This window comes from Serratia liquefaciens (assembly GCF_027594825.1).
Lineage (GTDB): Bacteria > Pseudomonadota > Gammaproteobacteria > Enterobacterales > Enterobacteriaceae > Serratia > Serratia liquefaciens_A.
Genome location: NZ_CP088930.1, coordinates 1,854,690 through 2,085,375 on the forward strand (window position 1 = coordinate 1,854,690; position 230,686 = coordinate 2,085,375).

A 230,686-nucleotide genomic window follows, 5' to 3' on the forward strand; every position below is an offset into this window, starting at 1 on the left:
GAGAACCGGAAGCGTTCGTACGCCAGCAAAGCACCGGTGAACAGCTTTCTTTTGCCCAGCGTATCAGGCTGCTGTTCAAAGACCGCGCCACCAGCAAGGCCAGTATCGGTATTTTTATTTTGTGCTCGGTGCAGAACTTCGGCTATTACGGGCTGATGATTTGGATGCCGACCTACCTGGCCAAAAACTTCGGTTTCTCATTAACCAAGTCAGGCTTGTGGACTGCGGTTACGGTGATAGGCATGACGTTCGGCATCTGGCTGTTTGGCGTCTTGGCCGACCGCTTCAGCCGCTGGAAGATTTTTATCAGCTATCAGATCGGTGCGGTGGTGATGGTGGTGGTCTATGCACAGCTTAGCGACCCGACGTTAATGCTGTTTGCCGGCGCGCTGATGGGAATGTTCGTGAATGGGATGATTGGCGGCTACGGCGCGTTGATTTCCGATACCTACCCGGTACAGGCGCGTGCTACCGCGCAAAACATTCTGTTCAATCTTGGGCGCGGCGTCGGTGGCCTGGGGCCATTGGTGATCGGCGCACTGGTGACGCAGGTATCCTTCGCTGCGGCAATCAGCCTGCTGGCGGCTATTTATCTGCTGGATATTTATGCCACGCTGTTCCTGCTGCCTAAAAAACAGGTCGATGGCGATACGCTGGGGGCGATTGGTTAACAACTGAGATGAATTCGAGCAGGGTTAAGCCTGTTGACGGCTTAAAGCATAAATCCGTATAAAAAGTTGAGGGCACTGCGCTAACAGTGCCCTCGGTTCGTTTTATAGCAGTCCCGCTACACAGTGTGCTCCCTGCTCAATCCTTGAAAACTTTTCCTGCGGCCATCCTGACCAAACCGTCCTGGCGTTGTCCCGTAGCATCGTCCTGATGCGGTTCCTCAGTCTTCATGACCCGCCAACGGTCCTTTGCCGGCTCTCAATCTCCATCCTGGAGGTGTCCCTGGTTTCAATCCTGAAACATCCTGGCATCTCCTGACGCCGTCCTCCGCTCTTCACTGAGCGCATCCACTTCTTCTTCCTGAAGCTGCATCATCCTGATGCTTTCCAGCTCCGCCGTATCCCTTCCGGTGAACATAAGATCGCTTAATTATCCCGGGTTCACAAGAGCTTACTGGCAGGCTGACAGGAAATTAATGCTAAGAGTTATCCTAAAGAAAAACTAACCAATTGATCTGGATAACAATAAAACCCATATCACCGGCAATGCGGTGAAAATTAAAAGCGATCTCTCACAGCCCGTGTGAGATATATCGCACACGGGCCGTGGTTAAATTAGCGTCAAACGTCAATCCGCGGGCGCAATGCATCGAGGAAATTACCCAACGACGCCGCCAGTAAAGTGCGCTTATTGCTGCCAAATTGCTCCAGCACCACATTCCCGCTGACGTTGCACAACGAGACCAGCGTCATTTCTGATTCGGTGGTTGCCAGGAACAACGTCGGTGACAGTTTCAGCCGTTTTTGCGTCACCAGATGGCCGATCAGGTTTTCCTGCAGGCGAATAAAATCGTCCTCGCTCCACACCTGCAGCAGGGTGAGATGATGCTCGCCGAACTGCGCGCCCATGTCACCCGCATACTGTTGGGTGTAAAACAGGTTGATGTCCGGCTGCAGACGAAGCTCAAGCGCAGTTTCTACCTTTTCCAGCGTCGCTGCCGGGGTGAAGGGTTGCGGCAACCACAGCGCCTGGTCATCGCGGTTTTCGACCAGGCAGGGCGACGGTACGCCGTACAGATCCTGACTTGCCGGCACATGACCGCGCTCCTGCTGCCAAAGATCAACATAACGCTGGGTGAATTCACGCAGGGCGTGCGGTACATCGTGGTCCATATTTTTTCTCGCATACGGTAAACTGGCGACCATTGTACCTATCTCTCACCAAGGTGACAGCAGATGTCCTCCTATCCCCCCTCCCTGTCGGAACTGACGCTGGGCAAAGTCTGACGGTATAGCACGTTGCCCCCGTCGCGTCGGGTTTTGGACATCAATCCCTGCCGCAGCAAAACGGACTTTGTCCCGTCACCAGATTGCCTGGCATGCCAATAATGCGAAACATTGCTCAACAACTGAGCTAACGAGTGGTTTGTGTTGGTAAAAATCTGGGGACGGCGGTAAGGTTAAATCAGGAGCGCCGGGCATTCCGGTCGGGTTTTGCCGCCGTGCCCTGACAATAACGAGATGCTGTTCTGCTGCGTATGGATTACTACTGCCCGTTCCGGGTGCAAAGGAGTTACCTTGATTACACACATCAGCCCGCTTGGCTCTATGGATTTGCTGTCGCAGCTGGAAGTAGACATGCTGAAGCGTACCGCCAGCAGTGATCTATACCGTTTGTTCCGCAACTGTTCGCTGGCCGTTTTGAACTCCGGCAGCCAGACCGACAACAGCAAACAGCTGCTGTCACGCTACGAAACCTTTGATATCAACGTGCTGCGCCGTGAGCGTGGCGTCAAACTCGAACTGGTTAACCCGCCGGAAGACGCCTTTGTCGACGGTAGAATAATCCGCTCGCTGCAGGCCAACCTGTTCGCCGTGCTGCGCGATATTCTGTTCGTTCACGGACAGATCGACAGCGCCGGCCGTTTCCAGCATCTGAACCTGGAAAACTCGGCCCACATTACCAACCTGGTGTTCTCTATCCTGCGCAACGCCCGTGCGTTGCACCTCGATGAAGATCCTAACCTGGTGGTGTGCTGGGGTGGCCATTCGATCAATGAAAACGAATATCTCTATGCCCGCAAGGTCGGCAGTCAGCTGGGCCTGCGCGAGCTGAATATCTGTACCGGTTGCGGACCGGGCGCCATGGAAGCGCCGATGAAAGGCGCCGCCGTGGGCCACGCCCAACAGCGCTACCGCAACAGCCGTTTCATCGGCATGACCGAACCTTCAATCATTGCCGCAGAACCGCCAAACCCGCTGGTCAATGAGCTGGTGATCATGCCGGACATCGAAAAACGCCTGGAGGCCTTCGTCCGTATCGCCCACGGGATCATCATCTTCCCTGGCGGCGTCGGCACGGCGGAAGAACTGCTGTATCTGCTGGGTATTCTGATGAACCCGGAAAACAGCGAACAGGTCTTGCCGCTGATCCTCACCGGGCCAAAAGAGAGCGCCGACTATTTCCGCGTGCTGGACGAGTTCATCATGAACACGCTGGGAGACGAAGCGCGTCGCCATTACACCATCATCATCGACGATCCGGCGGAAGTGGCGCGTCAGATGAAAAAGGCCATGCCGCTGGTGAAAGAAAACCGTCGCAATACCGGCGATGCTTACAGCTTCAACTGGTCTATTCGCATCGCGCCGGATCTGCAATTGCCGTTCGAGCCGAGCCATGAAAATATGGCGAATCTCAACCTGTATCCGGACCAGCCGGCCGAACAGTTGGCCGCTGCGCTGCGCCGCGCGTTTTCCGGCATCGTCGCCGGCAACGTGAAGGAAAATGGCATTCATGCCATCGAGCAGTTCGGCCCGTACAAGCTGCACGGCGAGCCGCAGATGATGAAACAGATGGACAGCCTGTTGCAGGGCTTCGTCGCTCAACACCGTATGAAGCTGCCGGGCAGCGCCTATGTGCCCTGCTACGAAATAGTCGCTTAATGAGCCATCCGGGGCGGCCTGATAGCCGCCCTTCTTTTACCTGACTTTTCCGCCTTTACTCTCTATGGATTTCAAGTTGCAGCCAGGCGGAAAGCGCGTTCATCTCCCGGAGCTTACTGAGGGGGGAGTACGTGAAGTCAACAACGCTGCAGCTTGAAAGACGACGAGTTAATGCCTATACACCTACTGATTGTCGACGCACTCAACCTTATCCGCCGCATTCACGCCGTGCAGGGGTCTCCCTGTGTCAACGCCTGCCAGCACGCCGTGCAACAGTTGATCCAGCACAGCCGCCCAACGCACGCGGTGGCGGTATTCGACGAGGACGATCGCAGCGAAAGCTGGCGTCACCAGATCCTGCCCGACTACAAGGCCGGACGTTCACCGATGCCGGAGAATTTACAGCAGGAAATGCCCCAGCTTCGCCAGGCGTTCGAAGCCCTTGGCGTTGCCTGTTGGCACTCGCCAGGCAATGAAGCGGACGATCTGGCGGCAACGCTGACGGCCAAAATTGCAGGCGGCGGCCATCAGGTCACTATTGTGTCCACCGACAAAGGTTACTGCCAGTTGTTGGCACCCAGCGTGCAAATCCGCGATTACTTTCAAAAACGCTGGCTGGATATGCCGTTTGTGCAGCAGGAGTTTGGGGTATCGCCACAGCAGTTGGCGGACTACTGGGGATTGGCGGGGATCAGCAGCAGCAAGATCCCTGGCGTAGCCGGCATCGGACCGAAAACGGCGGTGTTGCTGTTGCAGCAGGCAGGTTCGCTGGACGGGCTCTACCAGGCCCTGGAGCAGGTGCCGGAGAAATGGCGCGGCAAACTTCAACAACACCGCGACATGGCCTATGTCAGTAAAAAGGTCGCCACCTTGCGCACCGACCTGACGTTAACCGGTAACCTGCAGCAGCTGCGGTTACCGGCTTAAACCAGGGCGCGACTGCGCCCTGTCAATCAGTCACGCTCGTCGCGACGCCCCCCCACGGCCGACCACATGCGGCGGACGTGTACGGTAACTTCTTCACGATCGTGATACAGCTGCTTGGCATGAATTTGTGAGCTGATACCCGCCGCATCCAAGGCTTCCTTGATCGACTGCAGGTTCTGCGAAACCTCTTCGTAGCGTTTTTTCATCGGCAGCTTCAGGTTGAAGATCGCCTCGCGGCACCAGCCTTTCACCAACCACTGGATCATCAAACTGGTCACCTTGGCAGGTTTTTCCACCATGTCACACACCAGCCAGTAAATCTTGCTGCTGGAAGGTTCATACCTGAAACCGTCGGCGCGGTGATGGGTTACCTGTCCGGTATCCATCAGGCTTGGCGCCATCGGGCCATTGTCCACCGCGTGCACCATCATGCTGCGTTGCACCAGTTGGTAGGTCCAACCGCCCGGACAGGCCCCCAGATCGACCGCATGCATGCCGCTGGCCAAACGCTCGTCCCACTCGTCGGCAGGGATAAACACGTGGAATGCCTCTTCCAGCTTCAGCGTAGAACGGCTTGGCGCGTCGGAAGGGAACTTAAGACGCGGAATGCCCATATAGAACGGCGAGTTGTTGTTGCTGAAGGAGTAACCGACATAACAGCAACCCGGCGCGATAAAGAACACGTGCACCACTGGACGGGTTGCATTCTCACGCGCCATCAATACTTTCTGCTCACGCATCGCAGCGCGCAACGGCACCGTCAGTTTGCGACAGAACTTCATCAGCTCTTTGCTTTCGTTGGTGTCCGGCACTTCTACTCGCAGCTCACCACCACGGTCGACCACGCCAATCAGCATGCCGACGATCGGCGATACGCGATCTTCCGGCGGCAAATCGCGCAGCAGCTCACCCACCACCAACATCTGGCGGGCAAAAATCAGTTCACGGAACGGTATTTCCCGCGCCAGGCGATCGGCATCGTCCGGCTGGTAGCACTCGAAAAGCACGTAGCCGCTGTTGTCCTTCACTCTGGCGAAACCAAACACTTCCAGTTCGGCAGCCTTGGCGGTAATTTCCGCCGCACACTCTTTTTCAAAACCCTGGCGGCAATACAACGCAATCTTATTCATGGCGCTCGGCCTTTTTCCTCAGACGCAAAGCGCCAATCAACATCAATACCCAACCGGCCAGGAAACACACGCCGCCAATCGGCGTGATATAGACCCAGACCTTCAGGTGCGACAGCGCCAGACAGTACAGGCTGCCGCTGAACAGTACGGTGCCGAGCGCCAATAACGCCCCGCTCCAGTAAAACCACAGGCTGACACGGCGTTGCATCGCCACCGCCAGCGCCAGGATCGTCAGGGTATGAAAGCCCTGATAGTCCAGCCCGGTACGGATCCAGGCCATCTCGTTAGCGCCCAGCGTGCCACTTAGTACGTGTGCGCCAAACGCGCCCAGAGCAACAAATACAAAACCGCTGATAGCGGCAAAAATCAGCATTGAACGACTGCTCATCGTTATTTACCTTTATTGAAAAAAACCGGCGGCGACAAAACGGCGACCGGCCTCATTGTTCGTAGCGAAAGCGGAACTTTTCTTGCTCGCTGGCTGCCCGCGCCAGGATCCACTTACGAAAGGCGGCTATTTTACCCAGTTCTGCCTGACTGTCATGACATACCAGATAAAAAGCATTTTTACTGACCAGGACGTCGTTGAACGGGCATACCAATCGCCCGGCCTCGATCTCGGTCTGCGCCATCACGTTATTGACCAGGGCAATCCCCTGCCCATGCACTGCCGCCTGCACCACCATGGCGCTGTGACTGAAAATCGGCCCCTGCTGCACATTGATGTGCTGCAACCCCAACTGGCGCGTGTAGGCCAGCCAATCGCGGCGTGAAGTATCATGCAGCAGCGTGTGATAAGCCAGATCGCTCGTCACTTTTAACGCATGTTCCCCGGTAAGCAGGCTGGGAGAGCACACTGGCAGCAGGTATTCCGCGTATAAACGTTCTGCGCGCAACCCTGTCCAGTTGCCGCGGCCATAGAAAATAGCCACGTCAACGTCATCCGCCAGCTTGTCTTCTTCACGGTCCACCGCCTGGATACGCACGTCAATTCCCGGATAAGCTGAGTTAAAGCCGGACAGACGAGGCACCAACCACTGAATGGCAAAACTCGGGGGCAAACTGACGGTCAATGCCCCCTTGGCGCTGCGCGCCTGTAACTTGCGCGTAGCCTCATTGATCGAGGAGAAGATTTCCTTGATATCCAGATAATAACTTTGCCCTTCTTCCGTCAGCAACAGCGAGCGGTTGCGGCGCCGAAACAGCTTCAGGCCGAGGAAGTCCTCCAGCGACTTGATCTGGTGGCTCACCGCGGCCTGGGTGACAAACAGTTCTTCAGCCGCTTTGGTAAAACTCAGGTGACGGGCAGCCGCGTCAAAGACCCGCAGTGCATTCAGAGGTGGTAAGCGTTTAGACATTTATTAGCTACTTTTGTGTAACAATATTCCGAGTGATTCGGCATAAAAAATCAGGCGGCGTTGTGTGCCGTGCCATAGGCACAGAACAACAAAGCGCTACCATTAGTTTTTTTAATCCGAGCCATTATAAATTGTCCGTTGAGCATGCGCCAGCAAATACCTATAGTGGCGGCACTTCCCGGGCCGGAACGAAAAGGGATTGGGTGTCGAGGACGCCGATGAACTTTTGGCTTGTGGTTGTGATGTTGTGTTTGCAAATTGTCTGGCAATCCAGACGTGGTAGCTAAGCTACTGTTTTTTTTCACTTCCTGTACATTTACCCTGTCTGTCCATAGTGATTTTATGCAGCACCGCAAGCTTTGCGGTGCTTTTTTTTGCCTGACGTTTACTGGTTGCTTTCAACCATTTCTTTCACGTCGGAACGGTTGATCTGCTGCTCAACGCCGTTGGCATCTTTATAGCTGATCATACCGGTATCGTTGTCCACTTTTGGCTTGCCGTCGGCGACAATAGTGCGCCCATCATTGGTGTGCATCACGTAATTGCTGGAGCAAGCTGCCAGGGTGAACGTAAGCATCAGAGCAGAGATAACTGCGGCTGTCTTCTTCATTGTGGACTCCTTGTAGTTTTAAATGCTGTAAAAAACCCTTTCTATTATTCAACGCCATTATTTAGCGCGTACTTATTAGCATAACAAACTTTCCCGAGATTGCCAGGCGATAAGTCCTAATGGTCGGGATAGCTTGTCTCCAGCCGTAAAATAAGACAGGATCAATGATTGACTTCAGCCAGCGACAATCAGGGTATGACACCTTTTAATCCCATCGACTTCCGTAATCAGTTTCCTGCATTGCAGCAGGCGGGCATTTATCTCGACAGCGCCGCCACCGCATTAAAACCTCTGGCGGTCATTGCCGCTACGCAGCAGTTTTATCGTGACGACGCGGCTACGGTGCATCGTAGCCAGCATAGGGCCGCACAGGACCTGACCGCCCGTTTCGAGCAGGCGCGCCAACAGGTCGCTACTCTGATCAACGCCCCTTCAGCCGATGACATTATCTGGACCCGCGGTACCACCGAAGCAATCAACCTGGTTGCGCAAAGCTATGCTCGCCCCCTGCTGAAACCGGGTGACGAAATCCTGGTGAGCGAGGCAGAGCATCACGCCAATCTAATCCCCTGGTTGATGGTGGCAGAGCAAACCGGCGCCCGGGTGGTAAAACTGCCCCTTGGCGCAGATCGCCTGCCGGACCTGACCCTGTTGCCTGGGCTGCTCAATGCTAAAACCCGTCTGCTGGCGCTGGGGCAGATGTCCAACGTCACCGGCGGTTGCCCGGATTTGGCGCACGCCATCAGCCTGGCCCACAGCGCCGGCGCACGCGTGATGATTGACGGTGCGCAGGGCATAGTGCACTGCCCCGCCGACGTTCAGCGGCTTGACATTGATTTCTACGCGTTCTCCGGCCACAAACTCTATGGCCCAACCGGCATAGGAGCGCTGTACGGCAAGAGCGAGTTATTGGCGCAAATGGCACCGTGGCAGGGCGGCGGCAAGATGCTGACCCAGGCATCGTTCGAGGGGTTCACGCCGCAAAAGCCTCCTCACTGCTTTGAAGCAGGCACGCCCAATATCGCCGGCGTGTTGGGGTTAGCCGCCGCACTGGAGTGGCTTGCCAATCAGGACATGTTGGCTGCCGAACGCTACAGCCGTGACCTGGCCGATAACGCCGAGCAAAGGTTGGAGTCACTGTCGGGCTTTCGCAGCTTCCGTTGCTCAGGCTCCAGCCTGCTGGCATTCGATATTGCCGGCATCCACCACAGCGATATCGTGACCCTGCTGGCAGAACAAGGCATCGCAGTGCGTGCCGGCCAGCACTGCGCCCAACCGCTGATGGCGGCGCTCGGGGTCAGTGGTACACTGCGCGCCTCCTTCGCACCTTATAACACCCAGGAAGATGTCGATGCTTTGGTCACAGCCCTGATCAACGCTATCGATCTGCTGGCCGACTAGACTGAATGAACACCGGAGACGCTATGCTTGCCCCCCATCCCTTTGGCCGTGAAATCACCGCCGGGGCGCTAATCGAAAAATTTACCGCCCTGAAGCAGTGGGAAGATCGCTATCGCCAACTGATCATGCTGGCAAAGCAGTTGCCCCCGTTGCCGGAAGCATTACGCGCAGCGGAAATGGAATTGAGCGGCTGTGAAAACCGGGTCTGGCTGGGGCATCAGTTGCAGGCGGACGGGACGCTGCATTTTTATGGTGACAGCGAAGGTCGCATCGTACGCGGGCTGTTGGCGGTGCTGCTGACGGCGGTAGAAGGAAAAACGCCGCAAGAAATCGCGGCGATGGACCCCTTGGGGTTATTCGATCAGTTGGCGCTACGCGCCCAGCTCAGCGCCACCCGAGCCAGTGGATTGGAAGCGCTGGCTGCCGCAGTGAGGGCGATAAGCGCCCGCTACGCCTGACGCGCGGCTTTCGCCACCATCTTTTTCAGCGCGTGGGAAACGGCGACAAAGCCAAAGGTCGCGGTAACCATGGTTGCCGCACCGAATCCCGCACTGCAATCCATTCTTTTTGGCCCTTCAGCAGTGCTGCGCGACGCGCAAACGCTGCCATCCGGCTGCGGGTAAACCAGGGGTTCGCTGGAAAACACGCAGTCGATGCCCAGCTTGCCCTTACTGTTCTTCACCACGTTGAAATCATTTTTCAGCCGTTCACGCAGCTTGGCCGCCAGCGGATCCTGAATGGTTTTCGCCAAATCCACCACCGCAATCTGGGTCGGGTCTATCTGTCCACCGGCACCGCCGGTGGTGACCACAGGTATCTTGTAGCGTCGACAATAAGCCAGCAGTGCCGCCTTCGGTCGCACGCTGTCAATCGCGTCGATGACGTAGCTGAAATTGTTATCGAGCAGCTCGGCAACGTTGTCCGCCGTAATGAAATCGTCAATGCAGGTCACCCGACACTCAGGGTTGATCGCCAGAATGCGCTCCGCCATCACTTCCGTTTTTGACTGCCCGACATGCTGGCGCAGCGCATGGATTTGGCGATTGGTGTTGGTGACGCAGACATCGTCCATATCAATCAGCGTAATAGTGCCGATGCCGGTACGCGCCAGCGCTTCTGCCGCCCAGGAGCCCACGCCGCCAATGCCAATCACGCAAATGTGCGCCTGGGCAAACAGCGCCAACGCCTGCTGACCGTATAAACGTGCCGTGCCGCCAAAACGCTGCAGATAGGCTTCAGAATAGGCTGTGCTCATAACGCTTTTATTACCTTAACTTTGCAAATGATAAGGGCCGGAGGTTCCGGCCCTTCAGATTATTGACAAAGGGGGATAAAAGCGTGGTTTTTCCCCCTTTGTGTTATCAGCCGAAAATCAATAAATTGATTTTCCAGATTTATTTTCAAAATCTTTAGCGCCTGCCGCCAAACATTATAAGTTTGTCAGCAGTCGCAAGGACCGGAAAATCCGGCCCTTGCGGGTCAATATCGGTATACCCGTCGCCTTTCAAGCCATAATCAGACGACCAGCCTGAAATTCATCGGGTAAAACCTGATGCCGTTAACGGGTGACCAACAGCGAACCGCCTGAAGCGGAGCTGGTCTGGCTGGTAAACAGCGGCGCGTTTACGTTGGCGCCTTTCAGCACCCAAACGCGGCCGTAGTGGTTGTAATAACCCGCCGAGTGGCCGGCATCAGCCCCGATGCCCTGGTACATATCGAAGTGCTGGCCTTTGATCGCCCCACCCACATCCAGCGCCACCATCAGACGCATCTCATATTTTCCCGTGAATTTACCCTTGTTGTCCAGCAGCGGCACTTCCGCCAGCAGCGTGGTACCCGCCGGGATCAGTGAACGATCGGAAGCCACCGACGCTTTGGCGATCAACGGCACCGCACTGGCTCCGCGAACCGGCGCAAAGGCTTCAGGACGGAAGAAGACAAAGGAAGGGTTCTGTTCCAACAGCTCACGCACTTCTGCCGCGCTGTGGGTATCCGCCCACTGACGAATCGCCTGCATCGACATATCCGCCTTGGCCACTTCACCGCGGTCGATCAGCACTTTGCCAATGCTGCGATAAGCATGGCCGTTTTTGCCGCCGTAGCCGAAGAACACCAACGGCTGGCCGTTGCCGTAATCCACATAGCCACTGCCCTGGACTTCCATCATAAAGTTGTCCATCAGCGAGTTGGTGTACGCCACAATATAGCGATCGTCCAGCGCGCCTGAGTAAATACCCGCGCGATCGGGCAGGCGGCCTTTCCCTTTTGGCGGCATGCGGTACAGCGGGTAACGGAACTCACCCTGTTGGGTATAGCGCGCCTGCACCACCGGCGTGTAGTAACCGGTAAACTGAACGTTGCCGTAGTTGTCTACGCCTTCCATCTGGTAAGCGCTGAGGCCGTACTGGTTCAGGTTGCGCGTATCGGCGCCGGAGGCCATCCAGCTCTGTACTGCCTGATAAGTGGTGTTGTTGCGATTAAAAAGTGAAGGAGAAGCGTATTTGATCTCCATCAGCTGATCTGAATAATCCTTGGCATTAACCGGTACCCCTTTCGCGTTGGGTTGGTTCACCAACTCCAGCGACTGATCCAGGCGTCCATCCTTATATTGCTGTCCCCGATCGGTCGGCTTAGACGAACAGCCTGCCAGTATCGCTACCATTAACCCGCCCAGCAGGTATTTGCCCCAACGTCCTTTCATCGCGCACACTCTCAACTGATATGATCTCCCGCCGAACGATAACAAACGCCCATAGATAAAGGAATCGCCGCCTATAAAAAAAGCCCTTGGTCAGATAATGGTGAAAAAGAACGCAAATTGCGGGCTAATTCGACAGAAAGGCCGTTTTAGTTCAATAAAATGCAAAAAGGGTTGCAACCAAACGCACGGAGAGTATAGTGCGCTTCCATCGGACGCGGGGTGGAGCAGCCTGGTAGCTCGTCGGGCTCATAACCCGAAGGTCGTCGGTTCAAATCCGGCCTCCGCAACCAACCGATACTGCAACAGCAGTATCAAGTAAAAGGTTGGATTCGATGAAAAAAAAGGTATTATACGGACGCGGGGTGGAGCAGCCTGGTAGCTCGTCGGGCTCATAACCCGAAGGTCGTCGGTTCAAATCCGGCCCCCGCAACCAACCGATACTGTACCAGCGGTATCTTATGAAAGTTGGTTTACGATAATACAAGCATTAAGACGGACGCGGGGTGGAGCAGCCTGGTAGCTCGTCGGGCTCATAACCCGAAGGTCGTCGGTTCAAATCCGGCCTCCGCAACCAATCTTAATGACCACAGACAAGCACCTTAACGGGTGTTTTTTTGTATCTGAAATCCGCCAATCCCGATTTTACTCCAGCCAACAACGCCCTCTCCCTGACGTCAATGAAATCAGGTTATCACCCTCGATCAATCATAATGACTTTCGCGTTTTTGCAGCCACATCGCCCATACGGCTAACGCGGACACCACCGCCGGCACCGCCGCAAGCAGCAACAGATCGGATGCCATCCAATGGCGGGCAATCAGCGCAGCGCCCAACAGAGGCCCGAGCATCGAAGCGCCCCGTCCGATACCCAATCCCCAGCCTAAACCGGTTGAACGCAAAAATGTCGGGTAACCACCGGCAGCCAGCGCATTTACCCCCGGCATACCCCCGACGACGAAAACGCCCGTGACGAAAATCGAGCTGAACAGCATCAGCAGATTTTGCGGCTCAAAACCTATCGCGGCTATTGAAAGGGCCGCGATTGAAAAGCCCGTGATAAGCACGCTGTAAGCCCCAAATTTGTCAATCAGGCGGCCAAGCGCCAGGGTGCCTAAAACCCCGCCAAACTGTAATGCCCCAGTGGCCAAATTGGCGATTTCCAGCGACAGCCCCGCGTCCTTGATCAGGGTTGGCAGCCAATTTGCCAAAAAATAGAGATCGATAAGATTCATAAAATTCACCAGCCAAAGCAGCAAGGTGAACACGGCGCGGTTATCTCGAAAGAGATCAACCACCGTGGCTTTGGCGCGCTGCATGCCAACATGACTGTTGGAAAGATCGACACTCATGGCCTGCTGCTCCGGAAACACTTTTCGCAAGGTTGAACGAATTGCCGCTTCTCCCTTTCCGCATCTCAACATCCATTGTGCCGACTCCGGCAGGTAGGCCCACATAGAAATCGCCAGGATAATCGGCAAAAGCCCCCCGAGAATAAAAATAGCCTGCCAGCCGACGAGCGGGATCAGCAAAGCCGCGGTAACGCCACCCAAACCGCCGCCGATCGCAAAAAAACAGGTTATCGCAGTGATATAGGTCGCTCGCTGGCGTAAAGGGCTGTATTCGACAACCAACGCAATGCAGTTGGGCATCACGCCGCCTAAGGCTATACCCGCAAGGAAACGGAACGCCATCAGTTGATTAACATTCTGGGCGAAGGCAGAACACAGGGTGAATACGCCAAAAATGAGCGTGGCAGAAATGATGGACGGCCTGCGCCCGATGCGATCGGCAAGCCAACCCAAAGCAAAGGCACCGATGGCAATGCCGGCCAATCCGGCGCTGAACACCGGCCCCAACACTGCTGTTTCCAGCGACCAGGCATCCCGAATGGCCGGTGCGGCATAGCCCATGGCCTGGATATCGAACCCATCGCACATAAGACAAAGCGCGCACATAATCAGCAAAAGCACTTGGCCGCGACGCGTCCCCGTGCTGTCTACCATTTCCTGAATGCTCTGCATTCCTTCGTTTGCGGACATTGACACGGGATATCCTTTTCTTTGTGAGATTGAAAAATATATTTTTAAATAAAATATATTTTTTATCTTCTGTCAATTTTCAACGCAAATTTGGCACGTCAGTGTCTTAGAGTGTGATCAGAACGACAAACGAGGCTCCACAGCCTTGCCGGCCAAAGGGCACCTCATTCGCTATTCGCAGAGGATATGAATGAAAGGTCACTGGCGCTTTTATCGATAACCGCCAGTGAGTGAACAAGAAACGCGACTGGCGGAAAGGGATGCGCCAGTTTCAGGATTAACCAAAGAAGGAGGGCCCCGGCAAAGCAGCGCTAATGGCTGGCCTGAATCAGGAGAGTGCCTTTAAACGGAAGTGCGGCAGTTCATTCCTGCCGCCTCAGCTTATTTTTGCCCGCGCGCTACTGCCCCGCCGTTAGCAAAATACGCCTTGATTCCCGCCAGAATAGATTCCGCCACCTGCTGCTGAAAATGGGTGGTACGCAGTTTGCGCTCTTCCTCTATATTGCTGATAAACGCCGTTTCAACCAGGATAGAGGGGATATCCGGCGCCTTTAACACCGCAAAACCGGCCTGATCGACACGATTCTTATGCAAACGGTTAATTTTGCCCATTCGGTTAAGCACTTCCTTGCCGAATTTCAGGCTGTCGTTGATGGTCGCGGTTTGTATCAGGTCAAACATGGTGTGATCCAAATAGCGATCGCCGCTTTTGCTGACGCCGCCGATTTGGTCCGATTCGTTTTGGGTCTGTGCCAGGAACTTGGCCGCCGAGCTGGTAGCGCCCTTGGTCGACAGCGCAAATACCGACGAACCGCGCGCGGCACGGTTGGTGAAGGCATCGGCATGGATCGACACGAACAGATCGGCACGCTGCTTGCGTGCCTTAGCTACCCTCACCTTAAGCGGAATGAAGACGTCCTCGTTGCGCGTCATAAACACCTTCATGTTGGGCTCACGCTTGATTAAGGTGCTCAGCCGACGGGCAATCTGCAGTACGATATCTTTTTCACGCGTTTTGAATTTGCCAATCGCCCCGGGATCCTCGCCGCCATGGCCGGGATCCAGCATGATGACAATCGGCCGATCGCGCCCTGCCTTGCCGGCCTGCGGCGCTTCCGCCGGCAAAGTCCGCTCAAGATCGCCCTTGTTGTAATCTTCCAGTAACGCCAGCAGCGGATCATACTCCTCGCCGCTGCCGCCCTTGCTTGGGTACAGGTCCATCACCAGACGATTGCGGTATTCCGGCACCGGCGCCAACGTAAACATGTGTGGCGTGACGCTGCGTTTAAGCTCCAGCACCAGCCTGACGGTGTTTTGATCAAACTGACCGACGCGCGCCTGTTTGAGGTAAGGATCGTCGGCGCGTACCTGGCCGACAATGCCCTTAAGCACGCTGTTGAGCTGCACGCCCTCGATATCTACCACCACGCGATCGGGGTTGGTCAACGCAAACTGTTTGTATTTCAGTTCAACGTTAGATTCGAGCGTCACTCGGGTATAGGTAGAAGAAGGCCAGACACGTACGGCGATGACGTGCGACGAAGCAGCGATGCCTACGCGACTCACACTCAGCAACCAGCTAGCGGCAACCCCCTGCAATAAACGACGGCGGCCCAGATTGTGATTTGAGTTTGGCATGCGACTCCGGCAGTGGTAACAGATTAAAACAGATGAAAAAAACACCAGTAAAACGGGAATGCCGAAAACTTTAACCAATCATTCCGGCGCTGTCATCAGAAAATCTTTTTATGGTTTTTCAATTTATTAACGATTCAGCGCCCTTAGCAAAGAAATAGAGACAATTTCCCACTTGCCATCAGGCCAATAAAAGAATAAAAATACAAAAATATCGTATAAATATGCAAAAGAGGTTTGGCCGTGAAGGAACGTAGTACAGAGCTGGTCCAAGGATTCCGTCACTCAGTTCCCTATATCAACGCCCACCGTGGCAAGACGTTTGTCGTCATGCTTGGCGGGGAAGCCATAGAACATGAGAACTTTTCCAACATCGTCAACGATATCGGGCTGCTGCATAGCCTGGGCATTCGTTTGGTGGTGGTCTATGGCGCGCGGCCGCAGATCGACGTCAATCTGGCGCAGCATAATTACGAACCGATTTACCACAAGCATACCCGCGTCACCGACGCCCACACGCTAGAGTTGGTGAAGCAGGCGGCTGGCCTGTTGCAACTGGACATTACCGCCCGGTTATCGATGAGCCTCAACAACACACCGCTGCAGGGTGCGCACATCAACGTGGTCAGCGGTAACTTTATCATTGCCCAACCGCTGGGTATCGATGACGGCGTGGACTACTGCCACAGCGGCCGTATCCGCCGTATCGATGAAGAGGCCATTCATCGTCAGCTCGACAGCAACGCCATCGTGCTGATAGGCCCGGTCGCCGTTTCCGTTACCGGCGAAAGCTTTAACCTGACGTCAGAGGAAGTGGCGACGCAGTTGGCGATCAAGCTGAAAGCCGAGAAGATGATCGGCTTCTGCTCGTCGCAGGGGGTCACCAATCAGGAAGGCAATATCATCTCCGAACTGTTTCCCAACGATGCACAAAAACGCATCGAAGAGCTGGAAGAGAGCGGCGATTACCATTCCGGCACCGTGCGCTTCCTGCGCGGCGCGGTAAAGGCCTGCCGCAGCGGCGTACGCCGCAGCCACCTGATCAGCTATCAGGAAGACGGCGCGCTGGTGCAAGAGTTGTTCTCACGCGATGGTATCGGCACCCAGATCGTCATGGAAAGCGCGGAACAGGTGCGCCGGGCCACGATTAACGACATCGGCGGCATCCTCGAACTGATCCGTCCGCTTGAACAGCAAGGCATTTTGGTTCGCCGCTCGCGTGAGCAGTTGGAAATGGAGATCGACAAGTTCACCATTATTGAACGCGATAACCTGACCATCGCCTGCGCGGCGCTGTATCCGTTCCCGGAAGAGAAAATCGGCGAAATGGCCTGCGTAGCGGTACACCCGGATTACCGCAGCTCATCACGCGGTGAAATGTTGCTGCAGCGGGTGGAGAGTCAGGCGCGCCAGATGGGCCTGCGTAAACTGTTCGTGCTGACCACGCGCAGCATCCACTGGTTCCAGGAGCGCGGTTTCACCCCGGCGGAAGTTGACGTACTGCCAATGCAAAAACAGGCGCTGTACAACTACCAACGCCGTTCCAAAATTCTGCTGGCCGATCTGTAAACCCTGGCGGGCGCAGCAGATGAACTGCGCCCCATTTTTGTCCCTTACGTCGTTATCTGCAACCGCTCTGCCAAACCACTGCGCCGTTGGGTCGGGGTGCGGATCGCCCGTAGCAAAACGGCTTCGGTGGCATACAGCGAAAGCTGTTTCCGGGCCCGGGTGATCGCGGTATACACCAGTTCGCGGGTGAGCACCGGCAAAAAGTGATTGGGAAGTACCAGTACCGTATGATCGAACTCTGAGCCCTGCGATTTATGCACCGTCATCGCATAGGCGGTTTCATGCGCCGGTAAACGGCTCGGCTGCACCGACTTAATGCTGCCGTCCGGCAGTTGGAAATGAACGCGCAGCTCGCCGCTCTCATCTCGCAAAGCAATACCAATATCACCGTTGAATAACCCCAGCGCGCTGTCATTACGCCCAATCATCACCGGACGCCCCGGATACCAACGCCCCGCGGTTCCTGGCTTACGCTGGATCAGACCGGCGCGTTGCAGCCCCGTTTCAATCCGCTCATTTAGCCCGGCAATACCGAATGGCCCCTCTCGTAGCGCGCACAGCACCTGGAATTGGCCAAACGCCGCCAGTATCGTCACCGCATCGGCACCCGTCGCCACCTGCCGCAGATAATCACGATAGCCCGCCACGCAAGCATCCAATAGCGCCTGATAGTCTTGCGTTTCCGCCAACGGATACCCCGTAACGTCGCTGAAGTTGCCACCCAGCGCCCAGGCCGCTTTCTTGCCATCTCCGGCATTTACCGCAAAAGCCAGTTGACCAATGCCCGAGTTGGCATCAAAGCGATAGCTCTTGCGCAGCAGGCACAAACTGTCGCGCACGGCCGCTTCGGCCTCGGCACTTTGTCCCTGCAGCAGACAGCCGGTCAGCCGCGAGAGCTGCTCCGCCCGTGCCACGCTATAACCTTGCTCGGCAAAGCGGCAGATATCGCCCAGCACCGCGCCAGCCTCAACCGAAGCCAGCTGATCGCGATCGCCCAGGAAAATCACCCGCGCCTTAGCAGGCAAAGCGGCAATCAGGCGCGCCATCATCGGCAGGTCAACCATCGAGGCTTCATCGACCACCAGCACATCCAGATGCAGCGGGTTGCCACGGTGATAACGCATACGCTGGCTGTTGGGCTGAGCGCCTAACAGGCGGTGAAGCGTGGAGGCTTCCGTCGGGAACAGCGCACGTTGCTCAGGCGTTAGCGCCAGTTGCCTGCCGGCGCTGCCTAAGGATTCGGTCAGGCGGGCCGCCGCTTTACCGGTAGGTGCCGCCAACTGAATGCGCAAACGTCGGCCTTCGGCAAGCTGCACCAGCGCGGCCAACAGCTTGGCCACGGTGGTGGTTTTACCGGTGCCCGGTCCGCCGGAAATGACGGCAATGCGCCGCGTGGCGGCCACTGCGGCGGCAATTTTCTGCCAGTCCGGTTCGTCGCTCGCTTCGCCAAATAATTGATCGAGAATGGTGCGGAGCTCGGCTTCTTCAACCGGTTGATGGAGGCTGTCACCGCTGATAAATTCGGCCACCTCGCCTTCGTTCTGCCACATGCGCTGCAGGTATAAACGCTGCTGTTGCAACACCATCGGCATCGCCGTGCTGCCATCGCCAATCGCCGCGCTGGCAGACAGCCGCTGCTGCCATTCGGTCAGATTGGGTTGCCCTGCCGCCAACCACACGGCCTGCGCCAGCTCTGGCTGACGTCCGTCAAAAAGATTCTCAGGCAACAACTGTTCCAGCATCAGGCAAACATGGCCGGCACCCGCCTCGGCGCTGAGGCAAGCAGCCGCCAACAAAATATCCGGCTGGTCCGCTGCCGCCACCACGCGGGCAAACTGTAAATCCAGCGGGCGCAGCACGCCGAGTCCCTGCGCCTGTTCCAGTAAAGCTATCATGGCTCATCCTCCGCCGTAATGGCCTCGCCGCTGAACAACCTGTCCATGCCTTCGACTAACGCTTGCTCTGGCCGACAGGCGAAGATACCGTTGCCTGGATGCTGCGCATCCACCCCGCGCAGGAACAAATAAATCACCCCGCCGAAGTGCCGTTGATAGTCGTAGTCCACCAGCCGATGACGCAGATAACGGTGCAGCGCCAGGGTATATAACTGATACTGCAGATCGTAACGGTGTTCTGCCATCGCCTGCTCCATCGCCGGCCGGGTATAGGCACTGCTGTCCTCCCCCAACCAGTTGGATTTGTAATCCAGCAGGTAGTACTTCCCCTGCCAGCAGAACACCAGGTCAATAAACCCTTTCAACATTCCCTGCACCTGTTGGAAATCCAGTGCCGGGCAGCGAGCAGAAAGCGGATCGTGGTTTTTCACCAGCGCATCCAGCTCACGGGCCTGCAACAGCCTGTCGATCGGCAGATAGAACTGCAGTTCGGCCTGCTTTTGCTGCGGCGCCAGAGCCGACAGCACGACACCGGCATCATTGAGCGGGGTGTTGAGCAACACCTGCATCCACGCCAGCAGTATCGGTTGCCAATGTTCGGCAAAGCCTTGCTGTTGCAGTTGCTCCAGCAGCCACTGCTCGTCAAGCGGTTGGGTAAAATCGAGCGTTTCAAACAGGCTGTGCAAGAAAGTCCCCGGGGTAGCACCGCGAGGGAAAGTGTGGGGTGTGAGTGCTGGCTCACTGTCCTGAGCTTGCTCGCCTGCGGCATCAACATCCAGCCGCGGCAATAAATCCTGCATCAGGCCTGCGCCGTGCTGTTGCAAGCCGGTATAGCTGGTCACTCGCCAAAAATCCTGCACCTGACGTGAAAAACCTTTGGCGGCCAGCTCGCTCAATTCCGACGTTTGCGGCAACCAGGGTTGTTCATCCAGCGTGTCGACCAGTGACAGCGCAACGCCTTCCCCGACAAGCTGTTGCAGGCATTGCTGCAGATAGGCCGCATCGCCGGCCTGGCCGGCTTGCACCAGATAACCCAGCGCACTGCGGTGTAAATCGGTATCCCCCTGCTTCTTGCGGGTGCCTTGGATCAGCGGCGCAATACCGATGCTGCAGTGATACACCGAACGGGTCAATGCCACGTACAACAGGCGTAAATCCTCCGCCAGCCGCTCCTCCTCCGCCCATTCGATACTTTCTTCATCGGCGTTGAGGTCAAGCAAAGCCTGGAAGCTCTGGCGATCGTGATACAGCACCTGCTGCTGTTGGCGGAAATTACCGACGAACGGCAGCCACACCAGATCAAATTCCAGCCCTTTGGATTTATGGATGGTGATCACCTGCACCAGATGGCGATCGCTTTCCAGGCGTAACTGTTGGTTGTCAGACTGACGATTGGGTTGGGCAATCTGCTGCGCCAGCCAACGGACCAGCGCATGCTCGCTGTCGAGCTGTGCTGAGGCTTCCTGCAGCAGTTCCCCCAAATGCATCACGTCGGTCAATCGACGCTCGCCACCCTGCGTGGCCAACAGGTTTTCTGCCAGATGGCGCTGCTTCATCACCTCGCGCAACATCGGCAATACTCCCCGGCGCAGCCAGAGGGTGCGGTAGTCGTCAAACTCGTTGACCAGCTTATCCCATGCGCGCTCATCCTGATTCAAACTGTCCAGCGCCAATGCGTCCAATCCCATCAGCCCGGTCGCCATGGCGCTGCGCAAGGTGCGCTCCTGCTCCGGTGCCAACACGGCCTGCAGCAACCACAGCAAATCCTTGGCCTCTGGCGTATCAAACACGCTGTCGCGGTTGGACAAGTAAACCGAAGGAATGGCCAGCGCACTGAGCGCATCGCGAACTAACGCCGCCTCGTTACGGCTACGCACCAGCACGGTAATGTCTGAAGCCTGCACCGCCCGGCGTTTATCACCATCCACCAGCCAAGCCTGCTGCTGTTGCCCGGCGCTTAGCCAGTCACGGATTTGCGTAGCGCACAGGCGCGCCATCAATTGTTGGTACTCACTAACGCCAACCCCTTCTCCCTGTTGCAGCCAGAATTGCATTGCCGGTTGCGGTTGGTTTTGCAGTTCAAAAGCCAAGCCCCGGTTTTTTGCGGCGGCGGCCACGTCAATAAAGGGAATTTGGCTGAACAGGAAGGGTTTTTCCACCTGAGCAAACAGATGGTTAACGCTGCCGACCATTGCCGGTGACGAGCGCCAGTTGGTCTCAAGCGTATAGTGGGCGCTTACCTCTGAACGGGCTCGCATATAGGTAAAGATATCGGCGCCACGGAAGGCATAAATCGCCTGTTTCGGATCGCCGATCAGCAGCAGGCCGCATTCGGGTCGGCCAACGTAAAGCTTTTGGAAGATGCGGTATTGCTGCGGATCGGTATCCTGGAATTCATCGATCATCGCCACCGGATAACGCTGACGGATCGCCTGCGCTAAGCGATCGCCGCCTTCACTGTGCAGTGCCGTGTCCAGACGGCTTAACAGATCGTCAAAGCCGAGTTCAGCCCTTTGGCGTTTTTCTTGCTGAATGGAGAGGCGTATCTCGCTCAATGCCCGCGCCATAATCAAATCACGCAGCGTCAGCGGCTCATCAAAGAGTTCGTCGATTGCCACAAACAACGGATGACGCGGCGGCTCGCCTTTTTTAGTTTTATCCAACAGCACCGACTGGCGGAACTTGTCGAGCTCTTTCGGTAGCTGGTAATCCTGCGTTTCCAGCGCGACCCATTCGCCGACCTTATGCAGCCAGTTGGGCAGGTGCTTGCTGCTGTAGCTACGCTTGTCAACGCCGGACTGGCTGATTAACGCTTCCAGATCGCCGGCTGTCGCCCCCCACTGAGCTTTAATGGCGTCAATACGCGCCACGATTTGCTCATGGCGCATCAGCACCGTTTCGTCCTCTTTCGGCGGTCGTCGCAACAGCGGCGCTTCGCCATGCAAATAACCGGAGAGATCGGCCAGCAGTGCTTCCGGGCCGCTCCATTCCTGGCTTACCGCCCGGGCCACGCCCAGCGGCAACGGGTAACAATGGCGACGCCAAAAATCCGCACAGGCCTGGCGACGCAGCGGCAACTCATCCTGCACCAGCGTTTGCTCAAACAGAATGCCTGACTCGAAGGCGTTGTGGGTCAGCATACGCTGACAAAAACCGTGAATGGTGTATATCGCCGCTTCGTCCATCTGCCGCTCGGCCGCCAACAGCTGCGCAGCGGCGTCGGGCAGATCTTTAATCTCCGCCATCAGCGAGGTAAATAACGGATCCTTGCTGCGGCCACGGACGCAGGCAATACGCAACCCATGGATATTGCTGCGAATACGCCCACGCAACTCCTCGGTGGCGGCCTCGGTAAAGGTCACCACCAGGATCTCCTCTACCGTCAACGGCCGGGAAAAAGCCGCCGCCTGGCCCAGACCAAGCAGCAGGCGCAGATACAGCGCCCCAATGGTAAAGGTCTTGCCGGTCCCCGCCGAGGCTTCTATCAACCGTTCGCCAAACAGCGGCAACGTTAGCGGGTCAAGCCGCTGCGGGGCCGTTTCCGTCATGGTGTCGCGACCTTACGCGGCAGAGTTTGCTGCAGTGCGGACGCATTAGGATAAGTCACCCAGTCCGGCTGCACGGCATAATCGGCCTTCTCCTGGCCGCTGCCGCTCACCTGCGACAACACCGCCAGGCCCTGAGGCTGGATCACCGCCTGATGGAAATAGTCCGCCAATTTGACCGGCGTCAGCTGTTTGATCTGCTCAATCAGCTTATGACGGGTATCAAACGCGAAATTGCCGCGATCGAAGTCATTGGCAAAACGACCAGCCTCTTCACTCAGGGTTTGCGGGCGCTGTTTCAACTCGTTGATAATCGCCTGCTTGTACTGTTCGAAGTCGGCCGGTTTCATCTCACGCAGGCGTTTTTCGGTTTTCGGGTAGAAATCCTGATAGCGCTGGTACAGATATGCCGGCTGCTTGCTGTTGCTTTGCAACAGGAAACCAATCCCCCACTGCCGCCCTACGGACATCGGGAAAGCAAATACCGCATAGCCCAATTGCTCCTGGGTACGCAGTTGGCTGTAGAACCACGGCTGAATAATCTGCCCCAACAGCGAGCTGTAGGCCATGCCGGTCACTTCGTCATAGCCGGTCGGCACATAGACCGCTGCCAGCGCCGAGTCGGTGCTGCTGCCGGCACGCTGCAGGTTGGCCAGCTGTTTTTTAGCCACTTCAACGTCTTCGCCGTGCCACCATTCAATGCCGGTGCACCCCAGACGGTGTTTCAACGTGGAGGCCAGCGTGTCCACCTGTTGCTTGCTCATATTGCCCACCACCAGCAATTCCGGCGTCGCTTCCGCCAACAGGTTGTCGCGGTAGGCCAGCACGTCTTTCAGCGTCAGGGTTTTCAGCACCTCACGGCGCTCGCTGCGTTCGGAGTACGGCACGCGGGAAACCATCTGCACCGGCTGAATCGCCAATTCGAAAGCTTTGCCCTTCTCGGCAGAATCCAGTTGCTCCAAATACCAGGATTTGGCCTGTGCCAGTTGGTCTTCCGTCGGCGTGAAGCTGGAGTACCCCTCAATCAACGACGTCAGCAACTGCGGCAGACGCTGAGTGAAGCCGTTGGCGTTGAATTGCAGACCGTTGTTCGGTGAAGTAGAGAAACTAAGTCCGCCCACCGAGGCCTGATAGCTCAGCTGATCCAGCGAAATTCCCGCCAGATAGTCGGTCAACGAGAACAGCACCTGGTTGCGCGCCGAGTCCATGGTTTTTGCATTGCGGAATGCCACTGTAACGTCGGCTTTAGGCTCGTCGGCAAAGTAGCGGCTCGGCATATACAACACGCGCAGGCCCGATTGATCGACCACCATCTCCGGTTTTTTGAATTCGTGCGAAGGCTTGGTCAGGCTGAAATCATCTGGAATATACGGGTTCAAGGCCGGCAACGACAGGCTGATCCCCTTGCCCAATTGCTGCCACTGCTCGAAACGCTGCGGCGTGATCTTATCGACCTGATAAGGCGCATTGACGAAGTAAGCCGTTTTGTTGTGGGGCTCATTCGGGCTGACAAACCAGATACGCGCATTTTGCGGCGTCATGGCGTCCAGACGCTCGGCAATCGCTTTGGCGTCATAGCGATCGGCCAGGTAAGGCGCATCCAGCGTATGTTCGACCGGCACTCGCAGCATGGTATCCACCAGCCATTCGATATAGTCCATATCACGGGTGATCGAGGGATAGCGGAAATCCAGGTTCAGTACGTGGGAGATCTCATCAAAGTAGCTCTGCTTGATGCCTTCGCTGCGCAACATTTTCAGGTAGTTGAAGATAGCCGCGACCACCTCGTCACGTTTGGCCAGGCCTTTATCGGTCAGCGAAACGCTGATCGAAAACACCCCGCCGTTGCGATCCACCATAGGATCGGCCCCGGCATTGATTGCATCCGCCAGCCCTTGTTTCTGCAGCCAGTCCGACAGCGTGTTTTGGCTGCGGTTGCCAATCAGGTAACCGATATAGGTGTCAGTTTTACTGCGGAACTCAGCGCTGTTGTTGTCGATGCGGAACTCGACCTTCAACTGCTTGCGCGGCTGGGCCGGCACATAGTGAATAATGATCCCCTGCTGCTCAGGCGTGACGGCCGGAACGGTTATCGGCGGTACGCTGGCATCATGGTTAGGCACGCGGCCAAAGGTTTTGGCCGCCAGTTCAGCCAATGCCGGCAAGGGTTGGTTACTGTACAACACCCCCATCATCAGATTGGCGGAATAATAGCGTTGATAGAATGCCGTTAGCTCGTCGTGCAGCTTGCTACCGGGCTTGTCTTTCAGAGTATCGAGGTTACCGCCGGAGAAGCGCGCGCTTGGGTGAGCCGGGTTCAGCGTTTCCGCCCCGACCTGCGCCATGCGCATACCGTCCCGTGAACGCGCCATCGTCAGTTCGGCATTCACTGCATTGCGTTCGCGATCGGCATTGCCTGGATCCAATATCGGCTCGGCGATAGCATCCGCCATGCGGTCTACCGCCGGGGCCAGCGCATCGTTTTCCACTTCCAGATAGAATGCGGTGCGGTAAGAGGCGGTGCTGGCGTTATGGCTGCCACCGTGTTTCTTCAGAAACTCGGACAGGTTTTCCGGCTGCGGATAGCGCTTGGATCCCATCAGCACCATGTGCTCCAGGTAGTGCGCCAGCCCAAGCTGGCTGTTCGGATCCTCCAGCGAGCCCACCGGCAGCGCCAGCGCCGCCAGCGATTTTGGTGCCTGGGCGTCGGACACCAGCAGCACGGTCATGCCGTTCGTCAACTTGATCGCCTGATACTGTCGCGGATCGTGATCGCTTTTGTTGATCTTCTCCGCCAGCGGTTGCCATCCCTGTGCGGCCCAGCTCAACGGTGCCCAAAACATAACCAATAATACTAACCCGGTGATGCGGGCCAACTGTCTGCGCATATCCAAAATAAACCCCTATTCTGACGCCATCGCGCCAAATCCCTGACGTTGACGGCGTACATCAAAACAACACAACACAATAATATCTATATGCTTGTACGTTATGTAAGACCGGAGCTGACCCCGATAGTTGAATATAACCCTAAATATTTTTACCACCTCCCGGCAATCAGTACCACCGGGGGATTGTTACCCAAGGTTATGCCGCGCAACCGGCAGCAGGTAACGTTCTGTTTCGGCCAGAATTTGCGCTAAATAAGTATTATCCAACTGCCGGAATACCCGCTGCACATAAGGGTCTTCACCTTCTCCCCGAATGCGCTGATCGCCCTGCCAGGCCTGCAGCAACTTGGCCCGTGCCTTGATTTGCACGTCCTCATCCCAGTCAATCTGCTGCGTTTCCGGCTGGTAACATTGGCTCAGCCAAGCCCAGCCGCTTTTGTTCAGCAACAGCAACGGCTGACACAGACCGCGCTGATAACCGGCCACCAGTTCAGCCAGTTGTTCGCGGGCATCCTCTGCGCTCAGGGCGGCAAAACGCCAGGCGGCTCCTTTGCGACCGTAAATACGGCTTTCCCCTGTGCCACCGGCACAGCAGTACACCAGGTGCTCCAGCCACAGCAATATCCCATCGACGGCCGACAGGGTGGATGGCCGCCAACGCAACAGTCCATCTTCCTGAACCTGATGCAACCAGCCGCTAATGCGCACGCCGGCAATGTCGATATCCAGTTCCAGACTGTGCCCCTCACTGCGCTCTGCCCGCACCTGCTCAGCCAGTTCAGCCATCTCTTCCTGCTGCTTCTGCCAATAAATTTCACCGAATGGGCCAAAAGGTAATCCGCCGGCGGCACGAACCCGCTGAAACAGGCGAGTGGCGTCTTCACCGTCAATCAGGGTGTTCAGCAGCTGGCTGTTGAACTGATAACGACTGAGATTATCCAGGGTAAAGGGCTCTTCATCCGGCAGTTCGGTTTCTTCCAGAATGAAGCTGACCCCCAGGCGAAGTTGGAAGAAGGCGCGGATAGGGTGGCGATAGAATCGCAGCAAGTCGTCCAGCAAGATTTGGGTCTGCGCCTCCGGCAGCAGTGGCTGATTGAACGGCGGATGAGCAGCCCCTTTTCCGTCGGCGGCCGGCAGCCATTCCGCGGCGTAGCTCTGATCTTCGGTTCCGGGCAGGAAGTTCTCGGCGGCAAACGGCATGCGCGAGTGCCAGTTGAGCAAGTGCTCACCCACCCGTTGCGCGCTGCCATCCGCGTCCAACGCCTCATCCCCCGGCAGGCAGTAGCTCTGTTCAAGGTATTCCAGCAGTTCGGTCACCAGCACCGAGGGATAACGCTCGCTGTTATCCTGAATGGAACGGCCAATAAAGCTGATATACAGCCGCTGCTGCGCCGACAGTATCGCCTCCAGGAACAGATAGCGGTCATCGTCACGGCGGCTACGATCGCCGCGCTTGACCTGCTGCGCCATCAGATCAAAGCCTAACGGCGGCAACGTACGCGGATAAACACCGTCATTCATGCCCAGCAGGCAAACCACCTTGAACGGGATAGAACGCATGGGCATCAGGGTACAGAAATTGATTTGCCCGGCGAGGAAACGCTGGCTGATCCGCTCCTGATCGAGGCGCGACGCCAGTTCATCTCGCAGGATGGACAGCGGCACCTCATCGGGATAACGGGCCGCCAATCCGAACTCGAACAGCTTGTTCCACTGCTGCTCAATCAGCGCCATGACCACTTCGGTTTCATCGTCCTGCTCAAAGAAGGTCTCCAGCAGTTGGCGGCACAGCGGCTGCCATTCCGGCAGGGTACGCAGTTGCCCCAGCCGTTGCCGCCAGAGGCTCAACGCCGCCAGCAGCTCAGCTAACTGCCCAGCCAGCTCGGCGACCAATCCGCTCGATTCGTCGTAGGGCAAGACCCCCTGCCAGTCACCGGCATTGCTGTCCATGGCGTAGCCCAACAGCATGCGCGTAATGCCAAATTGCCAGGTGTGTTGCCCGGTGGCGGGCAAATCCAGTTCGCGAACGTTGTCGTCATCCAGGCCCCAGCGTACGCCGGATTCACCCACCCAGTGGCGCAACAGACGCAAGCCCTCTTCCCGGATGGAGAATCGCGCCGCCAGTGCGGGAACCTCCAGCAGCGCCAGCACCTGCTCTGAGGTAAAACGGCTCTGGGGCAGATCCAACAGTGAGATAAACGCCTGTAGCGCCGGGTGGGCCTGGCTGGCTTTGCGGTCTGAAATGGCAAACGGCAGGTAGCGTTCCGGGGAAGCATTGCCGAATACCGCCTGGATATATGGTGTGTAATTGTCGATGTCCGCCACCATCACAATGATATCGCGCGGCGTCAGCTCAGGGTCGTCCGCCAACATGCTCAATAACTGATCGTGCAGCACCTCAACCTCACGCTGCGGGCTGTGGCAAGCGTGCAGGCTGATGGAGCGATCGGCAGGATCCAGTTGTCGTTTTGTGGCGCTGCTTTCCAGCGTTTCCGGCGTGGTGCCGATAACCGCACTGTTCTTCAGCTCCAGCATATCGTACTGAATGCCATGCAGCAGGTTGTCCGCAGGGATATCGACAAATGCGAAAACTTCCTGCGCGGATTCGATCTGCGACAGTAAAAAGTGGTGGTCGCGTCCCAACTTGCCCCATGAGGCCAACAGCGGGTTCGGCAGGTCTTGCTCTCCGGCTTCATTAAACAGTGCGGCGGCATTATCAGGATCTTTGAATAACGCATATTCGGTTTGATCCTGATAATGGCGTCGTTTGCGGCTCTGCAATTTCGCCAGGAATGATTGGCTCTGAATATCTCCCCAGTAGTAGCGGCACGGGTTAGTGAACATCAGGTGAACATCAATGTGCCTGCCCAGCGCCTGGAGGGCTTCCAGATAGACCGGCGGCAATGCCGAAATGCCGCAGATAAAGACCCGTGGCGGCAATCCTGCCGGGGGCTGCTGCGCCTTTTCCAGCTCGTTGATAAAACGGCGATACAGGTTGGCACGATGCCATTCCGGCTGCCCCAATTCCGCGGTGTACTCTACCAGGCGCGCCCACAGCGGAGCCTGCCATTGCTGCGCTTCCGCCAGTCCCTCAACGCGTTCGCCCTTCTGCCAGCTTTCCAGCCATTGCGGGCGATACACCAGGTATTGGTCAAACAGGTCAGCCACCCGACCGGCCAGCTGATGAATTTTACGTTTGTCGCCGTCGTCGGTGAGGTAATGCTGCAGTGGCGCAAATTCGGGCTGGGTGAGTAAATCGGGCAGCAGCCACATCAGCTTCCAGGTCATGGCGTCTTTACTGAAGGCGCTCTCTTTCGGGATGCCCGGTAACACCCGGGTAAACATGTCCCAGATGAAGGTAGCCGGCAGGGGGAAAGCGATGTTGGCGGCGATGCCGAACTGCTCCGCCAGCTGCATCTGCAACCACTGCGCCATACCGGGGCTCTGCACCAGCACCACCTCCTGTTGGAAAGGATCGGCCAATGGCTCTCTGGCTATCAAAATGCTGGTCAGCGTTTTTAACACGTCCAACTGATTGGAGTGATAAACCTTAAACATTGGGCGCTCCCTTAAAACAAAATATGTGCCGGATCACTGGCGCATGCAGTACCAACGACTGAGTTCCGCCCACTGCCGTTGGGGCGTTTGTATTCTTACCACTAACCGCTGGCAGGCAGTCTGTGGGCTGCTCAAGCCGGTCTCACGCCGCCAGCCGGCTGCCAATGGCGGTAGCCCGGCATCCGTACGCCCGGTAGCGGCGAACACTTCCAGATGCTGATGCGCCAACGACCACGCCTGTCGATACTGCCACTGACGCTGGAACGACTGCAACAGCACCTGATGATACTGTAACAACCCCAGCAGCGACACCGCGAACAGCAACGCGGCAATCAGGACCTCCGGCAAACTGAAGCCCCGCTGACGCCATAAGGTCGCGTCAGAGGCATCAGTTGGGTTAATCCTCACAGTCCGCCTGCTTTTTTTCAGGGCAAAAATCCAGCCATCCGCCGGTTTCTGCCCTGAGCGCAATCTCTCCGGCTGCGCCCTCAGGTTTGGTCCGTTGATATAACCGCAAAGGCTCTGCGCCATTCATCGGTGCTTCACCACGCACCAGAACAATGTCCGCCTGGGAGGATAATTTTGCACAGGCGCGTAGCGCATCAGCTTGCCGGCACCACCAGCCACTGACGCTCAATTGCCCGCGAGGCCAGGTCTGGGCCACACCCCAGCTGAGCGCCGAAGCGGCCTGATTGTAAGCCCGTAAATAGCGCTTCTCGTCGGTCGCCAGCAGCAAAGCGCTATCCAGTTGCCGGTGCTGGGCATTCAACAGCATCAGCCCCATCACCAACAGCATCATCACGGCCGCCAGAGTACTGCCGCCCCGCTCTGCGCCGGCGCTCATGGCAGCGAGGCCATATTGACCGCCCAGACCAGGCTGCGACGTATGCCGTCGTCCGCTTTCGAACGGCCACTCAGCGCCAGCGCAGCCCAGGTTTTACCGCTGTCGTCCAGATGCGTTTCAATGCTGAAGGCTTCGATGCGCACTTCATCGTTATCGAGCAAACGTTCCCAGCCACCGCCCCGGCAATGGTTCACACCCCGCTGCCCTTCCAACATTCCCTGACGCAGGCGATAACCGAAATAGTCGGCATCAGCGCCGAAATCCTCCCAACGACCATTACGGCTGATGTCATAGGCGACTATCACGCAACTGCCCGCCGCTTCTCCGGGAAGGTGGCTAATCAGTATCGGTTGCCCACGGCACTGCCCGGCGCAGAAACCGGCTCGACGCAGATCTTTCTCAATGCCAAAGGCCAACTGCCGCAATACCGATTCCAGCCGGTAGTGCCTGCCGACATCGACACTGTGCTGGCGCAACACCGGATAGGTTTTGGCAGCAGCAAGCGTAATCAGGCTGCCAAAGGTTAATGCCAGCATGACCTCCGGCAGCGTAAAACCCCGCTCTAAGGCTGACATAGCGCAATCCCCCTTATGCTCATCCCTTCACTGCACAGCCGCAGCCGCCCCTTGGCAGACAGCACCAATCTCAGGCTGCCTGCACCGTTGCTGAGCACCATATGCCCCGCCTGCGCGTTATTGCGCAGGCCATAAAACCCCATCTCTTTTTGGGTATGGCCCGCCAGCCGCACATCAGGGTAGTGCGGCTTGAAGATGTCATCGTCGAGTGCAGCGCAATTTGCAGGCCTTTGACCTTCGCCGATACACCAGGCCGTTCCGGGTTTAATCCCCAGCAGCGCCGTGCGGTTGTGCCAATTGGCATCAGCCTGCAACCGGTTGAGAAAAGCCAACAGTTGTTGTGCGGTGTGTTCCAACCGCAAAGCCTGCTGATAATGACGCCAGTGGCTGACGCCCCAGCCCGTCAGCAGACCCGCCAGGGTAATCACCACCAGCAGTTCTATCAGCGTCATGCCGCGCTGGCCATCGGGGTTAAAATTCATCTCGTTGTTCATGGCGGCCAGTGTAATCAGGCGCGTAACAAGATAAAGGGGGACTTTTCGGCCCTGAAGCGCACCGCGCAGGCTTTCTATGCAACAGATGAACAAGCACAACAAAATGCGATGCAGTGCGCAGAGAAGGAACGGCAGGAAAAGATAAGGGCGCAACCTGTGCGCCCTCGGGGATAACCTATGCGGGAAAAGTCAGATGGCAACCGGTGCCTTGATTGGAGGGTGCGGATCGTACCCTTCGATTTCAAAATCTTCGAAACGGTAATCGAACAGCGATGCCGGTTTGCGTTTGATCACCAGCTTCGGCAAGGCACGCGGTTCACGCGTCAGCTGCAGCTGGGTTTGTTCCATATGGTTGCTGTACAGGTGGGTATCGCCGCCGGTCCAGACGAAATCACCCACTTCCAGATCGCATTGCTGCGCCATCATATGCACCAACAGCGCGTAGCTGGCAATGTTGAACGGCAGGCCGAGGAACACATCGCACGAACGCTGGTACAGTTGGCATGACAATTTGCCGTCCGCTACATAGAACTGGAAGAACGCATGGCATGGTGCCAGCGCCATCTGATCCAACTCACCCACGTTCCAGGCCGAGACTATGATGCGGCGTGAATCCGGATCCTGTTTCAGTTGGTTCAGCACCGTGGTCAACTGGTCGATCTGACGGCCGTCTGCGGCTCCCCAGGCACGCCACTGTTTGCCGTACACCGGGCCAAGGTCGCCGTTCTCGTCGGCCCACTCGTCCCAGATGCTGACCTTGTTTTCCTTCAGGTAAGCCACGTTGGTGTCACCGTTCAGGAACCACAACAGTTCATGGATGATAGAACGCAGGTGACATTTTTTGGTGGTCACCAACGGGAAGCCTTCCTGCAAATTGAAACGCATCTGGTGGCCGAAAATCGACAGCGTGCCAGTGCCGGTACGGTCGGCTTTAGGGGTGCCCTCGGCGAGCACTTTGTTCATCAAATCCAGATACTGTTTCATTTGTTCCTCACGACAGTTGTTGCTGCGGGCGACGACGATACGCCCAAATCATCATAATAATACCGGCCACCACCATAGGGACGGACAGGATCTGCCCCATGCTGATTACGCCGTCGAACAGGCCGAGCTGGGCATCCGGCTGGCGGAAAGCTTCGACGATAATGCGGAAGATGCCATAACCAATCAGGAACAGGCCGGAGACGGCACCCATCGGCCGCGGTTTGCGAATAAACAGGTTCAGAATGATAAACAGCACCACGCCTTCAAGCAGCAGTTCATACAGCTGGGACGGGTGGCGTGGCAGCACGCCGTATTGATTCAGGATCGGCAGCAGCTGCGGATCGGCGGCGGCAAGCGCTACGTCTTCCGCTCGCGAACTTGGGAACAGCATCGCCCATGGGGTATCGGTGGTAACACGGCCCCAGAGTTCGCCGTTGATAAAGTTGCCCAAGCGGCCGGCGCCCAGGCCGAAGGGGATCAGCGGGGCAATAAAATCAGAAACCTGGAAGAAGGTGCGTTTGGTACGGCGAGCGAACCAGAACATCACCAGAATAACCCCCATCAGGCCGCCGTGGAACGACATACCGCCATCCCAGACTTTGAACAGATAGAGCGGGTTATCCAGGAACAGCGGCAGGTTGTAGAACAACACATAGCCAACGCGGCCACCGACGAACACACCGAGGAAACCGGCATACAGCAGGTTCTCTACTTCATCCTTGGTCCAGCCGCTACCCGGTTTGTTGGCGCGGCGCACCGCCAGCCACATGGCAAAAACGAAGCCAACCAGGTACATCAGACCGTACCAATGCAGAGAGACCGGGCCGATAGAGAAAATCACCGGATCAAATTTAGGAAACGCCAGATAGCTATTGGTCATCTATCACCACAACATGTCTATTATTCTTCCCCATCCGGGGGCGGCAGGTGCCAAACGCGGTGAAACGCAGCAGGAGCACTTTTTCCGTTGCTTTCAACACAGTGAGGAGGCGGATAATAGCATAAGCTTAAGCGTCTCCGGACTGGACTGCTGGGAAAAGTTCTGTAAAAAAATCAGTCAGCCTGCGGCGTTACTTGCCGCCGCGGATCAACCCGCCCATGCCGCGCCGCTCCATAAACGCCGCCACCTGATGGCGCACTTCGGTGGTCATTTGGGCACTGAGAACCCGCTGGGCCAGCACTTCGGCATCGGAAAGCTCAATATGCCGCAGCAGATACTTGATACGCGCCACGCTACGTCCGTTCATGCTCAGGTTGCGGTAGCCCATGCCCACCAGCAGCAAAGCCCCCATGGGATCGCCGGCCAGTTCACCGCACAACCCCACCGGCAGCCCGACGGCCTGGGCCTGAACGACAATCATCTTGAGCACCTGCAGCATGGAAGGATGCAGGCTGTCGTAGAGCGACGCCACTCGGGTATTGTTGCGATCCACCGCCAACAGGTACTGGGTCAGGTCGTTGGTGCCGACCGAAATAAATTCCACCCGCCCGGCCAGATGCGGGATCAGGAAGATCATCGAGGGCACTTCCAGCATTACGCCAAGTTTGGGTTTGGGAATTTCATACCCCAACACCTCTTCCACTTCCCGCCCGGCGCGGTCGATCAGGCGTCGGGCCTCGTCGATCTCTTCCAGACTGGTGATCATCGGCAGCAAAATGCCCAGGTTGCCGGTACCGGCATTGGCACGCAGCATGGCGCGCACCTGGATCAGGAAGATTTCCGGCTGATCCAGGGTGATGCGGATACCGCGCCAGCCCAGACAGGGGTTCTCTTCGCTGATGGGCATATAAGGCAGTTGCTTATCGGCACCGATATCCAGCGTGCGCAGCGTCACCGGCTTGTTCGGATAGAGCTGCAACATGCCCTGATATTGGGCGACCTGTTCCTCTTCGGAAGGGAAGCCGCTCTGCAGCATAAAAGGAATTTCGGTACGATAGAGGCCGACGCCATCGACGCGCCCCCCCAGCAATTGCTCGTGTTCCGGGCTAAGACCGGCGTTGAGCATCACCTGCACTCGCTCGCCGCTTTTGAGCTGAGCCGGCTGTTCGACGTCGTCTTCCGCCAATCGGCTTAATTCCAGCTCTTCGCTGATCAGCCGCTGGTATTCCTGCACCAGCACCGGTTCCGGATCAACCAGCAGTTCGCCGCGATAGCCATCGACAATCAGCAGGCGCTGGCTGAGCAATGCGGGTTGAATATCGGCCCCCATCACCGTCGGCACGCCCATCGCCCGCACCAAAATGGCCGCATGCGAGTTGGCGGCACCGTCGCGGACTACCACGCCTACCAGCCTTTCCTGTGGCATTTCGGCCAACAAGGTAGCGGTCAGTTCATCGGCCACCAGCACAAAACGCGCCGGCCACTGGGTTGCGCCCTGAGTGGTATCGTCGAGGTGAAATAAAAGGCGCTGGCCCAGCGCGCGCAAATCGCTGGCGCGCTCGCGCATGTAGGTGTCTTGCAGGCTGGCGAACTGGGCGGCAAAGACTTCGATCACCTGTTTCACCGCCCATTCGGCTACCGAGCCGGCATCGATCTCGGCGAAGAGTTCGCGCTTGAGACGGGCGTCATTCAACAGGTGAGAGTAAAGATCGAAAATCGCCGCGCTCTCTTTTTGCGAACTGGCGGCAAAGCGCTTGCTGAAACGGCGGAACTCCGCCCCGGCTTCTTCCAGCGCCTGGGTCAGGCGTTCGCGCTCACTGGCGGTATCGAGCGTTGAGGCCTTGTAAACCTGATCGAGTGACGGCTGGCTGCTGTCTTGCCAACCTTCAGCCACCGCAACGCCTGGCGATGCCGCCAGCGCACGAATGCGCGTCTGACGATACTGGCCAAAAAGAGCGTTAAGCTGCGATTGGGAAAGGATACCAGCCATTTGCGTGGCCAGCGTCACCATAAAAGACTCTTCGCTTTCGTCGAACTGGCGCAGCTCACGCTGCTGAACCACCAATACGCCCAGCAGTTGGCGGCGATGAATGATCGGCACACCGAGGAAGGATCGGAACCGATCCTCCTTCACCTGGGGGATATATTTGAAGCTGGGGTGGCTCTGCGCGTCCGCCAGGTTGATCGGCTCCGCACGGCGCCCAACCAGGCCGACGATGCCTTCATCAAAGGCCAGTGCGATAGTGCGCCCACGCGGTTTTTTTAACCCGCGTGTCGCCATCAGGTAGTAACAGCGGCGGTCATTGTCTGCCAGATAGATGGAACAGACTTCCGTATCCATTGCCAGACAGGTCTCATTAACCAAAAGATCCAGCGCATCTGTCAGGCTGGCCGCCGCGGCCACCTTCTCAACAATTTCTCGCAAGCGCGTGAGCATAGTCGGCTTAACTTAACCTCTCTTCCGGCGATAAGCGGGGGTCTGCCGCTGTGCTGCCTGCTCCTGCATCGGCATCACGGTGACGGCGAATTCTTTCATCACCCGGCGGTAAACGTCGCGTTTGAACGACACCACCTGGCGCACCGGATACCAAAAACTCACCCAGCGCCAGCCGTCAAACTCCGGCGTGCTGCTGCGTTGCATATTGATATCAGCGTCATTGCACATTAACTGCAACAGAAACCATTTCTGCTTTTGGCCGATACAAACCGGCTTTGTGTCCCAACGCACCAAACGTTTTGGCAATTTATAGCGCAACCAGTTGCGGGTTGAGGCCAGGATACGCACATCCTTTTTGCTCAGCCCCACTTCTTCGAACAGCTCACGGTACATGGCCTGTTCTGCGGTTTCACCAGGGTTGATCCCCCCTTGGGGAAACTGCCAGGAGTGTTGACCGTAACGGCGAGCCCACAGGACTTGCCCCTGACGATTACAGATTACGATACCAACATTCGGGCGGTAGCCATCATCATCGATCACCGGACTACCTCGATAAGCTTAAATTCGCATAGATACCCTGATTGTTTCACACAAGCTACAGGCGGTAAACCACTGCTTTGCGGCACCGCAGACCGGATAACATTGGGATAACTCACAGATAATGGCAAAGTTATAAACATGTGAAGCCGTTTACACGCGGTTTTATTCACTTTTTCTGTGGATAGGTGTGTGTAGAACTCAAGGGATAAGCCGGTAAAACTCTGGTGAACTCAAAATCGCCATAAAAACAAAAACAAAATTACACCATTAAAAACATTAAGTTAGTTATTTATCAACAACCCTATACAGAGCAAAAATGTGATCTATATCCGTTTAGGATCTTACCCTGGCGAAAGATCCACCAACGTCGTTTTTATCCACAGATTATCCGTATGAGTTACGCACAAAACGGACAATTTCGCAAAAAACCCCCTGCGTCAAGGCTGTAAATCGAACCAGTGATCGGTAAAAATTTGGGTTATCCCATAAATCTGTGGATAAATAGGTGTAAGATCCTGTTTATTGTCGGTGGCTTCAGGTGCACAAGCGTCGCCCTGAATTTTTCCCCGGTCTTGTAGCGGAAAAAAAGTCATGGAAAATCATGCTACTATTATTCTTTTCCCCAGACCTTGCCCACCCAGGTTCGCTGCGTACAAATACAGTACGTTTTTCAACCAAATCTAACAGGCTCGCATTATGGCGTTTTTATCTCCTCTGCCCCCCCCTCCCGAAAATGAACAGCAGCTTTTTGAACGGGCGCAGCAGCTTGCCGGCTGTCAGCTGGGAGAACTGGCGACACGTGCGCAGTTGCCTATTCCCAACGATCTGAAGCGGGATAAAGGATGGGTTGGCATGCTGCTGGAGCAGTATCTTGGCGCCATGGCCGGCAGCAAGCCGGAACAGGATTTCCCCGAATTGGGCATCGAGCTGAAAACCATCCCGATAGACGCCGCCGGCAAGCCGCTGGAAACCACTTTCGTCTGCGTAGCCCCCTTGACCGGCAACAGCGGCGTCACCTGGGCCAGCAGCCACGTACGCCACAAGCTGGCGCGGGTGCTGTGGATCCCGGTGGAAGGCGAGCGGCAAATCCCGCTGGCGCAGCGGCGCATAGGCTCGCCGCTATTATGGAGCCCCAATGCGGAAGAAGAAGAGATGCTGCGCCGCGACTGGGAAGAGCTGATGGATTTGATCGTGCTCGGCCACGTAGAACGGATCACCGCACGGCACGGCGAAGTGCTGCAACTGCGCCCCAAGGCGGCCAACAGCAAAGCCCTGACCGAAGCCATCGGCGAGCAGGGCCAGCCTATCCTCACTTTGCCGCGCGGTTTCTATCTGAAAAAAAGCTTCACCGCCGCGCTGCTGGCAAGACATTTCTTAATCTGATCGCTTTTGTTTAGGCTGTGTTTAGCTAACAGTGTCGCCGTATCAATAAACGCGTATAATTCAGCCTTTGCTTTTTATTAAGGTGTGGCTTGGCAATGTTCGAATGGATTATGGATCCCAATGCCTGGTTAGCGTTAGGTACGCTGACCATTCTTGAGATCATTCTGGGTATTGATAACATTATTTTCCTTTCCCTGGTGGTGTCTAAACTGCCGAAAGCCCAGCAGAACAAGGCGCGTCGCATCGGGTTGGCCGGCGCAATGTTAATGCGCCTGGGGCTGTTGGCCTCTATTGCCTGGGTGATCCGTCTGACCCATCCGCTGTTTAGCGTTATGGACCACAGCGTTTCGGCTCGCGATCTGATCCTGCTGCTGGGTGGGCTGTTCCTGATTTGGAAAGCCAGTAAAGAGATCCATGAAACTATCGAAGGGTCGGACGAAGAGCACCACACTAAAGTGCACGGCTTCTTCGGTGCCATCGTGCAGATCATGCTGCTGGATATCATTTTCAGCCTGGATTCGGTGATCACCGCGGTAGGCCTGTCCGATCATCTGTTTATCATGATGGCAGCAGTAGTGATTGCCGTGGGCGTCATGATGTTCGCCGCCCGACCGATTGGCGAGTTTGTTAACCGTCATCCTTCGGTGAAAATGCTGGCGCTGGCATTCTTGATCCTGGTGGGCTTCACCCTGATGCTGGAAAGCTTCCAGGTGCATGTACCTAAAGGCTACATCTACTTTGCGATGTTCTTCTCGATGTCGGTAGAAGCGCTCAACCTGATGCGCAGCAAGAAAAAACCCGCCTCTGAGTAATCCCCCAACGGGAGCGAGCGTAAGCCGCTCCCGTTAATATTTTTGTTTCCCCCGCACAGTTTCAATGTCACTTTCTCTTACAGAGATAAGGACTTATCCGAAACACGACGCGTCTATAGTTTGCTAATCTTGAAAGAAGCTTCTTTTTGCATACATAACTGAGGATCCGCAGGATGAAAAAGTGGGTAATGGCAGTGTCTGCGTTGGTGATGGCCGCCGGGTTGGCGGGATGCTCCAGCGATTACGTGATGGCGACCAAAGACGGCAATATGATCCTGACTCAGGGCAAGCCAGAGATTGACCAAGATACCGGCCTGATCAGCTATAAAGACGAAAAAGGCAACCATCGCCAGATCAACGGCGATCAGGTTTCACAGGTCATCGAACGCTAGTTTCCCGATCGGCTATCGCTCCCGTGTAACGCGATAGCCCTCCCCGCACTGAATCCACTTCCCCCATCTTCTCGGCTTGGTTATAGTCGGCAAAGGCGATATCACCGCCTTGCAGATTGTTTGGCTCCTGTTTTACCGGGTGTATAGCCCGTAAGCGCTAACACGAAAGGAAGGCCGTTAATGCAATACCACCGTATTCCCCACAGTTCTTTAGAAGTGAGCGTGCTGGGACTGGGCACCATGACCTTTGGCGAACAGAACAGTGAAGCCGATGCCCACGCGCAACTCGACTATGCATTAGCCGCTGGCATCAACCTGATTGATACCGCAGAGATGTACCCGGTACCGCCGCGTCCTGAAACCCAGGGGCTGACCGAGCAGTACATCGGCAGTTGGATCAAGGCACGCGGCAACCGTGAGAAACTGGTGCTGGCCAGCAAAATCGCCGGGCCGGTGCGCGGGACAGACAGCAGTATCCGCCCACAGCAGGCGCTGGATCGCAAAAATATCCGTGCCGCGCTGGACGCCAGCCTGAAACGCCTCAACACCGATTATCTCGATCTCTACCAGTTGCATTGGCCACAGCGCGCGACCAACTTCTTCGGTAAGCTCAACTATCAGTACACCGACGAAAAGGCTACCGTCACCCTGCTGGAAACGCTGGAAGCGCTTACCGAACAGGTGCGCGCCGGTAAAATTCGTTATATCGGGGTGTCTAACGAAACGCCTTGGGGCGTGATGCGTTACCTGCAGCTGGCTGAAAAACACGAGCTGCCACGTATCGTCTCAATTCAGAACCCCTACAGCCTGTTGAACCGCAGTTTTGAGATTGCCCTGGCGGAGATCAGCCAGCACGAAGGCGTCGAACTGTTAGCCTATTCCAGCTTGGCGTTCGGCACCCTGAGCGGCAAGTATTTGAACGGCGCCAAACCGGCCGGTGCGCGAAATACGCTGTTTAGCCGCTTTAATCGTTATTCGGCCCCGCAAACACAGTTGGCGATAGCCGAATACGTCGCATTAGCCAAAAAACACGGACTGGATCCCTCGCAGATGGCCCTGGCCTTCGTACGCCAGCAACCCTTCGTTGCCAGCACCCTGTTGGGCGCCACCACGCTGGAACAGCTAAAAATCAACATCGACAGTTTCGACCTGGTGTTGAATGAAGACGTGCTTCAAGGGCTGGAAGAGATCCATACCCGCTTTACCATCCCTGCACCCTAAGTCATCAGGGGCGCCTAAAGCGCCCCTGATTATTTTGCCCGTCGTTGCGACAACCACAGTGCGCCGATCGCCAGTGCGAAAACCACACCGAAACCGATTCCCACGCCCACTACCGGCACGCTGACTTTTACCGCCAACGAATAGAGCCCGAGCATCAACAGCATGGCGGTGTTCTCACCGAGGTTTTGCACCGCGATCGCGTTGCCTGCCCCCACCGATTTTTTGCCTCGTTCTTGCAACAACGCATTCAACGGCACCACAAAGAAGCCGCCCAAGACGCCGATAATCAGCAGTACCGCATAGGCGCTTAGCAGGGTGGTTTGCAGCGCGAATATCGCCACCGCTACGCCGATCAAGATCCCGGCCGGCATACAGCGTTTCACGGTCTCAAGCGTAACGAAGCGAGCTGCGGCACCGGCACCAAGCACAATCCCTACCGCCACCATGGCATTGAGCAACGTCGGCGTGGCGTTATCGGCGATACCCAGCGCCACCGGCACCCACAACACCAACAGGAAGCGCAGCGTGACCCCAGCCCCCCAAAACAGGCTGGTACCAATCAATGAGAAACGGGTTTGCCCGTCGCGCCACAGCACCACACAGGCGTTGAAGAAAGCGCGAGTCATGGCACGTGGCGTCCATGACGCCGCAGGATGTGCCGCAGGCAGGCGCGGAATATACAGGTTGGCGATCACCGCCGCTGCGTAAACCAGCGCACATACCGCCAGCGCCGCGACCACGTGCCAGTCTGCCAGAATGCCGCCGGCCACCGAGCCCAGCAGGATCGCCGCGATGGTGGAGGCCTCCATCAGGCCGTTGGCCTTGACCAGTTTCTCACCGCTGGTGATCTCACCCAAAATCCCATATTTGGCCGGTGAATAAGCTGCGGCGCCTACGCCCACCAGGCTATAGCCGAGGAACGGATCCAGCCCGAAACAGATCACCAATGCGCCGGCCAGCTTCAGACCGTTGGCCACCATCATCACCCGCCCTTTCGCAAAGCTGTCGGCAATCTGGCCGACAAAAGGCGCGAGAATGATATAGGTGGCCACGAACGCCATCTGCAGAATCGGCTGGCTCCAGTCGGGATAAAGCTGTTGTTTGATCAGCGCCAGCGTAGCGAACAGCAACGCATTGTCGCCGAACGCAGAGAGAAACTGAGCGCAAATGACCGCAATCATGCTGCGCGAAAGCAAGGGTGAATCAGTGTTCAACGACGGGTTCATCAGACAGTCTCCGGCTGTTCAGCCATTTTACGCAGGGTCACAAAATCCGGTTTGCCGCTGCCCAGCACCGGCAGCGTTTTCAACAGGCGAATATCACGCGGTACCGCCAGCTCAGGGCTGCCCAATTCACGCGCTGCCCGCAGCAAGGCATCGCGGGTTACGCTAGCATCGGTAGTGAACAGGACCAGTGCCTCGCCCTTACTGCTGTCACTTTTCACCGTGGCGGCGTGCAGCCCTTCCGGCGACACGCGCTGTGCCAGCAGCTCCACGCTTTCCAGCGAGACCATTTCACCCGCCAGTTTGGCAAAGCGCTTCACCCGACCGCGGATCACACAGTAGCCCTGCTCGTCCAGCGTGACGATATCGCCGGTATCGTACCAGCCCGGCTGCAGGTTACCCTGTTCATCCTCTGCCGCCGGCGGCTCCAGCTCGCCCGGACGCTCCACCCGCAGATAGCCTTTCATGATATTCGGCCCACGCAGCTGCAGGCGTCCTCCGTTCTCAATACCCGGCACTTTCATTAAACGCGCTTCCATATTCGGCATGATACGCCCGACGGTACCGACCTTGGCCGCCAGCGGCACGTTGATTGACACCACCGGCGCACATTCGGTCACGCCATAGCCTTCCAGAATGCGAATACCGTATTTGTCCTGATAAATCTGTTTGGTGCTGTCCGCCAGCTTTTCCGCACCGGCTACCACATAGCGCAACCGGGCAAAGTCATACGGATGGGCGAAACGCGCATAGTTATTGAGAAAAGTGGCCGTGCCGAACAGCACGGTGCAGTTACGGTCATACACCAGTTCCGGCACCACGCGGTAATGCAACGGGCTGGGGTAGAGGAAGATGCGGCTGCCGGTCATCAACGGGGTCAGCAGCCCGACCGTCAAACCAAACGAATGGAACAGCGGCAACGACGACATAAAACGGTCGCGCGGGGTGAAGTCGGCAATGGTACGGATCTGCTCAACGTTGGCCAGCAGGCTGGCGTGGGAGTGCACCACGCCCTTCGGATTGCCCTCCGAACCTGAGGTGAACAAGATCAGTACCGCATCGTCAGGCTGCTGCGGCAGCATGGCTCGCGCCGGCTGGAACAGATGACGCAGGATCCACAGCTTGTCCGCCAGGGTCACGGTATCCTTCAGATCCTCCAGATACACCCAGTTGGCCTCCGGTACCTGCTGCGGCAAATGTGTCAGCTTGCCTTTTTCCAGGAACTGGCGTGAGGTGACGATGGTTTTAAGACTGGCGGCGAGCATGGCGCTTTTCAGGCCGTTGGAACCCGCGGTGTAGTTGAGCATCGCCGGGATACGGTTGCGCAGCGATGCGCCAAAAATCGCCGCGGCGGTGATGGTGGCGTTCGGCAATAGCATGCCGACATGTTCGCCCTCGGCGGTAAAACGTTGCAGGATCCGGCTGACGCCCAGCGCTTTTTTGATCAGCGTCTGGTAGCTGTCTTCCTTGAAGTTAATATCCTCGATGCACGGCTTGTGCCGACCATAACGGTGCTGTGCCGCCAGCAAAGCGCGGAACAGGGTCTGTGGCTCGCGAGTATCCATACGCGCCTTCATCATGATCTGGTGCAAGCGATCGCCGGCCAGCATGCGGCGTTCTCGGGCGCGCGGCGCGACCGGCATAGGCAATGACGTCGGCGGTAAAATACGGATGCTGATCTGCGGGAACCAACGGATCTTGAATACCCCGGCCATACGCCCAAAAGGGCTGAATTCGGCGCCATCAAGCCGTATCGGCACCAGGGTCGCCCCCGATTTGGCGGCAATAAACGCGGCGCCGTCATAAATTTTCATCAGTGAGCCGGTCACGGTAATGCGCCCTTCGGGGAACACCACGATGGGCCGCCCTTGTTCGACCATGCGCACCAACTGTTTGATGGCCATAGGCTTGGTGGGATCGAGCGAAACGAAATCGATATAGGGCCGCAACCAGCGCATAAACCAACGATCGCCAATGCTGGCGTAGACGGCAAACACCGGTTTGATCGGCAAAAACAGCGCCAACAGAATACCGTCGAGGAAGGAGATGTGATTGGGCGTAATCAGCAGCTTTTTCTGGTCGAAATGCCGGGCGTCGCCCTCAACGCGTACCCGGTACAGCAGGCGGAATAACCCCCGCAGCATTGAAAAGATCATGCCCTTCTCCCTTTGCCCAAGATGAGCGTAAATGGTTGTAGGGAAAAGAATACTATATGGCAGGCAAAAAAAAACCTACGCATCCGCGTAGGTTGGTGCAATTGAAAATGGCTTCAACATACAGAGTATGCTGATTTCTCACCAATCAATACCTCTGGGATCACCTACTCTAGAGAGGTGGCGATTAAGAAACTACCGATCAATCGCAAGAGTTTTGCTCTAAATGCAACCAGCTGTAAATTTCCCGCGATGTACTGAAATAACTCAATGAAATGTAAATAGTCCTGCGGAATAAAAATACAAAATCGGATTATGCGCAAGCGGGACGGTGGGGGAACGGGCAAAAAAAAACCTACGCATCTGCGTAGGTTGGTGCAAATTAATATGGGCTCAACAAACAAGTTGCTGAAACTCACCAATCAATACCTCTGGGACGTTTAATTTACCCCGTTGAGCCGAAAGCCAGCCAGCGGCCAATCGAAACATTAGGGCGCAAAGTGTAACCAGCGGTGTATCCCCAAGGCCGTTCAAGCCACCACGAGCTCGCCTAGCCGTGGGGCTGGATGTTTAACGTACGCTTCACCTCGACCAGGCAGCTCATCGCGTTCGGTCCCTGGGTCAAGGGTGAGGTCCCGATATCCAGCGTTAACACGTTCGGGTTGCCGGATTGTTCCACCTGCAGGCGCTCGGCACCAAAACCCGGATCAAACCAGGCACCGGTTGCCATCAGCACCACACCCCGGGTAACGCCGTCGGTGATCGCGACGCCAGCCAGACAACTGCCGCGTGCGTTGCTGACCTGCACCTCCGCCCCCGCTTCAATACCGCGCTCTGCCGCATCATCCGGGTGCATATACAGCGTTTCTCGCCCGGCGGTTTTATTGCCTTGCGCCAGCGGCGCCGGATCCATTTGGCTATGCAGGCGGTCGCTCGGCTGGATGGAAATCAGGTGCAGCGGCCACTCTTTGGCCTGCGGTGCCCCCAACCATTCCACCGGCGGCTGCCACTGCGGATGTGGGGCAAAATCGGCATAGCGATAGCCGGCGATTTTCTCGCTGAACAACTCGATCTTGCCGCTCGGCGTTTGCAGCGGGTTGGCTTGGGGATCGGCGCGGAAATCGTCAAAGAACACGAATTCTTTCGCCGGCGCCGGCAGCTCAACGTAGCCTTTGCGCCAGAAATCCTCGAACTCGGGCCATTCCACGCCGGTACCCGCCTGCGCCTGCCCGCATTGTTGATAGATAGATTCGATCCAGGCCCGCTCGTCGCGGTTTTCGGTGAACTGCTCACGGTAACCGAGCCGCTCCGCCAAATCGGCGAAAATATCAAAATCGTTACGCGCCTGATGCTGTGGCGCAATAGCCTGATGCATCGCCAATACGTAGCGATCGCGGGATGAACCGCCGATATCGTTACGCTCCAGCGAGGTGGTCACCGGCAGCACGATATCTGCCATCCTGGCCGCCGGCGTCCACCAGATATCCTGCACAATCACCGTATCCGGCTTCTGCCACCCTTCCACCAGCCGGTTGAGTTGCTGGTGATGATGGAACGGGTTGCCGCCGGCCCAGTGCACCAAATGAATATCCGGATATTGGTGCGTCTCGCCACGGAACTGATAAGAGCCGCCGGGCTGCAACAGCATGTCGCAGATACGCGCCACCGGGATGGCCAGCCCGCAAGGGTTGGTGCCAACCGGCATCATCGGCCCCGGCGTATCCACCCGCGGGTTGCCGACGCCGTTCATCGAACCGTGTCCAAAGGAGAAACCGCCCCCCGGCAGCCCCACCTGACCGAGCATCGCCGACAGTGCAATCATCATCCAGTAGGGTTGTTCACCGCGGTGTGCGCGCTGAACCGAATAGGAACAGGTGATAAAACTGCGCACGCCGATCAATTGCTGCGCCAGCAAACCGATGCGCGCCGCCGGAATGCCGGTGATGGCACTGGCCCATTCGGGCGTTTTCGCTACGCCGTCGTCGGTGCCGCGCAGATAGTCCGCCAACTGGCTGTAGCCGGTGCAGTGGCTATAGAGGAAGGCTTCATCCTGAGCGCCACGACGCTGGATTTCATACGCCAGCGCCAGCATCAGCGCCACGTCGGTATTCGGGCGAATCGGGATCCATTCGGCATTAACAAACTCCGGGCAGTCATCACGCATCGGGCTGATGTTGATCACCGGAGTGCCTTTTTGCTCCAGTTTTTGCAGCCAGGGTTTGAGCGAGTGCTCCGCCGCACCGCCGGAAGATACCTGGGCATTTTTCAAAGCCAGACCGCCGAAGGCCACAAACAGCTCGCAGTGCTCAACCACGCTGGGCCAGCTGGTGACACGCCCGGTCAATGGGGTGAAAGTGCCGATCACATACGGCAGGAAAAACTGGGCCGCCCCCCAGCTGTAGTTACCCAACTGATCGACACCGCCGCCGCCGCCGAAATAAAAACGCCGCACCAGCGAACGGGCATGGTGCAATCGCCCGGCAGACGACCAGCCATAGGAGCCGGTAAACAGGCCGGAGGGACCGTAGCGATCGCGTACGCGCCGGTTTTCTTCCGCCACCAGGTCGAGCGCCAGCTCCCAATCCACTTCGACAAAATCTTCCCGGCCGCGCAGCGTGCGGTCACTGCCTTCGCGTTTTTGCAGCCAGGAGCGGCGCACGGACGGCTTGCGGATGCGTTTGTCGGAATAGGCCATCGGCGCGATGGAGTCGAGCATCGGGGAAGGATCCGGATCGCCGGCGAACGGCTCGCAACGGATAAGCCTGCCGTCTTCAACCACGGCGGTGTAGGCGCCCCAGTGAGCGAGTTGCGGATAGCGTTTAATCGACATGGTGTTCTCAGCCAAGAATGGATGCACAAAAATAGCATTAGCCGGCGCGGCGCGCCAAAGCACAAATGGCTCTATCACTGAGCAGCGCAGGTCTAAGCTCAGGGTAAATTGCCCATATCTGCAACAGCCGCCACAAGTTACGATCGCCGACGCTTGCAGCCCCGAGCTTTTTCCGCAAGACTGAGGGATGTAAGCGATTACCCAGGATGTATGACAGATATGGCTACCATAAAGGATGTTGCCAGGCTGGCGGGTGTTTCCGTGGCCACGGTATCCCGCGTAATAAACAATTCTCCCAAGGCCAGCGAAGGCTCACGCACCGCCGTGCTGGCCGCGATGGAACAACTGCAGTATCACCCAAACGCCAATGCCCGCGCGCTGGCACAGCAATCGACCGAAACGCTCGGGCTGATCGTTTCCGACGTGTCCGATCCTTTCTTTGGTGCCATGGTTAAAGCCGTGGAACAGGTGGCCTATGCCACCCACAATTTTCTGCTGATTGGCAACGGTTACCACGAGGCGGAAAAAGAGCGTCAGGCGATTGAACAGCTGGTACGCCACCGTTGTGCCGCACTGGTGGTACATGCCAAAAAGCTGACCGACCGTGAGTTAAGCGGATGGATGCAGCAGATCCCGGGCATGGTGCTGATTAACCGCACCCTGCCCGGCTTTGAATCGCGCTGCGTGGCGCTCGACGATCGCTACGGTGCCTGGCTGGCGACCCGCCACCTGATCCAACAGGGGCATCAGCGTATTGCCATCATCTGCTCCACCCACCAGATTTCCGACGCGGCGGACCGCCTGCAGGGCTATCTCGATGCGTTGCAGGAGCATGGCATTGCGGTAGATGAAAGACTGATTGCCTACGGCGAGCCAGACGAGATTGGCGGCGAACAGGCGATGACCGAGCTGCTCGGGCGCGGTAAAAACTTCACCGCGGTCACCTGCTACAACGACTCGATGGCCGCCGGCGCCCTTTCGGTGCTCAGCGACAACAGTGTGGATGTACCGGGCCAGATGTCGCTGATTGGTTTCGATGACGTGCTGATTTCACGTTACCTGCGCCCACGCCTGACCACCATCCGCTATCCGGTGGTGGCGATGGCAACCCAGGCGGCCGAACTGGCGCTGGCGCTGGCCAACAACCAGCCGCTGCCGGAGATCACCAACATGTTCAGCCCGACGCTGGTGCGTCGCCATTCGGTGGCCAGCATCAATAACGTTTACGAGCAGAACTAGATCAACGCCCGGTGATACAGCCGCACCGAGCGGTCGGGGTAATCCAGCGCATCACCGATGTAGCGCCAACCGTGGTGCTCATAGTAACCGCTGAAATCGCTGTACAGATAAAGCTCGCTGAAACCGGCGCGCCGGCCAAAGTCTTGCACATGCTGCTGCAACCGCAGCCCCAGACCGCTGCCGCGCTGGCTTTCATCGACATACAGGGCCGCCAGCCAGGGCGTCAAATCCTGACGGCTGATCAGATCGCAGCGCCATAAGCCGACGGTACCGACCAATTTGTCGTCTTGCAGGGCGATAAAGGTGATGGGCAAATCTGCCCCGTGCATTCCGCTGTCCACCACGCTGGCAAAAAAGGCGCGGCTGTTTTCGCTGCCGAATGCCTGCCACAGCCAGTCAATCACCTGACCGCGATGCTGCGGATAATCCGTCAGAAGCTTAATTTCAAACATGCCTTCCCTCCAGTTCCGTTGCCTGGGATCAGTCTACGGACGTTGCGCCACAACGCAATCCCGGCGAAAAAATCCCACGCAGCCAAGGGGTAAGCCTATGCTAGACTGAGCGTTATTTGCCACAGCGGATGTTGAAAGGGGTAAGCCACTGATGATCACCATGTTGGATGTTTCCATTCGCGCGGGGGTATCCAAAGCCACGGTTTCACGCGTGTTAAATGGCACCGGCCAGGTGAAAAAGAGCACCCGCGATGCGGTGTTCAAGGCCATGGACGATTTGGGTTACCGCCCGAACTTCCTCGCCCAGTCGCTGGCAAACAAAAGCTCCAACAGCATTGGGCTGGTCGTTTCCAATTTCGACGGCCCCTACTTCGGGCGCCTGCTTCGCCGCGCAGCCAAGCTGATCGAGGCCAGCGGCAAACACCTGATTGTGACCGACGGCCACGACACGCCGGAAGATGAACTGCAGGCGGTACAGCTGCTGGCGGATCGCCGCTGTGACGCCATTATCCTGTATACCCGTTTCATGTCAGAAACTGCACTGATGAAGCTGCTGGACAGCCTGCCGGTGCCGATCATGGTGATCAACCGGGATCTGCCACAGGCGCGCGCACGCTGCGTGTTCTTCGAACAGCAAAAGGCGGCCTTCCATGCGGTGGATTATCTGATTCGGCAGGGGCATCGCGACATCGCCTGCATAACCGGCCCCATCGCCACGCCCACCGCACAGGCGCGGCTGGCGGGTTATCAACAAGCATTGGAGCAGCACCATATTGCCTTCAATGACGCCCGCGTGGCCTACGGTGACAGCAGCGTGCAAAGCGGATATCAGGGCACCCGGCGTTTGCTGGCCGAGAATATCGATTTCAGCGCGCTGTTCGCCTGCAACGACGACATGGCGGTCGGCGCGATGAAGGCGCTGCACGATGCGGGCAAACGCCTGCCGCAGGATGTCTCACTGTTCGGCTTTGACGACGAGCCCAGCGCCGCCTATTTGCAGCCTGCGCTGTCCACCGTTTATCTGCCGATCGACGTGATGATCGAAGCCGCCATCAGCCAGGCTTTTCGTCTGATCAATGGGGAAGACACACAGCCACTCACCCCGTTCACCGGCGAACTGCGGCTGCGTGAATCGGTGCTCCCCGGGCCTTACGCCGACTGATCCCACAGGCGCTGTCGCTGATTGCGCGCCGCGCCGCATATCCTCCACTACGATTTCCCTTGCCTGCCACTTAGCCGCATATTGTCACAACAATAGCCTTTACGCTATATAGCATTAAAGCTATATTTGGAGCGTAACATGTGGCAGGTCGTAACCGTCAAGCGATTCGACAACTGGTTTTTATCATTAAACAGCGATCAACAAAAAAGCCTGTTGGTGGGCATCTTTAAACTTCAGGAATTTGGCCCTTTGCTGGCGCGTCCTCATGCCGATACGCTACACCACAACGGTCAAATACAGCATCTGAAAGAGTTGCGCATTCAGCATCGCGGTCGTCCGTTTCGGGTTTTCTTCACCTTCGACCCACAACGACAAGCGGTCCTGCTTTGCGGCGGCGATAAAACTGGCGACAAACGCTTCTATCAGCGACTGTTGCCCATCGCTGCCAGTAAGTTTTCACATTATTTGGCAACCCAGAGGTAACGCATATGGCTAAGCCTTTAGCAAACCTGATCGAAAAGCTTGACCCCGCCGTAGTTAAAGCAGCGAGGCAAAAAGCAGACAAAGAAATTTTTGAACTGCGGCTGGCAATGCTGCGGGAAGAACTGGCAGTGTCCCAGGTGGAACTGGCGAAACGACTGGGCATCAGCCAGCCTTCGGTCGCCAATCTGGAAAAGCGTGGTAGCGAAATTAAACTCTCTTCACTGAAGCGCTACATCGAAGCCATGGGCGGCACACTTTCGCTGGAGGTCCAACTGCCCAACGGTCAGCATCGACGGATGACGTTGTGAGACGGGCGCAGTTTTGAACTGCGCCCGAAGCGATCAGATCAGTTCCAACGCAATCAGCTCTTCAATAGTTTGGCGACGACGGATCAAACGAGGCTCGCCGTTCTCAAACAGCACTTCCGGCAGCAGCGGGCGGCTATTGTAGTTTGAAGACATAGAAGCGCCATAAGCACCGGTGTCATGGAACACCAGATAATCGCCGACCTGCACCGGCGGCAGCTCGCGGGTTTCAATGCCGCCACCGGCCTGCTGGGTAAAGACGTCTCCGGATTCGCACAGCGGTCCGGCAATCACGGTTTCACGCAGTGGCTGGTGTTCGGTATCGCGCCCCTCGGCCGGCAGCAGGGAAATATGGTGGTAGCTGCCGTACATCGCCGGGCGCATCAAATCATTAAAACCGGCATCCACCAGCACAAAGTGCCGGCTGCCCATGTCTTTCACTGCACGTACCTCGGCGACCAGCACACCGGCTTCCGCCATCAGGAAACGACCCGGTTCGATCTCCAGCTTCACCGGATGACCCAAATGTGCGGCAATACGCTCGCGGGCGCTGTTCCACAGGCCAAAATAGTGTTCGGTATCAATCGCCTCTTCGCCGTACTGATAGGGGATCGACAGCCCGCCTCCGGCAGAAATCGCACTGATGTCCTGGCCGAGGTCGATCACCTGTTGCACCATGGCATCGCAAACTCGTTCCAAATGCTGGTAGTCCACGCCCGAACCGATATGCATATGCACGCCAATCAGCTTCAGACCGTATTGCTGAATTTTTTCCACCGCCTGCGGTAAGTCGGCATACCAAATACCGTGCTTGCTGTTCTCGCCGCCGGTATTGGTTTTCTGGCTGTGACCGTGACCGAAGCCTGGGTTGATGCGCAGCCACACCGGATGCCCGGCAGAGACCTGTCCCAGCTGTTCCAGCATGTCGATAGAACCGACGTTGACCGGGATTTTCAATTCGCTTACGCGCGCCAGAGTCGCATGATCCAGCACATCGGCGGTAAACACGATTTCGCTGGGTTCGCCGCCAGGCTGAAAACCGGCCTGCAACGCACGTTCAATCTCGCCTAACGACACCGAATCCACCTTGACGCCCTGTTCACGCATCAGGCGCAGAATATGAATATTCGAGCAGGCCTTCTGGGCAAAACGGATCACGTCAAAATGACGCAGTTGGCTGATACGCTCACTGATGATTGCGGCGTCATAGGCCCATACCGGGCAACCAAAACGCTGTGGCAAAGCCAACAGGTTAGCGGCGTTAAGAGCGGTAGAAGTGTCGTTCAGTGCGCGTGGCATAGTGATGTTCCCGGTTCGAAAATGGTATGGCATCAATAGTGCCGCACTCTTTCTCGGTTGGAAAATATCTATTTAGCCAGAGTCTATTCATTTATGATATGGCTTTGTTCATGATGGAATCAGCCGATGCACGCGATAACCCTGCGCCAGATTGAAATTTTCTATGCGGTGATGACAACCGGCAACCTGACCGAAGCCGCCGCGCTGCTGCAAACATCGCAGCCCACCGTCAGCCGCGAGCTGGCGCGCTTCGAGAAACTGATCCAACTGCAGTTGTTCGAACGGGTGCGCGGGCGGTTATCCCCCACGGTGCAGGGCCTGCGGTTGTTAGAAGAGGTTCAACGTTCCTATTACGGTTTGGATCGTATCGTCAATGCCGCCGCCGGTATCCGCCAGTTTCAGCAGGCGCAGCTTTCGATTGCCTGCCTGCCGGTATTTTCACAGTCGCTGCTGCCGGCGGTGTGCAAACCCTTTATCGATCGCTATCCGGAAGTCAGCTTCAGCGTGATACCGCAGGAGTCGCCGCTGCTGGAAGAGTGGTTATCGGCGCAGCGCCACGATTTGGGCCTGACGGAAAATACCCTGACCCCGGCGGGCACCGAGCGAATGACCTTGATGACGCTGAACGAGGTGTGTGTCTTGCCGGCCGGGCATCCGCTGCTGGCGAAAAAGCGGCTGACGCCGCAGGATTTTGCCGGGCAAAACTTTATCAGCCTGTCGAACACCGACAGCTATCGCCAACTGCTGGATTCGCTGTTCAGTGAGGAAGGCGTTGACCGCCGCCTGGTGATGGAAACCCACAGCGCAGCGTCGGTCTGCGCCATGGTAAAAGCGGGCGTGGGGGTATCGATAGTCAATCCGCTAACGGCGCTGGACTACGCCAGCAACGGCGTGCACGTGCGGCCGTTCAGCATTGACGTGCCCTTTACCGTTAGCCTGATCCGGCCGCTGCACCGCCCGTCGTCGGCGCTGGTCACGGCCTTTACTCAACATTTGCAGCAGCAGGCACAAACGCTGCCCGCTCGTCTGGCCGCCGTAATTACGCGCTAGCCGGCCGCTTGGCGCGGCTAAACGTCACCAGACACAGCACCAGCCCGAGCAGCGCGATCCCCGCTGCTGCCAGCGGTACGCTGGTCAAGCCCAGCCCCTGAGCGATCACCACACCGCCGACCCAGGCGCCGATGGCATTGCCGACGTTGAATGCGGCAATGTTCAGCGTTGACACCAGGTTGGGGGCCTTTTTACCGTAGGTCACCACGTTGATTTGCAGCGCCGGCACGGCGGCGAACGCCGCGGCGGCCCACAGGAACAGGGTAATTTCTGCCGGCACCATCGAATGGCTGGTCCAGCTGAACAAGGCCGCAAAGCAGGCGATCACCAGGAAAGTGCAGGTCAGCGTCAATGGCAAGCGCCAGTCCGCCAGACGCCCGCCCAGGATATTGCCCAGCGTCAGGCCAACGCCCATCAGCAGTAGCGTCCAGCTGACGCCATGGGAGGAAACGCCGGTCACCTCGGTCAACAGCGGGGCTATATAGGTAAACAGCGCGAACATCGATGCGGCAAAGGCCACGGTCATCAGCAACGACAGCCAAATACCGCCGCCACGCAGCGCCCCCAGCTCTTTTTTCAGATCGGTCGGTGCCTCATCCTTCACGCTGGGCAGCTTGCTGTACAGCGCCAGCAGAGAGAACACGCCAATCACCGCCACCGCCCAAAACGTCGAACGCCAACCCAGCGCCTGACCCAAAGCCGTGCCTAGCGGGACGCCGAGCACGTTCGCCAGCGTCAGACCGGTAAACATCAACGCCACCGCCGAAGCCCGGCGGTTTGGCGGCACCAGATTGGCCGCAACGACCGCGCCGATGCCGAAGAAGGCGCCGTGGCACAAAGCGGTGATAATGCGCGCCAGCATCAGGAAGTCATAGCTGTACCCCAGGGCGCACATAATATTGCCAAAGATGAAAATCACCATCAGCAGCAACAGCGTTTTTTTGCGCGGCAGCTTCGCGGTCAGCAAGGCCATGATGGGTGCACCGATAGCCACGCCAAGGGCATAGCCGCTGATCAGCCAGCCGGCAGAAGGAATGGAGACCTGCAGATCTCCCGCCACTTCAGGCAGCAGCCCCATGATCACAAACTCGGTGGTGCCGATAGCGAATGCACTTAATGCCAGTGCGAGCAGAGAAACAGGCATGCGGAAAGCTCCCAGTCAACAAAGCCCCGGTGTCAGGCACGCGGGGCCGGTAAAAACACATAAAATTGACGGGCAGCCCGGCAGGCTGCCCGCGAAAAGGGTCAGAGAGGGTGTTCAAAGAGCGGGGCTAACTGCTTAACCCTATAATTATTAAGTCTTATTCACGCTTTTCACGTTACAGAAATAGCACGCCGTCCCGCGTAAAAACCAGTGGCAAAACGGCCGCTGCGCACAAAAAGCCATGCCTGGCCCGCTAACTGGTTGAATGCGCTGATGATGAAAAATGTGTGAAAATGTTGCTAGTGTGTTAACGCCATCAGCGCAGCGTTGCCTGCCAGTCCGGATCCCTGGCAAACCACTCCACCAAGAAGTCCAACATCGTCCGCAACGTCGCCGGCATCTGGCGGCGTGAGGTATAGATACCGTAAATCCCCATCGACTGCGGCCGATAGTCCGGCAGCAGTTCAATCAGTTCGCCACTGGCCAGCAACGGAGCCGCCGAGTAGTAAGGCTGCATGGAGATGCCGGCTCCCTGCACCGTGCCCGCCATCAACACCACCGACTCATTGGCGCTCAGGTTGCCGCTGACCGCGACCGCCGATTTCACCCCCTGAAGGTCAAAATGCCACAGGCTTTTACCGAAGTAGGAGTAGGTCAGGCAGTTATGCAGCGCCAAATCCTGCGGGTGGCGCGGGGTGCCGTGCGCCGCCAGATAGGCCGGGGAGGCGCAGACCACGGAGGCGCAGGATGACAACGGCCGGGCGATCAGATTGGGATCCAGCTCATTGGTGATGCGCAGCGCCAGATCGATACGCTCCTCCACCAGATTTACCGTGCGATTATTCATTTGCAGATCCACCGCAACCTGCGGATGACGTTTCAGGTACTGCGCCACCGCGCCTACCAACGCCGTCTGGCCCAGCGACTGCGAACAGGTAATACGCAACAGGCCGCGCAGTTCGTCGCTCTGCTCTCCTTCGACCAAATCAATCTCACCCGCCAGCGCCAGCATCTGTCGACACCGTTCCAGAGTACGCTCACCGGCGTCAGTCAGACTAAGCTTACGGGTAGTGCGATGCAGCAAACGCGCGCCGGCCCATTGCTCCATCTGAGCCAGGTAGCGCGTCACCATCGCCCGCGACATTTCCAACGTTTCCGCAGCGGCAATCATGCTGCCACGGTCAACGATGGTGATAAAAACCTCAGCTGCGGTAATGCGATCCATGATTCGTCCGATTTACGCAATGAATAATTGCTCATTATCTGGTTTTTCTATCGCTTTATGCAACCTAACATCTGTACAACATTAATCGCACCCCAAGGACCTCTGCCCATGTTTAAGAAATCATTGTTGACCCTGGCTTTTGCCGGCATCGCCACCGTAAGCACCTACGCCACCGCCGCCAATACCCTGACGATGGAAGTGTATAACCCAGGTGAGAAAAGCGTGTTCCCGGTGTCCTCCGAAATCATCAGCGGTAAAAACGAAGTCGCGCTGATCGACGCCCAGTTCCAACGCAACGACGCCGAAGCGCTGGTGAACAAGATCAAAGCGACCGGCAAGAAGCTGACAACCGTTTACATCAGCCATTCGGATCCGGATTTCTATTTTGGTCTGGACGTCATTAAAGCGGCGTTCCCGGAAGCTAAAATCATCGCGTCACCAGGTACCATCGAAGAAATCAACGCCACCAAAGACGGCAAAGTGGCGTACTGGGGCCCTATCCTGAAGGACAATGCACCGAAAGCGGTGGTGGTGCCTCAGGCGTTGCAGGGTGACAGCTTCACCGTAGACGGCCAGAAAGTGGAAGTGAAAGGCCTGACCGGCCCGACGCCGGAACGTACCTACGTGTGGATCCCAGCGCTGAAAGCGGTAGTCGGCGGTGTGCCGGTCGCCGGTGACAATATCCATCCGTGGATTGCCGATAACCAGACCGTTGAATCCCGCGCGCACTGGCAGCAAACGCTGGAAGGCATCAAGGCGCTGAAACCTAAAGTCGTGGTCCCTGGTCATTTCCTGCCGGGCGCAGACCAGACGCTGAAATCCGTGACCTTTACCCAGAACTACCTGACCACGCTGGAAGCTGAGCTGCCGAAAGCCAAAGACTCTGCGGAGCTGGTGGCGGCAATGAAAAAGCATTACCCGAACCTGAAAGACGAATCGAGCCTGGAACTGAGCGCCAAAGTGCTGAAAGGCGAAATGAAGTGGCCGCAATAAGCGCGCTGATACACACAGGCTAAGGCCTTATCGCTACCCGCCCGCCACCTGGCCGGCGGGTAAAACGAGGAATAAACATGACTGGCTCGACTCTGCATTACATTTTCGATCCGCTGTGTGGCTGGTGCTATGGCGCAGCCCCACTGGTGAAAGCGGCCAAAACCATTCCAGGGTTGACCGTCGCCCTGCACGCCGGCGGCATGATGACCGGCAACAACCGCCGTCAAATCACGGATGAATGGCGCAATTATGTGATCCCGCATGACAAGCGCATTGCGGAGTTAACCGGCCAACCCTTTGGCGAAGCTTATTTCAATGGATTGCTGCGTGATACCACGGCAGTGATGGACTCCGAGCCGCCGATTACCGCCATACTGGCGGCACAGGCGCTGGCGGGACGCGGGCTGGATATGCTGCACCGCATTCAGGAGGCACATTATCAGGAAGGCCGCCGTATCGCCGACACGCCGGTGCTGGAAGCCCTGGCGAAAGAGCTGGGCTTGCCCTCAGCTCCGTTTATCGCCGAAATGCGGTTTAACGCCGGTGCGCCCACCGCGCAGCACATCGCGCAAAGCCGGGCGCTGCTTGCCAAGGTTCAGGGCCAGGGGTTCCCAACTTTCGCTCTGCAAGACAGCGAAGGCCAGCTGCGCCAGATCCCGGCGGGCAACTATCTTGGCAACGTTGAGGCCTGGAAAGAGTTATTGAGCGGCGCCGCCACCTGGGCGTAATCGCTGTTACGGCTGCCGGGTGTTCAACGTATTGGATGCCCGGAGCTGATTATTCAACCCGCACAAAGTGCCCTTCCGCACGCACGTTAAAACCGAAACCGCAATCGCCCTGGGTATGCATGTCCAGACCATCGTGGGTGAATTGCATCGCCACATCGCAGGCCATCGCGTCTTCCGGTTCCCGCTGACGGTACACCGCCTTACCCTGCTCTATCGGCAACGTCTGAACGAATTCTCCCATATTCGGCCCGTAATACAGGCCCATCTGCGGCATGTAATAGCCGGAGTAACTGATCAGCCAGCGTTCATCTTGCGGCTTGACCTCCACCTCGTTCCAGACGCCGCGCCCGGCATATTGCCAATAGACTCCACCCGGCCCGGTGAGCGGCGTTCGCTTCGCCAGCCGCTCCTGCAACAGCTTGAGATTATGCTGGGATTTACTGTCCTGCGGCGCCAGAGCCAAATAGGCACGCGCCTTAAGCAGCTCGCCGGCATGCATCAGTGCCAGCGCCACGTTGTTATAGGCGGTGGCGGTTGCCTGACGGTCCAAGCCGCAAAACTCACTCCAGGCGGCCTGATCGCGGAAAATATCGGCGGCGCGCGGGTAATCGCCACGCTGGTAGGCATTTTTGCCCAACTCGGCATAACTGGCGACCTTGTGACAATCGGCATCAATATCCGGCTCGTCAATCTGCGCCATTGCCCGGTCGCTGGCAAGCGCACCATAGGCCAACAGCAGGGGAACCCACGCCTTCATCACTTATCCTTTCCGCAGTAAACGAACCCATTTTCGGCGCCAGTATAACCGCCAACCGCCACGGCATCACCCCTGACGATTCAGCCGCAATATTTCAAACGGTTAGCGACGTCAAAACTGCTTACAGTCAGGGTTTGTTTGTTACCTGTCCCCGGCCCATGCTGAAAAAAAGACAAAACCTGCGAGAGTCCATGAACGCTACCCCCACACCCAAACACGCCGTCTGGCAACTGATCAAACCTTTCTGGGTTTCGGAAGAGAAACTTCGGGCCTGGGCGATGCTGATCGCCATCATCGCCTTATCGCTGGGGTTGGTGTACATCAGCGTGCTGATCAACCAGTGGAATCAGGTGTTTTACGACGCGCTGCAAAATAAAAATTACCCGGTATTCAAGGCGCAGCTGTGGCGTTTTACCTATCTGGCGCTGATTTTCATCGTGCTGGCGGTGTTTAAAATTTACCTGACTCAGGGCCTGCAGATGCACTGGCGGCGCTGGATGACCGAAAAATTCATGGGCAAATGGCTGGCGCATCAGGCGTATTACCATACCGAACAGCAGCAAATCGTCGATAACCCGGACCAGCGTATCGCCGAAGATCTCAACGTGCTGACCCAATACACGCTGTCGCTTTCGCTCGGGCTGCTGTCCAGTCTGGTGACGCTGTTTTCTTTTATTGCCATTCTCTGGCACGTCAGCGGCCCCATTACCTTTGTCATCAGCCAGCATGCCATCACCCTGCCCGGCTATATGGTGTGGTTCGCCCTGTTGTACGCCGGGCTGGGATCCCTGCTGATCTGGGGTGTCGGCAAGCCCTTGGTACAATTGGGTTTTAATCAGGAACGCTATGAAGCGAACTTCCGTTTCGGCCTGATCCGCATCCGTGAAAATAATGATGCCATCGCGCTGTATCACGGCGAGCCGCATGAAGCACAACAGCTGGGTGGGCGCTTTGAAGCCATCCGTGCCAACTGGTGGTCAATCATGCGCATCACCCGGCGGCTCAATATTGCCTCCAATTTTTACAGCCAATTCGCCATTGTCTTTCCGTTGCTGGTAGCTGCACCACGCTATTTTTCCGGCGCCATTGAAATGGGGGGGATGATGCAGATTGCCTCCGCTTTTGGGCAAGTGCAGGGGGCGCTGTCCTGGTTTATCGACGCCTTCACCGATCTGGCCACCTGGAAAGCCTGCGTTAACCGCCTCGCCGGTTTTAACGCCGCCGTAGATCAGGTACACCATCAGCAGCGCGGCATTCAATTGCAGCAGGAAAATGAGCAGCCGATGTCCCTGGACCGCCTCAGTCTGCAACTGCCGGATGGCCAACGCTTGCTGGAGCCGACCTCAATGACGCTCAAACGTGGTGACCGCGTGCTGATCGTTGGCCCCTCAGGCTGCGGTAAATCAACCCTGTTGCGCGCCATTGCCGGTATCTGGCCGTACGGTTCCGGCGCGATTGGGCTCGACGCCGCCAGCAGTACGTTATTCCTGCCGCAACGCAGTTATATTCCGATCGGTACGCTGCGAGAGGCGCTCAGCTATCCGCATCTCGCCGCCGATTACAGCGATGAACAGTTGCTGAAAGTCCTGGAGAACTGCCGGCTTAAACACCTTCAACGCTGGCTGGATACCAGCGCCAACTGGAGCCAGCGCCTGTCGCCGGGTGAACAACAGCGATTGGCCTTCGCCCGTGCGATCCTGACCCGCCCGGACATTTTGTTCCTCGACGAAGCCACCAGCGCGCTGGATGACGAAACCGAGCAACTGATGTACTGCCTGTTGGTGGATGAACTGCCGGACGTGACGCTGGTTAGCGTGGCGCACCGCAACAGCGTGGCGAAATACCATCAGAGCTGCTGGCGCTTTAGCCGCGCGGAAGAAAGCCAACCGGCACGCATGGCACTCAGCACCTTGCCCGTTGCCGGCTAAGTGCCCGGGCGCAGCCTGTACGGTTGCGCCCGGCTTTACTCAGATGCCGTCGGCCTGAACGTCCTCGCATTTCACCCGACGCCTTTCGTGCCACAGGCTGGTCAGCCCGCGCTTGCCGCACGCCAACGCCACTTCACGAAACTCATCCAGGCTCAGCCCATCGCGTTCCAGCATCATTTCCGCTGCCAGCTGCATGTTTACCCCGGTCAGCACTTCACAGTCACCGCGCTCGTCCGCCAGTTCGCTGGCGCAGCGGAACGGTGACCCCCCGAGCATATCGGTGAGAAACACCACGCCGTCCGTCTGGGCCACTTCGGCCAGCGCCGCGTTAAGGGCAACCCTTAACTGAGCGGTGCTCATCTGCTCCGGAAAATTGACCGCGACGCAATTTTGCTGCGGCCCCACCACCTGTTCCACCGCCTGCAGCAGGCCACTGGCAAAGCCGCCGTGGCCGGTAATAACAATGCCTGGCATAGCCCGTTCCTCACAGTAAACCGATAAATTTGCCGACCACCCCGATCACCACCGTCACGCCAATCAGTTTCACCGGCGAGAAGCCCCGCTTCATCAGGAAGAAGATCAGCAGCGTAAAGCACAGCGGCAGCAAGTTGGGCATCAGCTTGTCCAGCACGTCGGTCTGAAGCGCCACGCTGGCCTTGCCGGCATGCATCACCAGCGGGGTGGAAAGATGGACATAGGAAGCCACCAGCGCCCCGATCACCGTCATGCCGACAATCGAAGCGGCGTGTGATATTCGCCGGGTATGGGTTTTCAGCAGCGCCAGGGCGCTGGTGCCGGCCTGATAGCCATAGTGCGCCAGCCCGAACCGCAAGCCGAAGTGAAAAACGTTAAACAGCAGCAGGAAGACGATCGGCCCGAACAGGCTGCCTTCCAGCGCCAACGAGGCGCCGATCCCGGCGCAGATAGGTAACAACGTTAGCCAGAACAGCGCGTCACCGATGCCGCCCAGCGGCCCCATCAGCGCCACTTTTACCGCACGGATGGTGGAGATTTTCTCCTTGTTCTGCTCCATCGCCAGCACCAGACCTGACAGGAAGGTGACGTCGAACGGGTGCACGTTGATAAACTCCATGTGCATCTTCATCGAATTGGCCAGATCCTGCGGATTGCGATGGATCTTGCGCAACCCCGGGATCAACTGATAAAGCCAGCCACCGGCCTGCATGCGTTCATAGTTAAAAGACGCCTGCAGCAGCAGGGAACGCCAGGCCATGCGGTTGATATCGCCACGGGTCAGCGCCTCGGCTGGCTCGCTGTCGATATAGTCGTCCTGGTCTACCTGGCTGGTCGCCAGGGCCTGCGCCATGCGCTGCTCCGCTTTTTGCGCCAGCAGATCGTCGGAATCATTAAATGCCATCTTCAGCATCCTCCTGTTGTACGGACGGTTTGGGCGTGTCCGCCCCGGATCGTTGGCTGTTAAAGAAATCGATCAGTGCGATCGCCAGTGCCCCCAGCGCCACCGCCAGGATCGGCAGTTTCAGGAAGGTGACGGAAATAAAGCCGAGGATGAAGTAAGCCACGTAGGTTTTTTTCATCATCACTTTCATCAACAGCGAGAAGCCGATCGCCGGCATCATGCCGCCCGCCACCGCCAGGCCGTCCAGCAGCCAGGTCGGCGCCTTTTGCACCATGGCGCTGGCCGCATCGGCACCGAAATAAATCGGCAAAAAGGCCACCACAAAATAGAACGCGAACAGGATGCTTATGCCGAGATAATTCACCCGTTCGATACCGCGCCAGTTCAGCTCTTTCACCATCCGATCGCAGCGGTGCATCATCGGTGAAAACAGGGTAAACAGCAGCGTAATACAGCCCTGCACCGCGATAGAAAACGGCACGGCCACGCCGATCGCCACCTTGGGATCGGCCTTGGTCAGGATGGCAAACGCCGTTCCGATCACCCCGCCAATCACCACGTTTGGCGGCTGGGCACCCGCCAGGGGCACCATGCCCATCCACACCAGTTCCAACGTGCCGCCCACCAACAGGCCAGTGTAAACATCCCCCAGGATCAGACCGACCAGCGGCCCCAACACCACCGGACGGTGAAAGTGGGTCAGGCCGTCAAACAGATCGACCCCCGCCAGCCCGGCCAACAATGCAATCAATAACGCATCAGTCAACATGATTTCCCCCGAATTCAAAACAGCAGTTTGCCGACCGCCTCACCCGCTTCATCCGGCACCCGGCGTACCTCACATTCGACGCCAAGCGCCGCCAGCTCGCGAAAGGCTGCGACGTCGCTTTCATCCAGCGAGACCGTTTTATGCACCTGCCGCTTCCCCTCGGCAAAATGCATGTTGCCGACGTTCACGAAACGGATCGGTACCCCACCCTGCACCAACCGCAAGACATCCTGAGGTGTTTTGCACACCAAAAAGATCCTCTGTCGATCCGCCGCCTTGTGGATCACGTCGATGGTCTTTTGCAGCGTGAAGTAGCGCGTCTGCACCCCTTCCGCCACCACCATATCCATCAGGTTCTGCTGCACAGGATCGGCTGCCGCCTCATCGTTGGCCACCACCACCAGGTTCGCGCCCAGGGTGTTGGTCCAGGTGACGCCAACCTGGCCGTGAACCAGTCGGTTATCGATACGGGTCATCAAGATATTCGGCATTTCACTGCACCTCCGGATAGCAGGCGGCATGGTAGTCGTCGAGTACCTGCGTCACCTTGTGCATCACCCAGTCCTGCGGATCCCGGCTCAGTTCTCCGGCATTCAGCGCGCGGGCCTGATCTGGCAGGTACTGGCTCAATAGCGCCAACGGCACCGGGTGACGACGCAGATTGTCCATCAGGCCATCCACCGCCTGCTGCACCTGCGGCTGTGGCCAGTAGTAACGCACCCGATCGCTCAGGCTATAGTGGCGGTCGAGATACTGTTGATGAGGGTTGCCATGGTAGTAGCGGCTCCACTGCTGCGGCTGCTCACGCATGACCTGTTCCAGCGTGGCGCACAGCTGCGCAGACTGATGTTCGCCAAGCCATTCACGTTCAATATGATCCAGTGCGAACAGCGCTTCACGCAGTGCGAAGGTCAGCGCCGGGCCGACTTTCAGGATGGCAAAATGATCGCCCACCAGCTGACGATAGGCCTGCGGCGGTTGGTAATCCGTTGAGTGCGCCTCGTACACCATGCCCGGCTGCCGTTCGATAAAGCGGCTCAGCTCATGGGCCCGCTGCGGTTGATAGTGCTCCACGCTGTGATGATCAAACTCCACGCCCGGCTGCACCACCAGCGCAATGGTTCGCGTCCAGGCATCGACCAGTTCCGCTTGCTGCCAGGCCAGGCGATGGATTTCGAGCGTTTGCTGCACCGCCCGTGGCGTGGTGACCTGCATACCTTCCAGCGCCTCCTGCGCGCCGCCCGGCACCGGCACTTCGGTCCCGATCACATACACCGGCGGCTCACCGCCGCTTTGCTGCCAGGCGCATTCAGCAATGGCGCACAAACGTGCCGCACGGGCAGCAACAGTTTCATCATTTAAAGGGAAGGGATCGCCGGCACAAGACATGGAGCAATCGAGGTGGATTTTGCGAAAACCGGCGCGAACATAATCGTCGATCAGCGTTTCCGCCAACTGCATTGCTTCTTCTGCCGGCCGATCCTGCCAGGCGTTGGGGCCGAGATGATCGCCCCCCAGCCACAAACGATCGCGTGCCAACCCTTCCTCGTCCGCCAATCGCCACAGGGCATCGCGGAACTGTTCCGCCGTCTGGCCGGTGTAGCCGCCAAACTGATTGACCTGATTCGAGGTGGCCTCAACCAGTACCGGCGTGCCGCGCGTTTTGGCCTGCCGCAGGGCCGCTTTCAGCACCCAGGGGTGAGCGGAACAAACGGAAAAGATCCCGACCGGTTTACCGGCCTTGTGCTGCTCAACAAGCTGTAACAACTGCTGCATGAATCCCCCACGCAGGCGCCGTACTACCGATCGGCGATGACTACCTCCACGCCCAACTCGGTTAACGCCCGCTCGTAATCGTCCGGAAGAAGGCTGTCGGTAATCAGCCTATGAATTTGTCCGGCTTCGCGAATCATGCAAAAGCTCTTGCGACCAAACTTGCTGGCATCCGCCACGGCGATAATCTCGCGCGCCACCTCGCACATCACGCGGTTGAGGTGCGCCTCTCCAGGGTGAGGCGTGGTGATACCGGCAACCAGATCGAAACCGTCGACGCCCAAAAACAGTTTGTCGAAGCGGTACTGGCGCAATTGCTGCTCGGCAGCCGGACCGTAGAGCGAGTAAGAATTACGGCGCACGCTGCCGCCCAACACCATCACCTCCACCCCATCATTACCGGAAAGCTCATAGGCAATGTTCAGCGCATTGGTCATCACCACCAGATCGCGTCGTCCTTTCAGGAACGGCACTATCTGGGTGGTGGTGGAACCAGAATCGAGGATCAGCGCGTCGCCATCACGCACATAGCTTGCCGCTACGTTTGCGATCTGCGACTTCACATCGCGGTTCAGCCGTCCTTTGTCATGCAGTGGACGATCGAAGGCAAATTGCTGATTGAGCATTGCGCCGCCATAGGCCCGTAGCGCACACCCTTTTCGTTCCAGAAAGCGCAGATCGTTGCGGATCGTCACCGTGGATACGGCAAACTGTTTGCTGAGCTGCTCCACGCGAACGCTGCCGTGTTCGCATAACAGATCGATAATGTGTTCACGGCGCTTTGCGGTATTCACTGGCATGAGCTGCGGTCCTCAGGTTTCCGGCCAGGCCGGGGAGAAGATGGCTTTCGCTCTACTGCGCAGGCATTACAGCAAAGCGAAAGCAATGAAATTGTGATCGCGGTTACAGCGCTGTTTTAGCAGAAAAAGTGGCTGAAAACCTTTCGAATCGAAATGAAGTGAAAATTAATTGCCGCAGCGAAAGGCAAAATGAAATGTCAGGGCGAGCGCGGTAGCCAGGGTGAGAAGCCTGCCGCAGTGCGCAGAACGAAAGCGCCCACGCAACGGCCAGGTTGGCCGACTTTTAGTTCATCGAGTGATCGGGATCACATAATCGTAATTATGCCTATTCTGCGTACCGCTTGCGACAGGGGAAAGGCTTGCGCACCGCTTAATCGGCCCCTTGTCAGGCCAGGGGTTCTTCCCTACACTTGCGCGCAGATAGCGGTTCCCTGCCGCTACGTAAGCGTTAACGTCAATCAACGCATCATGCCGTGCAGAATTGATTGACTGCATGCCCTGGTGCGAGGAACTCATGCCACAACCCGCTATAACCCCAACGCCTGCTGCGACAAAACGCAGCCGTTTACGTCACCCCTTGTTACTGGTCGCCGGCATTATGCTGGTCGCTGCCAACCTGCGTGCCGCGCTGACCAGCGTGGGGCCGCTGCTGGAACAGATCCAGCAGCAGTTGATGCTTTCCGCCACCGCGGCCGGCCTGCTTAACTCACTGCCGCTGATCCTGTTTGCCGTGCTGTCGCCGGTCACGCCCGGCCTGGCCAAACGCATCGGCATTGAGCGTACGCTGGGCATGGCATTGCTGCTGCTGGTGATTGGCATTGTGCTGCGTTCGATGCCGCAATCCGGCATGCTGTGGCTGGGCAGCGTGTTGATCGGTGCCGCCATCGCGTTTGCCAACGTAGTGTTGCCCACGCTGGTAAAGCGAGACTTTCCAGAACGCGCCGCCGCCATGATTGCTGCCTATGCCGCGGTGATGTCGCTGGTGGCGGCCACCGCCTCCGGCCTGGCGGTACCGCTGGCGACGTTGCATGACCAAGGCTGGCGTTTTTCCCTGCTGTGCTGGAGCCTGCCGGCACTGTTGGCGCTGATTGTCTGGCTGCCGCAACTGCGCCGCTCATCGGCCCCGACGGCCGGTAACGCAGCGTCGGTTCAACCAGCACCGTCACGTTCCCCCTGGGGCAGTGCACTTGGTTGGCAGGTGGCGCTGTTTATGGGCCTGCAATCCATCACCTTCTACACCATTATCGGTTGGTTCAGCACCTTTGCCGCCAGCCACGGTACGTCACCGCAACAGGCTGGTTTTGAGCTGTTTATTTACCAGGTGGTGGCGATCGTCGCCAACTTTGTCATGGTGTTTATTCTGCCGCGCGCCCGCGATCAGCGCGCCATCGCGCTATGCAGTTCTCTGCTGATTTTTATCGGCGTCGCCGGTCTGCTGCTGCTGCCGGGTTACTCTCTGGTGTGGTTGATTTTTGCCGGACTGGGGGCGGGGGGGTCTTTGGTGCTGGCGCTGTCGTTCTTTGGCCTGCGCAGCAGCCATCATCATCAGGCCACGCAGCTGTCGGGCATGGCGCAATCGGTCGGCTATCTGTTGGCGGCGCTGGGACCCACGCTGTTCGGTTTGTTACACGATCTGACTCAGGGTTGGCGATTGCCACTGATTGTTCTGCTGTGCCTGACACTGCTGCAAATGCTGTTTGGCATGTTAGCCGGGCGCAATCGGGTTATTCGTTAATCTCAGATGGAACGGGGTCTTCCGGCGCTGGGTCCCCGGCATCGTCCTGCCAGAGATCGTTGATAAAATCCCGTTGCTCGCTCGTCAACTGCCATGAAGGGGGGATTTTGGCCGGACTTTCATCCCGGTCGCCCCCCGTGCGCTTTACGCGTTTTTTATCCATCACCCTACTTCCTAAATAAACAGCCAATAAATCACGGCGGCGACGGCCAACCAAAATACCCCGCAGCCGATAAATACGCACAGCCAAGCTTTACGTTTGATATCCGCGTCATCCTTGCCTATCACAGTCGCTCCATCCAATAGATTAAACTAATCGATAATTGATTATTGATCTATTTAAACGATCAATAAAGTAGTTTGTTCCTATGGAAATTATAAAAATATGTGCTAACACGTAAGAGGGACTCACGCAAAGAGGTGGCGAACTCCCTGAGAGCGCGGGTTCTGGCCGTACAAAAATGAATCTCTCTGAGGGCCCTTGGCCGTTTTTTATGATACTGACAACCAGAACAAAGCAATGGGTAATGCGAGCTTTTATGAAATAAAAAACCATTAAAAAACTAAATTAATCGCACGATCGACCAAGACCCTGGTTAGCTTATGGTTAATTGAGTTTTTGAAAGGGATTTTAACGGGAGGGATGGCTCGGGCAACGAGCGCCGCCCGAGTGACATTAATCAGTCAAGATGTGAAACCGAGTCTTTACTGGCGAGTTCACGCTCGCTGCCGGTCAATTCGCTAAGGTGCCGATCGCGCATTTGGAACAGACGGTCCGCATGCTCGAAATAGTGATCGTCATGGCTAATGGCAAACACCGTTTTGCCCAACGCACGCAGCTGCGGCAGCAATTCGCGGTAGAAGATACGTCTAAATTGCGGATCCTGATCCGCCGCCCATTCGTCCAATAGCAGAATATCCCGCTCTTCGGCCACCGCCAGCAACAGCGCCAGACGCTTGCGTTGCCCCTGGGACAACTGAGGATTGGTCACCCGAAGACCGTCAAACTCCAGCTTGTTTTTCATGTTCAGGCGATGAAGCCAGCTTTCCACCAGTTCAGCATCCGGCTGCCCGCCCTCAGGCCCCTGCAAATGCTGGAACGGATGAAAATCGGTAAAAATGGCGGAAAACAACCGGCGATAGTGGTGCATATCCGCCGGGTTCTGCGCAATGCCGTCCAGCAATATCTGGCCACTGACCGGCTGATACAGCCCGGTCAGCAGCATGGCCAGCGTCGATTTTCCGCTGCCATTGCCGCCAATCAGGAACACCAATTCGCCGCGGCGCAGCGTCAAATTCAGCGGGCCCACGGCGAACCCTGCCTTTTGTTCCGTCGCGCCATAGTGGAACATCACCTCACGCAGCTCCAATGTTTGCCAGGCTTTGGTCGCTACCGCAGGAAATTGCTCTTGATAGTCGGCGAGCCGTAAGGATTTGACCTTATTGAAGGCCACTTCTGCGCTGATAAGCGTAGGGAATGCCCCCACCGCCTGCAGCAACGGCGTGCGCAGGAACAGCAGCGTCAGTGAATAGGTCGCCGCCACGGCGGTATCGGCCCAGCCCAGGCTGTTGGCCATATAGAACACCAGGCCTATCGCGCCCAGCATCATGATATTCGACCAGTTCACCGCGCTAAGATGAAAGGTATCGGCACGAATAATATGATAACGATACTCTTCGGCATCCGGCTGGTAGGCCTGGCGAAACAGCGCTTTGGCACGATCGCGGTTCAACGCCAGCTCTTTACGGCCGTCAATGGCTGACTGATAGTGCTGATAGAGTTGCTCTTCGGATTCACGCACGTTGGTCAGGTGACGATAGACCCGCGATACCAGACAGCCGCTGCCAAACACCGTTACCGCGACCCAGATGGCCGTCACCGCCAGCATCTGCGGCGACAGCCAGCCCAGATAGGCCGCAGATCCCAACGTCAATATCACCCCCTGCACCAGTTCGGGCAAACGCACAAAAGCCAGGGTAATATTGCGAATGTCGCTGGCCAGGCTCGCCAACAGCGCAGCACTGCCCAACTGTTCAATCCGCTCAATAGGGGTATCCAGGATCCGTTTCACCAGTTGACCCCGTAGCCGGAACACAAAGTGGTGGCCCAGGGTGGTCAGCGCCAACTGCGAACCCAGCGTCACTGCCATCAGCAATGCCAGCAACCCGAGAAACTCCGGCAATACCGCCAGCGGATCGCCCGCCGCCGTCATCAGCCGCAGGTTGATAAAGGCAATGATGCCGATACCCAATGCCGCGCTGGCCATGGTCAACGCCATTACCGCCACAAACGGCCAGCGATATTGGCGGTAAACCACCCGTAGCAACTCCATGAAAAACCCTTACCCTGAAATATTGAGATGGCAGGCATTGTAAGCGGCCAAAAAGTGATATCAATAACAATTCTCATATTGTCGTCGACGATTGATTCCTGCCCGAGAGGATTTACACTGGCTGGAGATCTGGGACAAGGAAAACCAAGACTGATGCTGCCTACACATGAATATGCCAACGATTTGATCCTGTTCGCCTTAATTGTTGATTGCGGTTCTTTCAGCAAAGCCGCGGAAACGGCCGGTATCACCAGTTCGGTGGTCAGCAAGCGTATTGGACGCCTGGAGAAATCCCTAGGTGCACGCCTGCTTTATCGCACCACACGCAGCCTGACGCTGACGGAAAATGGCCGCAGCCTGTATCGCCAGGCCAAAGAGATCAGCGCCAAAATTCAGGATGCGCTGAACCTCGTCAGCGAAAACAGCGACGAATTGACCGGCGTTATCCGCATGTCGGTGCCGACCATTTCGGGCGAGCTGCTGCTCAGCGAGAGCGTGGCGGAATTCTGTGCGCGGCATCCGAACCTGAAGGTGGAGATGCGGCTGGAGAATCGCTTTGCCGATCTGGTCAACGAAGGGATAGATCTGGCGATCCGCACCGGCACCCTGCCAGATTCAAGCCTCATCGCACGCCACATTCTTGACTCCCGTTGGGTGATAGTCTGCTCGCCCGGTTACCTGCAGCAGCACGCCGAACCCCATTCGGCCGACGACCTGCTCAAACATAACTGCCTGACCTATACCTATCAGGAAAGTGGTACCGACAACTGGCTGATGAAGCCACCGGGCGGCAGCGAGATTTATGAGCTGCAGGTCAAAGGCAATTTGTCCGCCAATAACGCGCGGGCCATCCGCAAGGCGGCGATCGGCGGTTATGGCATCGCCATGGTGCCACGTTGCATGGTGTTCGAGGATTTGCAGGAAGGCACGCTGGTAGAAGTTTTGTCCGGCCACTGTGGCAAGGTATTAGGCGTTTATGCGGTCTACCCTTATACCCGCAATTTACCGCTAAAAACCCGGTTACTGATCGAACATATCATCGCGGACTATCAAAATATCAGCCATTATTTTTGAGGCCGATCACAATATCCTTCCTTTCAGCCGCAGGATGCCGGCGCGGGATTACAGCATTTTTAGATATAATCTATGGTGAATTAACGCCTAATTAATGTGATCCATCCCCATCTCCGCTTTAATTAAATAACCAATTCCTTGATTTTTAAATCAATATTCCTTACCCCTTCATGTACCAATAATCCCATTTTGTAATCATCACGCTGACGCTTTTCGATGTTAAAAAATTGCCGTATAGCACCGCCTCCAATGTTGTGATTAGAATAAAAATGTTGCGGCAATTAACCATTTAGCTACATCTCCGCGAAAATAAAAATAATAACCGAAGAGGATCTTATGTCCCTTTTTTTCAGCGTTGCGCCCATCGTCCTGCTGATTTGGATGATGACCAAACGGAATGGCGTTCCCTCTTACCTCGCTCTGCCGCTGACGGCTATCGTCGTATATGCCGTGCAGCTACTGTGGTTCGACAATGCTCCCCTGCTGTTGCATGCCAATATCGTCACTGCGCTGGTGGCGGTCTTAACCCCTATCACCATCATCGCCGGTGCGATTTTGCTGAACAAACTGATGCAGATCAGCGGGGCGGAAAACGTGGTACGCCGCTGGTTGGAGAATATCAGCCCCAATCCCGTGGCACAGTTGATGATCATCGGTTGGGCATTCGCGTTCATGATAGAAGGCGCCAGCGGCTTCGGCACGCCGGCGGCTATCGCGGCCCCCATTCTGGTGGGGCTGGGCTTTAACCCACTGCGGGTCGCCCTGCTGACGTTGGTGATGAACTCGGTGCCCGTCTCCTTCGGCGCCGTGGGCACCCCCACCTGGTTTGGCTTTGCCAATCTGGGCCTGTCGGACGCCAGCATGTTGGAAATTGGGCGCCAGACCGCGCTGATCCATTTTGTCGCCGGGTTCGTGATCCCGCTGCTGGCATTGCGTTTTATCGTTTCCTGGTGGGACATTCGCCGCAATTTGCCTTTTATTCTGCTTAGCGTCCTGAGCTGTACCCTGCCCTATCTGCTGCTGGCCCAGGTGAATTATGAGTTTCCGGCGCTGGTCGGCGGCGCCATTGGCCTGGCGGTGTCGGTGTTGCTGGCCCGCGCCGGCATCGGCCTGGCTCGCGTAGAAAAACAACAGGAAAACGCCCAGCCGGTGCCCTTTATGCAGGTGCTCAAAGCCATGACGCCGACCCTGCTGCTGATTGCTATCCTGATAGTGACCCGCATCCACCAATTGGGCATCAAAGCGCTGCTCAACAGCACGGCACCGCTGTGGCAAGGGAACCTCGGCTGGCTGGGTGAGCTGCGCGTCAGCGACGCCCTGATTATCGAGCTGCAACGGGTGCTCGGCACCTCGGCCGCCGCCAGCTACAAGACGCTGTACGTGCCCGCGCTGATCCCCTTTCTGCTGGTAGTGCTGCTGTGCATTCCGCTGTTTCGGCTGAACCGTCACCAGGTCAAACAGATGTTCAGCGAAACCGGTCAACGGATAGCCAGGCCCTTTATCGCCCTGTTGGGTGCCCTGGTGATGGTCAACCTGATGATGCAGGGGGAAAACGACGCGCCGGTGATCCTGATTGGTAAAGCGCTGGCGGCGCTGACGGGGGAAAGCTGGCTGCTGTTCTCTTCTTTCCTGGGCGCGCTGGGGTCGTTCTTCTCTGGCTCGAATACCGTTTCCAACCTGACGTTCGGCGGCATCCAACAATCGATCGCCCTGAGCAGCGGGCTAAACGTCAACCTGACGCTGGCGCTGCAATCCGTCGGGGGCGCCATGGGCAATATGGTGTGCCTGAACAATATTATCGCCGTCTGTTCGATCCTCGGGATCGGCAACGCCGAAGGAAAAATCATCAGAAAGACCGTGCTGCCGATGCTGGCGTACGGAGGGATCGCCGCCGTCATGGCCCAGATCCTGGCTCTCTGATCCAAAGCACGTTATCGAAAGAAGGTAAAAAAACATGATCATCTCCGCCTCAACCGACTATCGGGCTGCCGCGCAAGCCAAGCTTCCGCCCTTTTTGTTCCACTATATTGACGGCGGGGCCTACGCGGAGCATACGCTCAAGCGCAATACCGAAGATCTGGCCGATATCGCCCTGCGCCAGCGCGTGCTGCGCAATATGTCAGACCTGAGTCTGGAAACCCACCTGTTCGGCGAAAAGCTGGCGATGCCGGTGATACTGGGTCCGGTCGGGTTAACCGGCATGTATGCCCGTCGCGGCGAAGTACAGGCGGCTCGGGCCGCGGCGCAGAAAGGCATTCCCTTTACGCTGTCTACGGTTTCGGTATGCCCGATTGAGGAAGTCGCGCCGGCCATCGATCGGCCCATGTGGTTCCAGCTGTACGTGCTGAAGGACCGTGGCTTTATGCGTAATGCGCTCGAGCGTGCCAAAGCGGCCGGGGTGAAAACGCTGGTGTTCACCGTTGATATGCCGGTCCCCGGCGCGCGCTATCGCGACGCCCATTCCGGTATGAGCGGCCCCAACGCTTCCCTGCGCCGCGTGCTGCAGGCGTTTACTCACCCGCAATGGGCCTGGGACGTTGGCCTGCTGGGGAAACCGCACGATCTGGGCAATGTGTCAGCCTATCGCGGTAAACCGACCAGTCTCGAAGACTATATCGGCTGGCTGGGGGCCAACTTCGATCCTTCCATCTCCTGGAAAGATCTGGAGTGGATCCGCGAATTCTGGGAAGGGCCGATGATCATTAAAGGCATTCTGGATCCCGAAGACGCCAAGGATGCGGTGCGATTCGGTGCCGACGGCATCATCGTCTCCAACCACGGCGGCCGTCAGTTGGACGGCGTGCTCTCGACCGCACGCGCCATGCCGGCGATCGCCGATGCGGTAAAAGGCGACATTACGTTGCTGGCCGACTCCGGCATCCGCAGCGGATTGGACGTGGTGCGAATGATCGCTCTGGGGGCTGACAGCGTACTGCTGGGGCGCGCCTTCGTTTACGCGCTGGCCGCCGCCGGTCAGGCCGGTGTCGCTAACCTGCTGGAGCTGTTGGATAAAGAAATGCGCGTTGCCATGACGCTGACCGGAGCCAAAACCATTGCTGAAATTGGCGCCGGCTCTTTGGTCCACGGACGCGGCTGACACCCTCCCCTGGCGGTTCCTGAAGCCGCCAGCATCATGGCCGTTGCACCCACCGTGGCGACGGCGCTCTCACCAGCCATGAGCCGTAGTTGCCCGTTGTCACCTGCGGTCTAAACGGGCAACGCCACTCATAAATCGCCCCATGCTAACTTATGCCGATTCAGTCTGATGATTGTCGGATAACGGGTGCATGATGGTGGCCTGGCCCTTTCTTTTAAGGCATCACCGATGACGACAAAACTCACCGAAGCCGGTTTTTGGCGCAAGACCGCGGACTCTTCAACGTTGAAGGAGCCGAGGGTTTTGATCCGGGTCTATGTCGGCGAAGGCGAAATAGACCGCACCATCGCCTTTTATGAACAGCTGCAGGGAGTGCAGGCAGACATGCGTTTTGATTTTCCTCAACACAGCCTGGTGTTGGCAGCCGTCGGCCCCTTTTTGATCCTGGAAGGGTCGCCAGAGAATTTGCAGCCCTTCCGCTCTACCGTCGGCACGCTGTTGGTCGATGATATTTATCCCTATCATCAACGCCTGCTGGACGCCGGAGCAGAAATATTTTTCGGTCCGGTGGAAGTCCCGACCGGTGCCTGTTTCAATGCCCGCCTGCCCGACGGTACGGTGCTGGAATATGTTCACCACCGACCGCGCGACGGCGAGTAAAGCCGCCTGGTTACTCTCGCCGCAAAAAGAAATGCTTGATGGTTTGCCGCAGCCATTGATGCGCGGCACCGCACAAGAGCCCAATGTGCCGTTCAGCCGGCGGTAAACCCTTCGGCAAAGGCGCCACGCAAATAACGGCTGAACTCCGTCACTGCTCGCGATACCTGGGGCGCATAGGGGCGCACCACATAAAGACTGTCGGCAAAAGCGCCTATCGGCCGCCAGGCCGGCAGTACCTCAATCAATCGACCGTCCGCCAACGCCTGCTGCGCACTGAAGTCCGGCAGCAAGGCAATACCCAACCCTTCTGCCGCCGCATCGCGTATCGATTCGCTGTTATTGGTGGCAAAAGGGCCGCTGACCGGCACGCGGATCTTTTCTGCCTTGCCCTGCTGCGCATGTTTAGCCACGAAACTCCAGCCCGGTTGTTCGGTGCCGCGGGGGTAGTAAAGGCACTGATGCCGTTGCAGATCCGCCGGTGACGTCGGCATACCGTGGCGTGTTACGTAGTCTGCCGACGCCACCGTCAGGGTTTCGGTTGAGCACAACCGCCAGGCGACATGGGTGTCGGGCAGGCTGTCACTGTGACGGATCGCCAAATCAAAACCCTCGGTAGCCAGGGATACCAGCCGATCCGAAACCTCAAGCTGCACCCGCACCTCAGGATTAGCGCGGAGAAAGCCGGTAATGCGCGGCACCAGTTGCTGGCGGGCAAAAGCCACCGGCGCCGTGACCCGCACCGAACCGCGCAGCGGCCCGGCAGAATCGCAAATGCCGGAAAAGCTCTGCTTAATCTGCTCGAAAGGCTGGCGCAGCTCCTCGACCAGCCTCGATCCGGCCTCGGTCAGCCTGACGCTGCGGGTGGTCCTCTGCACCAACGGTACCCCGGCCAGCATTTCAATCTCTTTGATTTTTTGGCTCATGGCCGCTTTGCTGACATCCAACCGCTCCGCCGCCCGGGTATAACTGCCCTGCTCGGCCAACACGGTAAGCCAATGCAAATGGGTCCACAGAGTTTCTATTTTGGGATTTTTCATCGTCGACTGTTCATTTATATAAACAATGAGTTCAAGTATAGCGCTTCTTCCCGTTCCGGTGCTTGGCTAAGATACATGCTCAAAGGCGATGTCAAAACGCTGCCCTGCGTACAGAAAAAACCATTAACTCACTGACAGGATTATTACTATGCCATTACTTATCTTTGATGTTATCGAAGGCCGCAGCGACGCCGAACTGCAACAATTGCTTGATGCAGCCCACCGTGCCGTCCTCAGCGCCTTTGAGGTTCCCACTCGCGATCGCTACCAGATTGTTCATGAAAACAAGGCTAAGCACATGGTGATTGAAGATACCGGCCTTAACCTGACCCGTACCCGAGATCTGGTGGTGGTTCGGGTGATTACCAGCCCGCGAGCCGAAGAGCAAAAACAACGGTTTTATGCCGAGCTTTGCCGTGAGCTGAAAGAAAGCTGCGGGATTGAAGGCGATGACTTAATGGTGTCCATTACCACCAACAGCAAGGGTGACTGGAGCTTCGGCAAGGGCGTGGCACAATACCTGACTGGCGATCTTTAACTTCCGAGCCCCAGGCCTGGGTTATCACCTGGGGCAATACTTTCAGGACTGCTGCTCTTCGCTATATTGGTTTTGCCACATTGCAGCATAGCGGCCGTTGGCAGCCAGCAAGGCGTCATGCCGCCCACGCTCAACGATCTCACCGGCCTCCAGCACGATGATTTCATCGGCATCCACCACCGTCGACAGACGGTGCGCGATCACCAATGTGGTATGGTCGCGGCTCACCTCACGCAGATGCGCCTGAATTTCGCGCTCGGTCTGGGTATCCAGCGCACTGGTTGCCTCGTCGAACACCAGGATCGCCGGATTTTTCAGGATAGTGCGAGCAATCGCCACCCGTTGCTTTTCCCCACCCGACAGCTTGAGCCCGCGCTCGCCCACCCGTGTTTCATACCCATCGGGCAGGCTGACGATAAACTCGTGAATATGCGCCAACCGAGCCGCGCGCTCGATCTCTTCCTGACTCGAACCGGTTTTGCCGTAACCGATGTTGTAGCCTAACGTATCGTTGAACAACACGGTGTCCTGCGGCACGATGCCGATGGCCGCGCGCAGGCTGGCCTGCTTCAGGCCGCGGATATCCTGGCCGTCAATCGAGACGGCACCGCCGTTCACGTCGTAGAAACGAAACAGCAGCCGGGATAGCGTGGATTTACCGGCCCCCGAAGCGCCGACGACTGCCACCGTGTTGCCGGCCGGAATGGTGAAACTGACGTTTTTCAGGATCGGCCGACGCTCATCATAGCCAAAGCTGACCGAGTCAAAACTCACCTCACCTGCGCGCAATTGCAACGCTGTCGCATCTGGCCTGTCGACAATTTCCTGCTCTTCCTGCAGCAGATCGAACATGTTCTCCATGTCGATCAGCGCCTGCCTGACTTCGGCATAAATAAACCCGAAGAAATTCAGCGGCTGATAAAGCTGCAGCAGATAGGCATTCACCAACACAAAGTCACCGACCGTCATCCGCCCCTGCACAATGCCCTGCGCTGCCATCGCCATCATCACGATCAATCCGATGGAAATAATGGCCGTTTGCCCGAGGTTGATGGCGGTAAAACTGAACTGGTTTTTGATGGCGGCATATTCATACAGGCGGCGCGACATATTGAACCGATCGGCCTCAAAATCCTCGTTACCGAAGTATTTGACCGTCTCGTAATTCAGCAGGCTGTCGAGCGATTTGCTGTTGGTATCGGCGTTGGCCCGGTTGAGCTCACGCCTGAAACGGGTTCGCCAACTGACGGCCATCACGGTGAACAGGATATAGCAGCCCACCGTCACCAAAATCGCCAGCGCAAACCAGCCGTTTAACAGATGCCACATGATCACCGAAACCAGGGTGATTTCGAACAGGATAGGAAAAATGGAGAACAGCAGCCGCGAAAGCACCGTCGCCACCGCCTGAGTGCCGCGTTCGATCGACAGCGACAGCCCGCCGGTCTGCCGCTCCAGGTGAAAACGCAGGCTCAGCGCATGCAACTGTCTAAATACGCGCAATCCCAGCAAGCGGGTCGCATTCTGGCTAACGTGCACGAACATCACGTTACGCAACTCTTCAAATAACGCGCCCCCGACGCGCGCCACACCATAGGCCAGGATCAAACCAATGGGGATCGCCAGCATTTGGGCGGTTTCACCGCTCAAGGCATCGACCATGGCTTTATAAGCCAGCGGCACCAGCGTGATACTGACCTTGGAAACCACCATAAAAACAAAGGCGATCACCAGGTAATAACGCAGCCTGGGGTTATCTTTAGGCCACAGGTAGGGCAGCAGAAACTTCAATAAGCGGGAACGGTCCATATCAGGTATCTATTGTCTCAGTCAGCAGAGCGGCGTGGTTTTTTATATTCTGGCACGTATGCCATGAAAAACCTTCGGTAATTCGCTCTTTTACCTCCTGGCAGTCTGGACAGCAGTGGTTACCCCCAGCAAGCAACGGCGTGGCTTTTACACCCTTGTTTACTCATGAGCGGGCCGGTGAAACGCCGATAACTGACCTGATTCACAAGCCCGAATGATCGAAAGCAAGACAAGGGCCCCATGGCATTGAACTGCCCTGGAAGCCCACACGGATTTTATTTCTGAGAGTCCAACGTCTCGTGATGAGTGATGACGTCCTGAGCCTTATTGTAACTCTCGATAAGCAATTGATAGGATGGGAAAATCAAGGTGTAAACCTCGGCCCACTGCGCTGCATCTTCTCGATTCCACGTTTGTTGAATTTCTGATGCCACGGCCCCGGTATCCATCGGTACCGCACCGGCTTGAACCACCCGGGCCAGCGTAATTTCTTGCGCCATTTTTGAGTAGGTGCCGGACGCATCAACCACGACAAACACCTGATAACCATCGGCAATCGCGCTAATGGCCGGGAATGCCATACAAACGCTGGTAATGGTGCCGGCAATAATCAGCTGCTTTTTCCCGGTGGCCTTTACCGCCTGTACGAAATCGGCATTGTCCCAGGCATTAATCTGCCCGGTGCGTGCCACATATTGCGCATGCGGTGCGTTTGCATGGATTTCTGGGATCAGTGGCCCGTTTGGCCCCTGTGGCACCGAGGCCGTGGTAATGACCGGCATATTGGCCAGGGTGGCAATTTTGGCCAGTGCTGTCGCATGGCGACGCAGATCGGGCATCGGCATATCGCCGATGGTTTGAAATAAACCGCTTTGATGATCAATTAACAACATCACGGCATCGGCCGGATTAATCACCGGACGCTGGTTATTAAAATTGGCTGGAACGCTCATAGATCCTCACTTAATCATCCTGAAACGTCTAGTGGTCGGAGAGTGGCTACTTTCCTGAGGTCAAAAGGCTAAAACTGGTCATTAAGTTCCGGTAATCGGGAATATGATTGGAGAACAAAGCCCCCAGCCCTTCAATGTCGTTGCGCCAGTCGCGGTGAAGCTCGCAGGCTGCGCCGAACCAACTCAGCAGTTGAGCGCCCGCACTTGACATGCGATCCCAGGCTGCATCACGCGTGATTGGATTAAAGGTTCCGGAGGCGTCAGTGATCACAAACACTTCATACCCCTCTTCTAACGCCGATAACGCAGGGAATGCCACGCAAACCTCGGTCACCACCCCGGCAATGATTAACTGCTTGCGGCCGGTTGCCTTTACTGCTTTGACAAAATCATCGTTATCCCAGGCGTTGATATTGCCTGGGCGCGCGATATAGGGTGCATCGGGGAAGGTTTGTTTCAACTCAGGAACCAAAGGACCGTTAGGGCCATTTTCGAAGCTGGTGGTTAACACCGTGGGCAAGTTGAAATACTTGGCTAAATCCGCCAAGGCTAACACGTTGTTTTTAAATTTATCCGGGTCCTGATCCCGCACTAAAGATAATAATCCGGTCTGATGATCAACTAACAGTACCGCAGCCTGTTCCTTATCCAACCTATTGTATTTAAAAGTCATTTACAATTCCTTTTATCATCAATTTCCGATTGTTAGCGGCCTTCCATCGATATAGCATCCATCAATGAATGAAGGCGTCATATTTAACCTAGCAATGAATCAAACCGGCAAACAGTTCGATTATTGGAAATCAGTGTTTCACCAATGGGAAGGTAGTATTTATGATAGATTTCAATGAAATGTTTATGTTTGCCAAGGTCATTGAATGCGGTGGCTTTCTTGCCGCAAGTAAGAAATTTGGTATACCTAAGTCCACGCTCTCCAGAAAAATATCCGCACTTGAGCAACGCCTTAATGTCAGGCTGATACAACGATCAACCCGAAACATCATGATCACCGAAATAGGAAAAGAATATTACCAACATTGTGTGCAAATGATCGCCGCAGCAGAAAAAGCCGAAAGCCTGATCAATAACAAAAGCGATCAACCCACGGGAAAAATAAGAATGACTTGCCCCAACATTCTTATGGATCTCGGTCTGTCAAAAACCTTGGCGAGATTTATGCTGAAATACCCTGACGTGTTACTTCATGTGAAAATATTTAATCGTGACGTGGATATCATTGCAGAAGGGTACGACATTTCATTTCAATGTATGGGGAAAGGATCCAAAAGCAGCAACCTGGTCATGCGGCGAATTGCCTCTGTTTCCCCCTCTTTTATGCTGAATCCCTCAGGCCGGGTTAAGCCAAACCAAATAAAAAAACCGACAGACCTGTACGGAATGCCCACCGTTGGCTGGTTGTCCTCCCACCTTCAATCGGCATGGACATTCAGTAAAGAAGGCAGGGAAGTCAAGATAAGCAACGAATCCTGCCTGGTTTGCGACGACATCAGATTAATCAAAGAGGCCATCCTCAGCGGAAGAGGTATCGGCTGCCTGCCACTGGAGCTAGTCCGTCAGGAAATGCTCGATGGCACCCTGACAACGCTGCTGAATGATTGGCAGTTGGAACCGCGAAAAATTGTCGCGCTTTATCCGTCACGTCAGGGGCTGCCGCCCGCCGTCAGGGCATTGATTGATTTTATCGTCGAGGATTTTTCGCTGGGAGTGTGACGGTTCCAAAAGACTTATCCGATAAGAAACAACGATTACGCACAATTATCCTCCCGCGTTCGGCGGCAGGTATTATAATTACCAGGGAAAAACAATACAGGATATCCAAACAGTTAAGGAGATGCGTCATGTTAAATATGGGTCCACGTCGCTCGCTGATTATCGATGAACAAAGCTTAAAGAAACAACGTACCCCGCTGTTAATCATCTCAATATTGCTCTTATTAGGCGGCATTTTTTGCCTGTTCAGCCCCTTCGCTTCCGGTGCCGCGCTCAGTATGGTCATGGGCATTTTCTTGCTGCTGAGTGGTTTCGGTCTCATTTTCGGCATGTTGGCTAACCGAGTGCAAAATACCTGGCCGCTGATCGGCGGTATTTTGCTGGGGGTGGCTTATCTTATTATCGGCTACGTGTTTATCACCAACCCGGCGGTAGGCATTTTCGCCATGGCGGTCTATCTTGCCGTGTTGTTCGCTCTGGGCGGCATTGTTCGACTGATAGCCGGCTATAAGCTCCGTGAAGTCAGCGGCAGCTGGCTGCAATACGTGATTGGTATTTTGGATCTGATCATTGCCTGGATGCTGTTCAGTGCCGATCCAATGACCTCCGTGGTGTTGGTCACCACCATTGTCGGTATTGAAATGCTGTTCAGCTCCTTTGGCCTGTTCCAGGTAGCCCGACAGTTGAAACGCTCGTGATCTCAGGCGGGGCCGCTCGGCTCCGCTTTTCCGTTACGCTGCCGACAATTACCCCGATACATCGGCGGCCAAGTGCCTTAATATTAATCAGGTTGCACGCAAAGCAGGTTCAGTTACTTCCCCTGACGAAAGATTGAAATGAGATGATAACGCTATGGAATTCAAGGACTATTATACCATTTTAGGGGTCAAACCATCAGATGACCTCAAGGCGATAAAAACCGCCTACCGCCGGTTGGCGCGAAAGTATCATCCTGATGTCAGTACGGAAAAAAATGCCGAGGCGCAGTTTAAAGAAGTGGCCGAAGCCTACGAGGTGCTGAAAGACGACGAGCGCCGCGCTGAATATGATCAACTCCGCCAACATCGCAATGACCCTAACTTCGGCCGCCAAACCCAGCATGCTCACGCAAATGCAAATAATGCCGAAGATTTTTCCGATATCTTTTCCTCCATGTTCGGCGAACATGCGCGCGGCCAGCGTCAGCGCCAAAGCAGGGCCATACGCGGGCAAGATATTGAAATGGAAGTGGCCGTATTCCTGGAAGAAACGGTGGCCGAACAAGCTCGCACTATCCGCTATAGCCTGCCGGTCTATAACGCCTTTGGCATGGTGGAGCAGGAGATCCCCAAAACCCTTAATGTGAAGATCCCTGCCGGCGTAGGCGATGGCGAACGCATTCGCCTTAAGGGCCAGGGCGGACCGGGCAGTGACGGCGGCGCAAACGGCGATCTCTACCTTATCATCCGCATTGCTCCGCACCCATTATTCGACGTGGTAGGCCACGATCTGGAAATTGTGCTGCCGATTTCCCCCTGGGAAGCTGCACTCGGTGCCAAGGTGCCGGTTCCTACTCTGAAAGACAGCATTTTGTTGACCATCCCTGCCGGCAGCCAAACCGGGCAGCGCCTGCGCGTTAAGGGAAAAGGCTTGGTCGGCAAAAAGGAAACCGGCGATTTGTATGCCGTGATCAAGGTCATGATGCCGCCGAAGCCGGACGAAAAGAGTGCTGCGCTGTGGCAACAGCTGGCGGAAACCCAGGCGAGCTTTGATCCGCGCAAAGAGTGGAGTAAGCAAAATGGCTAACCTAAAAGTAACTTTCACCATTACCGAGTTTTGTCTGCATACCGGTGTGACTGAGGATGAGCTAACGGAGATTGTCGGCTTGGGCGTTATAGAGCCGCGCAACCCGGCAACGGAAGAGTGGATCTTTGACGATCGCGCCTTGATCACTTTCCATCGCGCTCAGCAATTGCACCATGAACTGGCGCTGGACTGGCCGGGCATTGCTGTCACCCTGACATTGCTCGAAGAGATTGAGCAGTTACGTAAAGAGAACAGCCAGTTGCACCAACGGCTGGCGCGGTTCGTCACCAAAGCCTGATAGGGTGCAAACGGCCCATAACATCGTTCCCCTTTCCGCTCAGAAAAAGGAATTTCGCCGTAATATTTCCCCTGAGCGGATGGACACCAATGAAAATAGGCTTTAAATACAGAAAAATAAGGCCTCGCGGGTATTTCATAAGCACTGTTAATAAAGACATGTCATTAAAAACAGTATTGACACTGTTTGATAAACCCGTAGATTGGTAATCAACAGCAGCGTAATGATAGCAGCTGTTAATAGTAGAAGTGTTAAGTAAGTTGTTATTAATTTATTTTGCGATAAAGGCCACGAAGTTTTTTTAGTATGGGCCATCGATGCTGAGAAAAGTTACAGTCTTGTTCGATGAAGCTTTAAGGCCACGTCATAAGTACCGACAATCGCAGGGTGTGTACCAAAACGCGATGATGTAAGGCCATGATAGAACTGTTTTTTGTTTGCGATCAATGAGTAAGACAGTGAAAGCAGATCGCAATAGAAGTGAGGCTATGCATCAAAGAATAGATATCGCGAGGGGAGATGTACGAGTTGAGATGCCATACCTGTACTATTTAGGTTGGCGCTGAGTTTAAACTGATAAATATAGGGGAGGTTTTTGTTAACCCAATATTATCTATGATTAACCTGTACATTTAGTGTAGAACTTCAGCAGTAAAAAATTAAGCCTATTAATGTTAAATTTGAAGTCAATAGTACCTTAAAAGCCCTGGCTTCAACGGTCAGGGCTTTTATCATTGATACCAACCCTAAGCGTATTAATCGGCAATTTCCTCCCCGGCAGTACCCCCCAGGCAGACCACAACAACAAGCTCATTTATCGCTCTTTTTGACGGTGTTTTTTACCACTTTCCCGCACTTACCGTTAGGATTTTTACCTAAAAATGCAGTTTAAATTCAACGTCGTTAGGATTCATCTTAAAATGCGACCAGGGATATTTATGGATCTTGATGCTCAGGGAATGAAATGGATGACAAACAGCGTAAGCAGGGTTATCGGGTAGAGTATGGTGAAGAATGGAAGCCTGAAAAAACCTCTAAGTGGTTTTGGATTGTGCTGATCGCCATTCTGGGGATTTTAATTGTCGTTTCCTAAAAATAGCAACCAAGAAGGTTTTCTGTATAAAGTCAGTGATATGTCTCAGCGGTCGAAACCGCTGAGCAGAGTGCGAAAGTATTCATTTTATTATAGAGAAATGAATAGCCTAACTGCGATTATCGGTATTCAACATATTCCCTAGTTTTTCTGATTTATATTGAGAATAGTTACGCTGGGTTTCAGGATATTCCAGCTGGGACAGAATATCATTATAAGCCTGGTAGCAAGGTTGTTCGCGGTTAGCGCTACTGCCATTGAGCAGTTCTTCCGGCATGGCTCCCTCTTTCACTATGCGGCCAAGGAACATCCGAATGCCTTCAGAAACGGTCATGCCCATCTCTTTGAATACCGCTTCTGCGCGTTGTTTTAAGTTCGTGTCAATTCGCGCCTGAACAATGCTATCGCGTGTCATAAAACCCTCCTGGTGACATTTATTTCATCCTGTCAGGGTATTATTGCGCTGGAGATAGCGGATAAAAATGAGAATTCAGCTCGGCGCCGCAACGCGATTGACGGTTATAGTGAGAGCAATAACCACACCTCTCGTAAGGTAAAGATGACATAACCGGGAGTGCGCGTTTAAATGCTCTGTTATTACCTCATCATCATGCTCGAACTAACGCAGATGGATTAAACAGTCATTCAAAGAAAATATCATTAATTCTATTAATTTCAAACCGCTATAGATTTTATCAGGGTGCATATCTTCCAACCTTCGGTTCTCGAAGGCCAAACAGGCCGCCGCAATCTCTTTCGCACAGATGGTTTGCGCAGAGCCTTTTAATCGATGAACCGTTTTGGCAACCCCAACCCGATCGCCCTGCTTTGCCAAGGTTTGGGCCAGGGCAATTTCCTTTATATTTTCTTCGTTAGCTTTATAAAGTAGCGTTTTAATAAAAGAAATGTCGTTGCCAGCAACCTGAAAAAGTCGGTTGATATCCACATGTGCAGATAATGACAGCTGAAAGTCATCCATTACATTCTTCCCTATATTGTTTTTTGCGTATTTTTCGCCCAGGTTATTTAATCCAAATTATTTTTCATGCAAAACTCATAGGTTTCCATCATGCTATTAAGGTCCAACTTGGCCATAACTCTTCTTTTATAGGTCCCTACCGTCTTATCACTTATATTCATCTGCAAACCAATATCGACCAATCGCATGCCTTTTGCCAAATAACGTAATACCTGCAACTCTTTTGCCGAAAGCGAAGCAATTGCATTTTTTTGGTTATCTTCATCGGGCTGCAAAATTTGTTGTCTTGCCTGTTTTAAAGGGAAATAGCCATAGCCAGCGCTAATTGCCACCACAGCGCTGTGAAGATCGCATAGGTTATTTGCCTTACTGATAAAACCATCGGCTCCGGCGCTTACGCAATTTTTAATATAGTAAGGTTCATCTTTTCCCGACAACATCAGGATACCCCCGCTAAACTGGCGCTTGCGCAAACGCTGAACCAGCTCAATACCGCTGATAGAGTGAATGTCGATATCAACGATAACCAGGTCCGGCTTGTGTTTTTCAATTAATGATAGCGCCTCAAAACCATCACCCGTTTCACTAATTACCTTGAGGCCTTCTTTTTCCAACAACACTTTAATGGCAAAACGTGTGACAGGATGGTCGTCAACAACCAAAACACTCTTCATCGGTCACTACCTCATTATTTTTGTCGATTTACTGCTGCCCTGGAAAGCTCAAAAAGATGATAATGAATAATCAAAACCTGGCTCAATGATACGTTGTTCACAATCGCATGAATGGCTAAGATTATTTTATATTAAGCCATAAAAACCATTAATCGTAGCAATGAATCATACTATACCCTCATGATCACCACCATAGAGGACTCTCACTTACCTTCTGTTTTTATTGATGTTACCTGCCATAACCGCTCATTATTTGTTGTTAAACAGATCATATCATTATTGCGAATTTCGCGCCTATGCCGTTGGGAAAAGTACATTCACCCGCCACGGAATATGTGTAAGGGAAACATTACACAATATAACGCAAATGATTACAAAAAAATCAGGATTCCCTTACAAAATTGAAAGCGTGTTCCGATAGGTTAAAAGAAAGCGTCTCTATAACCTATCTCAACGCCTTCCAGCCATAATGTCTATACCTCTATTTGGAAATATCCCTACAGTATTCGTAACTTATTAAGGCTCAACAGCTTTGGCACATAACCTTTTCCTGATTTTAAAATTATCAATTAGTGCTAATTTACACTTGGTTGACCTAAAAATTAATACCAGCCCATTCCACATGAAACAACTGCAGATCAATGAGTAGTTTTTAAACAAGGTATAAGCCGATATGTTCTTTATAACGCTTAAAAATAATTTAGTCGGCCTTATATGCTGGTTCGCATTAACCCTCTTTACCCTGGTCATGCCGGCACTTCACGCCGCAGAGTTGACAATGGAAGAAAAAGAGTGGATCAGATCTCACCCGGAATTGCGGGTTGGCACCTATGAAGGCGGATTGCCTCCACTGGAAGATAAGGTTAAAAACCAATTAACCGGTTTTGCGCCGGACGTACTCAACGAAGTCGCCAGTCGATTAAAATTAACGCTAAAGGTTAAAGAGTATCAAAATCGTCTCGATATGATGCAGGCGCTGAGGCACGGCGAAATCGATGTGGTCATGAATATGTCCCCCACGTTCTCAGGTGCCAAATATCTGCGCTACAGCCAGCCTTACGGCGAGAACGATCTGATTATTGTCAGCGCCCGCGACAATCGCCACATTCTGGATCATTCAGACCTCGCCAAGGCATCGGTTGCCGTAGTCAACGGTTCGCCCGAAGCCGAGCTGATCCCGGAGGTTTATCCCGCCATCAGGCTGCATGAATTCGTCAACCAGACCGCAGCTCTGCTCAGCGTCGAGCAAGGCGAAACCGATGCATTCATCGGCAATCGCTACACTATCCGCTACCATATTGCCCTTAACAAAAGCGAAGCTTTCAGAACTGTGGGCAATGCCTATTTACCACTGCAAACGCTAAGATTCGCCTTTCCACGGGAAAACCCGTTACTGGCCAACGCATTCGATGTGGCCATTACCGACATTGGCTGGCGTGAACAACAGGCGTTATTTGAAAAATGGGTCGCTCCCTTCCCTGCCCGATTGCCAAAAACGGAACGCATCAACCTTTCTCCCGATCAGATTACTTTACTGAATCAATTGCCACACCTGCAGGTCAGCAACCTGGAATCCTATCCGCCGTTCTCTTTTCGCAATCAGCATGGTGAACCCAGCGGCCTGGTCGAAGACTATTTCGATCTGATACGCCGCCAGCTGCAGCTTAAATCTGAACGTGTCAGGGTTCGTTCACTGAATGAATTAATGAAAATGATCAAGGAAGGCGAAATCGATCTGGTCCCCGGTTTGCCGCCAACCGCAGAGCGCATGCAGTTTTTAGCCTTCAGTCAACCTTACGCACGCTTTCCGCTGATGATCGCTACGCGCAAAGAAACCAGCAATATCGAAGGTATCGAAAGCCTTGGCAAGGCGCGGGTAGCGATATCCGAGGACGCAGAGCCCATCCCAACGCTACTGCGTAAAAACCCGGAGCTGACTCTGATTCATACCGATACTGCAGAACAAGGTCTGCAGCTGTTGGCCGACCGCCAGGTAGATGCCTACATCGGCAATCTGGTGGTCACCGATCGCATTATTACCGAGCAATACCCCAACATATTAAAGGTCGCGGCACCGACCGGTTACTATGCCGAACTGGCGGTGGCGGTCACCAAAAAGTACGCCTATGTCATCCCGCTGATCAACCAGGCTCTGGCAAATATCAGCACCGATCGCAAAGAGCAGATCCGCAGCGCCTGGTTCCCGATCACGTTCCAGGAAGACGTCGATCTTCTGGTTATCATCAGGAAAATCCTGCCCGCCATATTGGCCGTCGGCTTGATCATGGCACTGCTTATCATCGCCTATTGGCGTTTGCGTAAGGAAACCAGCCGCAGGATCCGCGCCCAGATGACCTTAGCAGACCAGCTCAGCTTCCAGCATGCTCTGTTGGAAACCATCCCGTTCCCGGTATTGGGCAAGGACCACCACGATCGTTATATCGCGGTCAACAGCGCCTTTGAGAAACTGACCGGTCATGCATCCGCGCATATGCTGGGTAAAACGCCAGAAGAATGCGGCTACATCGATGCCATCGTCTCGCTGGAGCGCGAGCCGGAAAACCGCGCGGCTCTGTCGGCCGAGGAAGGCATCCACCGTCCACTGCGCTATGCCAATGCCAAAGGGGAAATGCGGGAGGGGTTGTTCTGGCTCAAACCCTTCTTCAGCGTTGACGGGGGGCCTGGCGGCAGCGTTACCGTATTGGTCGACGTCACGGATATCCGCCGTTCTGAAGAACGAGCGTTAATCTCAGAAGCCCTGCTGACCGACGTGACCGAATCGCTGCCGGTTACCGTGTTTCAAGTCTGCCTTTCGGTAAATGGCGATATACATTTTACCTACGTGGCGGGTGCCGCAGAAGCCACCTTCGGCTTATCTGCCGAAACCATGATGGCGGATCATGAAAGCTTCCAGCAACGGGTGAATGCCGAAGATATGTCCATGCTGCAAGAGAATTTGGTTCGCATGCAGGGCACGCTGGCCCCCTTCCAGAACGAATTCCGCATGCAGGTCAAAAACAATCAGTGCTGGATCCGTGTCAATTCAGGCAAGGGTAAACGTGAGAGCAACGGGGATGTGCTATGGGGCGGTTATTTTGAAGATATCACTCAATCCCGCCACCAGGAACGCATGCTGCTCGAAGCAAAAACCAAGGCGGAGGCCGCAGCCCGTGCAAAAGCGACTTTCCTGGCGACCATGAGCCATGAGATACGCACCCCGGTACACGGCATTCTTGGCTGGCTGGAGCTGCTAGAAAGAACCCGACTGGACGATGAACAAAACAGAATGCTGGTTACTGTACAAAGTTCTGCGCAGCATTTGACCCAGGTGATTGACGATATTCTTGATTTCTCCAAGCTGGAGGCGGGCCAGGTCTCGCTGGAAAACCTGGCGATGGATATCCGAGTATTCCTGTCGGAAATGATGCAAACCCTGAACCTGCAAGCGTTGAAAAAGAGCCTGTCACTGCATCTGTATCTGGATAGCAGAGTCGCCCAAAAGCTGTTGTTCGACCCGGTCAGGCTGCGCCAAATTTTAATGAACTTCCTCAGTAACTCGCTGAAATTTACCCATGCGGGCAACATTACGCTGCGGTTGGTTTTACTCGGCGAACAGAAAGGCCGGCAGTTTTTGCGCTTCAGCGTGGTTGATACCGGTATCGGCATCCCTGCGGATATGCAGCAACAATTGTTCCAACCTTTTCAACAGGCAGAGGCTTCCACCACCCGCCGTTTTGGCGGCACCGGCTTAGGGTTGGCTATTTCCAAAGGCCTGGCGCAGCAGATGAACGGAAAACTCACCATGCTCAGTGAGCCGGGCGAAGGCACCACCCTCAGTTTCGATGTCCACTTCGACGTCTACACACCGTCAGCCGCGTTGCCGGAGCTGTTGGGTACTCGAGCTACCCTTTGGTGCGATGACGCCGTTATCGGCCAGAACCTGCGGGAAATGCTGTTGGCATTAGGCGTTACCGTTGCCTGCCTGTCAGGTACGCAGACGCCGTCGCTTATCATAACCGGCTGCGATTTGCTGTTTATAGAGGAAACCATGCTGTCCAATCTTGCGATACCAGCCGCCGTCAGGGACAACATGATCGTATTGACTGAAAAACCGCTGCCGGACAATTCGACCGATCCGCATATCCTCAACGTCACGCCATTATCGTGGGAGAGGGTTAAAAAAATCTGCACCACTTTGTTAATCGAGCAAAAAAAACAGGCCGTCAACGTCTATGAACCCACAGTAGAAGAGGCGCCAGATATCACCCAGAACCGCGAACATGCCCTGGCTAACGGCAGCCTGATATTGGTCGCCGAAGACCACCCTATCAGCCGGGAACTGATCAAACATCAGTTGCAAATCCTGGGCTATTGCTTCGATATCGTTGAGGATGGCCAACAGGCTTTGCAGGCAATAGAAACTACCCGCTATGGCCTGGCGATTGTCGACTGCCATATGCCCTATATAGATGGTCTGGAATTAAGTCGCCTGATCCGCAAGAAAGAGGCAGCGACGAACAGCGCAAGACTGAAAATTGTCGCACTCACGGCGGGCGTACTGGAAGAACAAGAAGATCAGTGCCTTGCTGCCGGCATGGACGCTTATTTAACAAAACCTATTGATATTAAAGGGCTGAGGGACATTCTCACCCGATTTATCACGCCAAGAACAGTTGCTTCAACGACGTTCGGTGCAACCAACCCAAATCATTTTTTCACTATAGGCATGGCCTCGTTGAATAAGCGTTATGGCTCAGAAGAAAAGGCCAGAGTGGTCATGGGTATGATGCTGGGCAATCTGGAGCATGGGCTGCATCAGTTGGCCGCCAGCCGCTCTGCCGCACAACAAGCGCTGATTGTGCGCCACCTGGCATTGGATCTGGGGGCGCTTAATTGCCATATACTGGCCACGCAGGCGACAAGGCTGGAAACACGGCTAAATCAGGGGAAAATTAATCTCACCGGCGATCTGCAGGGTTTCAAGCAGGCTATTGCACAGTTGATCCTGCAGTTGCACATGCTGTAGCAGCAAAACAAAAAATAGCTCGGCGCTGCCGATGCAACTTTTGGTCAAGGCATCAAGGAAGTTAATCATTGGTTGATTACTTCCTTTTATTTATCGCCCACCAAGAAAAAAGAAAAACAAATCATTTATAGCGCCAATTAAATTAACAATTAAAACAACAGCATAAACGTTACGCTTAATTTAATGCCCCATTAAACAACATGCTTACTCAAACCCATAAAATAGTCATCAGCCCAGCAACAAAAATAAAAAAACAAATAAATTCAATTAATTAAACCACAAAGCGACCAACAAAAAAACAATTCAAAAAACATATGTTTTTTATTTTATCAAAAAACATATAACCATAGCATCAGTGATGCAATTGTGATAAATCAGGTCATGATAAATCACCCACAAAAACAAATAACGATAAAAAACTCACTCTAATTTAATTTCATACAGGTCAGATAAAATGGATAATAACCTTCATCATTCAACCGTAAAGAAAATGAACTTAAGACTTATTCCATTCATCATGCTGCTTTATTTAATTGCATATATAGATCGCGCTAATATTTCCGTAGCCGCATTACAAATGAATGCCGATTTGGCATTAACCGCAGAAATGTATGGCATTGCGGCAGGCATATTCTTCGTTTCCTATATCCTGTTTGAAATTCCCAGTAATATTATTCTCACCCGCGTAGGGGCGAAAATCTGGATCGCCCGAATAATGGTCACCTGGGGCATCATTGCCATGGGCATGAGCCTGGTGCAAACGCCGCTGCAGCTCTATATCATGCGCTTTCTGCTTGGGGTGGCGGAGGCTGGTTTTACCCCCGGGATTATTTATTACCTTTCCTGCTGGTATCCTCGCAGCGATCGCGCCCGCGCCATGTCGATGTTTTATATCGGCGCAGCGCTCGCCTCACTCATTGGCTTACCGATTTCCGGCGCTATTCTGCAGATGAATGATGTGCTGAATATCGCCGGCTGGCGCTGGTTATTCCTGTTGGAAGGTGCTCCGGCGGTGTTGTTGGGCATCACAGTCTATTTCTACCTGGACAACAAACCGGAAGACGCCAAATGGCTGGAGCCCCAACAGCGCGCCTGGTTGGCAGGCGTACTCACGCAAGAAGCCAGGCAAACACCAGCGCAGCAAGAGCATCATTGGCAAGCCGCCTTCAAAAACCGCAAAGTATGGCTGCTGAGCCTTATGTGGTTATTACAAGCCTTCGGCACCATCGGCATCGGCTTGTTCCTGCCATTGATCATCAAAGGCGTGGTCAGCGAGCAAAGCAATTTCATCATTACCTTACTTTCCGCCGTCCCGTTTTTGTTCGCCTGTCTGTTTATGTACTTTAACGGCCACTATTCCGACACCCACCGAGCCCGCGCCTTACCCCTGGGGCTACCGCTAATCCTTTCCGGACTGTTGCTACTGGGGGCCATATTCACCACCAATCTGGCATTGGCCTATGTTCTATTGGTATTCACCATTGCGTTGAACTGGGCAATCATCCCCATTTTCTGGGCTGTGACGACGGAAACGGTGTCCGGCGTAGCGGCAGCGGCTTCCATTGCGCTGATCAATGCCGTGGCCAATATCGTTGGGCTGGCGCTACCACCGGTTATTGGCCGAATTAAAGATATGACCAACAGCTATGATGCCGCCTTAATTATGGTGGCAATTGCCTTGGTATTAGGGGGAATTATCGGTTTGCAAATTGGGCGCCGGAAGCACATCACCAAACTGCCAATACACCAAGATACGGTAGGACACTAAGGAGAAAGTATGGAAAACGTTATTTTGCAGATAGCACCGGTGCCTATGCAATTGACCCAGCGCCTGCACCAACACTTCACCTTATTCAATTACGCCCAACTCACCACAGAGCAACAGGCTGAACTGATACCTCAGGTTCGCGTTTTATTAATCAACGGTGAAACTCCATTAGACGACACTGCTATGGCGCGCTATCCCAACCTGCAATTGATCGCCGTTTTTGGCGTGGGATATGAACGGGTGGATGCTCAAGCCGCCTACAAACGTAATATTCAGATCAGCAATACGCCAAACGTACTGACCGACGACGTTGCCGATTTAGCCTTTGGATTGATGCTAGCCTGCTCCCGCCAAATTGTCGGCGCGCAGCGCTTTATCGAACGCGGTGACTGGGCCAGCCAAAGCTACCCCTGGACAAACAAGGTCAGCGGTAGCCGGCTCGGCATTCTCGGCCTGGGCCGTATTGGCCGGGCTATCGCCCAGCGTGCTTCAGCGTTCAATATGTCGGTGTATTATTACAGCCGTACGCGGCACGCAGACTTTGCGGAAGAGTACTGTGCAACACCACAAGCACTGGCGACACACTGCGATTTCCTGGTGGTGTGCACCCCAGGGGGAGAGAACAGCCGAGCCCTGGTCAATGCCGCGGTATTACAGGCTCTGGGCCCCGCGGGGATTTTAATCAATATCGCCCGCGGCTCGGTCGTTGATGAGGTTGCTTTGGTGCACGCCATTGAACATAAGTTGATTGCCGGTGCGGGGTTGGACGTGTTCTGCGATGAACCGAACGTGCCAGCAACGCTGCTGCAACGCGATAATGTGGTGATCACTCCTCACATGGGCAGTGCCACGCAGAGCACCCGCAAGGCAATGTCGGATCTGGTTTACGAAAACATTAGTGCCTACTTTTCCGGCCAGCCCTTGCTTACTCCAACAAATAAACCTTAATTTTCGACAATAGCGCCACCTAGGGGGAATCACTCCAGCAGCTCCAACGAGAGGTGTGATTCACTTGTTTGACGGGGGCAACACGGGTGGCGATCTCCGGCATAGCAGCTTCAGTTCTAATACACGATCGGAATTATTCCTGTGTAACTCCAAAGGAATACCCTCCCGAATTGTACAAGCTGACTGAACTCAGGTATGCCATTGATAATGCAAGGTTACATGGCCTAACCTAAGGAAATTAAATATTACCATAACAAATAATAATTACCTGAGTGAGTAAAAACAAAGTACAAACAAATAAAAAATAAACAATCAATGTTTTAATTTTAAATTAACACAATAAAAAACCATCTTTGTAATACAACAAGTCAACTTACGAGAATGAGCACCAATAATCATAACGTATGAAGTTTAAAATTCTGTTTTATTGATTTAGCTCAAAATTATATCCATATCTAACATGATTAACGATATGATCATCCAACAAAAGCATGGATCAAGCTTATCATTCATACCAATATTCAATCGATTTAATCGATGATAGTCCAGCGTAAATATTGGAATCTGAGTATCTTTTTAAGGGAAGGAACCACTTATGCTCAAAGAATCAATAACCGTATTTTTATCGGATAAAAATCGCTACTTCATGCATGGCATCCAGCAGGCACTGGAGATCTACTTCCACTCAAAAAATGTGAATGTGCGCTTCACCGAAAACACCTTCGAATACCGGACGGCCGACATCATCTTTCTGGCAGCCAATCCAAGCGAAAGCACCCTGCCTCATTATCTGTATTCGCAAGCGAAGGCGTGCTGCCCATTGGTTTTCTTGATTGAGGAAGAACGAGGTTCAACGCCGGTTGCCAACAGCGCCAGCCGAAAGAAATTCACTTATATCTCGCGCAATAAAAGTGTCGAGGCTCTATTTGAAACCGTTGAGCGCGTTGTTTTCTCCAAAATTATTAAAAATAAAAGAAATCGCTGTGATTTTAATAACGCATCCCGATTCGCCAGGTTCTCTACCAGAGAGTATGAAGTCATTCATTATCTTTCTTTAGGCCTGCCCAACATTTCGATTTCACGAAAACTGAATCTCAGTGAAAAGACCATCAGCCAGCATAAACGTAACGCAATGCGAAAGCTGAATTTCAAACGCAATGCCGAACTGCATTTTTGGTTGTTGTGTGGCGGTTTAAAGGACGTTGGACGACATGTTCTGATGTAACCCTCTCACAGGGAAATTCATCCTTATTTTCAAGCGTCTTTTCTTCAAAAGCAGACTAACGATGGAAATAAATGCGTTTTTCTCTATTCGGTTTACAGCGTGCCTTATCAGGATTGTCGATTGCCCGACCAACAATAAATTACGGGTAATCGATAACTCAGCAACTGCGCACCGAAAGGAAACCGCAAAATGATACTAAACCGCGCAACCCTGCTTGGTTTACTCAGCATGCTGCTATTGCTACTGGCGCTGCTGCCATCACTTTTGAGGATGATCGACATTTCCAATATCCCTGCTATTTTGCACTCCATGCAAGATGGCAAACTGTCGCCTAATAACCCTCATAGCGGGGATACAAATGAACCGACCAGCGGAAAACATCAAGAGCCCTTAACCGACGAGGGTAACCTAACACAGCATGCCGAGGTCAAAATCAAGCGGGGAGATACCGGAGTCAGGCCAGTGTCCAAGCTACGCATAAAATCGCTTACGCAAGGGAGCAAAATCCCAAGGATGAATCTGGCAGATTTGCAAAAAAGCGATTCTGACTTACCGACTGAAAGCGCCTTGGCCAAATTCAATTTTCAAACTCTCCAGCAGGAAGTAAAAAAATTTATCCGCAGAAAGATATTGTCACGCAGAAAGCTAGCGGGTTCGAATTTAGAGTAAATGAAGATGCTGCCAGAAGGGTGTTTGGAGCGGTGAAGGGAATCGAACATAGGTACTTTCCGAACTGCCGGTAAGTGCCTAATCCCATTGCTGATGCGGTGAATACTACATCAGAGAATGGGATAACGCTATGGGTAACAGTGCGAGAAATCAGTACCTGTACAGACACGAATCCGGTATTTGGATGTTTCAAATAGCAGTGCCTCAGCATATGCGACATTTAACAAATGGCCGGAGGCTGTTCAGGAAAAGCACTGGTCAACGTGACGTCCAGAAAGCCCGAACAGTGCGCGACCGATTAGTTGTTGAATGGAACCACGTAAAAGAAAAACACGCTGTTGATACCGAAACTATTACGTTAAATCGCGCCATCAACGCGGTACAGCAACTAGGACAAGTATCGGCAGTGACTTCCGGTGACCGGGTAATGCTTCAAGCCGTTACTTCCGAATACCTAGCTGAATACAAAAAAACACGCAGCCTCAGCACCATCAGTAAACACACTCTAGCGGTACGGCTCCTGCTCGAACATTTAACCGTTGCTGATACCGAGATAACCGGCATCACCCGCACATCGGTGACGCAGTTCATCCGTGCTCTAAAACCCAAGAAATCCGCCCAGACAATCCAGAACTACCTGTCCGGCCTGAACTCGGTGTACGAGTACGCCCGCCGCTGTTATGACGGAATCCCCGCCGCGTCACCATTCATAGGGCACCGACTTGAGGCGAAGCGGACTGTTAGCAGTTACCAGCCGTTCACGCAGGCAGAGATTACAACCCTTCTCGGTAATGCCGAGGAAAAACTTCACGACGTTATTTTTATTGGCCTGTACTCAGGAATGCGTCTGAATGAAATTGCCTCTCTCGGTGTTGATGACGTGCCGGAAATCAACGGTGTGCAGTGCTTCCGTATTCAGGCAGCCAAAACAAAAGCAGGCGTTCGATTGGTGCCTATTCACTCTGCTTTGGTAGACATCATCCAGAAGTACAAACGTTTGAATGCTCAGGGGCAGCACGGGCGGTACTTGCTGCCTAAAGCAAACGCCATCAAGAGAGCAGATGCCAAGCGTGGACCGTGGTTCAGTCAGCAATTTACCCGCCTACGGAATAAGGTGCTGCCGAACGCTACAGATCGGCAGTGCTTCCACAGCCTACGGGGAATGTTTATCACCAGTTTGGACAGGCACAACATAGACGACAGCAGGATAGCCGCGCTTGTAGGCCACACACAGAAGACAATGGCGAAACAGGTTTATAGTCAAGGAGTTGAACTTGAAGAGTTAAGTAAGATCATAGAGTTAGTGAATTATCAGGGCTTGTAGTTCAGCATTCAGTAATGCACTGAAAATCTTACATAGCTTTACCCACATTCTTCTTGATCTTATTGCTGGGTAGATATACAGTTAACACAACATGTAGTGTTAGTATTTAAATAAATGCACTACATGCAAGTGATTCGTACCCTAAACAACGATAAGGTCATAGAAATGGCAAATAGCAAACAAACCTCTAAATCAGTAGCCTCAACGGCTGCGCAAACACTGAACAACCCTAACGCTTCAGCAATTCAAAAAAGCTTGGCTGGTTCGGCCTTGGCTCAATCAGGTACAAGCAAACAGACTGGCGCTTCAATGGAATCAAAGGCTTCAGCAGCTTTAGATAATCCTCGTTCCGCAGCTCTTACACGTACCCTTGCCGGAACTGTTGTTTCACAGTCAGACAAGAAACGCTAAGTAATACATACTCTAAGGGCGGCTTTCGTCGCCCTTTCCCTGCCTCTATGCCTGATACCCCTCGCCCAACACATTAAGCGGCGCTCCTAATCATACCTGACAAACCAGTCACCTCAGCACGACTAACATCACCAACTGATCGGTTGTTGGTACTGGTTATACAATCAGAGAGGGTATGCTCAGATTTGAGCAGTCATACACAGCAGTTCGGCGGGTTCACCCTGCACGATACTCTGCGTCTCGCTGAGAACCTCTCAAAGTAGAATCAGGCGCTGGTATTGAAGGGAGAGTGATACCCCTCCCTTTATCTTCACGTATGTCGAAAGGGGTATGGGGGACAATGAGGGCTGTCAGGGTGCAGGGAGGCTCTCTCATGAGCACAACAAAAATTGACCGCAGTACACATCGGTACTGGAAATTAACTGCTGAAATAATGTTCGCAGTGTGCATCGTTATTACAATGCTATTCAAAATAGATTATTTATTTGTGCATGCCTTCGCAAATTGTTTCCCTAGGGTTGTTATATGTAGGTAGGATTTATCATACTTAAACTTAAGACCTCTGCTTTCTATTTCTTTCTTGAAACCATTGAGAAAATCAGATGACAATAAGTCATTGTAGTGTTCTTCAATAACATAGTATTGCCCATTAGGAATCTCACACAATCCTAATCGGCATAAATTATTTAAGTATGCGGGGGTTAGGTGAGGGTTATCGCAACCAGCCTTTATTCCTATATGAGAGTAATTCTCATAGACATTGTTCGTACCCGCAGACTTACCATTCCCTTCTGATTGCATAGTAACTATCGGAAAAACAACTCCTGAGTCAAGAAATAAATTTATTATTTTTGCTTCATCAGGCGTTAATTGTTTAATTATTTCCACAAAAGCCGGGTGAGCATTCTCTATCGTATCTTTATTCATTGCTGTGGCCAATAAATTGGCATACATTTCGCTTAATGATTCTTCATGTCCTGTATAGCGTAACGCTTCAATAGCAGGGCCTGCAACATTAGGCTTTGGTGTGATAATGTTTTCTGGTGGAACATTTTCTAGTTTTCTGGCAACTTTGGTGGCGGTAAACTCTTTTATTTGGTCATAGCCCCATACCAAAGCACTAACTGGAGCCAATGCAACGTTTACTAATTTTGCAACGGTACCTAAAGCCTTACCCACCTCTTGTGCCGCAGGCTGTATAGCATCTTGGTAGATTGGTACCTCTTTGGTGACCGCTGCCACAGCATGAACAATATCAGTGACTTGACTGGTTTTTGTTTGCGAGTTCTCTTCAGACATAAAACTACCCATCGTATATTTATCTTCGACATTACCTTATATCCTTTTGAGTTATTTAAATCAATAGATTCATATTAGATAGTAGTATTTATGAAGAGTCGATACTCGTTGGTATATATAATAGAAATTCTTGATTGAACTGGTGAATGCATGTGGGTGATATTATTTTCAATAACTACGCCAGTTGATGGTTGAATTTGAATAATACCGGCCATAAAGCCCCGGTTAGTGATACCTAAGCAGCGGAGCGTCAGCGACATCATCAGATTATCATAGCGCATCATCGTTATCAGGTCGCCCGTGCATCCTAAGGAACCGTGGGCCAGCCGGAGATAGAGCCGGGTCTTTCGCTACCGGTGCGTATCACTTTAGCCTGTTTATCCCTGTAAAGGGGCATCGGGGCTGAATGCTGCGATGAACTATGTTTTGGGAGAGTTTAGAGCCGATGGCACGGCATGCTGTTCTTGTTAAGCTATCGCGGTAAGACAGTAGAACGACCGCAAGCGGTTTGATATGCTCCCAGAACCATACACCACGCTACAACAGCGATGGGCAATTCCTAGAGATACCTTTGTCGGAACCTGGACATTCAATCACTTCTGAATTTTATGATTTCTAACGAGAAGGTACAAAAAGAAAGGCTTTGGAGCGGGTGAAGGGAATCGAACCCTCGTATGCAGCTTGGGAAGCTGCCGTTCTACCATTGAACTACACCCGCATCGGTGTGCGGCGATCATTATAACCGGTTATCCCCGGCGGGCAAGCGGAGATAGCGCGTAACTGCTGGTGTTTTAAGCAGTTAGCATGCGCAACCTTCCTGTCCGATCCAACAAGCAAAAAAAACCGGCGCAGTTGCCTGCACCGGTTGATATCTGCTCTACGAAACGTTATTTCTGCGGGCGCATGGCCGGGAACAGGATCACGTCACGGATGGTGTGGCTGTTGGTGAACAGCATCACCATACGGTCAATACCGATACCCAGGCCGGCCGTTGGCGGTAAGCCGTGCTCCAGCGCAGTGACGTAGTCTTCGTCATAGAACATCGCTTCGTCATCACCGGCGTCTTTCGCATTAGCCTGGTCAGCGAAACGCTGCGCCTGGTCTTCTGCGTCATTCAGCTCGGAGAAGCCGTTACCGATTTCACGGCCGCCGATAAAGAACTCGAAGCGGTCGGTAATTTCCGGGTTGTTATCATTACGACGCGCCAGCGGGGACACTTCCGCTGGGTATTCGGTAATGAAGGTCGGCTGAATCAGATGACTTTCCGCCACTTCTTCGAAGATCTCGGTCACTACGCGACCCAGGCCCCAGCTCTTCTCAACCTTGATGCCGATGGATTCAGCGATAGCTACCGCTTTACCCATGTCAGCCAGATCGGCCAGATCGGTTTCCGGACGGTATTTCTTGATCGCCTCGGTCATGGTCAGCTTTTCAAACGGCTTGCCGAAGTCGAACACTTCATCACCGTACTGCACCTGAGAGTTGCCCAAAACTTTCTCGGTCAGGGTACGGAACAGGGACTCGGTCAGTTCAATCAGATCTTTGTAATCCGCGTAAGCCATATAGAGTTCCATCATGGTGAACTCTGGGTTATGACGCGGAGAAACGCCTTCGTTACGGAAGTTACGGTTGATCTCGAACACGCGCTCGAAGCCGCCTACCACCAAACGCTTCAGGTACAGTTCTGGCGCGATACGCAGGTACATATCGATGTCCAGCGCGTTGTGATGAGTCACGAACGGACGTGCGGAAGCCCCACCAGGGATCACCTGCATCATAGGGGTTTCGACTTCCATGAAGCCACGTTCCACCATGAAGTTACGCATCGCTGCCATGATCTGGGAACGCACCTGGAAGGTCTTGCGCGATTCGTCGTTGGCGATCAGATCCAGATAACGCTGACGGTAACGGGTTTCCTGATCCGCCAGGCCATGGAACTTGTCCGGCAGCGGGCGCAGGGCCTTGGTCAGCAGACGCAGTTCGGTGCAGTGGATGGACAGCTCACCGGTCTTGGTCTTGAACAGCTTACCGCGTGCGCCAACGATATCGCCCAGGTCCCACTTCTTGAATTGTTCGTTGTAAACGCCTTCCGCCAGATCGTCACGTGCAACGTACAGCTGGATACGGCCGCCAACGTCCTGCAGCGTGACAAATGACGCTTTACCCATGATACGGCGCGTCATCATACGGCCGGCTACTGTGACTTCTACGCCCAGCGCTTCCAGCTCTTCGTTGTCTTTTTCGCCGTAAGCTGCGTGCAGCTTGTCTGACGTGGTGTCGCGACGAAAATCATTCGGGAACGCAATGCCGTTCTCGCGCAGCGCAGCCAGTTTCTCACGGCGTGACTGCAACTCGTTATTGAGATCCAGCGCCTGATCGGCGCCTTGTGGTTGTTGCTCAGACATTTCTGTTCCTTATAACCCGGCTTTCAAACTTGCCTCAATGAATTTATCCAGGTCGCCATCTAATACGGCCTGCGTGTTGCGCGTTTCAACGTTAGTGCGCAAATCCTTGATGCGGGAATCATCCAGCACGTATGAACGGATTTGGCTGCCCCAACCGATGTCCGACTTGTTGTCTTCCATCATCTGTTTATCAGCATTTTTCTTTTGCATCTCAAACTCGTACAGCTTGGCTCGCAGCTGCTTGAAGGCTTGATCCTTGTTCTTATGCTGAGAACGGTCGTTCTGGCACTGCACTACGATGTTGGTCGGCAAGTGGGTAATACGCACCGCCGACTCGGTTTTGTTTACGTGCTGACCACCCGCACCGGAAGCGCGATACACGTCGATACGCAGATCCGCCGGATTGATTTCAATATCAATATCGTCTTCCACTTCCGGGTAGATAAACACCGAACTGAAGGAGGTATGACGACGGCCACCGGAGTCGAACGGGCTCTTGCGCACCAGGCGATGCACGCCGGTTTCAGTACGCAACCAGCCAAACGCATAGTCGCCGATAATCTTGATGGTGGCGGATTTCAGCCCCGCGACGTCGCCGTCGGACTCTTCAATCACTTCCGTTTTAAAGCCTTTGGCTTCGGCCCAGCGCAGGTACATGCGCAGCAACATGCTGGCCCAGTCTTGCGCTTCAGTACCGCCGGAGCCTGCCTGGATGTCCAGGTAGCAATCAGCACTGTCGTATTCACCAGAGAACATACGACGAAATTCTAGTTGCTCCAGCTTGGCAGACAGTTGATCAAGCTCAATGACGGCTTCGTTAAAGGTTTCTTCATCGTCGGCTTCAATCGCCAATTCCAGCAGGCCGGTGACATCTTCACCACCTTGCTCCAGTTGGTCGATGGTTTCAACGATGGCTTCGAGCGCCGCGCGCTCTTTACCCAGCGCTTGCGCACGCTCGGGTTCGTTCCAGACGTCAGGCTGTTCCAGCTCCGCGTTGACTTCTTCTAGGCGTTCTTTCTTGGCATCATAGTCAAAGATACCCCCTAAGAACGGCAGTCCGCTCGGACAGGTCCTGAATACGGTTTTTTACCGGATTAATTTCAAACATGGTTTTTAGCGTTCTTTTTCGTTAGATGTCGTCGATGGCGAAATGCCATTAGAACCGGCAATTCTATCGGATCCAGGCGTCAGTTTATAGCGAGTTGCTCAGTTTTTGTGGGCAAGAAATGTAGCCGGGGCAAGGCAAGCCAGCCCCGGCTTAATGGCAGTGCGAATCAACGCGGCCAGAGATGCTGAATCAACAACTGCACGTTGCGGTTGCCGCGAAACTCATTGACGTCAAGCTTGTAAGCCAGTTCAACCTCACGCACGCTGCTGTCGGGCCACAGCGTGGTGTCCACGTTAAAGGCGATACCGTCAAGCAACGGGCCGCCGCCAAGCGGCTCGACCATCAGCTTCAGGTGCTTCTCGCCCACCAGCCGCTGCTGCAGAATGCGAAACTTGCCGTCAAAGGTCGGTTCCGGGAAGGCCTGTCCCCAGGGGCCGCCCTCACGCAACAGCTCGGCGGTTTCCAGCGAAAGCTCTTGCAGGGCCAGCTCACCGTCAGACCAGATAACCCCTTCCAGCATCGCCGGATCGAGCCATTCTCCAACCAGATCGCCAAAGCGCTGGCGAAACTCGTCGAATTTGGCCTCTTCCAACGACAGTCCGGCCGCCATGGCGTGGCCACCGAACTTCATCATCAGCCCGGGATTGAGCGTATCCAGCCGCTCCAGCGCATCGCGCATGTGCAGACCGGCTATCGAACGGCCGGAGCCTTTCAAAATGCCCTCACCCGCCGGCGCGAACGCGATCACCGGACGGTGGAAGCGTTCCTTGATGCGCGAAGCCAGGATCCCCACCACGCCCTGATGCCATTCCGGATGATACATCGCCAGCCCGTATGGCAAGGCGGTGCTGCTGCGTTCCAGTTGGTCGCACAGCTGCAAGGCTTCAACCTGCATGCCTTGCTCAATCTCGCGCCGCGTCAGGTTGAGTGCATCGAGATCGTTAGCCAGCATGCGTGCCTGCGCAATGTCGTCACTCAGCAGCAGCGCCACGCCAATCGACATATCGTCCAGCCGTCCGGCAGCATTGAGCCGCGGGCCCAAGGCAAAACCGAGATCGTTGGCCGCCAGTTGGCGCGCGTCGCGGTTAGCCACTTCCAGCAGCGCACGAATGCCCGGTCGGCACTTGCCGGCGCGAATACGGTTCAGGCCCTGGTAAACCAAAATGCGGTTGTTGGCGTCGAGCGGCACCACGTCGGCAACCGTACCGAGCGCCACCAGATCCAACAGTTCCGCCAGGTTTGGCATCGCCAGTGCCCGCTGTTCAAACCAGCCGCTGTCCCGCAGCCGGGCACGCAGCGCCAGCATCAGGTAGAAAGCCACCCCGACGCCGGCCAGGGATTTGGACGGAAACTCGCAGCCGCGCAGGTTCGGGTTGACGATCGCCTCCGCTGCCGGCAGGGTTTCCCCCGGCAGGTGGTGGTCGGTCACCAGCACCTGTATGCCTTTGGCGTGTGCCACATCGACGCCCGCGTGGGAAGAGATGCCGTTATCCACGGTCAGGATCAGCTCGGCACCGCGCGTCGCCGCTTGCTCCACCACTTCGGGGCTCAGGCCGTAGCCGTCCTCAAAGCGATTCGGTACCAGATAGTCGACGGCACTGCCGCCCATGCTGCGTAGCGCCAGCACCGTCAAGGCGGTACTGGTGGCGCCATCGGCGTCGAAATCCCCCACCACCATAATGCGGCGATGATCGGCCAATGCCTGTTGCAGGATCCCCACGGCGGTATCAATGCCGTCCAACTGCTGCCAGGGCAACATGCCTTTGACGCTGCGTTCCAGTTCCTGCTCCGCCTTCACGCCGCGCAGCGCGTATAAACGGCGCAGTAGCGGATGCAGGCTGGCAGGCAGATGGCTGCCGTCCGCCGTTTCACGGCGGCGAAGTTGTGTTTTGATGCTCACCGGCGATTAACCACCGGTTTTAGTTGCGGTCTGATGCGCGTCCAGCATGGCGGCCATCTCTTTCGGTCCCTGATAACCCGGGATCATCATGCCGTTTTCCAAAATGATCGCCGGGGTACCCTGAATGCCGAACTGCACGCCGAGCGCGTAGTGTTTGCTGATGTCGGTTTTACAGGTTGCCGGGGATACTGCGTCGCCTTTCATTGCCTGGTCGAAAGCTTTGGCTTTATCAGCGGTACACCAGATGGACTGCATGTCTTTTTCGGCCTGGGAATTCAACCCCTGACGCGGGAACGCCAGATAGCGGACGGTAATGCCCAGATCGTTATACTCTTTCATCTGCTCGTGAAGCTTGTGGCAATAGCCGCAGGTGATGTCGGTAAACACGGTGATCACGTGCTTTTGCTTCGGCGCTTTGTAGACGATCATCTGATCTTTCAGCGCTTCCAGCTTCCCGGTCAGCAGTTGATTGGTGACGTTGACCGGCTCTTTGCCACTGACGTCGTACAGCGGGCCTTGCAGAATGTGTTTGCCGTCTTCGCTCACGTAGAGCACGCCGTTATCGGTCAGCACGGTTTTCAGGCCGCTCACCGGTGAAGGCTGCACGTCCGCCTGCTGAATGCCCAGGCTGCCAAGCGCTTTTTGAATTGCCGCATCGTCGGCATGGGCCGCGCCGGTCACTGAAGCCACCAGCAGAGAGAGCAGCATTAAACCTTTCTTCATTCTTCCAATCCTTTTGAACCCGGCGTGTCAGGCACGCGGGTGGTGCTGTTGATGTAGCTGTTTAAGCCTTTCGGTCGCTACATGCGTATAAATTTGCGTGGTCGAGAGATCGCTATGCCCCAGCAACATCTGTACGACACGGAGATCCGCCCCATGGTTCAGCAAATGGGTGGCAAATGCGTGACGCAACACGTGCGGCGACAGCCTCTCGCTGTCTATGCCCGCTAGGATCGCATAGTGTTTGATACGATGCCAGAACGTCTGTCGGGTCATTTGCTGGCAACGATTACTGGGGAACAACACGTCCAGCGCCTGGCCGTTGACCATCCACGGGCGGCCGTGTTCCAGATAATTTTCGATCCAGTACACCGCCTCTTCACCCAGCGGCACCAGCCGTTCCTTGTTGCCTTTGCCTATCACCCGTACCACGCCCTGGCGCAGACTGACGTCGCTGATGGTCAGCCCGACCAGTTCGGAGACCCGCAACCCGGTGGCGTACAACACTTCCAGCATCGCCTTGTCACGCAGCTCCAGAGGCTGATCGACACAGGGCGCCTGCAGCAACGCATCGACCTGCGCTTCGCTGAGATCTTTCGGCAGCCGCTGCGGCAGCTTAGGTGAGGCAAGCAGCGCGGTGGGATCGTCGGTGCGCATATTTTCACGGTACAAATATTGGAACAGGCGGCGCATCGCGCTCAGCAAACGCGCGGAGCTGGTAGCTTTGTAGCCGCCCTCGACCCGTTTGGCGAGAAACGCCTGCAGATCCAGCGCCTGCGCCTTTACCAGCGAAATATTTTGTTGGTTCAGCCAGGCGACCAGCGCCTGCAGATCCAGCCGGTAAGAGGCCAGCGTATTCTCTGCCAGATTGCGTTCGAGCCACAGCGCATCCAGGAATTGCTCAATCAACGCATGATCTTGCTGTTGCACGCGGTCCTCTCTTTGTTACGTTTATGCCACAGGCATTATGCCTTAAACCGGTACAAATCGGGTATACTCGACGCAATTCTACCTACGGCAATATAAACGGTTTACACATGAAGATTGGTCTGTTTTACGGCTCCAGCACCTGCTACACCGAGATGGCGGCAGAAAAAATCCGTGAGATTCTGGGTGAAGACCTGGTCGACCTGCACAACCTGAAAGACGTCTCCCCCAAGCTGATGGAAGAGTACTCCATCCTGATCCTCGGTATCCCCACCTGGGACTTCGGTGAGCTGCAGGAAGATTGGGAAGCGATTTGGCCGCAGCTGACAACGCTGGATTTGAAAGGGAAAATCGTTGCCATGTATGGCATGGGCGATCAGCTCGGTTATGGTGAATGGTTCCTCGATGCGCTCGGCATGCTGCACGATCATATCGCCCCGCTCGGCGTACAGTTTATCGGCTTCTGGCCCATCGACGGCTTCGAATTCACCAGCCCCAAACCGCTCAGCGCCGATGGCAAACACTTTGTCGGCCTGGCGCTGGATGATGTGAACCAATACGACATGAGCGAAGACCGTATGCAACAGTGGTGCGAACAGATCCTGCTGGAGATGGACCCCCTGCTGTAATGCATCAGGGCGCGGTTACGCGCCCAATCTCCTGCTTATTTCCATAACCGGAAACGTTTTTCCTCTTCTCCTGCTGGCGTCTCGCCGCTCAAACGTGCCGGATCGGCCACCTGATACCAGTCCAGCTTGCGCGTCAGCAGCATAATCCCCGCCAAAATCGCAAACAGCAGCCCCGCGCCCAGCACCAACGCGTTATCTTCCGACTGCAACAGCAGGTACAGCACGCCATACAGCATCAGTAGGCTGGCGGCGAACAACGCACCACGTAACCGGCCACGCAGAACGGCACTGAGGTAAAAAGCAATCAATCCGCTGCAGGCGATACTGGCCAGCAGATAAGCGGTGGCGAAACCGAAATGCTCGGAGAACGCCAACAGGATCAGATAGAACAGCACCAGCGCCGCACCGACCAGCAGATATTGAATCGGATGCACCCGCAGGCCGGTCAGGGTTTCGAACAGGAAGAACGCCATAAACGTCAGGCCGATAAACAGCACCGCATATTTCACCGCGCGTTCGGTCAGTTGGTAATGATCCACCGGTTCAATCAGGCTGGTAGTGAAAGCCGGCAATTTGTCCTCGTCGAGGATCCCGTCATCGTAATGGAAGGCGCTGTTGATATTGTTAGCGAACCAGGTGCTGCGCCAGCGGGCGCTAAAGCCTTTCTCCGTTACTTTGCGTTCGTCCGGCAGGAAGTTGCCGAGGAAGTTCGGGTGCGGCCAGTTACTCTGCAGCGTCAATTCGCTGCTGCGCCCAAGCGGCACCAATGACAGGCTGCTGGTGCCCGCCAGCGTAAGGGTGAAATCGGCATCCAATCCGGTTTTCTGCAGCGAAGCCAATGTTAGCGGGGCATGGATCCCCTGCGGCAGCACGTTAACCTGCGTGCCCGGTTCGAAGGTCGTCTGCGACTGCGCGCTGATAAGCGGCGAGATACTCTTGATCCCGCGTGAATCGCTCAACGACACCAGCAGGAAAGGCTGGCCAATCACGACATTGCTGCGTTGCAGGTCGCTCAGATCCGGCTGACCGAATTTCACCTGAAACTTTAGCGGCCCCTGGTACACCTGCGTTTGGTAAATTCCCAGCTTGCGCACTTCCACGTTCGGCTTGCCGTTCACCTGCAGGTTTTCCGGCAGCAGATAGCGATGATGCCTGACCATTTGCACCACTTTCTGCCCCTTATCGTCGGTCTTTTCCTCCCTCTCGGTGTAAGGAATGACAATCAACGGCCCCAAAATCCGCTGTGCGCGGCTGGTGCTTTCGCTTACCTGCCCCACCACGCTCTGGCGGTAACCGCTGCGTTCTTCAATCACATTCATTAACTGCGTCACCGGGATGATCATCAAAATCATCAATCCCAGTAGGGTAGCTATCTTCCAAAACAGTACCGATTTCATCATCGCTGCGCGCTCCTTGTAGGTAATGGCGCCACGATAATGGCCTTCGGTGAAAGCAGGATGTGGTTATGTGAAGGGAAGGTGAAGTCAGAGAGATAAGGTGAAAATAGCCGCCACGCCGTGCGGTTGGCGATTGTGCAGCCGGACCGATCCCCGGTGCAAGCGCGCCACTTCCTGCACAAAACTCAGTCCCAGTCCGCTGCTTTTCGGTTTGTCGGCCCGGGCCAGCGAATAGAAACGCTCAAACACTTTGTCCAACGCGTAATCCGGGATACCGCTGCCGTCATCGCTGACGGTGATTCGGTAGTGATTATCATGACGTTCGCCGTGCACGCTGATAGTGCCGCCCGAGGGGGTGAAATCCAGCGCATTATCGAGCAGATTGGTTAACGCCTGACCGATCAGCAGCGCGTCGCCGGTCAGGGTAGCCTCTTCCATCCCGTCTATCTGCAATAAAATACCGCGCCGTACCGCCTGCGCCTCCTTGCCCGCGACCGCCTGACGCACCAAAGCCGCCATCGCGATGGGTGCCGACTCCAGCCCAGGACGGCTTTCCAGCCGCGCCTGAACCAGCAGCTTGTCCACCAATTGCTGAATGCGCGCGCTCTGTTGTTCGATATTGGTCAGAAAGCGCTGAGCGGTTGCCGGAGGTGGGAACTCCTGCAGTAGCTCCGCCGCACCGCGGATCGCCGCCAAGGGGCTTTTCAACTCGTGGGTCAGAGTGTGCACATACTGTTCGATGTAGGCCTTGCCTTCCAGCTTCACTCGCATGCTTTCGAGCGCCTGCGCCAGTTGTGTCAGCTCATGGCCGCCCATTTCTGGCAGCGGCACGCTTTCGCCTTGCGCGACGCCATCGGCGTAACGCACCAATCGACCAATCGAACGGTTGATCCACCAGACAAAACCCAGACCAATCAGCAAGGCAATGCCCAGCAGCAGCGCCCCTGCCCACAGAATGCGTCGTTCGCTGCGTTTGATCACCGGGGCCATGGTGCTGTTGGGTTTTCCGACGCTGAGCACGCCGATTATCTTGCCTTGATCCAGCACCGGCGCGGCGACATACATCACCGAGCTGTTTTCATCCTGCGGATCACTTCGCGTACTTCGGGCGCCGTACTGGCCGCGCAGCGTCAGGTACACGTCATTCCAGCGAGAATAATCCTGACCAAGTGCCTTGCCACTGGAATCAAAAATGACTTTACCGAGCCGATCGGTGAGATAAACGTGATATTCGCTGCGATCTTTGCGAATACCGGCAATATTGGCGCCAATGGGCCGTTGATTGAGTTGAGCGAATGCCTGCGCCAGTTGGCCGTGCACCACGTCAGTACGCTGCATATCCAGACGCGCGATTTGCGCCAGCAGGTTGGCGGTATCCACCAGCGTGCCTTCGGTTGCGCGCCGCACGCCAGGCTTCACTTCCTGCACGAAAATACTCAGCACGAAATAGCCCGCGACCGCCACAATCAGGAAATACCCCAGCAGCAGGCGCAGGCCTATTCTCATGGTTGGCGGCTCACGCTATAGCCCAGGCCACGATGCGTATGGATGGGCGGTTCACCCGGGTCGATGGTCCGCAGCTTGGCGCGCAGCGTTTTGATATGGGTGTCGACCGTACGGTCCAGGCTCTCTTCCGCCTGGGCCCAAACGCTGTCCATCAATTGCTGACGTGAAAACACCCTGCCAGGGGCCAGCAACAAGGTTTTTAACAGCAGGAATTCATAGCGGGTCAGAGGTAACGGCTGCTGATGGTAATAAATGGTCGCCGCCGGTTCATCCAGCCCAAAAGGGCCGAAGCTATAGAGCGTGGGCTGCTGCAAGCGCTGTTGTTTTTGTAAACGACGTAAAATGGTGCGAACGCGGGCGCTGACCTCACGCGGAGAAAAAGGCTTGGCGACGTAGTCGTCGGCACCGATTTCCAGCCCGATCAGGCGATCGAGCTCGTCGCTGCGAGCCGTAAGAAAAAGAACGGGTAAATCCGCCGCCTGCGACAGCAGACGGCGGCACAGTTCAAAACCGTTGATATCCGGCAAACCGACATCGAGGATAGCCAACGCGGGCGCCCCTTGCGCCAAAGCTTGCAAGGCCGGTTCGCCACGTTCGAACCAGCGCACCTGAAAACCTTCACTCTCCAGGGTATAAATCAGCGTATCGGCAATGCTGGGTTCATCCTCCACCAGCCACAGCGTCGGCTTCATCAGGGTTCCTCGTCATCGCTGGCCGGCGGATACAACAGCCGTTGGCGCAAATGCCGCCATTCGGCCTTGACCATGCTGTCGGAGGCCAACCACAAGCGACGACGCTTTTTATCCTGCATTGATTGCAACGTCAGCAGAATACCGAAACGCAGCATCCAGGGTTGCTTGACCAACTGCCATTCCTGCCCTTGCCAGCCCACACGCTGGTTCTCCAGCAGGCGCAACTCCCCCTGACGCGACGCAATGCGTTTTTGGCTACGAATACATTCAAACACCACCAGCGTCAGCAACACCAGCCAAATTGGCCCGTAGCCTTCCGGCCAGGGTGAAATCAGGATCAGCAGGATCAGAACGCCATGCGTCAACAGCGAAAGTAACTGGGTGCGCCAGGAAATACGAACATCACATCGCCACTGGGCCACGGTCTTTATTTCGCGTCTGGATCAGTGTCACCATTCTCTGCAGTTCACTGTCCTGCGGAGCGCCATGATTCATCAGCCAGTTGAACAAATCGGGATCGTCACTCTCAAGCAGGCGGATAAACAGCGCTTTGTCCGTGTCATTCAACCGATCGTACTCATATTCGAAGAACGGCATGATCGAGATGTCCAGCTCACGCATGCCACGGCGACAAGCCCAGTGAATACGTGCTTTGTTATTAATATCCATGTTGTTATGACTAACCTCTTTTCAGCGTGGCAACGCCATCGCAGGGTTCAACCGACACACTGTATGGCAACACCGGCGCGATATAATTCCATCAGCCAAAGATCTGTCTGCAAGGGTAACCTTCGGCCGCAAGCCTATAGAGTAACAATTTGACATACTCGCCGGGAAGGACGTTCTCTGCCTAAAGCGTAATTAAGCGCTAAATGTCAAAAAAAGCGCTGCCGGCGCGACAAGCGTGAATAACAGTTTGCAAAGCCCGCCGCCTCTTTTACCATGGAGCCAACACACCTTCAGGTAAGCTAACGTTAAGCAGGATCTTACTATGGCGTATAAAATTCCATTTCCACCCCGTCAACCTTCCGCCTCTTCCCATCTGCCCCTGACCTTAATCTCGCTGGAAGATTGGGCACTGGTGACGCTGAACGGGCCCGACACGGTGAAATACCTTCAGGGCCAGGTAACCGCCGACATCGAAGCGCTGGCGGCTGACCAACACGTGCTGTGCGGCCACTGCGACGCCAAAGGCAAAATGTGGAGCAACCTGCGTCTGTTCCATCGTGGTGAAGGCTTTGCCTATCTGGAACGCCGCAGCGTGCTGGACAGCCAACTGGCTGAAATCAAAAAATATGCGGTGTTTTCCAAACTCACCATCGCCGCCGATAACGAAGCGGTGCTGCTGGGCGTAGCCGGTTTTCAGGCGCGTGCGGCGCTGACGGGCATTTTCAACAGCCTGCCGGACGCGGAACATCCGGTGGTGCAGGACGGTGAAACTACTCTGCTGCACTTCACTTTACCGGCGGAACGTTTCCTGTTGGTCACCACCGCAGCGGTAGCCGAACAGCTGGTCGCCAGGCTGCACGAACAGGCGGAACTCAACGACAGCCAGCAGTGGCTGACGCTGGATATCGAAGCCGGTTATCCGGTCATTGACGCCGCCAACAGCGGGCAGCTAATTCCGCAAGCCACCAATCTACAGGCACTGGAAGGCATCAGCTTTAGCAAAGGTTGCTATACCGGTCAGGAGATGGTGGCGCGCGCCAAATTCCGCGGTGCCAACAAGCGGGCGCTGTACTGGCTGGAAGGCAAAGCCGGGCGGGTGCCACAGCCGGCCGAGGATCTGGAACTGCAACTGGGTGAAAACTGGCGTCGTACCGGCACGGTGTTGAGCGCCGCCAAGCTGGCTGACGGCACGCTGTGGGTACAGGTGGTACTGAATAACGATCTGGAAGCCGACAGCAAGCTGCGGGTGCGCGACGATGCCACCAGCCAACTGGCGATCAAACCGCTACCGTATTCACTGGAAGCCTAGAGTACCTCCCGGCTTTATCTGGGGGCGCAACCTGTTGCGCCCCTGCTGACATATCCGTTACTCGTCTAACTCCCCATCGCGTTGCACCAGGTAAATCAGCACCAGAATAATGGTGACAAAGAACCGGAAGGCATCCGGCACGCCGTTCCATTGTTTAGACATCCACATGCCGAACCACTCTCCCCCCACCGACATAAAGCCCACCTGCCAGGTCAGAAAACCGAGCGTCAGGCCGACCACCGCCAGCTTTTTCTTTCTGTTGAAAGCCACGGCGGGCAGTTTCAGGCCGCACAGCAGGCGCAAACCGCCCACCCAGCACAGCAGTGCCGTCAGGCTTTCCAGGATAATAATGCCGATATAGCCGGCGTGATGCAGCCAGGGAGATTGTATGGAACGGTAGGTGATGGTGGCGTCAGGGAAAATGGTGTCCATCATAAAGACATGGCGCACAAAGGCGAAGTTGGAACCGTAATCCGTAATATTACCGAAAGCCACCAGGGTGGCGAACAGCGCAATCGCGCACACCAGCAGCGCTTTGGATAAGCGAATAATCATATTGATGAGTCCTGAAAGATTAACGTAAACACCGAAGGTGCAAAGTCGGGCTCAGGAATAAACAGAAAAATGGGCTTGCTGGATACCCGAAAGAAACAAGCGCCTCTTTTTTAACTTAAAAGAAACGCTTAATCAACATGATACTAACGCTGTAGGGGTACCCGTCAGACGTACAGATAAATCGCCATAAAGTGACACAGGCTACCGCCGAGCACAAAGCCATGCCAGATAGCATGACCAAAGCGGAATCGCTTCGAGGCGTAGAAAATCACCCCCAGGGTGTAAACCACGCCGCCGACCGCCAGCAGCGTCACGCCACCTAATGCCAGACGCGTCGCCAACTGGTAAATCACAATCAGCGACAGCCAGCCCATGGTCAGATAGGTCACCAGCGACAGCGCTTCAAAACGGTGGGCGAACGCCAGTTTGAACAGCACGCCCAGCAGCGCCAGGCCCCAGATGACCGCCATCAGCCCCTTGGCCAAGGGTGAGTTCAACCCCACCAACAGAAACGGCGTGTAGGTACCGGCAATCAAAAGGTAAATGGCGCAGTGGTCAAACTTTTTCAGCCAATGCTTGGCCTTTTGATGGGGGATCGCATGGTACAACGTGGAGGCGAGGAACAGCAGGATCATGCTGCCGCCATAAAGACTGTAGCTGGTAATGGCCGTGACGTCGGCACCGCTGTCGACCGCCTGCACCAGTAGCAATACCAGGCCGACGATACCCAAAACCAACCCGATGCCGTGGCTGATGCTGTTGGCTATCTCCTCCGCCCACGGATAGGCCGCAGCGGCAATTTTTTCGGTACCAGCTTTCACTACGCCCGTTTTTCCCATAACGCAAAACCCCTCAAAATGCGCAACACTGTTCGAAATTACCGCAAAGCAGCTTAACTGAGAATAATTTCAGTGTACACGTGTACGCTAAAATAAAACTGTGTGCGCGTGTAACCATCGAAATCCCCCGCTCGCTGGTCTACAATCGATCCGCTTCAACCCATCTACCTTGAGGTTTACACCATGTCATCCGCTGTACCCGCGTTAGATTTCGGCTCCATGACCCAGGTCATCCAGTTCCTGATGGAAATCGACAAGTTGAAAAGCGTGCAACGCCGCACCAAGGTGCTGGGCACCCAACGCCAGGAAAACTCCGCCGAACACAGTTGGCACTTCGCCGTGGGCGCCATGAGCCTGGCGCCTTATGCCGGTGAAGGCGTAGATATTCAGCGAGTGATCCAGATGGCGCTGCTGCATGACATCGTTGAGATCGATGCCGGTGACGTACTGGTGTACGATCTGGCCGCCCGTGCAGCGATCCACGATCAAGAGGTTGCCGCGGCACGGCGTCTGTTCGGTATGCTGCCGGACGCTCAACGCGAGTATTTCACCGCTTTGTGGCAGGAATATGAAGATGGCGAGAGCGCCGACGCACGCTTTGCGCTGGTGCTGGACCGCACCATGCCGATGCTGATGAACCTGCATAATGAAGGCCAAAGCTGGGTCGAAAACGGCATCAGCCTGGAACAGGTATTGTCACGCAATACGATGATTGAAGAAGTTTACCCTGAGCTGTGGAAACACCTGCTGCACCACCTGCAGGAAGCCCAGCGCAAGGGCTGGTTGAAGTAACTCTCCGCAGGCCGGGTGCCTCCCTCACCCGGCAAACCAGTCACAGCGGCTTGTGTGCCGTTTCCTTTGCGGCAATCACCGCCCACAGCGTGATCAGCAACGCCACCACCACGTAGGCCGAGATCGCCAGCGTGCTGTCGTAGGACTTGAACAGTGAAGCGATAATCAGCGGCGCAAACCCACCGCCGATAATACCGGCCAGCGTGTAGGCCAACGACGATCCGGCATAGCGCACCCTTGTCGGAAACTGTTCGGTGATAAATGCCGCCTGCGGGCCGTACATCGCCGCATGGATCAACAAACCGACCACCACCGCCAGGCAGATCAGCACCGGCTGGCTGCTGTCGAGCAGCACGAAGAACACAAACGCCCATACCATCGCCGCCAGCGCTCCGCCGATATACACCGGCCTGCGGCCAAAACGGTCGGACAATGCGCCAAACATGGGGACGGTAATCGCATTGCCGATCGCCCCCAGCATGGTGGCGGTCAGCGCCAGCGGGCGCGGCAGGTTCAACACCGTGGTGACGTAGGTCAGCGTAAAGACCACCACCAGCGCATAGAGCACGTCGGAACCGATACGTGAACCGCCGGCAATCAGCAGCGGACGCCGATGCTGGGTGAAAACCTCACGGATTGGCGCATGAGTAACGTCCTTAGAGGCTTCCAGCTTCAGAAACGCCGGCGTTTCCCCTACCCCACGACGCAGCCACAGGCCAAACACCACCAGCACCAGGCTCAGCAGGAAGGGGATACGCCAGCCCCACTGTTGGAAATCTTCTGCCGACATCGCCACCGTCACCAGCGTGATCAGGCCAGTACCAATCAGCGTGCCGCAGGAAGGACCGACCTGCGCAAAGGAGGCATTGCGCCCCCGCTGGTGCGGTTTGCCGTGCTCCATCGACAGCAGTACCGCGCCGGCCCATTCGCCTCCCAATGCAATCCCCTGAATAAAGCGCAGCGTCACCAACAGCAGCGGGCTCCAGATGCCCCAGCTGGCGTAACCGGGCAACAGTCCCATCAGCGCAGTTGTCACCCCCATGATCACCAGCGTCGTCACCAGCACAAAGCGCCGCCCCAGCACGTCGCCGAGATGGCCGAACACGATGCCGCCAATCGGCCGGGAAACGTAACCGACCGCATAGGTGGAAAACGCCAGAATGGTACCCACCAGCGGGTCGAAAGACGGGAAAAATACGTGATTGAAAATCAGCGCCGCCATGATGTTGTAAACGGTGAAATCGTACCATTCCAGCGCGGTGCCGATAGAACTGGCGGCCGCCAGCCTGCCGGTTTTCGGTGGGTGAGCGGCAGCGTCGGCAGCGGACAGGTTCAGGGTCGGCGTTTCGGTGGTTGAAGTGCTCATGATGACAGCTCCTGAGTGGTCAGTTGCCAGCCCAGGGCATAATGCAGGGCTTCGGCTGCGGGGATTTCCAGTTGGCGGCAGGCAAGCTCGCTCAGCCGCCGGCCAGCTTCGGCGCTGCTGCTTTCGATCAGTAGCATCGGCAACAGATGACGATTTTCACGCGACTCTTTCGGCAACGGCGAACTGAGCTCCGCGTCCGGCGACAGCAGGCTACTGCGAACAAAGCCCGGCTGCTCGGCCAGCAGCCCCCCCAAATGGCTGATGCTGGCTTTCAATACCTCCGGTTGCGCCGGTGCGAGGTTAACGATAGCCAGGTAACTGCCGCAGCCCTGACCTGTCACCGCTTCCACCGCACACACCCGGCGCATCGGGTCACGCATTTTATCGAGGCTCGCCACCGACCAGGGCGTTTGCTGGGTAAACGCAGCGCGGTAGGCCGCTGAGGTAAAACTGGCCAATGATTCGGTTTTGTACAGGCCGAGATATTTACGCCCGCCGTGCAGCGCCTGATAACGGGTGCCCGACAAAAAACCAGGCACCCGCACTCGCTCTTCCACGTGCTCGCGGTCGTACCACTGATTGAAATCCGCCTCATCCTGCGTGGCGATATCTGTTGCGACAAACAGCATTCCGTTCGGGGAACCGGTCATGGTGACTCTCCTGTTAGCTCAAAGTAAAAATCACGCGCCGGCGAGGCAACGTTCGATTGCCAGCGCCCAACCCAGCAGCGCTTCGTCATGCAAAGGCAGTGCGGCCACCATCAGGCCAACCGGTGCCGCATCGGCCTGCTGGCACGGCAGTGACAATGCGCAGCCGTCGAGGAAATTGATTACCGAGGGATTGCGCAGCACGGCACCATTGATACGGAAATAGGCTTCTTCATCCGCTTCCAACTCGGCAAGGGTCGGGGCAACGAAAGGCACCGTCGGCATCAGCAACGCAGCGAACCCTTGCACTTCGGCACTCACCCGCCGTTGCCAATCGGCGCGCAACGACCGTAATTGCAGCAGGTTGTTCTCATCCAACGTTTTGCCGCGACGAATGCGCGACAGCACCCGGGGGTCATAAGCATCGGCATGTTCGGCAATCAACGCCCGGTGCCAGTGCCAGGACTCCAGCGCGGTAAATCCACCGTCGGCATTGATCGCCGCCAGTTCGGCGAACTCTCGGCAGGGAATAAATTCAATCTGCGCTCCGGCCTGCGCCAGGCGCTGCAAGCCAAGGTGAAACGCGGTGGTGACCTCAGGGTCCAGGCCATCCAGCACCAGGGTTTGCGGTACGGCGAAGCGTGCCTGACTCAAATTTTTCTGCTGAGGCCGTAGTGGCCGATCGGCAATTGCCGTATCCAGCGCCAGGCAACCGGCCACGTCATGAGCAATCACGCCTATCGAATCCAGCGAAGGGGAAAGTGGCAGCAGGCCGCCGCTGCTAATGCGGCTGGCGGTGGGCTTATAGCCGGTCAGGCCGCAGAAGGCCGCCGGGATCCGCACCGAACCGCCGGTATCGCTGCCTATCGAACCGAAACACATGCCGTCGCTCACCGCCACTGCTGCCCCCGAGGACGAACCGCCGGGAATACGACGTGCGCTGCGATCCCAGGGATTGGCGGGCGTGCCGTAGTGGGGATTGATCCCCAGCCCGGAATAGGCAAATTCGGTCATGTTGGTTTTGCCCATCACCACCGCGCCCGCCTGCAACAAACGCGCCACCACGGCAGCATGAGCACTAGCCGCTGGCGCACCGGCCAGTACGCGTGACCCGGCCGCGGTGGCTTCCCCTGCGACATCAAACAGGTCTTTGACCGACACCGGTACACCGTCCAGCGCCGACAGAGGGTTGCCCGCAGCTCGCCGCCGATCGGCCGCCAGTGCCTGCTCCTGAGCCCATTGGGCATACACATGGGTAAAGGTGCGCTGCCCCTCTCCCTGCTCGTTCACGATTTGCGACAATGCGTCAGCGGTCAACCGCGCGGCGGTAAATTCCCCCTGAGCCAGCCCGGAAACGGCCTGAGTTAACGTCAACTGTTTCATCAGGCCACCACCGGCAGCTCAATGCTGCTATAGCTATGGCTGATGGTGCGCCCCAGCACCTCATCCACCAATTCCATACGGAATTCGGTCGCTGGCCGGATGCCGCCAATCGCCGCCACCGTACCGCAGGCCATCGCCAGGCCGTCCTTCGGCTGTGGCACCGTCAACCCGCCTTCCGGCAGTTGTTGGCCGCTCAGGTAACGATCCAGCAGATCGCCCGGAGTACGCAGGCTGGCAAGACGGCCCTGCTGATAAAGCTGGAACTCGCCGTTCTCCTTGATCCACGAGCGCAGGATCAACGAATCCCAGTGCGCACTCACCTCACGCAACGGCCAGGCGGCAAGAGCCACCGGCTTGACGCAGAGCTGTTTGGACAGGGCCACGCTGTGCGCCTCCAACTGACGATCGGTATGATCCGAAGCCAGCGAAACATACCATTCACCCTGATGTGTGAAGATCAGTGGTTCCGCTTCGCCGGAGCTGGCATTGCCGATAACTTCGATGCGTTCGCTCTGGCTGAGCTGGTTAACCGCCACCCGATAAAACAGAGGGATTGCACTGGGTTGGGGCACACCGAGCTCGGCCAGCTCCCTGATATGGTGCAGGATCGCTTCGCGATCCCGGCCGGTCCAGCCGGCAATCACCAGGTGATCGATCTCGACATCCAGCACCCCAGTGCCGCTGGATTCGGGTAAAGTAAAGGTCAGTCTCATGGCGTTTGTGCCTCTTTGGTTAAAATACTGTGAAATTTCACTATATCTTTAGTTACCAAATAAGCGATTTCCGTGCCATGTTTTTGTGTACTATGTCTAAAAACTTTCGTCTTGCAGGAGCAGAACGTGATGACCCTTGACGCAGAGAGCCCGGAACTCCCGACGGCAGAGGAAGCCGGGCTGTCACTGAATGAACTGGCCTACCGACGCTTTAAGCAGGCGCTGGTGACGTTGAGTTATAAACCTGGTGAATATCTCAATACCGCTCAGGTGATGAGCGAGCTGGACATGGGCAGAACGCCGATCAACCAGGCGATCCACCGACTGGCCAATGAAGGATTACTGCAGGTGATCCCGCGTAAAGGGGTGATGGTTGCGCCGCTTTCGATGGACGATGCGCTGGAATTGATTGAAGTGCGTTTGGCCAATGAAATGCTGTGTATGCGGTTGGCGAGCAAAAGAATTACGGCCCCCCAGATCGCCGAGCTTACGGAACTCAATCAACAAATCGAAGCCGCCAGTCAGCAACGCGATCGGGTAAAAATGATGACGCTGGATCATCAGTTCCACCAGCAGCTGGCACAGATCGCCGGCAATAATATGTTGGCGGACATTCTGAGCGTACTGCACGCCAGAGCACAACGCTTCTGGGCCAGCACGCTGTCACGCGAAGGCCATATGCGCGAAGTGATAGAGGAACATCGGGCGATTATCGCCGCACTGGCCGCGCAGGACGATGACGCAGCCGCCAATGCGGCGCAGGCGCACATACTTTCATTCCGCAGTGCCCTGCTGCATGAGGGATAAGCCGCCGTCAGCGGCCGCCGGCGGCCTCAATAAAGCTGCCGGTGATGTAAGAAGCGGCATCGGACAGTAACCAGACAATGGCTTCCGCCACCTCTTCCGGGGTGCCGCCACGCTGCATCGGCAGGCTGCTTTTTACCCGATCAACGCGTCCAGGTTCGCCGCCGCTGGCATGCATTTCGGTATAAATCAGCCCCGGTCGCACGGCGTTGACGCGAATGCCCTGCGCTGCCACCTCCAGCGCCAGTCCGGTGGTGAGCGTATCTACCGCCCCTTTAGAAGCGGCATAGTCGATATATTCCCCAGGAGCACCGATACGCGCGGCCGCGGAGGAGACATTGACGATCGCTCCGCCCTGCCCGCCATGACGCTTCGCCATGCGCTTCACCGTCTCGCGGCAACAGAGAAAATAGCCGGTAACGTTGGTAGACAATACCTTGTTGATACGCTCGGCGGTCAGTTGCTCAATCCCCGTCTGCTGAAACAAGATGCCGGCGTTATTGACCAGCGCACTTATCGGGCCGAGGCCGGCATCCAACGCATTAAACATCGCCACCACCTGATTTTCATCGGCCACATCCGCTTTTAGCGCCAGCGCCCGGCCGCCCATCGCTTCGATTTCCGCCACCACCTGCGCTGCTGCCGCTTCATTTTTCAGATAGTTAACGCCGACCGCATACCCCTTACGGGCCAACAGCAGCGCCGTGGCGCGACCAATACCGCGGCTGGCGCCGGTGACCAATGCAACTTTCGTCATGTCGTTCCTTTCTCTGGTTGGGAAATCAGAAACTGTAGCTGGCGCTCAGGAAGACGATGCCGGCCGTTTTTTTCTCGACGATGGGGCTTTTGGCCGCATCCCCCAGCAGAGTATAGAGACTTACGCCCCCCTGAAAGGCAATTTCCGGCGTTAGTGCGTAATTCAGCACGCCGGTGAGGGTGGCTTGTTTAAAGCCGCTGCCCGGTCGGTAAGCGGTGAATGAAGTTTGCTGTGCCTGCTGCTGCGTCACGCCAAAATAACCACGCTGGTAACCCTTATTGGCCCAGGTGGTGCTCAAATCGGTTGAAAACGTCAATGCCTCGCTCAGCGGATAAACTGCCGCGATACCCAGATCGACATAGGCGGTATGCCCGAGATCCTCATCCCCATAGCGGCGCGCTTTGGTGGCCTGCATCCCCTTGACGTAAGTGCGAAAAGGGTCAAATTTATAGCTCAGCTCAATGCCGGCTTCCAGGGCTCCCTTCAGATCGCCCATGCCTTTTAGCCGCTTATTGTGGCCTCGCAGCGTTTTCAGCTCTTCATCACGCCCGGCGTCATAGCCGGCCAGCAGGGCAATGCCGAAGGGCCCCGATAACGGCAACTGCCAGCGGGCACCGTTTTGCAAACCCAGGCTGAAGTCACCCCAGGCAGACTTCTCGTAACCGGCCTCAATATCGTACAGCGGCACGGCACTGTAGTCGGCAGCTCCCTGATAGTCCGGCACCACGGCCATGCCGCCGCTGAATTTCAATGACGCCTCTGCGCCATCTTGCGTAAACCCCTGCAGAGGGAATAACACCAATAACGTCGCCGCAGAATAACCCAGGGTATTTTTCACCGTATCTGCCTTATTATTTAATAAAGGTTTAAAGCGCCACCAGGCGCCGCAATTGTTTTTTAATACGTGGCTTTAAGCTTTTACAAAAATCCGATGACTCCGTATGCTGAATAACAGACAGAGTGGGTAAAAATGATTCGCCATGATCCCCACCTTGCGCATCGACGTGGAAAGACAGCATGGCCAATACCAACAATAAAATTGCGCCTAAGCGGGCAGCCTTCATTGAAAGATTGTCGATACGCATTTTTTCTCACCTGAATGATTTATTCAGGGCTGAGCGTACTTGAAAGAGGACGGTCTTCCCTTAACGTCAAATTAATCCCAGATTAAGGTTTGCTTAAGAAGGGGTGAACAAACAGGAGCGCGTCGTTGTCTTCCCCCTGCGGTTGTAGTTATATAGCCGCCAGCGCCGTGACATAAACCGGATACCCCGTGAACATATTGCTTGTGGAAGACGATCTGCAATTGGGCAAAGCCCTGTGCCGAGCTTTAGAGTTGGCAGGGTTCGATTTGTGCTGGGTGCGGTTAGTCCATGATGCACAACATAAATTATCTGAAGGCAGCTTCGATTTAATGCTGCTGGATCTCACCCTGCCCGACGGCGATGGCTTGAAAAAGCTGATTGAATGGCGCGCTGCGGGCCAAAATATTCCGATTATTATTCTGACCGCCCGTGACCGCATAGAAAGCCTGGTCAATAGCCTGGATTCCGGTGCAGATGACTTTCTGGCAAAGCCTTTTGCCCTGCCTGAGCTGATCTCCCGCGTGAAGGCGGTAAACCGGCGCATGGCGGGGTTTGCCTCCCAAACCTGGAGCCTGGGCAACCTGTATCTGGATCCCATGAACCACCAGGTCACGCTGGACGACGAACTGCTGCTGCTGTCGAAAAAAGAGTACCGCCTGTTGCACGAACTGATGCGTTGCGCCGGTACCGTGGTGCGCAAGGCGGCCCTGGAACAGCGCCTATTCGGCAATGGCGATAATGTAGAAAGTAATTCTCTTGAGGTGCACATGCATAATCTGCGGCGAAAAATTGGCAAGGAGAGAATTATTACCGTACGCGGCATAGGTTATTTATTGAAAAAAGAGTCTCAGGGATGATTAGCTTCAAATCCTTTTTCATGCGAACCATCGTTTTCCAGGTGATGGCCATACTGGTACTCTGGGGAATATTGCTGGGTTGGGTCAAATACCTTTATTACCCGGATGCTGAAAAGTATCTGGATAATCAGCAGCGTATTGTTGCACAAGGCATCGCCAACATTCTCGACAAGACTGACGTTACCAACAATAATTATTCCGACATCATTAAAGATATCGAAACAATGTACATCGATTCGATTAAAAACGGGATGGAAGACGAAATAGATTATCGTCCGCTGTTTGTCGTTTTCGATCGTAATAATCAGATGCTTTATGCCTCTCCCGCTCAAGATAAACCTTTGGTTTTGCCCCCGTCGGTGCTGTCCGGCACCATCAGCTACGCCAACGTGAAGTGGCATATCGCCGGCAGCTGGAGCGAAAAGCAGAAGTTTCGGGTGATCGTCGGCGAATCTTTCGACAACCGCACCACCATTTTCGGCAATCCGGCGGAAAGCACCGCAATCCCTTTGCTGGTGATCCTGGCGGCGATCATCGTCACGCTGCTGATCACCGCCTATTTCAGCCTGCGGCCGCTGCGGCAAATTGCCAGAACCATCTCTGACCGCAAGCCAGGCAACTTATCGCCGATCAATGTACGGGCGCAGTACCAGGAAATTCGGCCTGTCGTGCTGGAAATCAATAAGCTGATGACGCGTATCGACGCCGCCAACCAGCGTGAAAAACGCTTTATGGCGGACGCGGCCCACGAACTGCGCACCCCGATCGCCGCCGTGCTGGCACAGCTGCACCTGCTGACTCAGGTGGCGGATAAAACCGAACGGCAGGAAATCATTGGGGACATGCAGCTGGGGCTGGATCGCGCCGCATCGCTGTCGCGCCAGCTGATTGATCTGGCCAAGCTGGAGTCGGAAGACTTTCCGCTGAAGATTGAGGCGGTAGATATCTACGCTGAAATCAGCAAATGCATTGCCCAGCACGTACCCTATGCGATGGAAAAGAACGTTGAGCTTTCGCTGGAAGGCAGTGAAAACGTGATTATCGATACCGATCGTCATTCGCTGATCACCATCTTTACCAACCTGCTGGAAAACGCCATCAAATACGCCCCGCCCGGCGGCAGGATCGAAGCCAATATCCGCTCGTTGTCCCCCCTGGGCTGCTATATTACCCTGCGTGACAATGGCCCTGGCGTTAGCCGGGAATACCAAAAGCGCCTGTTCGAGCGTTTTTACCGCGTGCCTGGCGTTCAGCAGACAGGCAGCGGTCTGGGACTGGCCATTGCCAAAAACCTGGCCGATAAGATCGGTGCGCAGCTACGGATCACCGAAGGGCTTGATGAACGCGGCATCGGATTTGTCATCGACCTGCCGGAAAATTACCTGATACCGACGGAGAACTAACCCGCCATGACCGTCCCCATTTTGCTGCAGCAACACCAGCTTGATGCCCTGTGGCAGATCGACCGCAGTGAAATTATCGATACCCTCTATCGTCTGCAAGACGGAGAGCTGCGGCCTTATGCCGACTATTACGATGTACGCGGCTGGGATCCGCACGATCGGGAAACCTATACGCCGATCCATGAACAATGCTTTGCCCGCGGTGGCTCGTTTTTCGCTCTGTCAGATCAAGATAAAATTGTTGCCGCGGCGGTGGTAGATACCTTGCCGCGCGGCCCGCAACAGGACTTGCTCCAACTGCTTTTTTTCTACGTCGGTGCCGCCCAGCGCGGTAAAGGACTGGGTAAGATCCTGTTCAACCACTGTCTGCAGCAGGCTGCAAAAGAGGGCGCGCTGGGGTTGTACGTATCTTCTATCCCCAATAAAAACACCGTGGATTTCTACCTGTCGCAGGGCTGCCGCTTGATTGATCAGCCTGATGACGAGCTGTTCGCCCGCGAGCCGGAAGATATCCACCTGGTTTGCTATTGCCGGTAGCCGCCTATTGGGCAATTCGGATCACCGAACGCACGTCGCTTTTCTTGTTCAGATCCCAGACTTCGGCGATCTCTGATAAGCCATGCTCCTGAGTTTCAACCGAAATTTGCCCTGCTGCCGCCAAGACCAGGATTTCACTGGCATACCTTTGCATCTCGGCTATCGGCGGGAAGTTGCCGGTGCCGCTGCCCATGATCTGCAGTTGATTGCTGCGCAGCACCGCCGCCGGCAGGCGGATATCCGGCCCGGCCATCGACCCGACGTTCACCAAACGTATGCCGCGCCCACCGGCGTAGGAAGACAGATCATGGTTGCTAAGCGTCGCAAGCAAGGCTTCGGTCGCGGCACCCCAGATATAGTCGACAATCACCTGATAGCCATGCGGCCCCGCTGCGGCGGCGAAAGCCTGCGTCAATGCAGCCCCTTCCAGCCCAAGATCGACCGTAGCATCAACGTCCAGCGCATCCAGCACGCTCTGACGGCGACCGGCGGCGACAATTCGCCCCGCTCCCGCCTGACGTGCGGCCGCTACCGCCAGCTTACCTGAGGTCCCGGTAGCCCCGATAATCAGCACCGTTTCACCCGCCTGCAACTCGGCACGCCAGTGCAGTGGCAACCAGGCAGCGAATGCCGGGTTAATCAATGCGGCGGCCGTCGCGTCATCCACACCTTTCGGTACCGGTACCGTCCAGGAGGCGAGAGTTCGTTCTGCCAGCGCACCGTGCGGTTGCCGGAAGGAGGCAAAATAGACCCGTTGACCGTCCGGCGCATAGCCAACGCCATCGGTGCCGGGTACGATCGGCAAGCTTTTCGGGCTTGAGTAATGCGTTCCGGCTACTATGGCGCGATCCAATTGCTTGATGCCCGCCACGCTCACCGCGATTAGCGTTTCCCCTTCCCGCGCTACCGGCTCATCCACATTACCGAGTACCGGGGCCTGCCCCAATGCGTTTACGGTTGCTGCTCTCATTTTGGATCCTCATGTCATTTAGGTTGCCCTGCTGCGACAATAAAAAAGGGACAGGGCATCATGCCGTGTCCCCTGATAATACATCTAGCCGAAAAGTGTTATTGATATTCGCTCAGCGGTAATCCGATTAAAAAATCAGAAACGCCAGGTCACGGCAACGTTGCCCTCTAACGAATGGCTGCCCTTGCGTAACAGTTCACTGGAAACGCCGGCGCCCAAAGAGACGGCCTGGTTTAGCTGATACTGCACACCGGCCTGCGCGGCCAACGCATCGCGCCCGGCCAAGGTGCTTTCGCTATCAAAAGCTGAGGCGTTATAGCCCACAAACTGAGCACGCTGACTCAGCTTGTTGTTTAACAACTCATGTTGCCAGCCAAGGCGCAGAGTGGCGGACAGCGCCTGTGAGCCCTGCAATGGCTGCCGATACAGCGCTTCCACACCCAGCGTGCTTTGCAGCGAATCGGCATAACGTCCCTTAATCTGCAGCGACGGCGCGTTACCCAAACCGGACTCCTGGATCGTGCGATGGGTGGTCGCGGTATAGTCCAGCGCTGCCACCGGGCCGAGGCTAAATGCCTCGGTTAACGCAAAATGATAGCCACCGCCCAAGGTTAGTGAACCGTTCCAGGCCGTCCAGTCGCTCTTGCGGGTGCCGCTTATGCCGGCCACATCAAACTGGCGCTTCATCTGATTTTCCTCCGCCCCTAGGCGTCCCAGACCATAGGCAAACGGCCCAACCATGGCATCCTGTGCGTAGTTGAACTGCAAGCCAACATCAAAGGAGGTGCTGTGCGTGCGCGCTCGATCGGCGCTTTTGGCGTTGACCGTTTGCCCGCCGACCGCCGCGTGGAAACCGGTGGTCAGGCCCGGTACCAGCCAGTTACGTTTCTCGGCACCGAACAACACGCCATAACGCGATGCGTTGTAACCGGCGATTGTGCCCGTATTGTTTTGCCAGTTACCGCCGCCGTACGGCAGGGCAAAACTGATCCAATCTTGCTCGTCGCTCGTTGGTGCCAACGTCAAATTGCGCTCCGGTGCGGTCAAGGCACGGGTTAACTGGCGTTCGCGGTCGAATGAGGTCTGAATCAGGCTGTTATAAGCCGACGGCTCCAGCTGCGCCAACGCGCTGTTCACCTGTCGGCCTTCGGGGCTGGAGAAATCCAGCGCGGTCAGTAACGGCCGCAGGTCGTTTCCCGCCGTCGCCGCAGCCCGGGCTAACGCCAGACCCACATTTCGTTCATTCGCATTCTGTGCATATTGGCTGTAGGCCGATACGCCACGGCTCGCGCTGATTTGGTATTGTCCGGCTGCCAACGGAGTAACATGGAAGCTCAGCGTCGGTGATGCCGTCTGAACGCCGAGCTGCTCGAATTCACCGCTGACCTGGCCCAATCGCAACAGAGAAGCGCTGTTCATCTGCCAGCCTGAGGCATACCAGCCTTTTACCGGCATCAACGTCAGGGTTCCGCTTAAGCTGGATTTACCGCTAATTTGTACCCGATCGCCCTGCCCTTGGCCGTCGAACATCAATTGCAAGTGCCCCTGTGGCCCCTGGGAATAATTACCGTCGATCGACAACTGGCCAAAGGGCCCCCCGGCGGTAAGCAAGCCGTTATTGGTGAACAGCCCGGCATCCGACAGCGCGTAGCGGCTATTACCCGCCAATTGGGCACCCGGCTGGATATCCACGCTATAGACCTGATGGTTACCGTTCAGGGTGGTTTTCCCGCCTTCGGCCACCAGCGCCAGGTTTTCCTTACCCCGAATGTTGCCGTTATAGGTGAAATCAAAACCGTTATCCGCCACCGCAGTGACCTGCCCCTGCGCATCTGGCTGCAGGCCGAAGGTCAAGCGAGTCAGACGTGCCTGATTATTTCCATCCCGTTGTGCATAATCGGAAATGATATCGCCCTGAATGTCAGCGCCGCGCATCACGTTAATGGCACCGGCCAATGCATTCACTGACTGGTAGATAGCCGCTTTGGCTCCTTTTAACGAGCCGGTAATATCGAAATTGGACACCAGCGGCGCAGCCCGATATTGGGACAGATCGACGCCCGCCCACTGCCAGATATACGAACCACGGTATTCAGTTTCGTTACCCAGCAGGTTGTTGCCGAAATCCAGCCTTGCGGCGACGCCTTCTTTACCGTTCGCTTCCAGGCTGCCGCGTTGAAGGATATTGTGGCTATCGCCGTATGCCACCAATAAACCGGTGCCGTAATCGCCGTTAGCCTGAACCCGGACGCCGGGTGCAATGCTGAGCGTATTCCCCGCGCCATCTATCCTGATACCCGCAGCGGCAACGCCATCCGCCATGATGTCGGCGCGCTGTTCGACCCGGTTGTTACTGCCGTAGATGTGCAACCCGACTCCCCGTGCTGCGGTATTGGCCTGGCCGTCGAGATACGCAGTGCCAGCCGCGTTGCGTGCAAAATATCCCTGATGGTTGATTACTTCCAGGCCGCTGCCGTAAATCGAGCGGCCAAAGAAGTTACGGCGATCGATGTCATACCCCATGTCCTGCAGCAGCGCTAACTCAGTTTCCATCATGGTGGTGTAATTACGGTAGTTTTGATGGCTCATCAGGCTGCGATCGAGCTCAATGTGCGACATGTAATCATCGTCCAGATCGCCCAGCACATCGAGAATACGTACCGGGACACCCGGCATGGCACCGTCCAACACCTCTTTGACGTGGCTGCCGGCGAAATAGCCGCGATCTTTGCGCACATCAAAGGCAGAAGGATCGTCCGGCCCCTCACACTTATTGCACAAGATAGCCTGCCCCGGCTGCGCCGGATTGCCATTGTCATCAAACAGGTGCGAACTCCAGCTGCCAAACGTCGGGCCAAATTGGGTCACACCATCCGTTACACCGGCTGTGGCGCTAATCCCCAAGGCATGGGCTATTTCATGAAAAAGGGTGACTTCCAGATCGGTACGGTGATCGGTGGGGATCAGTGCCGGCGAAGCCTGGCCAGGGGTAAAATCCATTTTCCCGATCCTGACGACGGCGTGGGCACCGTTGTCCAACTCGCCGGCATCCTGGCCCTGCAACACCGCCTGAAGCTGGGTCAGGCTAAATTCCGCATCGCTGACGTCAGGGCTCAACGCACCGGCCCCCTCATCGTCATAGGTGCCGATGTTAATCACGCCCGGCAATCGGCCCGGCGCAGGCTTGATAATATCGGCCCAGCGTTGCGCGGCGCTGATCACCTGAGCCTTTTGCGCATCATCCAATGCCCAAGAGGCATGCTGGGGGACCCCCTCCTCATTAAAGTAGCTGTCGTCGGCCGGACCGTAGAAATTCAGTTTAAACACCGTTTGACCGCTGTTATTTCGAACCTCGTAGCTCTCGACCGCCTGCGCGGAACAGAGAGGTAAAGCCGCAATGATTGCGATAGCCAACCTTTTCATCGTGCACTCCTTGTCAATGGATCGTCCCTGCAAAATAGTTTGCTGATGACAATTTAGACGTGTGGATGTAAACGCAAATTAAACCGGAGAGAGTCTTAAAAAATAAGGGAGGCAAAGCGCGGGGAAATAAAAAATTGCTAATTAATCAAATGAATCAGTAAGAAAACTCTCAGAGATTAGCCATAAAAAAAGCAGCGCATAATGCGCTGCTTCAAAAGGTAAACCTGCACGAATAAGCTTATTCGTAGTCGCTCATTGGCACGCAGGAACAGAACAGGTTACGATCGCCGTACACGTCATCCAGACGCTTCACGCTCGGCCAGTATTTGTTCTCACGCACGCCGGCAATCGGGAACACCGCCAGCTCACGGCTGTAGGCATGCTGCCAGTCGCTGACCAGCTCCGCCTGCACGTGGGGCGCGTTCACCAGCGGGTTATCTTCCAATGGCCATTCGCCTTTTGCCACCCGATCAATCTCGCCGCGGATCGCCAGCATCGCATCGATAAAGCGATCCAGCTCGACCTTGCTTTCCGACTCGGTTGGCTCAACCATCAGCGTACCCGCCACCGGGAACGACATGGTCGGCGCATGGAAGCCGTAGTCGATCAGACGTTTGGCGATGTCCATTTCGCTGATGCCGGTTTCTTCCTTCAGCGGACGAATATCGAGAATACATTCATGCGCTACGCGGTGATCGCGACCGGTATACAGCACTGGGTAAGCGTCCTTCAAACGGGTCGCAATGTAGTTGGCATTAAGGATTGCCACCTGGCTGGCCTGCTTCAAGCCTTCCGCACCCATCATGCGGATGTACATCCAGCTGATTGGCAGGATAGAAGCGCTGCCGAACGGCGCAGCGGAGACTGCGCCCTGCTGGGTGGTCACACCGTCGATCTGCACCACGCTATGGCCTGGAACGAACGGGGCAAGGTGGGATTTCACGCCGATAGGGCCCATGCCTGGGCCACCGCCGCCGTGAGGGATACAGAAGGTTTTATGCAGGTTAAGGTGCGAAACGTCCGCCCCGATATAACCCGGGGTGGTGATCCCCACCTGAGCATTCATGTTGGCGCCGTCGAGATAGACCTGGCCACCGAACTGATGAACGATCTGGCACACTTCACGAATAGTTTCTTCGTACACGCCGTGGGTCGACGGGTAGGTCACCATGATGCAGGACAGTTCTTCACCCGCCTGTTCTGCCTTGACGCGCAGATCATGCAGATCGATGTTGCCGTTCTTGTCGCAGGCCACCACCACCACGCTCATGCCCGCCATTTGCGCGGAAGCGGGGTTGGTGCCGTGCGCAGAGCTTGGGATCAGGCAAATATGACGGCCCGCTTCATTGCGGCTTTCATGGTAACGACGGATCGCCAGCAAACCGGCGTATTCGCCCTGAGCACCGGAGTTAGGCTGCATGCAAACTGCGTCATAACCGGTCAGTTGCACTAACCACTGCGACAGTTGGCCGATCATTTGCTGGTAACCTGCCGCCTGCTCTGGCGGACAGAATGGGTGCAGTTCGGAGAATTCAGGCCAGGTAATCGGGATCATTTCCGCCGCGGCATTGAGCTTCATGGTGCAGGAGCCCAGCGGGATCATCGCCTGGTTGAGCGCCAGATCCTTGCGTTCCAGACGGTGCATGTAGCGCATCATCTCGGTTTCGCTGTGATAACGATTAAATACCGGGTGAGTCAGGATCGGATCCTTGCGCAGCATGGCAGCCGGGATCGACTGGCTGTTTTTGCTCACGGCAGCGTCCAGCGCGTCGATGTCCAGACCATGGTCGTCGCCCGCCAGCAAGGCAAACAGCGTCTGTACGTCTTCACGGGAGGTGGCTTCGTCCAGCGTAATGCCCACGGCACCGTGAATGTCGGTACGCAAGTTGATGCCGAAGCTCAATGCACGTTCCAGTACGGCAGCCTTGTCCTTCACTTCGACCGTCAGGGTGTCGAACCATGTTTTATGGCGCAATGTCAGCCCGGCTTGTTGCAGCCCGGCGGCCAGAATGTCGGTCAGACGATGGATGCGCCCGGCGATGCGTTGCAGGCCCTGCGGGCCATGGTACACCGCATACAGGCTGGCAATGTTGGCCAGCAGTACCTGCGAGGTACAGATATTCGAGTTGGCTTTTTCGCGGCGGATATGTTGTTCACGGGTTTGCATCGCCATGCGCAGCGCGGTGTTGCCTGCGGCATCGCGGGAAACGCCAATGATACGGCCCGGCATCGAGCGTTTGAACTCGTCGCGACAGGCAAAGAAGGCAGCATGTGGCCCGCCGTAGCCCATCGGCACGCCGAAGCGCTGTGCAGAACCGAACACCACATCGGCGCCCTGTTTGCCCGGTGCGGTCAGCAGCACCAACGCCATAATGTCGGCCGCCACGCTGGTGCCGATTTTACGGTTCTTCAATTCGGCCAGCAGCGCGCTGTAGTCGTGCAGTTCACCGGTGGTGCCTACCTGTTGCAGCAGCACGCCGAACACGCCTTGCAGCTCCAGCACTTTCTCGGCTTTATCCACGATCACTTCGAAACCGAAGGTTTCGGCGCGGGTACGCACCACGTCCAGCGTCTGAGGATGTACGTCATCAGCCACGAAGAAGCGGTTGGCGTCTTTCAGCTTGCTGGCGCGTTTGGCCAGCGCCATCGCTTCGGCCGCCGCAGTGGCTTCGTCCAACAGCGAGGCGGATGCCAGATCCAAACCGGTCAAATCCAGGGTCAGGGTTTGGAAGTTCAACAGCGCCTCAAGACGGCCCTGCGACACTTCCGGCTGATACGGGGTATAAGCGGTGTACCAACCTGGGTTTTCCAGCATGTTGCGCAGGATCACTGGCGGCGTCAGCACCGCGCTGTAACCCATACCGATATAGGATTTGTAGCGCTGATTCTGCGAGGCAATCGCCTTCAGTTCGGCCAGCGCCTGATGTTCAGTTGCCGCATCGCCCACCGGCGGCGGCGCAGGCAGTTGAATGTCTGCCGGCACAATCTGTTGGATCAGCGCGCTGAGCGAGCGTGCGCCCACCGCTTCCAGCAACTGCTGCTGTTGTTCTGCAGAAGAGCCGATGTGGCGTTCGATGAACGCTTCGCTGTGTTCAAGTTGGCTGAGTGTCTGAGTCATTGCTACAAATTCCTGAATTCTGGCGTGGTACGGGATATAGCCTGAACTAAAACGCCCCGGCCGAAAGGCCTGGGGCGTTGCATGGATTACTCGTCGATAGAAGCCTGATAAGCAGCGGCGTCCAGCAGGCTCGCCAGCTCGCCTTCGTCTGAGGCTTTAATCTGGAACAGGAAGCCGTCACCGTAAGGTTCGCTGTTGACCAGCTCCGGGGAGCCTTCCAACTCGCTATTCACCGCCACGATTTCGCCGCTGATTGGCGCGTAAATGTCCGATGCCGCCTTGACGGATTCCGCCACGGCGCAATCTTCACCGGCGGCGACTTTGCGGCCCACTTCTGGCAGATCGACAAACACCATATCGCCCAGCAGTTCCTGCGCGTGTTCGGTGATACCTACGGTGTAAACGCCGTTACCTTCTGAACGAACCCACTCGTGGGAGGATGCGTATTTCAATTCTGTTGGCACATTGCTCATCGCCAGCTACTCCTTCGAAGAAATAAAGAATCAATAAACAAAAATTAATTAATCAGTGACTTACCGGCACGCACAAAGCCAGGTTTGGTGACCCTGACCGGCATTTCGCGGTTGCGGATCTGTACGATGGCCTGTTCGCCGATACCGGCAGGAACGCGGGCCAGGGCGATGCTGAAGCCCAGGGTCGGTGAAAATGAACCGCTGGTGATCACCCCTTCATGCGTCTGACCCGCCGCATCGGTGAAACGTACCGGCAGCTCATTACGTAATACGCCTTTTTCCGTCATGATCAAGCCGACCAGTTGTTCAGTGCCCTGCTCACGCTGTTTTTCCAGCGCGTCACGACCGATGAACTGACGATCCTCCGGCTGCCAGGCGATGGTCCAGCCCATGTTGGCGGCCAGCGGCGAAATACCTTCATCCATCTCCTGACCATACAGGTTCATGCCCGCTTCCAGACGCAGCGTGTCACGCGCACCCAGCCCGGCCGGCTTAACGCCCGCCGCCAGCAGTTGCTGCCAGAAATCTGCCGCCTGCTCTTTCGGCAGAGCGATTTCATAACCTGCTTCGCCGGTATAACCGGTGGTGGCAATAAACAGATCCCCTGCCTGCACGCCGAAGAACGGCTTCATGCCTTCCACCGCGTTTTTTTGTTCCGGGGTAAACAAGGTGGCGGCACGCTCTTTGGCCTGTGGGCCCTGCACTGCAATCAGCGCCAGATCGTCACGCACCGTCAGCGTTACGCCATACGGCGCTGCATGCTCTTCGATCCAGGCCAGGTCTTTATCACGTGTGGCGGAGTTCACCACCAGGCGGAAATAGTCTTCAGTAAAGAAGTAAACGATCAGGTCGTCAATCACGCCGCCGGACGCATTCAGCATGCCGGTGTACAGCGCTTTGCCAGGTTGGGTAAGTTTGGCGACATCGTTCGCCAGCAGGTAACGCAGAAACTCGCGGGTACGGGCACCGCGCAGATCCACAATGGTCATATGGGAGACGTCGAACATACCGGCATCCTGACGCACGGCGTGGTGCTCATCGATCTGGGAGCCATAATGCAGCGGCATCATCCAGCCATGAAAATCTACCATGCGCGCACCGCACGCCACGTGCTGGTCGTACAGTGGGGTTTGCTTTGCCATCTTTTCCCTCATTCCACTCAGAAGCTGAAGATAGGGTGCTGCTACGCAATACGTCAGATTATGGCTCGTGGCCGGATTGCGTGGCGCACTGACTGCCCAACAGAAACGCTGCGTCGAAATTGACAAAAACGGCGGCAAATCGCCGCGACGCAAACGATACCTTTGCCCTGACGTTATCACCGAACGACCACATTAACCATAAGTTAAAATAGGCTTGGCGGCGTTCTGCGCCAGTAAAAAGCCGGGCTAGTGTGCAGAGTTTTAAACTGGAAAACTGCGCTTTAAGGCACAAAACCAACAATTAGAGCACCAAAAATCCGAAGTTATATAACAAACCCACGGCCAGAGACGGAATTTCGACTTTTGATAACCGGTAATGGAATTAGAAAAAGTAATGAGAAAAACAGCCTGAAATTAGATTATTTCAAATGAAGGGTTATATAAGGAAAAGCTATGGGCATAAGGCGCAGATCTGCGCCTTTGGAGAACGGTAACGCTACGGGGAAAAAGAAAGAGAGACCCGGCAGAAGGATCTCTCTCAGGCCGTTATCAGGCCAGCCATTCCGGCAGATCGTTCAGGCCCATGGCCTGACGCACCAGCTTCGGCTTGACGCCCGGCAGGCTGTCAGCCAGCCGCAACCCGACATCGCGCAGCAATTTCTTCGCCGGGTGGTTGCCATCAAACAGTTCGCGGAATCCTTGCATGCTGGCCAGCATGACCGCTGCGCCGTGTTTGCGACGACGCTCGTAGCGACGCAGATACAGGTGCTGACCGATGTCCTTGCCCTGACGTTGCAGGCGGCGCAATTCGGCGATCAGCTCGGCGGCGTCCATAAAGCCCAGATTAACCCCCTGACCGGCCAACGGATGCACGGTATGGGCTGCATCCCCCACCAATGCCAGGCGATGCGCGGCAAAGCTGCGTGCATAGCGCCCGGTCAACGGGAAGGTCTGACGTTCGCTCTCCAACTGGCAGGCGCCAAGGCGCAGATCGAAAGCCATCGCCAACTCACGGTTAAACTGCTCAGGCGCCAGTTGCTTAAGGCGCTCGGCCTCTTCGGGAGCAACCGACCAGACGATGGAGCTTAAATGCGGATCGCTGAACGGCAGAAATGCCAGAATGCCGTCGCCGTGGAATACCTGACGCGCCGTCGCCAAATGCGGCTCTTCGGTGCGGATGGTGGCCACCAACGCATGATGGCGGTAGTCCCAGAAGGTCAACGGAATATCGGCATGCTGGCGCAGCCAGGAATTAGCGCCGTCGGCACCTATTACCAGCCGGGCCGTCAGCATGCGGCCGTCCTCCAGGGTGATAAAAGCGTCGTTTTCGCCCCAGGCCACCTGCTTGAGCGCCGCCGGGGTGATCAGCGTGACATCACTCAGGCTTGCCGCCCGTTTCCACAACGCCTGCTGGATCACCGAGTTTTCAATGATGTGACCGAGGTGGCTGAAGCCGCATTCGTCACCGCGGAAGGCAATCTTGCCGAAGCTGTCGCGATCCCACACTTCCATGGCGTTATAGGCGCTGGCGCGCAGGGTAAGGATCTCGTCCCAGACGCCGATATGCTGCAGCAGGCGCTCGCTGGCGGCATTGATGGCGGATACCCGCAGTGCCGGTTGTGGCTGAGGCGGCGTCATGTCCGGCTGCTGGTACTCCAGCACCGCAACGCGCAGGCCGCTGCCCTGCAAACCGCAAGCCAGTGCCAGCCCCACCATACCGCCACCGGCGATAACCACGTCAAATGATTGCATGCTGCTTAATTTCCTTAAATGACGCGCTGCGCAGTGATTGCCCAGCGCTTTTGGGCGCAACACGCTGCGCCGCTTCTGAATATCGCCTAACGATCTACCCAGCCCAAAGTCCGCTTGGCCAAGGCGTCACGCACCGCCGGCATTTGTGCCATCGCCATCAGACCCAGATTACGCCCGACCACCAAGGGGCCATAACGGTTGGCAAACAGCCGGATCAAACCGTCGGTGACGCCAATCGTCGCTTGCTGATCCTGCTGTCGCCGTTGCTGATAACGGCTTAACAACGCATAGCCGCCGGGATCTTCTCCGTCCTGCTGTGCCTGAGCCAGCGTTTCCGCCAGCGACATCACGTCGCGCAGGCCGAGGTTGAACCCCTGACCGGCGATAGGATGCAGCGTCTGGGCAGCATTCCCCACCAGGGCCAAGCGATGGCTGACGTGCTGGTTGGCGGTCAGCAGGCTGAGCGGGTAGCTGTGACGCTTACCGGCACGCAGGACTCGCCCCAATCGCCAGCCAAACGCCTGCTGCAATTCACTGATAAAGCGTGCATCGTCCCACGCATCAACCTGTTCACGATCTTCGCGTGCATGGCACCACACCAATGAGCTACGTCCCTGGGACATTGGCAACAATGCCAAAGGCCCATAGCGAGTGAAACGCTCAAAGGCACGCCCTTGCGGATGCACCGCCGTGGTTACGTTGGCGATGGTGGCAAACTGCGGATAATCATTTTGCTGCCATTGCAGGTTGCAGGCCTGCGCCAGCGCCGAGCGCGAGCCGTCTGCCGCCACCAGCAGCTTCCCGCTGATGCGCCGCCCGTTATCCAGCAGCACTTCAGCCTGCTCCGCCGTACGCACCACATCGACCACTCTGGCCGGGCAATGCAGCGTGACGCCGGGTGCCTTGGCCAGCAGCGCGAACAACCGTTGGCCGGCGTCATGCAGTTCAATCACCTGCCCGAGCGCGTCAACCTGATAATCTTGCGCGTACAGATTAACGAAACCCGCGTGACCGCGATCGCTGACGTGTACCTGGGTAATGGCCGTCGCGCAATCTCGCAACGCCGGCCAAACGCCGATACGCGTCAGCTGTTGGCAGGTGCCCTGCGCCAAGGCAATGGCGCGGGCGTCAAACCCCGGATGGCTACGATCGTCCGGTCGGGTGGCTTCGACCAGATCAACCGCCATTCTTCCCTGAGTGAGCGATGAAATGGCCAGCGCCAAGGTCGCGCCCGCCATGCCGCCGCCAACAATAATTACGCTCATGCCGTTACCTTGCCGCCGCCATCAGTGCTTCGATGGCGTCAGCGTCTTTCACTACGCTGGCGGTCAGGTTTTCATTACCGTTGGCAGTGATCACAATATCATCTTCAATACGAATGCCCATGCCGCGGTACTCTTCCGGCACGTCGGCATCCGGCGCGATGTACAGCCCTGGCTCGACGGTAAACACCATGCCCGGCTCCAGCGTGCGGTCGCGGTTTGGCGTACCGTAATGCCCAACGTCGTGCACATCCAGCCCCAGCCAGTGGCCAAGTCCATGCATGTAGAACTGACGATGGGCCTGTTCGGCAATCAGTTGCTCCACTTCGCCCTTCAGGATCCCCAGCTCCACCAGCCCGGTAATCATGATGCGTACCACCTCATCATTGACCTCACGGATACTGGTACCCGGTTTGAACAACTCCAGGGCACGCGTCAGCGATGCCAGCACGATGTCATACACCGCGCGCTGTGGCCGGCTGAACTTGCCGTTGACCGGGAAGGTCCGGGTGATGTCGCCCGCGTAGCCTTTATACTCACAGCCGGCATCGACCAGTACCAGATCGCCATCGCGCAATTCACTTTCATTTTCGGTGTAGTGCAGAATGCAGGCGTTGTCACCGCCGCCGACAATGGTGTTATAAGACGGATAACGAGCGCCAAAGCGGGTAAATTCGTGATGAATTTCCGCTTCAAGCTGGTATTCGAACATGCCGGGACGGCATTTCTGCATCGCGCGGGTATGGGCCAGCGCGCTGATTTCACCGGCGCGGCGCATGATCGCCAACTCTTCAGACGATTTGAACAGGCGCATTTCATGCAGCCACGGACGCCAATCGGTCACGGTCGCCGGCGCCTGAAGATTCTGGCGGAAGCCCTTGCGCAGCTTGTCCAGCGCGTCGAACAGGATTTTATCGGCGTAGTCGTATTGGCCCTGCCCGTGGTAAACCACGTCCAGGCCATTGAGCAGCAGGGGTAATTGATCGTTGATTTCATCGAACGGCAGCGCGCGGTCCACGCCCAGCTTCGCCGGAGCGGCTTCCTGCCCCAGGCGACGGCCAAACCAGATTTCCGCCGTCAGGTCGCGCACCCGGTTGAACAGCACGCTGTGGTTGTGCGTTTCGTCACTCTTGACCAGAATCAACACCGAACCCGGTTCGTTGAAGCCGGTCAGGTACCAGAAATCGCTGTTCTGACGGTAGGGATATTCGGTATCTGCACTGCGCGTAGCTTCCGGCGCAGAGAAAATAATTGCCGCGCTGGCCGGAGCCATTTTCGCCAACAGCGCCTGACGGCGGCCGTTGAATTCCTGCTGAGTCATCACCTTCTCCTGAAATCAATCTGCCTGTGCTCACGGCCGCTAAGGACGTGAAATCGGGTGTTTAGTGCAAGGTCGGTTTGGCATTTTCCGGCGCCGTCGGCTTATGGCGGGTAAATTCGGTGTGGCACAAAATGGCCGCCACGCGCACGTACTCCACCACTTCTTCCAGAGAGTGCTCAAGCTCTTCCTGGTCTTCGTCTTCGTCATAACCGAGCTGAGCGATATTACGCAGATCGTCGATCGCCTCGCCCACTTCGTCTTTCACCTGTGCCAGCTTCGGCTGCATCATGCCCAGCCCCAGCAGGAAATGATTCACCCAACCGGCCAGCGCATCGGCGCGATCGAACACGCTGACGGTTTCGCCTTCCGGCATCATCAGTTGGAACATGAAGTCGTCGTCTTCCAGCGTTTCACGCGTAATTTCATGAAGTTGCTGCAATGGCAGGCTCAGCGCCTGCGGGAAGGCCACGCCTTCATTGGTCAGATCATAGACCAGCGATTGCCAGCCGGCGTCGCGGCTGCCACCGCACAGCAGGCCGCTGATCAGGCCGTGCATTTCTGCTGCGGTTAACGCCACCGCTTGCTGGTTAAGGGCAACGGTCAAAGATTGGTAACTTGGAAATGTATTCTGTATAGACATGCGCATTCGTCATCGTTGGCAGGATAAGTTCGTGTTATGCTACCACCAAGGTCCGTCGCTGTACCAGATAAGCGCGACACCTCAGTGGCTAGTTATAATCGTGATGTGTCAGAACTCACACGCTGCCAGCAGGGGACGAAATGACGCTAAATACGCATTTTGAAACCCTTTTTTGACTGGTAATGTCTGACGCAGTAGATTACAACCAGGTACTGAAAAAGGGGTTGTATCTTGGTACCGAGGTATATATAGTGGCGCCCGCTTTGGTAGGCCCGGTCAGGGCAAGCTGGGGCTGGCGCGAAATTTAGGCAGGAAGGTGGCATGTCTGCACAACCGGTAGATATTCAAATTTTTGGTCGCTCTTTAAGAGTCAATTGCCCGCCAGAACAACAAGATGCGTTGAACATGGCCGCGGTCGATCTTAACGAACGGTTGCAAGATCTTAAAATTCGCACTAGAGTCACAAATACTGAGCAGCTCGTTTTCATCGCAGCATTGAACGTTTGTCATGAACTTGCTCAAGAACGGTTGAAAACCCGTGATTATGCGTCCAATATGGAACAACGCATTCGCATGCTGCAACAGACCATTGAACAGGCTTTGCTTGAACAGGGTCGCATCTCTGAACGTCAGGATGCACAATTCGAATAACTTAAGTTGCTGAAACCTCGGGTTTTGGCAATGAGTAAAAAATTTCTCTGAGATGTTCGCCAGCGGGCCAGTCCCCTGAGCCGATATTTAGTACCAACAGAATGTGATGATCCGCGATCGGTGTGCATGCTCGGCCCGCCGAGAAGCCTTAAGATTGCGACAGCACGTTCACCTTGAACCATGGGTTCAAGGGTTACAGCCTGCGACGGCATCTCGGAGATTCCCCCTTCCTCAGCGGTATGTGTGCTGACTATGTCTTTTCAAGCCCAGAATGCCCAGCAGCGGCAAAACATCCGAAGCCAAATCCGTCAGCGTAGACGCGCCTTAACGCCTGAACAACAACAACAATTTTCCCTGCAGATAGCCGAACGCATTGCTGCACATCCACGCGTCCTGGCGGCACAGAACATCGCGGTATTTTTGTCTTTCGACGGTGAATTGAATACCCGCCCGTTGATTGAGCGCCTGTGGCAGCTAGGCAAACAGGTTTATCTTCCGGTCCTGCACCCGTTCAGCCCCGGTAATCTGCTGTTCCTGCATTACACTCCTGAAACGCCGCTGGTGAACAACCGCTTCAATATTCTTGAGCCGCAACTCGACGTGCGCCAGGTGCTGCCACTGAGTTCGCTCGATGTGGTACTGACGCCGCTGGTGGCCTTTGACCGTACAGGCCAGCGTTTGGGGATGGGGGGTGGCTTCTACGATCGCACCCTGCAAAATTGGCAGCACCGCGGCCCTTATCCGATAGGCTTGGCCCATGACTGCCAGCAGGTCGAACAGGTGCCGGTGGAACACTGGGATATTCCGCTGCCGGAGATTATTACCCCCGCACAGAATTGGGTGTGGCAGATCGTTAAATAGCAAAAGGCCGGATAAATCCGGCCTTTTCAGTGACAGCACATTCAATCAGAACAGCAAGCGAGCACGGATAGTGCCGTCAATCGCCTTCATACGTTGCAATGCCGCATCGGCACGCTCGGTTTCCGCTTCAATGTCGATCACCACATAGCCGATTTCCGGACCGGTTTGCAGGTACTGCGCGGCGATGTTCACCCCTTCTTCAGCGAAGATCTGGTTAATCTGCGTCAGTACACCCGGACGGTTTTCATGGATGTGCAGCAGGCGACTGGCATTAGGCCCGTGCGCCGGCAGGGACACTTCCGGGAAGTTAACCGCCGACAGGGTTGAACCGTTGTCGGAATATTTCGCCAGCTTGCCGGCCACTTCGTCACCGATATTCTCCTGTGCTTCCTGAGTGGAGCCGCCAATGTGCGGGGTCAGGATCACATTATCGAACTCGCAAAGCGGTGAGTTGAATGGCTCGCTGTTGGTCGCAGGCTCTTCCGGGAAGACGTCGATCGCCGCGCCGGCCAAGTGCTTGCTGGCCAATACCTTGCACAACTCGGGAATATCCACCACGGTGCCGCGCGAAGCGTTGATCAGAATCGAGCCCGGTTTCATCAGCGCCAGTTCTTCTGCACCCATCATGTTTTTGGTCGACAGGGTTTCCGGCACGTGCAGCGTCACCACGTCGCTCATATTGAGCAAGTCGGACAGGTGGCGCACCTGCTGGGCATTGCCCAACGGCAGCTTGTTCTCGATATCGTAGAAGAACACCTTCATGCCCAGGCCTTCGGCCAGGATGCCCAGTTGGGTACCGATATGGCCGTAGCCGATAATCCCCAACTTCTTGCCGCGCGCTTCAAACGAGCCCACGGCCAATTTTTGCCATTCGCCGCGGTGCGCCTTGGCGTTGGCGGATGGAATGCCGCGCAGCATCAGCAGCAGTTCGCCCAGCACCATTTCGGCCACGGATCGGGTATTAGAGAAAGGTGCGTTAAACACCGGAACGCCGCGTTTGGTCGCTGCCTTCAGATCAACCTGGTTAGTGCCGATACAGAAACACCCTACCGCCACCAGCTTTTCTGCCGCGGCGAAGACTTCTTCGGTCAGATGCGTACGCGATCGGATGCCGACGAAGTGAGCATCGCGGATGGATGCCTTAAGCGCTTCGGTGTCTAACGCACCTTTGTGATATTCAATGTTGGTATATCCGGCTGCCAGCAGATTATCTACCGTGCTCTGATGAACCCCTTCCACCAACAGGAATTTAATCCTGTCTTTCTCCAATGATACTTTTGCCATTTACCCGACCCTATGTTCAGACTTCAGAAGCGGCTGTTGTTAACAGCACGCATCCAACATAACAAAAATAACGCGGGCGGCAATACAAACGATTGCCCGCCCGTCAGTACAAGGCTCAGCGATGTTGGCGGTTTCTGGCAGAAAATGCCAAAGGGAAAGAAATAGACAGAAGCTTTGTGGAGCTAACGCTGACAATGTGACATATGTCACCAAATTTGGCGCTTTAAAGAAAAGATATTTTAGCCAGTGAATTATGCGGTTCGCTGGGATCCAAGACCGTATCCCAGAGGGGCGCCATGGCGACGCCCCTGCTAACACATTCGGTTATTCGACGACTTTCACACCTTCAGGCGTGCCGACCAACGCCACATCGGCGCCTCGGTTGGCGAACAACCCCACGGTCACCACGCCGGCGATACCGTTGATTTTGTTTTCCAGCGCGATGGCGTCGACGATGCTCAGGTTGTGCACATCGAGGATCACGTTGCCGTTATCGGTCAGCACATTCTGGCGGTACTCCGGCAGTCCGCCCAGCTTCACCAACTCACGCGCCACATAGGAACGCGCCATCGGGATCACTTCGACCGGCAACGGGAACTTGCCCAGCACATCGACCTGCTTGCTGGCATCGACGATGCAGATAAACTTGCGCGCGATGGCGGCAATGATTTTTTCGCGTGTCAACGCGGCACCGCCGCCTTTGATCATCTGCATCTGGCGGTTGATTTCATCCGCGCCATCGACATAAATATCCAGCGAATCCACTTCATTGCTGTCGAACACGTGGATGCCGAGGCTTTTCAGCTTGGCGGTGGAGGCGTCGGAGCTGGACACCGCCCCTTCGATCTGGTGCTTGATTGAGCCAAGCGCATCAATAAAGTGGGCTGCGGTGGAGCCGGTACCTACCCCAACGATGGTGCCAGGGGTTACGTAATCCAGCGCGGCCCAGCCAACCGCTTTTTTCAGTTCATCCTGCGTCATAATATGTCCATTGCCTCTGTACGAAAACGTGTGCGTATTATAGGGTAAATCGCTATTTTTCACTCAGGCAGGATCACACTTCTTCACCCTAAGCCGCATTTTTAGGCGCGTCGCGGTAAAGTCGCGCGGTGATTTTCCACCTGTAAAACACCTCAGATGTGGCATAGTGCCTGTATCTATTACTGTAAGGGATATCTTTCCGATGAAACGCCCAGACTATCGAACGCTGCAAGCGCTGGACGCGGTGATCCGTGAGCGCGGCTTTGAGCGCGCCGCGCAAAAGCTTTGCATCACCCAATCGGCAGTATCCCAGCGCATCAAGCAGTTGGAAAACCTGTTCGGCCAACCGCTGCTGGTGCGCACCGTACCGCCGCGCCCGACCGAGCAGGGTCAAAAATTGCTGGCGCTGCTGCACCAGGTTGAGTTGCTGGAAGAAGAGTGGCTGGGCAACGACACCGGTATCGACACGCCGTTGCTGCTGTCGCTGGCGGTCAACGCCGACAGCCTGGCCACCTGGCTGCTGCCGGCGCTAAAACCGGTACTGACGGACTCCCCTATCCGCCTGAACCTGCAGGTGGAAGACGAAACCCGTACCCAGGAACGCCTGCGTCGCGGTGAAGTGGTAGGCGCGGTGAGTATCCAACCGCAGCCGCTGCCGAGCTGCCTGGTCGACCGGTTGGGCGCGCTGGACTATCTGTTTGTCGCCTCGAAAGGTTTTGCCGAGCGCTACTTCCCGAACGGCGTCACACGTTCTGCGCTGCTGAAAGCGCCGGCGGTGGCGTTCGACCATCTCGATGACATGCACCAGGCTTTCCTGCAGCAGAACTTTGATCTGTCGCCGGGCAGCGTTCCCTGCCATATCGTGAACTCATCGGAAGCCTTCGTGCAGTTGGCTCGTCAGGGCACCACCTGCTGTATGATCCCGCATCTGCAGATTGAGAGAGAGTTGGAATCGGGCGAGCTTATCGACCTGACACCGGGTCTGTTCCAGCGCCGCATGCTGTTCTGGCACCGCTTCGCGCCGGAAAGCCGCATGATGCGTAAAGTGACCGATGCCCTGCTGGAGCACGGTCGCCAGGTTCTGCGTCAGGATTAAAAGGGGAAAAGGTTCGCCGCGGCGAACCTTTTTTACTGAATACGGCCTGTGTTACTGCGCCGCGTTGCGCTGCAGCTCGAACACCACATCAACCTGATCGTCAAAGTGAATGCTCTGCTGTTCGTAGGTTTGCGCCACGTCGCTTTCCGCAGCGGCTCCCGCCGATTTGTACATGCGCGCTACCGGCATTGGCTGATAGTTGGCAACATGATAACGAATGCTGTAAACCGGCCCCAGTTTCGCGTTAAAGCCTTTCGCCAGTGAAGCCGCCTGCTGCGTGGCGTTCTCGATGGCTTTCTGACGCGCCTGTTCGCGGTAAACATCCGGTTTGGCTACGCCAAGCTCAACGGCGCGGATCTCGTTGAGGCCGGACTTCAACGCCCCGTCCAGCAGTTCGTTCAACTTATCCAACTGACGCAGCGTAACCTGTACCTGGCGTACGGCACGGTAGCCTTTCAGCACCGACTCACCGGTTTTCAGGTAATCGTATTCCGGTTGAGTGCGCAGGTTAGCCGCGCTGATGTCTTTCTTCTCGATATTGTTTTTCTGCAGGAAATCAAAATATTGCGCTACGCGCTCATCAACCTGCTTCTTCGCCTGCGCAGCGTCTTTAGAAGAGACGCTGACCTCGATCGCCAGGGTGGCGATATCTGGAGTGGCATCAACGCTTGATGTGCCAGAAGTCACCACGTGCGGCCCTTCCGGCACTTCCGCCGCTTGCAGCGCCAGCGGTAACGTCCCTAATCCAATCATTGCGGCCATAGCCAATGCTTTAAGCTTCACAGAGTCTCCTTGATGACAGGCTGTAACTGATTACCGACCTTTCTCGACTGAAAACGGCCGGTTCCTTGGCATCAAACGTAGCATATCGCACGGGCTTTTGAATTCGGATTAGTGACAAATTCTTATAAACTTGCGCCCTGCCAGGCCAACTGCAATGCAATGCCCCACATCACCACGCCGACCAGCGTATTGATGACGCGCTGCGCCATTTGGGTGTTCAACCAGGGGGCCAGCCAGGAAGCCAACAGCGCCAACGCGAAGAACCAAAGAATGGAGGCGCTCACCGCTCCCAGCGCAAACCAGGAGCGAACGTCCGGCGCCAACTGGCCACCCAGGCTGCCCAGCACCACAAAAGTATCGAGATAAACGTGCGGATTGAGCCAGGTTACCGCCAGCATGGTCACCACCAGCCGCCAGCGGCTCTGCTTCAGCGCCTCGGCCGTTGCCAGCGCCAATTGCCGGCTGAACGCGGTGCGAAACGCCCCCCAGCCGTACCACAACAGAAAGGCGACGCCGCCCCAGGTGACCAAAGCCAGCAGCAACGGCGAACGACTCAACAACGCGCTTCCACCGAAAATCCCCGCGCAAATCAACACGACATCGCTCAATGCGCACAGTGAGGCGACCATCAGATGATACTGACGGCGGATGCCTTGGTTCATGACAAAAACATTTTGCGGGCCCAGCGGCAGGATCATCGCGGCGCTCAGGGCAAAGCCCTGCAGAAAGACAGCTAGCATGGTATTCCTCACAGAAAGAGTGCGCCGGTCAGCGGCGCGTGTCGGTCAACACGCGCATCATAGGAGGAAAAAATTATTAGGTGAAATTGATATTTCTAATCAACTATCAGCAATGCTAATAATCAGGCGGGAAGAACAAAACCCAGCTCCTGAGAAATGCGCTGCGCGGTCGCCAGCACCGGCTTAATCAGCGCTTTGACGCCGATTTGTTGCAGTTTGGCGGTCGGCAACGATACCGATACCGCGTAGGGTACCCGCTGCTGAATATCAAATACCGGCGCCGCTACGCAGGACACCCCCAGCTCATTCTCTTCACGATCCATTGCCATGCCGCGCTGGCGAATATCGGCCAGTTCCTCATACATCTTGGGCAATTCGGTAATGGTATTGCGCGTCAGCGTCTGGATTTCATGCTGATGTGTCTGCCAGTAGCGATCGGGGTAATCGCTGTTGCCATAGGCCATAAAAATCTTGCCCATCGCCGAGCAGTACAGTGGCATATGCTGGCCGATATAGGCACGGGTGCGCATCATGCCGGTCGTGGGTTCCAGCTTGTAGATCAAAATGACGTGGTCGTCTTCGCGGCTGGAGAAATTCACCGTCTCCCCGACCTCAAGATTGAGCTGCTCCAGATGCGGTGCGGCAACGTGAATGATATTCAACGAGGAAAGCGCTTTCTGCCCGACAGAAATGAACTTGGTGGTCAGGCGATAGCTGCCGGGCGACGGCGCCTGAGTCACGTAACCGCTGGTATGCAAACCCTGCAGCAGGCGATGGACGGTGCTTTTGTTCATGCCGGCCAGTTCAGACAGATGGGCCAGCGGGCAACCGTTAGGGTAGTTGCTCAGGATCTCAATCAGTTGCAAACCGCGGAACAGGCTTTGGCTGCCCAGGGGTTTATCTTTCTTGTCATCTTTTTCGTCGACAGCTTTCAGGCTCATAACGCAATTTCTCCAGTGTCGAACCGCCGACCAACGCCACCGCGTGGCAAACGGCCCCTTTGCCGGGAATGTTACCCCAAGGCCCGCATCAGGTGAAGACGGAACGCCGTTTCATTGTCAGCAGCAGGTTAAAATTGCGCAACATTCTGCTAACTCTCGAAGTGAGTTGTGCGTCACAATTCCGCAAAGACATAAATAACCGATTGTTTTAAAACAAAAATTAAAACGCCTTCGGCTTTGCTTTAGATCGGTGTTCGGCATATTATTTTTGAAATTGAATTTCGCATATTGAAATTTAACGGCGATATAAACACCAGAAAGCATCAATCCGATTGCGTATTTCACTACCAGGGGCGCATCACATGACACCAGATAATGCGGAACAACCCATTCTTACCCTCAGCCATATCGTTAAGCGCTTTGGCGGCAACGTCGCGGTGAACGACGTCAGCCTGCAGGTGATGCCGGGCGAAGTCCTGGCCCTGCTGGGCGAAAATGGCGCAGGCAAATCGACGCTGATCAAAGTGCTGGCCGGGGTGTATCCGCGCGACGGCGGCGACATTCAGTTCCAGGGCACCAGCATAGCCTCCGCCGCGGCGATAAAAAGTGACAGTCGCCAGCCTATTGCCTTTATTCATCAGGATCTCGGGCTGATCGAATGGATGACGGTAGCGGAAAACATGGCGCTGGTGATGGGATTCCCGCGCCGCTTCGGCCTGATCGACTGGCGAGCCATCCGCCGCCGCGCCGCTCAGGCGCTGCAGGATGTCGGCATCGCGCTGGATCCCGACGCCAGGGTGTTCGAACTGTCGCGCACCGAGAAATCGCTGTTGGCGATCGCCCGGGCGGTGGCCGTTAACGCCGAACTGCTGGTGTTGGATGAGCCCACCGCCTCGCTGCCCGCCAACGATGTGCGTCATCTGTTTGCCGTCATTAACCGGCTGCGCGACAAAAAGGTCGGCATGATTTACGTCACCCACCGGCTGGATGAAGTGATCGAGATTGCCGACCGGGTATGCGTCATGCGCGACGGCCGCTATGTGGCGGGCGGCAATACCGCCGACTATTCGCTGCGCGATCTGGTGCAGATGATCGTCGGTGAAGCAATAGCGGGCGATCAGCGCGAGCCCCTGCCGGAAAACCAGCCGCCGGTGCTGCAGCTCAACCATGTGGTGGTGGGCGATATCGGCCCGGTCAGCTTTAGCCTGCAACCTGGTGAAATGCTGGCGCTGGCTGGCCTGCGCGGCGCCGGACAGGAGGAGATCGGCCGCTTGCTGTTCGGCCTGCGTCACGCCGATGAAGGCAAAATCCGCTTTCGTGACCAACCCTATAGCGCCGATAGCCCGCAACATGCCATGGCCTGCGGCGTCTCGCTGGTGGCAGGCGACCGCACCGGTGAAAGCCTGGTGATGTCGATGAGCGTGCGTGAAAATCTGTTTATCAACCCCTGTGCCAGTGGCCACAAACTGCTGTCCCGCTACAGCCGCCGGGCTGAAATTGGCGCCAGTTGGTGGAAGGTACAGTTGTTCGACGTACGGCCCAAAGACGTCAATATCGATATCAGCGCCCTGTCCGGTGGCAATCAGCAAAAGGTGGTGATGGCGCGCTGGATGCACCTGGGCGCCCCGCTGCTGATTTTGGAAGATCCCACCGCCGGCGTAGACGTAGGAGCACGGGCGGAAATCTACCATCTGTTGAATAAATCCCTGGCGGAGGGCGTGGCGGTATTGGTGATCTCCAATGACTTTGAAGAGATCGCCCATATCTGCAACCGCGCTCTGGTATTCAACCGGGGAAAAGTGGTCGGCGAGCTGAAAAACCAGCAGGTGTCATTCGCCAATTTATTGGAACTGGCCTCCGCCAGCTCCGGGGAAACCCTCACGGCAACGTTAGAATCTGAGGTAGGCCATGTCTAAAACATCTGTTAAATCAACGGCACTGGAGCAAAGAGTCAGCCTGTCGCAGGACGGCGCCGGCCCCTGGCTGATGCAGGTTCTCACCCGCTACGGCCTGCTGCTGCTGTGCGTTGCGCTGGTGGTGCTGTTTTCGCTGATCGCACCGTCCTTCGCGTCCATGCTGACGCTGCAGGCGATCCTTTCCAGCAAAGCCAAGATTGCGCTGCTGGCACTGGCGGCAACCATCCCAATGATCGTCGGCAAAATTGACCTTAACGTCGGTTTCGGCATCGTGCTGTGGCATATCCTGGCCATCACCCTGCAGGTGGAATACGGCTTTTCGTGGCAGATGGCGGTGCTGGCGGTACTGGCCCTTTCCGCGCTGTACGGCCTGTTGAACGGCATTCTGGTGGCACTGGCGGACATCGACAGCTTCGTCGCCACGCTCGGATCCGGCACCGTGCTGTATGCCATTGCGCTGTGGCACTCCGGCGGGCGGCAGATCGTCGGCGATCTGCCGGACGCTTTCATCGCCCTGCACCATACCGAGATCGGCGGGATCCCGATCGTCGCATTCTATGTGCTGATCGTTGCCGTGGTGCTGTGGTTAATCACCGAACATACCCCGCTTGGCCGCTGCATGTACGCCGTGGGCGGCAATCCGGCGGCGGCACGGCTGAACGGCATCTCGGTCAATCGCTTCACCATTGGCGCCTTTATCGCCTCCAGCGTGCTGACCGGCTTCAGTGGCGTACTGATCGCCGCCGAACAGGGCGTGGGTCAGGCCAGCGTCGGCATGGACTACCTGCTGCCGGCGCTGGTCGGCGCCTTCCTCGGCAGCACCACCATTCGCCCGGGCCGGGTTAACGTCTGGGGCACCGTGGTTGGCATTGCCATTCTGGCTATCGGCATCGCCGGTATCCAACAGTTCGGCGGTGAATTCTGGGTCGAGCCGCTGTTCAACGGCGCGACGCTGTTGCTGTCGATCACCCTGGCCGGCTATGCCCAACGCCGCCGGTTACTCAATCAAAAAGCGGTACAACGCAGCCCAGCCGCTACGGCTGATAAAAATAACCAAAAAGCGATCAATCCTTAACCAGGAGTGCACCGAATGAAACGTCTTTGGATATTACCGACTACCCTGCTGCTGGCCGGCGCGGCTTCTCCCGCCTGGGCCGATGCTTATCTGGATCAGGCCACGGCCGCGGTCGCCAAGGCGACTGCCAGCGTGACTCAGTGGGACGGACCGACCAGCGGGCCGCAGCTGCAAGCCAACAAGAAAATCATCTTTATCGCTTCGGACATGAAAAACGGCGGTGTACAAGGGGTGCAGGAAGGGCTGAGCGAAGCGGCGAAAGCCGCGGGCTGGAAGCTGGAAACCCTCGACGGCGGTGGCTCGGTGAAAGATCAGCTGGCCTCGCTCAATCAGGCCATTGCCCAAAAGCCGGACGGCATAGTGATCGGCGGCTGGAACCCTAACGTCGCCAAGATCCCGCTGAAAAAGGCCATTCAACAAGGCATAGTGCTGACGGCCTGGCACGCGGTGCCGGAGCCGGGGCCAATCGCCAAGTACAACGTGTTTTATAACGTCACCTCTGACTCGAACGAAGTGGCGCGCATTGCCGCCCAATATGCCGTGGTGCAGTCCGGCGGCAAAGCCAGCGTGCTGATCTTCACCGATTCGCTGTACCAAATCGCGCTGGACAAGGCCAACGTGATGAAAGAGGAGATCGGTAAATGCAGCGGTTGCAAGGTGGTTGAGTTTATCGATACCCCGCTGGCGGACACCGCCAACCGCATGCCCGCCATGACCTTCAGCCTGCTGCAGAAATACGGCGATCAGTTCCAGTACGCGCTGGCGATTAACGATTTGTATTTTGACTTTATGGCACCGGCACTGAAAACCGCCGGTAAGGGCGGTACCCATGCGCCATACAGCATTTCCGCCGGCGACGGCTCGATTTCGGCCTATCAGCGCATTCGTTCCGGCGGCAGCCAGTCCGCCACGGTGCCAGAACCGCTCAAGCTGCACGGCTGGCAGCTACTGGATGAGTTCAACCGCGCCTTCGCCAAACAGCCACCTTCCGGCTACGTGACTCCGGCGCACCTGGTCACCCGCGACAATATCACCGCCGACGGCGGCGCCAGTAATCTGTATGACCCGCAGAATGATTATCAGGGCCACTACAAAGCCATTTGGGGCGTGAAGTAAGCGGAGGTCAGCATGAACCAACTGATGGCAGGTCCGCCGCTCGAACGTCTGTGTTCACCGGCCATTTGGGCCGAGGGGCCGGTGTGGTTGCCCCAGCAGGACGCGGTGGTGTTCAGCGATGTAAAAGGCAACCGCATGTTCCGCTGGTCACGGCAGGGGGAGCTGAACCTGTGGCGATCGCCGTCGCACTATGCCAACGGCAACGCGCGTGATGCCGAAGGGCGGGTGATCAGCTGCGAGCACGGACGGCGCGGTATCAGCCGAACCGAAAACAGCGGTGAGGTGCAGATGCTGGTCGATCGCGTTGACGGCAAGCGTTTTAACTCCCCCAATGACCTGGTGGTTCGTTCCGACGGCACCCTTTGGTTTACCGATCCGCCCTACGGCATTACCGGTGACGAGGAAGGGTACAAGTCGGAAAGCCAGGTCATCGGCTGCTTCCTTTACTGCTTTGATCCGCGTGACGGCTCGCTGAACATCGCGGCCAGTGACCTGCAACGCCCTAACGGCCTGGCGTTCTCGCCGGATGAGTCTCTGTTGTATGTCGCGGATATGTCGATCGTCGATTTCCCAACCCTGGGCCGCAGAGAACTGCGGGTGTATCAGGTCGACGGCCGTGAACTGAACGCCGGACGCCGTTTCGCCACCGTGGCACCCGGCTTCCCGGACGGCTTTTGTGTCGATGAATTCGGTAACATTTTTTGCAGCTGTGCCGACGGCGTATTGATCTTCGACAGCCAGGGAAAACGGCTCGGTAAGATCGAAGTGCCGGAGCGGGTTTCCAACTGCACGTTTGGCGGACCAGACGGCAATGAGTTGTACATCACCGCCACCACTTCGCTGTACCGCAAGATACTGAATACGCCAAGGTAATCAGTCAGAAAGGTTAAAGCAGAGCGGGCAGTTACCGCTCTGCTTTGCCACGCCTGAAACACGGTAACGGCGAAAAACGTGCCGGCGATCACAAAACCACCAAGTTAATTTAACCACCTGTTTTATATAAATAACTTTTTCTTCCCTCGCTTTGACTTCACCTGGCCGCAGGTATAGCATTTATTTGAAATGCAATTTCGTATATTGAAATTTAAAGAACACAAAACAAACAAAAATGCCGTAGCGGAGAACCAGCATGAGAGTGAGTTACAACGATCTGAAACAGGAATTCAAACGCGTGCTGCTGTCGCGGGGCGTGGCAGAAGCCACCGCCGATGACTGTGCGGGCATGTTCGCCGACACCTCCGCCAACGGCGTTTACTCCCACGGCGTTAACCGTTTCCCACGCTTTATTCAGCAGTTGGACGCCGGCGATATCGTGCCGGCCGCCGAACCCAGCAAGCTGTTGTCGCTCGGCGCCATTGAACAATGGGACGCGCATCAGGGTATCGGCAATCTCACGGCGCGGCGGATGATGGATCGCGCCATGCAGTTGGCTGATAACCACGGTATAGGGCTGGTGGCCCTGCGCAATGCCAACCACTGGATGCGCGGCGGTGGTTTCGGTTGGCAGGCGGCGGAGAAAGGCTATATCGGCATCTGCTGGACCAACTCGATCGCCGTTATGCCCCCCTGGGGCGCCAAGGAGTGCCGGATCGGCACCAACCCGCTGATCGTCGCGGTGCCGGGCAACCCCATCACCATGGTGGATATGTCGATGTCGATGTTCTCCTATGGCGCTTTGGAGCTGAATCGGCTGGCGGGTAAAACCTTGCCGGTGGACGGCGGTTTCGACAACGACGGCCAATTGACGCGCGATCCGGCCACCATTGAAGAAAACCGTCGCATTTTGCCGATGGGTTACTGGAAAGGATCCGCGCTGTCGATCGTGCTGGATATGATCGCCACCCTGTTGTCCGGCGGATCCTCAGTAGCGGAAGTGACCGAAGACAACCGCGAAGAATATGGCGTGTCGCAGGTCTTCATCGCCATTGAGATCGAACGCTTGATCGACGGTGCCACCCGCGATGCCAAACTGCAGCGCATCATGGACTACATCACCAACGCAGAACGCGATAACCCGGAGATAGCCATTCGCCTGCCGGGCCATAAATTCCCACGAATCCACGCTGAAAACATGCGTGACGGCATTCCCGTCGATGAGCGCGTCTGGGCGCGCATTCAGGCGCTTTAACAGGAGAGTCACCATGATATTCGGCCATATTGCCCATACTTCGCCGGAGCAGTACCCGGCGCCGGTGGCCAAAGCCATCGCCTATCTGCAAAGCACCGATTTCAGCGCCCTGCCCGCCGGCCGGTATCAGGATCCTGCCACCGGCTACGTGGTACAGGTGCTGGATCTGCAGACCCACCAGCCGAGCGATCTGCGGCCCGAGGTGCACCGGGAAAACGTCGACGTGCAATTTCTGGTCAGCGGCACCGAATTGATCGGCGTGGCGGCGGATCTCGGTAATAACTCGATCCACCAGGATTTGCTGGCGCAGCGCGACATTATTTTTTATCAGCACGTCGCTGATGAATCCTGGTTAACCCTGCGTCCGGGAAATTTTGCGGTATTTTTCCCGCAGGATGTGCATCGCCCGGCCTGTATTAACCAACAGCCCGGCGATATTCGCAAAGTGGTGGTGAAAATACCGCTGGCATTATTTAGCGCTTAATTAGCCGCAAACGAAAACCTGCAAAAAACACCGGTCCTCAGGCCGGTGCGGGCGCCCTTGTGCCCAACGCAAACAAAACAATAAAGCCCGACCCTACAAAATAGCGAAAGGTGTATAGATGAATACAGCCTCTGTTTCCGTTAGCCGCAGCCAGGTCATTCCCAAATTACGCTGGTTGAGAATAGTGCCGCCTATTCTTATTACCTGCATCATCTCCTACATGGACCGGGTGAATATTGCCTTCGCCATGCCCGGCGGCATGGACGATGAGCTAGGCATCACCGCCTCCATGGCCGGCCTGGCCGGCGGCATCTTCTTTATCGGTTATCTGTTTCTGCAGGTGCCGGGTGGCAAGCTGGCGGTGTACGGCAACGGCAAGAAATTCATCGGCTGGTCGCTGCTGGCCTGGGCGGTGATTTCGGTACTGACCGGGCTGGTCAGCAATCAATATCAGCTGTTGTTCCTGCGTTTCGCGCTGGGCGTTTCCGAGGGCGGCATGCTGCCGGTGGTGTTGACCATGATCAGCAACTGGTTCCCGGACAAGGAACGCGGCCGCGCCAACGCCATCGTGATTATGTTCGTGCCCATTGCCGGTATTCTCACCGCGCCGCTGTCCGGCTGGATCATCACCGCCTGGGACTGGCGCATGCTGTTCCTGGTGGAAGGCGCGCTGTCGCTGGTGGTGATGGTGCTGTGGTATTTCACCATCAGCAACCGCCCGCAGGAAGCCAAGTGGATTTCACAGGCTGAAAAAGACTACCTGATCAAAACGTTGCATGACGAACAGCTGCTGATCAAAGGCAAAACGGTGCGTAACGCCTCGCTGCGCCGGGTGCTGGGCGACAAGATCATGTGGCAGTTGATCATGGTGAACTTCTTCTATCAAACCGGGATCTACGGCTACACCCTGTGGCTGCCGACCATTCTCAAGGGGCTGACCAACGGCAACATGGAGCAGGTCGGCATGCTGGCCATCCTGCCCTATATCGGCGCCATCTTCGGCATGCTGATCATCTCCACCCTGTCCGATCGTACCGGCAAACGCAAAGTTTTCGTCGCATTGCCGCTGGCCTGCTTCGCCATCTGCATGGCTTTGTCGGTGCTGTTAAAGGATCACATCTGGTGGTCTTACGCGGCGCTGGTCGGCTGTGGCGTGTTTATCCAGGCCGCCGCCGGGGTGTTTTGGACCATTCCTCCCAAACTGTTTAACGCCGAAGTGGCCGGTGGGGCACGCGGCGTGATCAACGCGCTGGGTAACCTCGGTGGCTTCTGCGGCCCGTACATGGTCGGCGTCTTGATCAGCCTGTTCAGCAAGGATGCCGGTGTTTACAGCCTAGCGGTATCACTGGCCATCGCTTCGGTACTGGCGCTGATGTTGCCGAATAAATGCGACCAAAAAGCGGGGGCCGAATAATGGAATATTGGCTGGGGTTGGACTGCGGCGGCACCTTTATCAAGGCCGGGTTGTATGACCGTCAGGGCACCGAGCGGGATATTGCCCGCCGTAATCTGGAGATTATCGCAGCGCAGCCCGGCTGGGCGGAACGAGATATGGCCGCGCTGTGGCGCACTGCCGCCGAAGTGATCCGGGAAGTGCTGGCTCGCAATAACATCGCCGCCGGCGATATTCAGGCAATAGGCATCTCGGCGCAGGGCAAGGGCGCGTTTTTATTGGACAAACAAGGCCTGCCGCTGGGCAACGCCATGCTGTCTTCCGATCAGCGCGCATTGACACTGGTGCAGGAGTGGCAAAAACAGGGCGTGCCGCAGGCGCTCTACCAGCAGACCCGACAAACGCTGTGGACCGGCCACCCGGTGTCGCTGCTGCGCTGGGTCAGGCAACACCAGCCGGAGCGCTATCGCCAAATTGGCAGCGTGTTGATGGCGCACGATTATCTGCGTCACTGCCTCACCGGCGAGCTGGCCTGCGAAGAAACCAATATCTCCGAATCCAACCTTTATCAGATGGCCGACGGCCGCTATGACCCGGCACTGGCGCAGTTGCTGGGTATTGGCGACATCATGCCCGCGCTGCCACCGATCGTCGGCTCCGCTGAAATCGCCGGCCGCGTCAACGCTGCCGCGGCCGCGGCGACCGGGCTGCTGCCGGGAACGCCGGTGGTTGGCGGGCTGTTCGACGTGGTATCCACCGCGCTGTGCGCCGGGCTGCAGGACGAAAGCCGACTCAATGCGGTGATGGGCACCTGGTCGGTCACCAGCGGCATCACCGACAGCATTGCCGACGGGTTCGATCACCCCTTTGTGTATGGCCGCCACGCGGAGGCCGGCAAATACATCGTGCACGAAGCCAGCCCCACTTCCGCCGCCAACCTGGAGTGGTTCTGCCGGCAATGGGGCCTGCAAGACTATGCCCAACTTAATGACTGGGTAGCGGCGTTGCCAAAGGCCGACAGCAGCCTGCTGTTCGCACCCTTCCTGTATGGCTCCAACGCCGGACTCGGCCTGAGCGCCAGCTTCCACGGCCTACAGGCCTTCCACCAGCGTGAACACCTGGTGCAGGCGATTTACGAGGGCGTGGTGTTCTGCCATATGACCCATCTCAACCGCATGCGGCAACGTTTTCCTGCGGCCACCGCGCTGCGCGTCACCGGTGGCCCAGCCAAGTCCGCCCCCTGGATGCAGATGTTCGCCGACGTCAGCGGTCTGCCGGTCGAACTGCCGCAGGTGGAAGAAACCGGCTGCCTGGGCGCCGCGATGGCGGCCATGGTCGGCAGCGGCGCATTCAGCGACTTCACCGCCGCCCAGCGCGAGCTGGCACCCCGAATTGAACGGGTGCTGCCGGATGCCTCGGCAAGCGCGGCCTACGGCAAAAAATATCAACGCTATCAGGCGCTGGTTGCGGCACTGCAAACGCTGCAATCCGCGCAGTAAGGAGGCCTTATGAGCAATAAACCGCGCCTGCAGCTGGCGCTCGATCACACCCGGTTAGATGCCGCTCTGCAGACGGCGGAACGCCTGCAGCCGCACGTCGACATTATCGAGGCCGGCACCATTTTATGCATCAGCGCCGGTATCCAGGCGGTGAGCGCACTGCGCGAGCGCTGTCCGCAACATACGCTGGTGGCCGACCTGAAAGTGGCCGATGCCGGCGGTACGCTGGCGCAGCAGGCCTTCGGCCACGGTGCCAACTGGATGACCGTCATTTGCGCCGCCCCATTGGCCACCATGGCCAGTGCGTTGGAGGTGGCGCAACGACACCAGGGCGAGATCCAGATTGAGCTGTTCGGCCGCTGGACGTTGGAGGATGCCCAACAGTGGCGCGACCTCGGTATTCGCCAGGCGATATACCACCGTGGCCGCGACGCGCAGGCCAGCGGGCAAACCTGGAGCCATCAAGATTTGGATCTGATGAAGGCCTTGTCGGATCTGGGTATTGAGCTGTCGGTGACCGGCGGTATCACGCCGACCGATTTGCCGCTGTTTAAAGACATCGCCGTGACCGCTTTTATCGTCGGCAGAGCACTGGCAGAGGCTGTCGATCCGCTGGCCGCCGCCGGACACTTCCGCTCGGCCATTGATGACATCTGGAGAAGTTGATATGCGTCAGCACCCCTTGGGAATTTATGAAAAAGCCTTGCCGAAGCACCTGACCTGGCCCGAGCGGCTGGCGCTGGCCAAGGCCTGCGGTTTTGATTTTGTCGAAATGTCGGTGGATGAAAGCGACGAACGGTTGGCGCGTCTGAGTTGGAGCAAGGAGCAGCGGTTGTCGTTGGTCAGCGCCATGCTGGAAACCGGCATCAGCATCCCGTCGATGTGCCTGTCCGGTCATCGCCGCTTTCCCTTCGGCAGCCATGACGATGCGCTGCGTCAGCGTGCCTTCGAGATGATGGAACAGGCGATTCAACTGGCGAAGGACGTCGGCATCCGCACCATTCAGCTCGCCGGTTATGACGTCTATTACGAGCCACAGGACGAAAGCACCCTCGCCCGCTTCACCGAAGGGATGCAGTGGGCGGTCGAGCGCGCCGCCGCAGCGCAGGTGATGCTGGCGGTCGAGATCATGGACACCGCCTTTATGAACTCCATCAGCAAATGGAAGGCTTGGGACACCTGCCTGGCCTCCCCCTGGTTCACGGTCTATCCGGACGTCGGCAATCTTAGCGCCTGGGGCAATGACGTGGCGCAGGAGTTGGCGCTGGGTATTGACCGCATCGCGGCCATCCATTTGAAAGACACTTACCCGGTTACTGATAGCTCGCCGGGGCAGTTTCGCGACGTGCCGTTTGGCGAAGGCTGCGTCGACTTCGTCGCCGTATTCCGCACCCTGAAACAGCTTAACTACCGCGGTGCTTTCCTGATTGAAATGTGGACCGAAAAAGCCGAAGAGCCGGTGGCCGAGATCGTGCAGGCGCGCCGCTGGATCGAACAGAAAATGCAACAAGGGGGTATGACATGCTAACGCTGCCGCAGCTTAAACAACAGGTGCTGGAAGCCAACCTGGACCTGCCGCGCCATAACCTGGTGACCTTCACCTGGGGTAACGTCAGCGCCGTGGATCGCGAACGCGGGCTGGTGGTGATCAAGCCTTCCGGCGTGGAATATGAACACATGACCGTCGAGGACATGGTGGTGGTTGATCTCGCCAAGGGGCATACCGTCGAGGGCACCAAAAAGCCCTCCTCCGATACCGCCACTCACCTGGCGCTGTACCGTGAATTCGCCGACATTGGCGGTATCGTTCACACCCATTCGCGCCACGCTACCATCTGGGCGCAGGCAGGATTGGATATCCCCGCCTGGGGTACCACCCATGCCGATTACTTCTACGGAGCCATTCCCTGCACCCGCCTGATGACCGAAGACGAAATTGAGCATGAATACGAGCTGGAAACCGGCAAGGTCATTATCGATACCTTCCGCCGTCGCGGCATCAATCCGAACGCCATTCCGGCAGTATTGGTCAATTCGCACGGGCCGTTCGCCTGGGGCAAGGACGCGCACAGCGCGGTGCATAACGCAGTGGTGCTGGAAGAAATTGCCTATATGGGGATTTTTTCACGTCAGCTGACACCGGGCATTCACAGCATGCAACCGGCGCTGCTGGATAAACATTACCTGCGCAAACACGGCAAAAATGCCTACTACGGGCAATAAGTCGGCAACGCCTTTCAGTCATCCTTTTGGCAGCCAGACGCCGTTCGGCGTCTGGTGAAAGCCCCTTTGCCGGGTTAGCCATTGATCATCCTTTAACAATGCGCCGGGCGGCGACAACTGACTGGCGGCCAAAAATTCGTTATTATCCGCTCCCACTTTCCCGCCGGGCAGCCTGATGTCTAAGATTATCGATACCTTTATTGCCCCGCCGTGCCATGACCAGATAGAAACGCTGTATCAGGACGAGAGTCTGGTGCTTATCAATAAACCCGCCGGGCTGCTAAGCCTCTCGGGGAAAAATCCGCAAAATCTCGATTCGGTGCATCATCGGCTGGTGCAGCTATTTCCCGGCTGTACGCTGGTCCACCGCCTTGATTTCGGCACTTCCGGGCTGATGGTGATAGCGCGTAATAAAGCGATCAATGCCGCCCTTTGCCAACAGTTCAGTCAGCGTACTGTCACCAAGGTGTACAGCGCATTGCTCTGCGGGCACCTGAACGACGACGAAGGGGTGATAGATGCCGCGATTGCCAAAGACCCGACGCTGTTCCCGCTGATGTCGATTTGCTCAATCCACGGCAAGCCCGCTCGCTCACGCTATCGGGTCGTTGAACGCACTTATCGCGAGTTGAAAGACGGGACGTTACTGCCGTTGACGCGGGTACAGTTAATGCCGGAGACCGGGCGAACCCATCAACTGCGTATCCACTGCCGGCAGTTGGGCCACCCTATTTTGGGCTGTGATCTGTATGGCGGCCGTCTGCTGCCAGGCACCGAAGGGACGCCGCGATTGATGCTGCACGCCAGCGAACTGCATTTCGTTCATCCTGTCAGTGAAGAAAAGATCAAAGCCCATAATGCCAGCCCGTTCTGAGAGCGAGAGAATTTAAGCCGTTTTGTCTGAAACAGAACGGCTCATCTCAGCGCATCGCTGCAAGCCCCCGGCTCTGGTGTATACTCAGACTTTCTGCACCCTGCCAGCCACAGCGGCTTTGGTTCAGGCCCGTTTCAGCAAGAGCCTGACGCCTGCACAGCCCTCCAGCCAGCTCCACACAAGCCTAATTAAAGTGGAACCCCCATGAGCCAAAACACCGCTCGTATCAGCGAGATCATCGACAACGCGAAAATCTCGCCCTATCAGATCCTGATCCTTACTCTGTGTTTCCTGATTGTCCTGCTGGACGGTTTTGACACCGCAATCATCGGCTATATTGCCCCGGCGTTACGCGAGGAGTGGCAGCTGCTGCCTGCGCAGTTATCGCCGGCGTTTGGCGCGGGATTGTTCGGGCTGCTGCTCGGCAGCCTGATCTTCGGCCCGGTTGCCGATGCCATAGGGCGCAAGCGCGTGCTGCTTGCCTCCATACTGATCTTTGGCGGAGGCACTCTGGCCTCGGCCTACACCAGCTCAATCGAGTCGTTGACCCTACTGCGTTTAATCACCGGTATCGGTTTGGGAGGAGCGATGCCCACCTGTATCACCTTGAGCTCGGAATACTCGCCCGCGCGTCGGCGGATGATCATGGTCACCCTCAGCTGGAGCGGTTTCACCGCCGGTCTGGCGCTGGGCGGCATACTTGCCGGACAAATTATTCCGGCCTTCGGCTGGCGTGGCCTGCTGATGCTCGGCGGCATCGCGCCATTATTGCTGTTGCCGTTACTGGCCTGGCAGATGCCCGAGTCAGCGCGCTTTATGACTGCCAGCCCGAAACATGCCGATAGCCTGCGCCAGGTGGTCGAGCGCATCACCGGCAAAAGTTGGGCGGGCGTGACGATTATCGATGATGAACGCCCCGCGCTAGCCAGATCGCCAATCTCCCACCTGTTCATCGAAGGTCGCGCAGTGCGCACCTTGCTGCTGTGGGTAGCATTCTTCTGCTCGTTGTTTGTGTTTTATCTGCTCACCAGTTGGCTGCCGAGCATCCTCAAGGATACCGGTTACGATATCGTCCACGCATCGCGCATCGGTGCGATGGTGCCGCTGGGCGGAACCCTCGGTGCCATCCTTATGGCACTGCTGATGGACCGCGTCGGCCCCTACCGGGTGTTGGCCCTGTCGTACCTGGGGGCCGCGCTGGTGATTGGCGCTACCGGTTATCTGATGGGGGACGCCTATACGCTGGCGGTCACCGTCTTTCTCATCGGTTTCGGCGTGGCCGGGGCGCAGAACGGCCTGAATCTGGTCTCCGCTACCCTTTACCCTACCGCCGCTCGCGTCACAGGGGTCAGTTGGGCGATGGCGAGCGGTCGCTTCGGCTCGATCGTCGGTTCAATGCTTGGCGCCTGGATGATCGTCGCGGCAGGAACGTCGGAGATGTTCTTCATCTGGCTGGCGCTGCCGGTACTGGTGGGCTCTGCGGCTATTTTCCTGCTCTACCGGCTCAGCGTGAACCGCCGCGCCCCTGCGCCAGACTCCGCGTTATCAAACTGAAAAAACGAAAAAGCCGGGGCGACATCCGCAGGATACAGCCTCGGCCGGCAATAAAAAAAGGGGCCGAGGCCCCTTTTCTCTTCTTCTGCTTTATTCCGCTTTCGCGGTAGCCGCGTCTTCGGTGCGGTACAGATGAACATCCATCTGCGGGAACGGAATGCCGATATTGTTGGCATCCAGCGCGCGCTTGAAGTTCTCCATCAGATCGAAGTATACGTTCCAGTATTCCGCGTTGGTGGTCCAGGAACGGGTGACAAAGTTCAGTGAAGATGGCGCCATCTCGTTCAAGCGTACGGTTACGCCTTTGGCGTGCATGATGCGTTTGTCGGCGGCGATCACATCGCCCAACACTTTTTTCACCACATCGATATCGGCGTTATAAGCCACGCCAACTACGATGTCTACGCGGCGGTTTGGCTCGCGGGAGTAGTTGATGATGTTGCCGGCAATGATTTTGCCGTTCGGCACCACGATGGTTTTGTTGTCTGCGGTACGCAGCGTGGTGGAGAAAATCTGAACCTGGTCGACGGTACCGGCCACGCCGCCCAGATCGACATATTCACCGGCACGCAGCGGACGGAAAGCCACTAACAGTACCCCGGCAGCGAAGTTGGACAGCGAGCCCTGCAGCGCCAGGCCAACGGCCAAACCTGCGGCACCCAATACGGCGATTACCGACGTGGTCTGCACGCCAACGCGCCCCAGCACTGCGATAAAGGTGAAGGCCAGAATGCCGTAACGCGCCATGGCAGACAGGAAGTCGGCAACCGTAGCGTCGATACCGCGCAGCTTCATCACCCGGTTTAACGCATTGCTGACTACGCGGGCAATGATCGAACCAATGATGAAAATAACGATAGCCGCGACGATGTTCACCGCGTACTGAATCAATAAGTCCTGGTTCTTCACCAGCCAGTTACCGGCACCATTAATGCCGTCTACTACATTCAGATCTTTCATTCGTGTCGTCCTAACTTGTCCCTAAGGGGATAAACTCGCAAAAAAAACTGACATCAGCCGTCAGTCGGAAACCACCGCCTTAGGTTAACCAACATTTCCACCGCATGCCAACCGTAAGCGTCAAAAATAGCCAAACTGCCGCCACGCTTCTTCTATGCTGAACACAGCGCTATCGCCTTTATAACGATAAGGAACTTCATCGGTTATGCACATTCCATCGTCAATCAAACACTACTGGCAGGTTCGGCCAAGGCTGCTGCTGTCCGTCGGCGCGGGCATCTTGTGCTACCTGCTGCTGCCCGCCACGCTTTCTGAGCTGCAGCGGCTGATGCTTGGCTGGAACGTTTTGGCCTGGTGCTACCTGCTGTTTCTCTGGCGACTGATGCTGATCAGCACGCCAAAGCACATCCGCCAACTGGCGCGTGCACAGGATGAGAGCGCCAGTATGGTGCTGGCACTGGTCAGCATCGGCTGTCTGGTGAGCATTTTGTCCATTCTGTTTGAGCTGAGCACCGCCAAACAGGTCAGCGACTCGCTGAAGACGTTGCATCTGGCGCTGACGGGCGCGACGCTGGTGGTGTCCTGGTTACTGCTGCCCACGGCATTTACCATGCACTATGCTCATCAGTTTTATCGTCAGGGCGCACAGCAGGATCCGCTGCCCCTGCTGTTTCCCGGCGAGCTTAAAGAGCCGACCTATTGGGACTTTGCCTATTTCTCGTTCACCATCGCGGTGGCCTCGCAAACCGCAGACGTGGCCGTTGGTGCGGCCGAAGTGCGCAAAGTCGCTCTGCTGCAATCGGTGATTTCCTTTGTCTTCAATCTGGTGATCCTGGGGCTGTCAATCAACGTCGGCGCCAGCCTGTTGGGCTAACAACGAAAAAGGCTCCCCGCAAAGGGAGCCTTTCAATATGACTAACAGCTAACCGAGATTACAGAACGTCTACTGCGTTCAGATCTTTGAAAGCCTGTTCCAGACGAGTAATCATGGAAGTCTGGGCTGAACGCAGCCATACGCGTGGATCGTAGTATTTCTTGTTCGGCTGGTCGGCGCCTTTCGGGTTGCCCAACTGGCCCTGCAGGTAAGCTTCGTTCGCTTTGTAGTACTGCAGGATACCGTCCCAGGTTGCCCATTGGGTATCGGTATCGATGTTCATTTTGATCACGCCGTAACCTACGGATTCTTTGATCTCTGCGTCGGTAGAACCGGAACCGCCGTGGAACACGAAGTTCAGGCTGTTGTGCGGCAGATTGAATTTCTTGGACACGTAGTCCTGAGAATCGCGCAGGATGGTCGGAGTCAGTTTAACGTTGCCTGGCTTGTATACGCCGTGCACGTTACCGAAGGACGCCGCGATGGTGAAGCGTGGGCTGATGGCGTTCAGTTTTTCGTACGCGTAAGCCACGTCTTCCGGTTGGGTGTACAGAGCGGATGCGTCCATATGGCTGTTGTCCACGCCATCTTCTTCACCGCCGGTGCAGCCCAGTTCGATTTCCAGAGTCATACCCAGTTTCGCCATGCGAGTCAGGTATTTGCTGCAAATTTCGATGTTTTCTTCCAGGGACTCTTCAGACAGGTCGATCATGTGAGAAGAGAACAGTGGCTTACCGGTGGCCGCGAAGTGTTTCTCGCCGGCGTCCAGCAGGCCGTCCAGCCATGGCAGCAGTTTCTTCGCACAGTGGTCGGTGTGCAGAATAACCGGCACGCCGTAATGCTCAGCCAACTGGTGAACATGATGTGCACCAGAGATAGCGCCCAGAATTGCTGCACCCTGAGGAACGTCAGTCTTCACGCCTTTACCGGCGATGAACGCGGCACCGCCGTTAGAGAACTGTACGATGACCGGAGCACGCACCTTCGCCGCTGTTTCCAGCACGGCGTTGATGGAGTCGGTACCTACGCAGTTCACTGCTGGCAGAGCAAAGTTGTTCTCTTTAGCTACTGCGAATACTTTCTGAACGTCATCACCAGTGATGACACCCGGTTTTACGAAATCAAAAATTTTAGACATGTTACTTTGTCCTGTTTCGTCGGCCGTAGATGGATGTAAATCGATTTTTTCATGCCGCGCCGCGTTGTGCCGCGCGGTATAAAACAAACGGGCGGCTTTCGCCTCCCGTTGTCTGAATTACTGCTTAGCGCGCTCTTCCAGCATCACAACCGCCGGTAACGCTTTACCTTCCACGAACTCCAGGAAGGCGCCGCCGCCGGTTGAGATGTAGGAAATCTTGTCAGCAATGCCGAACAGGTCGATTGCTGCCAGGGTGTCGCCGCCGCCTGCGATAGAGAAGGCTTCGCTGTCTGCGATAGCGCGAGCGACAATTTCGGTGCCCCGACGGAAGTTAGGGAACTCGAATACGCCAACCGGGCCATTCCACAGAATGGTTTTGGCGTTCTTCAGGATAACGGCCAGACGCTCGGCTGAGACGTCGCCCATATCCAGAATTTGCTCGTTGTCCTGAATTTCGTTCGCCTGTTTCACGGTCGCAACCGCGTTTTCAGAGAACTCGGTCGCCACGCGCACGTCGGTCGGAACCGGAATGTCGCAGGTTTCCAGCAGTTTCTTGGCGTTGTCGATCAGATCAGGTTCATACAGAGACTGGCCCACGTTGTTACCCTGCGCCGCCACGAAGGTGTTGGCGATGCCACCACCGACGATCAGCTGATCGGCGATTTTGGACAGGGAATCCAGTACGGTCAGTTTGGTGGAAACTTTAGAACCGCCCACGATGGCAACCATCGGACGGGCAGGGTTGCCCAGTGCTTTACCCAGCGCTTCCAGCTCTGCGGACAGCAGCGGGCCGGCACAGGCAACAGGAGCGAACTTGCCCACACCGTGGGTGGAAGCCTGCGCGCGGTGTGCGGTGCCGAAGGCGTCCATCACATACACGTCACACAGTGCCGCATATTTCTTGGAAAGGGTTTCGTCGTCTTTTTTCTCGCCCTTGTTGAAACGGACGTTTTCCAGCACTACCAGCTCGCCTTCTGCAACATCAACGCCATCCAGGTAGTCTTTAGCCAGACGTACCGGGTTTTTCAGGTGGTCTTTCAGATAGTTGACAACAGGCAGCAGGGAGAATTCTTCGTTGTACTCGCCTTCGGTAGGACGGCCCAGGTGGGAAGTTACCATCACGCGGGCGCCTTGTTTCAGCGCAGCTTCAATAGTCGGCAGGGAGGCACGGATACGTGCATCGGAAGTCACTTTACCGTCTTTCACTGGAACGTTCAGATCGGAGCGGATCAGAACGCGTTTACCTGCCAGATCCAGATCGGACATGTTAATTACAGACATGGTGAACCCTCTTGGTTGATTCTCTATAAAGTTGCCTGAGCGGCGCACCGGCCAGTGCCGATGCCGCCGTACTAGAAACCGCTTGCGGCCATTGCCCGTGTTGTATCCAACATCCGGTTGGCAAAGCCCCATTCATTATCACACCAGACCAAGGTCTTGATCAGGTGTTGTCCGCTGACCCGAGTCTGCGTACCGTCGACGATAGCGCTGTGCGGGTCATGGTTAAAATCGATCGAGACTAATGGTAGTTCCGTATAGTCAACTATACCACGAAAAGATCCCCGTGCGGCCATTTGCAACAGCTGGTTGACCTCTGCCACTTTCACCGCCGAACTGACGCTGACGCTGAGATCGATGGCCGTCACGTTGATGGTCGGTACACGTACGGAAATCGCTTCGAAACGATCGCAAAATTGCGGAAAAACGCGGGTAATACCGGCGGCCAGCTTGGTGTCGACCGGAATAATCGACTGGCTCGCCGCGCGGGTGCGCCGCAAATCCTGGTGATAGGCGTCAATCACCGGCTGATCGTTCATCGAAGAGTGAATGGTGGTCACCGTGCCCGATTCGATGCTGAAGGCATCGTCCAGCAGCTTGATCACCGGAATAATGCAGTTGGTGGTGCATGACGCATTGGACACGATGCGGTGTTCTGCCAGCAGCGTCTGATGGTTGACGCCAAACACGATGGTGGCGTCCAGATCGTTGCCGCCGGGGTGAGCGAACAACACTTTCTTCGCCCCCGCCGCCAGATGGGCCTCGCCATCCGCCCGACTGCCGTACACGCCGCTGCAGTCCAGCACCACGTCAACGCCCAACTCGCCCCAGGGAAGCTGTTCCACCGTCGGCTGATGCAGCAAACGAATGGTATCGTCCCCGACGGTCAACATGTCGCATTCCTGGCGAACATCCCAGGCAAAACGGCCATGGCTGGAGTCGTATTTCAGCAGGTGGGCCATCCCCTCGGCGTTCGCCAATTCGTTGATCGCCACCACGGAAATTTCCGCTCTTCGTCCCGATTCATACAGTGCGCGTAAAACGCTGCGGCCGATGCGGCCAAAGCCGTTAATCGCTATGCGGATTGTCATGCTGCTCCTGAAAAAGGGCCTTCTCCCACCGGGCAGGCTCACCGTACCAGAGAGGGCGCTGATGGGTTATCCGATCAAGCTAACCCGCATAGAGTACTTTAGCGCACCGCCTGCTGTGAATCGTCACGTCGCATTATTCATTTCATCAGACGCGCTTTCATCACCTTCACTCCGGTATTTCTGTTGAATACCGACACAACTGAAACGCTTCAGCTGAGCATAAACCAAAGTTTTGCCAAAAGGAACAGATGCGACAGCTCGCCTGACAACTGATCGACACTTTGCGGGAATAAAATGATCTGGCGCACACTTTTGCCGCCTCCTCCCCTAGCGACGCGCCAGGTATTCCGACAACAACGAGGCTTCGCCATAGTGCTGGCGGAAATAATCGCGCAAAAATTCGACCGTCACCCGCACCTTGGCCGAGGTCGCCAGGCGCGAAACGTACACCGCCCAAATATCCGCCGGCTGGTAGTAATCCGGCAGAATATGCACCAGCCAGCCGTTTTCAATGCTCTCCCGCACGTCCCAGAAGGAGCGCAGCGCCACGCCCTGCCCATCCAGGCACCATTGATGCACGATTTCACCGTTGTTGGACGACAGCCCGCCGGTCACCTTTACCGCCTCCTCCCCCTGCGGCCCCTGCAGCCGCCACAGGCCAAAAGGATGGTCGCGCTCCTTGATCGCCAGGCAAGCGCGTCCGGACAGCTCACTCAGGTTCTTGGGTGTGCCGCAACGCTGCAGGTATTCCGGAGAGGCGCACAGGATACGCTGGTTCTGCGCCAGCTTACGGGCGATCAGATTGGGAGCAATGTCATCACCGATGCGGATATCCAGATCAAAACCTTCGCTAACCAAATCCACCAGCCGATCGGAAACGTCCAGCCGCAGCTCCAGTGCCGGGTACTGCAGCGCCAGCGCCGACAGTGCCGGGCCGACAAAACGCCGACCGAAACCGAAGCTGCTGACAATGCGCAGCGTGCCCTGCGGTGCCTGACGGGCGTCGGAAAGCTCATCCATCATTTGATCGACGTCGTTGAGAATGCGCTGCGCCCACTCGTAAATGCGTTCGCCATCTTCGGTGATTGCCACCCGCCGCGTAGTGCGATGCAGCAACGTGACCTCCAGCGCCTTTTCCAGCAGCGCGATGCGTTTGCTGATGAATGCCGGTGAAACCCCCAGCTCGTCGGCAGCGGCGGCAAACCCGGCGCGCCGCGCCACCAGCACAAACACCCGCAGGTCACTCAGAATAGGCAGATTATTCATGATTCGTGTTTTATGTTTCACCGTTTGCAGTATTGATTAACAGTTAGTCAATTATAGGATGAAAGGGATGTCAATCGCCCCTCTTCACAAGTGAGATCCTATGTGCAAAAGCTATAAAATCGCCGCCATACCGGGAGACGGTATTGGCCAGGAAGTGATGCCGGAAGGCATTCGGGTGTTGCAGGCCGCTGCCGCGCGTTGGGATTTGTCCCTGGAATTTGAAACCTTCGAATGGGCCAGCTGCGACTATTACCTGCAGCACGGCAAGATGATGCCGGACGATGGGCTTGAGCAACTGCAAGGCTTCGACGCGGTCTATTTTGGTGCCGTCGGCTGGCCGGACAAGGTGCCGGACCATGTCTCGCTGTGGGGGTCGTTGCTGAAATTCCGTCGCGATTTCGATCAGTACGTCAACCTGCGTCCGGTGCGCTTGTTCCCCGGCGTCCCCTGCCCGCTGGCGCACAAAAAACCGGGCGATATCGATTTTTACGTGGTGCGTGAAAATACCGAAGGGGAGTACTCGTCGCTCGGCGGTCGGATGTTTGAAGGCACCGAACGTGAAATGGTGATCCAGGAGTCGGTGTTCACCCGCCACGGCGTCGACCGCATTTTGAAATACGCTTTTGAGCTGGCGCAACAACGCCCGCGTAAAACGCTTACCGCCGCCACAAAATCCAACGGTATGGCGATCAGCATGCCGTATTGGGATGAACGCGTAGCCGCTATGGCGCAGCAGTATCCGGACATTCGCTGGGACAAGCAGCATATCGATATTCTGTGCGCACGCTTCGTGCTGCAACCCGAACGTTTCGACGTGGTGGTGGCTTCAAACCTGTTCGGCGATATCCTGTCCGATCTTGGCCCGGCCTGCGCCGGCACCATCGGTATTGCGCCTTCGGCCAACCTCAATCCCGAACGCCGCTTCCCGTCGCTGTTCGAACCGGTACACGGTTCCGCACCGGATATCTTCGGCAAAAACATTGCCAACCCGGTCGCCATGATCTGGGCCGGCGCCATGATGCTGGACTTCCTCGGTGCGGGGGAACCGCGCTATCGCCAGGCTCACGACGGTATTCTCGCCGCCATCGAACAGATCATCGCCAGTGGGCCACGAACTCCGGACATGCATGGCGATGCCACCACCCAGCAGGTGGGTCAGGCGATCGCCGCCCTGCTTTAACCTAAACATTCACACCATAAATGACTATGCAGAGCGATATATATCGCTCTGCATAGTCACGTGCTAATTTTGTATTCCTCCATAAATTCTCATCGTAATTCGCTAAAAAGCCCCCGAAAAGCCCACACTAAATCCACGGTCAAGATCACAACAAATTATTCACATACTGTGTTTTATCCCTTCACAGATGCCCTAATTGTGGCCTCAGATTAATTTATGCACACTCACAAATGTTAATGAAGGGTAAAAACTCACGGCATCTGCAGTACCGGGATATGCACCCTACGTGGTCTAACAAACGGCTTAACGCCAATCAATAAGGCTGAGATGCACAGCAGCCAACCACAAATAACAGGAGTTCACGCCCATGCAGAGCACGCCCAAAAAGGATGTCATGCTCATTGCCATCAGCCTGTGCAGCATCGCGCTGATTGCCAGCTGCCTGATGCTCTTCCCGATTCAGTCAGAGCGGGTCGCCACTACCATTTTTAACGCGGTCACCCGCCTGTTCGGTTCCACCATTCAGGTGCTGGTGCTGATGGCACTGCTGGTGGTGCTTTATCTGGCCTTGAGCAAATACGGCAATATCCGCCTTGGCGAAGGCAAGCCTCAGTACCCCACTCTGGCCTGGGTATTTATGTTCATTTGCGCCGGATTGGGTTCCTCAACCCTGTACTGGGGCGTGATGGAATGGGCTTATTACTATCAAACGCCGGGACTGAACATTGCCCCACGTACGCCAAAGGCGTTGGAATACAGCATCAGCTACTCGTTCTTTCACTGGGGGTTAAGCGCCTGGGCAACCTATGCGCTGGCCTCGCTGATCATGGCCTATCACTTTCACGTCCGTAAAAATAAGGGCTTAAGTCTGTCCGGCATTATCTCGGCCATCACCGGCGCACGCGCCGACGGCCCTATAGGCCGGACGGTAGACCTTATTTTTCTGGTTGCCACCGTGGGCGCGCTGACTATCTCGCTGGTGTTAACCGCCTCCACCTTCACCCGCGGGCTAACGGCACTCACCGGCATTCCGGATACCTTCACGGTACAGGCAGCGGTGATCCTGCTGGCCGCGGTCATTTTCTGTCTCAGCTCTTATATCGGCATCGACGGCGGCATGCAGCGGCTGAGCAAAATGGTCGGCTGGGGCGCGTTTATCTTCGCCGCACTGGTCCTGCTGGTCGGCCCGACCGAATTCACCATCAATAACACCGTTAATGCTATCGGCCTGACGGCGCAGAACTTCCTGCAGATGAGCCTGTTTACCGATCCGATGGGAGACGGCAGCTTTAGCCGCAGCTGGACCGTGTTCTACTGGCTGTGGTGGATTTCCTATACGCCGGGCGTGGCGATGTTTGTGACCCGGGTCTCTCGCGGGCGCAAGATCAAAGAGGTGATTTGGGCCCTGCTGCTCGGCAGCACCCTCGGTTGCTGGTTCTTTTTCGGCTCACTGGAAAGCTTCGCCATGCATCAGTTCATCAGCGGCCAGTTGAACGTGCCTGAGGTGCTCAATACCCAGGGCGGTGAAACGGCGGTGCAAATGCTGCTGATGTCACTGCCGCTGGGCAAACTGTTCCTCGCGGGCTACCTGTTTATCATGATTATTTTTCTGGCGTCGCATATGGATGCCGTCGCCTACACCATGGCAGCCACCAGCACCCGGAATCTGCAGGAGGGGCAGGATCCCAGCCCGATGCTGCGGCTGTTTTGGTGCGTGGTGATCACCCTCATCCCGCTGTCGATCCTGTTTACCGGGGCCTCCCTGGACACCATGAAAACCACCGTCGTCCTGACCGCTTTGCCGTTCCTGCTAGTGCTGCTGGTAAAAACCTACGGTTTCGCCCGTTGGCTGAAACAGGATTACGCCGCGATACCGGCACACCTGATCGAAGTCAGCCGACCGACGTTGCCCCTTCCGTCTGAACCGCCGGCCGTTAGCCCGTTAAACAACACAACCGTCGTCTGAAACACTCCCGTGGAATAAAAACAAATAAGAGGAAGGTTATTATGAGCACTGCGATCCCCGTACTGACATTACCCAATGACTTCTGCGCCGATGCCCGCGAGGCGTATACCATTCCGGCGCAGTTTTATACTCACCCGGCTGCGTTCGATCATGAAAAAGAGCGCGTATTCGCCAACAGCTGGATCTGCGTGGCACACGGCAGTGAAGTTGCCCAGCCAAATGATTACATCACCCGCGAGATCATCGGCGAAAATATCCTGGTGGTCCGCGGCCGCGACAAGGAGTTGCGCGCCTTTTATAACGTTTGCCCACACCGGGGTCACCAATTGCTGTCAGGCGACGGCAAGGCCAAAAACGTCATCACCTGCCCGTACCACGCCTGGGCGTTCAAGCTCGACGGCGAACTGGCTCATGCACGCAACTGCGAGAACGTGCATAACTTCAATAAAGACATCGCCCATCTGACGCCGGTACGGGTAGAAGAATACGGCGGGTTTATTTTTATCAACATGGATCCGCAGGCCGGCAGCGTAGAAGAGCAACTTCCAGGGCTGGCGGCAAAAGTGCGCGAAGCCTGCCCGACAGTAGATAACCTGAAGCTGGCGGCGCGCTTTACCACGCTCACCCCAGCCAACTGGAAGAACATCGTCGACAACTACCTCGAATGCTATCACTGCGCACCGGCACACCCCGGCTTTGCCGATTCAGTGCAGGTCGATCGCTACTGGCACACCCTGCACGGCAACTGGACGCTGCAATTTGGCTACGCCCGCCCTTCGGAACAATCATTCAAATTCGAAGAAGGCAAAGATGCCAGCTTCCACGGCATCTGGCTGTGGCCTTGCACCATGTTCAATATCCCACCGTTGGAAGGGATGATGACGGTGATTTATGAGTTCCCGGTCGATGCGGAAACCACCCTGCAACACTATGACATTTACTTCACCAACGAAGAGCTGACCGCCGAACAGCAGAGGTTGATCGAATGGTATCGCGACGTATTCCGTCCGGAAGATCTGCGGCTGGTCGAGAGCGTGCAGAAAGGGTTGAAGTCACGCGGTTATCGCGGTCAGGGGCGGATTATGGCTGACGGTGCAGGCAGCGGCGTCAGCGAGCACGGCATCGCACACTTCCACAACCTGGTGGCGCAAGTCTTCCAGCCCTGAATCTGCCAGGCGGTATAACCTGTTTTGCGCGGGCTCTGCCCGCGCTCTGGAGTGAATGACATGTCGAGTTATCGGATGTTGGATGTCCGCGTGATCGAAATCGAAACCGTTACCGCACAGGTAAAGCGTTTTACTCTGGAGGACCCGACGCAGCGGCCGTTGCCGACATTCAGCGGCGGCAGCCATATCATCGTGCAGATGCAGCAGGGCGAGCAGTGCTACCGTAATGCCTACTCGCTGTTAAGTTCCCCTTTCGACCTGCACCGTTATCAGATTGCCGTGCGCCGCGAGTCTCCCTCTAAAGGCGGATCGGATTTCATGCATGACCGCGTAAAAATTGGCGACACGCTGACCATTAGCACGCCAAACAATCTGTTTGCGCTGGCACCCACCGCGGAACAACACCTGCTGATTGCCGGCGGCATCGGCATCACGCCGTTTCTGGCGCAGCTGCACGAGCTGCACCAGCGCGGTCAGCGTTACCGCTTGCACTATTGCTTTCACAGCGAAGAGCACAATGCTTTTCAAACGCAGCTGCAGGCGTCTCCTTTTGCCGAACATGTGCGCTATCACATTTCCAGTCAGGGTGGCCGTTTGGATGTGACGCGTCTGCTGGCCGAGGCGGAACCCGACGCCCACATCTATGTGTGTGGTCCTTCGGCGTTGAACGATGCGGTATTGCAGGCGGCGGCAGCGTTGGGAATTGCGCCAACACGTGTGCACCGCGAAGCCTTTGCCGCAGCAAACAGCCAGGGGGGGGCTTTTACTCTGGTACTGGCACGCTCAGGCATTGAACTGGAGGTCGCGCCAAATATGACCATTCTGCAGGCGTTGGAAAACAGCAAGGCGGCCAAAGTAGAATGCCTGTGCCGGGAGGGGATTTGCGGTACCTGTGAAACGCGAATTCTCGAAGGCGAAGCCGACCACCGCGATCAGTATCTGAGCGAGGAAGAGCGAGAGGCGCAACAGAGCCTATTGATCTGCTGCTCACGGGCCAGGGGACCACGGCTGGTGCTGGATTTGTAATTCAGTGAGCCGCGTCCCTTCGTGGGGCGCGGCCATGGTCGAAGCTAGGCCTTAGGGAAAATCCACAGGTGCTCTGCCGGCAGCGACAGCCGGCAAAGCGTCTGACCGCGCACTTCGGTGCCATAAGCCCGCACCACGAAATCTTCGGCAACGGTGCGGAACAGGTATTCCCAACGATCGCCCAGATACATGCTGGTCAGCAGTGGCAACTCCAGTTGGTTGCCCTGGGGATCTTCCCCCAGACGCACGCGTTCTACCCGGATCACCGCCGTGGCTTCATCACCGACGTTTACCCCTGCACCAGCCATGCCCCACAGCGCCCAGTCTTTCCCTTCGATGCGCGCTTTGCCCTCGCTCATCTCGGTGATTTTGCCGAACAGACGGTTATTACTGCCCATAAACTCGGCGGTAAACAGGGTCGAGGGAGAACCGTACATTTCCTGCGGCGTACCCTGCTGTTCGATCTTGCCGTTGTTGAGCAACAAAATACGATCGGAAATGGCCATCGCCTCGTTCTGATCGTGGGTCACCATCAGCGCCGACAACCCAAGCTTGATAATCAGTTCACGCAGGAACACCCGCGCCTCTTCGCGCAGCTTGGCATCAAGGTTAGATAGCGGCTCATCCAGCAGGATCACCGGCGGGTTGTACACCAGCGCCCGACCAATCGCCACGCGCTGCTGCTGGCCACCGGACAGCTGATGCGGATGGCGTTTGCCCAGATGTCCCAGCCCCAGTTGATCCAGCACCCCTTGCACCCGCTGGGTAATTTCTGCCGAGGCGACTTTGCGTAATTTCAGCGGGTAGGCGACATTCTCAAACACGGTTTTATGCGGCCACAGGGCATAAGACTGAAATACCAGGCCGAGGTTGCGCTCTTCCGCCGGGATCTCGCTGCGCGCAGTGCCGTCGTACACCTTATTGTTGCCAATGATAATGCTGCCCTGCGTTGGTTTTTCCAGCCCGGCGACCGCCCGCAGCAACGTCGTTTTACCGCTGCCCGACGGCCCCAGCAGCGAAACTACCTCGCCGCGCTTTAGCTGCATCGAAACGCCCTTCAGCACCGGGTTGTCGCCGTAGGTCAAATGCAGGTTCTCTACCGAAAGTTCAATCATGTAATTTCACTCCAAAGCGCAAGGCGATCCCCAGCCCCAGCACCACCAGCAGGATGTTAATGAAGGAGAGTGCGGCCACGATATCAATGGCACCCGCCGCCCACAGCGAAACCAGCATCGAACCTATGGTTTCGGTGCCTGGCGACAGCAGGTAAACCCCGGTGGAATACTCTCGCTCGAAAATCAGGAACATCAGCAGCCACGAGCCGATCAGGCCGTAGCGCGACAGCGGAATGGTCACGTGGCGGGTGATCTGCCCACGGGAGGCACCGGCACTGCGCGCCGCCTCTTCCAGTTCTGGGCCGACCTGCAACAGCGTCGAGGAGATCAACCGCAGGCCGTAGGCCATCCATACCACGGTATACGCCAGCCAAACGCTGAAGATGGTGCTGCGCAAAGAACGTAGCCAGACAATCAGGTTTTCCCGCAGCCATTCGGCGACCGGCAGGGCCGACAGCCAGCCCTCTTTCAGCGACTTGTCCAGCCACATCGGCAGGAACAGGAACACCCACAGGAACGCCAGCCCCGCCAGCAACCCCGGCACCGCACGCGGTACCAGCACGCTGTAATCGAGAAAACGGGTAGCGCCGTCGGGTTTGCGGTGCATGGCAATGCCGATGAACAGATAACAGACCACCGCCAGAGCACCGCCGATCACCCCAATCGCCATCGAGTTGACGATGGCCCGCAACAGGTTGGGTTGCTGCCAGATGGTGCGGAAGGTATTGAGCGACAGCTCGTCCCAGAGAGAAACGCCCACGCCCCAGTTGGAGATAAAGGCACGCAGCACCACGCCCACCAGTGGTACACCTATGGTCACCGTCAGCCAAAACACCACCACCGCACCGGCAACCCAGCGCCATTTACCCAGCGGCAGCGCCCGCGCCTGAGACGCCTTGCCCTTGACGGTGACGAAACGGTTGGCGGTGCGCATCAGACGGCGCTGCAACATCACCAGCGGAATGGTGATGCAAATCAGCACCACCGCCACCGCCGCCATCAGATGATAAGACGGCGTGCCCAGCTTGTTGGTCAGTTGATACAGGTAGGTCGCCAGCACCAGGTTACCTTCCGGATCGCCCAACACCAGCATCAGGCCGAACACCTCCAGCCCGAGAAAGAACAGCAATACGCCGGCATACAGAATCGAAGGGCGTACCATCGGCAAGCTGACGGCGGTCATGACCTGCAAGGGGGAAGCTCCCGCCGTACGAGCGGCCTCCTCCACGTCGGAGCCGACGCTGCGCAAGGCCGAAGAAATATAAAGGTAGGCGTGCGGCACATGGGTTAACCCGGCAATGACCACGATGCTGGCCATCGAATAGATATTCCAGGGCACAAAGCCCAGCAGCGACTCCGCCCACAGCGAAAAGAAGCCTACCGGCCCGGCGGCCACCACGTAGCCAAAACCCAGCACCATCGGCGAGACAAAAATCGGCACCAGGATCAGCGGCTCTATAAACCGGCGACCAGGCAGATCGGTTCTGACCATCAAAAAGGCCAGGATCCCCCCCAGCGGAATGGCGATCACCACCAGCCCAAAGGCCAGAATAAATCCGCTTTTCAGTGCTTTGTAAAAGTCAGGATCGGTGAAAATAAACTCGAACGCCTCAAGGCTAAAAACCTTGGAGGGCGAAAAAAAGGGGGCGGAGAGGAAACTTTGAATCACGATAAAGGACAGCGGTACGTAGATAACCAGTGCGGTTATCAACACCACCAAGCCACGCGGCAGGCTCTGCCACTTTCTACGCCATGTATTCATAATCTATCCCAATGGTTGTAAACATCGACCACCAAAGGGCGCGCGCCTCCCTGGCAGACGCGCGTCCGGAGCCTGTCCTTATTTATTTTGCCGCGGCGGTACGCCACTGTTTGATGTAGTCCAGCCGTTTGGCCGGCTGCAGGTACTCCAACAGGCTCTCGTCTACTGGGATCGGCTTCAGCGCATTGCCAAGCATTTTGGTCATGCCGTCGATGTCGTTTTTACCTTCAATGTCATTACGGATAGAGGGAATATCCGCCTGGTTGGCGAGAATGCTCTGGCCCTTTTCCGACAGTACGTAGTTAAGCCACAGCTTGGCCGCATTGGCGTTGGCGGCCTCTTTGCTGATAAAGGACACGCGCGACAGCACCAGGGTGTAATCTTTCGGGTAAGCGATGCCCAGAGAAGGGTCTGTTTTGGCGCGTGCTTCGGCGTAGGAGCCCAGGATATTGAAACCAATCAGGTTTTCACCGGACGATACCCTTTCCATCATGGTACCGGTGGACGACTGCACGGCCAGGCCGCCTTTGGCGACGTCAGCCAGCGTAGCGAAATAGTTCGGGTCGGCCTTGAAGTCCTGCACCGACAGCATGAAACCCAACCCTGATTTTTCAATGTCATAGGTCGTGACTTTCTTTTTAAACTTGTCGGTTTGGCTGGCGATCAGCTTTGCCAGCGCAGCGTGCGAGTCCGGCACATCCCCCTGCGGGATCAGCCGTTTGTTATAAATGAAGACCACCGGCTCGTAGGTGGTGCCGTAGGCTTTCTCTTTCCAGACCGCCCACTTGGGCAATTGGCCCTGTTCCGGCGAAGCGTATTCTTGCGCATAGTCGGTTGCCAGCTTCAGCGCGGTATCCATCGACGAACTCCACACCACGTCGCCGCTGGTGCCGCCCGCCGCCTGTTCGCTGATATAGCGGTTATACAGTTCGGTGCTGTTCATGTCGTTGTATTCGACCTTGACGCCCGGGTACAGCGCTTCGAACCCCTGAATCAGCGGCCCTGCGGCTTTGGTATCGGTGGTGGAATACACCACTACCTTGCCTTCTTTCTTCGCGCCATCCACAATTTTCTGGTAGTCGGCTGGATAGCCCGCGGGGAACTCAGCGTAAGCAGGCACTGCACCCAGTACAGCCATCGCCACCATCGACGCGCCGATTTTTGTCAACATGATCAACTCCTGGTTACATTTAATAAACTAAAAATTAACATATAGTTAATAAGTGTTCTTACGCAACGCCGTTGATTTTTTATCTTCGTGTTTTGTGAGGTTGGGCGATTTTTGGGCAACAAAAAGCCCGGCAAGGTGCCGGGCTGGGGTAACGCGACGCGAGATGCCTTATTTCAGCAGTGCCTGCGCCTTGGCCACCACGTTATCCACGGTGAAGCCGAACTCTTTGAACAGCTGCTCCGCCGGTGCAGACTCACCAAAGGTGGTCATGCCCACGATAGCGCCGTTCAGGCCCACGTACTTGTACCAGTAGTCCGCGATACCCGCTTCCACCGCCACGCGGGCCGTCACCGCCGCCGGCAGCACGGATTCACGGTAAGCCGCGTCCTGCTTGTCGAAGGCGTCGGTAGACGGCATCGACACCACGCGCACCTGGGTGCCCGCCGCGCTCAGCTTGTCTGCCGCTTCCACGGTGATACCCACTTCCGAACCGGTGGCAATCAGGATGACGTCCGGCGTACCGGCACAGTCCTTCAGCACGTAGCCGCCGCGGTAAACGTTGGCCAGCTGCTCCGCGGTACGCGGCTGCTGGGTCAGGTTCTGACGCGAGAAAATCAGCGTGGTCGGGCCGTCGTTGCGCTCGATGCCGTACTGCCAGGCAATCGCCGATTCCACCTGGTCACACGGACGCCAGGTGCTCATGTTCGGGGTCACGCGCAGGCTGGCAATCTGCTCAACCGGCTGGTGCGTCGGGCCGTCTTCGCCCAGACCGATGGAGTCATGGGTGTAGACGAACACGTTGCGGATTTTCATCAGCGCCGCCATGCGCACCGCGTTACGGGCGTATTCCACGAACATCAGGAAGGTCGCAGAGTACGGCAGGAAGCCGCCGTGCAGCGCGATGCCGTTGGTGATGGCGGTCATGCCGAACTCGCGCACGCCGTAGTGGATGTAGTTACCCGCCGGGTCTACGTTCAGCGCTTTCGAGCCGGACCACATGGTCAGGTTGCTCGGTGCCAGGTCAGCGGAGCCGCCGAGGAATTCAGGCAGCACCTTGCCGAAGGCTTCCAGCGCGTTCTGCGAGGCCTTGCGGCTGGCGATGTTGGCCGGGTTGGCCTGCAGCTGCTCGACGAAGGCTTTGGCGTCGGCTTTCCAGCTGGCCGGCAGTTCGCCGTTCATGCGGCGTTTGAACTCGGCAGCCAGTTCCGGGAAGGCCTTGGCGTAGGCCGCAAACCTGTCGTTCCAGGCCGCTTCTTTCGCCTTGCCGGCTTCTTTGGCGTCCCACTGGGCATAGATGTCCTGCGGGATTTCGAAGGCGGCGTATTTCCAGCCCAGGGCTTCGCGGGTGGCAGCCACTTCGGCGGCGCCCAGCGCAGCACCGTGCACGTCGTGGGTACCGGCCTTGTTCGGGGAGCCGAAGCCAATCACGGTTTTGCACATCAGCAGGGACGGCTTGTCGGTGACCTTGCGGGCTTCTTCAATCGCGGCCTTGATGGCGTCAGGGTTGTGACCGTCCACGTGACGCACCACGTGCCAGCCGTAAGCTTCAAAGCGCTCGGCGGTGTTGTCGGTGAACCAGCCTTCCACGTGACCGTCGATGGAGATGCCGTTGTCATCGTAGAACGCGGTCAGTTTGCCGAGCTTGAGGGTACCGGCCAGGGAACAGACTTCGTGAGAGATGCCTTCCATCATGCAGCCGTCGCCCATAAAGGCGTAGGTGTGGTGGTCAACGACGTCATGGCCCGGGCGGTTGAACTGCGCGGCCAGGGTACGTTCGGCAATGGCGAAGCCGACGGCGTTGGCAATGCCCTGGCCCAGCGGACCGGTGGTGGTTTCCACGCCTGGGGTGTAGCCGTATTCCGGGTGACCCGGAGTTTTGGAGTGCAGCTGGCGGAAGTTTTCCAGCTCGCTCATCGGCAGGTCGTAGCCGGTGAGGTGCAACAGGCTGTAAATCAGCATGGAGCCATGGCCGTTGGAGAGGACGAAGCGGTCACGGTCAGCCCAGTGGGGGTTGGTCGGGTTGTGGTTCAGGTAGTCACGCCACAGGACTTCGGCGATGTCCGCCATGCCCATAGGTGCACCCGGGTGGCCGGAATTTGCTTTTTGTACGGCGTCCATGCTGAGTGCGCGGATGGCGTTGGCAAGCTCTTTACGAGAGGACATGTTTTACTCCAGGTCGGATTAAAAAATCAGTCAAGTTTTCTATTTTCTCAGACTCCGCATTAAAACGGCAATCCCTAATACCAAATGAGAGCGAGTTCACAACTTATTAGCACAATTGGTCGGTTTTTCGGAATAACACTATTTTCCCGATTGTCGGCGTACACTAGTCTCAAGCGGCAAGATTTCCCTAAACTAAAATGACACGACCCCCTTGTTACTCTCACAGGAAAATGGCTTTATGAAGATCCGTACCTCTTTGATTGCATTAAGCATTGCCACTTTGGTAAGCGGCTGTCAAAACCTGAACACCGATACCCTGATGCAGTCTGGCGCGCAGGCGTTTCAGGCCGCGACGCTGAGCAATAACGACGTAAAAATCCTGAGTGATAAATCCTGCGCAGAGATGGACAGCAAGGCACAAATCGCGCCGGCCGACAGTACTTATGCCAAACGCCTGAACAAAATCGCGGCGGCGCTGGGAGATAATATCAACGGCACGCCGGCCAACTACAAGGTTTACGTCACAAAAGACGTGAATGCCTGGGCGATGGCCAACGGCTGTATCCGCGTTTACAGCGGGCTGATGGACATGATGACCGACAATGAAGTGGAAGGCGTGCTGGGCCACGAAATGGGCCACGTGGCGCTGGGCCATACCCGCAAAGCCATGCAGGTCGCTTACGGCACCGTAGCATTGCGCACCGCAGCGGCCTCGACCGGCGGCATCATAGGTTCGCTGTCGCAGTCACAGTTGGCGGATATGGGCGAGAAGCTGGTTAACGCGCAGTTCTCCCAAAAACAGGAAAGTGAAGCCGATGACTATTCGTTCGATCTGCTGAAACAACGCGGCATCGACCCGAACGGCCTGGTCACCAGCTTTGAAAAACTGGCTAAAATGGAGGCCGGTCGTCAGAGCAGCATGTTCGACGATCACCCCGCCTCCGAAGCGCGCGCACAGCATATTCGCGAGCGCATCGCAGCAGGCAAGTAAAACACAACGCCCGGCAGATGCCGGGCGTTTTTCATTTCATCAATACAGCGTCTTTTGCGGTGGCCCGGCGAAGGTTAGCGGCCCGATGCTGTTCATATCCACTTCCACCACCGACGGCCCCGGATAATTAATCGCTTCCGCCAGCACGCCGTTGAACTGCGCCGCGCTGTCCACTTTCCACGCCTTCAGCCCCATCGCCTCGGCAACCTGGGTAAATGCAGGAGTGTGCAGTTCGTTATAATACTGACGGCCGGCAAAATACTTGTCCTGAATGCCCCGCATCACGCCGTAGCCGCCGTCGTTCATGATCAGCAGGGTAATATTGGCCTGCTCCTGCGCCATGGTTGCCAGTTCGCCCAAACCTAACGCCAGCCCACCGTCTCCGACCAGCCCCACCACCTTGCGCTGCGGGTTAGCGATCGCCGTGCCAATCGCCATAGGCAGCCCCATGCCAATCGCCCCGGCCAGCGAGTGAATGTTGCAAAGGGGCGAAATGGCGCGGAACAAACGGCTGCCCCACACGCTGCCGGAAACGGTAATATCACGCACCAACAGACCGTCCTGCGGCAACGCAGCGGCGATGGCATCGTTCAATTTGGCATATTCTCCCGACTGCTGGCGCAGCGCGCTTTCCGCCTGCTGTACCGCTTCGGCGATCTCGGCATCCCATTCGGCATTCACTTTTTCCCGCGGGCTCAACCGAGCAGCCAGCGCGTTAAGCAAGGCGCCGCAGTCACCGTTGATTTGCTCGTCGGCCAGATAGTTGCGGTTGGCCGCCGCCGGATCGATATCAATTTGAACCAGCGGGCGCGGCAGCGACAGCGTCCAGGTACGCGTTTCATTGCTGCGCAAGCGTGAACCGGCCACCAGCGTCAAATCGCACTGCGTCAGGATCGCTTCAATGCTCGGTGAGTTATGAAACGCACGTAGGCTGCGCGGATGACTATCAGGCAAGATACCGCGTCCATGAGTGCTGGAGATCACCGCCACGCCGGCATCCGCCAGTTTGCGTACCGCATCGGCGCAGGCCAGCGCACCGCCACCCAACCACAGCAATGGGCGTTTGGCCTGTTTCACCCGCTGATACAGGCGCTCAACCGCCTCATCACTGGCCGCCGGCAGCGGCGCAGGCGCCACGGGCTGGCTCAGCACCGAACTGGAAACCAGGCTGCTTTGAATATCGATCGGGATCTCGACCGCCACCGGGCCACAAGGCACCGTCTGCGCATCGAGGATAGCCCGTTGGATCACGGCCACCGCCTGTTCTGCTGAGTTGACCCGATATGCGCGCTTGGAGCAGGCGCGCAGGAAACCCAACTGATCGCGGGTCTCATGAATGAACCCGGCGTCGGCATCCAGATAGGCCTTCTCCACCTGGCCGGTTATGTGCAGCAACGGCGTGTTGGCATTCAGCGCTTCGATCATGGCACCGACCGCATTGCCGGCGCCCGCGCCCGTGCTGGTCAAGGCCACGCCCAAACCGGAGAAGCGGCCGTGGGCATCGGCCATGGTAACCGCGCCCGCTTCGCCGCGCGCGGGTACGAAACGGATGTTGCCACGCTGCCCTACCGCATCGGCAATCGGCAGATTATGAATCGAAATGATGCCGTACATCGCCGACACCTCGTACTGTTCCAGAGTCCGGGCTATCGCTTCGCCAACCGTTATTTTATCGCTCATCATCTGCCTTCTTATTGTGTTCGTTGTAGGGGGTACGCACCGTCGACCAAAACTAATCGCTCCAGCGGTTCGCCTGATGGCTCAGCGCCAGGTAAAGGCTTTTCTGCTGCATATAGGCCTTGATGCCGTGCAGACCCTTTTCGCGGCCCAGACCGCTCTCTTTGAAACCGCCGAAAGGCGTAGAAATAGAAAATGTCTTGTAGGTATTGATCCACACGGTGCCGGTTTCCAATTGTTCCGCCAGCGCCATCGCCCGCGGGAAATCCCGGCTCCAGATCCCAGCGGCCAGCCCGTACACCGAATCGTTGGCTTGCTCGATCAACTGCTGCTCGTCATCGAACGGCAGTACCACCAGCACCGGGCCAAAAATTTCTTCCTGACAGGCGCGGGCGCTATTGCTCAGCCCTTCGATAATCGTCGGCAGGTAATAGCTGCCGCCCGCCAGCAGCGGATCGGCCGGCGCTTCGCCGCCTATCACCAGCCGGCCGCCTTCTTGCTGCGCCAGCGCCACGTAATCCGCCACGCTTTGGCGATGCTTGTCGTTAATCAATGGGCCGAGGTGCACCCCCGGCGTCAGCGGATTGCCGACCCGCAGTCCGGCCGCCAGTTCACTCAGACGCGCCAGCAGCGGCTGGTACAAAGAACGATGCACAAACAGCCGCGAACCGGCGATGCAGGCCTGGCCGGCGGAGCTGAAAATGCCGTAGCAGATCCCGCGTGCTGCCTGCTCCACATCGGCGTCTTCCAGCACGATGGTCGGCGACTTGCCGCCCAATTCCAGCGAGGTGGGGATCAGCTTCTCGGCGGCGATATGCGCCAAATGACGACCGGTATTGGTTCCCCCGGTAAAAGAGATCTTTTTCACTAACGGGTGACGCGCCAGCGCCTCGCCAATCACCGAACCTTTGCCCGGCAGTACGCTAAGCAGTCCGGCGGGCAGGCCTGCCTGCTCAAACAGTTCCGCCAGTTTTAGCGCCATCAGCGGCGTCGCTTCGGCCGGTTTGAGGATCACCGCATTGCCCGCCGCCAGTGCCGGGGCCACCTTTTGCATTTCACTGGCGATCGGCGAGTTCCACGGCGTAATGGCCGCGATCACGCCCAGCGGCTGATACTGGCTCAACGTCATGATCTCAGCGCTGCGCTGGGTCGGCAGTTCGCCCTCCAGCACCTCGCAGGCAGCGGCAAAGTAGCGTGCCGTCGCCGCCGCGCTGGCCACCAGCCCACGGGTTTCCGCCAGGGGCTTGCCGTTGTCTCGGGTCTGCAGCTGTGCCAGCTCTTCCTGTTGCGCCATAATCAGATTGCTGACGCGGTACAGAATGTTGGCTCGCTGATGCGGCACCAGCCCACGCCACTCGGGTGCCCGCCAGGCGCGTTCCGCCGCGGCTACCGCATCATTGACGTCTTCAATACTGGCGGCACGCAGCCGCGCATTCACGCTGCCGTCGGCCGGGAACTGCGAGACCATTTCATCGCCACGCCCTTCGCACCAACGCCCAGCCACAAAAATCTTTAACCTTTCCATACTCGCTCCTGCCGTTCAGGCAATAAAACCACCGTCGATCAGACGGCGGCAGGCTTGTACCGCGCTTAGCGCCGCCAGGGTTGATGTCTTGGGATTGCTTGCCAGCGGGTTGCCGCTCAGCTCAATGTGAAACTCACCGAAATTGCCGCACACCTGCAGCCGGTGGGTATTGCGTCGGGTCGCGGGATCGACCAGCAACCGCACCCGGGTGGCGTCCATTCCGAGGCCGTTGAGCGCAATGGTCGCCGCCACATTGGCGTTGGCCGGGAATAACCGCGCCGCCTCCCGTGCCGAGCCTTCGAAAAACACCTGCGCCTCGCTTACCGCATCGAGATCAATCAATTGCTCTGCCATACTGCCGCGCCAGCTCGCCGGACTTTTACACGCCTGATAAGTGACGCTGTCCAGACCGCCCTCACGTGCCGACGCCAAGCCGTCCATGCCCGCCACCGCGCCGGACAGCACGATCACCTGCCCCCGATGCTGCCGACAGGCTTGCTGCAAACGCTGTTGCAAGGCGGCATCCGCTAACGCGCCGGTAGAGATCACCGCTAGAGGCCAACCGCGCATCACCACCGCCTCACCGAACTCCGCCACCGCCTGCTGGCTGGCGCACTCCAGCACCAGATCCGGTTTTTCAGCGCAGTGGTCGGGGTGGGTCAACGCCTGCACCCGACCACCAAAGGCTTTGGCAATCGCCGCATGATGAGCCGCACGCGCGACAATCCAGCCAACGCTCACCCCGTCCGGCAGGCGGGACAGCACCTCTGTGGCCATTGCGCCGTAACCAATCATCATGATCTTCTTCATCTTTTCAGCCTCTGCGGTTAAAGATGGCGGTTAAAGCCGCCGGAGACGTCCAGCGCGGCCCCGGTGGTAAAGGACGCCAGAGGCGAAGCCAGGAACAACAGCGCCCGCGCCGGCTCCTGCGGTTTCCCCAGGCGTTTCATCGGAATGCCGCGTCGTTCGGCAATCGCCGCCGTCCACTGCTCCCAGTTTTGATCTTTATCGCTGCGCTCGTCGAAGCGACGGCGCCACTGGCCGGACTCCACCATGCCCAACAGGATCGAGTTGACGCGAATGCCCTTGTCCACCAGCTCTTTCGACAGCGTCAGCGTCATGTTGAGCAGCGCCGCACGCGCCGCCGAGGTGGCGATCATGTGTTCTTCCGGCTGCAAGGCCAGCAGCGAATTCACGCAGGTGATGGAAGCGATATCCGAACGCTCCAATGCCGGCAAAAATGCCTGCACCGGGTTAATCACGCCGAACAGCTTTAGTTCCGCCTCATGCAGCCAGGCGGTGCGCGGCGTTTGATCAAAATGCGCAACAAAACCCTGGCCGGCGTTGTTGATCAGCAAATCTACGCCGCCGAAGCGTGCCGTCACCTGGGCGGCAAACTGCGTTACCTGCGACTCATCCAGCACGTCGCAGCACAGTGCCAGGATCTCCGCCTGCGAAAACTCATTGCGCAGGCTGGCCTCGGCACCGGCCAGTTTGTCCGGATTGCGGCCGCAAAATGCCACCTTTGCGCCTTCCGCCAGCAGCAGGCGCAGGGTTTCGAAACCGATGCCCGACGAACCGCCGGTGACCACCGCGACCCGTTTCTCAAGCTGAAAATTCATGGTTGAATTGCTCCCGTAAAATCCTGCAGATAGCGATTAAATTGCCCCGCTGCATCCAGGTAGCTGGCATGCCCGGCCCCCTCGATCAGGCGCAGTGGCGCGTCCTGCTGCTGCGCCAGCATCGCCGCCGCTTCCGGTGGCGTGATCCGATCGCAGTCGCCGCACCACACCTGCAGCGGGCCACGGTACTGCGTCAGATAGCGGCCGATATCGTCGTTGGCCAGCATCCAGGCGGCATTGAGAAAACCCTCGGGATCCAGCTGCTGCATGCCATTGCGTACCCAGGCAATGTCCTGCGGATCCGCCGTTTCACGCAGTAACGCCGCCGCCCGTTGTTCTCCGTAACCCTGCGGACCAAGCTGCTCGATCATCTGTTTTCTCTGGCTAAAAACCTGCCGACGTTTCTCCGGCGGCGCTTTGGCGTAGCCCTGCGCCGGATCCGCCAGCACCAGCCCACATAACCCGTCGGGATAAGCGGCGGCATAGGCGCTGCCGATCAAGGCGCCGAGCGAGTGGCCGACGATCAGCGGTTGCTCCAGCTGCAAGTGGGCCACCAGCGCCGCCAGCGCGGCGGCGTAGGCGGCGGCATCCGGCTCGCTGAGCGTCAGCGGCAGGCTGCCGCCGTAGCCAGGGGCATCCCAGGCCAGCAAACGATGGCCGTCGGCCAGCCCCGAGTCATTGAACTGCTTGATCCACGAAGCCGAACCGGAACTGATGCCGTGCAGCAACACCACCGGGCGACCGTGCCCCGCCTCGCGCCAGCTCAGGGTAAACGTCCCACAGCGTGCCTGCTGACGTTGTGCCAGGCCGTTCATCAGTTGCGTTTCACTTTGGATAACGGGTGATCCGCCGGGTAGGTCGGGGTTTCCGGTTTGGCGGTACCCAGCATGACGCACATCAACGCCTCTTCTTCGCCGTGGTTGAACAACCCACGGTAGACACCGGCCGGCACCGAGATCAGATCGCGTTCTTTCAGCTTGGTTTCGTAATACTCCGTGCCGTCCTGGATCATCAGCGTGATGCTGCCCTTCAGCATAAAGAACACCTCTTCCACGTCATCGTGCAGGTGTAACGGGCCCTCGCACTTCGAAGGCAACACCATGGTGGAGAAGGTGAAATTACCTGCCGGAATGGTGTTGGTGTCGCTGGCTACCCCGGTGGCGCCGGTACCGATGTAGCGCATCTGCGCACGGCGGTATTTCGGGTCGTAATCGGCTTGGAACTTCAACGCGTTCCAGTCGTATTTGCGGCCTTCAAAGCGGGCGATACGCGATTCCACCCAATGCTCTATCGATTGATCCTGCGGCTTGACGCCGGCTTGCTTCTCAACCTGGGACATGTTGTAACTCCTCTGTTGAATCAAACGGTTAAATCAATACTTCTTCAGCAACGGCAGCAGAATGATGCAGCCGATCAAGGCCATCACCACCAGGAACAGCAAGCCGTTATCCATGTTGCCGGTGGCGGCGATCAGCGCCCCCATCAGCACCGGTGCCAGCGCACCGGCAAAATTGCCCAATCCGTTAAAAATACCGCCGGCGGTGGCGCTGACCTTGCTGCTGGTGGCTTTCGCCAGCAAGGCAAAGATGTTTGGCGCACCGGCCCCCCACATAAAGGTGCTGAAAGCCATGGCGGCGATCACGCTGTAGGTGCCCTGCAGCTGCAGCACCACGGCCAACCCCAGCCCGGCGCCGCACAGCGAGACAAAACAGGCCAGCGCACGACGATCCAGCTTGTCCGACAGCCAGGCACCGACCACTTCGCCCAGCAGCATGGCGATAAACGGCAGCGATGACAGGTAGCCCGCGTGCTCCAGATGGATGCCTTTCCCCTTGATCAGGTAGCTTGGCAGCCAGCCGTTCATGCCCCACAGGTAAGTCAGAAAGGCGATGTTAAACAGGCAGATCATCCAAAAATGCGGGTTGCGCAGCAGCTCATGGCGATGCTGTTTGCGTTCGGCAATAGCCGGTTTGGAAACGCTGGCCGCGGCGGGGCGTGACACGTTGAGATGGCGCATTCCGAACAGCACCAGCAGCATCACCGGCAACGTCAGGAACGCCATAAAGAAGAAAGTGGTCTGCCAGTCAAAGGTGTTGAGGATGTACAGCGTGACCGGGAAGCCGAGCGCGGCGCCCAACGGCGTACCCAGCAGCCACAGCATGGTGGCCCGCGCCTGCAAGCGCTGTGGAAAGGCCTGGCGGATGATGGCGTAGGCCATTGGCAACAGCGGACCTTCGGCAATGCCGAGCAAAATGCGCAGCGTCATCATGCTGTGATAAGAGCGCGTCATGCCCATCAGCACCATCAGCACGCCCCACACCACCATCATGCCAATCAGCACCTTGACCGGGTTCAGTCGGTCGCCGATTCCGCTCAGCAATATCGAAGAAATGCCGTAGGAGAACAAAAATGCACTCATCAGCAACCCCAGCCGCGCCGGGTCAAAACTGATGCCCAGCGCCTGCTGGAATTCACTATCGGAAAACAGCGCCGCGATACTGATCTTGTCGAAAAACGCCAGCAGCACGCAGGCAAACAGCGCGATTGGCACCGACCAGCGCACCCGTTGCTGCGGATTTTCGGCGACAGCATCCCCCACCCGTTCAGCGCGGGCGTCAATCTCTTGCGTAGTCATGAAACGCTCCCGAGGTTACGGGCGTTATTTCAACGCCATCAAAGAAAACTCCGCGTCCGCCAACTGCTGCGGTTCCAGCACTCGCCCACTGGCCAGCCAGCGTTTGCCCAGCTTGATGGTGCGTGCGTCGTTAAACGCCACCATTTGCACCAGCTGACGATCGGCATTTAACGTAAAGAACACCTGCGATTGCGGCGTGCGCCGCACCACATGGTGCACGCCACCGGTCGGCACGCCGAGGATCTGGATATTGGCGTCGTATTGATCCGACCACAGCCAGGCCACGTCATCGTAGGGGGCGGCAAAGGCGTCCAACATCGCGCAGGCGGTGCTGATCGCCTGATTCTGCGCATAGGCCCAGGACTGCAGGCACAGGCCAAGCGTCGGGTGGCGGGCTACGTCACCTGCGGCAAAGATCGCCGGATGGCTGGTGCGCCCCTGGCCGTCAACCACGATCCCCGCGTCAATCTTCAACCCGGCACTGCGCGCCAGCTCCAGGTTCAACTCCACGCCGATCCCCACCACCACACAATCAAATGGCTGAAGATCGCTGGCATCGCTGCCGATCCAGGCACCACCGTCACGATCTTCCAGCTGAATATCACCGCAGCCGCAGTGCACCGTCACGCCCTGTTGCTGATGCAATTCCAGCAGCGCCTGGGAGACGTCCGCACCGACGCTGCGCATGCACAACGCGGGTTGGCGCTCAAAAACGGTCACGTCAGCACCGAGACGTTTTGCCGAAGCGGCAATCTCCAGCCCGATCCAGCCGCCGCCGACGATCGCCAAACGGCGACACCCTTGCAGCGCCTGACGCAGCCTGGCAGCATCATCCCAGGAGCGCAGCGTCATCACCCGTGGGTGACTGGCCCAGCGGGCATCCGGCAGGCGCGGACGACCGCCGGTGGCGATCAGCAGTTGCTCAAACTGCAGCTGCCGACCGTCACTGAGACTGACGATTTGCCGTTTTGCATCAATGCCTTCAGCCCGCATCGGGCGACACCAGTTGAGGTTCAACCCGGCAACCACCTGTTCGCTGAACAGTCGGCTAAGCGGCGCATTGCCGTCCAGCAACGCCGCCTTGGAGAGCGGCGGCCGCTCATAAAAGTCATAGGGTTCGTCGCTGATCACCGTCAACCGGCCCGCATAGCCACGATCGCGCAGCGTTTTCGCCGCCCAACCGCCGGCCTGGCCACCGCCGATAATGACGATCCCCGCCGGTTCTGGTTGGCTCATAACGCCTCCGGTTTTTTCTGCTGGCGGCGCGTATCGTGGTCGATACCGCCCTCCACCGCCCATTCGGTGAACGACACCAGTGAGTGTTCCAGCTCGCGTGGCTGCCAGTTTTCCGTCAGATAATCATCGTTGGTGTAGTACTCGAACGCGCCACCGGTCGGGCTGTTGACGTACCAGAAATAGGCTGAGGAGATGGGGTGACGGCCAGGGCCGATAAAGGTGCTCCACTTCTCTTTGTTCATGGCGATACCGCCGCCGATCACCTCGTGGATATCGCGTACGGTAAAGGCCACGTGATTCAAACCGCGTGGGCGATTAGGCAATTTCAGCAGGAACAGGTTGTGATGGCCGCCGCGTGCCTGAGTGCGCAGGAACACCGCCCGATCGATATAGCGATCCGAGACCTGGAAGCCCAGGACCTCACGGTAGAAACGTTCGGTGGCGGCCAGATCTTCGACGAAGAACACCACGTGGCCGATATTGATTGGCTGTGCCTGCGCGTACACCGGGCTGGGCTGATCGATGCGGCGTACATCTCCCCACTGGTTAATCGGCGAGACCGGTAAATTGACTTCGCGCTGTTGACTGACGCTAAAGCGCAGCGTCATACCGTTGGGATCGATACACTCCAGCTCTTCCCCCACCAGGCGAAAGCCTGGCATCTGCGCCAACAGCGGCTGTAAAGCGGCCAATTCCGCCGGGCTGCCCACACCCCAGGTCATGCGACGCAAAGTAGAACCACCCTCAAACGCCGCCGGCAAGGTTTCGCTTTGCAGCGGATGCAGCACCACGCGCGCCCCGCTCAAAGTGGTGAATTCACGCTGGGTTTCGCCCCAGTGCTGCTGCGCTGCCTTCAGGCCGAAGTCCTGCATGAATTTTTCGCAGGTTGGCAGATCTTCGACGCCAAATTCCAGTTTTTCGATTCCGATTACGCTCATTACTGTGCCTCACGTTCTCGCTGAATACGGTTTTCAGGCATGACAAACCCCCGGCCCCTGTTTGCCATGAGCCTTATCCCTGCCTGATTCATTGGTAGAGGACGAATATTTTCGTCCCGATTAATACGGGCGTAGCTTGCAGTTAACCGACGTTTGCCTGCGGCGGTGCGCCCAGGAAGCCGGAGATTTTCTCCGCGGCATCCCGCACTTCCATGCGCAGCCGTTCGCGATCCGCTTTCGGGATTTCATCGAACGGCACCATAATGCTGACCACGGCCTCAACCCGCTGCTCGCGGTTGAAGATCGGATAGACGATCGAAGAGATGCCATGGCGGAAAAACGACTCGCCAATAACATAGCCGCGCGCCTTGTCCTGCTGCACCATCTGCCACAGCGTTTCGCGATCCGCCGGGGTTCCCGGAGCGCTGCCCGGCAGTTGATCCTGCGGATACAGCTGTTCGAATTCGTCGCGGGTAGCGCTGGTCAGCAGCATGCGCCCCAATGAGGTTTGGTGTACCGGTAGGCGAGTGCCGACGCTGACCTGATTGATTTGCGAACCGGCGGCGCTGACGCGGGCGATGTAGATCACGTCGCGCTCATCACGGATCGCCAGATGGCTGCTGCACTGGCTGCGATCGCGCAGTTGCTCTATCACCGGCTGGCCGGCCTGAGCAACGTCCAGAGAAGCGATATATTCAAAGCCGAGGCGCAGCACTTTGATGCCCAGCGCAAAGGTGTTGGTGCGCGGGTTGCGCTCAAGAAAGCCCAGATGCTCCAGGGTTTGCACTACGCGATAGGCGGTAGCCTTTGGCATGTCGACCAGGCGATGCAATTGGGCAAAAGTCATTTCCTTGTGCTGCTCGCCAAACGCCAGCAACAGTTGTAACCCGCGATCCAGTCCTGGGATCAGATATTTACACGCTTGATCGTCCGCCATGTGCTGCTCCTGGCTAAAGGTTGATTAGTTAAAAACAAAGCCGCCGTTAACCGGCAACAGTTGGCCGGTCACGAAATTCGCCAACGGCGACAGCAGGTAGAGCACCGAGCCGTTAACGTCGTCAGGGTGCTGTGCCCCGGCCAATGCACGCCCTTGTTCGTACAGTTGATGGCGCTCGGCGGGCACGTATTCGGTGGCCTCTACCCGCGTCAGCCCCGGCGCGATGGCGTTGACGCATATCCCCTGCGGGCCCAGTTCACGCGCCATTGAGCGGGTCATGGAGATGATCGCCCCTTTGCTGGCCACGTAAGCCATTAAACGCGGTGCGCCCCACAGTGCGGTATCCGAAGCCACGTTAACGATCTTGGCATGTGGGGTTTGCGCCAGCAACGGCACCGCCGCCTGACTCACCAGCCAGGTACCGCGCACGTTGACCTGCATCACCCGATCCCACAGATCGATATCGTATTCCATCATGGTTTTGCCACCGACGCCGGTAGCCAACGCCGCGTTGTTCACCAACCCGTCGATCGCTCCGCCTTCGGCAATGGCGTTGAATGCCGCGCTGATCGACGCCGGATCGGCCAGATCGATGCTCAGCGTTTCAACCTGTGCGCCCTGCTCGCGCAGGCTGGCTGCGCTGTCCGTCAGCTCATCAGCCAGAATATCGCACATCACCACTTTGGCACCGGCCTGGCTGATGGCTGCGGCGAAACTCCGCCCCAGCCCGCGCGCCGCGCCGGTCACCACAATGCGTTTTCCCGTCAGCAAGCCGTTCACTGCGCCGCCTCCAGCTCACTGAGCTTCGCCAGCTGCTTCTGCGCTTCTTTTTGCATCATGCGACGCAAACGAGACAAACCAACGTCATGCTGATACAGATACTCTCGGCCACGCGCGTTCGGGGCCATATTTTCCAGCACGATACGATCCTGTTCCAGTACGTCCCAGTGCAGCGACTCCAGGCGATTGCGGTACATAAAGCGCCACATGTCACGCTGCCAGTCTTTCACCTTACGGATACGCCAGAAGAACACCCGGCAGTGATCCTTATCTTCCGGCACCACCATGCCGATGATCCAGAAGTGACCGCCCGGACCGAAGCGTTTCTTGTACGGGATCGACAAACGCATCCAGTAGGCACCGCTGCTGCCGAACTCCACCCAGTCAAAGTTAACGCCGATCTGGCCATTCTTCTTAAAGATGAAACCGCTGTCGGTCGGCTCCAGCGCCATGTCCGCCTTGCGATCCCCCTCAGCCATCGAGTGTGAGGACGAATGCAGGTAGGTGCCATGCATAGGATCCATCACGTTTTCCAGCGCGTACTGGTAATTGCAGTCCCAACTGGCGGTGCACAGGAAGTTGCTGTAGGCCGCTTCGTCCGCCAGTTCCGGCGGGAAGGCCAATTCAGCCGGCTCTTCATCCGCCGTCACGCCGAAATAGAGGAACACCGCACCGTAAGCCTCTTTGGCTGGGTAAGAGCGCAGGCATTTCTGCCCCACAAGCGGGCAACGATCGACCGCCGGCACGTCTTTGACCGTACCGTCGCCGCCCACTTCCACGCCGTGATACCAGCAGGCGATGCGATCGCCCAGATTCCAGCCCATGGAAAGGCGTGCACCACGATGCGGGCAGCGATCTTCCAGCGCATGGATCGCGCCGTCGCCATCGCGCCACACCACAATCTGCTGCTCCAGCCGCGTGATGCCCACCGGGTTATTGCCGATTTCCCAACTGGCCAGCACCGGATACCACATGCCGCGCAGCCCCTGGTCGAGATAGTCCTGTAAGGTCTGTGCGGAGGATGTTGTGTTTGCTGTCATTTTCTTCTCCCGGATGCTGCTCAGAAACCGTTAACGTGAAGGAATTCGCGGAATGCCGTCTCATTCCACGGCTGGCCATTGCGATCGAACAGGCGACGCTGATTCAGTGCGCTGACGATCTGCTCCAGCTCTTCCGCGCCCTGATCGAAGATCTCTTCCAACGCCGTCACCAGCGCAGTTTCGAAACCGTCCGGCACCCGGGCGCGGGTTTGCCAGATGACGTTCTGGAATTGGCCCGGCTGATGGATTTGACCGTTGCCGCCTTCGCGCGCCGGGATCACCTGTTGGGTGTCCGGCAGCCAGGGATTGAAATCGGTGATGTGCTGCATGATTACTCCTCCGCAATAAAGGTGATTTGGATTTGATTGTCGATCACCCGGGTGGCATAGGTTTGCAGATCGCGACCGCCTGGCTCACGCAGGCACTGGCCGGTACGCACGTCGAACAATGCTTCGTGCAACGGACATTCGACCTTGCCGTCATCAACAAACCCCTGGCTGAGCAAGGCATAGGCATGTGGGCAAACGTCTTCCAGCGCGTAATAGTTGCCGTCGATCAGATACACACCGACCTCTTTCCCCTCCACGTTGGCGGAGAAAGGAAAATCTTCTTTCACCTGAGACACTTCACACACGTTCTTCCAGCTCATTGCTTCTGTCCTCTATCTGATTGTTTCATATATGAAACTCAGTTTCTTATTTAATACACTCACTATAAGTCTGGTGAAACTTTCGTCAAGAGAGCAACACGGCAATTGTTAATGGAAAGTTGTTTAAACATGACAAATGCGGGAAGGATCACGAAAAAATGCACCGATATGAAAAACTGATGAAAGTTGTGCTTTCTATCACTAATTCATCGGTAAAAAGACGTTGATCTGGCGGATGCAATGCGAGTAAAAGTGCTCTCTCACTGACGAACACACCTTTTTGATAACAATAAATTTACATTAAAACGGCTCAGCCCTGCTTTTCAGCACTGTGAAATCAGCGGGTTAGTTTGCTGCTGCCTCAATTCTTTCTTCGCCCGCCAAAGGAGCGCATTGTGCAACAACGTCAACGCTGGTTCGGGGTGGTAGCCCTGCTGTTTCTGATCGTCATCGCCTATGCCGATCGGGTCAATATCGCCGTGATGCTGGTTAACCCCGAATTCTTGCAGCACTTTCAGCTCGACGGTAACCGGGCGCACCAGGGCATGCTGATGACGGTTTTTTTGCTCGGTTACGGGCTTTCCGCCATGCTGCTGACGCCCTTTCTGGAAACCCTGATGGGCTATCGCCGCGCGTTGACGCTCAGCATTGTGCTGTGGGCGCTGCTCACCGCCGCCTCACCGCTGGCGGGGTCGTTATTGCTGCTGTTTGCGGTACGCGCACTGCTTGGCGTCAGCGAGGGACCGCTGTTCTCGTTGAAAACCATGTACATCGGCGATCACTTCGCCGCCGATGAGCGCGGTAAACCCAATGCCGTCAGCACATTGGGTGTTTCCCTAGGCCTGGTGATCGGCTTTCCGCTGGTGAGTTTCCTGATGGCGCACTTTGGCTGGGCGGTCTCTTTCTATCTGCTGGCGCTGATCAACCTGCTGCTGGGGTTGGCACTGGTGCGGTTGTTTATCCACCCAGCCTCGTTACCGCCGCGCGACGTCGATCCTCAGCCGGTTCTGAGCCGTGTCTGGCACACCTTCGCCCTGGCCTGGCATACCCCGATGCTGGGTTGGATCATGCTGATCGAGATCGCGACCCTGAGCTATCTGTGGGGCTCCAGTTCCTGGCTGCCGGCTTACCTGACCGACGAGAAAGGATTTTCCATCAAACAGATGGGCTGGATGGCTTCGCTGCCGTTTATCGTCAGCATCGCCTCAAAATATCTCGGCGGAGTGCTGCTTGACCGCATTCGCCCCTATCAGGCACCGTTGATTTTCGCCTTTGGCGGTGCGGCGACCGCGCTGTGTATCTATGGCGTGATGCACAGTCATCAGCTCGGCTGGATTGCCTTCTTCCTGCTGGCGGCCAATGCCTGCTGGGGGGCTCAGGGGGCGGCGATCCCAACCCTGCTGCAACATTATGCGCAGCCGCAGGCGGTCGGCAGCGCCTACGGGCTGATTAACGGCATCGGCAATATGTTCTCGGCGTTTGTGCCGATGATTATGGGCATGGTAATGGCCAGCCAGGGCAAGGTGTCTTCAGGATTTGCGGTGCTGATGGTGTCGCAGCTAGTAACGCTGTTGGCGGGCTGTGTGCTGTTTGGCCGGATGCGGATGACGCGAGAGGCCAGGCGGGCATAAAGCAGTCGGGGCGCACATGCGCCCCGAACCCTATTCATATTACCGGGGCTCAGCGCCCTTTCTTTTTACGACCCGGTTGAGCAAAGCGCTTGCGCGCAGGCGCACTGCTGCTGGGTTTATCGGCGCTTTTCGCTCCGCTGCCGGCCGGTTTTTTCACTGCCGGTTTGGCTTTCTTCGCCGGTTTTGCTTCCGAAGTGGAGCCCTCGATCGACTTAAACAGTTCGACCAGTTCGTCGTCGGTTAAATCGCGCCATTCACCCGGTGGCAAACCGGCCATACTCACATTCATGATGCGAGTACGTTCCAGCTTGGTGACCTCATAGCCGAAATGCTCGCACATGCGGCGAATTTGGCGGTTCAGGCCCTGAACCAGCACGATGCGAAACACAAAGGGGGCTTCTTTCTTCACTTTGCATTTTTTCGTCACCGTCCCCAGCATCGGCACGCCGGCACCCAAACCACGGATAAAGTCGTCGGTGACCGGTTTGTTGACCGTCACCCGGTATTCTTTTTCGTGGTCGTTGCCCGCACGCAGAATCTTGTTCACCAGATCGCCATGGTTGGTGAGGAAGATCAGCCCCTGAGAGTCTTTGTCCAAGCGGCCGATCGGGAAGATACGGGTGCTGTGGTTGACGAAATCGACAATATTGTCTTTCTCGCCCTCTTCGGTGGTGCTGACGATCCCGACCGGCTTGTTCAGCGCGATAAAGATCAGGTTGTCTTCGTTACGAGGTTCAATCAGCTGACCGTTGACCTTGACGACGTCCCCTGGGAATACCTGATCGCCAAGCGTAACGCGCTTGCCATTGATAAAAACGTTGCCTTGTTCGATGTAACGATCGGCGTCGCGGCGAGAGCAGATGCCGCTCTCGCTAATATATTTGTTAAGACGTGTGGAAGGCTTGGTCAGCATATTTTCTCCATACCCGTCGTCTTTCAAGCCACAGCGTTGTTACCTGCACTCACCCCAGTCACCGTAGGGGGCGAATAAATTCGCCCCGCTGAACTCGGGCGCAGCATGCAGCGCCCCTACAATACCTGGGACTGAGCTGTGACTAGAAATCCATAGGTATATAGATACCGGTTATGTGTATTTCTCTATGGTACCGTGCTTACAGCCCATAACCGCCTGTTAATACTATTAAGAACTTATTTTGTTTTTTTAGCAGCTTGCAGATACAGCATCTCCAGACCCAGCGTCGCCGCAGCCAGCGCGGTGATTTCAGACTGGTCATACGCCGGGGCGACTTCTACCACGTCCATGCCGACGATGTTCAGCGACTGCATGCCGCGCACCAGTTTCAACGCACGATCGGAAGTCAGACCGCCGATGACCGGTGTACCGGTACCCGGTGCGAACGCCGGATCCAGGCAGTCGATGTCGAAGGTCAGATAGACCGGCATATCGCCGACGATCTGTTTGATCTGAGTCAGCAGATCGTCAACGCTACGATCGTTAACCTGTGCCGCGTCCAACACGGTGAAACCGTTGTCGTGGTCGAACTCGGTACGGATACCGATCTGCACTGAGCGAGTGGGATCGATCAGACCTTCGTTCGGCGCATGGAAGAACATGGTGCCGTGATCGTATTGGCTGCCGTTAGCATAGGTGTCGGTATGGGCATCAAAGTGCACCAGTGCCAGTTTGCCGAAATGTTTGGCGTGTGCGCGCAACAACGGCAGAGTCACGAAGTGGTCGCCGCCGAAGGAGAGCATGCGCTTGCCGGCTTTCAGCAGTTTTTCCGCGTGCGCCTGCAGCTTGTCGCTCATGTCCTGAGCGTCGCCAAAGTTGAACACCACGTCGCCACAATCGACGACATTCAGACGATCGCGCAAGTCAAAGTTCCATGGCCAGCGGTTGCCTTCCCAGGCCAGGTTGGTGGAAACCTGACGGATTGCCGCCGGACCGTGACGGCCACCGGCGCGGCCGGAGGTTGCCATGTCAAATGGAATGCCGGTGATGACCCACTCTGCATCGCTGTCGTAAGGCATAAAGTTCAGCGGAAAGCGCAGGAAACCAAAGGCATTGGACACTAAGGAATTATCGGGCTGATGGCCTAAGGTACTCATAGTAAACCCTCATATTTCAACGTTTCGCCTGTTGAAAAATCACACAGACGCTGGCAAAAAAAAATCCCTCCCGCGTCGTTAGCCCGACGAGAAAGGGATCCATTCGAAATCTGTTTCAGTACTGCCTATGCAGCAGATTATCGCCGCATTTCGCTCGCGCTTCAAGAGCGCGCATCATCATATCGGCTGCTCGTCGTTAGCCAGTATATACCCTGAATCCTACCGTCGTGTGACCGCTTCCGCCCGCCGAGGTTTGAACTTTGTGATTTTGATCCCTTTAGCCGGCAAGAAAAATATATAGGTTAATTATAAAAACCACTTTATTAAAAATAGGTTAATAGCCCTGTTAACAATTAATCTTTACACTTTCAGATAACACGGGATCAGTAAAGCCATGTTTAATATTATGCCCATGCGCCAACGGCGAATAATTAAAAACAACAAACTTTATATCACGCTAGAAACCCTGACTTTCTTATCAGGCATTCCGTTGGGTTATCTTTGCTCTAAATTTGACTCACTGAATGAAATATCCATAGAGGTAGTGCTTATCTATGTTCCCGTATCCATGATCGCCGTAGACTTTTTTTATCAGCGCCTTGTGAGTGACTAAGCGCTGTGTTAGTAATGAACGCGCTTATCAGCATCTGTGGGGGTAGGTAGTGATTATAAAATTTCTCAAAATATTTTCACTTTTCTTTCTTTGTTATGCGCTTGTCTTTCTGGTTAAAGGGGAAGCCATTAGCGCCAGCATAATGCTTAAACCACTAGGTTACTCTTTCCTTATCGCATCGGGGTATTTGTTCTTTACCAGCCGCTGGTGGAAAAAGCATGTTTTAAAATTGAAAGATGAGCAAATAAAATAGAATATCAGGCATCAAGATATAAAAAAGGCCGGACATCCATCAGATGCCCGGCCTTTCAGAAGCGCTCTACTTATTCATCTTCTAAATAAGTATAACCGTACAAACCGGCTTCGAACTCTTCCAGGAACTGCGCCTGCAGCTCGCTGTCCAGATCGGTTTCTTTCACCTGATCGCGGAACTTGGCCAACAGTGCGGTAGGGTCGAGCTGCACGTATTCCAGCATGTCGGCCACGGTATCGCCTTCATCGGACAATTCGGTTTCTACCGTACCGTCAGGGAAGACAAACACGTCAACCGAGGCGGTATCGCCGAACAGGTTGTGCATGTTGCCGAGGATCTCCTGATAGGCGCCAACCATAAAGAAGCCCAGCGCCGGCGGGTTTTCCGGATCGTACGGTGGCATTGGCATGGTGGTCGCCACGCCGTCGCCATCGATGTAGTGATCGATGGTGCCATCCGAGTCACAGGTGATGTCCAGCAGCACCGCGCGGCCTTCCGGCGGCTTATCCAGGCCTTCCAACGGCAACACTGGGAACAGCTGATCGATACCCCAGGCGTCCGGCATGGACTGGAACAGCGAGAAGTTGACGTAGAACTTGTCCGCCATACGCTCTTGCAGTTCGTCGATGATGGGACGGTGTGCACGATTGCTCGGATCCAACTGCTGCTGGATCTTGTTGCAGATGTTCAGATACAGCTGCTCAGCCCAGGCACGTTTGGTCAGATCCAACATGCCGTGTGCATATTGAGTATGAACATCGTGCAGATCCATTTGGCTGTCGTGCAGCCATTCACGCAGCGAGCGGCGATTTTCCGGCTCGTTCATTTCCTGCCAGGTTTCCCACATGCTTTCCAGCGCGCGTGGCGCGTCTTCTGCAGGCGGTAATGGATCGCTGAATTCGTTGCGTTCAACGCCGATCACGTTGGATACCAGCACAGTATGATGCGCGGTCACTGCACGACCGGATTCGGTGATCACCGTCGGGTGCGGCAAACCGTGTTCATTACAGGCGTCGCCGATGCCCCAGATCACGTTGTTGGCGTATTCGTTCAGGCCGTAGTTCACCGAACAGTCGGACTGCGAACGGGTACCTTCATAATCTACGCCCAGACCGCCGCCCACGTCGAAGCACTGGATGTTCACGCCCAGCTTATGCAGTTCTACGTAGAAGCGCGCCGACTCACGTACGCCGGTGGCGATATCGCGAATATTGGCCAGTTGCGAACCCAGGTGGAAGTGCAGCAGTTGCAGGCTGTCGAGACGGCCCGCTTCACGCAGGGTTTCCACCAGCTTCAGCACCTGAATGGCTGCCAGACCGAACTTGGACTTTTCGCCGCCGCTCGACTGCCATTTACCGGAGCCTTGCGACGCCAGACGCGCACGCACGCCCAGACGCGGCACCACGTTCAGGCGTTCGGCCTCTTCCAGCACCATGTTGATCTCGGACATCTTCTCGATCACCAGGTACACCTTGTGCCCCAGCTTTTCACCGATCAGCGCCAGACGGATATATTCACGGTCTTTATAGCCGTTACAGACGATCACCGAGCGGGTCATGCCGGCATGTGCCAGCACCGCCATCAGTTCGGCCTTGGAGCCGGCTTCCAGCCCCAGCGGTTCGCCGGAATTGACCAGAGACTCAATCACGCGGCGGTGTTGGTTTACCTTGATCGGGTAAACCAGGAAATAGCCACCTTCATAGCCAAACGACTCACGCGCACGTTTGAACGCGGCATTGATCGAACGCAGACGGTGCTGCAGGATCTGCGGGAAGCAGAACAGAGCCGGTAGGCGCAAACCGTCGTTTTGACGCTGTTTCACCAGCTCGGCCAGATCGACACGTGCCTGCGGGACGTCCGGATCCGGGCACACGCTGATGTGGCCCAGTTCATTGACGTCATAATAATTGTTGCCCCAGTAGGCGACGTTATAAGTGCGCAGCATCTTGCTGGCATCACGATCATTCATGGCAACCTCCTGCATGGAGCGCAAAGATTTAGATTCGCCCGTTGCTGACGGACGGTGAATCAAAAGATCATCAGACATTACTCGCCTCACATCGCGTACTGACGATACAGTCAGCCACTATCGCAGCTACAACCCGCGAGAACAACCCAACAAACCGCCCTTGCGGCAGCGAATAAAACTGCCGTTCGCGGTCAGCGATCGGTTTATTACTCATATAATTGTAAGACACCCTGTTCAAACCTCGTGAATCGGGTCAAGAAACATCCCACAGGAAGGCTGCAGGCTACCCTTGTTCAGTTCTTCAGACGACCGTTAACCGGCCCGAGAATCCTGAGTAGCGCCCAAGTGTTTATCACACCTGGAAGGTGGTGTAGAGACAAGACGGGAAATAGCAGAAGAATGTGCGCCAGAACGGCACTGCTGTTGAGAACCAACAACCGGTAGACAACGGATCATTAATCCAACCACCTCCACGCACGTCGTCCTCAATGAACGACTGAGCCTCTATTAATAGTGTAAGAACGTGACCGTTCTATGAAGCGGCGACGCCAAAGGTTGGCGTCTGCGGCTGACAATCAGACCCCCGTGGAGGCGTCACAGAAGTTTACAACTTCGTACCCCGCACTGTGCACCAAATGAGCCGCGCGCGCAGTTTATACCGATAACACGGGGAAAATGCAAAATGAAAATTTGTCGGAAACTGTTTCAAGCGATGAAAATGGCGCCGGTAGCTTTGCGCAAAAGAGCGAAAGGGCAAAAAAATACTGGCAATCCGGCTAAGCCCTGACCTAAAATAGACGTCCAGATGTTAATCCATCTATACTGGTTAACTGATAAACTGCTTAACGGCTTTGCCTGAGGGGCGTTGCAGGAAGCATCTCGCGCCATCAGCGGAAGACCCTTCGCTTTGATGCCGGATCTCCAGCGCTGTGCAGTAATTTCTAACCCGTCTTATGCAAGGTAAAGAACACCATGGCTAAACACCTATTCACGTCCGAATCCGTCTCCGAAGGACATCCTGATAAAATCGCTGACCAGATCTCCGATGCCGTCCTCGACGCCATCCTGGAACAGGATCCTAAAGCACGCGTAGCTTGCGAAACCTACGTGAAAACCGGCATGGTTCTGGTTGGCGGCGAAATCACCACCAGCGCCTGGGTAGATATCGAAGAGATCACCCGTAAAACCGTGCGCGAAATCGGCTATGTTCATTCGGATATGGGCTTCGACGCCAACTCTTGTGCCGTACTGAGCGCCATCGGCAAGCAATCCCCGGATATCAACCAGGGTGTTGACCGTACCGATCCTCTGGAACAGGGTGCTGGCGACCAGGGCCTGATGTTTGGCTATGCCACCAACGAAACCGAAGTGCTGATGCCGGCACCGGTGACCTACGCGCACCGTCTGGTGCAGCGCCAGTCCGAAGTCCGTAAAAACGGCACTCTGCCGTGGCTGCGCCCGGATGCGAAAAGCCAGGTCACCTTCCAATATGACGATGGCAAAATCGTCGGTATTGATGCGGTGGTACTGTCCACCCAGCATTCCGAAGATATTTCTCTGAAAGACCTGCAAGAAGCGGTGATGGAAGAGATCATCAAGCCGGTTCTGCCTGCCGAATGGCTGAGCGCCAGCACCAAATACCACATCAACCCGACCGGCCGTTTCGTTATCGGTGGCCCAATGGGCGACTGTGGCCTGACCGGACGTAAAATCATCGTTGATACCTACGGCGGCATGGCTCGTCACGGTGGCGGTGCGTTCTCCGGTAAGGATCCGTCCAAGGTTGACCGTTCCGCGGCTTACGCAGCGCGCTACGTGGCGAAAAACATCGTTGCCGCCGGCCTGGCTGACCGCTGTGAGATCCAGGTTTCCTACGCTATCGGCGTGGCGGAACCAACCTCCATCATGGTGGAAACCTTCGGTACCGAGAAAGTCCCTACCGAACAGCTGACCCTGCTGGTACGCGAGTTCTTCGATCTGCGTCCATACGGCCTGATCCAGATGATGGATCTGCTGCAGCCGATCTACCGCGAAACCGCAGCTTACGGTCACTTCGGCCGTGAGCACTTCCCTTGGGAAGCGACCGACAAAGCAGAACTGCTGCGCGATGCTGCCGGCCTGAAATAAGCCTGCGTATCGAATGTGAAAACGGCAAGCCTTGGCTTGCCGTTTTTGTTTTTATCGGATGGGTGCTCGTGGATCCACGCTCAAACAACCAACAGGCGGGAGCAATGCCCCCGCCGTTGGGTTGCCTTACCTTTTGGATTCGTAAGCCAGAATGGCCGCAACTTCCGTGTTGCCCGATCGGATCCGCAGCTCACAAAGTTTGCTGCGTGTTATCCATGCCAGTGATATTACAGTGGCACAAATAACGACCAGTTTTACGACACTTCCTTTGTTCGGCATCATGCCTCCTTCTCCTTGCCTCTCGGCGGGTAAGAAGCTAACCTAACGTTGTCTGGCGTTAGAGTTGGCCTCGGGTTGATATATATCGACACGGGGCTTTTCTCTTTCTATCCCTTACGAATGCTCGGGAAGAAAGATCCAGAGCACCCGCGCGCAGTATATTCATCGCCCGCCAGATCTCAGCCCCCTTTCCGCACTGAATATCCGTTCTGCGCAGCCGTACGCAAAGCTTTGCAATGGTATGAAAATACAAAAAGCGCCAACAGTTGGCTGCTAGCGCTTAAGTGTACTCAGTGACTTTCTGGTTTTATTTAACTGTAAGGGTCTAATCGTCCCGGATACTTTCATCGAGGGATAAGCCTAGTGTGAGGCAAGCTCACGGAAGAAAGCGGGGTTAGCCTGGATCGCAGCCAATACTTTTGCAGCCAGCCCGGTTGGGTTACGTCTTTTGGTTTCCCAGCTTTTAATGGTATCAATGCTGGTACCCAATACCTTGGCCATTTCGCTCTGAGAAACATTAAGCTGCGCCCTGATTGCCTTCACATCTGCGATATCATAACGCGTAACATTAGCTGGAGCCTTAACCCCGTTCTTAATGGCGACAGCTTCTTCAAGAGACGTTTTCATATCGTCAAAAAAGCTCATGTCACACCTCACCTTTCAACAATTTCGTTAATTTCTTCAGCTCTGATTTTTCCATATCGGTCAGACCGTCTTTAATGTTTTTCGGGTAGGCCATCACCAGATAGATAACCTCTTTGGTCGCCAGAAAGTAAATCACTCTGGCACTCCCCCTTTTTCCCTGGGGACCTGCTGCCATCCTGACTTTTCGCAACCCGCCGGTTTTCTGTATCAAATCGCCTTTATCTGGTGATTCGATAAGTTCTCTCTGAAGTTCTTTTAGCTCGTCATCCGTGGCTATTTGCATTATCTGGCGCGTAAACATTGGGGTCTCAATAAATACTAGCGCATGACTCACTGGCACCCTCTCCATGTTAAGGTACAAAGTACACCATAAAATGTACTATGTACACCAAGGTAACTTGAGTTCAGGAGCTCTCCAGATAGGATCCAGAGCACCCGCGCGCAGTATATCCATCGCCCCCCAGATCTCAGGCCCCTTTTCCGCACTGAATATCCGTTCTGCGCAGCCATACGCAAAGCTTTGCAATGGTATGAAAATACGAAAAAATAAAGGCCCAACGATGCTGAGCCTTTGATGATAGAAACGGCAGGAACGACGTCGGCTACGAGGTTTGCTTACGCAGCAAATAAACGAAATACGGCGCCCCGATAAAGGTAGCCAGCAGCCCGGCAGGGATCTGGTACGGGAACATCACCATTCGGCCACACCAGTCGGCAAACACCATCAACAAGCCCCCCAGCAGCGCAGCTATCACCATCTGCGGTAACGCGCGGCGGAAGCCCAGCATACGTGCCATATGCGGCGCCATCAGGCCGATAAAGCTCAACGGCCCCACGGTCAACGTCGCCATCGCCGTCAGCGTAGCGGCCAACAGCAGAATGACCACTCGCACCGGCGTTAGCGCAATCCCCACCGAACGGGCCGTGGCACTGCCCAGGGGCAGAATACTGAGCCAGCGACGACACAATGGCGCCAACACGATCAGCAGCGCGGCAATGGCCGCCGTACGTACCGCCTGTTCCGGCGTCACCGAGTAGGTGGAACCTGAAATCCAGGTCAGCAACCCGCCCATACGCGGATCGCCGCTCGCCAGCAGCAGGAAAATGGTGGTGGTAAAGGCCGTACTGAGCGCAATGCCGGCCAGCAGCATGCGTTCGGTGGAGAAACCGCCACGCCCGGCAGCGATCATAATCACCAATAGCGTCGCTGCGGCCCCCAGGCTCCCGGCCGGCAGCAGCCAAACGAAGGCGTCCCCCGGCACGATAAACAGCATGATCACCACGCCAAAGGCCGCACCGGAGCTGATACCCAGCACTTCCGGACTGGCCATCGGGTTGCCGGTCAGCTTTTGGATCAGGGTCCCCGCTACCGCCAGCATCATGCCCGCAGCCAACGCTGACAGCACGCGCGGCCAGCGCCACGGCATCAATGACTCGAGCTCGGCGCCCTGGCTCCAGTGCCAGCCTGTGGCATTCTGACCAAACATCAACGCCACGGCGATACCGGCCAGCAACACCATCCCTGCCACTGCTGCCCATGCCCACAGATGGCCGCGTTCGGCAGGCACCTTGTCACCCAGGTTCATGGGTGGCGGCGTAGCGGCACTGCGCAATCGCGGCAACAACCACAGCAACAACGGAGCACCAAACAGCGCCGTTGCCGCCCCGGTCGGGATCTCACGCCATATCTGCGTCAAGGAGATCATCACCTGGTCGGTCAGCCACAGCAGCAGCGCACCCAGCAGCGGCGCCAGCATCATGCGATGCGCCAGACGGCGTGCGCCCAGCATTTTTGCCATCAGCGGCGCAAACAGGCCGATAAAGCCAATCACGCCCACCGCATTCACCAACATCGCACTGAAAATAATCGCCACCGCCAGCGCACAAAAGCGCGCCATCGACAGCCCTAACCCCAGGTTACGCGCTACGCCATCATCCAACCCGAGCAAGGTCAGCGGACGCAACAGCAATACGGCCAGCACTCCGGCAATCAGCAGACGCGGCAGGATAAACTGTGCGGTGCTCCAGTCCTGCTGGTTTAGCGCACCGGTACTCCACAGGAACAGGCCCTGCAGTTGATCGTAATTGAACAACGCCAGCAGGCTGTTGACCGCCCCGCAGTACAGCCCCAGCACCAAACCGGCCAGGATCAGCGTCACCGGGGACATGCGCTTGCCCCAGGCCACGCCGAACACCAGTCCGCCGACCAGGATAGCGCCAGCCATTGCCGCCAGTTGCCGGGTTATCTCACCGCCCGGCAGCATCCACAAAGTGGCGATAGTCAGCCCGAGCTGCGCCCCAGCGGACACGCCGAGCGTCGCCGGTTCCGCCAGCGGATTGCGCAGCACCTGCTGGAACAGTACGCCGACCAGCCCCAAGCCGGCACCGGCCAGCAGGGACACAGACAGCCGCGGCAACAGGCTGTAGTGGAACAGCATTTGACGTACATCGTCGATATCGGGCGCGTTCAGCGCCTGCCCCCACAGCGACCACGGCAGCAGCTGCAGCAGGTTGTAGATTGTCAGACCGCCCGCCGCCGCCAACAGTAACAGCAGCAACGTCAGCGGTAATGCACGGATGCGTGCGCTCATGAATAACTCTCCTGCGCCTGCTCCAGCAGATGGCAAAAGCGCATCGCCGATAACGTCGCGCCGTAGAACCACACTGCTGGCACCTGGCGCAATTGGTTCTGTCTGACAAACGGCAATGCCTGCCACAATGGGGTAGAACTGACTTTTTCCATCATGGCCTGATTGCCGTGGTCGAGATAAATCGCGCGCGCATTTTTTACCGCCGTCAGGCGCTCAATGCCCACCACCGCCGTGCCCCAGAAGTTGGTTTCCCCCTCCCAGGCATTTTGGATCCCAAGCTGGTCCATCACCTCCTGGAACAGGCTTTTCTGGCCAATGACCAGCGCATGGCGCGTGTCCAGCAGGGAGAACAGCAGCAGCGGCTGTCGGCTGTAAGACTGCAGCCGCTGACGCGCATCCTGGATAAATCGGTCGAACTGGATCAGGTGTTGCTCTGCCCGTGCCTCAAGGCCCAGCCGCTGCGCCAGTTGCACTAACGACTTCCGGCCCACCGTCAGCGGTTTGCCACTGCCGTCATTGAAGCCGAAGCTCATGGTCGGGCCGATAGGGGCCAGCTTTTGCGGCGTAGGCCCGTATCCCTGAGACAGCAACATCAGCGAAGGCCGCAGCTGCTGCAGCAGCTCCAGATTGGGTTCGGTACGCTGACCGACGTCGATCACCGACGCCGGCATTTTCGGCTCTTCCACCCACAGGTTGTAGTTGTGGATATCCGCGACGGCCAGCGGCGTGATCCCCAGTGCCAACAGCAACTCGATAGGCAGCCACTCCAGCGCCACGATGCGCGTAAGATCGGGTGGCGTTGCCGCCGCCTGGCTCGGCAAAGAAAACAGCAGGGGCGACAGCGCCATGGCCGTCAGCAGGCGACGGCGGACGGCATCATGATGAAAATCAGAAGAATCAGGCATCAGTAGACAAAACTCACCGGTGCGCCGCCGCTTGGATGCGGCAGCGTCCCCATAGGAATACCGTAAATTTGCTCCAGCACGTCACCCTGCATCAGCTCCAGCGGGGTGCCCTGGGCAATCATCTCGCCGCCGCGCAATGCCACCAGATGGTCGCAGTAGCGTGCGGCCATATTGATGTCATGCAGCACCGCAATCACCGTCAGGCCACGCTCATGGCTTAAACGTTGGATCAGTGCCAGTACCTCAACCTGATGGGCGATATCCAGCGCCGAGGTCGGCTCATCCAGCAACAGGCAGCGGCTGTCTTGCGCCACCATCATCGCCAGCCAGGCGCGTTGACGCTCGCCGCCGGACAGGCTGTCGACCAGGCGGTTGGCAAACGGCTTCAGCCCCACCAGCGCAATCGCCTCTTCCACCTGTTGGCGATCGTTAACGCCAAAGCGGCCCAAGGCGCCGTGCCAGGGGTAGCGGCCAATCGCCACCAGTTCGCGCACCGTCATCCCTTCCGCGGCGGGCAATTGTTGAGGGAGATAAGCGACCTGACGTGCGAAAGCTTTGCTGTCCCATTGGCTCAGCAACTGCTGATTAAGCCGCGCCGTACCGTCGGTTGGATTTTGGTGGCGACCGAGAATTTTCAGTAAGGTCGATTTGCCGGAGCCGTTATGGCCGATCAGCCCACAGACTTTCCCCACGGGAAAGGTCAGCGACAAGGGTTGTAGCAGCACCCGGCCGGGAACGGCAAAGCTGGCGCTGTCCAGGGTAAAGGTGGCGTCGTGATTGAGGTGTTTATCCTGCATAGGTCCTACTCTGTCCGGGGCGACATGGCGCCGCCCCGGTAATCCGATTAGAAGCGGAAGGTTGCGGTGGCGACCACCTGGCGTTCAGCGCCCCAGTAGCAGCCATAGGTGGCGAAGCAGCTGGAGACGTATTCTTTATCAAACAGGTTGTTCACGTTGATGCCAATCGAAGAGCCTGGCAGATTGAAACGCGCCAAATCGTATTTTATCGCCGCATCGACGACCGTATAGTCCTTCACTTTAAACGTGTTGGCTTCATCACCATAGCTGGAACCGACATAGCGAACGCCGGAGCCCAGCGTCAACCCGCTGAGTGCAGTTTCATGGAAGGTGTAATCCGCCCACACTGAAGCCATATGTTTGGGAATGGCCGCCGGGGTATTGCCCTGTTGCGTAGTGTCTTTGGAATACTCCGCATCCGTGTAGGTATAAGAACCCAACAGGTTAACGTTGGCCGTCAGCGCGGCTTTGCCTTCCAGTTCGATCCCACGAGAGCGAATTTCGCCACCCTGTATGGAAGCAAATACATGGTCTGGATCTGCCACCTTGTTGTTGGTTTTGGTCAGCTGATAAATCGCAATGCTGGCAGTAATAGGGCGATCCTTCGGTGCATACTTCACGCCGGCTTCATACTGCTTGCCTTTGGAAGCGGCGAAGGTATTGCCACTGAAATCAGCCCCTGAAGTAGGTTCAAAGGATTCACTGTAGCTGACATAAGGTGCGATGCCGTTTTCAAATACATAGTTCAAACCCGCGCGGCCGGTGAACTCGTTGTCCTTCTGCTTTGATACCGAGTTCTGGTTCAGGCGGTTGGTGCTGTTGGTGTCGCTCCAGTCATAGCGTCCTCCCATGGTCAGCACCCAGTTGTTCCATTCGGCCTGATCCTGCACGTAAAGCCCGGTCTGCTCTTGGCGATTCACCTGGCTGGCGCCGCCGGTAATGGTGTAGCTTTGGTTGCCGTACTGCGGCGCCACCACGTTAAGGTTAGAAGCGCTGCCATACTGATACACGACGTCGTTGCGCATACGCATATAATCCACACCCATCAATAAGGTGTGATCAACCAGCCCCGTCGCAAATTTGGCCTGCGCCTGAGTGTCTACAGCAAAACTCGACAAGTGCTCTTTCGAATTCATCACCCCACGCGTCAACTCAGCAGGGTTTGTCGTGCTGATGCCCTGGCCATAGATAGAGCGGTAATCCACGTCCATTTTCGAGTAACGCAGGTTTTGACGCAGGGTCCACACATCATCAAACCCATGTTCAAAGGCATATCCCACCATCTGTTGCTTGCGCGAGATGTTGTTATAACCCGGCTCACCGTCGTTGAAACTGGTCGGCAATTTGCCGTTAATCCCATTTTGCACCGTCCCCTCTTTCGGCAGCCAACCATAGAAGCCCACGCTCGGGTCATCCTGGAAACTGCTGAGGAACGTCAGTGAAGTGCGATCATCCGGCCGCCAGCTGAAAGAAGGTGCAATTGCATAGCGTTTGCTTTTTTCGCCAACCTGTTGCTGATCTTCATCACGCGCCAGACCGGTTAAGCGGTAAGAATAGATGCCGGCATCATCCAGCGCGCCACCAAAGTCGAAGCCGGTCTGGAACAGATTGTCGGTACCCATTTTGAACTGAACCTCACGAAGGGTTTCAGTGGTTGGGCGTTTGCTGACCAAGGCGACAACCCCGCCCGGGTTGCTCTTGCCATAGAGCACGGAAGAAGGGCCGCGCAGCACTTCGGCACGTTCCAGGAAGTAAGGGTCAATTTGGTAAATGGAATAGTTATCGTCCTGCAGCTTCAACCCATCCAGGTACATGTTGGTACCCACCGAGCTGAAACCACGAATATTCACGGCATCATAAGCGGTGGAGGCCCCACGGTTGCCCACCATCACGCCCGGCGTATAGGCCAGTGCGCCTTTTACCGTGGCTGGCTGGCGCATATCCATTTCTTCACGCGTCACGACGGAAACCGACTGCGGAGTCTTTTCAATCGGCGTGTCGGTCTTGGTACCGGTGGCGCTGCGTTTGGCCGCGTAGGTCCCCACAGGTCCCCAGGCGTTTTCCTGCTGCGATTGGCTGCTGCCCACCACGGTAAGGGTGTCTTCCTTGGCGGCGGACTGGGTGTCGGCGGAAAACGCCGGCATCGCCAGCGTGCCAAGGGCGGCAGCGATAGTTATCGCTAACCCACTGACGTGAGAACGGCTCTGCTTGGCCGCGGAAAGAAGACGCTTGGTCGACATAGGTGGTTTCTCTGATGAATTATTTGATAACGAATGTAAACGATAATAATTATTATAATCGCGGCATTTTATGCAGAAGCTAAATTAAACTGCAAGTCGAATTCAGCCGGTGAATTGGTGTGTGATTAACCACTTAGCCACATTAAGCAGGTGGAAATAAACTGCGCAGAGAAATAAAAAAGCCCGCAACGGGAAGTTACGGGCTTAATAATAAAGAAAAACTTTTCACCTGAGCGGTGGCAAGCAAGGTCGTTTATTTACCGAACATGTCCTTGATCCAGCCGGCAACGCCGTCAGCATCTTTTTGTTCGCCCGCCTGCTGCTGTTGCTCTTGCTGCTGTTGCTGAGCAGCCTGGCTTGCCTGGCACAGTCCCTGCGGGTTGTCGGTCCACACCGGAATGGTGCGCCCACCGCCACCACAGACAAAGTTGCCGCTGGAGTCGATGTTCATCTGGTTGATGCCTTCCGGCGGCTGCAGCATCAGCGGCAGCGGCGTCTGGTTCTCCAGATAGCGGCGGTACAGCGTCAGCGCACCGTTGGCACCGGTCAGCTTGGCCGGGCCGTTGTTATCGCGCCCTACCCAGGCGATAGCCACTTCTTTACCGTCGATACCGGCAAACCAGCTGTCGCGCAGGTCGTTAGTGGTACCGGTTTTCGCCGCCAGATTGTAGTTGGGGAACTTCACCGACAATGAGCGGGAGGTCCCGCGCGCTACGCCCTGTTGCATGGCATACAACGTCAGGTAAGCCGCCTGGGCAGGTACCACGCGTTCCGCCTGCGGGAAGCTCTGGTACAGCACAGAGCCGTCTTCAGCAATCACCGAACGCACCGCAGACAGCGGAGCACGGTTACCGCCGCCGGCAATGGTCTGGTATTCCTGTGCCACTTCCATCGGCGTCAGGCCAATCGCGCCGAGCAGCATCGAAGGCACCGGATTGATTTCCGCCTTTGGAATGCCCAAGCGTTGTAACGTCGCACTGATTTGGTCCAGCCCAACCGACATCCCCAGGTTGACCGTAGGTACGTTGAGTGAAAAGGCAAGGCCATCCACCAGCATCACCTGCCCGCGGAACTTGCGGTCATAGTTGTTCGGCTGCCAGACGGTACCGTTCTGCAATTTCAGCGTCAGCGGCTGATCCGCCAGCCAGGTGTTCAGGCGGTATTTGTCCGGCTCGGACAGCGCAGTCAGGTAAGTTGGCGGTTTGGCCAATGAACCGACCAGGCGACGCGCCTGCATGGCACGGTTAAACCCGGCAAATTGCGGGTTGGCACCGCCGACCATGGCGCGAACTTCGCCGCTGAAACGATCGACAATCACCATCGCCGCTTCCAGATCCTGAACGTGACGAGCCGCCTTCAGGGCCGGAACGCCGTCTTCAACCGCTTTTTCCGCCGCATCTTGCGACACCGGATCCAGCGTGGTGAAGATTTTCACCCCGGACAAGTCGTTCACCTTGTCGCCCAGCTTGGCTTGCAGCTCCTGACGCACCATCTGCATGAACGCCGGCTGCGGCGTGATCACCCCGCCTTTCGGCTGCACGCCCAATGGACGAGCGCTAAGCATGTCGTAAAGTTCGGCGTCGATAACCCCCTGGTTCTGCAGCAGTTTGAGCACCAGATTACGACGTTCCAGCGCCAGCTTCGGGTTACGCCAAGGGTTGTACAGCGACGCGCCCTTGACCATGCCCACCAGCAGCGCCTGCTGATCCAGGCTCAGTTCGTCCACCGGACGGCCGAAGTAGTACAGGCTGGCCAACGGGAAACCGCGAATTTGATCGTTGCCGCTCTGGCCGAGATAAACCTCGTTCAGATACAGCTCAAGGATGCGATCCTTGCTGTAACGGTAATCTACCAACAACGCCATGTAGGCTTCATTGGCCTTACGCCACAGCGAACGCTCGTTGGTCAGGAACAGGTTTTTTACCAACTGCTGCGTCAGGGTACTGCCGCCCTGCACCGCACGTCCGGCGGTCAGGTTAGCCAGCACCGCACGACCGATGGAGTAAGGGCTGATGCCGTCATGTTCATAGAAGTGGCGGTCTTCGGTGGCAATCAGCGTATCCACCAGCAGGTCAGGGAAACCGGCGCGCGGCACGAACAGCCGCTGTTCGCCGTTCGGCGACTGCAGCATGGTGATCAGACGCGGATCGAGACGGAAGAAGCCGAAGCTGCGCTGGTTTTCCATGTTCTCGATATTCGCCAGACGGTTGTTCTGGAAATTCAGACGCGCGTGGATCTGCCCTTCTTTACCGTCCGGGAAATCAAACGGACGACGCAGCAACTCAATGCTGTTGGCCTGCACGGTAAACTCGCCCGGGCGCGTCATGCGGCTTACCTGGCGGTATTGCATGCCCTCCAGCAAATTGACCATTTCCTTTTTGCTGTACGGCATGCCCGGTTCCAGGTTGACCATGCGGCCATAAACCGCCGCCGGCAACTGCCAGACCTTGCCGTCAATGCGGCTGCGGATCTGCGAATCCAGGTACACGCCATAGATTGCCAACAGCACGGCAACCACCAGAATCAGTTTAATCAGCAGGCCGAGCCAGCGGCGTTTCTTACGCGGCGGAGTCGCTTTTACCTTACGCGGCATGCGTTCTTCCTCGTCTTCATAATCATCATCGTCATCCTGGTACTCGTCTTCCTCGTAATCATCGTAATCGTCATCTCGACGACGGCGCGGCGGCTTGCGCGACGCGGTGCGTGTTGGTTGTTTCCCTTTGCGCCCGATGGGCTCGCGGTCATCCCCAGCCATTGCTGTTGTTCTCCAGACTTGGCGGCACTGCCGGCCATTATGAGTCGCTTAATCTGTCGCGGCGCCAGGCCGCTGAACAGAAGAAACATCTGAATTCATTTACTGATATTTTTTCGTGCGCCGCGTCGGGGCGGTATTCGCCGGATCGTCCGGCCACACGTGTTTCGGGTAGCGCCCTTTCATCTCTTTTTGCACTTCCCGGTAAGCCCCCTGCCAGAACGCTGCCAGATCGCCGGTAATTTGCAACGGCCGGTGCGCCGGTGAGAGTAACTCAAGCACCACCGGGATGCGACCTTCGGCCAACATCGGGCTGCGCTGCTCACCGAACACTTCCTGTAAACGCACCGCCAGCGCCGGAGGTTTTCCGGCATCATAACGGATGGGCAATCGGCTGCCGGTCGGCACAGTGTAATGAGTGGGTAGCGCATTATCCAGCCGCTGCTTTTGCTGCCAGTTCAGCAACCGCGCCAAAGCCTCGGCGATGTTCACCTGCTTTAATCCGCGCATGTCCCGCACGCCACTCAGCGACGGCAATAACCACTGTTCCAGCGAGGCCAACAGCGACTCATCGTCAACCGGCGGCCAGGCTGCCTCCGGCAACCAGTTTTGCGCACACTGCAAGCGCAGCCGCAGCTGTTCGGCGGCGGTATCCCAGTTGAGTACCGCAATGCCCTGAGCGCGAACCCAGTTAATCAGCGCCTGTTGCAGCTCTTCGTCGGCCGGCTTGGCCAACGGCTGAGCACGCAGCGTCAGACGGCCAATTTGCTGGCGTTTCCAGGCACGCAACGTGCCTTTTTCGTCATCCCACTCCACCGCCGTTTGTTGGGAAACCATCGCCGGCAACTGCGCCGCCAGTGCATCAATTTCCACCGGCAGCGCGAGCAGGATACGCGCATCGGGGCTGTTGTGCCCCTGCAGCAGGCTTGGCACGATAAGCCAGGGGGCACGTGACAATGCCTCATCCTGATTCATCGCCGCGCCCATGCCGTTGGCCAGCAGATAACGGCCATCCTGCCCCCGTCGTTGGGCAATGCGATCGGTGAACGCCAATGCCAGCAGCCGCGGTGCCATCTCGACGTCAATCCGACCCGCTTTCACCTGCAGACGGCGGGCAAGCTGTGTGGCGCGGCGCTGCCAATTCGGCTGCGGACGACTCAGCCAGTAGCCGATATCCATTTGCCCGCCGCGCGGGGGTTCCTCCAGCAACGCAGCCAAAGCAGCGGCCGTCGCCAACCCATCCGGCCCCTGTTCTGCGCCGTGAGTCAACATCGCCGCCAAACGCGGCTCACAGCCCAGAGCGGCCATCTGTCGGCCACGCGCCGTGAGCTTATCGCCGTCATCGGTGGCGCCCAGCTGCTGCAATAGCCTTTTGGCGGCGGCCAGCGCCGTTTCCGGCGGACGGTCTAACCAGGTCAGTTGCCCAACGTCATGGCAACCCCATTGCAGCAGTTCCAGCCAAAAACCGGCGAGATCGCTTTGCAGGATTTCCGGCTCGGCGTGCTCTGCCGCCCGTTCAGCCTGCTCTTTGGCAAACAGGTGCCAGCAGATGCCCGGCTCCAGACGCCCGGCACGGCCTGCGCGCTGGATCATCGACGCCTGGCTGACACGCTGAGTCACCAGCCGCGTCAGACCATTGCGCACATCATAACGCGCAACGCGTTCCAACCCGCTGTCCACCACTAACCGAATGCCTTCGATGGTCAGACTGGTTTCGGCAATATTGGTCGCCAGCACCACTTTGCGGCGCCCGGTCGGTGCCGGTTGAATCGCTTTCTGCTGCTGCGCCAGCGGTAAAGCGCCGTACAGTGGGCACAGTTCGGTATCGGCCGCCACTTCACCGTTCAACCGCTCCAACACCCGGTTGATTTCCGCCACGCCGGGCAGAAACAGCAGCAGCGACCCCGTTTGTTCAGACAGCAGGCGCTTCACCGCCGCCGCCACGCCGTCTTCCAGCCGTTGGTGGCTGGCCAGGGGCTGATACTGGCGATCGACCGGGAAGCTGCGCCCGGCAGACACCACCGCCGGTGCCTGCGGCAACAGCTGCGCCAAACGGGCATTATCCAGCGTCGCCGACATGATCAACAGTTTCAGATCGTCGCGCAGCCCTTGTTGCACGTCCAGCAGTAGCGCCAACGCCAAATCGGCCTGCAGGCTGCGCTCGTGGAATTCGTCGAGGATCACCAGCGAAACGCCCTGCAGCTCCGCATCCTGCTGCAGCATGCGGGTGAGAATGCCTTCGGTCACCACCAGCAGCCTGGTCTCCGGCCCGCTTTTGCTTTCGGCGCGCATGCGGTAGCCCACGGTCTGACCGGGTTCTTCCCCTAACTGCTGCGCCAGCCGGTACGCCACGTTCTTCGCCGCCAACCGCCGGGGTTCGAGCATGATAATGCGGCCAGGCAATCCGGCGTTGGTCAGGATCTGCAGCGGCAGCCAGGTCGATTTACCGGCGCCGGTCGGCGCATGCAGCAGGACCTGCGGAGCGGATTGCAGCGCAGTGAGCAATTCATCAAGAACCGCGCTGACGGGCAGTGAAGACACAGAACTCTCCGTAGTGGTTAACATTGGACGGCGCACATTGTAGCATTAGACTCTGCGTTTCATTTACTTGCCGGGTATCTATGTCCAGTTCGCGCCGCCTGTTTTTCGCCCTGACCTTGCCTGATGCGCTACAGCAGCAGGTGATCCGCTGGCGTGCCGATGCCTTTACGTCGGAAGCAGGTCGGCCGGTCGCGGCCGCCAACTTGCACCTGACGTTGGCCTTTCTCGGCGACGTCACGGCGCAAAAAGAAACGGCGTTGAAAAAGCTGGCCGGTCGCATCAGTCAACCCGGTTTCAGCATGGTGCTCGATGATCTCGGTCACTGGCCGCGTCCCGGCGTCGTTTGGCTTGGCACCCGGCGCGCACCACGTGGGCTGTTGCAACTGGCGGAATTGCTGCGCTCGCAGGCGGCGCGCAGCGGTTGCTACCAAAGCCCGATGCCGTTTCATCCGCACATCACCCTGCTGCGCTGCGCGACCCAACCGGTCGCCATACCGCCCGCAACGCCGGGCTGGCACTTCAGCGCCAACGAATTCGCCTTATACCAGTCAGTCTTTGAAAACGGCCGCACGCGTTATCAGATGCTTGAACAATGGCCCTTAGCCCATCAGGACACCCCATGATTTTTACGCCCCCCCTGCGCCATGCCACGCTGATTAAACGTTACAAACGCTTTCTGGCGGACGTCGTCACGCCAGAAGGGGAAACCTTCACGCTGCACTGCGCCAATACCGGGGCCATGACCGGCTGTGCTACCCCCGGCGACACCGTTTGGTATTCCACCTCGGATAATGCCAAACGCAAATACGCCCACAGCTGGGAACTGACGCATACCCAACAGGGGGACTGGATCTGCGTAAATACCCTGCGTGCCAATGGGCTGGTGCGCGAGGCAATCGAACAGAATCTAATCAATGAATTATCCGGTTACAGTAAAATCAGCAGCGAAGTAAAATATGGCAGTGAAAATAGCCGTATCGATTTGTTATTACAGGCAGAAAATCGAGCCAACTGCTATATTGAAGTTAAGTCAGTCACATTACTGCAACAACAACGTGGTTACTTTCCTGATGCGGTAACGCTCAGAGGACAGAAACACTTGCGTGAGTTGCAAAGCGTGGTTGAAAGCGGGCAACGGGCGGTATTGTTCTTTGCTGTGTTACATAGCGGTATTGAGCAGGTCGCACCGGCACATCATATAGATGAGCGTTATGCGGCACTGTTGGCACAGGTTCAGCAGTTGGGCGTAGAAGTGGTTTGTTATGGGGCTAAATTATCACCTGACGGTATATCTCTCTGCGATAAGTTACCGTTTTTTATCGATTAGCGCTGACCGGGTACAAATAATCCGACTACCGGTTATCGCGTCGCCAAATACGCCTTCCTTCACACCATTGTCAAGCAGGCGACAGGAATAATTGCCAACCTACTCCCCATCTGGTATTTATAGCGGCCTGTTTTTCCCCCGCATTGGGGATTCGATAGTGCGTGTGTATGTAGGAGAAGCAACATGCAAGAAGGGCAAACCCGTAAAACCTCGTCCTTGAGCATTCTCGCCATCGCTGGGGTGGAGCCGTACCAAGAGAAGCCGGGCGAAGAGTACATGAACGACGCCCAGTTGTCGCATTTCAAGCGCATTCTTGAAGCATGGCGCAACCAGCTCAGGGATGAAGTGGACCGTACTGTATCGCATATGCAGGATGAGGCAGCAAACTTCCCTGACCCGGCCGACCGTGCCACTCAGGAAGAAGAATTCAGCCTTGAACTGCGTAACCGCGATCGCGAACGCAAACTGATCAAAAAGATCGAGAAAACGCTGCGAAAAGTAGAAGACGAAGATTTCGGCTACTGCGAATCCTGCGGCGTGGAGATTGGCATTCGTCGCCTTGAAGCGCGTCCGACTGCCGATTTGTGCATCGACTGCAAGACTCTGGCCGAAATCCGCGAAAAGCAGATGGCCGGCTAATACAGTTGTTATCGCTGCGGCGTGCGCGTCAGTGTGCGCCGCACAGAGAAAAGGGAAAGTTTCCCCTCTGATATGCAAGAAAGACATTATGTGGGGCGCTTTGCCCCATCGCCTTCCGGGGATCTGCATTTCGGTTCGCTGATTGCCGCTCTGGGAAGCTACCTCCAGGCTCGTGCCCAACACGGGCAATGGCTGGTTCGCATTGAAGATATCGATCCCCCGCGCGAAGTCGCCGGTGCGGCCGATCGTATCTTATCCGCTCTGGAACACTATGGTCTCCACTGGGACGGCCAGGTCATCTATCAATCCCAACGTCACGAAGCCTACCGCGCCACTCTGGAACACCTGCACCAGCAGGGGCTCAGCTATTTCTGCAACTGTACCCGCAGTCGTATCCAGCAGATTGGCGGTTTGTATGATGGCCATTGTCGTGCCTTGAATCTCGGCCCGCAGGGCGCCGCCATCCGTTTACGCCAATCCAGCCCGGTTTATGCCTTTCACGATCGCCTGCAAGGCGAGTTGCAGGCCGATCCGGCGTTGGCGCGCGAAGACTTTATTATCCGTCGACGCGATGGGCTGTTCGCTTATAACCTGGCGGTGGTGGTTGATGACCATTTTCAGGGCGTGACCGAAATCGTGCGCGGTGCCGATCTTATCGAACCTACCGTGCGCCAGATTGCGTTGTACCGTCAGTTGCAGGCGCCGGTGCCCGCCTATGTGCATCTGCCGCTGGCGCTGGGCGCCAACGGCATCAAATTGTCGAAGCAAAACCATGCGCCCGCGCTGCCCGCAGGCGATCCTCGCCCGGTGCTGGTTGCCGCACTGAAGTTTCTGCGCCAACCGCTGCCGGAAAGCTGGCAAGATCTTGACCTGCCGTTATTATTGAGCTGGGCGATCGCACACTGGAAGCTGGATAATGTGCCGCGTCAGGAGGCTATTCCCCTGGACGAAAACACATCAGCATTCTCAAAAGAGCCATGGTGAGCTATGATTAGCCGCTATTTTTTGTTAGCGCCATTTTTTTCAGACACTATCGAGGTGTACCATTTTTACCCGAGTAGCCAATTTCTGCCGTAAGGTGCTAACCCGCGATGACAAGCTGCCGCGTGACGATGCGCCGGTCAGCGATACAAACGTAGTCCGCGAAGAAAGCGCGGTGGCTGCGAAGCCGTCTGCGCCGCAGCAACGTTCCGCCGATCGCGGCAGAGATACTCCTGCCCGCCGGCAGGCACCGCGTAAACGCCCACCTTTTCCTGCCGCAGAGGGAACCGGCTCAATGACCGTTATCCCGCGCGATCAGCACTCTATCTCACGTAAAGACATCAGTGAGAACGCGCTGAAGGTGCTGTACCGCCTGAATAAATCCGGCTTCGAAGCTTATCTGGTCGGCGGCGGTGTACGTGACCTGCTGCTGGGCAAAAAGCCGAAAGATTTCGACATCACCACCAACGCCACACCGGAGCAAGTGCGCAAGCTGTTCCGCAACTGCCGCCTGGTAGGTCGCCGTTTCCGTTTGGCGCACGTGATGTTCGGGCCGGAAATCATCGAGGTTGCCACCTTCCGTGGTCATCACGAACAGCAAACGCCGGAATCTGACAAGAACTCTTCCCAGCAGGCCCAAAACGGCATGCTGCTGCGCGACAACATTTTCGGTTCGATCGAAGAAGATGCCCAGCGTCGCGACTTCACCATCAACAGCCTGTATTACGGCGTGGCGGACTTCACCCTGCGTGATTACGTCGATGGTCTGCGCGACCTGAAGCAGGGCGTGATTCGTCTGATCGGCGATCCGGAAACCCGCTACCGCGAAGACCCGGTGCGCATGTTGCGCGCGGTGCGCTTTGCCGCCAAGCTGGACATGACCATCAGTGACGAAACCGCCGAGCCGATCCCGCGCCTGGCCTCGCTGCTGCATGAGATCCCGCCGGCGCGCCTGTTTGAAGAGTCGCTGAAACTGCTGCAGGCAGGCTACGGTTACCCAACCTATCTGAAGCTGTGTGAATATCAGCTGTTCCAGCCGTTGTTCCCGCAAATCGCACGTCACTTCACTCCGACCCATGACACGCCAATGGAGCGTATTCTGGTTCAGGTGCTGAAGAACACCGACCACCGTCTGCAAAACGACATGCGCGTCAATCCGGCATTCCTGTTTGCTGCTATGCTTTGGTATCCGCTGCTGGAACATGCGCAGAAACTGGCGCAGGAAAGCGGTCTGGCGTACTACGACGCCTTCGCACTGGCCATGAATGACGTGCTGGACGAGCAATGCCGTTCATTGGCGATCCCGAAACGCATTACCACGCTGGTTCGCGATATCTGGCAGCTGCAGCTGCGGCTGTCTCGCCGTCAGGGCAAGCGCGCGCACAAGCTGATGGAACACCCGAAATTCCGCGCCGCTTACGATCTGCTGGCGCTGCGTGCCGAAGTGGAAGAAAACCAGGATATGTTGCGTCTGACCGAATGGTGGGGCGAGTTCCAGGAAGCCACCCCGGCGCGCCAAAAAAACATGTTGAGTACCTTGGGTGACGATCCGGCGCCGCGCCGCACGCGTCAACGCCGCCCTCGCCGTCGGACGCCGCGTAAAGAAGGGGAATAATGATCCGCGTTTATATCGCGCTGGGCAGTAACCTGGCGCATCCGCTGCAACAGGTCAAGGCCGCACTGGAAGCGCTGGAGCATCTCCCGCGCACCCGGTTGATCCTTTGTTCTTCGTTTTACCGCACCAAGCCGCTGGGGCCGCAAAACCAGCCTGACTTTCTCAATGCGGTGGTGGCGCTGGATACCTTGCTGCCTGCGGAACAACTGCTGGATCACACCCAGGCGATAGAACGCAATCAGGGCCGCGTGCGCAAAGATGAGCGCTGGGGCCCACGTACCCTCGATTTAGACATCATGCTGTACGGCGATCAGGTTATTCATACCGATCGCCTGACGGTGCCGCATTACGGCCTGAAAGAACGCGAGTTCATGCTCTACCCGCTGGCGGAAATCGCTCCTGACCTGATTTTCCCGGACGGCGAGTCGCTGACCAGTTGCCTGAAGCGCGTGTCGAAAAACGGCATGGAACTCTGGCATAAACCCAAGTAAACGCCAGAGTCGGGCGCAGTTCATATACAGTGCCCTTACAGCACCACCTGCGCGACAAATCCCCCGTCCGACCGATTGGCAAAGCTGACACGCAAGCCATGCAGGCCAGCGATACGCTGCACAATAGATAATCCCAGCCCGCTCCCGGTTTGTTCCTGCCCTGGAGGGCGATAAAAACGTTCCCCCAGGCGAGCCAGGTGTTCCTCCGTCACGCCCGGGCCATCGTCTTCGACCCTCAGCATCCGCTCTGTCAGCCTCACCGTAACGGTACCGCCTGCCGGCGTGTAACGCACTGCGTTATCCACCAGATTGCGTACCAGCAGCGACAGCAGCAGCGCTTGTCCCTGCAACGGCGGTGGTGTGCCCTGCTGTTCATAGCGCAGCGTGACGCCTGCGGCATGGGCATGACGATCCTGTTCCGCCAGGGTCATCGGCACCAGTTGCCCCCAGTCGACCGCTTCCAGCTCGGCCAGATCGGACAGTGAATCCAGCCGCGAAAGCGTCAGCAGCTGATCCACCAGCCGGGTCGCGCGATCGATACTCACCGTCAGGTTTTCCAGCGCATGCTCGCGCATCTGTTCGTCATCACCGGCCAGTTGCACCACTTCCGTCTGCACCCGCAGCGCCGCCAGCGGGCTGCGCAGCTCATGGGCCGCATCGGAGGTAAAACGCCGCTCACGCACCAATAGCGCATTAATGCGGGCAAACAGCGCGTTAAGCGCATCCACCAGCGGGCGCACTTCGGTCGGTACCTGGCGCGCGTCCAGCGGTGTGGCGTCATCCGGAGCGCGCTTGCGCAGTCCAGCAGCGACCGCGCGTAATGGCTTCAGTTCTCGCCCGACCATCAAGGCAATCAGCAGCATCAGGATCGGCAGCGTCACCAGCCAGGGCACCAGTTGCCCGGTCACCATGCCCAACGCCATATCGCGCCGATAGTCCCACTCCTGCCCCACGACGATGCGATAGCGGCCGTCCGGGCTGGTCAGCCACAGCAGTCGCCAACTGTCGTCATCGCCTTTGCGTTCACCATCGGTAAAGCCTTCTCGCTCGCCATCGAACAGGAAATCCGCCCCGTTCTCGCCATCATTGAGCAACATCTTGCCGTTACGATCGAAAATGGCGAACGCCAGCGCGTCGTCATCCTGCTCGCCGCGTTTACCGTGATGCACCAGCTTCTTGGTTTTCGGCAGGCTGCGCACGCTTTCGTCGGCCAAAAGATCCCCCAGATTGGCGGTCGCCAGGCGTTTGGCGAACAGCATCTGTTGGGTATCGAACACTTCGTTGATGTTGTTGCGCGTCATCATCCACGCCACCACACTGGCGGAGCACCAGGTCAATAATGCCAGCAGGCTGAAGATCAGGATCAGCCGCAACCGCAGACTGAGATGTTTCACGGTACATCCCCCAGGGTATACCCCACGCCGTGAATGGTGCGGATAAAGCCGTTGCCCAACTTGCGCCGCAGGTGGTGAATATGCACTTCTACCGCGTTGCTGCTGACCTCGTCGTCCCAGTTGTACAATTTTTCCTGGATCAGCGGCCGTGCCAGCACCCGCCCCTTGTTATGCAGGAACAGTTCCAGCACCGCCAGCTCACGCGGCGTCAGCGTGACCGGTTCGCCGTTGCAGCTTACGCTGCGGGTGGCGGCGTCAAACACCACATTGCCATGCACCAGCTGCGGCATCAGTTGGCCGTGGCGACGACGGATCAGCGCCTGCAGGCGAGCCGCAACTTCCGCCAGGGCAAAAGGCTTGCACAGGTAATCGTCGGCACCGCTCTGCAGGCCGCTGACCCGCTGCTCCAACGCGTCCCGTGCGGTAAGGATCAGCACCGGCACGTCGTGGCCAGCCTGCCGCCACTGTCGCAGCAGATCCAGACCGTCGAGGCCCGGCAGGCTGAGATCGAGAATAACCGCGTCGTAAGGCGCGCTTTCCAGCGCGTTTTTCCCCACCAGACCATCGGTAAACCAGTCCAGATTAAAGCCGAGTTTGGTCAAGCCGGCCTTGATGCCGTCGCCAATTAACTTGTCATCTTCTATCAGCAAAATTCGCATGTGCGTCCTTTTTTAGCCATTGCCGCCCATTACACCACAAGGTTCTTAAGAAGCTCTTAAGCATGATGATCTGCGCTACCCACCCCGTTAGGGTTACAGTAGAATGACAGCACTTTTTTGCAGCCAGGGCCCTGCGCATACCGCCCGGTCCTATTCAGGAGACGTAGTGATGAAACCCACCACCGTGACCCATTTGCGCCAGTGGAAGCAGGAACAACGCAAGTTCGCTTCCCTCACCGCCTACGATGCCAGCTTTGCCAAACTGTTTGAAGAGCAAGGCGTTAAAGTACTGCTGGTAGGCGACTCGCTGGGGATGACGCTGCAGGGCCACGACTCCACGCTGCCGGTCACCGTCGCCGACGTTGCCTATCATACCCGCGCCGTCCGCCGCGGCGCCCCGGCCTGTCTGTTGCTGGCCGATATGCCTTTTATGAGTTACGCCACCCCCTCCCTGGCCTGCGCCAATGCCGCCGAGCTGATGCAGGCTGGCGCTAACATGGTAAAACTGGAAGGCGGCAGCTGGCTGTGCGAAACGGTAAAAATGCTGACCGAACGGGCCGTACCGGTGTGTGGCCACCTCGGGCTGACGCCGCAATCCGTTAACGTGTTTGGCGGCTACAAAGTGCAGGGCCGTGATGAGCTTGCCGCCAAGCAACTGCTGGAAGACGCCAAAAATCTGGAGCTGGCCGGCATGCAGCTGCTGGTGCTGGAATGCGTGCCAAGCGAATTGGCACGCAAAATCACCGAAGAACTGACCATCCCGGTGATTGGCATCGGCGCCGGCAATGCCACCGATGGCCAAATTCTAGTGATGCACGACGCGTTCGGCATCACCGGCGGCCACACGCCTAAATTCGCTAAAAACTTCCTGGCGCAAAGCGGCGATATCCGCTCGGCGGTGCAACAATATATGCAGGACGTGGAGCAAGGAATTTACCCCGCTGAAGAGCACTCATTCAACTAAAGTGACTGCGTTAGGAGTTATGGAATGGTAATTATCGAAACCCTGCCGCTGTTGCGTCAGCAGATCCGCCGCTGGCGTCAAGAGGGTAAACGTATCGCGCTGGTGCCGACCATGGGCAACCTGCACGAAGGCCATATGACGCTGGTCGATGAAGCCCGCGCACGCGCCGATATCGTGGTGGTCAGTATTTTCGTCAACCCGATGCAGTTCGAACGCCCTGACGATTTGGCGCGCTACCCGCGCACCCTGCAGGAGGACAGCGAAAAGCTGACCCGTCGCGGCGTAGAGCTGGTGTTCGCACCGGCGCCGGCCGATGTCTACCCTCAGGGGCTGGAACAGCAGACCTACGTCGACGTACCGGGCATTTCCTCCATGCTGGAGGGCGCCAGCCGTCCGGGCCACTTCCGCGGCGTCGCGACCATTGTCAGCAAGCTGTTCAATCTGGTGCAACCGGACCTGGCCTGTTTTGGCGAGAAGGATTATCAGCAGTTGGCGTTGATCCGCAAAATGGTGGCGGATATGGGTTACGACATCGACATCGTGGGCGTGCCGACCGTACGCGCTAAAGATGGCCTGGCGCTCAGTTCACGCAACGGCTACCTGACCGCCGAAGAGCGTAAAATCGCCCCACAGCTCAGCAAGATCATGAATGCGCTGGCAGAGCAGCTCAGCAACGGCGAACGCCATGTCGACGAGTTGCTGGAACAAACCGCCGCTCAGTTGCGCAGTGCAGGTTTCACGCCGGGCGAGCTGTTTATCCGTGACGCCGACAGCCTGCAACCGCTGGGCGTAGAAAGCCAACGGGCAGTGGTGCTGATGGCCGCCTGGCTGGGCAAGGCGCGCTTGATTGACAACCAGCAGGTTGATCTGACTCTGTAAGCTACTTTTTGTGCAATCGTCACTGTTACAGCCCCTCTGAAAGTAGACATCGAGGGACTTATCGGTGACGATAAACGCCGGATGGATGTTCAACCTCAATCGCCTGTGAAGGCTGATACTCAGTTAGGTAAAGTTATGATACGTACTATGCTGCAAGGCAAGCTGCATCGGGTGAAAGTGACTCAGGCCGACTTGCACTATGAAGGCTCCTGCGCCATCGATCAGGACTTCCTGGAGGCCGCAGGCATTCTGGAATATGAAGCTATCGATATTTATAACGTTGATAACGGTCAGCGTTTCTCGACCTATGCCATCGCCGCCGAACGCGGTTCGCGCATTATTTCGGTCAACGGGGCGGCAGCGCGTTGCGCCTGCGTCGGCGACAAGCTGATCATCTGTTCTTACGTGCAGATGAGCGATGCCGATGCCCGCCAACATCATCCGAAAGTGGCCTACTTCGAAGGCGACAATAACCTGCAGCGCAAGGCGAAAGCCGTGCCGGTTCAGGTCGCCTAAAAGTCACAACGGGCGCCGTCGGCGCCCGTTTCTTCCTGATTACTGCACCACCAGCGTTCCCGGCTTGTTGGCTATTCTGTCGGCCATGGTCTGAATCGAGTCGGTGCGCAAAATGTACAACCGCTTCAGCGTATAAGGGTTATCCCCCGGCTTCACCTTACCTTGCACCGTGGTTACCGCCATATGGAAACCGGCATCCTTCGCCGCCTGTATCGCCCGTTGGTTATAGCCGCCAAACGGGTATGACACATACAGCACATGCGGATTAAACTGCGACAGCGCGCGGCGCGAGTGCTCAAAATCGAATTCTATGTTGTGCAGCGAACGGCTCAGCAGGATCGGCTGACGATTACCGTCGGTGCGATGCAGGAAATGCGTATGCGACTGCACGTCGAACACGTCCTGGATCTGCTTCAGTTCGGAAATGCTCATAAACTGCAGCGAATCTGGATTCCACTTTTGCGGATGGCGCTTGATGCGTGAGGAAATAATAAACGCCGTGGCGCGGAAGCCGTAATTCTTCAACACCGGGTAAGCATAACGGTAGACCGATTTCAGCCCGTCATCGAACGTCAGCACCACTGCCTTGCCGGGCAGGTTGATCTGGTTGTTCAGATAGGCTTCCAGCTGATACAGGGAAATCGTGTCGTAGCCCGCCTGCTTCAGGTAGGTCATCTGATTGCTGAACGCCACGTCGGAAGTGGTGGTCGAGGTATGGCGGAAACGCTTGTTCTCTTCGTTTTTCAGCAGGTGATGGTAGGTCAGTACCGGAATACCGGTGTCAATCTCGCAGTCCAGCTCGCTGACATAACCCAGACGATCGCCAATGTTGATCTCATACCAGGTGTTGTTGAGCCTATCCTTCAGCTTGCCGATAATCGGGTAGCGCAGATTCTCTTCCAGCACGCCAAACACATCACTGGCGTTATCCGCATCGGTATAGACGTTGATCGCCTTTTGAGTGATCAGGTTCTGGTTGGTCAGCGGCTTATTCAGCTCGCCAAGATCGTCCTTCACCTTGCGCGATTTTTTAAGACTGCGCACATCGTCTTTGTCGATAAACCCCGTGCCGTGGCCGAATTTGAACTCGTAATACTCCGCATCCGCCGGGAACACCTGAATCAGCTGCCCCTGCTTCACTTCGCCGACCGGAATAACATGCTCGCCAATCAGCGAATAAACCTCGCTGTCGCGCTGCGCTTCCATATATTCGGATTTAACGGCGCTGTCTTCCGACAGCAAACTTGCCAGGCCCGCCGGGGAGGTGAACGACAACAGGATGCCGAGTAACCCAGCCGCTATCTTGTGTGTAGACCGCATGATTATATTCTGCTTACGAGTACGTAATACCCGTCGTATTTCAGACTGCAGCGTTGTTACCCGCCTCGATCATCCCATTAATTACCTGAGGATGAGCGCGCTGGCCGCCTGGCTGCAACTTGAAATTCATAGGGTATATAACAAAATGGAGAAAATGTGGAGCGTCAGCATAGCACGATTTGAACAGCGGGGAGAAAGGGGTTATTCGAGCAATTTTATTGATTTACGGGATGCCCGCCGCAGATTGATAAACGCGTCCCCGAACGCCAACCCGGGGACGCCATGCTATCAGGTGCGCAAACCGCGGCCACGCTCAATAAGGAACCAGGACAGCAGGTAGAACACCGCGATAAACGCCACCAGCACCGCCATGGTGAACGCCAACGGCACGTCGCTGATGCCCAGGAAACCGTAGCGGAACCCGCTGATCATATAGACGATCGGGTTCAGCTTGGACACCGCCTGCCAGAACGGCGGCAGCAGCGTCAGCGAGTAGAACACCCCGCCCAGATAGGTCAGCGGCGTCAGCACGAAGGTCGGGATCAGGCTGATATCGTCAAAGGTGGTGGCAAACACCGCGTTGATCAGGCCCGCCAGCGAGAACAAAATCGCCGTCAGCAACAGCGTGACCACAATCACCCACCAGGCATGCACCTGCAGCGGCACAAAGAACAGCGAGATCACGGTCACCAGCACGCCGACGCAGATCCCCCGCGCCACGCCGCCGCCGACGTAACCGGCAATCACCACGTGCGTCGGCACCGGGGCCACCAGCAGTTCTTCGATGTTACGCTGGAATTTGGCGCTGAAGAACGACGAGGCCACGTTGGCGTACGAGTTGGTGATCACCGCCATCATGATCAGGCCGGGAACGATAAACTGCATGTAATCGAAACCGTGCATCTCACCGATACGTGAACCAATCAGGTTGCCGAAGATGATGAAATACAACGTCATGGTGATCACCGGCGGCACCAGGGTCTGGATCCAGATACGGGCAAAGCGGTTGATCTCTTTAGCCCAGATGCTCTGCAAAGCCACCCAATACAAACGCGTCATACTTTTTCTCCATTACCGTTAACCAGGGTGACAAACAGCTCTTCCAGCCGGTTGGCCTTGTTACGCATGCTCAGGACCTGGACGCCCTGTGCGCTGAGCTGGGCAAACAGGCCGTTCAGGCCCTGCTCGCGCATCACTTCCACCTCCAGCGTCGAGGTGTCCGTCAGGCGATGACGGTAGCCGTCCAGCTTCGGCAGCGGGCTTTTCGCCGCCAGATCGAGAATAAAGGTTTCGGACTTCAGCTTGGCCAGCAGGCCTTTCATCGAGGTGTTCTCCACCAACTCACCGTTCTGGATGATGCCGATATTGCGGCACAGCATTTCTGCTTCTTCCAGATAGTGGGTGGTGAGAATAATGGTGGTGCCCTGGGCGTTAAGCTCTTTCAGGAAGCCCCACATCGAGCGACGCAGCTCGATATCCACCCCGGCAGTCGGTTCATCGAGGATCAGCAGTTTTGGCTGATGCATCAAGGCGCGGGCGATCATCAAACGGCGCTTCATGCCGCCGGACAGCATGCGAGCGCGTTCTTCGCGCTTGCCCCACAGATCCAACTGAGTCAGGTATTTTTCCGCGCGAGCCAAGGCTTCGCGGCGGGTCACGCCATAGTAGCCCGCCTGATTGACCACAATCTGCATCACGGTTTCGAACGGGTTAAAGTTGAATTCCTGTGGCACCAGCCCGAGCTGACGCTTGGCGTTAACGATGTCCTTGTCGATGTCGTAGCCGAACACCCGCACGCTGCCGGAGGTTTTGTTAACCAACGAACTGATGATGCCGATGGTCGTGGATTTTCCGGCGCCGTTCGGCCCCAGCAGGGCATAGAAATCCCCCGCTTCGACATTGAGATCGATCCCGCGCAACGCCTTGACGCCACCGGCGTAAGTCTTGGTTAACTGCGCTAATTCCAGTGCATAATTCATAAGTTAAAAAGTACCTTGTACGATGAGTATGCTGCTGCGTTTTTGTAATGAAGATGATCTTATCATCAGCAGCGTTTTCACTGAGGCAAATCCGTGCGGTAAATTCAGCTTCCATCCCGCCATATTGAATAAAAAGTGGCCGGATATCGCCCGGCGCCACTGTTCCGATATCCAAATTGTGATGCTTGTCCTATATTACCCCAACGCAATCTGTTCGTTACAGGCCTATAACCTCCATGAAAGAGATCGAAAAGCTTATCGCCAATAACCACACCTGGTCGGCTAACATCAGCAAGGAAGACCCGGACTTTTTTGAACGCTTAGCACAGGCGCAAAAGCCCCGCTTTTTATGGATAGGTTGTTCTGACAGCCGCGTACCTGCGGAAAGACTGACCGGGCTGGAGCCGGGTGAACTGTTTGTTCACCGTAACGTGGCAAACCTGGTGATCCACACCGATTTAAACTGCCTGTCGGTGGTGCAATACGCCGTCGACGTGCTGGAAGTCGAGCATATTATTATCTGCGGTCACCTGGGCTGCGGCGGCGTGGAAGCGGCGGTCGAGAACCCGGAACTGGGGCTGATCAACAACTGGCTGCTGCACATTCGCGACCTGTGGTACAAACACAGCTCACTGCTGGGTGAACTGGAGCCGGAACAACGTCTTGACGTGCTGTGTGAGATCAACGTTATTGAGCAGGTCTACAACCTGGGCCATTCCACCATCATGCAATCAGCATGGAAACGCGGCCAGAAAGTGATGATTCACGGTTGGGTATACGGGATCCAGGACGGCCGTCTGCGCGATCTGGAAGTGGCAGCGACCAGCCGCGAAAGCCTGGAAATGGGCTATCGCAAAGCCATGGCCACGCTGCAACAGGATAAAGGTATTTAAAGCTCACGGGCGCGGCATACCGCGCCCACAGCCGTTTACTCGTCCAGCAGCACCACTTTGCCGACGTACGGCAAATGGCGGTAGCGCTGAGCGTAGTCAATGCCGTAACCCACCACGAATTCGTCCGGGATTGAAAAACCGACGTACTCAACCGGCACTTCCACTTCACGGCGTTCAGGCTTGTCCAACAGGGTGCAAATCGCCAAGGATTTCGGCCCACGCAGCGCCAGAATTTCGCGCACTTTGTTCAGCGTATTGCCGGAATCGATGATGTCTTCCACGATCAGCACGTCTTTGCCGCGGATATCTTCATCCAAATCCTTAAGGATTTTTACGTCGCGAGTCGTGGACATGCCGCTGCCGTAGCTGGAAGCGGTCATAAAGTCGACCTCATGCGGCACTTCAATGGTGCGACACAAGTCAGCCATGAACATGAAGGAACCGCGCAGCAGCCCAACCAGCACCATGTCACTGCCACTGTCGCGGTAATGTTCGGTGATCTGGCGGCCAAGTTCGGCAATACGGGTCTTAACTTCCTGCTCGGAAATCATTACGTCTACAGTGTGTTTCATAGTTTTCAGGTCAGTTGCCGGAAGAAGGGCGCAGAGTTTAGCATAGCCTGAAGCCGGTGGCGACGCGAGTGCGCCGCCACTTGAAAGACAACGAGGAGATCAGTCCGCGACCGTAAAGCCCATCATCATGCCGGTATCTTCGTGTTCCAGCAGGTGACAGTGGGCCATATAGGCGTGATCGCTGTTGGCAAGGTGATCGAATCGCACCAACACTTCACTGCGCCAGCCTTCTACCCTTACCGTGTCTTTCCAGCCGCTGCGGTGAGCAGCCGGCGGTTTACCGTTTTCCGACAGGATGCGAAATTGGGTGCCGTGAATATGGAATGGATGCAGCATCATGTCGCCTTCGCCGGAAAGGGTCCACTTTTCGTACTTGCCGCGTTTGGCTTCAAACATCGGCTTGGTCATGTCGAAGGCCTTGCCGTTGATCATATTGCTATGGCTGAAATCGAACGGCTTCGCGCCGTGATCCATGCCCTTCATGTTGCTGTGATCCATGCCCTTCATACTGCCGTGATCCATCCCTTGCATGCCGGACATCTCACCGCTGTCGCCTTTGCCCATGCTGCCGTGATCCATGCTCATGCCGGCCATGGCCTGATGGCCATAGCGCTCCATCAGCGCCTGCATACCCAGCTTATCCAACTGTGGATTCATCATCAGTTGCAGCCAACGCTCCTGGATGCCGGCCACCGCAGGCAGCGCAGGCAGTTTCACCAGGCTGTCCGGCATCGTCTTGATGCCCTGCGCCAGCGAAGGCTGGATATGCAATACCGGCAGCGGCTGGTCGAACGGTGCCAGCGTCATGCCCATCTGTTTGACCGGCAGCGTGACGATATCGAAAGCTTTACCGTCGGAGGCGTCCACCAACACTTCGAAACGTTCGCCCATCAGCATCGGCAATTCGGTCAGCTTGACCGGCTCGGCCAGAAAACCGCCGTCGCTGGCAATCACATAGAGTGGACGGTTATCGCTGGCGGCCAGGTTCAGCGAGCGTGCATTACAACCATTGAGAAAGCGCAGACGCAGCCAACCGCGAGGGGCCACGTGGCGGGGATACTGAGCGCCGTTGGTGAACATGCGGTCGCCAAACCAGCCTACCGCAGCACTCATGACATCCAGTTGGTATTCAATCTGCGCGTCTTTACCCAAGCGTTTGTCCTGCAGGATCACCGGAATATCATCCTGCCCCCAGGTTTTCGGCAGCGGTAACTTACTGCTTTCGTCATCTTCCAGTAGCACCAGCCCGGCCAAGCCCTTCATCACCTGCTGGCCGGTCTTGCCGTGGGTGTGCGGATGGAACCAGCAGGTGGCCGCAGGTTGCTCGATAGTGAACTGCACCCGGCGCGTCGCGCCCGGTTGAATCAGCGCCTGTGGCCCGCCGTCTACGTCACCGGGGATTTCCAGGCCGTGCCAGTGAACGGTGCTGGCTTCCGGCAGCGCATTGCGGATATCCACCGTGACCGGTTTGCCACGTTGCAGGCGCACCGCCGGCCCCAGCAACGCGCCATTAAAACCCCAGGTTTGGGTCGCCTTGCCCGGCAGCCAGTTCACCTCGCCGGTTTGCAGCGCCAGAGCAATGTTCCCTTGTGCGTCCGGCATCAGCAATGGCGGGATCGGCAACACCGGCAATTCAGCCGCCCATGCGCCCCGGCTCCATAACGGTAAGGCGCTTGCCGCGCCCAGCGCAGCGGTCAGTTTGATAAAATCACGGCGTAACATCGCTGACTCCCTCTTCTCAGTGATCTAACTTAACTATAGCCGTCAGCCTAAACCCTCCCCTTAGCGGAAGGTCAAGCCTTTGCTGCCGGTTATGTTACCTGTGAGTAATAAAATTTGGTGCCTTTACAGGCAAGTGTGATAACGTCTGTAGACAACAAACAGGTCTATTTTCATGATGAAAAAAACAAGTTTACTGGTGCTGTTGCTCACCATGCTGGGGTTCTCCAACGCCAGTCTGGCGCTGAATGAGTCCGAAGCGGAAGATCTGGCCGATCTGACGGCGGTGTTTATTTATTTGAAAAACGATTGCGGTTATAACGACTTGCCCAATGCGCAAATCAAACGCGCCATCGTTTATTTCGCGCAGCAAAACCGTTGGGATCTGACCAACTATAATAGTTTTAATATGAAGGCTCTGGGTGAAGACAGCTATCGCGATCTCAGTGGTATCGCCATTCCTACCCCGAACAAATGCAAATCTCTGGCACGCGACTCGCTAAGCCTGCTGGCCTACGCTAACTAATCCCCCGCCTTCCGCTATCTTTGTTTGAAATTCAGCCGTGCATCACCAGGCAGAGTTAGCTATGATGTTGCGCCAATTTTTCATGGCTGTTATTACGGAGTTCCCGCACATGACCCAGAAAGAAATTTGGTATGAAACGCTGCATGCCAACTTCGGCCAGTACTTCTCGGTAGAGAACGTGCTGTATCGTGAGAAGACCGAGCATCAGGACTTGGTGATATTTGAAAACCCGGTTCTGGGGCGCGTTATGGCGCTCGACGGCGTGGTGCAAACCACCGAGCGCGACGAGTTCATCTATCACGAGATGATGACCCACATACCGCTGCTGGCTCACGGCCAGGCGAAGAAAGTGCTGATCATCGGCGGTGGCGACGGTGCTATGCTGCGCGAAGTCAGCCGCCATCAGGGCGTAGAGCAGATCACCATGGTCGAGATCGACGCCGGCGTGGTGGAGTTCTGCCGCCAATACCTGCCGAATCACAATGCCGGTGCTTACGACGATCCGCGCTTTAAGCTGGTGATCGACGATGGCGTCAACTTTGTTAATCAGACCGATGAAAAATTCGATGTGATTATCTCCGACTGTACCGATCCTATCGGCCCCGGCGAAAGCCTGTTCACCTCGGCGTTCTACGAAGGCTGCGCGCGCTGCCTGAACGAGGGCGGCATTTTTGTTGCGCAGAACGGCGTGTGCTTCCTGCAGCAAGACGAAGCGGTCAATAGCCACACCAAGCTGAGCCAATACTTCAAGGACGTCAGTTTCTACCAGGCGGCGATCCCGACCTATTACGGCGGCATTATGACCTTCGCCTGGGCCAGCCAAAACCCGGCGCTGCGTCAGCTTGATCTGCCAACGCTGCAACATCGCTTTCATCAAAGCGGCTTAAACTGTCGTTATTATAACCCGGCAATTCACGCGGGCAGCTTTGCACTGCCGCAGTATTTGCTCGACGCACTGAACGTTTCACGTTAAGCGAGAAGATAAAGGAGGTGAACCAAATTGCATAAGCTAAAACTGCACGGCTTCAACAACCTGACCAAAAGCCTGAGTTTTTGTATTTACGATATTTGTTACGCCAAAACCGCGGACGACCGCGCCGGCTATATCGCCTACATTGACGAGCAATACAACGCCAACCGCCTGACCGAGATCCTGAGCGAGACCTGCTCGATCATTGGCGCCAATATTCTCAACATCGCACGTCAGGACTACGAGCCTCAGGGCGCCAGCGTCACCATTCTGGTCAGCGAAGAGCCGGTCGACCCGGACGATGTCGATACCTCAGAACACCCGGGCCCGCTGTCAAAGACGGTAGTCGCGCACCTGGACAAGAGCCATATCTGCGTTCATACCTATCCGGAGAGCCATCCGGAAGGCGGTCTTTGCACCTTCCGCGCCGATATCGAAGTGTCCACCTGCGGCGTGATTTCACCGCTTAAAGCGCTGAATTACCTGATCCACCAGTTGGAATCTGACATCGTCACCATGGATTATCGCGTGCGCGGTTTTACCCGCGACGTGAACGGCTTGAAGCATTACATCGATCATGAGATCAACTCGATCCAGAACTTTATGTCTGATGACATGAAGGCGCTGTACCACATGATGGACGTGAATGTTTATCAGGAAAACATCTTCCACACCAAGATGTTGCTGAAAGATTTCGATCTGAAGCACTACCTGTTTAACGCCAAACCGGACGCGCTGAGCGAGGCTGAGCGTAAAGAGATTACCGATCTGCTGTGGAAAGAGATGCAGGAAATCTATTACGGCCGCAATATTCCGCATCTGTAATCTGTATCGGGCGCGGCACGCCGCGCCCTTACGTTCAGTATTTCAGCATAAAAGAACGGTAGGCCTTCAATACCTGTAAAAAGTCTTCGACGCCGCAGAATGAGAGGCTTTCTTCGTCATAGTAATTCATCCCCTCCTCCATCTCGTCGCCCTCGAACTCCAGCAGGTTGGCGCGGATCATCACTTCCTCACCGTCCATCAGCAACGTGTATTCATGACCTTCCAACTGCCATTGACGCTCGCTGCCCTTCACTTGCGCCGCACCGGCTTCGATGCGATCGAGCAGGTTGAAGTCGCCTTTGATTTCTTCGTTGATCCAGTGGCCAATCGCCTCATGCCCCATCGAAAATCTGACCACCACCTGACCGGTAACGTCACGCAGAAATTCGTAATCCATAGCACGCCCTCCTGAGCCCTTTCTCTTAGTGTAAACATTAATTCATGACTAACTCAGTGAGCGCTCGCAAAGTTGGCAACTGAGAAAAATAAAACGGGAGGCCAAGGCCTCCCGTTAAACAGTTGCGCAATATAGCGACTTAAACAGCGGTTTGGAAGATCACGCCGTCGGCTTTTTCCGTGTACTGACCCAGCTGGTCAAAGTTCAGGTAACGGTAGGTATCCGCCGCTGACTTATCGACCTGCGCCATGTACGTCTGGTACTCGTCCGGCGTTGGCAAACGACCCAGCAGCGAAGCCACCGCCGCCAGCTCCGCAGAAGCCAGATACACGTTGGCACCGGTCCCCAGACGGTTCGGGAAGTTACGGGTCGAGGTGGAAACCACCGTCGCACCGTCGGCCACTCGTGCCTGGTTACCCATACACAGTGAACAACCCGGGATCTCGATACGTGCACCGCTCTTGCCGAAGACGCTGTAGTAGCCTTCTTCGGTCAGCTGAGCCGCATCCATCTTGGTTGGCGGAGCCACCCACAGACGGGTCGGCAACTGGCCTTTGTGCTGATCCAGCAGCTTGCCTGCCGCGCGGAAGTGGCCGATGTTGGTCATGCAGGAACCGATAAACACTTCATCGATCTTGCTGTTGGCTACATCAGACAGCAGACGTGCGTCATCCGGATCGTTTGGTGCACACAGGATTGGCTGAGTGATCTCTGCCAGATCGATGTCGATCACCGCAGCGTATTCTGCATCCGCATCGCCTTCCAGCAGTTGCGGATCCGCCAGCCATTTTTGCATGCCCTGAATGCGACGCTCCAAGGTACGACGGTCGCCGTAGCCTTCGGAGATCATCCACTTCAGCAGCACGATGTTGGAGTTCAGATACTCTTCAATCGGTGCCTTATCCAGCTTGATGGTACAGCCGGCAGCGGAACGTTCGGCCGAAGCGTCAGTCAGTTCGAATGCCTGCTCGACTTTCAGATCCGGCAAACCTTCGATTTCCAGAATGCGGCCAGAGAAGATGTTCTTCTTGCCCTTCTTCTCTACGGTCAGCAGGCCCTGCTGGATGGCGTAGTAAGGGATAGCATGCACCAGGTCGCGCAGAGTAATGCCAGGCTGCATCTTGCCTTTGAAGCGCACCAGAACAGACTCTGGCATATCCAGCGGCATTACGCCGGTAGCGGCGGCAAAGGCAACCAGGCCGGAACCCGCCGGGAAGGAAATGCCGATAGGGAAACGGGTGTGGGAGTCACCGCCGGTGCCTACGGTATCCGGCAGCAGCATGCGGTTCAGCCAGGAGTGAATAACGCCATCGCCCGGACGCAGCGACACGCCGCCACGGTTCATGATGAAGTCCGGCAGCGTGTGGTGGGTCGTCACGTCAACCGGTTTCGGATACGCGGCGGTGTGACAGAAGGACTGCATCACCAGATCGGCGGAGAAGCCCAGGCAAGCCAGATCTTTCAGCTCGTCACGGGTCATCGGGCCGGTGGTGTCCTGTGAGCCGACAGAGGTCATTTTGGGCTCACAGTATTCTCCCGGACGCACACCGGCGACGCCACAGGCGCGGCCAACCATTTTCTGCGCCAGCGAGAAGCCTTTGCTGCTGACAGCCACTTCTTTGGCAATGCGGAACACGTCGCTGTGCGGCAGGCCCAACGCTTCACGCGCTTTGGTAGTCAGGCCACGGCCAATGATCAGCGGAATACGGCCACCGGCGCGCACTTCGTCGAGCAACACGTCGGTCTTCAGTTCGAAGTTGGCAATCAGTTCACCGGTTTCGTGGTTGCGCACTTCACCCTTGTACGGGTAAATGTCGATCACGTCACCCATGTTCAGATCATTGACGTCCACTTCAATCGGCAACGCACCGGCATCTTCCATGGTGTTGAAGAAGATTGGCGCGATTTTACCGCCGAGCACCACACCACCGCCGCGCTTGTTAGGCACGTAAGGGATGTCGTCGCCCATAAACCACAGCACCGAGTTGGTGGCAGATTTACGAGAAGAACCGGTACCGACAACGTCACCAACGTAAGCCAGCGGGAAGCCTTTCTTGTTCAGCAGTTCGATTTGCTTGATAGGCCCGACGCTGCCCGGCTGATCCGGCACTATGCCTTCACGTTCGTTTTTC

General features: G+C 56.5%; 205 protein-coding genes, 4 tRNA genes and 1 other RNA gene (2 of these 210 only partly in view). 85 read left to right on the forward strand and 125 right to left on the reverse strand.

The annotated features are described in order from the left end of the window. On the forward strand, positions 1-671 hold the 3' portion of the coding sequence (locus tag LQ945_RS08455; RefSeq protein WP_269935625.1) for an MFS transporter. 568 nt of this gene lie to the left of the window's left edge; 671 of the gene's 1,239 nt are visible here — the last part of the coding sequence; the start codon falls outside the window, past its left edge; it ends in the stop codon at positions 669-671. 618 nt (positions 672-1,289) lie between these two features. Here LQ945_RS08455 and syd read toward each other — a convergent pair. Further along, the gene (gene syd, locus LQ945_RS08460) at positions 1,290-1,841 is read right to left on the reverse strand and encodes a SecY-interacting protein (RefSeq protein ID WP_270102683.1); all 552 of its coding nucleotides are present in this window, start codon (positions 1,839-1,841) and stop codon (positions 1,290-1,292) included. A 405-nt stretch (positions 1,842-2,246) separates the two neighbouring features. Here syd and ppnN point away from each other — a divergent pair, with 405 nt between their 5' ends. Together ppnN and xni are read left to right on the forward strand one after the other, a co-directional pair. After that, entirely contained in the window at positions 2,247-3,611 is a 1,365-nt protein-coding gene (ppnN, locus tag LQ945_RS08465) for a nucleotide 5'-monophosphate nucleosidase PpnN (protein WP_004952240.1), read from the forward strand. A gap of 171 nt (positions 3,612-3,782) precedes the next feature. Beyond that, a complete protein-coding gene (xni, locus tag LQ945_RS08470) occupies positions 3,783-4,538 on the forward strand; it encodes a flap endonuclease Xni (protein ID WP_262241024.1) in 756 nt (251 codons plus the stop codon). A gap of 26 nt (positions 4,539-4,564) precedes the next feature. Here xni and rlmM read toward each other — a convergent pair whose 3' ends face one another. The 4 genes from rlmM to LQ945_RS08490 form a co-directional block, all read right to left on the reverse strand. After that, positions 4,565-5,668, reverse strand: coding sequence for a 23S rRNA (cytidine(2498)-2'-O)-methyltransferase RlmM (gene rlmM / locus LQ945_RS08475; protein ID WP_044553149.1), 1,104 nt, complete (start codon positions 5,666-5,668; stop codon positions 4,565-4,567). Further along, a complete protein-coding gene (locus LQ945_RS08480) occupies positions 5,661-6,056 on the reverse strand; it encodes a DUF423 domain-containing protein (protein WP_156033854.1) in 396 nt (131 codons plus the stop codon). The genes rlmM and LQ945_RS08480 overlap by 8 nt, the downstream gene beginning before the upstream one ends. Positions 6,057-6,108: 52 nt before the next feature. Beyond that, complete coding sequence (locus tag LQ945_RS08485) at positions 6,109-7,026, reverse strand: transcriptional regulator GcvA (RefSeq protein WP_270102684.1); 918 nt, start codon at positions 7,024-7,026, stop codon at positions 6,109-6,111. Between the two features lie 385 nt (positions 7,027-7,411). Beyond that, positions 7,412-7,636 (reverse strand): YgdI/YgdR family lipoprotein, encoded by a 225-nt coding sequence (locus tag LQ945_RS08490; protein WP_004952250.1) that lies wholly within the window; start codon positions 7,634-7,636, stop codon positions 7,412-7,414. A gap of 195 nt (positions 7,637-7,831) precedes the next feature. Between LQ945_RS08490 and csdA the strand changes: the two genes are divergently transcribed. Both csdA and csdE read left to right on the forward strand, forming a co-directional pair. Beyond that, positions 7,832-9,037, forward strand: coding sequence for a cysteine desulfurase CsdA (csdA, locus tag LQ945_RS08495; RefSeq protein WP_262241054.1), 1,206 nt, complete (start codon positions 7,832-7,834; stop codon positions 9,035-9,037). A 23-nt stretch (positions 9,038-9,060) separates the two neighbouring features. Beyond that, on the forward strand, positions 9,061-9,495 hold the full coding sequence (gene csdE / locus LQ945_RS08500) for a cysteine desulfurase sulfur acceptor subunit CsdE (protein WP_270102685.1): 435 nt from the start codon (positions 9,061-9,063) through the stop codon (positions 9,493-9,495). Here the strand turns inward: csdE and tcdA are convergent. Together tcdA and mltA are read right to left on the reverse strand one after the other, a co-directional pair. Beyond that, on the reverse strand, positions 9,486-10,292 hold the full coding sequence (tcdA, locus tag LQ945_RS08505; RefSeq protein WP_269935629.1) for a tRNA cyclic N6-threonylcarbamoyladenosine(37) synthase TcdA: 807 nt from the start codon (positions 10,290-10,292) through the stop codon (positions 9,486-9,488). The genes csdE and tcdA overlap by 10 nt on opposite strands. 303 nt (positions 10,293-10,595) lie before the next feature. Beyond that, positions 10,596-11,738: a murein transglycosylase A gene (gene mltA / locus LQ945_RS08510; protein ID WP_261287244.1), complete on the reverse strand. Its 1,143-nt coding sequence runs from the start codon at positions 11,736-11,738 to the stop codon at positions 10,596-10,598. Between the two features lie 213 nt (positions 11,739-11,951). On the opposite strand from mltA, the gene LQ945_RS08515 reads away from it, so the two are divergent. The 3 genes from LQ945_RS08515 to LQ945_RS08525 all read left to right on the forward strand — a co-directional run bounded on the left by LQ945_RS08515 (position 11,952) and on the right by LQ945_RS08525 (position 12,312). After that, a tRNA-Met gene (locus LQ945_RS08515) sits at positions 11,952-12,028 on the forward strand. Between the two features lie 66 nt (positions 12,029-12,094). Next, positions 12,095-12,171: transfer RNA gene (locus LQ945_RS08520), tRNA-Met, on the forward strand. A 64-nt stretch (positions 12,172-12,235) separates the two neighbouring features. Continuing rightward, positions 12,236-12,312, forward strand: a tRNA-Met gene (locus LQ945_RS08525). Positions 12,313-12,439: 127 nt separating this feature from the next. Here the strand turns inward: LQ945_RS08525 and LQ945_RS08530 are convergent. Together LQ945_RS08530 and amiC are read right to left on the reverse strand one after the other, a co-directional pair. Further along, positions 12,440-13,777, reverse strand: coding sequence for an MFS transporter (locus LQ945_RS08530; protein WP_270102686.1), 1,338 nt, complete (start codon positions 13,775-13,777; stop codon positions 12,440-12,442). Positions 13,778-14,158: 381 nt separating this feature from the next. Beyond that, positions 14,159-15,415 (reverse strand): N-acetylmuramoyl-L-alanine amidase AmiC, encoded by a 1,257-nt coding sequence (amiC, locus tag LQ945_RS08535; RefSeq protein ID WP_269935631.1) that lies wholly within the window; start codon positions 15,413-15,415, stop codon positions 14,159-14,161. Between the two features lie 240 nt (positions 15,416-15,655). On the opposite strand from amiC, the gene argA reads away from it, so the two are divergent. After that, complete coding sequence (gene argA, locus LQ945_RS08540; protein ID WP_262241020.1) at positions 15,656-16,981, forward strand: amino-acid N-acetyltransferase; 1,326 nt, start codon at positions 15,656-15,658, stop codon at positions 16,979-16,981. 44 nt (positions 16,982-17,025) lie between these two features. Here argA and recD read toward each other — a convergent pair whose 3' ends face one another. From recD to rppH, 12 genes are all read right to left on the reverse strand, one after another. Next, on the reverse strand, positions 17,026-18,876 hold the full coding sequence (recD, locus tag LQ945_RS08545; RefSeq protein WP_270102687.1) for an exodeoxyribonuclease V subunit alpha: 1,851 nt from the start codon (positions 18,874-18,876) through the stop codon (positions 17,026-17,028). Beyond that, complete coding sequence (recB, locus tag LQ945_RS08550) at positions 18,873-22,424, reverse strand: exodeoxyribonuclease V subunit beta (protein ID WP_269935633.1); 3,552 nt, start codon at positions 22,422-22,424, stop codon at positions 18,873-18,875. Before recB ends, recD begins: the two co-directional genes overlap by 4 nt. Next, complete coding sequence (gene ptrA / locus LQ945_RS08555; RefSeq protein ID WP_270102971.1) at positions 22,421-25,309, reverse strand: pitrilysin; 2,889 nt, start codon at positions 25,307-25,309, stop codon at positions 22,421-22,423. Before ptrA ends, recB begins: the two co-directional genes overlap by 4 nt. Before the next feature lie 189 nt (positions 25,310-25,498). Further along, entirely contained in the window at positions 25,499-28,870 is a 3,372-nt protein-coding gene (gene recC, locus LQ945_RS08560) for an exodeoxyribonuclease V subunit gamma (protein ID WP_270102688.1), read from the reverse strand. 33 nt (positions 28,871-28,903) lie between these two features. Then, the gene (locus LQ945_RS08565) at positions 28,904-29,278 is read right to left on the reverse strand and encodes a prepilin-type N-terminal cleavage/methylation domain-containing protein (RefSeq protein WP_270102689.1); all 375 of its coding nucleotides are present in this window, start codon (positions 29,276-29,278) and stop codon (positions 28,904-28,906) included. Beyond that, positions 29,268-29,714: a YgdB family protein gene (locus tag LQ945_RS08570; RefSeq protein ID WP_270102690.1), complete on the reverse strand. Its 447-nt coding sequence runs from the start codon at positions 29,712-29,714 to the stop codon at positions 29,268-29,270. Before LQ945_RS08570 ends, LQ945_RS08565 begins: the two co-directional genes overlap by 11 nt. Continuing rightward, positions 29,711-30,289: a prepilin peptidase-dependent protein gene (locus LQ945_RS08575; protein ID WP_270102691.1), complete on the reverse strand. Its 579-nt coding sequence runs from the start codon at positions 30,287-30,289 to the stop codon at positions 29,711-29,713. Before LQ945_RS08575 ends, LQ945_RS08570 begins: the two co-directional genes overlap by 4 nt. Further along, on the reverse strand, positions 30,277-30,783 hold the full coding sequence (locus LQ945_RS08580) for a prepilin peptidase-dependent protein (protein ID WP_269935638.1): 507 nt from the start codon (positions 30,781-30,783) through the stop codon (positions 30,277-30,279). The genes LQ945_RS08575 and LQ945_RS08580 overlap by 13 nt, the downstream gene beginning before the upstream one ends. Positions 30,784-30,972: 189 nt before the next feature. Next, the gene (gene thyA / locus LQ945_RS08585) at positions 30,973-31,767 is read right to left on the reverse strand and encodes a thymidylate synthase (protein WP_044553168.1); all 795 of its coding nucleotides are present in this window, start codon (positions 31,765-31,767) and stop codon (positions 30,973-30,975) included. Positions 31,768-31,774: 7 nt separating this feature from the next. Next, complete coding sequence (gene lgt, locus LQ945_RS08590) at positions 31,775-32,647, reverse strand: prolipoprotein diacylglyceryl transferase (protein ID WP_262241013.1); 873 nt, start codon at positions 32,645-32,647, stop codon at positions 31,775-31,777. Positions 32,648-32,837: 190 nt separating this feature from the next. Beyond that, positions 32,838-35,084 carry a phosphoenolpyruvate--protein phosphotransferase gene (gene ptsP / locus LQ945_RS08595; protein WP_044553172.1) on the reverse strand — a complete coding sequence of 749 codons (2,247 nt, stop codon included), beginning with the start codon at positions 35,082-35,084 and terminating at the stop codon, positions 32,838-32,840. Positions 35,085-35,096: 12 nt separating this feature from the next. Beyond that, positions 35,097-35,624 (reverse strand): RNA pyrophosphohydrolase, encoded by a 528-nt coding sequence (gene rppH / locus LQ945_RS08600; protein ID WP_012146527.1) that lies wholly within the window; start codon positions 35,622-35,624, stop codon positions 35,097-35,099. A gap of 696 nt (positions 35,625-36,320) precedes the next feature. On the opposite strand from rppH, the gene mutH reads away from it, so the two are divergent. The 4 genes from mutH to LQ945_RS08620 all read left to right on the forward strand — a co-directional run bounded on the left by mutH (position 36,321) and on the right by LQ945_RS08620 (position 39,432). Next, entirely contained in the window at positions 36,321-37,007 is a 687-nt protein-coding gene (gene mutH / locus LQ945_RS08605) for a DNA mismatch repair endonuclease MutH (protein WP_044553173.1), read from the forward strand. A 95-nt stretch (positions 37,008-37,102) separates the two neighbouring features. Further along, complete coding sequence (locus LQ945_RS08610; RefSeq protein WP_262241012.1) at positions 37,103-37,819, forward strand: TerC family protein; 717 nt, start codon at positions 37,103-37,105, stop codon at positions 37,817-37,819. Positions 37,820-37,992: 173 nt separating this feature from the next. After that, positions 37,993-38,211, forward strand: coding sequence for a YgdI/YgdR family lipoprotein (locus LQ945_RS08615; protein WP_020828402.1), 219 nt, complete (start codon positions 37,993-37,995; stop codon positions 38,209-38,211). Positions 38,212-38,391: 180 nt separating this feature from the next. Then, positions 38,392-39,432 carry an NADP(H)-dependent aldo-keto reductase gene (locus tag LQ945_RS08620; RefSeq protein WP_130016958.1) on the forward strand — a complete coding sequence of 347 codons (1,041 nt, stop codon included), beginning with the start codon at positions 38,392-38,394 and terminating at the stop codon, positions 39,430-39,432. Between the two features lie 29 nt (positions 39,433-39,461). Here LQ945_RS08620 and lplT read toward each other — a convergent pair whose 3' ends face one another. The 3 genes from lplT to LQ945_RS08635 form a co-directional block, all read right to left on the reverse strand. Beyond that, entirely contained in the window at positions 39,462-40,658 is a 1,197-nt protein-coding gene (lplT, locus tag LQ945_RS08625) for a lysophospholipid transporter LplT (protein WP_182823138.1), read from the reverse strand. Then, on the reverse strand, positions 40,658-42,811 hold the full coding sequence (gene aas / locus LQ945_RS08630) for a bifunctional acyl-ACP--phospholipid O-acyltransferase/long-chain-fatty-acid--ACP ligase (protein WP_270102693.1): 2,154 nt from the start codon (positions 42,809-42,811) through the stop codon (positions 40,658-40,660). Before aas ends, lplT begins: the two co-directional genes overlap by 1 nt. 547 nt (positions 42,812-43,358) lie before the next feature. Then, on the reverse strand, positions 43,359-45,638 hold the full coding sequence (locus LQ945_RS08635; protein ID WP_270102694.1) for a molybdopterin guanine dinucleotide-containing S/N-oxide reductase: 2,280 nt from the start codon (positions 45,636-45,638) through the stop codon (positions 43,359-43,361). A 219-nt stretch (positions 45,639-45,857) separates the two neighbouring features. On the opposite strand from LQ945_RS08635, the gene galR reads away from it, so the two are divergent. Next, positions 45,858-46,877: an HTH-type transcriptional regulator GalR gene (gene galR / locus LQ945_RS08640; protein ID WP_269935642.1), complete on the forward strand. Its 1,020-nt coding sequence runs from the start codon at positions 45,858-45,860 to the stop codon at positions 46,875-46,877. Here galR and LQ945_RS08645 read toward each other — a convergent pair. Continuing rightward, positions 46,874-47,329 (reverse strand): GNAT family N-acetyltransferase, encoded by a 456-nt coding sequence (locus LQ945_RS08645; RefSeq protein ID WP_269935643.1) that lies wholly within the window; start codon positions 47,327-47,329, stop codon positions 46,874-46,876. The two genes, galR and LQ945_RS08645, sit on opposite strands and share 4 nt — an antisense overlap. Before the next feature lie 151 nt (positions 47,330-47,480). Between LQ945_RS08645 and LQ945_RS08650 the strand changes: the two genes are divergently transcribed. The 3 genes from LQ945_RS08650 (at position 47,481) to LQ945_RS08660 (ending at position 49,282) form a co-directional block, all read left to right on the forward strand. Continuing rightward, the gene (locus tag LQ945_RS08650; protein WP_044553186.1) at positions 47,481-48,491 is read left to right on the forward strand and encodes a LacI family DNA-binding transcriptional regulator; all 1,011 of its coding nucleotides are present in this window, start codon (positions 47,481-47,483) and stop codon (positions 48,489-48,491) included. 138 nt (positions 48,492-48,629) lie between these two features. Beyond that, positions 48,630-48,974 carry a type II toxin-antitoxin system RelE/ParE family toxin gene (locus LQ945_RS08655; protein WP_269935645.1) on the forward strand — a complete coding sequence of 115 codons (345 nt, stop codon included), beginning with the start codon at positions 48,630-48,632 and terminating at the stop codon, positions 48,972-48,974. Between the two features lie 5 nt (positions 48,975-48,979). After that, positions 48,980-49,282, forward strand: a complete 303-nt coding sequence (locus tag LQ945_RS08660) for a helix-turn-helix domain-containing protein (protein WP_182823148.1) — start codon at positions 48,980-48,982, stop codon at positions 49,280-49,282. A 33-nt stretch (positions 49,283-49,315) separates the two neighbouring features. Here the strand turns inward: LQ945_RS08660 and lysA are convergent, their stop codons facing one another. Then, entirely contained in the window at positions 49,316-50,578 is a 1,263-nt protein-coding gene (gene lysA / locus LQ945_RS08665; RefSeq protein ID WP_269935646.1) for a diaminopimelate decarboxylase, read from the reverse strand. Positions 50,579-50,704: 126 nt separating this feature from the next. Here lysA and LQ945_RS08670 point away from each other — a divergent pair, with 126 nt between their 5' ends. Beyond that, positions 50,705-51,628, forward strand: coding sequence for a LysR family transcriptional regulator (locus tag LQ945_RS08670; RefSeq protein ID WP_270102695.1), 924 nt, complete (start codon positions 50,705-50,707; stop codon positions 51,626-51,628). On the opposite strand, the gene LQ945_RS08675 is transcribed toward LQ945_RS08670, so the two are convergent. Next, the gene (locus LQ945_RS08675; RefSeq protein ID WP_270102696.1) at positions 51,618-52,772 is read right to left on the reverse strand and encodes an MFS transporter; all 1,155 of its coding nucleotides are present in this window, start codon (positions 52,770-52,772) and stop codon (positions 51,618-51,620) included. The genes LQ945_RS08670 and LQ945_RS08675 overlap by 11 nt on opposite strands. Before the next feature lie 316 nt (positions 52,773-53,088). Continuing rightward, on the reverse strand, positions 53,089-53,997 hold the full coding sequence (locus tag LQ945_RS08680) for a LysR family transcriptional regulator (protein WP_044553195.1): 909 nt from the start codon (positions 53,995-53,997) through the stop codon (positions 53,089-53,091). A gap of 108 nt (positions 53,998-54,105) precedes the next feature. Between LQ945_RS08680 and LQ945_RS08685 the strand changes: the two genes are divergently transcribed. After that, entirely contained in the window at positions 54,106-54,990 is an 885-nt protein-coding gene (locus LQ945_RS08685) for an MBL fold metallo-hydrolase (protein ID WP_044553196.1), read from the forward strand. A 77-nt stretch (positions 54,991-55,067) separates the two neighbouring features. Continuing rightward, positions 55,068-55,718, forward strand: a complete 651-nt coding sequence (locus LQ945_RS08690; protein WP_044553197.1) for a DsbA family protein — start codon at positions 55,068-55,070, stop codon at positions 55,716-55,718. Between the two features lie 49 nt (positions 55,719-55,767). Here LQ945_RS08690 and LQ945_RS08695 read toward each other — a convergent pair whose 3' ends face one another. After that, positions 55,768-56,475 (reverse strand): tetratricopeptide repeat protein, encoded by a 708-nt coding sequence (locus LQ945_RS08695; RefSeq protein ID WP_270102697.1) that lies wholly within the window; start codon positions 56,473-56,475, stop codon positions 55,768-55,770. Between the two features lie 191 nt (positions 56,476-56,666). Between LQ945_RS08695 and LQ945_RS08700 the strand changes: the two genes are divergently transcribed. Then, positions 56,667-58,403 carry an ABC transporter ATP-binding protein/permease gene (locus tag LQ945_RS08700; protein ID WP_270102698.1) on the forward strand — a complete coding sequence of 579 codons (1,737 nt, stop codon included), beginning with the start codon at positions 56,667-56,669 and terminating at the stop codon, positions 58,401-58,403. Between the two features lie 39 nt (positions 58,404-58,442). On the opposite strand, the gene agaF is transcribed toward LQ945_RS08700, so the two are convergent. From agaF to agaR, 6 genes are read right to left on the reverse strand one after another with little or no spacing between them, the layout of a single operon-like run. Beyond that, entirely contained in the window at positions 58,443-58,877 is a 435-nt protein-coding gene (gene agaF / locus LQ945_RS08705; protein WP_044553199.1) for a PTS galactosamine/N-acetylgalactosamine transporter subunit IIA, read from the reverse strand. Positions 58,878-58,887: 10 nt separating this feature from the next. Next, positions 58,888-59,781 carry a PTS system mannose/fructose/sorbose family transporter subunit IID gene (locus LQ945_RS08710; RefSeq protein WP_182823160.1) on the reverse strand — a complete coding sequence of 298 codons (894 nt, stop codon included), beginning with the start codon at positions 59,779-59,781 and terminating at the stop codon, positions 58,888-58,890. Then, a complete protein-coding gene (gene agaW, locus LQ945_RS08715) occupies positions 59,771-60,550 on the reverse strand; it encodes a PTS N-acetylgalactosamine transporter subunit IIC (RefSeq protein WP_020828422.1) in 780 nt (259 codons plus the stop codon). Before agaW ends, LQ945_RS08710 begins: the two co-directional genes overlap by 11 nt. Positions 60,551-60,564: 14 nt before the next feature. After that, positions 60,565-61,041 (reverse strand): PTS N-acetylgalactosamine transporter subunit IIB, encoded by a 477-nt coding sequence (gene agaV / locus LQ945_RS08720; RefSeq protein ID WP_270102699.1) that lies wholly within the window; start codon positions 61,039-61,041, stop codon positions 60,565-60,567. Between the two features lies 1 nt (position 61,042). Further along, entirely contained in the window at positions 61,043-62,326 is a 1,284-nt protein-coding gene (locus LQ945_RS08725; protein ID WP_270102700.1) for a D-tagatose-bisphosphate aldolase, class II, non-catalytic subunit, read from the reverse strand. A gap of 23 nt (positions 62,327-62,349) precedes the next feature. Then, positions 62,350-63,123, reverse strand: coding sequence for a transcriptional repressor AgaR (gene agaR / locus LQ945_RS08730; RefSeq protein WP_270102701.1), 774 nt, complete (start codon positions 63,121-63,123; stop codon positions 62,350-62,352). Between the two features lie 514 nt (positions 63,124-63,637). On the opposite strand from agaR, the gene LQ945_RS08735 reads away from it, so the two are divergent. After that, the gene (locus LQ945_RS08735) at positions 63,638-64,858 is read left to right on the forward strand and encodes a CynX/NimT family MFS transporter (protein WP_270102702.1); all 1,221 of its coding nucleotides are present in this window, start codon (positions 63,638-63,640) and stop codon (positions 64,856-64,858) included. On the opposite strand, the gene LQ945_RS08740 is transcribed toward LQ945_RS08735, so the two are convergent. The 3 genes from LQ945_RS08740 to LQ945_RS08750 form a co-directional block, all read right to left on the reverse strand. Then, positions 64,848-65,021, reverse strand: coding sequence for a hypothetical protein (locus tag LQ945_RS08740; RefSeq protein WP_270102703.1), 174 nt, complete (start codon positions 65,019-65,021; stop codon positions 64,848-64,850). The two genes, LQ945_RS08735 and LQ945_RS08740, sit on opposite strands and share 11 nt — an antisense overlap. An 11-nt stretch (positions 65,022-65,032) precedes the next feature. After that, positions 65,033-65,146: a YmiA family putative membrane protein gene (locus LQ945_RS08745; protein ID WP_044553206.1), complete on the reverse strand. Its 114-nt coding sequence runs from the start codon at positions 65,144-65,146 to the stop codon at positions 65,033-65,035. Between the two features lie 392 nt (positions 65,147-65,538). Next, entirely contained in the window at positions 65,539-67,191 is a 1,653-nt protein-coding gene (locus LQ945_RS08750; protein WP_270102704.1) for a multidrug ABC transporter permease/ATP-binding protein, read from the reverse strand. A 153-nt stretch (positions 67,192-67,344) separates the two neighbouring features. Between LQ945_RS08750 and LQ945_RS08755 the strand changes: the two genes are divergently transcribed. From LQ945_RS08755 to LQ945_RS08775, 5 genes are all read left to right on the forward strand, one after another. Then, a complete protein-coding gene (locus LQ945_RS08755; protein ID WP_270102705.1) occupies positions 67,345-68,265 on the forward strand; it encodes a LysR family transcriptional regulator in 921 nt (306 codons plus the stop codon). Between the two features lie 336 nt (positions 68,266-68,601). Next, complete coding sequence (locus tag LQ945_RS08760) at positions 68,602-70,185, forward strand: L-lactate permease (RefSeq protein ID WP_270102706.1); 1,584 nt, start codon at positions 68,602-68,604, stop codon at positions 70,183-70,185. A gap of 34 nt (positions 70,186-70,219) precedes the next feature. Continuing rightward, the gene (lldD, locus tag LQ945_RS08765) at positions 70,220-71,362 is read left to right on the forward strand and encodes an FMN-dependent L-lactate dehydrogenase LldD (protein ID WP_182823171.1); all 1,143 of its coding nucleotides are present in this window, start codon (positions 70,220-70,222) and stop codon (positions 71,360-71,362) included. Positions 71,363-71,590: 228 nt separating this feature from the next. Then, complete coding sequence (locus LQ945_RS08770) at positions 71,591-72,022, forward strand: VOC family protein (protein ID WP_044553213.1); 432 nt, start codon at positions 71,591-71,593, stop codon at positions 72,020-72,022. Further along, positions 71,991-72,128, forward strand: a complete 138-nt coding sequence (locus LQ945_RS08775; RefSeq protein ID WP_269935658.1) for a hypothetical protein — start codon at positions 71,991-71,993, stop codon at positions 72,126-72,128. The genes LQ945_RS08770 and LQ945_RS08775 overlap by 32 nt, the downstream gene beginning before the upstream one ends. Here the strand turns inward: LQ945_RS08775 and LQ945_RS08780 are convergent. Continuing rightward, positions 72,115-73,059: a LysR family transcriptional regulator gene (locus LQ945_RS08780; RefSeq protein ID WP_270102707.1), complete on the reverse strand. Its 945-nt coding sequence runs from the start codon at positions 73,057-73,059 to the stop codon at positions 72,115-72,117. The genes LQ945_RS08775 and LQ945_RS08780 overlap by 14 nt on opposite strands. Before the next feature lie 148 nt (positions 73,060-73,207). On the opposite strand from LQ945_RS08780, the gene LQ945_RS08785 reads away from it, so the two are divergent. Then, positions 73,208-73,597, forward strand: coding sequence for a tautomerase family protein (locus LQ945_RS08785; protein ID WP_270102708.1), 390 nt, complete (start codon positions 73,208-73,210; stop codon positions 73,595-73,597). A 42-nt stretch (positions 73,598-73,639) separates the two neighbouring features. Here the strand turns inward: LQ945_RS08785 and LQ945_RS08790 are convergent, their stop codons facing one another. From LQ945_RS08790 to ycaC, 3 genes are all read right to left on the reverse strand, one after another. Beyond that, complete coding sequence (locus tag LQ945_RS08790) at positions 73,640-75,406, reverse strand: ABCB family ABC transporter ATP-binding protein/permease (RefSeq protein WP_269935661.1); 1,767 nt, start codon at positions 75,404-75,406, stop codon at positions 73,640-73,642. Positions 75,407-75,681: 275 nt separating this feature from the next. Next, positions 75,682-76,359, reverse strand: coding sequence for a hydrolase (locus LQ945_RS08795; RefSeq protein WP_269935662.1), 678 nt, complete (start codon positions 76,357-76,359; stop codon positions 75,682-75,684). Positions 76,360-76,405: 46 nt separating this feature from the next. Next, complete coding sequence (gene ycaC, locus LQ945_RS08800) at positions 76,406-77,032, reverse strand: isochorismate family cysteine hydrolase YcaC (RefSeq protein ID WP_262240992.1); 627 nt, start codon at positions 77,030-77,032, stop codon at positions 76,406-76,408. Between the two features lie 161 nt (positions 77,033-77,193). Here ycaC and LQ945_RS08805 point away from each other — a divergent pair, with 161 nt between their 5' ends. The 5 genes from LQ945_RS08805 (at position 77,194) to LQ945_RS08825 (ending at position 81,266) form a co-directional block, all read left to right on the forward strand. Beyond that, positions 77,194-78,090, forward strand: coding sequence for a LysR substrate-binding domain-containing protein (locus LQ945_RS08805; RefSeq protein WP_270102709.1), 897 nt, complete (start codon positions 77,194-77,196; stop codon positions 78,088-78,090). 128 nt (positions 78,091-78,218) lie between these two features. Then, on the forward strand, positions 78,219-78,788 hold the full coding sequence (locus LQ945_RS08810) for an HdeD family acid-resistance protein (protein WP_269935664.1): 570 nt from the start codon (positions 78,219-78,221) through the stop codon (positions 78,786-78,788). A 154-nt stretch (positions 78,789-78,942) separates the two neighbouring features. Next, the gene (gene cbpA, locus LQ945_RS08815) at positions 78,943-79,875 is read left to right on the forward strand and encodes a curved DNA-binding protein (protein WP_262240988.1); all 933 of its coding nucleotides are present in this window, start codon (positions 78,943-78,945) and stop codon (positions 79,873-79,875) included. Then, positions 79,868-80,173 carry a chaperone modulator CbpM gene (gene cbpM, locus LQ945_RS08820; protein ID WP_262240987.1) on the forward strand — a complete coding sequence of 102 codons (306 nt, stop codon included), beginning with the start codon at positions 79,868-79,870 and terminating at the stop codon, positions 80,171-80,173. Before cbpA ends, cbpM begins: the two co-directional genes overlap by 8 nt. Positions 80,174-81,137: 964 nt before the next feature. Beyond that, positions 81,138-81,266: a hypothetical protein gene (locus tag LQ945_RS08825; protein WP_270102710.1), complete on the forward strand. Its 129-nt coding sequence runs from the start codon at positions 81,138-81,140 to the stop codon at positions 81,264-81,266. A 109-nt stretch (positions 81,267-81,375) separates the two neighbouring features. On the opposite strand, the gene LQ945_RS08830 is transcribed toward LQ945_RS08825, so the two are convergent. The 3 genes from LQ945_RS08830 to LQ945_RS08840 all read right to left on the reverse strand — a co-directional run bounded on the left by LQ945_RS08830 (position 81,376) and on the right by LQ945_RS08840 (position 82,919). Then, the gene (locus tag LQ945_RS08830; protein WP_048823976.1) at positions 81,376-81,681 is read right to left on the reverse strand and encodes a type II toxin-antitoxin system RelB/DinJ family antitoxin; all 306 of its coding nucleotides are present in this window, start codon (positions 81,679-81,681) and stop codon (positions 81,376-81,378) included. A 204-nt stretch (positions 81,682-81,885) separates the two neighbouring features. Then, on the reverse strand, positions 81,886-82,245 hold the full coding sequence (locus tag LQ945_RS08835; RefSeq protein WP_270102711.1) for an Hpt domain-containing protein: 360 nt from the start codon (positions 82,243-82,245) through the stop codon (positions 81,886-81,888). Positions 82,246-82,292: 47 nt separating this feature from the next. After that, positions 82,293-82,919 carry a response regulator gene (locus LQ945_RS08840; RefSeq protein WP_269935668.1) on the reverse strand — a complete coding sequence of 209 codons (627 nt, stop codon included), beginning with the start codon at positions 82,917-82,919 and terminating at the stop codon, positions 82,293-82,295. 778 nt (positions 82,920-83,697) lie between these two features. On the opposite strand from LQ945_RS08840, the gene LQ945_RS08845 reads away from it, so the two are divergent. The 7 genes from LQ945_RS08845 to LQ945_RS08875 all read left to right on the forward strand — a co-directional run bounded on the left by LQ945_RS08845 (position 83,698) and on the right by LQ945_RS08875 (position 94,290). After that, positions 83,698-87,945: a transporter substrate-binding domain-containing protein gene (locus LQ945_RS08845; RefSeq protein ID WP_270102712.1), complete on the forward strand. Its 4,248-nt coding sequence runs from the start codon at positions 83,698-83,700 to the stop codon at positions 87,943-87,945. A 454-nt stretch (positions 87,946-88,399) separates the two neighbouring features. After that, positions 88,400-89,713 carry an MFS transporter gene (locus LQ945_RS08850; protein WP_270102713.1) on the forward strand — a complete coding sequence of 438 codons (1,314 nt, stop codon included), beginning with the start codon at positions 88,400-88,402 and terminating at the stop codon, positions 89,711-89,713. A 9-nt stretch (positions 89,714-89,722) separates the two neighbouring features. Beyond that, positions 89,723-90,661, forward strand: a complete 939-nt coding sequence (locus tag LQ945_RS08855; RefSeq protein ID WP_270102714.1) for a 2-hydroxyacid dehydrogenase — start codon at positions 89,723-89,725, stop codon at positions 90,659-90,661. 595 nt (positions 90,662-91,256) lie between these two features. Further along, positions 91,257-91,886, forward strand: a complete 630-nt coding sequence (locus tag LQ945_RS08860) for a helix-turn-helix domain-containing protein (RefSeq protein WP_269935671.1) — start codon at positions 91,257-91,259, stop codon at positions 91,884-91,886. Between the two features lie 189 nt (positions 91,887-92,075). After that, the gene (locus LQ945_RS08865; protein WP_269935672.1) at positions 92,076-92,555 is read left to right on the forward strand and encodes a hypothetical protein; all 480 of its coding nucleotides are present in this window, start codon (positions 92,076-92,078) and stop codon (positions 92,553-92,555) included. Between the two features lie 286 nt (positions 92,556-92,841). Next, positions 92,842-93,879: a tyrosine-type recombinase/integrase gene (locus LQ945_RS08870; protein WP_333482957.1), complete on the forward strand. Its 1,038-nt coding sequence runs from the start codon at positions 92,842-92,844 to the stop codon at positions 93,877-93,879. A gap of 165 nt (positions 93,880-94,044) precedes the next feature. Next, entirely contained in the window at positions 94,045-94,290 is a 246-nt protein-coding gene (locus tag LQ945_RS08875) for a hypothetical protein (protein WP_086581104.1), read from the forward strand. Positions 94,291-94,767: 477 nt separating this feature from the next. On the opposite strand, the gene LQ945_RS08880 is transcribed toward LQ945_RS08875, so the two are convergent. The 7 genes from LQ945_RS08880 to xerD form a co-directional block, all read right to left on the reverse strand. Continuing rightward, the gene (locus LQ945_RS08880) at positions 94,768-95,589 is read right to left on the reverse strand and encodes a DUF4393 domain-containing protein (protein ID WP_270102716.1); all 822 of its coding nucleotides are present in this window, start codon (positions 95,587-95,589) and stop codon (positions 94,768-94,770) included. Between the two features lie 644 nt (positions 95,590-96,233). Further along, a tRNA-Gly gene (locus tag LQ945_RS08885) sits at positions 96,234-96,307 on the reverse strand. Positions 96,308-96,476: 169 nt separating this feature from the next. Next, on the reverse strand, positions 96,477-97,994 hold the full coding sequence (lysS, locus tag LQ945_RS08890) for a lysine--tRNA ligase (protein WP_262239621.1): 1,518 nt from the start codon (positions 97,992-97,994) through the stop codon (positions 96,477-96,479). A gap of 9 nt (positions 97,995-98,003) precedes the next feature. Then, positions 98,004-99,102 (reverse strand): peptide chain release factor 2 gene (gene prfB / locus LQ945_RS08895; protein WP_262239622.1). Its coding sequence is split into 2 segments (ribosomal slippage): positions 98,004-99,026 and positions 99,028-99,102, totalling 1,098 coding nucleotides; the frame shifts between segments, so codons are not numbered across the junction. Between the two features lie 166 nt (positions 99,103-99,268). Next, positions 99,269-101,002 (reverse strand): single-stranded-DNA-specific exonuclease RecJ, encoded by a 1,734-nt coding sequence (recJ, locus tag LQ945_RS08900; protein WP_115058104.1) that lies wholly within the window; start codon positions 101,000-101,002, stop codon positions 99,269-99,271. Between the two features lie 6 nt (positions 101,003-101,008). Continuing rightward, entirely contained in the window at positions 101,009-101,725 is a 717-nt protein-coding gene (dsbC, locus tag LQ945_RS08905) for a bifunctional protein-disulfide isomerase/oxidoreductase DsbC (RefSeq protein ID WP_115058103.1), read from the reverse strand. A 27-nt stretch (positions 101,726-101,752) separates the two neighbouring features. Further along, positions 101,753-102,652 carry a site-specific tyrosine recombinase XerD gene (gene xerD, locus LQ945_RS08910; RefSeq protein ID WP_270102717.1) on the reverse strand — a complete coding sequence of 300 codons (900 nt, stop codon included), beginning with the start codon at positions 102,650-102,652 and terminating at the stop codon, positions 101,753-101,755. Positions 102,653-102,759: 107 nt separating this feature from the next. Between xerD and fldB the strand changes: the two genes are divergently transcribed. After that, a complete protein-coding gene (fldB, locus tag LQ945_RS08915; RefSeq protein ID WP_270102718.1) occupies positions 102,760-103,278 on the forward strand; it encodes a flavodoxin FldB in 519 nt (172 codons plus the stop codon). 35 nt (positions 103,279-103,313) lie between these two features. Here fldB and creD read toward each other — a convergent pair whose 3' ends face one another. From creD to sdhE, 5 genes are all read right to left on the reverse strand, one after another. After that, complete coding sequence (gene creD / locus LQ945_RS08920) at positions 103,314-104,678, reverse strand: cell envelope integrity protein CreD (RefSeq protein WP_270102719.1); 1,365 nt, start codon at positions 104,676-104,678, stop codon at positions 103,314-103,316. A gap of 84 nt (positions 104,679-104,762) precedes the next feature. Beyond that, complete coding sequence (gene creC, locus LQ945_RS08925) at positions 104,763-106,181, reverse strand: two-component system sensor histidine kinase CreC (RefSeq protein WP_270102720.1); 1,419 nt, start codon at positions 106,179-106,181, stop codon at positions 104,763-104,765. Further along, positions 106,178-106,873: a two-component system response regulator CreB gene (gene creB / locus LQ945_RS08930; RefSeq protein WP_044553240.1), complete on the reverse strand. Its 696-nt coding sequence runs from the start codon at positions 106,871-106,873 to the stop codon at positions 106,178-106,180. Before creB ends, creC begins: the two co-directional genes overlap by 4 nt. Next, complete coding sequence (locus LQ945_RS08935; RefSeq protein ID WP_182823214.1) at positions 106,873-107,295, reverse strand: protein YgfX; 423 nt, start codon at positions 107,293-107,295, stop codon at positions 106,873-106,875. The genes creB and LQ945_RS08935 overlap by 1 nt, the downstream gene beginning before the upstream one ends. Further along, positions 107,276-107,542: an FAD assembly factor SdhE gene (gene sdhE, locus LQ945_RS08940; RefSeq protein WP_020828476.1), complete on the reverse strand. Its 267-nt coding sequence runs from the start codon at positions 107,540-107,542 to the stop codon at positions 107,276-107,278. The genes LQ945_RS08935 and sdhE overlap by 20 nt, the downstream gene beginning before the upstream one ends. A 322-nt stretch (positions 107,543-107,864) precedes the next feature. Here sdhE and ygfZ point away from each other — a divergent pair, with 322 nt between their 5' ends. After that, positions 107,865-108,851: a tRNA-modifying protein YgfZ gene (gene ygfZ / locus LQ945_RS08945; RefSeq protein ID WP_262239629.1), complete on the forward strand. Its 987-nt coding sequence runs from the start codon at positions 107,865-107,867 to the stop codon at positions 108,849-108,851. 57 nt (positions 108,852-108,908) lie between these two features. On the opposite strand, the gene LQ945_RS08950 is transcribed toward ygfZ, so the two are convergent. Together LQ945_RS08950 and trhA are read right to left on the reverse strand one after the other, a co-directional pair. Further along, complete coding sequence (locus LQ945_RS08950; protein WP_269935676.1) at positions 108,909-109,406, reverse strand: DUF2165 family protein; 498 nt, start codon at positions 109,404-109,406, stop codon at positions 108,909-108,911. Positions 109,407-109,570: 164 nt separating this feature from the next. Further along, positions 109,571-110,245, reverse strand: a complete 675-nt coding sequence (gene trhA, locus LQ945_RS08955; protein WP_044553246.1) for a PAQR family membrane homeostasis protein TrhA — start codon at positions 110,243-110,245, stop codon at positions 109,571-109,573. Between the two features lie 183 nt (positions 110,246-110,428). Between trhA and LQ945_RS08960 the strand changes: the two genes are divergently transcribed. Continuing rightward, the gene (locus tag LQ945_RS08960) at positions 110,429-111,037 is read left to right on the forward strand and encodes an HD domain-containing protein (RefSeq protein WP_270102721.1); all 609 of its coding nucleotides are present in this window, start codon (positions 110,429-110,431) and stop codon (positions 111,035-111,037) included. 40 nt (positions 111,038-111,077) lie between these two features. Here LQ945_RS08960 and LQ945_RS08965 read toward each other — a convergent pair whose 3' ends face one another. Genes LQ945_RS08965 through LQ945_RS08980 form a run of 4 tightly spaced genes read right to left on the reverse strand, consistent with a single transcriptional unit; the run spans position 111,078 to position 115,146 of the window. Continuing rightward, on the reverse strand, positions 111,078-112,403 hold the full coding sequence (locus LQ945_RS08965) for an MFS transporter (RefSeq protein ID WP_182823223.1): 1,326 nt from the start codon (positions 112,401-112,403) through the stop codon (positions 111,078-111,080). Then, positions 112,400-113,053, reverse strand: a complete 654-nt coding sequence (locus tag LQ945_RS08970) for a DUF4286 family protein (protein ID WP_270102722.1) — start codon at positions 113,051-113,053, stop codon at positions 112,400-112,402. The genes LQ945_RS08965 and LQ945_RS08970 overlap by 4 nt, the downstream gene beginning before the upstream one ends. A gap of 30 nt (positions 113,054-113,083) precedes the next feature. Next, the gene (locus LQ945_RS08975) at positions 113,084-114,433 is read right to left on the reverse strand and encodes an amidase (RefSeq protein ID WP_270102723.1); all 1,350 of its coding nucleotides are present in this window, start codon (positions 114,431-114,433) and stop codon (positions 113,084-113,086) included. Beyond that, positions 114,433-115,146, reverse strand: coding sequence for a DUF2848 domain-containing protein (locus LQ945_RS08980; RefSeq protein ID WP_270102724.1), 714 nt, complete (start codon positions 115,144-115,146; stop codon positions 114,433-114,435). Before LQ945_RS08980 ends, LQ945_RS08975 begins: the two co-directional genes overlap by 1 nt. Positions 115,147-115,275: 129 nt before the next feature. Here LQ945_RS08980 and LQ945_RS08985 point away from each other — a divergent pair, with 129 nt between their 5' ends. Continuing rightward, entirely contained in the window at positions 115,276-115,953 is a 678-nt protein-coding gene (locus tag LQ945_RS08985) for a GntR family transcriptional regulator (RefSeq protein ID WP_020828484.1), read from the forward strand. Positions 115,954-115,960: 7 nt separating this feature from the next. On the opposite strand, the gene LQ945_RS08990 is transcribed toward LQ945_RS08985, so the two are convergent. Genes LQ945_RS08990 through LQ945_RS09000 form a run of 3 tightly spaced genes read right to left on the reverse strand, consistent with a single transcriptional unit; the run spans position 115,961 to position 117,792 of the window. Then, a complete protein-coding gene (locus LQ945_RS08990) occupies positions 115,961-116,707 on the reverse strand; it encodes an SDR family oxidoreductase (protein ID WP_270102725.1) in 747 nt (248 codons plus the stop codon). Between the two features lie 25 nt (positions 116,708-116,732). Continuing rightward, positions 116,733-117,545, reverse strand: a complete 813-nt coding sequence (locus LQ945_RS08995; protein ID WP_270102726.1) for a MipA/OmpV family protein — start codon at positions 117,543-117,545, stop codon at positions 116,733-116,735. 28 nt (positions 117,546-117,573) lie between these two features. Further along, on the reverse strand, positions 117,574-117,792 hold the full coding sequence (locus tag LQ945_RS09000) for a hypothetical protein (protein ID WP_270102727.1): 219 nt from the start codon (positions 117,790-117,792) through the stop codon (positions 117,574-117,576). A gap of 188 nt (positions 117,793-117,980) precedes the next feature. Between LQ945_RS09000 and LQ945_RS09005 the strand changes: the two genes are divergently transcribed. From LQ945_RS09005 to LQ945_RS09015, 3 genes are read left to right on the forward strand one after another with little or no spacing between them, the layout of a single operon-like run. After that, the gene (locus LQ945_RS09005) at positions 117,981-118,649 is read left to right on the forward strand and encodes a response regulator (RefSeq protein WP_048760848.1); all 669 of its coding nucleotides are present in this window, start codon (positions 117,981-117,983) and stop codon (positions 118,647-118,649) included. Beyond that, the gene (locus LQ945_RS09010; RefSeq protein ID WP_270102728.1) at positions 118,646-120,052 is read left to right on the forward strand and encodes an ATP-binding protein; all 1,407 of its coding nucleotides are present in this window, start codon (positions 118,646-118,648) and stop codon (positions 120,050-120,052) included. The genes LQ945_RS09005 and LQ945_RS09010 overlap by 4 nt, the downstream gene beginning before the upstream one ends. A 6-nt stretch (positions 120,053-120,058) precedes the next feature. After that, a complete protein-coding gene (locus LQ945_RS09015; protein WP_270102729.1) occupies positions 120,059-120,589 on the forward strand; it encodes a GNAT family N-acetyltransferase in 531 nt (176 codons plus the stop codon). Between the two features lie 4 nt (positions 120,590-120,593). Here LQ945_RS09015 and LQ945_RS09020 read toward each other — a convergent pair whose 3' ends face one another. The 9 genes from LQ945_RS09020 to LQ945_RS09060 form a co-directional block, all read right to left on the reverse strand. Beyond that, positions 120,594-121,559 carry a zinc-binding alcohol dehydrogenase family protein gene (locus LQ945_RS09020; RefSeq protein ID WP_270102730.1) on the reverse strand — a complete coding sequence of 322 codons (966 nt, stop codon included), beginning with the start codon at positions 121,557-121,559 and terminating at the stop codon, positions 120,594-120,596. A gap of 135 nt (positions 121,560-121,694) precedes the next feature. Then, positions 121,695-124,982, reverse strand: coding sequence for an autotransporter outer membrane beta-barrel domain-containing protein (locus LQ945_RS09025; RefSeq protein WP_270102731.1), 3,288 nt, complete (start codon positions 124,980-124,982; stop codon positions 121,695-121,697). A gap of 238 nt (positions 124,983-125,220) precedes the next feature. Further along, positions 125,221-128,100 (reverse strand): aminomethyl-transferring glycine dehydrogenase, encoded by a 2,880-nt coding sequence (gene gcvP / locus LQ945_RS09030; protein WP_270102732.1) that lies wholly within the window; start codon positions 128,098-128,100, stop codon positions 125,221-125,223. Positions 128,101-128,186: 86 nt separating this feature from the next. Beyond that, the gene (gene gcvH / locus LQ945_RS09035) at positions 128,187-128,573 is read right to left on the reverse strand and encodes a glycine cleavage system protein GcvH (protein ID WP_044553267.1); all 387 of its coding nucleotides are present in this window, start codon (positions 128,571-128,573) and stop codon (positions 128,187-128,189) included. A gap of 44 nt (positions 128,574-128,617) precedes the next feature. Continuing rightward, positions 128,618-129,715: a glycine cleavage system aminomethyltransferase GcvT gene (gene gcvT, locus LQ945_RS09040; RefSeq protein ID WP_044553268.1), complete on the reverse strand. Its 1,098-nt coding sequence runs from the start codon at positions 129,713-129,715 to the stop codon at positions 128,618-128,620. A gap of 549 nt (positions 129,716-130,264) precedes the next feature. Beyond that, positions 130,265-131,467 carry an FAD-dependent 2-octaprenylphenol hydroxylase gene (gene ubiI, locus LQ945_RS09045; RefSeq protein ID WP_270102733.1) on the reverse strand — a complete coding sequence of 401 codons (1,203 nt, stop codon included), beginning with the start codon at positions 131,465-131,467 and terminating at the stop codon, positions 130,265-130,267. A gap of 86 nt (positions 131,468-131,553) precedes the next feature. Beyond that, entirely contained in the window at positions 131,554-132,732 is a 1,179-nt protein-coding gene (ubiH, locus tag LQ945_RS09050) for a 2-octaprenyl-6-methoxyphenyl hydroxylase (protein WP_270102734.1), read from the reverse strand. A gap of 4 nt (positions 132,733-132,736) precedes the next feature. Beyond that, positions 132,737-134,050: a Xaa-Pro aminopeptidase gene (gene pepP, locus LQ945_RS09055; RefSeq protein ID WP_270102735.1), complete on the reverse strand. Its 1,314-nt coding sequence runs from the start codon at positions 134,048-134,050 to the stop codon at positions 132,737-132,739. A 61-nt stretch (positions 134,051-134,111) separates the two neighbouring features. Next, complete coding sequence (locus tag LQ945_RS09060; RefSeq protein ID WP_041414927.1) at positions 134,112-134,690, reverse strand: YecA family protein; 579 nt, start codon at positions 134,688-134,690, stop codon at positions 134,112-134,114. 321 nt (positions 134,691-135,011) lie between these two features. On the opposite strand from LQ945_RS09060, the gene zapA reads away from it, so the two are divergent. The 3 genes from zapA to LQ945_RS09075 all read left to right on the forward strand — a co-directional run bounded on the left by zapA (position 135,012) and on the right by LQ945_RS09075 (position 136,202). Beyond that, complete coding sequence (gene zapA / locus LQ945_RS09065) at positions 135,012-135,341, forward strand: cell division protein ZapA (RefSeq protein WP_270102736.1); 330 nt, start codon at positions 135,012-135,014, stop codon at positions 135,339-135,341. 41 nt (positions 135,342-135,382) lie between these two features. Beyond that, positions 135,383-135,565, forward strand: a non-coding RNA gene (gene ssrS / locus LQ945_RS09070) — 6S RNA. 28 nt (positions 135,566-135,593) lie between these two features. Further along, positions 135,594-136,202 (forward strand): 5-formyltetrahydrofolate cyclo-ligase, encoded by a 609-nt coding sequence (locus LQ945_RS09075; protein WP_270102737.1) that lies wholly within the window; start codon positions 135,594-135,596, stop codon positions 136,200-136,202. A 45-nt stretch (positions 136,203-136,247) separates the two neighbouring features. On the opposite strand, the gene serA is transcribed toward LQ945_RS09075, so the two are convergent. Together serA and rpiA are read right to left on the reverse strand one after the other, a co-directional pair. Then, the gene (serA, locus tag LQ945_RS09080) at positions 136,248-137,486 is read right to left on the reverse strand and encodes a phosphoglycerate dehydrogenase (protein WP_262239646.1); all 1,239 of its coding nucleotides are present in this window, start codon (positions 137,484-137,486) and stop codon (positions 136,248-136,250) included. A gap of 324 nt (positions 137,487-137,810) precedes the next feature. Further along, on the reverse strand, positions 137,811-138,467 hold the full coding sequence (gene rpiA, locus LQ945_RS09085; protein WP_020828502.1) for a ribose-5-phosphate isomerase RpiA: 657 nt from the start codon (positions 138,465-138,467) through the stop codon (positions 137,811-137,813). Between the two features lie 202 nt (positions 138,468-138,669). Here rpiA and LQ945_RS09090 point away from each other — a divergent pair, with 202 nt between their 5' ends. Then, the gene (locus LQ945_RS09090) at positions 138,670-139,563 is read left to right on the forward strand and encodes a LysR family transcriptional regulator ArgP (RefSeq protein WP_044553276.1); all 894 of its coding nucleotides are present in this window, start codon (positions 138,670-138,672) and stop codon (positions 139,561-139,563) included. A gap of 51 nt (positions 139,564-139,614) precedes the next feature. Here the strand turns inward: LQ945_RS09090 and LQ945_RS09095 are convergent, their stop codons facing one another. The 3 genes from LQ945_RS09095 to LQ945_RS09105 form a co-directional block, all read right to left on the reverse strand. Beyond that, entirely contained in the window at positions 139,615-140,346 is a 732-nt protein-coding gene (locus tag LQ945_RS09095) for an oxidative stress defense protein (RefSeq protein WP_071827052.1), read from the reverse strand. Positions 140,347-140,468: 122 nt separating this feature from the next. Next, on the reverse strand, positions 140,469-141,086 hold the full coding sequence (gene argO / locus LQ945_RS09100; protein ID WP_270102738.1) for an arginine exporter ArgO: 618 nt from the start codon (positions 141,084-141,086) through the stop codon (positions 140,469-140,471). 122 nt (positions 141,087-141,208) lie between these two features. Beyond that, positions 141,209-142,027, reverse strand: a complete 819-nt coding sequence (locus LQ945_RS09105; RefSeq protein WP_044553281.1) for an IclR family transcriptional regulator — start codon at positions 142,025-142,027, stop codon at positions 141,209-141,211. A 362-nt stretch (positions 142,028-142,389) separates the two neighbouring features. On the opposite strand from LQ945_RS09105, the gene LQ945_RS09110 reads away from it, so the two are divergent. From LQ945_RS09110 to LQ945_RS09170, 13 genes are all read left to right on the forward strand, one after another. Further along, positions 142,390-143,943, forward strand: a complete 1,554-nt coding sequence (locus tag LQ945_RS09110) for a sugar ABC transporter ATP-binding protein (protein ID WP_044553282.1) — start codon at positions 142,390-142,392, stop codon at positions 143,941-143,943. Beyond that, complete coding sequence (locus LQ945_RS09115) at positions 143,936-145,018, forward strand: ABC transporter permease (protein ID WP_044553283.1); 1,083 nt, start codon at positions 143,936-143,938, stop codon at positions 145,016-145,018. The genes LQ945_RS09110 and LQ945_RS09115 overlap by 8 nt, the downstream gene beginning before the upstream one ends. A 15-nt stretch (positions 145,019-145,033) precedes the next feature. After that, a complete protein-coding gene (locus LQ945_RS09120) occupies positions 145,034-146,134 on the forward strand; it encodes a substrate-binding domain-containing protein (RefSeq protein ID WP_269935693.1) in 1,101 nt (366 codons plus the stop codon). 12 nt (positions 146,135-146,146) lie between these two features. Then, complete coding sequence (locus LQ945_RS09125) at positions 146,147-147,007, forward strand: SMP-30/gluconolactonase/LRE family protein (RefSeq protein WP_270102739.1); 861 nt, start codon at positions 146,147-146,149, stop codon at positions 147,005-147,007. 256 nt (positions 147,008-147,263) lie between these two features. Continuing rightward, positions 147,264-148,262 carry a 3-dehydro-L-gulonate 2-dehydrogenase gene (gene yiaK / locus LQ945_RS09130; protein ID WP_270102740.1) on the forward strand — a complete coding sequence of 333 codons (999 nt, stop codon included), beginning with the start codon at positions 147,264-147,266 and terminating at the stop codon, positions 148,260-148,262. Between the two features lie 13 nt (positions 148,263-148,275). Then, positions 148,276-148,746 carry a YhcH/YjgK/YiaL family protein gene (locus LQ945_RS09135; RefSeq protein WP_270102741.1) on the forward strand — a complete coding sequence of 157 codons (471 nt, stop codon included), beginning with the start codon at positions 148,276-148,278 and terminating at the stop codon, positions 148,744-148,746. Positions 148,747-148,864: 118 nt separating this feature from the next. Then, a complete protein-coding gene (locus LQ945_RS09140) occupies positions 148,865-150,160 on the forward strand; it encodes an MFS transporter (RefSeq protein ID WP_270102742.1) in 1,296 nt (431 codons plus the stop codon). Next, entirely contained in the window at positions 150,160-151,638 is a 1,479-nt protein-coding gene (locus LQ945_RS09145) for an FGGY-family carbohydrate kinase (RefSeq protein WP_270102743.1), read from the forward strand. The genes LQ945_RS09140 and LQ945_RS09145 overlap by 1 nt, the downstream gene beginning before the upstream one ends. 9 nt (positions 151,639-151,647) lie before the next feature. After that, on the forward strand, positions 151,648-152,304 hold the full coding sequence (gene ulaD, locus LQ945_RS09150) for a 3-keto-L-gulonate-6-phosphate decarboxylase UlaD (RefSeq protein ID WP_270102744.1): 657 nt from the start codon (positions 151,648-151,650) through the stop codon (positions 152,302-152,304). Position 152,305: 1 nt separating this feature from the next. Next, entirely contained in the window at positions 152,306-153,166 is an 861-nt protein-coding gene (locus LQ945_RS09155) for an L-ribulose-5-phosphate 3-epimerase (RefSeq protein ID WP_270102745.1), read from the forward strand. Then, a complete protein-coding gene (gene araD, locus LQ945_RS09160; RefSeq protein ID WP_044553297.1) occupies positions 153,160-153,861 on the forward strand; it encodes an L-ribulose-5-phosphate 4-epimerase in 702 nt (233 codons plus the stop codon). Before LQ945_RS09155 ends, araD begins: the two co-directional genes overlap by 7 nt. Before the next feature lie 175 nt (positions 153,862-154,036). Beyond that, a complete protein-coding gene (locus LQ945_RS09165) occupies positions 154,037-154,735 on the forward strand; it encodes an RluA family pseudouridine synthase (RefSeq protein WP_270102746.1) in 699 nt (232 codons plus the stop codon). A gap of 204 nt (positions 154,736-154,939) precedes the next feature. After that, complete coding sequence (locus LQ945_RS09170; RefSeq protein WP_270102747.1) at positions 154,940-156,289, forward strand: MFS transporter; 1,350 nt, start codon at positions 154,940-154,942, stop codon at positions 156,287-156,289. 90 nt (positions 156,290-156,379) lie between these two features. On the opposite strand, the gene mscS is transcribed toward LQ945_RS09170, so the two are convergent. Next, complete coding sequence (gene mscS, locus LQ945_RS09175) at positions 156,380-157,249, reverse strand: small-conductance mechanosensitive channel MscS (RefSeq protein WP_044553303.1); 870 nt, start codon at positions 157,247-157,249, stop codon at positions 156,380-156,382. A gap of 205 nt (positions 157,250-157,454) precedes the next feature. Here mscS and LQ945_RS09180 point away from each other — a divergent pair, with 205 nt between their 5' ends. Further along, positions 157,455-158,123, forward strand: coding sequence for a DUF1345 domain-containing protein (locus LQ945_RS09180; RefSeq protein WP_044553305.1), 669 nt, complete (start codon positions 157,455-157,457; stop codon positions 158,121-158,123). A gap of 58 nt (positions 158,124-158,181) precedes the next feature. On the opposite strand, the gene fbaA is transcribed toward LQ945_RS09180, so the two are convergent. The 4 genes from fbaA to LQ945_RS09200 form a co-directional block, all read right to left on the reverse strand. After that, positions 158,182-159,261, reverse strand: coding sequence for a class II fructose-bisphosphate aldolase (fbaA, locus tag LQ945_RS09185; protein WP_262239657.1), 1,080 nt, complete (start codon positions 159,259-159,261; stop codon positions 158,182-158,184). A 117-nt stretch (positions 159,262-159,378) separates the two neighbouring features. Further along, positions 159,379-160,542 carry a phosphoglycerate kinase gene (pgk, locus tag LQ945_RS09190; protein WP_262239658.1) on the reverse strand — a complete coding sequence of 388 codons (1,164 nt, stop codon included), beginning with the start codon at positions 160,540-160,542 and terminating at the stop codon, positions 159,379-159,381. Between the two features lie 71 nt (positions 160,543-160,613). Continuing rightward, on the reverse strand, positions 160,614-161,630 hold the full coding sequence (gene epd / locus LQ945_RS09195; RefSeq protein WP_269935702.1) for an erythrose-4-phosphate dehydrogenase: 1,017 nt from the start codon (positions 161,628-161,630) through the stop codon (positions 160,614-160,616). A 327-nt stretch (positions 161,631-161,957) separates the two neighbouring features. Further along, positions 161,958-162,917 (reverse strand): LysR substrate-binding domain-containing protein, encoded by a 960-nt coding sequence (locus tag LQ945_RS09200; RefSeq protein WP_197022796.1) that lies wholly within the window; start codon positions 162,915-162,917, stop codon positions 161,958-161,960. 79 nt (positions 162,918-162,996) lie between these two features. On the opposite strand from LQ945_RS09200, the gene LQ945_RS09205 reads away from it, so the two are divergent. From LQ945_RS09205 to LQ945_RS09220, 4 genes are all read left to right on the forward strand, one after another. Continuing rightward, positions 162,997-164,076, forward strand: a complete 1,080-nt coding sequence (locus LQ945_RS09205; RefSeq protein ID WP_270102748.1) for a tartrate dehydrogenase — start codon at positions 162,997-162,999, stop codon at positions 164,074-164,076. Between the two features lie 367 nt (positions 164,077-164,443). Continuing rightward, positions 164,444-166,042 (forward strand): BCCT family transporter, encoded by a 1,599-nt coding sequence (locus LQ945_RS09210; protein ID WP_270102749.1) that lies wholly within the window; start codon positions 164,444-164,446, stop codon positions 166,040-166,042. A gap of 41 nt (positions 166,043-166,083) precedes the next feature. Further along, positions 166,084-167,208 carry an aromatic ring-hydroxylating oxygenase subunit alpha gene (locus LQ945_RS09215; RefSeq protein WP_182825799.1) on the forward strand — a complete coding sequence of 375 codons (1,125 nt, stop codon included), beginning with the start codon at positions 166,084-166,086 and terminating at the stop codon, positions 167,206-167,208. 60 nt (positions 167,209-167,268) lie between these two features. Continuing rightward, positions 167,269-168,234, forward strand: a complete 966-nt coding sequence (locus LQ945_RS09220; RefSeq protein ID WP_270102750.1) for a PDR/VanB family oxidoreductase — start codon at positions 167,269-167,271, stop codon at positions 168,232-168,234. A gap of 44 nt (positions 168,235-168,278) precedes the next feature. Here LQ945_RS09220 and LQ945_RS09225 read toward each other — a convergent pair whose 3' ends face one another. The 4 genes from LQ945_RS09225 to tkt all read right to left on the reverse strand — a co-directional run bounded on the left by LQ945_RS09225 (position 168,279) and on the right by tkt (position 174,445). Then, positions 168,279-169,349 (reverse strand): ABC transporter ATP-binding protein, encoded by a 1,071-nt coding sequence (locus tag LQ945_RS09225; RefSeq protein WP_262239662.1) that lies wholly within the window; start codon positions 169,347-169,349, stop codon positions 168,279-168,281. Then, complete coding sequence (locus LQ945_RS09230; RefSeq protein ID WP_044553325.1) at positions 169,342-171,111, reverse strand: ABC transporter permease; 1,770 nt, start codon at positions 171,109-171,111, stop codon at positions 169,342-169,344. The genes LQ945_RS09225 and LQ945_RS09230 overlap by 8 nt, the downstream gene beginning before the upstream one ends. Before the next feature lie 82 nt (positions 171,112-171,193). Beyond that, positions 171,194-172,282 carry an ABC transporter substrate-binding protein gene (locus LQ945_RS09235; RefSeq protein ID WP_270102751.1) on the reverse strand — a complete coding sequence of 363 codons (1,089 nt, stop codon included), beginning with the start codon at positions 172,280-172,282 and terminating at the stop codon, positions 171,194-171,196. Positions 172,283-172,450: 168 nt separating this feature from the next. Continuing rightward, positions 172,451-174,445: a transketolase gene (tkt, locus tag LQ945_RS09240; protein WP_269936390.1), complete on the reverse strand. Its 1,995-nt coding sequence runs from the start codon at positions 174,443-174,445 to the stop codon at positions 172,451-172,453. 238 nt (positions 174,446-174,683) lie between these two features. Here tkt and LQ945_RS09245 point away from each other — a divergent pair, with 238 nt between their 5' ends. Further along, entirely contained in the window at positions 174,684-175,436 is a 753-nt protein-coding gene (locus LQ945_RS09245) for a M48 family metallopeptidase (RefSeq protein WP_020828534.1), read from the forward strand. Positions 175,437-175,475: 39 nt separating this feature from the next. Here LQ945_RS09245 and LQ945_RS09250 read toward each other — a convergent pair whose 3' ends face one another. The 14 genes from LQ945_RS09250 to LQ945_RS09315 form a co-directional block, all read right to left on the reverse strand. Further along, complete coding sequence (locus LQ945_RS09250; RefSeq protein ID WP_270102972.1) at positions 175,476-177,116, reverse strand: thiamine pyrophosphate-binding protein; 1,641 nt, start codon at positions 177,114-177,116, stop codon at positions 175,476-175,478. A 52-nt stretch (positions 177,117-177,168) separates the two neighbouring features. Next, positions 177,169-178,638, reverse strand: coding sequence for an aldehyde dehydrogenase (locus tag LQ945_RS09255; protein WP_044553332.1), 1,470 nt, complete (start codon positions 178,636-178,638; stop codon positions 177,169-177,171). A 15-nt stretch (positions 178,639-178,653) separates the two neighbouring features. Continuing rightward, positions 178,654-179,448 carry an aspartate dehydrogenase gene (locus LQ945_RS09260; protein ID WP_270102752.1) on the reverse strand — a complete coding sequence of 265 codons (795 nt, stop codon included), beginning with the start codon at positions 179,446-179,448 and terminating at the stop codon, positions 178,654-178,656. Positions 179,449-179,465: 17 nt separating this feature from the next. Beyond that, a complete protein-coding gene (locus LQ945_RS09265) occupies positions 179,466-180,260 on the reverse strand; it encodes an SDR family oxidoreductase (RefSeq protein WP_270102753.1) in 795 nt (264 codons plus the stop codon). Beyond that, positions 180,257-181,075, reverse strand: coding sequence for an alpha/beta fold hydrolase (locus LQ945_RS09270; RefSeq protein ID WP_269936159.1), 819 nt, complete (start codon positions 181,073-181,075; stop codon positions 180,257-180,259). The genes LQ945_RS09265 and LQ945_RS09270 overlap by 4 nt, the downstream gene beginning before the upstream one ends. Next, positions 181,075-181,599: a cupin domain-containing protein gene (locus LQ945_RS09275; protein WP_044553339.1), complete on the reverse strand. Its 525-nt coding sequence runs from the start codon at positions 181,597-181,599 to the stop codon at positions 181,075-181,077. The genes LQ945_RS09270 and LQ945_RS09275 overlap by 1 nt, the downstream gene beginning before the upstream one ends. Before the next feature lie 33 nt (positions 181,600-181,632). Beyond that, positions 181,633-182,895 carry an MFS transporter gene (locus tag LQ945_RS09280; protein WP_270102754.1) on the reverse strand — a complete coding sequence of 421 codons (1,263 nt, stop codon included), beginning with the start codon at positions 182,893-182,895 and terminating at the stop codon, positions 181,633-181,635. A 24-nt stretch (positions 182,896-182,919) separates the two neighbouring features. Beyond that, positions 182,920-184,131, reverse strand: a complete 1,212-nt coding sequence (locus tag LQ945_RS09285) for an NAD(P)/FAD-dependent oxidoreductase (RefSeq protein WP_270102755.1) — start codon at positions 184,129-184,131, stop codon at positions 182,920-182,922. Continuing rightward, positions 184,128-185,069: a VOC family protein gene (locus LQ945_RS09290; RefSeq protein WP_270102756.1), complete on the reverse strand. Its 942-nt coding sequence runs from the start codon at positions 185,067-185,069 to the stop codon at positions 184,128-184,130. The genes LQ945_RS09285 and LQ945_RS09290 overlap by 4 nt, the downstream gene beginning before the upstream one ends. Before the next feature lie 142 nt (positions 185,070-185,211). Further along, entirely contained in the window at positions 185,212-186,006 is a 795-nt protein-coding gene (locus LQ945_RS09295) for an IclR family transcriptional regulator (protein ID WP_044553345.1), read from the reverse strand. Between the two features lie 24 nt (positions 186,007-186,030). After that, positions 186,031-186,786 (reverse strand): SDR family oxidoreductase, encoded by a 756-nt coding sequence (locus LQ945_RS09300; protein WP_269936156.1) that lies wholly within the window; start codon positions 186,784-186,786, stop codon positions 186,031-186,033. Next, on the reverse strand, positions 186,783-187,826 hold the full coding sequence (locus tag LQ945_RS09305) for an aromatic ring-hydroxylating oxygenase subunit alpha (protein ID WP_269936155.1): 1,044 nt from the start codon (positions 187,824-187,826) through the stop codon (positions 186,783-186,785). The genes LQ945_RS09300 and LQ945_RS09305 overlap by 4 nt, the downstream gene beginning before the upstream one ends. A 20-nt stretch (positions 187,827-187,846) precedes the next feature. Further along, positions 187,847-188,155 carry a recombinase-like helix-turn-helix domain-containing protein gene (locus LQ945_RS09310; RefSeq protein ID WP_044553351.1) on the reverse strand — a complete coding sequence of 103 codons (309 nt, stop codon included), beginning with the start codon at positions 188,153-188,155 and terminating at the stop codon, positions 187,847-187,849. Between the two features lie 2 nt (positions 188,156-188,157). Further along, a complete protein-coding gene (locus LQ945_RS09315; protein WP_044553353.1) occupies positions 188,158-188,475 on the reverse strand; it encodes a non-heme iron oxygenase ferredoxin subunit in 318 nt (105 codons plus the stop codon). 395 nt (positions 188,476-188,870) lie between these two features. On the opposite strand from LQ945_RS09315, the gene LQ945_RS09320 reads away from it, so the two are divergent. Then, the gene (locus LQ945_RS09320; protein ID WP_270102757.1) at positions 188,871-190,106 is read left to right on the forward strand and encodes an MFS transporter; all 1,236 of its coding nucleotides are present in this window, start codon (positions 188,871-188,873) and stop codon (positions 190,104-190,106) included. A 49-nt stretch (positions 190,107-190,155) separates the two neighbouring features. On the opposite strand, the gene rluF is transcribed toward LQ945_RS09320, so the two are convergent. The 4 genes from rluF to LQ945_RS24900 all read right to left on the reverse strand — a co-directional run bounded on the left by rluF (position 190,156) and on the right by LQ945_RS24900 (position 195,225). Then, positions 190,156-191,019, reverse strand: a complete 864-nt coding sequence (gene rluF / locus LQ945_RS09325; RefSeq protein ID WP_182822596.1) for a 23S rRNA pseudouridine(2604) synthase RluF — start codon at positions 191,017-191,019, stop codon at positions 190,156-190,158. A 236-nt stretch (positions 191,020-191,255) separates the two neighbouring features. Further along, the gene (speB, locus tag LQ945_RS09330) at positions 191,256-192,176 is read right to left on the reverse strand and encodes an agmatinase (protein ID WP_262239679.1); all 921 of its coding nucleotides are present in this window, start codon (positions 192,174-192,176) and stop codon (positions 191,256-191,258) included. 936 nt (positions 192,177-193,112) lie between these two features. Continuing rightward, positions 193,113-195,089, reverse strand: coding sequence for a biosynthetic arginine decarboxylase (gene speA, locus LQ945_RS09335; RefSeq protein WP_182822592.1), 1,977 nt, complete (start codon positions 195,087-195,089; stop codon positions 193,113-193,115). Then, a complete protein-coding gene (locus LQ945_RS24900; protein ID WP_115058053.1) occupies positions 195,082-195,225 on the reverse strand; it encodes a virulence promoting factor in 144 nt (47 codons plus the stop codon). Before LQ945_RS24900 ends, speA begins: the two co-directional genes overlap by 8 nt. Before the next feature lie 758 nt (positions 195,226-195,983). Between LQ945_RS24900 and metK the strand changes: the two genes are divergently transcribed. Further along, the gene (gene metK, locus LQ945_RS09340; RefSeq protein WP_020828554.1) at positions 195,984-197,138 is read left to right on the forward strand and encodes a methionine adenosyltransferase; all 1,155 of its coding nucleotides are present in this window, start codon (positions 195,984-195,986) and stop codon (positions 197,136-197,138) included. A 126-nt stretch (positions 197,139-197,264) separates the two neighbouring features. Here metK and LQ945_RS09345 read toward each other — a convergent pair whose 3' ends face one another. From LQ945_RS09345 to hrpB, 9 genes are all read right to left on the reverse strand, one after another. Then, a complete protein-coding gene (locus LQ945_RS09345) occupies positions 197,265-197,417 on the reverse strand; it encodes a Hok/Gef family protein (protein WP_071827059.1) in 153 nt (50 codons plus the stop codon). 360 nt (positions 197,418-197,777) lie between these two features. Further along, entirely contained in the window at positions 197,778-198,062 is a 285-nt protein-coding gene (nadS, locus tag LQ945_RS09350) for a NadS family protein (RefSeq protein WP_044553363.1), read from the reverse strand. A 1-nt stretch (position 198,063) separates the two neighbouring features. Continuing rightward, positions 198,064-198,396: a type II toxin-antitoxin system RelE/ParE family toxin gene (locus LQ945_RS09355; protein ID WP_270102758.1), complete on the reverse strand. Its 333-nt coding sequence runs from the start codon at positions 198,394-198,396 to the stop codon at positions 198,064-198,066. Positions 198,397-198,664: 268 nt separating this feature from the next. Beyond that, on the reverse strand, positions 198,665-200,653 hold the full coding sequence (gene fhuB / locus LQ945_RS09360; protein WP_270102759.1) for a Fe(3+)-hydroxamate ABC transporter permease FhuB: 1,989 nt from the start codon (positions 200,651-200,653) through the stop codon (positions 198,665-198,667). Next, positions 200,650-201,558: a Fe(3+)-hydroxamate ABC transporter substrate-binding protein FhuD gene (gene fhuD / locus LQ945_RS09365; RefSeq protein ID WP_270102760.1), complete on the reverse strand. Its 909-nt coding sequence runs from the start codon at positions 201,556-201,558 to the stop codon at positions 200,650-200,652. The genes fhuB and fhuD overlap by 4 nt, the downstream gene beginning before the upstream one ends. Continuing rightward, entirely contained in the window at positions 201,558-202,355 is a 798-nt protein-coding gene (gene fhuC / locus LQ945_RS09370) for a Fe3+-hydroxamate ABC transporter ATP-binding protein FhuC (protein ID WP_182822582.1), read from the reverse strand. Before fhuC ends, fhuD begins: the two co-directional genes overlap by 1 nt. Before the next feature lie 47 nt (positions 202,356-202,402). Continuing rightward, complete coding sequence (gene fhuA, locus LQ945_RS09375; protein ID WP_269936149.1) at positions 202,403-204,595, reverse strand: ferrichrome porin FhuA; 2,193 nt, start codon at positions 204,593-204,595, stop codon at positions 202,403-202,405. 253 nt (positions 204,596-204,848) lie between these two features. Then, on the reverse strand, positions 204,849-207,350 hold the full coding sequence (gene mrcB / locus LQ945_RS09380) for a bifunctional glycosyl transferase/transpeptidase (protein WP_262239683.1): 2,502 nt from the start codon (positions 207,348-207,350) through the stop codon (positions 204,849-204,851). Positions 207,351-207,449: 99 nt separating this feature from the next. Beyond that, a complete protein-coding gene (gene hrpB, locus LQ945_RS09385; RefSeq protein WP_333482958.1) occupies positions 207,450-209,912 on the reverse strand; it encodes an ATP-dependent helicase HrpB in 2,463 nt (820 codons plus the stop codon). Between the two features lie 56 nt (positions 209,913-209,968). Here hrpB and thpR point away from each other — a divergent pair, with 56 nt between their 5' ends. From thpR to folK, 6 genes are all read left to right on the forward strand, one after another. Further along, entirely contained in the window at positions 209,969-210,511 is a 543-nt protein-coding gene (gene thpR / locus LQ945_RS09390; protein WP_262239685.1) for an RNA 2',3'-cyclic phosphodiesterase, read from the forward strand. Then, positions 210,508-211,215 carry a DNA/RNA nuclease SfsA gene (sfsA, locus tag LQ945_RS09395; RefSeq protein WP_048760032.1) on the forward strand — a complete coding sequence of 236 codons (708 nt, stop codon included), beginning with the start codon at positions 210,508-210,510 and terminating at the stop codon, positions 211,213-211,215. The genes thpR and sfsA overlap by 4 nt, the downstream gene beginning before the upstream one ends. Before the next feature lie 183 nt (positions 211,216-211,398). Continuing rightward, positions 211,399-211,854: an RNA polymerase-binding protein DksA gene (gene dksA, locus LQ945_RS09400; RefSeq protein WP_020828563.1), complete on the forward strand. Its 456-nt coding sequence runs from the start codon at positions 211,399-211,401 to the stop codon at positions 211,852-211,854. 72 nt (positions 211,855-211,926) lie between these two features. Next, positions 211,927-212,838, forward strand: coding sequence for a tRNA glutamyl-Q(34) synthetase GluQRS (gluQRS, locus tag LQ945_RS09405; protein ID WP_044553379.1), 912 nt, complete (start codon positions 211,927-211,929; stop codon positions 212,836-212,838). Positions 212,839-212,899: 61 nt separating this feature from the next. Further along, a complete protein-coding gene (pcnB, locus tag LQ945_RS09410) occupies positions 212,900-214,450 on the forward strand; it encodes a polynucleotide adenylyltransferase PcnB (protein WP_420136185.1) in 1,551 nt (516 codons plus the stop codon). Further along, entirely contained in the window at positions 214,450-214,941 is a 492-nt protein-coding gene (gene folK, locus LQ945_RS09415; RefSeq protein WP_270102762.1) for a 2-amino-4-hydroxy-6-hydroxymethyldihydropteridine diphosphokinase, read from the forward strand. The genes pcnB and folK overlap by 1 nt, the downstream gene beginning before the upstream one ends. Positions 214,942-214,976: 35 nt before the next feature. Here the strand turns inward: folK and qseC are convergent, their stop codons facing one another. Together qseC and qseB are read right to left on the reverse strand one after the other, a co-directional pair. Beyond that, positions 214,977-216,335: a quorum sensing histidine kinase QseC gene (qseC, locus tag LQ945_RS09420; protein ID WP_270102763.1), complete on the reverse strand. Its 1,359-nt coding sequence runs from the start codon at positions 216,333-216,335 to the stop codon at positions 214,977-214,979. Continuing rightward, entirely contained in the window at positions 216,332-216,994 is a 663-nt protein-coding gene (qseB, locus tag LQ945_RS09425) for a quorum sensing response regulator transcription factor QseB (protein WP_269936145.1), read from the reverse strand. The genes qseC and qseB overlap by 4 nt, the downstream gene beginning before the upstream one ends. A 169-nt stretch (positions 216,995-217,163) precedes the next feature. Between qseB and panB the strand changes: the two genes are divergently transcribed. The 3 genes from panB to panD all read left to right on the forward strand — a co-directional run bounded on the left by panB (position 217,164) and on the right by panD (position 219,353). After that, a complete protein-coding gene (gene panB / locus LQ945_RS09430; RefSeq protein ID WP_262239689.1) occupies positions 217,164-217,958 on the forward strand; it encodes a 3-methyl-2-oxobutanoate hydroxymethyltransferase in 795 nt (264 codons plus the stop codon). 24 nt (positions 217,959-217,982) lie between these two features. Beyond that, a complete protein-coding gene (panC, locus tag LQ945_RS09435; RefSeq protein WP_270102764.1) occupies positions 217,983-218,837 on the forward strand; it encodes a pantoate--beta-alanine ligase in 855 nt (284 codons plus the stop codon). Between the two features lie 135 nt (positions 218,838-218,972). Continuing rightward, a complete protein-coding gene (gene panD, locus LQ945_RS09440; RefSeq protein WP_037416822.1) occupies positions 218,973-219,353 on the forward strand; it encodes an aspartate 1-decarboxylase in 381 nt (126 codons plus the stop codon). 39 nt (positions 219,354-219,392) lie between these two features. Here panD and LQ945_RS09445 read toward each other — a convergent pair whose 3' ends face one another. The 3 genes from LQ945_RS09445 to LQ945_RS09455 form a co-directional block, all read right to left on the reverse strand. Continuing rightward, entirely contained in the window at positions 219,393-220,673 is a 1,281-nt protein-coding gene (locus LQ945_RS09445; RefSeq protein ID WP_270102765.1) for a polysaccharide deacetylase family protein, read from the reverse strand. A gap of 288 nt (positions 220,674-220,961) precedes the next feature. Continuing rightward, positions 220,962-221,732, reverse strand: coding sequence for an ABC transporter permease (locus LQ945_RS09450; protein ID WP_044553394.1), 771 nt, complete (start codon positions 221,730-221,732; stop codon positions 220,962-220,964). Continuing rightward, a complete protein-coding gene (locus tag LQ945_RS09455) occupies positions 221,729-222,652 on the reverse strand; it encodes an ABC transporter ATP-binding protein (protein WP_269936142.1) in 924 nt (307 codons plus the stop codon). Before LQ945_RS09455 ends, LQ945_RS09450 begins: the two co-directional genes overlap by 4 nt. 236 nt (positions 222,653-222,888) lie before the next feature. On the opposite strand from LQ945_RS09455, the gene can reads away from it, so the two are divergent. Further along, complete coding sequence (can, locus tag LQ945_RS09460) at positions 222,889-223,545, forward strand: carbonate dehydratase (RefSeq protein ID WP_061807929.1); 657 nt, start codon at positions 222,889-222,891, stop codon at positions 223,543-223,545. 35 nt (positions 223,546-223,580) lie between these two features. Here the strand turns inward: can and hpt are convergent, their stop codons facing one another. Both hpt and cueO read right to left on the reverse strand, forming a co-directional pair. Next, positions 223,581-224,117, reverse strand: a complete 537-nt coding sequence (gene hpt / locus LQ945_RS09465) for a hypoxanthine phosphoribosyltransferase (protein WP_071827054.1) — start codon at positions 224,115-224,117, stop codon at positions 223,581-223,583. 99 nt (positions 224,118-224,216) lie between these two features. Next, complete coding sequence (cueO, locus tag LQ945_RS09470; protein WP_270102766.1) at positions 224,217-225,839, reverse strand: multicopper oxidase CueO; 1,623 nt, start codon at positions 225,837-225,839, stop codon at positions 224,217-224,219. Positions 225,840-226,014: 175 nt separating this feature from the next. On the opposite strand from cueO, the gene LQ945_RS09475 reads away from it, so the two are divergent. The 3 genes from LQ945_RS09475 (at position 226,015) to speD (ending at position 228,157) form a co-directional block, all read left to right on the forward strand. Further along, complete coding sequence (locus tag LQ945_RS09475; RefSeq protein WP_041415681.1) at positions 226,015-226,362, forward strand: YacC family pilotin-like protein; 348 nt, start codon at positions 226,015-226,017, stop codon at positions 226,360-226,362. Between the two features lie 109 nt (positions 226,363-226,471). Beyond that, positions 226,472-227,335, forward strand: a complete 864-nt coding sequence (speE, locus tag LQ945_RS09480) for a polyamine aminopropyltransferase (RefSeq protein WP_044553888.1) — start codon at positions 226,472-226,474, stop codon at positions 227,333-227,335. A 27-nt stretch (positions 227,336-227,362) separates the two neighbouring features. Further along, the gene (speD, locus tag LQ945_RS09485; protein WP_020828578.1) at positions 227,363-228,157 is read left to right on the forward strand and encodes an adenosylmethionine decarboxylase; all 795 of its coding nucleotides are present in this window, start codon (positions 227,363-227,365) and stop codon (positions 228,155-228,157) included. Between the two features lie 34 nt (positions 228,158-228,191). On the opposite strand, the gene yacL is transcribed toward speD, so the two are convergent. Together yacL and acnB are read right to left on the reverse strand one after the other, a co-directional pair. Then, positions 228,192-228,554, reverse strand: a complete 363-nt coding sequence (gene yacL / locus LQ945_RS09490) for a protein YacL (RefSeq protein WP_270102767.1) — start codon at positions 228,552-228,554, stop codon at positions 228,192-228,194. A gap of 139 nt (positions 228,555-228,693) precedes the next feature. Then, positions 228,694-230,686 carry the 3' portion of a bifunctional aconitate hydratase 2/2-methylisocitrate dehydratase gene (gene acnB, locus LQ945_RS09495; RefSeq protein WP_270102768.1) on the reverse strand. Its footprint extends 605 nt past the window's final position, so the window shows 1,993 of its 2,598 coding nt (coding positions 606-2,598); the start codon falls outside the window, past its right edge — the gene reads right to left on this strand; the stop codon is at positions 228,694-228,696.

Excerpts from the sequence above, each read along its gene's own strand:
- syd (WP_270102683.1), bottom strand. The coding sequence starts at position 1,841 with ATGGACCACGATGTACCGCACGCCCTGCGTGAATTCACCCAGCGTTAT.
- xni (WP_262241024.1), top strand. The coding sequence starts at position 3,783 with ATGCCTATACACCTACTGATTGTCGACGCACTCAACCTTATCCGCCGC.
- rlmM (WP_044553149.1), bottom strand. The coding sequence starts at position 5,668 with ATGAATAAGATTGCGTTGTATTGCCGCCAGGGTTTTGAAAAAGAGTGT.
- LQ945_RS08480 (WP_156033854.1), bottom strand. The coding sequence starts at position 6,056 with ATGAGCAGTCGTTCAATGCTGATTTTTGCCGCTATCAGCGGTTTTGTA.
- LQ945_RS08485 (WP_270102684.1), bottom strand. The coding sequence starts at position 7,026 with ATGTCTAAACGCTTACCACCTCTGAATGCACTGCGGGTCTTTGACGCG.
- LQ945_RS08490 (WP_004952250.1), bottom strand. The coding sequence starts at position 7,636 with ATGAAGAAGACAGCCGCAGTTATCTCTGCTCTGATGCTTACGTTCACC.
- csdA (WP_262241054.1), top strand. The coding sequence starts at position 7,832 with ATGACACCTTTTAATCCCATCGACTTCCGTAATCAGTTTCCTGCATTG.
- csdE (WP_270102685.1), top strand. The coding sequence starts at position 9,061 with ATGCTTGCCCCCCATCCCTTTGGCCGTGAAATCACCGCCGGGGCGCTA.
- tcdA (WP_269935629.1), bottom strand. The coding sequence starts at position 10,292 with ATGAGCACAGCCTATTCTGAAGCCTATCTGCAGCGTTTTGGCGGCACG.
- mltA (WP_261287244.1), bottom strand. The coding sequence starts at position 11,738 with ATGAAAGGACGTTGGGGCAAATACCTGCTGGGCGGGTTAATGGTAGCG.
- LQ945_RS08530 (WP_270102686.1), bottom strand. The coding sequence starts at position 13,777 with ATGTCCGCAAACGAAGGAATGCAGAGCATTCAGGAAATGGTAGACAGC.
- amiC (WP_269935631.1), bottom strand. The coding sequence starts at position 15,415 with ATGCCAAACTCAAATCACAATCTGGGCCGCCGTCGTTTATTGCAGGGG.
- recD (WP_270102687.1), bottom strand. The coding sequence starts at position 18,876 with ATGATAGCTTTACTGGAACAGGCGCAGGGACTCGGCGTGCTGCGCCCG.
- recB (WP_269935633.1), bottom strand. The coding sequence starts at position 22,424 with ATGACGGAAACGGCCCCGCAGCGGCTTGACCCGCTAACGTTGCCGCTG.
- ptrA (WP_270102971.1), bottom strand. The coding sequence starts at position 25,309 with ATGCGCAGACAGTTGGCCCGCATCACCGGGTTAGTATTATTGGTTATG.
- recC (WP_270102688.1), bottom strand. The coding sequence starts at position 28,870 with ATGTTTAAGGTTTATCACTCCAATCAGTTGGACGTGTTAAAAACGCTG.
- LQ945_RS08570 (WP_270102690.1), bottom strand. The coding sequence starts at position 29,714 with ATGAGCGCCGGCGCAGAGCGGGGCGGCAGTACTCTGGCGGCCGTGATG.
- LQ945_RS08575 (WP_270102691.1), bottom strand. The coding sequence starts at position 30,289 with ATGTCAGCCTTAGAGCGGGGTTTTACGCTGCCGGAGGTCATGCTGGCA.
- LQ945_RS08580 (WP_269935638.1), bottom strand. The coding sequence starts at position 30,783 with ATGAACAACGAGATGAATTTTAACCCCGATGGCCAGCGCGGCATGACG.
- thyA (WP_044553168.1), bottom strand. The coding sequence starts at position 31,767 with ATGAAACAGTATCTGGATTTGATGAACAAAGTGCTCGCCGAGGGCACC.
- lgt (WP_262241013.1), bottom strand. The coding sequence starts at position 32,647 with ATGACCAATAGCTATCTGGCGTTTCCTAAATTTGATCCGGTGATTTTC.
- ptsP (WP_044553172.1), bottom strand. The coding sequence starts at position 35,084 with ATGCTCACGCGCTTGCGAGAAATTGTTGAGAAGGTGGCCGCGGCGGCC.
- mutH (WP_044553173.1), top strand. The coding sequence starts at position 36,321 with ATGGCGTTTTTATCTCCTCTGCCCCCCCCTCCCGAAAATGAACAGCAG.
- LQ945_RS08610 (WP_262241012.1), top strand. The coding sequence starts at position 37,103 with ATGTTCGAATGGATTATGGATCCCAATGCCTGGTTAGCGTTAGGTACG.
- LQ945_RS08615 (WP_020828402.1), top strand. The coding sequence starts at position 37,993 with ATGAAAAAGTGGGTAATGGCAGTGTCTGCGTTGGTGATGGCCGCCGGG.
- LQ945_RS08620 (WP_130016958.1), top strand. The coding sequence starts at position 38,392 with ATGCAATACCACCGTATTCCCCACAGTTCTTTAGAAGTGAGCGTGCTG.
- lplT (WP_182823138.1), bottom strand. The coding sequence starts at position 40,658 with ATGAACCCGTCGTTGAACACTGATTCACCCTTGCTTTCGCGCAGCATG.
- aas (WP_270102693.1), bottom strand. The coding sequence starts at position 42,811 with ATGATCTTTTCAATGCTGCGGGGGTTATTCCGCCTGCTGTACCGGGTA.
- LQ945_RS08635 (WP_270102694.1), bottom strand. The coding sequence starts at position 45,638 with ATGTCGATTAAACGCTATCCGCAACTCGCTCACTGGGGCGCCTACACC.
- galR (WP_269935642.1), top strand. The coding sequence starts at position 45,858 with ATGGCTACCATAAAGGATGTTGCCAGGCTGGCGGGTGTTTCCGTGGCC.
- LQ945_RS08645 (WP_269935643.1), bottom strand. The coding sequence starts at position 47,329 with ATGTTTGAAATTAAGCTTCTGACGGATTATCCGCAGCATCGCGGTCAG.
- LQ945_RS08650 (WP_044553186.1), top strand. The coding sequence starts at position 47,481 with ATGATCACCATGTTGGATGTTTCCATTCGCGCGGGGGTATCCAAAGCC.
- LQ945_RS08655 (WP_269935645.1), top strand. The coding sequence starts at position 48,630 with ATGTGGCAGGTCGTAACCGTCAAGCGATTCGACAACTGGTTTTTATCA.
- LQ945_RS08660 (WP_182823148.1), top strand. The coding sequence starts at position 48,980 with ATGGCTAAGCCTTTAGCAAACCTGATCGAAAAGCTTGACCCCGCCGTA.
- lysA (WP_269935646.1), bottom strand. The coding sequence starts at position 50,578 with ATGCCACGCGCACTGAACGACACTTCTACCGCTCTTAACGCCGCTAAC.
- LQ945_RS08670 (WP_270102695.1), top strand. The coding sequence starts at position 50,705 with ATGCACGCGATAACCCTGCGCCAGATTGAAATTTTCTATGCGGTGATG.
- LQ945_RS08675 (WP_270102696.1), bottom strand. The coding sequence starts at position 52,772 with ATGCCTGTTTCTCTGCTCGCACTGGCATTAAGTGCATTCGCTATCGGC.
- LQ945_RS08680 (WP_044553195.1), bottom strand. The coding sequence starts at position 53,997 with ATGGATCGCATTACCGCAGCTGAGGTTTTTATCACCATCGTTGACCGT.
- LQ945_RS08685 (WP_044553196.1), top strand. The coding sequence starts at position 54,106 with ATGTTTAAGAAATCATTGTTGACCCTGGCTTTTGCCGGCATCGCCACC.
- LQ945_RS08690 (WP_044553197.1), top strand. The coding sequence starts at position 55,068 with ATGACTGGCTCGACTCTGCATTACATTTTCGATCCGCTGTGTGGCTGG.
- LQ945_RS08695 (WP_270102697.1), bottom strand. The coding sequence starts at position 56,475 with ATGAAGGCGTGGGTTCCCCTGCTGTTGGCCTATGGTGCGCTTGCCAGC.
- LQ945_RS08700 (WP_270102698.1), top strand. The coding sequence starts at position 56,667 with ATGAACGCTACCCCCACACCCAAACACGCCGTCTGGCAACTGATCAAA.
- agaF (WP_044553199.1), bottom strand. The coding sequence starts at position 58,877 with ATGCCAGGCATTGTTATTACCGGCCACGGCGGCTTTGCCAGTGGCCTG.
- LQ945_RS08710 (WP_182823160.1), bottom strand. The coding sequence starts at position 59,781 with ATGGCATTTAATGATTCCGACGATCTGCTGGCGCAAAAAGCGGAGCAG.
- agaW (WP_020828422.1), bottom strand. The coding sequence starts at position 60,550 with ATGTTGACTGATGCGTTATTGATTGCATTGTTGGCCGGGCTGGCGGGG.
- agaV (WP_270102699.1), bottom strand. The coding sequence starts at position 61,041 with ATGCCGAATATCTTGATGACCCGTATCGATAACCGACTGGTTCACGGC.
- LQ945_RS08725 (WP_270102700.1), bottom strand. The coding sequence starts at position 62,326 with ATGCAGCAGTTGTTACAGCTTGTTGAGCAGCACAAGGCCGGTAAACCG.
- agaR (WP_270102701.1), bottom strand. The coding sequence starts at position 63,123 with ATGCCAGTGAATACCGCAAAGCGCCGTGAACACATTATCGATCTGTTA.
- LQ945_RS08735 (WP_270102702.1), top strand. The coding sequence starts at position 63,638 with ATGCCACAACCCGCTATAACCCCAACGCCTGCTGCGACAAAACGCAGC.
- LQ945_RS08740 (WP_270102703.1), bottom strand. The coding sequence starts at position 65,021 with ATGGATAAAAAACGCGTAAAGCGCACGGGGGGCGACCGGGATGAAAGT.
- LQ945_RS08750 (WP_270102704.1), bottom strand. The coding sequence starts at position 67,191 with ATGGAGTTGCTACGGGTGGTTTACCGCCAATATCGCTGGCCGTTTGTG.
- LQ945_RS08755 (WP_270102705.1), top strand. The coding sequence starts at position 67,345 with ATGCTGCCTACACATGAATATGCCAACGATTTGATCCTGTTCGCCTTA.
- LQ945_RS08760 (WP_270102706.1), top strand. The coding sequence starts at position 68,602 with ATGTCCCTTTTTTTCAGCGTTGCGCCCATCGTCCTGCTGATTTGGATG.
- lldD (WP_182823171.1), top strand. The coding sequence starts at position 70,220 with ATGATCATCTCCGCCTCAACCGACTATCGGGCTGCCGCGCAAGCCAAG.
- LQ945_RS08770 (WP_044553213.1), top strand. The coding sequence starts at position 71,591 with ATGACGACAAAACTCACCGAAGCCGGTTTTTGGCGCAAGACCGCGGAC.
- LQ945_RS08775 (WP_269935658.1), top strand. The coding sequence starts at position 71,991 with ATGTTCACCACCGACCGCGCGACGGCGAGTAAAGCCGCCTGGTTACTC.
- LQ945_RS08780 (WP_270102707.1), bottom strand. The coding sequence starts at position 73,059 with ATGAAAAATCCCAAAATAGAAACTCTGTGGACCCATTTGCATTGGCTT.
- LQ945_RS08785 (WP_270102708.1), top strand. The coding sequence starts at position 73,208 with ATGCCATTACTTATCTTTGATGTTATCGAAGGCCGCAGCGACGCCGAA.
- LQ945_RS08790 (WP_269935661.1), bottom strand. The coding sequence starts at position 75,406 with ATGGACCGTTCCCGCTTATTGAAGTTTCTGCTGCCCTACCTGTGGCCT.
- LQ945_RS08795 (WP_269935662.1), bottom strand. The coding sequence starts at position 76,359 with ATGAGCGTTCCAGCCAATTTTAATAACCAGCGTCCGGTGATTAATCCG.
- ycaC (WP_262240992.1), bottom strand. The coding sequence starts at position 77,032 with ATGACTTTTAAATACAATAGGTTGGATAAGGAACAGGCTGCGGTACTG.
- LQ945_RS08805 (WP_270102709.1), top strand. The coding sequence starts at position 77,194 with ATGATAGATTTCAATGAAATGTTTATGTTTGCCAAGGTCATTGAATGC.
- LQ945_RS08810 (WP_269935664.1), top strand. The coding sequence starts at position 78,219 with ATGTTAAATATGGGTCCACGTCGCTCGCTGATTATCGATGAACAAAGC.
- cbpA (WP_262240988.1), top strand. The coding sequence starts at position 78,943 with ATGGAATTCAAGGACTATTATACCATTTTAGGGGTCAAACCATCAGAT.
- cbpM (WP_262240987.1), top strand. The coding sequence starts at position 79,868 with ATGGCTAACCTAAAAGTAACTTTCACCATTACCGAGTTTTGTCTGCAT.
- LQ945_RS08825 (WP_270102710.1), top strand. The coding sequence starts at position 81,138 with ATGGATGACAAACAGCGTAAGCAGGGTTATCGGGTAGAGTATGGTGAA.
- LQ945_RS08830 (WP_048823976.1), bottom strand. The coding sequence starts at position 81,681 with ATGACACGCGATAGCATTGTTCAGGCGCGAATTGACACGAACTTAAAA.
- LQ945_RS08835 (WP_270102711.1), bottom strand. The coding sequence starts at position 82,245 with ATGGATGACTTTCAGCTGTCATTATCTGCACATGTGGATATCAACCGA.
- LQ945_RS08840 (WP_269935668.1), bottom strand. The coding sequence starts at position 82,919 with ATGAAGAGTGTTTTGGTTGTTGACGACCATCCTGTCACACGTTTTGCC.
- LQ945_RS08845 (WP_270102712.1), top strand. The coding sequence starts at position 83,698 with ATGGAAGAAAAAGAGTGGATCAGATCTCACCCGGAATTGCGGGTTGGC.
- LQ945_RS08850 (WP_270102713.1), top strand. The coding sequence starts at position 88,400 with ATGGATAATAACCTTCATCATTCAACCGTAAAGAAAATGAACTTAAGA.
- LQ945_RS08855 (WP_270102714.1), top strand. The coding sequence starts at position 89,723 with ATGGAAAACGTTATTTTGCAGATAGCACCGGTGCCTATGCAATTGACC.
- LQ945_RS08860 (WP_269935671.1), top strand. The coding sequence starts at position 91,257 with ATGCTCAAAGAATCAATAACCGTATTTTTATCGGATAAAAATCGCTAC.
- LQ945_RS08865 (WP_269935672.1), top strand. The coding sequence starts at position 92,076 with ATGATACTAAACCGCGCAACCCTGCTTGGTTTACTCAGCATGCTGCTA.
- LQ945_RS08875 (WP_086581104.1), top strand. The coding sequence starts at position 94,045 with ATGGCAAATAGCAAACAAACCTCTAAATCAGTAGCCTCAACGGCTGCG.
- LQ945_RS08880 (WP_270102716.1), bottom strand. The coding sequence starts at position 95,589 with ATGTCTGAAGAGAACTCGCAAACAAAAACCAGTCAAGTCACTGATATT.
- lysS (WP_262239621.1), bottom strand. The coding sequence starts at position 97,994 with ATGTCTGAGCAACAACCACAAGGCGCCGATCAGGCGCTGGATCTCAAT.
- dsbC (WP_115058103.1), bottom strand. The coding sequence starts at position 101,725 with ATGAAGAAAGGTTTAATGCTGCTCTCTCTGCTGGTGGCTTCAGTGACC.
- fldB (WP_270102718.1), top strand. The coding sequence starts at position 102,760 with ATGAAGATTGGTCTGTTTTACGGCTCCAGCACCTGCTACACCGAGATG.
- creD (WP_270102719.1), bottom strand. The coding sequence starts at position 104,678 with ATGATGAAATCGGTACTGTTTTGGAAGATAGCTACCCTACTGGGATTG.
- creC (WP_270102720.1), bottom strand. The coding sequence starts at position 106,181 with ATGAGAATAGGCCTGCGCCTGCTGCTGGGGTATTTCCTGATTGTGGCG.
- creB (WP_044553240.1), bottom strand. The coding sequence starts at position 106,873 with ATGAAGCCGACGCTGTGGCTGGTGGAGGATGAACCCAGCATTGCCGAT.
- sdhE (WP_020828476.1), bottom strand. The coding sequence starts at position 107,542 with ATGGATATTAATAACAAAGCACGTATTCACTGGGCTTGTCGCCGTGGC.
- ygfZ (WP_262239629.1), top strand. The coding sequence starts at position 107,865 with ATGGCGTATAAAATTCCATTTCCACCCCGTCAACCTTCCGCCTCTTCC.
- LQ945_RS08950 (WP_269935676.1), bottom strand. The coding sequence starts at position 109,406 with ATGATTATTCGCTTATCCAAAGCGCTGCTGGTGTGCGCGATTGCGCTG.
- trhA (WP_044553246.1), bottom strand. The coding sequence starts at position 110,245 with ATGGGAAAAACGGGCGTAGTGAAAGCTGGTACCGAAAAAATTGCCGCT.
- LQ945_RS08960 (WP_270102721.1), top strand. The coding sequence starts at position 110,429 with ATGTCATCCGCTGTACCCGCGTTAGATTTCGGCTCCATGACCCAGGTC.
- LQ945_RS08965 (WP_182823223.1), bottom strand. The coding sequence starts at position 112,403 with ATGAGCACTTCAACCACCGAAACGCCGACCCTGAACCTGTCCGCTGCC.
- LQ945_RS08970 (WP_270102722.1), bottom strand. The coding sequence starts at position 113,053 with ATGACCGGTTCCCCGAACGGAATGCTGTTTGTCGCAACAGATATCGCC.
- LQ945_RS08975 (WP_270102723.1), bottom strand. The coding sequence starts at position 114,433 with ATGAAACAGTTGACGTTAACTCAGGCCGTTTCCGGGCTGGCTCAGGGG.
- LQ945_RS08980 (WP_270102724.1), bottom strand. The coding sequence starts at position 115,146 with ATGAGACTGACCTTTACTTTACCCGAATCCAGCGGCACTGGGGTGCTG.
- LQ945_RS08985 (WP_020828484.1), top strand. The coding sequence starts at position 115,276 with ATGACCCTTGACGCAGAGAGCCCGGAACTCCCGACGGCAGAGGAAGCC.
- LQ945_RS08990 (WP_270102725.1), bottom strand. The coding sequence starts at position 116,707 with ATGACGAAAGTTGCATTGGTCACCGGCGCCAGCCGCGGTATTGGTCGC.
- LQ945_RS09000 (WP_270102727.1), bottom strand. The coding sequence starts at position 117,792 with ATGCGTATCGACAATCTTTCAATGAAGGCTGCCCGCTTAGGCGCAATT.
- LQ945_RS09010 (WP_270102728.1), top strand. The coding sequence starts at position 118,646 with ATGATTAGCTTCAAATCCTTTTTCATGCGAACCATCGTTTTCCAGGTG.
- LQ945_RS09015 (WP_270102729.1), top strand. The coding sequence starts at position 120,059 with ATGACCGTCCCCATTTTGCTGCAGCAACACCAGCTTGATGCCCTGTGG.
- LQ945_RS09020 (WP_270102730.1), bottom strand. The coding sequence starts at position 121,559 with ATGAGAGCAGCAACCGTAAACGCATTGGGGCAGGCCCCGGTACTCGGT.
- LQ945_RS09025 (WP_270102731.1), bottom strand. The coding sequence starts at position 124,982 with ATGAAAAGGTTGGCTATCGCAATCATTGCGGCTTTACCTCTCTGTTCC.
- gcvP (WP_270102732.1), bottom strand. The coding sequence starts at position 128,100 with ATGACTCAGACACTCAGCCAACTTGAACACAGCGAAGCGTTCATCGAA.
- gcvH (WP_044553267.1), bottom strand. The coding sequence starts at position 128,573 with ATGAGCAATGTGCCAACAGAATTGAAATACGCATCCTCCCACGAGTGG.
- gcvT (WP_044553268.1), bottom strand. The coding sequence starts at position 129,715 with ATGGCAAAGCAAACCCCACTGTACGACCAGCACGTGGCGTGCGGTGCG.
- ubiI (WP_270102733.1), bottom strand. The coding sequence starts at position 131,467 with ATGCAATCATTTGACGTGGTTATCGCCGGTGGCGGTATGGTGGGGCTG.
- ubiH (WP_270102734.1), bottom strand. The coding sequence starts at position 132,732 with ATGAGCGTAATTATTGTTGGCGGCGGCATGGCGGGCGCGACCTTGGCG.
- pepP (WP_270102735.1), bottom strand. The coding sequence starts at position 134,050 with ATGACTCAGCAGGAATTCAACGGCCGCCGTCAGGCGCTGTTGGCGAAA.
- LQ945_RS09060 (WP_041414927.1), bottom strand. The coding sequence starts at position 134,690 with ATGTCTATACAGAATACATTTCCAAGTTACCAATCTTTGACCGTTGCC.
- zapA (WP_270102736.1), top strand. The coding sequence starts at position 135,012 with ATGTCTGCACAACCGGTAGATATTCAAATTTTTGGTCGCTCTTTAAGA.
- LQ945_RS09075 (WP_270102737.1), top strand. The coding sequence starts at position 135,594 with ATGTCTTTTCAAGCCCAGAATGCCCAGCAGCGGCAAAACATCCGAAGC.
- serA (WP_262239646.1), bottom strand. The coding sequence starts at position 137,486 with ATGGCAAAAGTATCATTGGAGAAAGACAGGATTAAATTCCTGTTGGTG.
- rpiA (WP_020828502.1), bottom strand. The coding sequence starts at position 138,467 with ATGACGCAGGATGAACTGAAAAAAGCGGTTGGCTGGGCCGCGCTGGAT.
- LQ945_RS09090 (WP_044553276.1), top strand. The coding sequence starts at position 138,670 with ATGAAACGCCCAGACTATCGAACGCTGCAAGCGCTGGACGCGGTGATC.
- argO (WP_270102738.1), bottom strand. The coding sequence starts at position 141,086 with ATGCTAGCTGTCTTTCTGCAGGGCTTTGCCCTGAGCGCCGCGATGATC.
- LQ945_RS09105 (WP_044553281.1), bottom strand. The coding sequence starts at position 142,027 with ATGAGCCTGAAAGCTGTCGACGAAAAAGATGACAAGAAAGATAAACCC.
- LQ945_RS09110 (WP_044553282.1), top strand. The coding sequence starts at position 142,390 with ATGACACCAGATAATGCGGAACAACCCATTCTTACCCTCAGCCATATC.
- LQ945_RS09115 (WP_044553283.1), top strand. The coding sequence starts at position 143,936 with ATGTCTAAAACATCTGTTAAATCAACGGCACTGGAGCAAAGAGTCAGC.
- LQ945_RS09120 (WP_269935693.1), top strand. The coding sequence starts at position 145,034 with ATGAAACGTCTTTGGATATTACCGACTACCCTGCTGCTGGCCGGCGCG.
- LQ945_RS09125 (WP_270102739.1), top strand. The coding sequence starts at position 146,147 with ATGAACCAACTGATGGCAGGTCCGCCGCTCGAACGTCTGTGTTCACCG.
- yiaK (WP_270102740.1), top strand. The coding sequence starts at position 147,264 with ATGAGAGTGAGTTACAACGATCTGAAACAGGAATTCAAACGCGTGCTG.
- LQ945_RS09135 (WP_270102741.1), top strand. The coding sequence starts at position 148,276 with ATGATATTCGGCCATATTGCCCATACTTCGCCGGAGCAGTACCCGGCG.
- LQ945_RS09140 (WP_270102742.1), top strand. The coding sequence starts at position 148,865 with ATGAATACAGCCTCTGTTTCCGTTAGCCGCAGCCAGGTCATTCCCAAA.
- LQ945_RS09145 (WP_270102743.1), top strand. The coding sequence starts at position 150,160 with ATGGAATATTGGCTGGGGTTGGACTGCGGCGGCACCTTTATCAAGGCC.
- ulaD (WP_270102744.1), top strand. The coding sequence starts at position 151,648 with ATGAGCAATAAACCGCGCCTGCAGCTGGCGCTCGATCACACCCGGTTA.
- LQ945_RS09155 (WP_270102745.1), top strand. The coding sequence starts at position 152,306 with ATGCGTCAGCACCCCTTGGGAATTTATGAAAAAGCCTTGCCGAAGCAC.
- araD (WP_044553297.1), top strand. The coding sequence starts at position 153,160 with ATGCTAACGCTGCCGCAGCTTAAACAACAGGTGCTGGAAGCCAACCTG.
- LQ945_RS09165 (WP_270102746.1), top strand. The coding sequence starts at position 154,037 with ATGTCTAAGATTATCGATACCTTTATTGCCCCGCCGTGCCATGACCAG.
- LQ945_RS09170 (WP_270102747.1), top strand. The coding sequence starts at position 154,940 with ATGAGCCAAAACACCGCTCGTATCAGCGAGATCATCGACAACGCGAAA.
- mscS (WP_044553303.1), bottom strand. The coding sequence starts at position 157,249 with ATGAAAGATCTGAATGTAGTAGACGGCATTAATGGTGCCGGTAACTGG.
- LQ945_RS09180 (WP_044553305.1), top strand. The coding sequence starts at position 157,455 with ATGCACATTCCATCGTCAATCAAACACTACTGGCAGGTTCGGCCAAGG.
- fbaA (WP_262239657.1), bottom strand. The coding sequence starts at position 159,261 with ATGTCTAAAATTTTTGATTTCGTAAAACCGGGTGTCATCACTGGTGAT.
- pgk (WP_262239658.1), bottom strand. The coding sequence starts at position 160,542 with ATGTCTGTAATTAACATGTCCGATCTGGATCTGGCAGGTAAACGCGTT.
- epd (WP_269935702.1), bottom strand. The coding sequence starts at position 161,630 with ATGACAATCCGCATAGCGATTAACGGCTTTGGCCGCATCGGCCGCAGC.
- LQ945_RS09205 (WP_270102748.1), top strand. The coding sequence starts at position 162,997 with ATGTGCAAAAGCTATAAAATCGCCGCCATACCGGGAGACGGTATTGGC.
- LQ945_RS09210 (WP_270102749.1), top strand. The coding sequence starts at position 164,444 with ATGCAGAGCACGCCCAAAAAGGATGTCATGCTCATTGCCATCAGCCTG.
- LQ945_RS09215 (WP_182825799.1), top strand. The coding sequence starts at position 166,084 with ATGAGCACTGCGATCCCCGTACTGACATTACCCAATGACTTCTGCGCC.
- LQ945_RS09220 (WP_270102750.1), top strand. The coding sequence starts at position 167,269 with ATGTCGAGTTATCGGATGTTGGATGTCCGCGTGATCGAAATCGAAACC.
- LQ945_RS09225 (WP_262239662.1), bottom strand. The coding sequence starts at position 169,349 with ATGATTGAACTTTCGGTAGAGAACCTGCATTTGACCTACGGCGACAAC.
- LQ945_RS09230 (WP_044553325.1), bottom strand. The coding sequence starts at position 171,111 with ATGAATACATGGCGTAGAAAGTGGCAGAGCCTGCCGCGTGGCTTGGTG.
- LQ945_RS09235 (WP_270102751.1), bottom strand. The coding sequence starts at position 172,282 with ATGTTGACAAAAATCGGCGCGTCGATGGTGGCGATGGCTGTACTGGGT.
- tkt (WP_269936390.1), bottom strand. The coding sequence starts at position 174,445 with ATGTCCTCTCGTAAAGAGCTTGCCAACGCCATCCGCGCACTCAGCATG.
- LQ945_RS09245 (WP_020828534.1), top strand. The coding sequence starts at position 174,684 with ATGAAGATCCGTACCTCTTTGATTGCATTAAGCATTGCCACTTTGGTA.
- LQ945_RS09250 (WP_270102972.1), bottom strand. The coding sequence starts at position 177,116 with ATGAGCGATAAAATAACGGTTGGCGAAGCGATAGCCCGGACTCTGGAA.
- LQ945_RS09255 (WP_044553332.1), bottom strand. The coding sequence starts at position 178,638 with ATGGAAAGGTTAAAGATTTTTGTGGCTGGGCGTTGGTGCGAAGGGCGT.
- LQ945_RS09260 (WP_270102752.1), bottom strand. The coding sequence starts at position 179,448 with ATGAAGAAGATCATGATGATTGGTTACGGCGCAATGGCCACAGAGGTG.
- LQ945_RS09265 (WP_270102753.1), bottom strand. The coding sequence starts at position 180,260 with ATGAATTTTCAGCTTGAGAAACGGGTCGCGGTGGTCACCGGCGGTTCG.
- LQ945_RS09270 (WP_269936159.1), bottom strand. The coding sequence starts at position 181,075 with ATGAACGGCCTGGCACAACGTCAGCAGGCACGCTGTGGGACGTTTACC.
- LQ945_RS09275 (WP_044553339.1), bottom strand. The coding sequence starts at position 181,599 with ATGTCCCAGGTTGAGAAGCAAGCCGGCGTCAAGCCGCAGGATCAATCG.
- LQ945_RS09280 (WP_270102754.1), bottom strand. The coding sequence starts at position 182,895 with ATGACTACGCAAGAGATTGACGCCCGCGCTGAACGGGTGGGGGATGCT.
- LQ945_RS09285 (WP_270102755.1), bottom strand. The coding sequence starts at position 184,131 with ATGAGCCAACCAGAACCGGCGGGGATCGTCATTATCGGCGGTGGCCAG.
- LQ945_RS09290 (WP_270102756.1), bottom strand. The coding sequence starts at position 185,069 with ATGAGCGTAATCGGAATCGAAAAACTGGAATTTGGCGTCGAAGATCTG.
- LQ945_RS09295 (WP_044553345.1), bottom strand. The coding sequence starts at position 186,006 with ATGGCGGACGATCAAGCGTGTAAATATCTGATCCCAGGACTGGATCGC.
- LQ945_RS09305 (WP_269936155.1), bottom strand. The coding sequence starts at position 187,826 with ATGACAGCAAACACAACATCCTCCGCACAGACCTTACAGGACTATCTC.
- LQ945_RS09310 (WP_044553351.1), bottom strand. The coding sequence starts at position 188,155 with ATGCAGCACATCACCGATTTCAATCCCTGGCTGCCGGACACCCAACAG.
- LQ945_RS09315 (WP_044553353.1), bottom strand. The coding sequence starts at position 188,475 with ATGAGCTGGAAGAACGTGTGTGAAGTGTCTCAGGTGAAAGAAGATTTT.
- rluF (WP_182822596.1), bottom strand. The coding sequence starts at position 191,019 with ATGCTGACCAAGCCTTCCACACGTCTTAACAAATATATTAGCGAGAGC.
- speB (WP_262239679.1), bottom strand. The coding sequence starts at position 192,176 with ATGAGTACCTTAGGCCATCAGCCCGATAATTCCTTAGTGTCCAATGCC.
- speA (WP_182822592.1), bottom strand. The coding sequence starts at position 195,089 with ATGTCTGATGATCTTTTGATTCACCGTCCGTCAGCAACGGGCGAATCT.
- LQ945_RS24900 (WP_115058053.1), bottom strand. The coding sequence starts at position 195,225 with ATGAGTAATAAACCGATCGCTGACCGCGAACGGCAGTTTTATTCGCTG.
- metK (WP_020828554.1), top strand. The coding sequence starts at position 195,984 with ATGGCTAAACACCTATTCACGTCCGAATCCGTCTCCGAAGGACATCCT.
- LQ945_RS09345 (WP_071827059.1), bottom strand. The coding sequence starts at position 197,417 with ATGCCGAACAAAGGAAGTGTCGTAAAACTGGTCGTTATTTGTGCCACT.
- nadS (WP_044553363.1), bottom strand. The coding sequence starts at position 198,062 with ATGAGCTTTTTTGACGATATGAAAACGTCTCTTGAAGAAGCTGTCGCC.
- fhuB (WP_270102759.1), bottom strand. The coding sequence starts at position 200,653 with ATGAGCGCACGCATCCGTGCATTACCGCTGACGTTGCTGCTGTTACTG.
- fhuD (WP_270102760.1), bottom strand. The coding sequence starts at position 201,558 with ATGCCTGATTCTTCTGATTTTCATCATGATGCCGTCCGCCGTCGCCTG.
- fhuC (WP_182822582.1), bottom strand. The coding sequence starts at position 202,355 with ATGCAGGATAAACACCTCAATCACGACGCCACCTTTACCCTGGACAGC.
- fhuA (WP_269936149.1), bottom strand. The coding sequence starts at position 204,595 with ATGTCGACCAAGCGTCTTCTTTCCGCGGCCAAGCAGAGCCGTTCTCAC.
- mrcB (WP_262239683.1), bottom strand. The coding sequence starts at position 207,350 with ATGGCTGGGGATGACCGCGAGCCCATCGGGCGCAAAGGGAAACAACCA.
- hrpB (WP_333482958.1), bottom strand. The coding sequence starts at position 209,912 with ATGTTAACCACTACGGAGAGTTCTGTGTCTTCACTGCCCGTCAGCGCG.
- thpR (WP_262239685.1), top strand. The coding sequence starts at position 209,969 with ATGTCCAGTTCGCGCCGCCTGTTTTTCGCCCTGACCTTGCCTGATGCG.
- sfsA (WP_048760032.1), top strand. The coding sequence starts at position 210,508 with ATGATTTTTACGCCCCCCCTGCGCCATGCCACGCTGATTAAACGTTAC.
- dksA (WP_020828563.1), top strand. The coding sequence starts at position 211,399 with ATGCAAGAAGGGCAAACCCGTAAAACCTCGTCCTTGAGCATTCTCGCC.
- gluQRS (WP_044553379.1), top strand. The coding sequence starts at position 211,927 with ATGCAAGAAAGACATTATGTGGGGCGCTTTGCCCCATCGCCTTCCGGG.
- folK (WP_270102762.1), top strand. The coding sequence starts at position 214,450 with ATGATCCGCGTTTATATCGCGCTGGGCAGTAACCTGGCGCATCCGCTG.
- qseB (WP_269936145.1), bottom strand. The coding sequence starts at position 216,994 with ATGCGAATTTTGCTGATAGAAGATGACAAGTTAATTGGCGACGGCATC.
- panB (WP_262239689.1), top strand. The coding sequence starts at position 217,164 with ATGAAACCCACCACCGTGACCCATTTGCGCCAGTGGAAGCAGGAACAA.
- panC (WP_270102764.1), top strand. The coding sequence starts at position 217,983 with ATGGTAATTATCGAAACCCTGCCGCTGTTGCGTCAGCAGATCCGCCGC.
- panD (WP_037416822.1), top strand. The coding sequence starts at position 218,973 with ATGATACGTACTATGCTGCAAGGCAAGCTGCATCGGGTGAAAGTGACT.
- LQ945_RS09445 (WP_270102765.1), bottom strand. The coding sequence starts at position 220,673 with ATGCGGTCTACACACAAGATAGCGGCTGGGTTACTCGGCATCCTGTTG.
- LQ945_RS09450 (WP_044553394.1), bottom strand. The coding sequence starts at position 221,732 with ATGACGCGTTTGTATTGGGTGGCTTTGCAGAGCATCTGGGCTAAAGAG.
- LQ945_RS09455 (WP_269936142.1), bottom strand. The coding sequence starts at position 222,652 with ATGAATTATGCACTGGAATTAGCGCAGTTAACCAAGACTTACGCCGGT.
- can (WP_061807929.1), top strand. The coding sequence starts at position 222,889 with ATGAAAGAGATCGAAAAGCTTATCGCCAATAACCACACCTGGTCGGCT.
- hpt (WP_071827054.1), bottom strand. The coding sequence starts at position 224,117 with ATGAAACACACTGTAGACGTAATGATTTCCGAGCAGGAAGTTAAGACC.
- cueO (WP_270102766.1), bottom strand. The coding sequence starts at position 225,839 with ATGTTACGCCGTGATTTTATCAAACTGACCGCTGCGCTGGGCGCGGCA.
- LQ945_RS09475 (WP_041415681.1), top strand. The coding sequence starts at position 226,015 with ATGAAAAAAACAAGTTTACTGGTGCTGTTGCTCACCATGCTGGGGTTC.
- speE (WP_044553888.1), top strand. The coding sequence starts at position 226,472 with ATGACCCAGAAAGAAATTTGGTATGAAACGCTGCATGCCAACTTCGGC.
- yacL (WP_270102767.1), bottom strand. The coding sequence starts at position 228,554 with ATGGATTACGAATTTCTGCGTGACGTTACCGGTCAGGTGGTGGTCAGA.